Here is a 223,630-nt window from a genome sequence, read left to right on the forward strand (position 1 = left end):
TCGGCCGCCAGCAGGTCGGCGATCTGCGATCCGATGAAGCCGGCCGCGCCGGTGACCAGTACCCGCATACCCGCTGACGCTAGGGCACCCGGCACGGGTGGGAGGTCGGTTCCGGCCGGACGTCAGCGGTTCGTAAGGCACCGCGGTGGTAAGGCTTCGGTAATGCGGCAAACGCCGCCGAGGGCCGCCCGCGCGGTCTAGCGTCCCATCCCGTGACCACCGACGTTCCACCGCCGCCGCCCGAGCCGGGGTACGCCACGCCGGCCCGACTCTGGCGCGCCCTGGATCGCCACCGACCGCCGGGCGTCGACGTGATCGACCGGGCCTGGCGCAGCCCGGTACGCGGACCGTGGCTGACCTCGGTGCTCGGCGCGGTGCTGCTGGCCGCGCTGCCGCTGGTGATCGTCACCGGGCTGCTCGACTGGATCGCCTACGGCCCCCGCTTCGACCAGGCGTTCCCCCGCGACGTGGGCTGGCTGCACCCGCCGGTGTTCGACTGGCCGACGCGGCCGGCCTGGCTGTTCCGGCTCACCCAGGGGCTGCACGTGACGCTCGGCATCGTGCTGGTGCCGGTGGTGCTGGCGAAGCTCTGGTCGGTGGTGCCGAAGCTGTTCGCCTGGCCGCCGGCCCGCTCGGTCGCGCAGGTGCTGGAACGGCTGTCGTTGCTGCTGCTGGTCGGCGGCATCCTGTTCCAGAGCGTGACCGGCCTGCTCAACGTCCAGTACGCGTACCTGTTCGGCTTCGACTTCTACACCGCGCACTGGTACGGCGCCTGGATCTTCACGGTGGCGCTGGTGACACACGTGGCGATCAAACTGCCCCGGCTGGTGACCACGCTGCGCGGGCCGGGCTTCGCGCGTACCCCGGTGGAGCGGACCGGGCCGGAGCCGGCGGATCCGGACGGCCTGGTGGCCCGCCGACCCGGCCCGGCCACGATGAGCCGGCGCGGGGTGCTGGCGCTGGCGGGCGGCGGCGCGCTGCTGCTGGCCGCGCTGACCGTGGGGCAGAGCGTGGACGCGCTGCGGCGCACCGCGTTGCTGCTGCCCCGGGGCCGGCGCGTCGGCGACGGGCCCACCGGCTTCCCGGTGAACCGCACCGCCACGGCGGCCGGTGTCACGGCCGACCGCACCGGCCCTGGCTGGCGGCTGTCGCTGCGGGCCGGCGACCGCACCGTCACGCTGGACCGGGCCGGGCTGCTCGCGCTGCCGCAGCACACCGCCACGCTGCCGATCGCCTGCGTGGAGGGCTGGTCCACGTCGCAGACCTGGACCGGGGTGCGCCTGCGTGACCTCGCCGGGCTGGTCGGCGTCGGCGGTCCGGCCGCCGCGCGGGTCCGCTCGCTGGAGCGCGGCGGACTGTTCAGCCGGGCCACCCTGCACGGCGGGCAGGTGACCGACCCGGACGCGCTGCTCGCGCTGCGGGTCAACGGCGTCGACCTGAGCCCCGACCACGGCTTCCCGGCCCGGGTCGTGGTGCCCGCGCTGCCGGGCGTGCACTGCACCAAGTGGGTGGAGGAGATCGTGTTCGATGGCTGAGCTGCGGCGGGCGTACGGCGCGGCGCCCTGGCACCTGGCGCTGCTGGCCGGCTGCCTCACCGTGGCCGGCTGGGTCGCGCTGCGGCTGGCCGGGGAGCCGACCGCCGGCCGGATGCTGCTCTGGTTCGTCGGCGCGGCGGTCGCCCACGACCTGGTGCTGTTCCCGGCGTACGCGGCGGCGGACCGGGCGCTGGGCCGTGCCGACCGGTCGCTGCGCAACCACGTCCGGGTCCCGGCGCTCGGGTCGGCGCTGCTGTTCCTGATCTACCTGCCCGGCGTGCTGGGACTCGGGGACGGCACCTACGCGGCGGCCACCGGCCTCGCCCCGGAACCCCTGCTCGGCCGCTGGCTGGCGCTCAGCACCGGGTTCTTCGCCGTGAGCGCGCTGCTCTACGCGGCCCGTCGGCCGTGGCGCCGGCGGTGACCGGGCCGGGCGGTGACCTCAGGCGCCCGGCCCGACCAGCAGCGCGGCCACGGTGCCGGCGGTGGCGAGCGCGGCCAGCGCGGCGCTGGTGGCCACGAACCGGCCCAGCGGCACCGTCAGCCCGGCCGCCCGGCAGCGCTCGTACCAGATCAGCGTGGCCAGCGACGCCCACGGGGTGGCCAGCGGCCCGACGTTCGTGCCGGCCAGCAGCGCCAGCAGTTGGGTGTGCCGGTCGGCGGCGATGACCGCCTCGCCGGCCACGTAGGCGGGCAGGTTGTTGACCGCGTTGCTGAACAGCGCGCCGACCGCCCCCGCCCGCAGCGCGCCCTCCGCGCCCGGATCGGTGCCGATCAGCGCGCCCATGACCGTGTCCAGCCCGTGTCGGCCGATGGTCTGCACCACCAGGAACAGCCCGGTGACGAACACCAGCAGCCGCCACGGCACCAGCGCCGGGCGCAGCCGGTGCCGGGCCCGCACCGCGAAGCCGGCCACCAGGATCGCGGCGGCCACCCCGGAGGCGATCCCGATCTCCACGCCGGCCAGCACCCCGACGACGAAGAGCAGGCAGGCCAGCAGCGCGGTCCGGTAGAGCAGGCGGTCCGCCGGCAGGTACGGCGACGGCGGCACGAACTCCTCGGCGCCGGCGCGGGCCGGTCGCCAGTATCGGGCAGCCCGCGCGAGTTCTCCGACGCGCTGAGCTTCCTCACCGGGCTGCGGGTGCTGCTCGGCCTGGAGCCGCACCGGCTGGTCGTGGTGCCCGGCCCGCGCGACGTGACGATGGCCGCCTGCCGGGCCTACTTCGCCACCTGCGAGGCCGACGACGTGGACCCGCAGCCGCCCTACTGGCCCAAGTGGCGGCACTACGCGCGGCTCTTCGACGACCTGTTCCAGGGCCTCGAGGACCGGATCTTCGACAGCGAGCAGCCGTGGACCCTGTTCCCGGTGCCCGACCTGCGGGTGGTGGTGGCCGGGCTGAACTCCACCATCGCCATCACCCACCGCGAGGAGGACCGCTACGGCTTCCTCGGCGAGGCGCAGTCGACCTGGTTCGCCCAGCGGCTGCGCCACTACCAGCAGTCCGGCTGGCTGCGGCTGGGCGCGATGGCGCACGCGCCCGGCCCGCGCAGCCCGTACGCCGACGAGGCCCCGCCGGACCGGGTGTCGCTGCGCGACCGCGGCTCGGTCAACCGACTGGTCGGCCCGATGCTCAACCTGCTGCTCTCCGACGCCGCGCCGGCCGGCCGGGCCGACCCGGTGGTGCCGCTGGTCGCCGCCCCGCGCGACGGCCGGGCCCAGGTGCTGCGCCTCGGCGTGGACGGGTCGACCCGCTGGGTGCTCGGCCGCGACCGCCCGGACGCCGGTGAGTCGACCGTCTCGGCGTGGCCCCGCGCCGAGGCGACGTTCGGCGCGTCCGGCCCGGCGCAGGTGCCCGACCCGCGCCGTCCCACCGTGGTCGAGGGCGCCACCCGGGCCGAGGTCGCGGCGCCGGTGACGCCGGTGGAGCGGCTGCTCGACCGGCTCGCCGAGGTGTGCGAGGCCCGCTACGACCGGGTGGTGGTGCGGCGGGTCGAGGCCGATCCGCCGCACCTCTTCGTCAGCTACCGGTCCGACGGCGTGGTCCGGCAGCAGCGGGTCGGCGCGCACGTGGGCACCCCCGGGCCGGAGGACGTGGACCGGTTCGCCCGCCGGGTGCACGCCGCCGACCCGGACATCGCCTCCGAGCTGGTCTACGACGGCGACCGGGCGCCGCGCGGGCTGGCCGAGGAGGCGCAGCGGCGCGGCGTGCGGGTGCTGCACCTGACCGAGTTCCAGGGCCTGCTCGACCTGCGCGACTACGTGGCCGCGCAGACCGCCCGCCTCCAGGCCGACCGGCTCTACCCACCGGGGCAGTACGTGCCGCAGCGCTACCGGCACCTGGTCGGGGCCGACCAGCGGGTCCGCGAGGACGTGGTGGACGAGCTGCTGGAGACGGTCTCCGCGCCGGACGGCCGGTTCGTGCTGGTGCTCGGCGACTTCGGTCGGGGCAAGACGTTCGCGCTGCGCGAGGTGGCCCGCCGGCTGCCCACCGCCGCGCCCGACCTGATCCCGATCCTGGTCGAGCTGCGCGCGCTGGACAAGGCGCACTCCGTCGACGGTCTGGTCGCCGCGCACCTGGCCAACCACGGCGAGCAGGTGATCGACCTCAAGGCGTTCCGCTACATGCTGCGGCAGGGTCGCATCGTGCTGCTCTTCGACGGGTTCGACGAGCTGGTGGCCCGGGTGACCTACGACCGGGCGGCCGACCACCTGGAGACGCTGCTCCAGGCGGCCGAGGGCGCGGCGAAGATCGCGGTGAGCAGCCGGACCCAGCACTTCAAGACCAACTCGCAGGTGCTGACCGCGCTGGGTGAGCGGGTCGGCCTGCTGCCGCACCGCCGGGTGCTGGCGGTGGAGGACTTCACGCCCGGCCAGATCGAGGCGTTCCTGCGCAACCGTTACGGCGGCGACGAGGCGGCGGCCCGGGAGCGGATGAGCCTGCTCGCCGGCGTCAAGGACCTGCTCGGCCTCTCCCGCAACCCGCGCATGCTCGGTTTCATCGCCAACCTCGACGAGGGTCGGCTGGCCGCGGTGGCCGGGGCCGGCGGCACGTTCAGCGCCGCCGCGCTCTACCGCGAGATCCTGGAGTCCTGGCTGGACTTCGAGGAACGGCGCACCCAGGGCATCCCGGGCGCCCCGGTCAGCCTGCGCCGGCCCGAGCTGTGGCAGGCGGTGAGCCGGCTGGCGTTCCAGCTCTGGGAGAGCGGCGAGTCCTACCTGCGGCTGGCCGAGCTGGCCGAGTCCACCGGCCAGCTCGCCGGGCGGGCCGACTCGCGGTTGTCCGGGCCGCAGGCCACGCACGCGGTCGGCGCGGGCAGCCTGCTGGTCCGCACCGACGACGGGCTGTTCGGGTTCATCCACACCTCGGTGATGGAGTGGCTGGTCGCCGAGGGGGTCGCCGAGCAGCTCAACCGGGGTGAGGAGCCGGCCGCGCTGGCGGTACGGTCGCTGTCCGCGCTGGCCGTGGAGTTCCTGGGCGACCTCGCCGATCCGGCCCGCTGCACGGCGTGGACGGCCCGGGTGCTCGGCGACGAGTCGGCGGGCGAGACGCTGCGCGCCAACGCGTTGCGGCTGAGCGCCCGGCTGCGCCTGCCCGACCGGGCCGACCTGCGCGGCGCGGTGCTGCGCGGCGAGGACCTGTCGCACCGGGAGCTGGCGGGCGCGGACCTGACCGGCGCCGACCTGACCGACACCCGGCTGGTCGCCACGAACCTGACCGAGGCGCGGCTGGAACACGCCCGGCTGCGCGGGGCCCGGCTGGACGAGGCCCGCCTCGCCGGGGCGGACCTGCGTGGCGCGGAGCTGGCCGGCGCCCGGCTGTTCCGGGCCGACCTGCGCGGGGCGCGGATCGCCGGTAGCAGTTGGCACCGCACCGCGCTGATCGACGTCAGTGCCGACCCGGCGATGCTGCGCGCCCCGGAGCTGCGCGGCGCCGTGGTCGCGCCGGGCCGGCCGGTGGCGCCCGGCCTGGCCCCGCCGGCGGTGGGGGTGGGCTACGGCTTCGAGGTGGGCCGGCTGCCGGTGCCGGTCGCCTACAGCCCGGACGGCGCGGTGCTGGCGGTGGGCAGCGACGACGGCGGCGTGCTGCTCTGCGACACGGCGACCGGGCTGCCGGTGCGGACGCTCGCGGGTCACCGGTCCCGGGTCTACGCGGTCCGCTACGACGCGGCCTCGCACCAGCTCGTCACCGGCGCGGCCGACCTCACCGTGCGGTTGTGGGACGCCGACCACGGCGACGTGCGGCACGTCATCGAGGACGTCTTCGCCGGCTGGGTCTGGCCGCTGCTCACCGACGGCCGCCGGGGCCGGCTGGTGGTCGGCGACGCGGCCGGCGTGGTCCGGCTCTTCGACACCCGCACCGCCCGGCTGCGCCACGGGTGGCCGGGGCACGACGCGCCGATCTGGGGCACCTCGTTCAGCCCGGACGGGCGGCGGGTGGTGGTGGCCGACAGTGCCGGCACGGTGCGCGGCTGGGACCTGCACACCGGTCGGCTGGCCTTCGAGGTGCGCGAGCCGGAGGTGGTCTACCGGGTGGTGCACTCGTCGGACGGCCGGCTGCTGGCCGCCGTCGGGCAGCACGGCCGGGTGTGGATCCGCCGGGCCACCGACGGCGAGCTGCTGCGCCAGCCGCGCGGGCACGAGGCCGACGTGTACGCCCTCGACATCCACCCCGACGGCGCGCTGATGGCCACCGGCGACACGCACGGTGCCCTGCGACTGTGGGAGACCGAGACCGGCCGCCCGGTGCGGGTGCTCGGCCGGCAGCGCGGCGCGATCTACAGCGTCCGGTTCAACGGCGACGGCAGCCTGCTCGCCACCGCGGCCAGCGACGGCGCGATCCAGCTCTGGGACACCGAGGACGGCCAGGTGCGCCACGAGCTGACCCGGCACCGCGGCTCGGTCTGGCCGGTGGTCTGGCGGCCCGACCAGGCCCAGGTCGCCACCAGCAGCAACGACGGCACGACCCGGCTGTGGGACGTGCGCACCGGGCAGCTCCAGCAGACGCTGCGTGGGCACGGCCGGCGGGTCACCGCGCTCTCCTTCCGCGACGACGGGGAGGTGCTGGCGGCGTGCGGCAACGACGGCGTGATCCGGCTCTGGGAGCCGCGCACCGGCCGCCTGCTGGGGCAGCTCGCCAGCCCGGCCGACCGGCTGCTCTCGGTGGTCTTCTGCCCGGACGAGCCGCTGGTGGCCACGCCCAGCGGCGACGGCGGCGTGCACCTGTGGAACACCGACACCGGCGCCGACGAGCGGGAACTCAACGTGGACACCGACCACGTCTGGGCGGTCGCGTTCAGCCCGGACGGCGACGCGCTGGCCACCGCGAACGACGACGACACGGTCCGGTTGTGGTACCGCCGCACCGGCCGGCACTTCGCCACGCTCACCCCGCACCGGGGCCGGGTGCGCACGGTGGCGTTCAGCCCGGACGGTGAGACCATCGCCACCGGTTGCGACGACCAGATGGTGCGGCTCTGGGACGCCGCCACCGCCACCTGCAAGCTGACCCTGGAGCACCACACCGACCGGGTCTACTCGGTCGGCTTCAACAGCGACGGAACGCTGCTGGCCAGCGCCGGCAACGACGGCACGGCGGTGATCTGGGACGTCTCCACCGGCGAGCGGCGCATCGTGCGCACCGAGCACGTCGGGCGGCTCTGGTCGTGCGCGTTCAGCCCCGACGGCAACCTGCTCGCCACCGCCGGCGACGACCTGGTGATCCGGCTCTGGGATCCGGTCACCGGGCGCAAGCACGGCACCCTGGCCGCGCACACCCGGCGGGTCTGGTCGGTGCACTTCAGCCCGGACAGCAGCCTGCTGGCCAGCGCCGGAGACGACGGCACGGTGCGGCTGTGGGACGTGGCGGACCCGGAGCACGCGCAGTTGCGGGCCACCCTGATCGGCCTGCCGGACGGTTGGGCGGCGGTGAGCCCGGACGGCCGGTACAAGCTCGACGGCGACCCCGGCGGCCAGTTCTGGCACGTCATCGGCACCTGCCGCTTCGAGGTGGGCGAGCTGGACCCCTACCTCACCCAGGTCCGCCGGATGGCCGTCGACGCCCCCTTCTGACCCGCTTGATTCAACACCACCTCGGGGAGGTGGCGGGGTCCGAGCGCGTCGGATGCCGCAACCTCGCCGGAATGGTGCCGATCATGCTGGTGGACCCACCCAGCGGACCTCGCCGTCGTGCCACACGTCCGTGGGGGCCAGGCCGCAGGCCGTGGCCACCGCCGCCGACGTGCGGTGGTCGGGATGAATGTGGGCCACGAGGGTACGCACACCGCGTGGCCCGAGCCAGCCCACCATGCCCCGGGCGGCCTCGGTGGCGATCCCGCGCCCCTGCCAGGGCGTGCCGACCACCCAGGCGATCTCCGCGACCGTTCCGCCGGCGACCGGGGCCACCTCGTCGAGATGCCGGTGCCCGACCGCCCGCGCGCCCCCCGCGGCGGCGTGCCGGGGTGGACCCTCGGGTGCGGTCACGGTGGCCTGGACGGTGCCGGCCAGCCGACCGTCGTCGCGCACCTGGATCACCCAGTTGCACCACGACTCCGCCGGGTCGGGGGAGCCGGCGACCAGCCGCTGGTAGCGAGCGCGCAACGCCTCCGAGGCGGCGGGCTCGCCGCCGATGAAGGTGTGCAGCGCCGGCTCGGCGAGCACGGCGGCCATCTCCTCCGCGTGCGCGACGGCCAGCGGCAGCAGGGTCAGCCGCGCGGTGGTGATTACCTCGGCTGTGAACCCGCTCATCAGCGCCGGGGTGCCAGATGGGCGACGAACGCCCGCCATGCCGGCGGCGCGAAGACGAGCACCGGACCGCGTGGATCCTTGGAGTCGCGGACGCCGATCAGGTCGGTCAGATTGTCGGCCACCTCGACGCAGGCGCCACCGTTGGAGCTGCTCCGGGTGCTGGTGCGCCAGCGCCCACCGATCAGCTCATCCATGATCGCGCTCTCAGGAAGTCGATGGTCTGGTCCCGCGGCAGCGAAACGGATCTCACGGTATCCCAGACCGCCCAGAGGGCCGCAACATCATTCTGAATCCGTCCGGCAGCCTGGTCGTCGAGGTGGCCGACGTCCTCACCGTCGGAGGTGCTGGCGATGATGAACGGGCCGGCCTGGCCAGGGTGGAGCCCGGCCCCCAGGGGCAGGACGTGCACCATCACGTGCTGACGTCCGGCGAGGTCCATCAGGTGATCCAACTGGGGATGCATGGTCTCGGGATCCCCTCGGCGCAGCGCAGCCTCGTCGAGGACGAAGACCAGCAGCGGCGGACGCGGTCGATCGAGCACCGCCGCCTGGCGGAGGAGCCGTGCCTCCAGCAGGCTTTCCGCGTCGGCGAACAGCGGCCCACTTCGAAGGACCGCGAGGGCGTACTCGGGTGTCTGAAGTAGACCCGGCAGGACGGCGGACTCGTACCAGCGCAGGGCCGTCGCCTCGCGTTCGATGTCGGCCCAGGGGCGGAACCAGGCCGGTTCCCGGCGCTTCAGCGCGTCCGGCCACAGCTCGGCGGCGTCCCTGCCGAGCAGTTCGGCGACCTGGGCGCGGTGCCGGGTCTGCGGGATCCGGCCCTGGCTCGCCCATCGGGCCGCGGTCTTCGGGTCGACGCCGACCCGCTCGGCCAGGCTCTCGGCGGTGTGCCCCGCCTCGGACATCGCGGCCGCCACGGCACGGTTCATCCCTACGTCCTCCCCGAACATCCCGACCATCCCGTGGTCATCCTGCAACGCAGTGTGATTGCCGCGCAACGCTCGGCAGGGTTCTGGTGGAGGGGGTGTCGCGGCAGCGGAGGGGGACACGCGATGACGGAGGAGTGGGCGCGGGTCGTGCGGCCCGACGTACCGGCGGGCGAACCGGACGGATCGCGGACGTTGCCGGCGCTGACCGCCCTGCACTCGACGAGCCGCCCGGGCTGGGTCTGCGACGGCTGTGGTGCGGACTGGCCCTGTCCGGTGTGGACCTCGGTGCCGACCGACGCGGTGCGGCGGGCCGAACTGTTGCCGGAGTTCGTCCGACTGACCCGCCGGGCGATCCGCGACCTGCGTGGCCGCCCTGGCGGGCCGCAGCCGCCGGAGATCGTGCGGCGGTTCCTGTGGTTCCTGCCGCTGAGCGACGAAGAGGCCCGCGCCGTCGCACTGAGGTTGCGGTGACCCGGGGTCGCCCGGAGCACGTCGCGTCGCGGCCGACCTGGCGGTGCCGGGTCTGCGGGATCGCCTGGCCGTGCGCGCCCGCGAAGCTGCGGCTGCTCGCCGCGTACCGGGAAGCCCGACCCGCGCTGCTGATGCACCTGGCCACGCTCTACGCCCGGGCCGAGGCGGAGTTGCCCGCGCGGGACGGCACGCGGTCGGTGGATCGCTACCAGCGCTTCGTCGGCTGGGCGAGACACCGGGGCGGGGGGTGAGCGCCGCCCGCCCCGGTCCACCGGTCGGTCAGCGTCGCCACTTCTGGTTGGCGGTGCCGCCGCACTCCCAGATCTGCAGCCGGGTGCCGTCGGCCGAGCTGTTCCCGGTGGCGTCCAGGCACTTGTTGGCCTGCGGGTTCACGATGTCGCCGGCGGCGCTGAACACCCACTTCTGCGCGCCGGTGCCGTTGCAGTCGTAGAGCTGCACCTTGGCGCCGTTGGCGGTCGACCCGGACGCCACGTCGAGGCACTTGCCGAGCGCGCGTACCGAGCCGTCGGCGTTCCACGTCCAGCGCTGGGCGGCGGTGCCGTTGCAGGTCCAGAGCTGCACCGGGGTGCCGTTGGCGGTGTTCGCGCTGGCCACGTCGACGCACTTGTTGCCGTAGCCGACGATCTGCCCGCCGGTGCCCCCGCCGCCGGTGTCCCAGGCCTGCACCCGGACGTAGTCGACGGTCATGGTCTGCGGGAACGTGGTGCTGCCGTCGGGCGAGCCGGGCCAGTTGCCGCCGACCGCGACGTTCATGATCATGAAGAACGGGTGGTCGAAGACCCAACGGTTGCCGCCCGCGTCGGCCGGCGTCTTGCGGGAGTACGCCACGCCGTCGAGGTACCAGGTGATCGAGTCCGGCGCCCAGTCGACGGCGAACGTGTGGAACGCGTCGGCGAGGGCCTGGCCGCCCGGCAGCGAGGTGGACGCGCCGATGCCGTTGCCGCCGGAGTAGCCCGGGCCGTGCAGCGTGCCCCACACCGTGGACGGCGCGTAGCCCACGTTCTCCATGATGTCGATCTCGCCGCTGTTGGGCCACGGATTGCTGCCGATGTCGTTGCCGAGCATCCAGAAGGCCGGCCACAGCCCCTGCCCGCGCGGGATCTTGATGCGGGCCTCGAACCGGCCGTACGCCTGGCTGAACGTGCCGTTGGTGAGCAGCCGGGCGGAGGTGTACTGGCAGCTTCCGTACCAGCAGCCGTAACCGGCCGGGTTCTCCTTGCGGGCGGTGATGACGAGGTTGCCGTTGCCGTCGAGCGCGGCGTTGCGGGTGCTGTTGGTGTAGTACTGCAACTCGTTGTTGCCCCAACCGCCGCCGCCGATGTCGTAGCGCCACTTGCTCGCGTCGGGGGCGGCGCCGGCCGGGCCGTTGAAGTCGTCGGACCAGGTGACCGCGCCGGGGGCGGCCACCGCTGGGGTGCTCGGGACGGTGGTGAGGGCGGCCGTGAGGCCGACCGCCGCCATCGCCAGGGCGGCGACGGTACGGATACTGCGCACGGGATGCCTCCTGCGGTGGTGGGGTCCGTTCACCGCGCGATCGGCCGGCACCGCCGAACGGTAAACAAACTATAAAGATAGCCTTCGATGAAGGTATGAACGAAGCCGCCCCGCTGTCAAGAGAGCGCTTCCTCCGGCACGCCCCGGCGCGCCGCCGGAACCGGCCGGCCCATCGACCGCCACGGCCCGCCCAGCAGCGGCGTGAGCACCACCAGCAGGTAGCAGCCGCCCATCACGACGAGCGTGGACGCGGGGCCGAACCGGTCGGCGGTCAGCCCGGCGCCCAGCGCGCCGAGCGGCATCGCCGCCCAGGCGCCGGCGCCGATCACCCCGTAGACCCGGGCCCGCATCGATGCCGGTACCCGCTCCAACTCCACCGCGCCCATCAGTGGGTTGAGCGCGCCGGCCGCCAGCCCGGCCACCGCGACGACCGCGACCACCACCGGCAGCGGCGGCGCGGCGGCGAGCGCCCACAGCGGGGGCGCGCCGCAGATCGCGTACGCGGTGACGAACGTGGCCCGGCGGGGCAGCCGGTGCCCGATCGCGCTGAACACCAGCGAGCCGATCAGCGCGCCGCCCCCCATGACGCCGACCAGCAGGCCGAACGCGGCCGGGCCGCCGAGTTCGCGGTCGGCGACGACCGGCAGCAGCACGTTGCTCTTGGCCGCGTCGAACAGGTTGGTCACCAGCACCAGCAGCACCATGGCGCGCAGCAGCGGCTCCCGGGCGAGGAAGCGCAGCCCGGCGGCGAACTGCCGCCAGTAGCCGCCCACCTCCACCTCGTCGTCCTCGGTGGACGGGCGCAGGCCGCGCGGCACCAGCAGCGTCACGACCAGCGCCGAGACGGCGAACGTCGCCGCGTCGACGGCCAGCACCGGCAGCGGACCCAGCACACCGACCAGCAGGCCGGCGACCGGCGCGCCGATCATGCGGGCGCCTCGCGAGGTGGCCTCCGCCCAGCCGACCGCCCGCTCGATCGGCACCCCGGCCGCGGCGGCGGCCTCCGGCAGCAGCGCGGTGCGGGCGGTCTGGCCGGGTGTGTCCAGTAGGCCGCTGACGAAGACCAGCGCCAGCAGCGCCGGGAACGGCAGGCCGACCGTGGCGTGCAACAGGGGTACGGCGGCGACGGTCACGCCGGAGACGACGTCGGCCAGCACGCTGGACCGGCGGTAGCCGATCCGGTCGACGAGCACGCCGCCGAACGCGCCGCCGAGCACCACCGGCGCGGTGGCGAACGCGCCGGCCAGCCCGGTGGCCGCCGGCGAGCCGGTCTCGGCCAGCACGTAGAGCGGCAGCGCGATGAGCGTCAGCACGTTGCCGGTCAGCGAGACGGCGTGCCCGATCAGGAGCCCGGCCAGCGGCCGGCGGTCGCGGGTCACTGCGGCCCCCGGTATGCCTGCCAGACCAGCGTCACCATCTCCGCGCCCGGCCGGCCGGGCGCACCGCGCGCGTGCCACCGCCGCGCCAGCTCGGACAGCTCGTCGCCCATCTCCACCAGTTCGTCGGGGGTCAGGTGCAGCACCGTGTCGCTGCTGTTGGTGCCGCGCACCCAGGCCAGGTCGAGGCTCGCCTCGGAATCCAGGTAGGCCTGGTAGCGGGCCACGTAGCGCTCCATCGCGGCACGGCGCAGCAGATCGCCGGCGAGCCGCCGCTCCGGGTCGTCGAGCAGTTCGACCGGGTCCCAGTCGGTGGTGGCGTGCGCGGCCCGCCACCACCGCTCGCGGCGGTCGCGGGCCAGGTCGGGCGCCTCGGTCACGAAGCCGTGCTCGGCCAGCTTGCCGATGTGCCAACTGACCGAGCCGACCGCCTCGCCGGTGCGGTCGCTGAGCATCCCCACGGTCTGCGGGCCGCGGATGCGCAGCTCGCCGAGGAGCCGTAGTCGAGTGGGGTGGGCCAGCGCCCGCATGGCGCGCGGGTCGGTCAGGTGCACGTGGTTCGGCTCGTCCGCCATGGGGTGAGGCTAGACGGACAAGAAGTGAAGTACAAGATGTCTTGTAGGAGTCAGTCCAGGCAGAACTCGTTGCCCTCGGGATCGGTCATGATCAGGTGGCCGGCGCCGAGCGGGGGAGCGGGCTCGTGGCGGGCCACGCGGCTCGCGCCGTGCGCGACGAGCCTGTCGGCCGCCGCCTCCAACGCCGCCATCCGGGCCTCCCCGGTCAGGCCCGGCGCGGCCCGCACGTCCAGGTGCACCCGGTTCTTGACCCGCTTGGGCTCCGGCACCCGCTGGAAGAACAGCCGTGGCCCGGTGCCCTCGGGGTCGACCACGGCTGAGGCGTCGTTGTGCCGCTCCGGTGGCACGCCGAACGCGGTGAGCGCCTGCGCCCACGAGTCGAAGCCGTCCGGCGGCCCCTGCACCCGGTAGTCGAGCGCCTCGGCCCAGAACGCGGCGAGCGCGGCCGGGTCGGCGCAGTCGAAGGTGAATTGCACGTCGAGGCCCATCGCGGCTCTCCCTCTGTCGGATCCCGGCCAGCCTGCCCGAGGTAGCGGTCAGGAGCTGTCCGCGACCCGCCGGGACGTCAGGACCGGCGGGTCGCCGCTCGGCCCTTGAGCCGGCGGCCCATCTCCCGGGCGATCTCCCGCTTGGCGTCCCGCTCGGCGAGCGCCTGACGCTTGTCGTACGACCGGCGGCCCCGGGCCAGCCCCAGCTCGACCTTGGCCCAGCCGTCGGCGAAGTACATCGACAGCGGCACCAGCGTGACCCCGCCGTCGCGCAGCTTCTCCAGGATCCGGGCGATCTCCATCCGGTGCAGCAGCAGCTTGCGGGTGCGCCGGGGCGCGTGGTTTGTCCAGGTGCCGAAGCCGTACTCGGCGATGTGCAGCCCGTAGAGCCAGATCTCGCCGTCGCGCTCCTGCGCGAACGCGTCGACCAGCGACACCCGCCCCTCGCGCAGCGACTTCACCTCGGTGCCGGCCAGCACGATGCCGGCCTCGTAGGTCTTGAGGACGTCGTAGTCGTGCCGCGCCTTCTTGTTCGAGGCGATCGCCTTGCGCCCGTTCTCCCTGGCCACGCCGGCGGGCGTGGTGGGGAGGGTCAGAGGCGGCACTGCCAGGAGTACGGGTCGCCGAAGCGGGCGAAGCGCTCCACCGTCGCGTACCCGAAGGTGGTCTCGCGGCAGGCGGCGAGCACGTCGATGTCGGAGTAGGTGACCCCGGCCCGGCTGTAGCGCACGCAGCGCCAGCCGTAGACGGTGTCACCGCGCAGCTCGGCGGTCGAGCTGCCGGTGAGCTGGCACCAGAGCGTGAAGTCCGGCGTCACCACCTCGGGGCGGACCCGCCAGCAGCGCACCGAGGTCGGGTCGTAGAGGTCGCCGATGCGGTCCACCGCCGCGTCGGTGCGGTACGTCCACCGGCAGGCCGCGTCGAACGCGAGATCGCCGAGGTGCCCGTCGCCGCCCCGGCAGTGCCAGTCGTACGCGGTCGCGCCGGTCAGCGCCGCGTCGGCCGCCCCGAGCGACCGGCAGTAGGCGCCGAGATCGAGCCCGCCCAGCTCCTGCGGGGGCGGCGGTGCGGCGTGCACCGCGGCCGGCGCGGCGAGCGCGGCGGCGAGCAGGGCGAACGTGGTGAACAGGGCGCGCAGGGTGCGTCGCATGGTCGTCCTTCCGGTAGCGGATGCTCCAGCGGGCGGCGGTGGCGCGGACAACGCTAGAGAGGCATGGAAATCCTTTTAAGGCTTGCGAGTGGACAGTCTTGAGAAGAAAGAATTTCCGATTTCTTGCGAGAGTGAACGGGCGTACCCGCCGTTCCGGGTGCCGGCGCCCCCACCGGCACCTAGGCTGGCCCGAACGGTGGCGAGGGGAGCGGCGGATGACACGGGTGGCGGTGCTCGGACTCGGCGGCATGGGTACGCCGATGGCGGCGAGCCTGCTCAGGGCCGGGCTGGACACGGTGGTGTGGAACCGGCACCCCGAGCCGGCCCGCGCGCTCGCCGAGCGGGGCGCCGTGGTGGCCGCCGACCCGGCCGAGGCGGTCTGCCGCGCCGACGTGGCGGTGACCATGCTGACCGACGGGCCCGCGGTCCGTGCCGTCGCCGCCGACCAGGGCATGCTCGCCGCGCTGCCCGCCGGCGCGGTCTGGGCGCAGATGAGCACCATCGGCGTGGCCGAGACCGAGCGGCTGGTCGAGTTGGTCTCCGCCGAGCGGCCCGACGTCACCCTGGTGGACGCGCCGGTCGCCGGCAGCCGGGGCCCGGCCGAACAGGGCCGCCTCACCGTGCTCGCCTCCGGCCCGGAGCAGGCGCGCGAGCGGGTCGCCCCGGTGTTCGACGCGGTCGGGCAGCGGACGCTGTGGCTCGGCCCGGCCGGCGCCGGCTCGCGGCTCAAGCTCGTCAACAACCTGCTGCTCGCGTTCGTCAACGAGGGGGTCGCCGCGGCGGTGGCGCTCGGCGACACGCTCGGCCTCGACCGGGACACCGTCCGGCAGGCGCTCGACGGCAGCCCGCTCGTCGCGCCCTGGGCGGCGGAGAAGCTGGCCCGGGTGGTCCGCGACGAGCACGGCGCGCAGTACCCGCTCGCGCTGGCCCTCAAGGACGTCGAGCTGGCGTTGCGCGAGGCCCCGGCGGGCAGCTTCCCGGCCGCCGAGGCGCTGGCCGCCGAGTGGCGGCGCGCGGCGGACAGGGGGCTCGGCGACGACGACCTGACCGTGGTGACCCGGATGCTCGGCTCCGACGCGACCCGCCGGCCTTGACCTCGACCAGAGCTTCTCTCAGCCCCTTCCTGGGTATCCGGCTCCCACCGTGGCCCGGTCGCATCCACAAGGCATGACGGGGCCCCACCCCGGTTGGCGGTGGGTGGCTCCCGCGCACCGCCACCCGCGCCGCTCAGGCGGGCACCATGTCCGGCTCGCGGGCGGCGTCGGCACCGGCGGTCACCCAGCCGGTGGTGATCAGCAGCAGCGCGGCACAGTAGGTGCCCATCACCAGCAGGCCCGCGCCGGGCAACCCGATGCCGGCCGCGCCCACGCCGATGAGCAGGTCGGAGACGAGGAAGAACGCGCCGCCGGCCGCGACCCGGGCGGACACGCCGGCCGCGGCGGCGGCCATCAGGCACAGCGCCAGGCTGTAGCCGAGCACCGGCAGTCGCAGCGGCCCCAGCGCGCCCCACAGCAGCGCGTTCCCGACCGCCCAGGCGAGCAGGTAACCGGTCCAGGCCACCGCCGGCGCGCGACCGCGACGTGCGAAACCGGCCAGGAACGCGAGCTGCGCGAGCAGGAAGAACCCCATGCCGACCAGGAACGCGGTTCGGCCCGGCACGAGCAGGGCCACGTCGCCGGCGGTGGCCGCGACCAGGCCGGCGGCCACCGCGTCCACCCGGCGTCGGTGCGTCAGGAGGTACGCCAGCAGCACCGGCGCCAGCAGCGGCTTGGCCAGCCACTGGAGCGCTGTCGAGTCGACCGCCACCGCGACCAGCTCGACGGCCGCGACGAGCACGAACAGGGGGAGCCAGAGGCGCCTCACCGGACCGGCTGCCAGCCGGGGCGGCCGAGCAGGTAGCCGAGGCGGTGCCGCCAGCAGGTGGCCCGGCGGACGTCGGAGAGGATCGCGGCGAACTCGTGGGTGGCCACCCGCAGCGGGTTGTAGGTCTGGATGTTCCTCGTCAGGCCGTAGCGCACCGGTGCCCGCTCCGGCTCGAAGCTGCCGAACAGCCGGTCCCAGACGATCAGGATGCCACCGTAGTTGCGGTCCAGGTATTCGGTGTTGGAGCCGTGGTGCACCCGGTGGTGCGACGGGGTGTTGAAGACCCATTCGATCGGCCGGGGCAGCCGGCCCACCCGCTCGGTGTGCAGGAAGAACTGGTAGAGCAGGCTGATCGACTGCTGCAGGAAGATCATCCACGGCGGGATGCCGAGCAGCGCCAGCGGCAGCCAGAACGGCAGCGAGGTCATCGGCGTCCAGCTCTGCCGCAGCGCGGTGGAGAGGTTGTAGTGGACGCTGGAGTGGTGCACCACGTGGCTCGCCCACAGCACGCGTACCTCGTGGTGCGAGCGGTGGAACCAGTAGTAGGCCAGGTCGTCGGCGAAGAAGACGATCGCCCAGGTCCACCAGTCGCCGGGGGAGAGGTGCACCGGCGCGACCGTCCACAGCGCCGCGTAGAGCCCGACGGTCAGCAGTTTCCACGGGAAACCGATGACCTGGCTGCCCAGCCCCATCGACAGGCTGGTGGTGGTGTCGCGCAGCTCGTAGCCGCGCTCGTCGTCGTCGGGCAGGAAACGATAGGAGACCGCCTCGATGACGATCAGCAGCAGGAACGCCGGTACGGCGTACAGCACGGCGGGGATCATGCGCGCGCTTCCCTTCCGGGGGTGGGGGTGGCGGGGGTGGTGACCGGGGCGGTCAGCAGCGCCCGGGCGTGCCGGGCGGCCGCCGCGCCCTGGCCGGACGCGACGGCGGCGGCGAGCTGGCGGTGGCCGGCCACGTCGAGCAGCTCGGCGGCGCGGGCGTCCGGGGGGACGTCACCGACCGCGAACGTGCCGGCCACCAGGCTGTTGAAGGCGAGTTGGTACGCGGTGTTGCCGCTGCCCCGCACGACCAGCCGCCAGATGCGGATGTTCGCCTCGGCCATCCGGTCCAGGTCGGGCGCGAGCGTGCCGTACACCTCGGCGGCCCGGACCAGCGCGGCGACGACGTCGGTGTCGGCGCGCTCGGCGCAGAGCCGGGCCGCGTCGACCCCGACGCAGGCTCGCATCTCCAACATGTCGCGCACCAGCGTCTCGACCGGGAGCACGTCGCCGGAACGGGCCAGCGACAGCGCCAGGTCGAGGCCGGCGTGCACCCGCCAGTCGAGCACCCGGGTGGCGCCGCCCTGGTTCACCCGGACCAGGCCGAGCTGCTGCAGCCGACGTAGCGCCTCGCGGACCGCGTGCCGGTTCACCGCGAACGCGGCGGCCAGCTCCCGTTCGCCGGGCAGCGTCTCGTCCGGGCGGTGCCGGCCGGACACGATCGCGTCGCGGAGCTGGCCGAAGACGTGGTCGGAGACCGAGGCGCGGGGGACGGGGACGAAGTCCATGGGCAGCAGTGTGGCTCCGGACACATCAACCCGTCAACTGGTTGGACCAGTTTCGAGGGGCGGCCGGTGCGTGCCGCCGCGGTCACCCCTCGTATCCTTTCCGCCGTAGGCCCACGACCGGGAAGGGAGTCGGTGTGAGCGACCGGGTCGAGACGTTGGAGTTCCAGGCCGAGGCGCGTCAGCTCTTGCAGTTGATGGTGCACTCGATCTACTCGAACAAGGACGTCTTCCTGCGTGAACTCATCTCCAACGCGTCCGACGCGCTGGACAAGCTGCGGTTGGAGTCGCTTGTCGACAAGGAGTTGTCGGCCGACACCTCCGACCTGCACATCGAGCTGGAGGTCGACCGGGACGCCCGCACGCTCACCGTCCGGGACAACGGCGTCGGCATGTCCCGCGACGAGGTGGTCGCGCTGATCGGCACCATCGCCAAGTCCGGCACCGCCGAGCTGCTGCGCAAGCTGCGCGAGACGAAGGACGCCGCCGCCTCGCAGGAGCTGATCGGCCAGTTCGGCGTCGGCTTCTACGCCACCTTCATGGTCGCCGACAAGGTGACGCTGCTGACCCGCCGCGCCGGGCAGGCCGGCGGCACCCGCTGGGAGTCCACCGGCGAGGGCACCTACTCGGTGCAGGACGTCGACGACGCGCCGCAGGGCACGTCGGTCACCCTGCATCTCAAGCCCGCCGACGCCGACGACAACCTGCACGACTACACCGCCGAGTGGACCATCCGGGAGATCGTCAAGCGATACTCCGACTTCATCGCCTGGCCGATCCGGATGACCGTCGACAAGCCCGGCGAGGACGGTGCCACCACCCGCGAGGAGCAGACGCTCAACTCGATGAAGGCGCTCTGGGCGCGCTCACGCGACGAGGTCGACGAGGCCGAGTACAAGGAGTTCTACCGGCACGTCGCGCACGACTGGGCCGACCCGCTGGAAACCATCCACATGCGCGGCGAGGGCACCTTCGAGTACGAGGCGCTGCTCTTCCTGCCCTCGCACGCCCCGCTCGACCTGTTCTCTCCGCAGGGCCGCCGCGGCGTGCAGCTCTACGTCAAGCGCGTGTTCATCATGGACGACTGCGAGGCGCTGATCCCCAACTACCTGCGCTTCGTCAAGGGCGTGGTGGACGCGCACGACCTGTCGCTGAACATCTCCCGGGAGATCCTCCAGCAGGACCGGCAGATCCGTGCGGTGCGCCGACGGCTGGTCAAGAAGGTGCTCGGCACGCTCAAGGACATGTCGGCCGAGTCGTACCGCACGTTCTGGACCGAGTTCGGGCCGGTGGTCAAGGAGGGTCTGCTGGAGGACCCGGACAACACCGAGGCGCTGCTCGACCTGGTCCGCGCCGCCTCCACCCACGACCCGGCCGAGCCGACCACACTGCGCGACTATGTCGAGCGGATGAAGGACGGCCAGACCGAGATCTACTACGCCACCGGCGAGAACCGGGCGACCATCGAGAACTCCCCGCACCTGGAGGCGTTCCGGGCCAAGGGCTACGAGGTGCTGATCCTCACCGACCCGGTGGACGAGGTGTGGGTCGAGCGGGTCGGCGCGTACGAGGGGAAGACGCTGCGCTCGGTGGCCAAGGGCCAGGTCGACCTGGAGACCGAGGAGGAGAAGGAGAAGGCCGAGGCCGAGCGGCAGGAGTACGCCGACCTGCTCACCTTCCTCGGCGGCGCGCTCACCGACAGCGTCAAGGAGGTGCGCCTGTCCACCCGGCTGACCACGTCGCCGGCCTGCGTGGTGGGCGACGCGCACGACATGACGCCGACGCTGGAGAAGATGTACCGAGCGATGGGCCAGGAGGTGCCCCGGGTCAAGCGGATCCTGGAGCTGAATCCGACCCACCCGCTGGTCACCGGCCTGCGCAAGGCCCACGGCGAGGGCGGCGACACCACCGCGCTGACCGAGACCGCCGAGCTGCTGTACGGCATGGCGCTGCTGGCCGAGGGCGGCGAGCTGGCCGACCCGGCCCCGCTTCACCCGCATCCTCGCCGACCGCCTCGCCCGCAACCTCTAGCTGAAAGGAGGGGCCCCTTCTTAACGCCTCCGGTAGAGGAGGGGCCCCCGCTTAACGCCCGGAGGCTCAGGGGAGCGTGGGGTAGAGCGCGGCCACGCCGCCGGACAGGCCGGCCCGGACCCGGCGGGACGTGTCGTCGGCGAGGATCTCGTACCGGTCGGCCTCGACCCCGTCGACGGCGAGCCGCGCGACCTCGGCCGGATCGGCCTTCGGCCCGGTCACCCCGGCGGCCATCTCGGTGTCCATGTAGCCGACGTGCAGCCCGGCCACCCGCACGCCCCGGCCGGCGAGCTGGACGCGCAGGGCGTTGGTCATCGACCACTCCGCGGCCTTGGCCGCGCCGTACGCACCGACCTGTGGAAACGTGATCCAGGACAGCGCCGAGAGGACGTTCAGGATCGTGCCGCCACCGTTGGCGGCGATCCGCGGGGCGAACGCCCGCACCACGGACAGCGTGCCGAGGTAGTGGGTCTCCAGCTCCAGCCGGATCTGCGCGAGGTCGCCGTCGAGCAGGTCCGCGCCGGTGCCGACGCCCGCGTTGTTGACCAGTAGCGTCACGTCGCCGGCCAGGTCCGCGGCGGCTGCCACCGAGGCGGGATCGGTGATGTCGAGGCGTACCGGGGTGACGCCGGGCAGGTCGACGGTGTCCGGGTTGCGCGCGCCGGCCCAGACGGTCGCGCCCCGGGCCGCCAGCTCGGCGGCCAGGTGCCGGCCGAAGCCGCGGTTCGCGCCGGTGACCAGGGCGGTGCTTCCAGCGATCTTCATGTCTCGCTCCGAGGATGGTGAGGTGATCAGGAGGTACGCAGACCCGGGCCGGGCAGCACGGTCAGCTCACCGGGCGGCACGTCGTGCCCGGCGTCGCAGCGCAGCCGGGCGTGCACGTCGGCCCCGCAGTCGTGGTGAGTGACCCGGACGGACGGGCCGGCCTCGTCGGCGGCGTACGCGTCGCCCCACTGCCGCAGCGCGGCGAGCACCGGCAGCAGGTCGCGACCCTTGGCGGTGAGCACGTACTCGTCGCGGGTCCGCCGGCCGGGCTCGCGGTAGGGGCGCCGGTCGAGCAGCCCGTCGGCGACGAGCTGCTTGAGGCGGGTGGCGGCGACCGGCTCGCTGACGCCGACCCGACGGGCGAAGTCGTCGAAGCGCCGGGTGCCGAACAATGCCTCGCGCAGCAGGAGCAGCGTGGTGCGGTTGCCGACCACCTCGATCGCCCGGGCGATCGAGCAGTTCGCGGTGGACCAGGAGTCACGCCGCGCGAGGAGGTCCGTCATGCGACCGACGGTACCGAGCTGACTTAGGGAAACGAAAGTCAGCTACCTCACAGCCTTCCCCTCACAGCTGGCCGGGGAAGAAGCCGTGCCGGGCCAGCGGCTCGACGATCTGGTGCTCCTCGTACGACAGGTGCGACAGCAGCGTGTCGGTGAGCAGATCCACCGCCTCCTGCAACGCGGTGAAGTCGCCGGGGGAGGCGACCAGCGCCACGAGCGCCCGGTCGACGCTCTCCACCACGCCGTGGATCACCACGTGCTCCTGCTCCAGGCGGTCGAGCACCGGCCCCAAGCCGGCGTCGGCGCGGCGCAGGTGCGGGAAGATCGACGCGTCCTCCAGGCCGTGGTGCTGGGTCACCACGGTGCAGTACGCGGCGCAGTAGGCGCCCAGGGTCCAGTCGTTCTGTCGCATGGTCATCTCGTTCAGCGCGGCCCGCGCGCCGCCCGGCGACACCGCCCCGCGCCGGACCTGGTCCAGCAGGTCGCGCACCTGGGCCAGCTCCTGGCGCAGGTGGTCGTGCACGTCCACCAGGTGCTGCCCGGCGGCCTGCCCGCGGGCCGGGTAGACGTGCCCGGGCGGCGGTGGAGGCGCGGTCGGACGGGTCGTCTCGTCCCAGAGGCGGTGGGCGCTGCGCCGTACCCCCGGGTCGGGGGTGGGGGTGACCGCGAGCGTGCTCGGACCGCCGGCGACGGCCTGCTCCTCGACCACGGCGCGGGCCCCGCTGCCGGGCGCGGTGCGCTCGGCGGCGACCAGCTCCCGGACGGCCGGCGCCACCTCCTGGGCGAAGAGCTGGATGGCGCGCGGTTCGTCGCTGCCGAGGATGAACGTGGCGACGCCGTGTTCCAGGGTGAGGCCGGCGAGCTGCTCGATCCACTGCTCCGGCGGCCCGGCCAGGAAGCCGGTGGACGAGCGGGCGAACGTGCCGGTGACGTTGAGCATCCGGCGGATCGCCGCCGGATCGCGCCCGGCGGCCCGCGCGCCCTCGTCGACGAGCGCGTTGAGCGCCGGCAGGTCGTCCGGCCCCTTCGGCAGGTACGACAGGGACGGCAGCCAGCCGTCCGCGGCCCGGCCGACCAGCCGCAACATGCGCGGCTTGTACGCGCCCACCCAGATGCCCACCGGGTGCGCGGGCGCCGGTCCGCGCTTCGCGCCGACCACCCGGTAGTGCTCCCCGTCCACCCGGATCATCCCGCGCCGCCCGGTGTCCCAGACCTCGCGGACGACCTGGATCGCCTCGTCGAGAGCGTCGACCGCCGCGCCGGGGGAGAGCCGCCGCCCGCCGGTCGCCTCGATCGCGTCCCAGAACGCGCCCGCGCCCAACCCCAGCTCGACCCGGCCGCCGGTGAGCAGGTCCAGGCTGGCCACGCTGCGGGCCAGCACCACCGGTTGGCGCAGCGGCAGGTTGAGCACGTTGCCGGCCAACCCGATCCGGACGGTCGCGGCGGCCACGTACGACATCAGCGTCCAGGTGTCCAGGAAGCCCGGTTGGTAGGGGTGGTCCTGGAAGGTGACCAGGTCGAGCCCGGCCTGTTCGCAGAGCGTGGCCAGCGCGACCACCTGGTCGGGGTGACCGGCGGCGGGGGTGAGGAAGCCACCGAATGCCAGCTCGTGTCCGTGGTCGGTCATCCGTCCCACTCCTCGCGTGATCTTGCCTGGTCCCGCCCCACGGTAGCTCCACCAGCGCGCCGGCGACGGTGGACCCGCCACCGTGGACGCGGTAGTCCGGTCGGGTGAAGAACGTCACAAGAAGTAGGCGATAGTCGTCGATCATCCTTAGCGTCGGTTCCGTTCGCACCCGCGGACACCCCGGGCCGGTAACGCCTAATCCCGCCGCCGGCCCGGTGGTAACCGAACCTCGGGCGGGAGCGGGGGACCCACACGTTCCACGGTGCACGTCACCTCGGGGTGAAGCCGCGACCGGCGGCCGGGCTCCTCGGCCCGAACCCGACAGCTCACCTCGTCGGCGTGGAGGAATCCACATGTCAACTGCATACTCAACCCGGCGCCGCCGGACCCTGGTCGCCGCGCTCGTCGCCGGCGCCGCCACCGGTGCCGCGGCCCTGTTCGGGCCGGCCGCGCCGGCCAGCGCCGCGAGCGTGAACTGGGACGCCGTCGCCCGCTGCGAGTCGGGCGGCAACTGGCACATCAACACCGGCAACGGCTACTACGGCGGGCTCCAGTTCTCCCAGGGCACGTGGAACGGCCACGGCGGGCGGAAGTACGCCGCCCGGGCCGACCTGGCCAGCCGCTCCGAGCAGATCACCGTCGCCGAGAGGGTCCTCGACGGGCAGGGCATCGGCGCCTGGCCGGTCTGCGGCAAAAAGGCCGGGTCGAGCGGCCAGAAGGCTCGGTCCGGCGGCGACAGGGCCGGTTCGAGCGGCAGGACCGCCGGGCCGCGCGGTAAGAAGGCCGGCAAGAGCTCGGCCACCTCCACGAAGAAGGGCACCTCACCGCGTCCGTCGGCCGGTGCGCGGCGCGGTGCGCCGGCCACCGGCGCCTATCTGGTACGCCCCGGCGACACCCTGTCCGAGATCGCGGCGGCCAAGCACGTCGCCGGCGGTTGGCGCGCCCTGCACGCGCGCAACCGTGCCGTGGTCGGTGCGGACCCGAGCCTGATCTTCCCGGGTCAACGGCTCAGCCTGCACTGATCCCCGGCTCGCGGCGTTCCCGCGGTCCGTGCGGGTGCCGTGTCCGCGACACATCCTGCGGGTCGGTGGCACGAGTCCTCGGGACGCGTCGTGGCGACCGGGGACGGAACGCCCGGCCGGGTCATCCGGTCGGGCGTTCGCCGTCGCGACACGCCGGGGTCCTGGGCGTCCGTCCTGCTCCCGGCGTCGACGGTCGGCCGGGCGCGGCGGTTGACGAGGTTCCGTCGCCGGTGGTTGCTATGGTCACGAGGCTCGGCTAAGACGTGAAGAAAGCGCGGATATGACCAACGATGCGTTCTCGGCCGCCGCGAGCCTCGACGAGCTGCTGACCCGCACGCAACAGGCGCTGGCCGCGATGCGGTCCCGGGCCTGCGTGCTCGCCGACGGCGAGCCGGGTGAGCTGCTCCGGGCCGAGGGGGCGGCCGCCGGTGGCCGGGTCCGGGCGGTCGCCGTCCAGGGTGGCCGGTTGCACTCGGTCGTCGTCGACCCGGAATTGGCCGGCGTGTCGCTGGAGGTCCTCTGCGGACATCTGGTCGACGCCGTCAACGACGCGTTGAGCGAGTTGGACACGCGGGTCGGCGACTCCGCCCGGGCGGACACCGACGCGCTCGCCGCCCGGCTCGGCGGCCTGCCCGACCAGGCGGAGCTGTTCAGTCGGACGGTGCACGAGGTGGCCGCGCGCATCCGCCGCGACCGGGACGCGGCGACCCGCGCCGCCCACCCAGCCTGAGCGGTCATCCGTGCCTGAGCGGCCACCGCTGTCTGAGTGCCAGCCGCATGGCCGGTCGCCCGGCCTTGCGTGTCGGCCCGTCCGACGGCGAGCGGTCCCGCCGTGCCGCCCGCTGTCCCGGCACTGGCGGGACGCGCGACATGTGCGCCGTCCTCTTCCTGCTGTTCGGGATTGCGCTCCCGAACAGTGGGAGCGGCCGACCCGGGCCGGGCCGGGAGTTGGAGACACGGAACGGCCGGCCGTCTCCGAGGAGGACGGCCGGCCGCTCGCGTCGGGGTCAGCTCAGCGTGACCGCGGTGTCGTCGACGACGAAGGACGTCTGGAGGGAGGCGTCCTCCACGCCGCTGAAGGAGATGGACGCCGTGGTGCCGGCCAGCGACGAGATGTTGAAGGATCGCTGCGCGTAACCGGTGGCCTTGTTCAGGTTGGAGTAGGTGGCGAGCGTGGTGCCGCCGGCCTTGACGGTCAGCTTGTCGTAGGCGGTGGTCGTGGTGGACTCCGCGCTGTCGATGTGCAGCCAGAACGTCAGGGTCGCCTTGCACCCGGCCGGGATGGTGACCGACTGGCTGAGCGTGTCGGTGTGCGAGGAGCCGTAGCCGTCGAGCCACGCCTTGTACGAGCCGCCGTGCGCCGCCTGGCCGCTGTCGGTGGTGATGACGCCGGAGGAGGCGCTCCAGCTCACGTTGCCCGACTCGAAGCCGGGGTTGGCCAGCTTGTTGCCGGAGCAGCCGCCCGAGGGCGGGGTGGTGGTGGCGGTCGGCGTGGGAGTGGTGCCGCCAGAGCAGGTCGGGTCGCCGGACTGCGCCGGCACGCTGACCGCGTCCCAGGCCGCCTTGACCGTGTTGAACTCGGTGCAGCCGGTCGGGTAGAGGTTCTTGGCCGCCTGCAACGTCCAGGTGCGGTACTTGAGGTAGGACGAGGACGAGGTCTTCAGCAGCATCGCGTTGTACATGATCTTGATGGCCTTCTGGATGCCCAGACCGGTCACGCTGCCGCCGTTGCAGGTGGAGCTGGTCGGCTGCCCGTTGGTGGGGCTGTTGCCGTTGGCCAGCAGGTAGAACCAGTGGTTGCCGGGGCCGGCGGAGGCGTGCACCTCGCCACCGGGGACGCTGCTGGAGTAGCAGTTCGGGTCGCCGAGCGCGCCCGGGTTGTACATGTTGCGGATCGGGCCGGAGCCGACCAGGTTGATCTTCTCGCCGACCAGGAAGTCCGGCGCGTCGTAGCTGGACGGCTCGTTGGCGAACCACTCGGTGGCCGCGCCGAACGTGTCCGCCACGAACTCCTGGGTGCCGCCCCGGGAGATGCCGCCCGGGGTGTGGTCGTCGATGCCGTGGCCGATCTCGTGGGCCACCACGTCCAGCGAGCCGATCCACTGGCCGGCGGTGTTCTTGCCGATCTGCACCTGGCTGCCGTCGTAGTAGGCGTTCTGGTCGTTCAGGCCCACCCGGATCGGCCAGTAGCCGCCGTTGCCGTCGGCGCCGTTGCGGCCCAGCCACTGGCTGAGCATCTTGTGCTCGGTCTGCGCGGCGAACAGCGCGTCGACGCAGCCGGTCTCCCGGTTGGTGGCGGTGCCGTTGCCCCAGGCGTCGTCGGTGCCGCTGAACGTGGTGTTGTTCGCGGCGTCCTGGCAGCTCAGGTTCGTGACGGTCGGGTCCTTCATGGTGTAGGTGCTGCCCGACTTGGTGGTGTTCAAGGTGAGCGGGCTCGGCCCGTTCCAGGCGCCGGTGCCGGTGCCGGCGACGACGTGCTCCTGCGTGCCCAGGACCGCGCCGGTCCGGGCGTCGACGTCCACGGTGAGCCGGCTGGGGCCGTCGGCGTTGGTGCCGCGCACGGTCGTCTCCCAGGCCAGCGCCGGGCTGGCGCCGAGCGTGTAGACGACAAGCGTGGTGCCCTCGACCGAGCTGACGGTCTTGAGCTGGGCGCGTGCCTTCTTCGCGGCGGCGGCCGAGGTCAGCTTCGGGGTGGTGGCGAGCGCGCCGATCGGCCGCTGCTGGGCGACCGAGGCGTACTTCAGGTTGCCGGCGGCGTCGGTGGCGAGCACGAAGTCGCCGCCGACCACCGGCAGTCCCTTGTAGGTGCGCTCGTAGGGCACGTACTGGGTGCCCTCGGAGGAGATGACCGGCTTCTGCACGAACGCGTCGTCGGAACCGGCCTGGAGGTAGGCGGGGCGGTCCGCGACCAGTGCGCGGGCCGAGTCGGCCGCCGCCGCGCGGGCCTGGGCGGGGTTGGGGGCGGCGGGCCCGGGGGGCGCGGCCTGCACGGCCGCGGCGGTGCCGGCGGCGATCACGCCGGCCGCGGCCGCGCCGGTGAGCGCGGCGAGGCGAGGTGAGAGCTTCAAGGGGGTTTGCTCCTGTTCCTAGGCGCGCCGCACGGAGCCCGGTGGGGTCGGGCGGCGCGATGGTGCGAGGCGGGGGTGACGGCCGGTCACCGGAGCTGCCGGCGTGGCTCCGGGTCGACAGATCGACCGTCGTGAGCCGCCGGGGGTCGACGACTCGCTGGTGCACGATCACACGCCGTCGGAGCCGTGAGCAATGGGTGACCTGGGCAACCGACTCCTGCCGGACACCCGGCGGTCGCCCCGGATTCAGGAAGCAATGATCTTCAATAGCCCCTGATCAGGGCGAACATTGTTGGTAGTGGACGAGTCCATGGCCGATCTGGGATCAATGCCGCAGTTCCCGAATGGTGCACAGAGTTTCAGCGCGGTCCCCGGGTCCTCGTCGGCGGCCCGCCGGGCGGCGTCGTCAGTGAGGGCGACAGGGTCGGCCGCGGTCCGGGCCGCCGGCTCGGGCTGGGACTCGCACTCGACGGAGTCGCGCTCGCGGTCGGCGACCCGGACGGCGACGCGGACGGGCTCGGCGCGGAGCTGCTCGGGACCGGCGCCGACGGGCTCGGCTCCGGCGCGTCGCCGGGAAAGGCCGGCTCGCGGAAGCGGTACTTGTCCGGGTCGAGCTTCATCGCCGCGGTGGCCCGGGTCATGAACTGGCGCCAGATCGGCGCGGCCCCGGTCGAGCCGTACACCTCGTAGCTGCCGCCCGTCGTCCGCAGCGGCTTGCCGTCGGTGGTGCCCAGCCAGACCGCCGAGGCGAGGGCGCCGGTCCACCCCACCATCCAGGTGTGCACGTTCTTGGTGGTGCTCTGCCCGGCCTGCCACGTGCCGGTCTTGCCGGCGGAGTCCCAGCCGTTGTCGAGCCGGGCCGCCCGGACCCGGCGCAGCGTCCAGTCGAGCTGGTTCACCGCCTCGGCGTCGAGATCGAGGTCGGTCTGCCGTAGCTGCTCGGTCCACACCTTGTCGTCGTCCTTGGTCACCGAACGGACGAAGTGCGCGTCGGCGCGCCTGCCGCCGGCCGCGAACGTGGCCATCCCGTTCGCGTGGTCCTGCACGGTGATGCCGTACTGGCCGATGCCGACCTCGGTGGAGAAGTGCTCCGCCAACTCGTCGGCCGGGTCGTCACGCAGGTCGACCCGTTGCGGCCGCGGGTTGCCCCGCACCGTCTCCCACATCGACCCCACGCCGGCCTGCCGGGCCGTCTCGATGACCTTCGCGGTGCCCAGCTTCTCGGTCAGCTCGAAGTAGGTGACGTTCAACGAGGCGACCGTGGCCTCCCAGAGCGCGCAGTCCGGCTGGCACGACGCGTGCTCGGCGTTGCGGATCGGCCCGGCCGCGCTGCCCCGGGTCCGGCCGGAGGCGGGGAACTCCTTGGTGTCCGGCGAGTCGAACCGCTGCTTCACCGACATGCCGTCGCGCACGGCGGCGGCCAGGTCGTACACCTTGAACGACGACCCCGGCGGATGCTGGCCGAAGCCACGCGCCTGGCCCTGCTCGTCGGTGTACCAGCCGGCGTAGTCGGCGCCCGAGCCGCGGTCGCCGCCGTAGTAGCCGAGCACCCGCCCGGTGCCCGGCTCCACCGCGACCAGCGCCGCCTGCCAGTTCTTCGGCTGGCCGCGGACCGCCGCCGGCGCGGTGTCCCGGCGGATGTCCGCCGCCGCCTCGGCCGCGTCCTGCACCCGCTTGTCGACCGTGGTCACGATCCGGTAGCCGCCGTCGCGGATCACCTCGTCCGGCTTGCCGCGGAACGGCTCGCTCCGCCGCAGCTCCGCCAGCACGTGGTTGACCACCAGACCGGTCGGCCGGTCCAGGTCGGAGTCGCCCGCGTCGCGGTCGATCGGTCGCACCGTGTCCGGGTACGCCAGATCCACCGCCTGCTGCGGAGTCAGGTAACCGAGCTTCACCATGCCGTCGCGGATGTAGTTCCAGCGGTCGATCGAGTTCCGCTTCGCGAGGGCGTTGCGGCGCGGGTCGTAACCCGGTGCGCCCTGCGGGTCCGCCGGGTCCGCCTCCGGCTGCTTCACCATGGCGCAGAGCACCATCGCCTCGGCCGGGGTGAGCTGCTGCGCCGCCGGCGCGTCGCGGCGCACGGTCTTGCCGAAGAACGTCTGCGCGGCCGCCTCGATGCCGTAGGCGCCCCGGCCGAACGGGACCGTGTTCAGGTAGAAGCCGAGGATCTCCTCCTTGCTGTACTTGTCGTCGAGCTTCCAGGCGATGACCGCTTCGCGCAGCTTGCGGGAGTAGGTGACCCCACGCAGGTCGGCGGCGACCCGCGCGTACTGCTGGGTCAGCGTGGAGGCGCCCTGCCGCTGGCCGCCGCTGACGTTCGCCCAGGCGGCGCGCAGCACGCCCTTGACGTCGATGCCGCGGTTGGTCCAGAACGTCCGGTCCTCGGCCGCCACGATGGCCTGCTTCGCCGAGTCGTTCATCGCCTCGTACGGGACGATCGTGCGGTTCTGCGCGCCCAGCTTCGCCATCGGGGTGCGGCCGTCGGCGTAGAGGACCGTGGTCGACTCGGGCAGCTTCAGGTCGGTGGGCGTCGGCACCGAGTCGAAGTAGTAGCCGCCGGCGACCAGCCCGGCCCCGGCGAGCAGCGCGCATACCGCCAGCACGACCAGCAGTCGCCGCCCCCGCCGTCGCGGTCGCCTCGGGACCGCGCCGTTGTCTCCGCTGTGCCGCACGCGATGCCTCCGACTGCTCGGCCGAATCGTGTCCATGCCCGGCTCGCAGGCTAACCGACCTGCGCCGACGGCACCGGCCGGCGCGGCCGGTGCGGCCACCCGACCCGGCCGGCGTCGCCGGTGACCGGACGGGCAGGATGCGGGCATGCGCGACGACGTACGCGGATACCTCGCCGAACTCGTCCGGCGGGCCCGGGACGTGCTCGGCGACGAGCTGGTCGGCGCGTACGCGGCCGGCTCGCTCGGCCTGGGCGCCTACCAGCCCGGACGCAGCGACGTGGACGTGGCGTTGCTGGTCGCCGCGCCGCCGTCGGCCGCCGCGAAGCGGACGCTGGTGGACCGGCTGCGGCACGGGTCGCTGCCCTGCCCGGCGCGCGGCCTGGAACTTGTCGTCTACCGGCGCGACGTGGCCGCCTCCGGCACCGGTGAGCCGGACTTCGCGCTGGAGCTGAACACCGGCGCCACGATGCCGTTCCGGGCCACCTACGACCCGGCCGACCGGCCCGGAGCGGACGGGCGGTTCTGGTACGCGCTGGACCGCAGCATCCTGCGCCAGTCCGGGCTGACCCTGCTCGGCCCGTCCGCCGCCGCCGCGTTCGCCGACCCGGACCCGGCGACGCTGCGGGCGCTGCTGGTGGACGCGCTGCGGTGGTGGCTGGCGCGGCCCACGCCGCCCGGCGACGCGCCCGCCCCGGGCGCGGAGGACGCGGTGCTCGGGGCCTGCCGCGCGCTGGTGCGCTGCCGCGACGGCGTCTGGCTGGGCAAGGTCGACGCCGGACGCCGGGTGGCCGCCGACGACCCGGACGCCGCGCTGATCCACCAGGCGGTCGCCGCCCGCGCGGGCGGGCCGCCGCCGTCCGGGCCGGCCGCCCGGGCGTTCCAGCGCCGGGTGCTGGCGCGGATCGAGGCCGGCGGCCGACACTCCACCGGCCCCACCAGGGCGGGAACTAGGGTGGGCGGGGGAGGTGCGTGATCATGACGGAGTTGAGCGCGTCGGCGCGGGCCGGGCTGGAGGCGGCGGTTCCCGGTGGCGTGAGCACCCGGGCCGCGGACCGGCTGAAGCTGGCCCACGACGCGTCGCACTACCTGCTGCACCCCGGCGCGGTGGTCACCCCGGCCGACGCCGGGCAGGTCGCCGCGCTGCTGGCGCAGAGCCGCCGCGCCGGCGTACCGCTGACGTTCCGCTCCGGCGGCACCAGCCTCAGCGGCCAGGCGGTCACCGACCGGCTGCTCGTCGACGTCCGCCGGCACTTCCGCGACCTGGCGGTGCTCGACGACGGCCGCCGGGTCCGGGTCCAGCCGGGGGTGGTGCTGCGGCAGGTCAACGCGCGGCTCGCGGCGCACGGCCGCAAGCTCGGCCCGGACCCGGCCAGCGAGGCCGCCTGCACCGTGGGCGGGGTGGTCGCCAACAACTCCAGCGGGATGACCTGCGGCACCGAGTTCAACACCTACCGCACGTTGGAGTCGCTGGTGCTGGTGCTACCCAGCGGCACCGTGCTGGACACCGGCGCGCCGGACGCCGACGCCCGGCTGCGCGCCACCGAGCCGGCGCTGCACGCCGGCCTGCTGCGGCTGCGCGACCGGGTGCGCGGCAACCCCGACTCGGTGCGCCGGGTCCGCGCCCAGTTCGCCATGAAGAACACCATGGGGTACGGGGTGAACGCGTTCCTCGACCACGACGACCCGGTCGACCTGCTCACCCGGCTGGTGGTGGGCAGCGAGGGCACGCTCGCGTTCGTCGCGTCGGCGACGTTCCGCACCGTACCCGTGCTCCGGCACGCCGCGACCGGCCTGCTGGTCTTCGACAGCCTCGGCGCGGCGACGGCGGCGATGCCGGCGCTGGTGGCCGCCGGGCCGGCGGCGGTGGAGCTGCTCGACGCCGCCGCCCTGCGGGTGGCCCAGCGCGACCCGAGGGCGGACCCGGCGCTGCGCGGCCTGGCCGTGCGCGGGCACGCGGCGCTGCTGGTGGAGTGGCAGGAGTCCGACCCGGCCGCGCTGGCCGACCGGGTCGCCGCCGCGCAGCCGGTGCTGTCCGACCTGCCGCTGACCACTCCGGCCCGGCTCAGCGGCGAGCCGGCGGCAAGGGCCGCGCTCTGGCACATCCGCAAGGGCCTGTACGCGGCGGTGGCCGGCGCCCGACCGTCCGGCACCACCGCGCTGCTGGAGGACGTCGCGGTGCCGGTGGCGGCGCTGGCCGACACCTGCGCCGCGTTGACCGACCTGTTCGACCGCCACCGCTACGCCGACAGCGTCATCTTCGGTCACGCCAAGGACGGCAACCTGCACTTCATGCTCAACGAGCGGTTCGCCGGCGGCGCGGCCCCGACGCGCTACGCCGACTTCACCGAGGAGATGGTCGACCTGGTGCTCGGCCACGGCGGCACGCTCAAGGCCGAGCACGGCACCGGCCGGGTGATGGCCCCCTACGTGCGCCGCCAGTTCGGCGACGAGCTGTACGACGTGATGCGCGAGCTGCGCGCGCTCTGCGACCCGGACGGCGTGCTCAACCCGGGCGTGCTGCTCGGCGACGACCCGGAGGTGCACCTGCGGCACCTGAAGACCGTGCCGACCGTGGCGGAGGAGGTGGACCGCTGCGTCGAGTGCGGCTACTGCGAGCCGGTCTGCCCCAGCCGGGACCTCACCACCACGCCCCGCCAGCGGATCGTGCTGCGCCGCGAGATCGCCGCCGCCGAGGCCGCCGGCGACCGGGCGTTGGCGGCGGAGCTGACCGACGCCTACGACTACGACGCGGTGCAGACCTGCGCGGTCGACGGCATGTGCGCCACCGCCTGCCCCGTCCTGATCAACACCGGTGACCTGGTCAAGCGGCTGCGCGCCGAGGAGCACGGCCGGGCGGTGTCGACCGGCTGGCGGGCCGCCGCCCGGCGGTGGGGCGCCACCACCCGGGGCATGGCCCGCGGGCTGGACCTGGCCGGCGCGTTGCCACCGGCGCTGCCCGAGGCGGCCACCCGGGCGGCCCGGGCGGTGCTCGGCGCGGACCGGGTCCCGCAGTGGCGACGCGACCTGCCCGCCGGCGGGTCGCCGCGCCGACCGCACCCGGTCGACGATCCGGACGCCGTCTTCGTGCCGTCCTGCCTCGGCACGCTCTTCGCCCCCGCCGAGGGCGGCGCCGGGGTGGCCGCCGCGCTGCTCACCCTCGCCGACCGGGCCGGCGTCCGCCTGCTGGTGCCGGACGGCGTCGGCGACCTGTGCTGCGGCACGCCCTGGTCGTCCAAGGGGCTGACCGACGGCTACCGGGCGGTGCGCGAGAAGGTGCCGCCGGTGCTGCGCGCGGCCAGCCGCGACGGCGCGCTGCCCGTGGTCAGCGACGCCGCCTCCTGCACCGAGGGCTTCGACCGGCTGCTCGCCGACGCCGGCGACCTGCGGGTGGTCGACGCGGTGGAGTTCGCCGCCACCACGCTGCTGCCCCGGCTGACCGTGCGCCGCCGGCTGGGTTCGCTGGCGCTGCACCCGACCTGCTCGTCGACCCGGCTCGGCCTGGACGACGCGCTGCGCGCGGTGGCCCGGGCGGTCGCCGACGAGGTGGTGGTCCCCGACGGCTGGCAGTGCTGCGGCTTCGCCGGCGACCGAGGGCTGCTGCATCCGGAGCTGACCGCGTCGGCCACCCGGGCCGAGGCCGCCGCCGTCGCGGCGCGGCCCTTCGACGGGTACGCCTCGGTGAACCGCACCTGCGAGATCGGCCTGGCACGGGCCACCGGGCAGCCGTACCGGCACCTGCTGGAGCTGCTCGCGGAGGTGACGGCCTGATGGGGCGCAGTTGGCGGTTCGCCGGCCTGATGCTGGTCGCCGGGGTGGTCATGGCGTTCGGCCAGTGGCGTTCGGGGCAGCCGCCGTTGGGCTTCGTGCCGTTCGCCGTGCTGGCGGTGCTCTTCTCGCCGCTCGTCTTCCCCCGGTCGCTGACCTCGGCCGAGGCACGGCTGCGCAGCGCGCGCGACGGGCGGACGGTCGTCTACTGGCGGCCCGGCTGCACCTACTGCCTGCGGTTGCGTCTGCGGCTGGGCCGGCGCGCCGGGCGGGCGCACTGGGTGGACATCTGGCGTGACCCGGAGGGGGCGGCGGCGGTCCGGGCGGTGACCGGCGGCGACGAGACCGTGCCGACCGTGGTGCTGCCGGACGGGGCCGTGGTGAACCCCGATCCGGCCTGGTTGCGGGCGCGCCTCCGGGCCTGAGCCGGGGCTGCCGGGACCGGCGGCCGTGGCTAGGGTCTTCCCATGCACCGGTCCCGGCTCTACGCACTGATCATCGACGCGCCCCGGGAGTCGGCCGGGGAGGTCACCGCGTTCTGGTCCGCCGCGCTCGGCGCGCCGGTCCGCACCGACCCGTCCGAGCCCGAGTTCACCGGCCTGGCCGACGTGGTCCCGGGGCTGGTCACCGCCGTGCAGGCGGTCGACGACGCGCCCCGGCACCACCTCGACATCGAGACCGACGACGTGCCCGCCGAGGTGGCGCGGCTGCGCGGGCTGGGCGCCACGCCGGTCTCCCGCTGGCAGGACTGCCACGTGCTGCGCGCGCCCGGCGGCCACCTGGTCTGCGTGATCCCGGTGGCCAGCGACCCGGAGCTGTTCGCGTCCACCGCCACCCGCTGGCCGTGAGCCGCCGACCCGGTGTGGGGCGGACGAACCGGAGCCCCGGCCGTCCGACGGCCGGGGCTCCGGTCGGTGTCACGCCCCGAAGGGCAGCGTGACGGTCGAGCGGTCACCGGTGCCGAGCGTGCTGGGCCCGCCGCCGATGGCGTTGAACACCTCCACGGTCACCGTGCCGCCGGCCAGGTCACCGAGCGTCCCGACGCCGGAGAGCAGGCCCCGGGCCTGGGTGTAGTGCTCCCAGCCCGGCACCGGGCCGGTGGCGAAGTACTGGTAGGTCTCCACCCGGTCGGCGGTGCCGTCGCCGGTCAGGTCGTAGGAGACCCGGACCTGGGTGCCGTTGCCGACCGTCGTGCCCGCGTCGAGCTGCAGGTCGAACCCGGTCGCCCCGCCGGTGTAGCGGGCGGTCAGGCCGGAGGCGGTGAATCGCAGCGGTTCCCCGCCCGTCGCCGGTACCGTCATCGTGGCCGCCGCGCCGGCGGCGCCGGCCAGGCCGGCCGGCCCCACCAGGTGCCGCTCGGCGGTGAACCCGCCGGTCGCCGGGGGCGTGGTGGTGGCGGTGGTGGCGGTGGTGCCGGCGTACGGCAGGACCAGGCGGGACGCGTCACCGACGCCGAGCGAGGTGGGGCCGGCGCCGATCGCGTTCCACACCTCGATCCGGACCGTGCCGCTGGCCAGGTCGCCGAGCGTGCCGGTGGCCGAGGCCAGCCCCTGGGTGTGCCGGTAGTGCTCCACGCCGGTCACCGGGTCGGTGGCGTAGTACCGGTAGGTCTCCACCCGGTCGAAGGTGCCGTCGCCGGTCAGGTCGTAGGAGACCCGGGCCTGGACCCCGTTGCCGACCGAGGTGCCGGCGTCGACGGCCAGGTCGAAGGCGGTGTTCCCGCCGGTGTAGGTGCCGGTCAGCCCGGTGGCGGTGAACACCTGCGGGTTGGCCGGCGACCCGTCGTGGTTGCCGTTGGCCGGGGCCACCGTGACCGTGCCCGCCGGGCCGGCCGTGCCGGCCAGCTCCCCGCCGGAGCGCAGGTAGCGGGTCGGCTCCAGCGGCGTCGGGGTGCTCGGGCTGGGGCTCGGGCCGGTCGGCGTCGACGTCGGGCTGGCGCTGGTCGGCGTCGGGCTCGGCGTGGTCGGGGTGGGCGTGGGCGTCCCGGTCGGCGGGGGACCGGTCGGCACCGTCACGCCGCCGGTGGCGCTGCCACCGCTCCAGGCGTACGCCCCGGAGGTGACGGTCTTCCCGGCCGGCACGGCGAGCGTGGTGCCGTCGGAGAACGTGACGGTCAGCGGCGCGGCGGTGATGTTCGACGCCACGTAGGTGCGCTCGGTGCCCTTCTTGAACACCTTGGCCAGCGGGTGGTTCGCGGTGACCGAGGTGTCCACAGTGCCCAGCGCGGCCAGGTTGCGGATCCAGTGGAACGTGTGCGCCTTGCTCTCGCCCTCCTCGCTGGCGAAGGTGCTGTTCGCCCGGAAGTTGCGCAGCGCCTGGTCGCCGTCGCCGAGGGCGAGGAACTCCCAGATGATGTCCTGCCACACCGTCGGCGGGCCGCCCTTGTTGGCGAGCAGCTCCGCGTAGTTGGCCTTGACGTACTCCGGGTACTCGCCCAGGTAGAGGTGACCGCCGGTGATGGGCAGCATGTTGATGCCCTGGATCATCTCGGGCGCGGACGAGAACCAGGTGGCGTACGCGCCGCCGTCGCCCCACACCATGCCGACGGTCTTGTGCTGGAAACCGGTCGGGAAGTTCTCGTCGTGCACGTCGAACCAGTATTCCGAGATGGCCGCGGACTGGGTGGTCCACAGGTAGACGCCGGCGTCACGGACGGCGGTGTTCCCGGTGGCCTGGCCCCACTGGATCAGCGCGTTGGCGAAGTTCATCCCCTCGGAGGACGACTCCTGGTTGTTGCCGGCGAAGAACGGCGCCAGCCCGGAGGCCCAGTCGTGGCCCGCGTAGATGTCGAAGTCCCGCAGGTAGGGGAAGCGGTTGTCGGCCCGGTCGTAGTTGTTGGCGTCCCGGATCAGCAGGTCGACCATGCCGCCGTAGCGGGTGTCGTCGGCCCAGCCGGGGTCGAACTTGGCCAGGGTGGCCGCCGCGGCGATGAAGTAGCCGTAGTGGAAGTGGTGGTCGTTGAGGTCCTCGTCGGAGCCGTACGAGGCGGGGTAGCCGATCAGCGTGCCCCAGTTGCGGTCGTAGTAGAAGAGCTGGCTGGTCTCGCCGGAGGAGGCGGTGAGCCAGTTGGTGAGCCGGGCCTTCATGGCCGCCACCGCCTTGTCGCGGACCGGCGCCAGCCCGAGCTGGTCGGCGATCTCGGCGATCCGGGCGGCCCGGCCGAGACCCTTGCCCGCCCAGTACGTGTCCTGGCCGCTGATCCCCTCCGGGTTGGCCAGCTCGGCGTTGAGGTAGTTGGTGACCGTGCCCAGGTCCGCGCCGGTGGAGTCGCCGACGGCCGGCACCTCGGGGAGCACGCCGGTGAAGCGCATCGCGGTGGTGAACGACGGCACGCCGGCCAGCACCCGCATGGCGCCGCGGGGCGAGACGTACGTCGGGGTGATGGGCGTGGCGCCGGTGAGACTGCGCCACTGGTGCGGGTAGAGCGCCACCACGGTCTTCGTCTCGGTGCCCTCGCGGGGCGTGGTGGTGAACGCGTAGGTGGTGCGCACCGCACCGGTCGCCGGGTCGTAGGCGTAGCTCATCCGGGTGCCGGTGACGTGCGCGTGCGCGTACCGGCCGTAGGTGTCGGCCAGGGCCGCCTTGTCCGCGCCGCCGGGCAGCACCGCGACCGAGAAGTAGCCCTTGCCGGCCAGCGTGGAGCTGATGCCGGCGCCGTTGACGGTCCAGGTCGAGCCGGTCGGCCCGTACGCGACGTAGTCGTGGCCGTTGACCGTGAAGCCGATGGTGGCGCCGGAGTTGCGCCACACGGTGGGCGTCGCGGTGGCGGTGAGCTGCGCGGCGCCGCCACCGGTCACGGTGTAGTAGCTGAACGGCAGCCCGTGACCGATGGTGGCCCGCATGCTCCGGCTGCCGTCGCTCCAGTCGGCGGTGACCGTCCAGTCCGTCCAGTCGGCGGCCTTGACCACCGGCGCGGCCAGCCCGGCCACCCCGATCCGAACGTCCTCGCGGTACGGGTAGTGGTATTCGCCGACCCCGGTGGCGGTGCCGCTGATCGCCGGCGTGCTCGTGTAGGAGAGCCCGAGGCCGTTGTTCTCGGCCTTGAACGCCAGCGGGTGGGCCTGGAGGTTCTCGCTGCCCCCGCAGGTGTTGCGCTTCCAGATGAGCGAGGACCACCAGTCGTTGGTGGGGATCGCGCCGGCCGGGGCGTCCGCCGTGGCGAAGATCCGGGGGTTGGTGCTGACCGTGCCGCAGCCCTTGGGCAGCGCGGCGCCGGGCGGCAGCGTCTCGGTGTAGCTGCCCGCGCCGACGGTGCCGGCGGCGGCGGTGCCGCCACCGCCGACGACGACACCGAGCAGGCCGGCGGCGAGGACGGAGACGGCGGCGAGGGCGGTCACCCGGCGGCGACGCCGGCGGGTGGGGGAGGGTGACGAGGCAGGCGGGGGTACGGGGGAGACGTTCCGCAGGGGGAGTGTCATGGAGGTCCCCTTCAGAGGAGAAGGTGGTGTTCGGATGGCGGTCCGACAGTCGAGAGAGCGCTCTCTTGAGAAGCGAGATTAGGTTCCGGTTACGCGTCCGTCAATGTGTCGTTACCAAAGAGAGCGCTCTCTGCGCCGCGCGGCGACTGCCCTTCCCCTCCCCCCGCGCTCCCCGAACCGCCCACAGCCACCACTCGCGGTCGAAGCGTCAACGCTCCGCGAGACACCCATGGCGTTCCACCCACGACCGGTGCTGGCGGTGGGTGGAACGCGGTGGGTGTGCGATGCGGCCCGCTCGGATCGGGTGGGATCGCCCGCGGGTGAACGCGGCGACCGGAGGTGACGCGTCGCGGCGCGGCCGGACCGCGATCGGTGTGCGGTCGGGATCAGGCGGCGGTGGCGACGAGACGGTCCTCGCCGGTCACCGGCGCCGGGGTGGGGCCCGGACCATCGCCGTCGGCGGCGGGCCGTACCCCGGGGTGCGACGCCCCGGTGTGCCACGCCCCGGTGTGCCACGCTGCGGTGTGCGGCGGCGCGGTGACGGTGCTCGGTGTGCGGGCGGCGCTCAGCCCGACCTGGGCGGTGTCCCAGGCGGCCCACGGCCAGGCGGCGCCGGCGCAACTCGGGCTTGCGCACGCCCGCTCCGCGTCGGGCTGGTGCGCGTCCGCCACCGCGGCGGACAGGTCCCACAGCAGTGGGTCGGTCACCTCCGCGGGACGGTCGGTGGCACGGTCGGTGGTGGATGCGGACATGGTGGTCCCCCCTGTGGTGAAACGGCCCTGACCTGTTTCCGGAACCGACGCCTGCCCAACCTGCGGGTGATCGGGAACGGGCATAGGCTGACCGGCGTGGCGAGGTACTACGACCTGCATCCGGACAATCCCCAACCGCGGGTGATCCGGCAGGTGGTGGACCTGCTGCGCGCCGACGGGGTGATCGTCTACCCGACCGACTCGTGCTACGCCCTCGGCTGCCGGCTCGACAACCGGGCCGGCGTGGAGCGGATCCGGGACATCCGCCGGCTCGACGAGCGGCACCCGTTCACGCTGGTGTGCGCCGACTTCGCCCAGCTCGGCCAGTTCGTCAAGCTCAGCAACTCGGTTTTCCGGCAGGTCAAGGCCGTGATCCCGGGCAGCTACACGTTCCTGCTCCCGGCGACCTCCGAGGTGCCCCGTCGGCTGCAGGACCCGCGCCGGCGGGTGGTCGGCGCGCGCGTGCCGAAGCACACCGTCACCCAGGCGCTGCTCGCCGAGTTGGGTGAGCCGCTGCTGTCCAGCACGCTGCTGCTGCCCGACGAGCCGGAGCCGATGACCCAGGGCTGGGAGATCAAGGAACGTCTCGACCACCTGGTCGACGCCGTGGTCGACGCCGGGGACTGCGGGCTGGAACCCACCACCGTGGTCGACCTCTCCGGCGACGTGCCGGAGATCCTGCGCCGGGGCGTCGGCGACCCGTCCCGCTTCGAGTAGAGATCAGGCCGTTCCGCCCCACCCGGTCGCACCGTGCGGCACGGTGGACCCGGCGGACGGTGACGGGGGTACGGCGTGGGCGCACTCGTGCTGATCACGGTGCTCTGCGTCACCGTGCTCGTCGGCACCACCGTCGGGGGCCGGTACAGCGTCGCGCCGCCGGTGCTGCTCATCTCGATGGGCGCGTTGCTGGGCCTGCTGCCGCCGTTCGAGAACGTGGTGCTCGAACCCGAGGTGGTGCTGGTGCTGTTCCTGCCGGCGATCCTCTACCGGGAGAGTCTGGTGATCAGCCTCCGCGAGATCCGCGCCAATCTGGCGGTGATCGTGCTGCTGGCCGTCGCGCTGGTGATCATCACGATGGTCGCGGTCGCGTACGTCGCGCAGGCCCTCGGTGTGGAGCCGGCCGCCGCCTGGGTGCTCGGCGCGGTCCTGGCACCGACCGACGCCGCCGCGGTCGCCGGCCTGGCCAAGCGGATGCCGCGCGGCATCCTCACCACGCTGCGCGCGGAGAGCCTGGTCAACGACGGTACGGCGCTGGTGCTGTTCGCGGTCGCGGCCGGCGTGATCGCGGGCGGCCGGGTGCCCGGCGCGTTCTCGCTGACCGGCCAGTTCGTCGGCAAGTCGCTGGGCGGGGTGGTGGCCGGGCTGCTCGTCGGCGGTCTGGTGGTGTTGATCCGCAGGCACCTCGACGATCCGATGCGTGAGGGTGGGCTGAGCATCCTGACCCCGTTCGTCGCGTTCCTGCTCGCCGACGCGGCGCACGCCAGTGGGGTGCTCGCGGTGGTCGTCTCCGGCCTGCTGCTGTCGTACGCGGGTCCGCGGGTGATCCGGGCCCGCTCCCGGCTCACCGCCTACGCGTTCTGGGACCTGTCCACCTTTATGATCAACGGCAGTCTGTTCGTGTTGCTCGGCATGCAGGTCCCGGGCTCGCTGCGCAGCATCACCAGCCATTCGCCGGCCGCGTCGTTCGGCATCGCGGTGCTGGTCGCGCTGGTCGTGGTGGCCACCCGGCTGGGCTGGGTGCACCTGTCGGTGTCCGCGTTGCAGAGCGTCGACCGGCGGCAGTCGCGGCGCTCGGCGCACTTCGACGCGCGGATGCGCACCGCGGCGGGCTGGGCCGGGTTCCGGGGTGCGGTCTCGCTCGCCGCGGCGCTGGCCGTGCCGGTGACCACGCACGACGGCACGCGGGTGCACGAGCGCGATCTGATCATCTTCGTCACCGTGGTGGTGATCGTGCTGATCATGGTGGTGCAGGGCACCACCCTGCCCGCGGTGGTGAGCTGGGCCCGGCTGACCGGCGACCGGGAACGCGAGGACGAGGTGCGCCGGGCGCGGATCCGGGCCACCGAGGCGGCGTTGGAGGCGCTGCCGTCGGTCGCCGCCGACCTGGGCGTCGCGCCGGACACCGTGGACCGGCTCCGCGCCGGCTACCAGGACCACCTGGACGACGTCCGCAGCCCGCGCGGCGAGGAGGCGGAGCGGGAGCGGGAACTGGTTCGCCGGGTGCAGTTGGAGATCCTGGACCGCAAGCGTCAGGCGGTCACCCGGCTGCGCAACTCCAACCAGATCGACGACGCGGTGCTGCGCGAGTTCCAGGCGGCCACCGACATCGAGGAGGTCCGGTTGCTCGGCCCCGAGGTGGAGGACTGAGCCGTGGCCCGGCGCGGCACCTCACCGCGCCGGGCCACGGGTGGTCAGCCTGCCGTGCAGCTCACCGTGCCGGAGGGGGCGGTGCCCGTCCCCTGGAAGCCGAACTCGGTGCTGCCGCCGGCGCCGACCTGGCGGTTGTAGTCGACGTTGCGGAACGTCACCTGGCCGCTGGAACCGCTGGCCTGGGCGCTCCACGTGTTGGTCACCGACGAGCCGGCGGGCACGGTCAGCGTCACCGACCAACCGTTGAGCGCGCTGCCGCCGGCGGTGACCCGGACGTTGGTGACGAAGCCGCCCTGCCACTGGTTGGTGGTGAGCGACGCGGTGCAGGCGCCCGCCGGCGGCGGGGTGCTGGTGGGCGGGGTGCTGGTGGGCGGCGTACTGGTGGGCGGCGTGCTGGTCGGCGGCGTGGTGCCGCCGGCGTTCAGCGCGTTGAGCGTCGAGGTGTACGCCGCCTTCTTGTTGCCACTGCCGTCGAAGAGCAGCGGCGTACCGCTGGCCCGCCAGGAGTCGCTGTCCCGGATGCCCCAGACGGTGATGCCGTTGCACCGCGCCACGGCCAGGCAGTCCTTCACCACGTTGCCGTAGGTGGTGGCCTGGGCGCTGCCGGAGCCCTCGATGTCGAGCTCGGTGATCTGCACGTCGACGCCGAGGTCGGCGAAGTTCTGCAGCGTGGTGCGGTAGTTGCCCGGGTACGGCGAGCCGCTGTTGAAGTGCGACTGGAAGCCGACGCAGTCGATCGGCACACCCCGGGCCTTGAAGTCCTTGACCATGTTGTAGACGCCCTGCGTCTTGGCCCAGGTCCAGTTGTCGGTGTTGTAGTCGTTGTAGCAGAGCTTGGCGCCCGGGTCGGCGGCGCGGGCGGTGCGGAACGCGACCTCGATCCAGTCGTTGCCGGTGCGCTGGAGGTTCGAGTCGCGGCGACCGCCGTTGCCGTCGTCGAACGCCTCGTTCACCACGTCCCAGGAGTAGATCTTGCCCTTGAAGTGGGTGGCGACCTGGGTGATGTGGTTGACCATCGCGTTGCGCAGCGCGGTGCCGGACATGTTCTGCGCCCAGCCCGGCTGCTGCGAGTGCCAGGCCAGCGCGTGGCCACGGACCCGCATGCCGTTGGCCTGCGCGTGCGCGACGATCCGGTCGGAGCTGCTGTAGTTGAACTGGTTCTGGGACGGCTCGGTGGCGTCCCACTTCATCTCGTTCTCGGGCGTGACCATGTTGAACTCGCGGTTCAGGATGCCGACGTACGTGCCGTCGGACAGCTTGTTCGCGGCCACCGCGGTGCCGAAGTAGCGGCCCTGCTCCGCCGCCGACGCGCCGAGCGTGGTGCCGGCACTGGCGCTTGTCGCGACCGCGACCGTGGCCGCGACCGCCGCGGCTCCGGCGAGCATCGACACCACCGCGGCACGCGGCCGGGCTGCCGCGCTGTGGCTGGTGCGGGCGAACACCTTGTCCATCTGAAGCCTCTCCTAGCCTGACCAATGGGAAGGTCCACCTCGACCACCGCCCGCCACGGTGTCGGCTCGGACGCGGCCGCCCGGAGGCCGCGCGGGTGGGGAGTGGCTCCCCGTCACCGTGGAGTGATCGAAGCGAATCTGTCCGGAGAGCCTACCGGAAGAATTCCGAAAACTCAACGCTCTCGATGTCTCGATTCCCCCGCCGTCGACGAGGCCCCAGGGCGGGAATGCGCCGGCCGCAGGCGGTGGACGCGCCAGGGTGGCCCGGGTGCGCCGGCCCCGAAAGTTTCGGCACCCGGCCCCGCCGGGGCGGCGCGCTGTCCACCACCGGACCGCCGCCGGAGCTTGAACCGCGGGGCGGCGTCGGGCGATGCTGGCAACATATCGATTATTGACGATGGAGGGGTCCTGATGCGCCGACCGTCGCTCGTCTTCCTCGCGCTCGCCGCGCTGCTCGCCGTCACCCCGGCCGCGGCCCGGGCCGGCGCGGCCCGGCCCGCCACGCCCGCGTCGCTCGCCGAGGTGCGCACCGCCGGTACCGCCTGGGGCCACGACCCGGCCACCGGCCGCCTGACCGTCACCGTCGACGAGACCGTACGCGGAGCCGAACTGGCCGCGGTGCGCCGGGCCGCCGACCGGTCCGGGGCGGTGCTGCGGCACCAGCCCGGCCGGCTGCGCACACTGATCGCCGGCGGCCAGGCGGTCTACACCGGCGGTGGGCGCTGCTCGCTCGGCGCGAACGCGCGCAGCGGCAGCACCTGGTACTTCGTCACCGCCGGACACTGCACGAACCTCGGTGCCACCTGGTATTCCGACAGCGCGCGCACCAGCGTGCTGGGCTCCCGTACCGGCAGCAGCTTCCCCGGCAACGACTACGGGGTGGTCCGCTACACCGGCAGGGTCGCCCACCCCAGCGCCGTCTACACGTACCCCGGCCAGGTGACCATCTCCGGGGCGGGCAGCGCGTACGTCGGGCAGGCGGTCTGCCGCAGCGGCGCCACCACCGGCGTGCGGTGCGGCCTGGTCACCGGCCTGAACCAGACCGTCAACTACGCCGAGGGCAGCGTCACCGGGCTGATCCGCACCAACATCTGCGCCGAGCCGGGGGACAGCGGCGGCCCACTCTACGTGGCCGCGACCGGCACCGTCCTCGGCATCCTCTCCGGCGGCAGCGGCAACTGCGCCAGCGGTGGCACCAGCTACTACCAGCCGATCCTGGAGATCCTCGCCGCCTACGGCCTGAGTATCCCGTGACCGGCGTCAGGCGTCGCCGGGCACGGCCAGCTCACCCAGGAGCGACCAGTCGTCCTGCGGCACGGTGGCGTTGACGATCCGCGGCGTCTCCGCGAGGTGCGGCGGCAGCGTGCGCCGCGCCTCGCGGAAGTGCGCCGACTGCACGTGCGCCGCGCCCGCCTGGTCGTCGCGGAACGCCTCGACCAGCACGTACTCGGTCGGGTCGTCGAGGCTGCGGGACCAGTCGAACCACAGGCAGCCGGGCTCGGCGCGGGTGGCGGCGGTGAAGTCGGCGGCGATCTCGGGCCAGTGGTCGGCGTCGGCCGGCCGGACGCGGAACTTGGCGGTGATGAAGATCATGGGTAGAGGCTAGCCTGGCGCGGTGACCGTCTACGCCCTCGCGCAGCTCACCGTCCACGACCGGGCGCGCTACGACAGGTACGTCGCCGCCTTCCTGCCGGTGCTGGCCCGGCACGGCGGCCGGCTGCTCGCCGCCGACACCGCCCCCCGGGTGGTGTCCGGCGAGTGGCCGCACGACAAGGTGGTCCTGCTGTCCTTCGACAGCCGGGAGGACTTCGAGCGGTGGTCCACCTCGCCGGAGTACGTGCGGATCGCCCGCGACCGGGAGGCGGCCACCGACGGGGTGCTCCTGCTGCTCGACGGGATCGGCCACGCCTGGCCGGCCTGACGCCCAGAGCCGGTGGCGCACCCAGCCGTGCCGCACGCCGATGTGCCAGCGGTGAGCTAGGGTGGAAACGGACCCCGAACATCGGAGTGATCATGGCAGGTGACGACGACATCTCCGGGTGAGAGCCCCGGACGGCCGCCGACGCGCGCACCCCGCGACGTCGCCGCGGCCCCCTTCGTCGTCCCCCTGCCACCGCCGGGCGCCCCGTCGCGCTCCGGCGCTTCCTTCCCGAGGTCGATCATGTCCGACGCCTACGTCGTCAGCTCCGCGCTCACCTTCTCCTGGCCGGACGACTCTCCGGTCTTCACCGACCTGTCCTTCTCCGTGCCCGGCGGCCGGACCGGCCTGGTGGCCCTCAACGGCGCCGGCAAGACCACGCTGCTGCGGCTGATCGCCGGCGAGCTGCGCCCGACCGCCGGCACGGTCACCGTCCACGGTGTCCTCGGCTACCTGCCCCAGCACCTGCCGTTCGCCGTCGACCAGACCGTCGCGCAGGTGCTCGGCGTCGACCGGGCCGTCGCCGCGCTGCACGCCATCGAGGCCGGCGACGCCCGCGAGGAGCACTTCACCGCCGTCGGCGACGACTGGGACGTGGAGGAGCGCACCCGGGCCGAGTTGGACCGGCTGGGCCTGGGCGAGCTGGCACTCGACCGTCGCCTCGGCACGCTCAGCGGCGGCCAGGTGATCTCCCTCGGCCTGGCCGCGCAACTGTTGCGCCGCCCGGACGTGCTGCTGCTCGACGAGCCGACCAACAACCTCGACGAGGCGGCCCGGGAGCGGCTCACCGCGGTGCTGCGTGGGTGGACCGGCTGCCTGCTGGTGGTCAGCCACGACCGGGCGCTGCTCGACGAGATGGACCGCATCGCCTCCCTGGAGGACGACGAGATCCGCTGGTACGGCGGCGCCTTCACCGCCTACGAGGAGACGGTGCGCGCCGAGCGCGAGGTCGCCGAACGGCAGGTCCGCACCGCCGAGCAGGACCTCAAGCGACAGCGACGGGAGCTGCAGCAGGCCCGGGAACGCGCCGCCCGTCGCGCCTCCACCGCCGCGCGGAACCTGCCCGACGCCGGGCTGGCCCGGATCGTCGCCGGTGGCCTCAAGCGCGACGCCCAGGTCTCGGCCGGTCGGGCCGCCGAGACGCACGCCGCGCGCGTCGGCGACGCGCAGACCCGGCTGGACCAGGCCAGCCGGGCCGCCCGCCAGGACGACCGGATCGTGATCGACCTGCCCGACACCGCCGTGCCGGCCGGCCGGACCGTCTTCCACGGCGAGAGGCTGCGCGCCGGGTACGACGGCCGGTCGGTGTTCGCCGGCGACGGCGTCGACCTGACCGTCCGGGGGCCGGGACGGATCGCGCTCACCGGTGGCAACGGCGCCGGCAAGTCCACGCTGCTGCGCCTGGTCAGCGGCGACCAGGCGCCGGTCGCCGGCACCGCCACCCGGGTCGAGGGCCGGGTGGCGTACCTGTCACAACGGCTGGACCTGCTCGACCCGGCGCGTACGGTCGCCGAGAACCTCGCCGCGTTCGCGCCCGGGCTCGCCGACGCCGAGCGGATGAACCTGCTGGCCCGGTTCCTGTTCCGCGGCGACCGGGCGCACCTGCCGGTGCGGGTGCTCTCCGGCGGTGAACTGCTGCGGGCCACCCTGGCCTGCGTGCTGAACGCCTCGCCGGCGCCGCAGTTGCTGCTGCTCGACGAGCCCACCAACAACCTCGACCTGGACAGCGTCGCGCAGTTGGAGAGCGCGCTCGGCGGCTACCGGGGGGCGATGATCGTGGTCAGCCACGACCCGCGGTTCCTGGCCGCGATCGGCGTGGACCGGTGGCTGCGGCTGGCCGACGGCGCGCTGGCCGAGACCCGCGCGCCGGGGGAGGCTGGCTAGTCTGCGGGCATGGCAGATCCATTCCGGGTGCGGGTCACCGTGCGCGGCTACGAGCTGGACACCCAGGGACACCTCAACCAGGCGGTCTACCTTCAATACGCCGAGCACGCCCGCTGGGAGTGCCTGCGCGCCGCCGGGATCGCCCAGGACCGGTTGCTCGCCGCGGGCGTCGGACCCGTCGCCCTGGAGGTGACCGTGCGCTACCTGCGGGAGCTGCGCGGCGGCGACGAGGTCGACGTCACCTGCGAGTTCCGCTGGGGCGAGGGCAGGACGTTCGGCATCGTGCAGGACTTCACCCGCCCGGACGGGACCCCGGTCGCCGCGGTGACCGGGGTCGGCGGCCTGCTCGACCTGGCCGCCCGGCGGCTGGTGCCCGAGCCGGGCGAGCGGTTGCGGGCGCTGGCCGTCGACCCGGCGCCGATGAGCCTGTGAGCCGTCCCGGGCTCGTCGCGCCGTCCGGGCCCGGCGGGTCGGGGCGGCGGCGGGTCAGGCGGGGCGGCGGCCCCACGCCGAGACCAGCGGCGCGAGCGTGAGGTCGAGGTCGCCGGCGTCGACCGCGGCCAGGTGCGCGTCGATCTCGGCGTCACCGGTCAGGCCGGCGGCGAGCAGGTCGGCACGGACCATCCGCACCGTCGCGGCCTCCAGCCGGTCGCAGGCAAGCCCGCCGACCGGGAACCAGCCGGACGCCGCGACGTCGACCAGGCCGGCCGCCCGCAACGCCCCCGGCAGCGTCCGGCCGAAGCGCATGTCGGCGCCCCGGCGGGTCATCAGCTCCCGGACGGCGCGCCGCAGCGTGTTGGCCCGCTGCTGCGCCGGGCCGACCTCGTCCAGGCAGGCCAGCGGCTGCAGCTCGGTGTCGGCGTCCTCCACCAGCAGCCAACCGCCGGGCCGCAGCGCCGCCACCATGGTGGCCAGCGCGCGGGCCCGGTCGGGCACGTGCACGAGCACCAGCCGCGCGTGCACCAGGTCGAACGTGCCGGGCTGCGGCGGCGGGTCCCGGACGACGGCGTGCTCGCGCACCTCGTACCCGCCGCGCGGGTCCAACCAGGACGGGTCGATGTCGGTGGCGAGCACGTGACCGGCCGGGCCGACGGCCGCGGCGAGGGCCTCGGGCACGCCGGGGCCGCCGGCGCCGACCTCCCAGCAGCGCCAGCCCGCCCGTAACCCGAGCCGGTCGACGTGGCTCCGGGTGACACCGTCGAACAGCGCGGCCAGCCAGGTGAACCGCTCGCCCGCCTCCGTCCGCGCGTTGTCGAGCAGGTAGCGGTGATCCGGCTCGGGCGGGGGATCGACGGCGTCCCGCGATGGGTCCATGGGCCCATCCTCACGCCCCGACGGGGTGTTGTCAGCCGCCGCCACGCAGGTAGGCGAGCACGGCCAGCACCCGACGGTTGGTGTCGTCGTCCGGCGGCAGGTCCAGCTTGGCCAGGATGTTGCCGACGTGCTTGCCGACCGCCGCCTCGGTGACGTGCAACCGGGCCGCGATCGCCCCGTTGGAGTGGCCCTCGGCGACCAGGCCCAGCACCTCCCGCTCCCGCCGGGAGAGCGCGTCGAGCGGGTCGCGTGGGCGGCGCAGCAGGTGCCGCACCACGTCCGGGTCGACGGCCGTGCCGCCGGCCGCCACCCGGCGCAGCGTGTCGGCGAACTCGGCGACGTCGGCCACCCGGTCCTTGAGCAGGTAGCCGACCCGCCGGCCGTCGCCGCTGTCCAGCAGCGCCGCCGCGTACCCGCTCTGCACGTGCTGGCTCAGCACCACCACGGCCAGGTCCGGGCGCTCCGCGCGCAGCGTCACCGCCGCGCGCAGGCCGTCGTCGCGGTGCTCCGGCGGCATCCGGATGTCGGTCACCACCAGGTCCGGTCGGTGGGTACGGACCGCGTCCAGCAACTCCGGGGCGGAGCCGACGGCGGCGGCCACCGCGAAGCCGAAGCGGGTCAGCAGGCCCACCAGTCCCTCGCGGAGGAGGACCTCGTCCTCGGCGAGGACGACCCGGGTCACGGACGGCACGGCAGCTCCACCCGCACGACTGTAGGCCCGCCGGGCGGGCTGGCCAGCAGCAACCTGCCGTCCGCCGCGGCCACCCGGTCGGCGAGCCCGGTCAGGCCGGTGCCCCGGCCCGGGTCGGCGCCGCCCCCGCCGTCGTCCTCGACCTCCACCACCAGCCGGCGGTCGGCGCGGGTCAACCGCACCTCGGCCCGGGTCGCGTCGGCATGCCGGGCCACGTTGCCCAGCGCCTCAGAGACCACGTACCAGGCGGTGGTCTCGACCAGCTCCGGCGCGGGGTGGGACAGGTCGGCCCGCACGGTGACCGGGACCACCGACCGGGCGGCCAGGTCACCGACCGCGCCGGCCAGCCCCAACTCGGTGAGTTGCCGGGGGCGGATGCCCTGAACGATGCCGCGCAGCGTCACCATCAGCTCCTTGGCCTGCTCGTGCGCCGCGTCGAGCGGCCGGGCGGCGGGGGAGTCGTCCGGCACGTCGAGGCGGGCCAGCCCGAGCTGGAGGGTGAGGCTGGTCAGGCGCGGCTGCGCCCCGTCGTGCACGTCCCGCTCGATGCGGCGGCGTTCCGCCTCGTAGGCGCCCACCAGGCGGGCCCGGGACCGGGCCACCTCCCGTAGCGCGCCGGCGTCGGGCGCGCCGTCGAGCAGCCACCGGGCCACCGCCGCCTGACCGGCGACCAGCAGACCGGCCAGGTAGAGCAGCGCCGGGGCGGCGAGCACGCCGGCGACGGCGTACGGGACCGCTCCGGCCGGGGACTCGACGGTGTCCCAGACCAGCACGATCCGCTCCCCGCCGCCGGTCAGCCACGGACCGGCGACGAGCGCGACGTCGAGCAGCACCAGCAGGCCGAACGTCCCGTAGGCCAGCGGCACCACGGTGGACAGCCAGGCGGTGTACGCGACCTCCCGCCAGGCGGCCGCGCCGGTGAGGCGGGCGATCGGGCCGCGCCGGAGCGGGCCGGGCAGCGGCCGGGAGTCGACCAGGCCGAGCCGCCACCGCTCGACCGCCGCCACCGGTGCGCTCGCCAGCGGCGCGACGGCCAGCGCGATCAGCGCCAGCACGGCGAGCACGGCCAGCACCGGCACGTCGACCGGCCGGTCCCGGCGCAGCGCGCTCACCACCAGCAGCAGCGGCGCGACGACCACCGACCAGGCGACCGCCAGGACACCGGCGACCGGCAGGGTGGTCGCGGCGTACGCCAGGGCCCGCCAGGGCCAGGCGGAGAGCGGGTAGTGGCGGCGGCGCAACGCCCCGGCCAGGTGCGACGGCTGAGTCATGGCCTGACGCTAGCCAGCGGGCGGGTGGCCGGCCCAGCCGTCCAGACCCCGGTCGCGGGGTGGGTCTGGCCCTACCCCGGACCGGCCCGCCACGCCCCGTGCGCGCGGCCGGGGCGACGCGGTCGACTCGACGGATGACTCGTGACCGGCTCACCGCGAGCTGCTGGCTGCTCGCCACCGCGCTGTTCCTGACCGCCAATCTCGTGGTCGGGCTGGCCTGGCGGGAACCGCGTTTCGACTGGACTCACCACAACATCAGCGACCTGGGCAACGTCGGGTGCGGCGTGTGGGACACCACCCGGCCACGGCTCGTGTGCTCGCCGTGGCACCCGGCGATGAACGTCGCCCTCGTCGCCGTCGGGCTGCTGCTCGCGGCCGGCGTCCTGGTCGGCCGGACCGCGTTCGGCCGGGGCCGCGCCGCGACCGTGGCCCGGGCGTGCGCGCTCGCCGCGGCAGGCGGGTACGTGCTGGCCGGCGTCTATCCGGCGGACGTGGACGAGAATCGGCACGTGCTCGGCGCGGTGCTGATCTTCGTGCTGGGCAACTGTGGTCTGCTCCTCGGGGCGCGGGCCGCCCACCCGGCCGCGCTCGACGACCTGCCAGGCGCCGGCCTGCACCTCGGCGCGGTCGGGCTGGCGGGCGCCGCGCTGTTCCTGGCCCGGGTCGACGTGGGCATCGGGGTGGGCGGCATGGAGCGGGTCGCCGTCGCGCCGCTGTTCGGCTGGGTGTCGTGGGCGGCCTTGCGCCTGCTCCGGGAGTGTCGGCCGGCGTGCCTATCCTGACCGGATGGAGCTGGCGTTCAGCGGCGAGGTCTGGTTCTGGCGGGGGCCGGCGCCGCACCACTTCGTGACCGTGCCCGACGAGCAGTGCGCCGCGCTGGCGGCCGCCGCGGCGTCGGTCAGCTCCGGCTGGGGCATGATCCCGGTCGGCGTCCGGATCGGCGGCACCGGATGGCGCACGTCGCTGTGGCCGAAGGACGGGCGCTACCTGGTGCCGCTGCGGGTCGCGGCGCGCCGGGCGGAGGGCATCGAGCTGGGTGACCGGGTGGACGTCCGGCTGACGGTGGACGGGTGAGCGCCGACGACCTGGCGCGGGCGGCCCGGTTGCTCGCCGCCGCGAGCCGGCCGGTGGTGTTCACCGGCGCCGGCATGTCGGCCGAGAGCGGAGTGCCGACGTTCCGGGACGCGCAGACCGGCCTCTGGCGACGGTACGACCCGGGCCGACTCGCCACCCCGGCCGCGTTCCACGCCGACCCGGCCCTGGTCTGGGGCTGGTACGAGAGCCGGCGGCACGGGGTGCGCCGGGCCGAGCCGAACCCGGGGCACCGGGCGGTGGCCGCGGTCCGGGCCCGGCTGCCGGAGACCGTCGTCGTCACGCAGAACGTCGACGACCTGCACGAGCGGGGCGGCGTCCCCGACCCGGTGCGGCTGCACGGCAGCCTGTTCGCGCCCCGCTGCTCGGCCTGCGCCCACCCCGCTCCGATGCCCGGTGACGCGGGCGGGCCGCCGGCCGGGCCGCTCGACCCGCCGGCCTGCGCACGGTGCGCCGCCCCGGTCCGGCCGGGCGTGGTCTGGTTCGGCGAGGCGCTGCCGGCGGCGGCGCTGGACGCCGCGGTCGCGGCGGCGTCCCGCTGCGACCTGCTGCTCACCGTGGGCACCTCCGCGCTGGTCCACCCGGCCGCCGAGATCCCGCTGGTGGCGGCGCGCCTCGGCGCGCTTGTGGTGCAGGTGAACCCGGACCGGACGCCGCTGGACGCGGTCTGCGCGGTCAACCTGCGTGGTCGCGCGGGCGAGGTGTTGCCGGAGTTGGTCCGGGCGGCCTGGCCGGCGGACGGCGCCGACTGAGCGGCGTCCAGCCGACTGAGCGGCCGAATCGTCCGACCGGTTCCGGCCGCGCCGCCTACCGTCGGCCGGGGGCGGTGCGGCGGCGAGGGGCGGAGCGTGGGAGAGGACCGGGTGGGACGGCACCCGTGGTGGTCGCGCCCGCCCGTGCCGGCGCCGGCGGACCACCGGGTCACGCCGTTCGAGATCTTCTTCGACCTGGTCTTCGTCTTCGCGCTCACCCGGATCATGGCGTTGGTCGGGCCGGATCCCACCCCGGCCGGCATGGGCCGCGGGCTGCTGCTGCTCGTGCTGCTCTGGGTCGCCTGGTCGTCGTACACCTGGTTGGGCAACCACACGCGGGCCGACGCGGGGGTGGTGCGCGGCGGCTTCCTGGTCGCGATGGCGGCGTTGTTCGTGGCCGCGCTGGTCATGCCCCGGGCCTGGACGCCCGGTCCGGGGCTGGACGGGCCGTTGCTCGTCGCGCTCGCCTACGTGCTGCTGCGCGTGGTGCACCTGGCGCTGTTCCACCGGGCGGCCGGCGACGACGCGCCGCTGCGCGCCCGGATCCGTTTCTTCGCGCTGGTCAGCGCGGTCGGCTGGGTGGCGCTGCTGCTCGGTGCGGTGCTGACCGGGGCCGGGCACGCCGCGCTGTGGGTGCTGGCGTTCCTGGTGGAGGTGGTCGGGCAGCGCCTGTCCTACGTCCGCCGGGGGAGTTGGCCGCTGCGCAGCCCGTCGCACTTCGCCGAGCGGCACACCCTGGTGCTGATCATCGCGCTGGGCGAGTCGGTGGTCGCCGCCGGGGTGGGCGCCGGCTCGGCGGTGACGTCTCCGCCGGTCCTGGGCGCGGCGCTGGTCGGGTTCACGGCGACGGTCTGCCTGTGGTGGCTCTACTTCCGCCGCACCGCGCCCGCCGCGGCCCGCGCGCTCGGCGCGGCGGCGCCGGCCCGGCGGGACCGGATCGCCGCGGACGCCTACAGCCAGACCCACCTGATGTTGATCGCCGGCGTCATCTATCTGGCGATCGGCGTCGAGCAGGTGCTGGCGCACGTCTCCGGCCCGGATCCGGCGGCGCGGCTGAGCCGGTCGGCCACCGTGGCGCTGTTCGGCGGCGCGGCGGTCTACCTCGCCGGACGGTTGCTGTTCCGCCGGGTCACCGGGCAGCCGGTCGGCCCGGCCCGGCTGGCGGTCACCGGGGCGGTCGGTGCGCTCGCGCCACTCGGCGTGGCGCTGCCTCCGGCGGCGGCGCTCGGCGTGCTGGCCGGATTGCTGCTGGTCGCCGTCGCCGTGGACCGACACGAATGACCGGCGCGGGCTCACGGTGATCCTCGACCGGTTCGGCTACGCCGGCGAGCAGCATTGGGAGATCGTCCTCGCCGGCAGCGTGATCGCCACCCTACCCATGAGGGCATCGCGACCACCGGCCGCAAGGGGTGAGCCTCAGGCGCCGCGCGGCGCGCGTTTCGGGAAGACGGTGTAGGCCACCGGCCAGAACACCAGCCAGGCCGCCATGGCCAGGGTGAGCCGGCCGGCCCACGCCCACAACTCCTCGGTGCGTTCGGCGTCGCCGACCAGGGCGACGCCGCCGAGCAGCACCGCGCAGGCGACCGCCCAGCCGATCATGCCCTTGCCCCACTCGCGCCACTCGTGCCGGGCCCGGGCCCACCCGTAGCGGGGCGCGCGGCGCGGCGGCGGGCCGCCGGCGAAGCGGTGCGCGAACCGTTCGTCGGCCCAGCGCACCATGCTGTGCCCGAACGCGACCGAGAAGCCGAGGTACGCGGCGGCGAGCCCGTGCGCGAACGTGGCGGTGCCGCCGCCGCGCAGGTCGACGATCGTGGCGGCCAGCAGGACCAGGTCGACGGCGGGCACGGCGAGCAGCAGCGCGGCGCCGAGGCGGGGCCGGCGCAGCGGATACCGGGCGACCAGCCCGGCGGCCAGGAACAGCCAGAACGCCACCTCGCACGCGACGATGACTCCGATGAGCATGCGGCCTCCAGGTTTTAGTACGCTGTGCGACAACAACCCTAGCAACCGCCGTCCACCAGTCGCCGGAGGGGACCGTGCCCAAGATCGTCGACCATGACGCCCGTCGCGCGGAGCTGGCCGAGGCGATGTGGCGGGTGGTCTACCGCGACGGCGTCGGCGCTGCCACGGTGCGCAGCATCGCCGCCGAGGCCGGCTGGTCGCCGAGCGCGCTGCGGCACTACTTCGCCACCCAGACCGAACTGCTGGTCTTCGCCATGGACCACGTGATGGCCAAGGCGACCGAGCGGTTCACCGCCGAGCACCGCACCGGAACCGCCCGCGAGGTCGCCCAGGGCGTGCTGGAGGAACTGCTACCGCTGGACCGCCAGCGCGTCCGGGAGGCGGAGGTGTGGCTGCTGCTCGCCGCCCGGGCCCAGGCCGACCCCGCCGCCCGGGAGCGGATGACCCAGGCCGACGACGGCGTACGCCGCGCCGCCGAACTCGCCGTCACGCTGCTCACCGGGGATCGGCCGGCCGACGACGGCGCGACCGCCCGGCTGCACGCCCTGCTCGACGGCCTGACCCTGCACGCGCTGCTGCACCCCGATGGGATGACGCCGCAGCGGCTGCGCGACCTGCTCGGCGCGCACCTCGACCAGCTCGTCCGTGGCGGGTCGCGGGCGCTTCCCGGATAGTGGCCTACCCGCTGACCGCGCTCGGGCTGCTCGCTCGGCACCGCGCGCTTCGGGTCACCGTCCGCGCCGAGGGGCGGGACCACGTGTTCACCACGCACCAGGTGTACGTGGCCAACGGCGGCTTCCCCGCCGCCCGGCCGATCACCGCCGACGCCGACGCCGACGACCGGCTGCTGGTCGCGTACCCGGTGGGTGGGGCCAGCCGGCGCGGGCCGCCGCGCGAGACGGCGCGCAACGCCGCCGCCGGCCACCGCCGCACGCTCGGCGACGAGCCGTTCCTGGCCGTCCGCCAGCTCTGGCTGGAGACCGACCGGCCGGCCCGCGTCGAGGTCGACGGCGAGCCGTACGGAGAGACACCGGTGCGCATCGGCCCGGACCCCGACGCGCTGCGGCTGATGGCCCCGGCGGACAGCCCGGACCGCTGACCGGTCACCCCGGCGGGTCCTCGTCGGGCAGTGGGATCTCCTGGTTCTGCTCCACCGCGTCGGCCGGGTCCAGGTCGTCGCGCACCGACTCGCCCAGGCCGGCACGACCGCTCGGCGGGCGCAGCACGCCCTGCTCGGCGAGGTCGGCCTCGGCCACCTCGGGCACCGCGTCCGGCACCGGATCGGGCGGGCCGACGACTGTCACGTCCTGCCGCTGCTCCTGCGCGTCGGCCTCCGGTGGGCGGCGCAGCGCGTCCTCGCTCATCGCCACGCCCTCACGCCGGGCGCCGCACAAACGGCGCGCTCTGGTCGACCACGTCGCCGTACTCGGCCGGGAGCTGGGCCACGGCCTGCGCGTACGCGGCCGGGTCGACGGCGTCGCGCAGCACGTCGAAGACCGCGACCACCCCGTCGCGGGCCGCCTCGGCGTCGACGTCCGCGCGCCCGCCGACCCGCGACACGAACTCGTCGAGCCCGAACGTCTCGGCCGCCTCGGCCGGGCCGAACGCGTACGCCCGCAGCGCCTCCGGGAGCCGGTCGGCCAGGTCGCGGGCCTCGCCGCCGTCGATCCGCTCGGCCAGCGTGGTCAGCGTGGCCCGGGTGACCGCGGTGGCCTGCTCCGCCGACGCGCCGCAGCGCCTGGCCACCGCGCCGACGAACTGGTCCTGGTCCATCTCGCCGCCTCCCTCTGCCGGGAGAGCGGGATTCCCGCGCTCGGCCGCCGCAAACGGCTGCCGGGCGGTGTCGGGCCGAGGTGTCGGTCGGCGGCCCGGGACGGTGGCTCAGGCGACCCGGGGCACCGGCCACGTCACTCGGTGCGCGGTGGCGTCGATCTGCCCGGTCCGTTCCAGAGCGATCTGCCCGGTCCGTTCGACGGCCGGGTCCGTCGGCGCGTCCACCACGACCGCCGCGCCGGTGGAATCCCGGTCGGCGTCGTTCCGCACGACGGTGAGCAGGGCCAGGAACCGGTCGAGGTCCGTCGCGGCCAGGCGGAACGAGCCACGACACCGGGGGCCCGTCCAGAGCGAGAGGACCACGGCGCCGCGGTCGGGATGGTAGCTGACCCGCAGCGTGCGGTCCTCGCCGCGTAGGTCACCGAACAGGTCACCGAACTCGGGCAGCGGTCGCACCTCTCCCATCGATCCAGGATGCCCCACCCGGGTCCGGGAGGAAAGACCGTGGATCGGCAGGGCACGCGCTACGCCGTACGCCCGGTCTGCTGCGGACGCGCGGTCACCCGTCGAGGCGTCGGTTACCCGGGCTGCTGACGGACCCGGCCCGTCGGGTGCGCCGTGGGCCAGTCCCGGCGCACCCGACGTGCCGGGCGACACGGCCGCGGGTAGCGTGCGACGCGGAACCCGCAACGAGGAGGTCCGGCCAGTGCAGTCGACGAACGTGGACGTGCCCACCCCCGACGGAACGGCCGACGCCTACCTGGCCCGGCCCGAATCCGGCGGGCCGTTCCCGGGGGTCCTGCTCTTCATGGACGCGTTCGGGCTGCGGCCACGGATCGCCGAGATGGCCGAGACGATCGCCGGCCGCGGATACGTCGTGCTGGCGCCCAACCTCTTCCACCGCGCCGGCCGCACCCGGCCGGTCGACATGTCGGCCCTGGCCGACGACAGCCGGCGCGCCGAGCTGTTCGCGCAGGTCGGGCCCATGATCGCCGCGCTGACGCCGGACACGGTGGCCCGCGACGCCGCTGCCTACCTGGACTTCCTCGCCGCCCAGCCGGACGTCGCGCCCGGACCGGCCGCGATCACCGGCTACTGCATGGGCGGCACGAACGCGCTGCGGGCGATCGAGGCCCACCCGGACCGGATCGCCGCGGTGGCGGCCTTCCACGCCGGGCGGGTGGTCACCGACGCGCCCGACAGCCCGCACCTCGGTGTCGGCGCGGTGACCGGCGAGCTCTACTTCGGCCACGCCGACCAGGACGCGTCGATGACCGCCGAGCAGATCGCCGAGCTGGAGAAGGCGCTGGACGCGGCCGGCGTCACCTACCGCTCGGAGGTCTATCCGGGCGCCCACCACGGCTACACCCAGGCGGACACCCCGATGTACGACGAGCGGGCCACCGAGCGGCACTGGGTGGCGCTGTTCGATCTGCTGGAGCGCACGTTCCGGGGCTGACCCGGACGGCCCGGCCCGGCCACAATGGTGCGGTGGACGCCCACCTGCTGCCGATGATCGCCGCCGAGCGCCGCCGCACGGCCGACCTGATCGACTCGCTCACCCCGGCCCAACTGGACACGCCGAGCCTCTGCGGCGCGTGGACCGTGCGCGAGGTCGCCGGGCACCTGGTCTCGCCGCTTGTCGAACCGCCGTGGCGGCTGTTGCCGCTGCTGGTGGGCGCCGGTTTCCGGCCGCACGTGGCGAACGCGCGGCTGGCCCGGCGGGTCGCCCGGCGGCCACCGGGCGAGCTGGCCGCCGCGCTGCGCGAGCACGCCGAGCACCGCTTCCGCCCGCCCGTGGTCGGCTGGCCCGGCCAGCTCACCGACCTGCAGGTGCACGGGCAGGACATCCGTCGTCCGCTCGGCCTCCCCGCCGACCTGGACCCGGACCGGCTGCGCATCTCGCTGGACTTCCTCACCGGCGGCCGGGCGGTCGGGTTCGTCGACCGTCGACGCGTCGCCGGGCTGCGTTTCGAGGCCACCGACCTGGGCTGGTCGGCCGGGGACGGGCCGGTGGTGCGCGGCCCGGGCGCGGCGCTGCTGCTCGCGCTGACCGGCCGCCGCGCGGCGCTGGCCGACCTCACCGGCGAGGGGGTGGCGACGCTGGCCGCCCGCTGACCCGGCGCCGCCGGGGTCGGCCGGGATGATTCGCCGGGTCGGCGACGGGTAACCGCCGCCATGCCCGAGCGCCGCGCCGACACCGTGCGCTCACCGCTGGACCGGGCCGCCGTGCAGGGCCGGCAGGCGTTCTCGGCGGCCCGCAGCAGGAGCGGGGCGGCCGGTCGACTCCGGGCACGCCAGCTCGAGGTCACCCTGATGATCGCCGCGCAGGCCGGGCTGGCCGCCGCGCTCGCGGCGATGCTCGCCCAGTGGCTGCTCGGTCCGGGCGCGCACGTCTTCGCGCCGGCCGCCGCGGTCGGCACCATCGCCACCGCGATCGGTCAACGCGCCCGGCGCACGCTGGAACTGCTGGTCGGTGTCGGCCTCGGCATCGTCGTCGGTGACCTGCTGCGTGACCTGCTCGGCTCCGGCGCCTGGCAGACCGGCCTGGTGGTCGGCCTGGCCATCGCCACCGCATTGGTGGTGGCCGGGCGCGGCGGCGCGCTGGTCGGCCAGGCCGGCGGTACGGCGGTGCTGATCGCCACGCTCGCCCCGGTCCAGCCCGGACTGGAGCTGCCCCGGATCTTCGACGCGCTGGTCGGCGGCCTGGTCGGCCTGTTCGTGGTGGCGCTGCTGCTGCCGGTCAACCCGATGCGGGTGCTGGACCGTGCGGCCGCTCCGGTGGTCACCTGGCTCACCGCCCAACTCGACGCCACCGCGCGAGCCCTGGCCCGACGCGACGCCGACGCCGCGCAACGCGCCCTGGAGGACCTGCGCGGGCTGGAGCCCGACGTCGGGCGGCTCAACGAGGCACTGAGCGGGGCCGAGGAGGTCGTCACCATCGCGCCGGTCCGCTGGCACCGCCGGGCCGAGTACCACCGCTTCGCCGAGGCCGTCCAGCACCTGGAGCGTCTCATTCTCTACGCCCGGTCGGTGGCCCGCCGCTCCGCCACCGCGCTGCAGTACGACGAGCCGATCCCGCCCGCGCTGCCCGAGGCCACGGCGCGTCTCGGCGACGCGGTCCGGGAGCTGCACCGGGCATGCCGGATCGGCGCCGACCTGACCGGCGCCCGCAGGTTGGCCACGGAGGGCGCCGAGTTGGCCGGCCGGGCGTGGGGGCAGGGCGTGCGCGCCTTCGGCGAGGCGATGATCAGCGACCTGCGCACGGCGGACAGCGAGCTGCTCCGTGCCACCGGCTGCCCGCCGGACGAGGCGAACCGCGCCGTCCGCCGGTGCGCCGGCGCCGGTGAGGCGGCGGTCCGTCCGCCGGTCCGAGCCCGGATGCGACGGCCGGCGCGGCGGCGGGCAGGTGGCCGGCGGCCGGTCCGGTCTGTCGCGTCCGGCTGACGCGCGACCGCTCATCGAGCCACCGTGCGCGGACTGGCACCTGCCCCGGCCGGTGCGTCCGGTTAGCGTCGGTCCATGGACACCGATCACCGTGCCCCGGCCGCGCGGTTCGCCGCGCTGACCACCGCCCACGTGGCCGACGCCTGCCTGCGGGCCGGCGTGCCGGTCCGGTGCGCCCCGGCCGCCGTGCGCCCGGTGCTGGCCGGGCGGCGGCTCACCGGTCGGGTCCGGCCGGCCCGGCACGCCGGCAGCGTCGACGTCTTCCTGGAGGCGATCGACCGGGCGTCGCCGGGCGACGTGCTGGTGGTCGACGACGGCGGGCGCACCGACCGGGCCTGCGTCGGCGACCTCGTCGTGCGGGAGGCGCGGGCGGCCGGGCTGGCCGGTCTGGTGGTGTGGGGCGCGCACCGGGACACCCTCGACCTGGCGGCGGTCGGGCTGCCGGTGTTCAGCGCCGGCGTCACCCCGACCGGTCCGCTGGAGCTGGACCCGGTGCCGGCCGGGGCGTTGGACTCGGCGCGGGTCGGCGAGTGGACCGTCGACGCGGGCGACGTGGTGCTGGCCGACGACGACGGCGTGCTGTTCGTGCCCGCCGAGCGGGCCGGCGAGCTGGCCGACCTGGCCGGGTCCATCCGGGGCGCCGAGCGCCGGCAGGCCGACCGGATCGCCGCCGGCAAGTCGCTGCGCGCGCAACTCCGGTTCGGCGACTACCTGGCCGCCCGGGCGGCGGACCCGACGCTGACGTTCCGGGCGCACCTGCGCGCGGTGGGCGCCGCGATTGAGGAGTGAGGCTCAGCCGCCGCGCGCCCACAACGCCAGGCGCACCCGGTTGGGGCTCGCGGTCTTGGTCATCAGGCTGGTGATGTGGGTCTTCACCGTGGTCACGCCGATGTGCAGGCGTTCGGCGATCTCGGTGTTGGACAGCCCCTCCGCCACCAGCGCCAGCACGTCCCGCTCGCGGGCGGTCAGCTCGGCCGCGCGCCGCGGCGCGTCGGTCCGGGCGTGCACCGCCCGCTGGACCAGTCGGCGCAGCACCTCCGGGCTGAACGGGCTGTCCCCGGCGGCGGCCCGGCGCACGCCGTCGAGCAGGTCGGCCGGTGGCGCGTCCTTGAGCAGGAAGCCGCAGGCGCCCGCGGTCAGCGCCGGGTAGAGGTGGTCGTCGTCGCCGAAGGTGGTGAGCACCATGATCCGGGTGGCCGGCCGGTCGGCGAGGATCCGGCTGGTCGCGCTGATCCCGTCGACGCCGGGCATCCGCAGGTCCATCACCACCACGTCCGGGCGCAGTCGGGCGGCCAGGGTCACCGCGTCGCGGCCGTTGTCGGCCTCGCCGACGACCTCCAGGTCGGGCTGGGCGTCGCAGAGCATGCGCAACCCGGCGCGGATGAGGTGCTGGTCGTCGACCAGCAGCACCCGGATCACGCCGACTCCGGCGCGGCCGACCGGGGCAGCGGCGCCCCGGCGGTGGGCCGCTCCGGCCCGGCCGGCGGCAGCACGGTGCGCACCCGCCAGCCGGCCCCGGTCGGCCCGGCCTCCAGCCGCCCGCCGAGCACCTCCACCCGTTCCCGCATCCCGACCAGTCCGTGGCCGCCGCCGGACGGCACGCCGGCCGGCGCGGCGCCGTGCCCGTCGTCGGACACCGCCCAGTGCACGGCGCCGTCCACCATCGACACGGTCAACCGGGCCCGGGCCGCCGCCCCCGCGTGCTTCGCCACGTTCGTCAACGCCTCCTGGGTCAGCCGTAGCACCGCCTGGCCGCGGACCGCGTCCAGCGTGCCGACGACCGCGTCCACGTCGGCCTCCACCACGACGCCGGCCTGCCGGGCCCGGTCCACCGCCGCGTCGAGCGCCGCCGGCAGCGCCGCCGGTTCGATGACCGTCAGCGCCGCGTCGCCGCGGACGCCGTCCGGGTCGCGCAGCACCGCCACCAGCCGGCGCAGGTCGGTCAGCGCCGCCGTGCCGGTGGTGTGCACGTCGTCGAAGACCTCACCCACCCGGGGGTCGAGGTCCGGCAGCACGTGTCGGGCCACCCCCACCCGCAGCACCATCGACGCGACGTGGTGGGCGAGCACGTCGTGCAGTTCGCGGGCGATGGCGCCGCGCTCGTCGGCGCGGGCGGCCCGGCTCTCCGACTCGCGCCGGCGCTGCTCGGCCGCGGCCCGCTCCTCGGCCTGCCGGCCCAGCTCCCGGGTGGTCCGCACGACCAGCCCGAGCAGCAGCGGCAGACCGACGGTGACGGCCAGCCCGAACACGCCGGTGATCACCCGCCGGATCGGATCGCCGACCAGGTCGGTCAGGTCGACGGCGGCGAGCAGGGCGGCGGCCAGCCAGAACGTGCGGGGCCGAGGGGCCCGCATGGTCAGCTCCAGCAGCGCCCAGCTCGCGCCGACCTGGTTGATCGTCACATCGTCGACCAGCCGGAACGCCGCCACCAGCAGGGCCGACTGGAGCAGCAGGTTCAGCTTCGGGCGGCGGTGGCAGAGCAGCGCCACCGCGAACGCGGCGAGCGCGAGCAGCCACTGCGTCGGCGTCGGGTCGGGCCGGCCGTGCGCCCCGACGACCAGGTAGCCGACGCCGCTGAGGTCCAGCAGCAGCATCCGCGCGAGCGTGTCCCGCGCGTCGAACAGCCGACCCACCCAGCCCACGGCCGCCAGCCTAGGCAACCGGCGCGGCAGGGGCCACCGCGCCGGTCCCGCCGCCGGCGGCCGACGTCGCGACCGCCGGCCGCCATCGGGACCGCAGTGCCAGGTGGACGGCCAGGCCGAGCGGGCCGAGCAGGATGGTGAGTACCAGCACCGGGGCGGTGAGCAGGGCCGGAACGCCCCTTTCCCGGGCGTCGGAGAAGATCCAGCGCCCGACGAACAGGTCGAACCCGATCATGTGGGCCCAGGCCGCCGCCGCGCCGTCGGCGGTGCCGAGCAGGTCGCGCAGGCCGTCCAGCGTGGGCGCGGTGACCACCGGCAGCACGGTGCCGAGCGCCGGCAGCACCAGCAGCGCGTACACCAGCAGGACCGGCGCCACGTCGAGCGGGGAGCGGACGATCCGGGTGGTCCACGACCAGCGCGGAGCCAGGATCATCAGCGCCCAGAACGGGGCGGCGAGGGCGAACGTCAGGCCGAACAGCGCGCCGCTCATCCGGCCAGCGCCATCGCCGGGCGGCGGGTGCGGCGGGTCACCACGAGACCGGCGGCGGTCACGGTGGCGAGCGCCAACGCCGCCGCCGTCGCCAGGGTGAGCCCGTCCGGGCGGGACAGCGGCTGCCCGCGCAGCGCCTGCCAGGTGAGCAGCAGCGTCAACCCGGCGTACGCGGCGCCGCCGACCAGCACCAGCCGGGCCCGGGTCACCTCGTCCAGCCCGGTGCCGAGGAACCGGTCCAGCAGGATCGCCAGCAGCGGCAACGCCTGCAACGCGTGCAGCCCGACGAAGTGACCGACGCGCAGGTCACCGCCGGTGGTGCTCCAGCCGACCAGCGGCAGCCCCGGCCCGCCGTCCGGCACGCCGACGCTGTGCGCGCCGGTGATCCCGGCCGGGGCGCCGGCCGGCCGCTGCGCCACCATCGGGACCGCGACGAGCATGCCGAGCAGCGAGACACCGAGGCCGAGTCGCACCGCGTACCCGCCGGCCCGGTCCGGTGTGCGCCGGCGCAGCAGCACCACCGCGAGCACGACCTGGGCCAGGAAGAGCACCATGATCGCCGCGCCCATCACGTCGAACAGCGCCGCGTCCAGTTCCGTGGTGCCGTTGAAGTGGCTGGTGGTGCCGCGGACCACCTGGCCGACGATGACGACCATCTCCACCACCGACACCGCCACGATCACCGTGGCCGCCCGTTCCGCCGCCCGGCTGCGTGCCGGCAGCAGGGACAGCATCCAGGCGAGTGTCACCCCGTAGACGGTGAACGAGATCGCGAACTTCAGCGGCTTGAGCCAGGCGGGCGCGCCGGTGAGCACCCGGGGGTCGGCCACGACCCCGACCGCGGCGACGACGGTGAGCACCGCCATCGCGGCCACGAGGAGCATCAGGGGGCGGTGCCAGCCGGCCGCCCGGTTCCACACGGTAGTCATGCCTGTAGATGCTCGCGACCGGCCGGGCCGGTCGCGCCCGACCGGAAGCCGCGGTCACGGCCGGTGGTCCGAGCCGCGTCTCCTACCGGGGGAGGAGACGCTCAGTCGGGCAGCCGGGGCATCTCCACGCCGGGATCGCGGCCGAGCAGCACGCCCCGGGTCACCGCCCGCGAGCCGAAGCGGTCCCGCACGGCGTCGAGCGCGGCGTCCAGCGCCGGCCCCGGGTCGGCGGTGAACGGCAGCGTGAGCTGGGTGTGCCCGTCGTCCAGGTTGCCCACCGACACGCCCAACAGGGTGACGCCGCGCCGCTCGATCTGCGGCAGCGCCGCGCGCAGCAGCGCCTGGGCGGCGGCGCGCAAGGGCGCGGTCTGCGCGGTCGGCTTGTCCAGGGTGCGCGAGCGGGTGGCCCGGGTGTAGTCGGCGAAGCGCAGTCGCAGCGTCACCGTGCGGCCGGTGCGCCGGGCGTCGCGCATCCGCCCGGCCACCCGGTCGACCAGCCCGGCCAGCACCGCGTCCAGCCCGGCGGGGGAGTGCGGCTCGCGGCCCAGCGCGTGTTGCGCGCCCATCGAGGAACGGCGGCGGCCCACCTGCACGGCGCGGGGGTCACGGTTGTCGGCGAGGGCGTGCAGGTGCCGGCCGGCGCCGGCGCCGAGCAGCGACACCAGGGTGGGCTCGTCGAGCCGGGCCACCTGGCCGACCGTACGCAGGCCGTGCTCGCGCAGCCGGCCGGCGGTGACCGGGCCGACGCCCCACAGCCGCTCCACCGGCAGCGGGTGCAGGAAGGCCAGCTCCCGATCGGGCTCGACGACGAGCAGCCCGTCCGGCTTGGCCACCCCGCTCGCCACCTTGGCGAGGAACTTGGTGCGGGCCACGCCGACCGTGATCGGCAGGCCGACCTCCCGGCGGACCCGCTCGCGCAGCGTCGCCGCGATGCCGGCCGGCGGCCCGACGAGCCGCCGCAGCCCGCCCACGTCGAGGAACGCCTCGTCGATGCTGAGCCCCTCGACCAGCGGGGTGGTGTGCCGGAAGATCTCGAACACCGCGCGGCTCGCCGCCGTGTAGGCGGCCATCCGGGGCGGCACCACGATCGCCTCCGGGCAGAGCCGCCGGGCCTGCCGCCCGCCCATGGCGCTGCGCACACCCCGGGCCTTCGCCTCGTAGCTGCACGCCAGCACCACGCCGCCGCCGACGATCACCGGCCGCCCGCGCAGCCGGGGGTCGTCGCGTTGCTCGACGGAGGCGTAGAACGCGTCCAGGTCGGCGTGCAGGATGGTGGCCTCGTCCGACACCCGGCCATCTTCGCACACCTGTTCGAATGGCGCTGGGTGACCTGCCCGGACGAGGGCCGGACGGCGGGAGGACCCGCCGGCCGGCCGCCCGCGTCACCGTCCGTAGACCTCGAACTCGTAGAGCGAGAAGCCGTACGAGGTGGCCCGCTTGACCCCGTACACCCGCACGTAGCGGGCGCTGACCGGGGCGAAGGTGGCGTTGTCGACGCCGCCGTTGCCGGTGGTGGTGGCGAACACCGGCGTCCAGGAGCTGCCGTCGCCGGAGACCTCGATCCGGTACGACGTCGCGTACGCGGCCTCCCAGCGCAGCACCGCCCGACTGACCGTGCGGGCCGCCCCGAGGTCGACCCGCAGCCACTGGTTGTCGTGGTAGCTGCTGGCCCACCGGCTGCCCAGGCTGCCGTCGACCGCCTTGTCCGGGGTGTAGCTGGTGAGGAACTGGGTGCTCGACGCGGCGGCCGGGCGACCCTGGGCCAGGTTCGTGACGTCGTCGCCCCGGCGCGCCGGGAACGACACCACCTGCTGGTAGGTGGGCCGGTTCTGCCAGGCGATCAGCGGATGGGTGATGCCGCCGAGCCCGGACTGGGCGATCGAGTCGGCGCACCACTGGTCGCCGGCGCCGCAGGACTTGTCACCCGGGTAGACGGTGGTCGCCGGCACCGCGGCGGCCTGCCCGAGCGCGTCGAGCAGCGCCGTCCGGCAGGCGCCGAGGCTGCCGTTGCCGCAGTACGCGCGCCCCAGCCCGCCGGCCACCGGGTCGCCGAGCACGGTGCGCACGTCCTTGTCGACGTAGCCCCACCAGCCGTACTGGAACGACGAGCCCTTGTGCGCCTGGCCCGCCAGGGCCCAGCTCACCGCGCCGTCGCGACCGCCGTTCTGCCCGCCCGACGGCGCCTCGTTGACCTCGATCGCGTCGACGAGCGCGGCGTAGAGGTCCGGCCCGAGGCCGGGGCGGAACTCCGCCGAGGCGAGCAGCGGCCACCAGGCGTCGAAGATCCGGATCGCGTCGGCGTGCTGGTAGACCTTCGATCCCGGGGACGTCTCCACCCGCCGGGAACCGGCCTGCTGCCAGGCCCGCAGCTTGGTCACCGCGTCGGCGAGCGCCGGGTCGGTGACCGGGGCGCTGTCCAGCACCCGCAGCAGGTCGCCGAGGACCTGCTGGCCGCGCAGGTCGGTCACCGCCGCGTCCGCCATGATCTTCACGACGTCGGCGCGGCCGAGCTTGCGCTGGGCGATCGCGGCGCGCACCGGGCCGTCGAGCAACTGACCCCGGTGTACGGAGCCGAAGCTGAAGTTGCCGTCCGCCGCGGAGAAGTCGCGCGCCTGCTTGTTGTTCCAGCTCACGTAGTAGCCCTGGTTGACCGACTGCGGGTGCGCCGACGCCGGCGCGTAGCTGGCGTCGTTGGTGTCCGGGTTCCACCCGGCCCACTCGTACGCCGGCTCGGCCTTCGCCGGCAGGTTCGGGTCGGTGGCCGACGACCGCACCGGGTTCGCGCCGGAGTTGTAGTAGGCCGCCTCGGTCGAGTTGACGTAGAACCAGTTGAACGCGTAGCCGACGCTGCCCGCGGACGCCTGGAACGCGGCCGCGCTGCCCATCGCCGACGGGTCGTTGAACGCCTGGAAGCCGATCGCCGAGTCCGCCTCGTGCCGGTAGGTGGAGCGCAGCTTGGTGAACGCGGTCGGCTGACCGTTCACCAGCCCCCGGTAGGAGACCAGCCCGTACTTCGTGCGCAGCGCGCGGAGCGTGTAGGAGCCGGCCGGGGTGGAGTCGGCGAGCGTCGGCGACCAGGAGTTGCGCTGCTCCAGCGCCTCCATGGCGAGGCACTGCCCGTGGTAGAGGTAGCGGTTGGTGCGCAGCGTCGGCGCGCTGCCGTCGGTGGTGCACAGCGGCACCGCGTACGTGTCGGTCAGGTCCTGCGAGGCGGAGGTGGCGCTCCACGCGTAGTCCTGCCCGCGGCCGAGCAGCACGTAGAGGTTGAGCCCGGCGAACGCCGCGCCGCGCGCGCTGATCCCCGGCCCCTGCAACTCCTGGAGCATCAGCAGTTGCGGGGCGAAGTAGCCGGTCTGCGGCCCGAACACGGCCACCGGGTTGCCGGTGGTGGTGTGCCGGCCGGAGACGACCACGGCGTTGGACATGCCGTGCGCGCGCAGGTTGGACAGGCCGCCGAGCAACTCCTTGGTGGCCTTGCTGGCGCCGGTGCGGGAGGCGGCGCCGCGGGTGGCGTCGTAGGCGAGCGGCTCGGCGACCACCGAGCCGGCATCGGGCAGCACCGCGCTGGTCGCGCCGGGTGGCGTCGCGCCGTACGGGAAGCTCTGCCCGTCGTGCAGCGTGAGCACGGTCTCCGGGTCGTTCTGGGAGCGGAACGCCGCCCACACCCGGTCGCCCTCGGTGGCGCCGTACTTGGCCCGGGCGGCGACCCGGACCAGCGCGGACTGGATCTCGCTGCCACCGCCGCCGCCGAACAGGCCGCCGATCACGCCGGCGGTGGCGATCAGGTCGGTCATGGTGAAGTGCTTCGGCTTGCCGGCGCCGGCGAGCACGTACTCGCCCGGGTAGTTGTCGTCGGCGATCGACTTGTCGATGTAGGCGTTGATGCCGGCGATGTAGTCGACCACGTCGGCGTAGAGCTGCTGGCCCCGGGCGCCCTTGGTGCGCAGCGCATCCACCTGGGCCTGGAGGTCCGCCTCGGTGTAGGGCGAGTTGGCCCAGACGCTCTGCTCCAGCTCCCGGTTGCCGGGGGCGCCGCCGGCGAACGAGGTGACGTTGCCGCGGCCGACGTGGCGCAGCAGATCCATCACCCAGAGCCGGTCCTGGGCCCCGGCGTAGCCGGCGCCGAACATCGTGCCGCCGCGGGTGGTGCCGGTGACGTGCGGGACGCCGGTGGCCCTGTCCCGCACGATGGTGACGTCCGAGCGCGGCGAGACGGTGCTCTCGACCTGCGCGGCGGGCACGCCGAACGAGGAGTCGTTGTAGAACCGGGCGATCTGCTCGTCGGTCAGTCCGGCGTAGTTGTAGACCAGGTTCGCGTACTCGTCGAGCTGGTCGCTGGAGTGCGCCGGGCGGGTGCCGAGCGTCTGGTGGGCCAGGATCGCGACGAGCGTGGCGTTGCCGTTCTGCCCGGGCGGCAGGATGTCGGCGCACTGGCCGAGGCAGTAGTCGTTCGGGGCGAAGGTGCTGGCCGCGAGCGCCGGTGTCGGCGGGGTGACGGTCAGCACGCTCGCGGTCAGGGCGGCGGCGGTGAACGCCGCGAGCCGGGCGCGGAGTGGGCGACGGGGCATGGCGATTCCTCCGGGGACGCGGAGTCGGGCCTTCGGTACGCCCGGCGGGTCGGTGCCGACGTCTCGCCCTCCGCGCCCGGGCGTTCCACCCGGAGGTGAGAATGACTCATATCTATCTCGGGGCAATGATCGGCGTCGAACCGTCGCTCGGGATAGCCGTCGTTCATCAGTCGTGAATGCCGACGTTTCGCCCAGTCCGTCGACCGTGGACATGACGACGGGGGGTGGCGCCGTTGCCACCCCCCGTCGTCGGTCCGGAGCCGGTGCGCCGTCAGCGCTTGTGGAACGACTGGCGCACCACGCCCCCCACCAGGGCGCACCAGGTGGTGGTGCTGAGCTTGCCGGTGGGCGGCAGGCCGTGCAGGCGTTGCAGGTCCTTCACCGCGGTCCGGGTCGGGTGGTCGTACTCCCCGGTCGGGGTGACCTCCGCCCAGCCCTTGGCGGCGAGCATGAACTGCGCCGCTACCACCGGCACGCCGGTGTCGCGCTGGTCCAGCTCCGGGGCGAGCGTCTCCCAGGTGGGCGCCGTCAGGGTGGCGTCCACGTCGACCGGGATGCCGTTGCGGGCCTGCCAGTCCTGCACCGCCGCGACGGTGGCCGCGTCGAACACGCCGGTGACCGGCACGGCGTAGCCGCGGAACGTGAGCAGGTACTGCGCGACCCGGACCACCGGGCCGCCGACGAAGCGCCAGATGTCCGGCCAGCGGCGCGCCGGCACGTCGCCCAGGCGGGTGCCCAGCTTCCGGAACACCCGGCGCCGCACCGCCGGGAACTCCCGGTAGAACGTCGCGCCCGGGCACTGGGTCTCCCGGAAGTCCCAGTGGCCGAAGATGTCGTGCGCGTGCAGCCCGTACTGCCGGCAGACCGCGGTGCAGAGCCGCACCAGCCCGTCGAGCAGCTCCTCCGGCGGCGCCTCGGTGACGTAGGTGCCCTCGTTCTCGATGCCGATCGCCCGGCCGTTCTCGCCCGGGCAGTGCGCGGCGATCATCTGTCGGTCGCCGGCCTCCAGCCGCTCCAGGCTGCCGTGCCGTCCCTCCAGGACGTGGCCGCCCCGGCTGACCGTGAAGTGCTGCCCGGTGTCCGACCAGCCGTTGCCGTCCATGTGCAGGTCCTGGCAGTCGCGGGCCAACTGCTTGGCGTGTTCCTCGGAGTGGTCGGTGACGTTCGGGAACGCCATGTGGTGCAGGATGATCTTGTTGGTCGGGATCGCGCTGACCGACAGCGCGCCGGACGGCGGCCGGGCGGCCCACTCGTCGCAGCTGATGATCCAGTCGAGGTCCGCGCCCGGCGCGGCGTGCGCGGTGGCCGGGAGCGCGAGCTCGGTCCCGACGACCGCGACGGTGGCGGCGCCGAGGCCGGCCCGCAGCAGTGTGCGGCGGTCCAGCTCGGAGTGGTCGAAGTGCATGGCATCTCCTCGATGACCCGACCGACGTCGGGCTATGTAAAGGAACTCCAAATGCAGCGCGCGACCCGAAGAATATTGCCACTCCGGCGCCGCGCGCCAGAGGACAAATGCCACCGTCCCGCTCGCCCCACTCGGTGATCTTGCGCTTGCCGCCCCGACGTAAGGGGCGTATCGCCCGTGCGGGGCGGTAGCCGCAAGATCACCGAGTGGGGTCGGCTTACGCTGGGGCAGGCGGGACGGCGGGAGAGGCGACGTGCGGGGACTGGATCGGCGGGGGGTGCTCGCCGCGGCGGGTGGACTGGCGGTCGCCGGGATCGGCGTACCGGTCGGGCTGGCCCTCGGCCGGGACCGGCCGCGACCGGTCCCGAGTGGACGCCGGCCGGTCAGCATGGCGATGCACCTGCACGCGTCGTTCAGCGAGGGCGTCGCGAGCTACGCCGCCCACCTCGACCAGGCCCGCCGCAACGCCGTCGACGTGCTCTGGTGGACCGACCACGACTTCCGGGTGGCCGCGCACGACCACCGACGCGAGGTGCGCTTCGACGGCCCGCGGGAGTCCGAGGGCCCGCTGGCCTGGACCTGGACGGCGGCCACCGAGGGACGGCTCACCGAGGCCACCGCCGACTTCGTCGCGGCGCCCGACGCCGCCGGCGGACCCGGCCGCGCGTTGCGCCTGGCCGCCACCGGGGCCGGCACCCACTGGTACGCGGGCCAGGCGTGGAACTGGACGCACACCGGGAACATCTCCGACACCACGCTGCACCTGGACGTGCGGCCCGAATCGGCCGGTCCGGACGCGACGCTGACCGTCGAGGTCGCGCTGTCGCACCACCCGGCCGGGCCCGGCCGGCCCGCCGGTCAACTGGTGCTGCGCTACCGCCTCGGCGCGGCGACCACGGTGCGGCACCGCGTCGACGGCAGGCACGGCACCGTCGACCTGCCCGCCCCGACCGGCGCCCGCCGGCGGCACGCGTTCGACCTGCTCGCCGACGTCCGGCGACTCTGGCCGGAACTGGTGGCCGGCGACAACTCGCTGCGCGGGCTGCGCCTGGGCGTGACCGTCGCCGGCGGCGCGCGCGGCGCGTACCTGGTGGACCGGCTGGTCTTCGACCGGGCCCGCCGCGCCGGGCAGGGCGGCGAGGAGCTGCGCGCCGAGGTGCTGCGCGGCTACGACGGGTCCTACCCGGGAGTCACCCACCACCGGGCGTACGAGGTGTCGATGGTGCGGCACCTCAACTGGTTCGGCGGCGACGGCACGCTGCCCCACTTCCCGTCCCCGCCCTACCGGGACAACGACCCCGGCGCGACCGAGCGGATGGTGGAGTTCCTGCACGCCCACGGCGGAGTCGTCTGCTGGAACCACCCGCTGGACGTGGAACGCCGCGACTCGCTGGCCCGGCTGCTGGTGGACCGGGACGCGCTCGGCGTCGACCTGATCGAGATCGGACGCGCGCCGGTCGAGGACCACCTCTGGGCGTACGACGTGGCGGCCCGCAACGCGATCCCGCTGACCGCCGTCGGGGTGACCGACGACCACGACGGCACCGACTGGCGGGCCGGGCGGGACCGGTGGATCACGTCCGTCTGGGCCGCCTCCACCCGCCGCGACGACCTGGTCGCGGCGCTGCGCGCCGGGCAGGCGTGGTTCGCCGACCTGGTCGGCTACCGGGGCGTGATGGACCTGGAACTCGGCGGCCGCGGCGCCATGGGCGCGGTGGCGACCGTCGCCGACGACACCGTCCCGGTGCGGCTGCGCGCCACCGACCTGCCCGCCGGGGCCACCCTGGAGGTGGTCACCGGCGACGTCGACCTGGCCGGTGCGGCGGACCCGACCCCGGCGGTCCGCACCGATCGGATGCCGTGGCGGCAGATGCGACCGGGCTGGCACGACCTGCCGGTGCGGGTGGGCGGCGGCGCGTACGTGCGCACCCAGGTCCGCGACCGCGAGGGCGCGGTCGTGGCCGCGAGCAACCCGCTCTGGCTGCTGCGCCGCCCGCCACCCCGGGGCGTCGCCCCGGCCCGCCGCCTGTCCTGACCGCGCCGCGCCCTGCCGGCCGAGGTTGCGCCGGTCTGCTGTAGTGGCGGTGTGTCCGTTACCGACCGTCCGCCACCCGGCCCCGGCCCGGCGGGACACCGCCGGTCCCGGGCCGCCGTCCGGCGCGGGGAAGCGTCCGTTGCGCCGATGGACGCACGTGCCGGCGCGACCAGAATGACCAGCGAGGCGGCAACCGGCAGCCGTCCCTGGAACGCGGTGGGGTTCGTCGCATGAGCGGCTGGCAGCTGTCCGGCTACACGCCGGTTCGTACGCTCGGCTCCGGAGCGTCGGGCAGTGTCGTGCTCGCCACCCACGACGCCACCGGCACCTCGGTCGCGATCAAGTACCTGGTCCGCGACCTCGGCGCCGACTCCTCGTTCCGCCTCGCCTTCCGCGACGAGGCCCGGCTGCTCGGCGAGGTCGACGACCCGCACGTCAGCCGGCTCTACGAATATGTGGAGTCGCCGCACGGCGCGGCCATCGTGATGGAGCTGGTCGACGGCGTGTCGCTGCGGCAGATGCTGCGCGCGCACGGCCCGACCACGCCCGAGGCGGCGCTCTGCGTGCTGAAGGGCTCGCTCGCCGGGCTCGCCGCCGCGCACGCCCACGGGGTGGTGCACCGTGACTACAAGCCGGAGAACGTCCTCGTCACCGGGGCCGGGGCGAGCAAGCTCGCCGACTTCGGCATCGCCATGCCGATCGGCCAGGGCTCGGACACCACGGTCTCCGGCACGCCCCGCTACATGGCGCCGGAGCAGTGGACCGGCGCCCCGGCCGGCCCGGCCTGCGACATCTACGCCGCCACCGCCACGTTCTTCGAGTGCCTCACCGGGCGGCCGCCGTACCCGGGGCCGGACCTGCTCGCCCTGCGCGTGCAGCACGCCACCGCGCCGGTCCCCACCGACCCGGCGCCCGCCGAGGTGCACGAGCTGCTGCGGCTCGGCATGGCCAAGCGCCCCGAGGAACGGCCGCAACCGGCCCAGGTCTTCCTGGAGCTGCTGGACCGGGTAGCCGGGGCCGGGTACGGCCCCGGATGGGAGGAGCGCGGGCTCGGTGAGCTGGCCCGACGGGCCGCCCTGCTGGCCGCGCTGTGGCCGTTCCCCGACCGGGCGGAGGGCGCCACCGCGGTGGCCCGCACCGCGCTCGGCGCCCCGACCGGCCGGGGCCGCCTGCTCCGGCGCGGACGCAAGCGCACCCTGCTGGCGGTCGGCGCGCTGGTCACCGCCGTGCTGGTCGGCGGCGCCGGGTACAGCTACGCGGCCCGGGAGACCCCGGCCGCCGGCGCGTCCGGCGGCCCGTCGCCGGCCGGCGTCGGACCCGTCGCCCCGACCGCCCCGGACCCGATGGGCGCCGTGACCCCGGACGCCACCCCCACCGCCTCCCCCACGCCGTCCGCGCTGCCCAGCCCGTCGGCGGCCATCCCGTCCGCCACCCCGAACGCGACCCGGCCGCCGATCCGGCCGCCGGTACGCACCGGCACGCCGGCCCCCACCCCGTCGCGCAGCACGTCGCCGCCGCCCCCGCCCGACGTCACCGCGCCGGTCGTCGGCGGCGTTGGCGTCGACCCGGGTCAGCTCGAACCGAAGGGCTGCCCGTTCGGGGTCCAGAGCAGCGCCGTCACCGTCACCGCCACCGACGACCGCAGCGGTCCGGCCGCCCTGAAGGTCACGTTCCGCTACACGCTGGAGGGCGTCACCGGGACGGTCCGGATGACCGCCGCCGGGCGCGGCGTGTTCACCGGCATGCTCGGGCCGCTGGCCGCGCCGAAGCAGAGCAGCCGCATCCCGATCGAGGTCACCGCCGTCGACGCCGCCGGCAACGCGACCACCTCGGCCCGGCCGGCGTACGTGACGCTCTACACCTACTGCACCCCCGGCTAGGAGGACGACGTGCCCGCTGCCCCGCACCGCGGCCCCGACCGGGGACGGCCGGCGTGACCCGGCCGGAGGAGCCCACCGAGGCGCTGCCCACCCGCGCCCTGCCCACCGCCCCGGCCGGTGACGAGTCCACCGTCCACCTCGTCCCGCCCCGGCCCCCGGCCGACGCCGACGCCGACGCGACGGTGCACCTCGCCGGGCCGGCCACGCCCGGGTGGCGCGGCGAGCCGACGGTGCACCTCGGACCGACGTCGGGGCAGCCGACCGTCCCGTTCGGCGCGTCGACCGGGTCCTCCGGCGGCGCCCCCGCGGGCGTGGAGCCGACCGTGCACGTGGCCGCGCCGTGGCCGGCCGGCGAGCAGCCGACCGCGCCGTACCGCCCGAGCGCGACCGGACCGGCCGCCCCGACAGCGGGGATGACCGCCGGGGCGTACCGGCAACCGACGGTGGCCGGCGGGCCGACGCCCGCGCCCGGCGGTGAACTGCGCTTCGGTCCGGGCGTGCCGGCCACGCCGCCGCCGGCCCCGGCGTGGCCGGTCGCGGCACCGGTGCGCCCGCCGCGCCCGGTCTGGCGTCGGGTCGTCTCGCTGCTGTCCACCTTGCTCACCGCCGCGTTGCTGGTGACGGTCGGGCTCTACCTGTGGCAGCGGCTACGTCCGCTGGAGGTCGAGCAGGTCGCGGTGGCGGTGCCCCGGCCGGCCGGGGTGGCCTGCGACGTGACCGTCGACGTGGTCGCCACGGTCCGCACCAACGGGCGCGCCGGCACGATCCGCTACCAGTGGTTCCGCTCGGACGCGCCGCCCGGCGCGCTGCTCACCGAGCGGGTCGGCACCGGGCAGCGGACCGCCACGCTCACCCTCAGCTGGACGTTCAGCGGAGTCGGCGCGACCACCGGGACGGCCACCGTCAACATCGTCGAGCCGTCGCCGGTGCAGGCCGGCACGCGTGTCGACTACCGCTGCCCCGGCGGCTGAGCGTTTCCCCGCGCGCCGGCCAGGGTAGGCCCACCCGCAACGATCCTGACTTCGTGCGTGGAGGCCCTTCGATGAAAGACAACTTCGGTGACGCGGTGGGCGACGCGTTCCGTTCGGTGATGCTCTTCCTGCCCAAGGCGGTCGCGTTCGTCGCGATCCTGGTCGTCGGCTGGCTGATCGCCAAGGCCGTGCTGAAGTTGGTGGACAAGGTCCTGGAACGGGTGCACTTCGACCGGGCGGTCGAGCGCGGCGGGATCAAGACCGCGCTGGCCCGCTCGAAGTACGACGCCAGCGACCTCGTCGCCAAGCTCGCCTACTACGCGGTGCTGCTGGTCACGCTCCAGCTCGCGTTCGGCATCTGGGGCCCCAACCCGATCTCCGACCTGATCGCCGGCGTGGTCGCCTGGCTGCCCCGGGCGTTCGTCGCGATCGTCATCGTGGTGGTGGCCGCGGCCATCGCCCGGGCGGTGAAGGACATCATCTCCAGCGCGCTCGGCGGCCTCTCCTACGGGCGGGTGCTGGCCAACCTCGCCTCGGTGTTCATCCTCGGCCTCGGGGTGATCGCCGCGCTCAACCAGATCGGCGTCGCCACCGCGGTGACCACGCCGGTGCTGATCGCGGTGCTCGCCACCGTCGGCGGCATCCTGGTGGTGGGTGTCGGCGGTGGTCTGGTGCGGCCGATGCAGAGCCGCTGGGAGAACTGGCTGACCCGGGCCGAGGAGGAGTCCCGGACCATCGCCACCCACGCCCGCGCCTACCAGGCCGGCCGGCGTGACGTGGCGGCCCGGCTCGCCGCGGATCGCGAGGCCGAGCTGGCCCGGCCGGTGGCCGCGGACGGCGAGGCGGACCGCACCCAGCCGGTGCCGGCGTACGCGGGCTCGGCCGAGCCGACCCAGGTGGTGCCGACCCAGGCCGGCGGCGACCCGGCGGCCGTCGGCGAGACCACCCAGGTGATCCCGGCGCTCGGCGACTCCGGGCGCACCCCGCCGGCCACGCCGCGCCAGCCGACGGCCGAGCAGGCCGCGGACGGCGAGGCGACCATGGTCATCCCGCCGGCGGACGCGGACAAGTTCCGCCGCTGAACCGAGCGGTCGACCGGGGCGGGATCCGATCGGATCCCGCCCCGGTCGCGTCTCACCCGAGGTAGGGGCGCTCGGTCCGGCCGCGCCGCAGGGTTTCCGCCCACCAGTCCAACTGGCCCAGCATGTCGGCCAGGCCCGCCTCCGCCGGCCCGGGCCGGCGCAACTCGCCGTGCGCGTCGAACGCGGCGTGCACGCCCGGAATCATGACGCCGGTACGCATGGTGGGGACGTGCAGCTCGGCCAGGACACCGCGCAACTGCTCCACCGCGCGCAGGCCGCCGGACGCGCCGCCGTACGAGACGAAGCCCAGGGGCTTGGCCCGCCACTCGACGTACGCGGTGTCGATCGCGGTCTTCAACGGGCCGGGATAGCCGTGGTTGTACTCGGGTGTGACGACGACGAACGCGTCCGCCCGGGCGATCCGCTTGGTGAACTCGTCGGCGTCGCCGCCGCCGGCCAGGTCGCCCGGCAGGTCGAGGTCGGCCAGGTCGACGTGGTCCACCTCGGCGGCCGGGTGGTGGTCGAGGCGTCGCAGCAGCCAGCGGGTCACCGTCGGGCCGATCCGGTCGGGCCGGACGCTGGCGGTGATGACGACCAGCGCGTAGGGGGCGAGCCGTTCAGGCACGGTGGCCTCCGCTCGGGGACCGGAGTTCGAGGTCCGGTGCGACGGCGGCGTCCGCGTCGGGCGGGGGCAGCGACTCCACCAGCGCCCGGACCTCGGCCGGGCTCAGGGTGAGGACGAACTCGTCGACCAGCGCGTCGGCGTACTCGTCGTCGGTGAGCGTGCGGGAGCGGGTGGGACGGCCGGGGCTCTCCCACGTGTACTCGCGGTCGATGAGCCGGCGCACCGACTCGTCGTCCTTGCGGACCACGACGCGCTGCCGGGCGAAGGGCGAGCGCGGATCGGTGGCGGTGTGGTGGTTGGCGACCCCGACGTCCACCGGGTACTGCGGTTCCTCGGTGAAGGTCTGCAGCGTGACCCAGTCGGCGGTGGCGCGTTCCCGCAACCGCCACGCGCCGTCCGGGCCGCGCCGGAGCCGGTACTCCCAGCGGCCCTGCCGGCGCGGGACGTCCTCGACCAGCGGCAGCGGTTCGAGCAGGCCGGAGCCGAAGCCGACGTCGGCGAGCCACACCCGGTCGCCGTCGTCGACCCGCAGCACCAGGTGTGAGCGCGGGCGCGGGCTCTCGGCCGGGTCGCCGGTGCGGGCGAGCAGCCGGTCCACCCGGAAGCCGACGCGCTGGAGCACCGCGCCGAACAGCACGCCGTGCTCGTAGCAGTAGCCACCGCGCCCGGCCCGGACGAGCTTGTCCTGCACCCGGGGCAGGTCGACGTCGACGCCCCGGCCGAGAATCACGTCCAGGTTCTCGAACGTGATCGCGGCGACGTGCGCCCGGTGCAGGGCGCGCAGCGTCCCGCCGTCTCGCCTGACGGGTCCGCGGTGGCCGACGCGACGCAGGTACGCGTCGAGGTCCAGCGCGTCGACCGGCCAGTGCGCGGCCAGGTCGACGGGCCCGGGCGGGGAGCCGGTGGAGGGGTCACGTCACGGTCCTCTCTGCTCAGCGCGCCGGCGCCGGTCCGGTGCTGGCGCGCACGACGAGGTGGGTGGGGAGGGTGATCCGGTTGGGCGTGCCGGCCGGGTCGAGCAGCATCCGGGCCATCAGCCGCCCCTTCTCGGCGATCGGTTGGCGGATGGTGGTCAGCCCGGCCGCCGCGGCCAGCGGCACGTCGTCGAAGCCGGTCACCGAGAGGTCGCGTCCGACCCGGAGTCCGCGGTCCTCGGCGGTGCGGGCCACGGCGGCGGCGAGCACGTCGCTGTCCGCGACGATCGCCGTCGGCCGGTCGCCGCCGGTGAGCAGCGCCGCGGCGGCCGCGTGGCCGGAGGCCGTGGCGTTGCTGCCCCCGCTGACGACCCGCAGGCGGGCGCCGGCGGGCAGGGCGTCGCGGACCCCGGCCAGCCGGTCGCGGGAGTACGGGTAGAGGGCCGCCTCGTCCACCGTGGGGACGTACCGCCCGGGTGGTTGCGGCGCGGCGACGACCATCGCCAGGTCGAGGTGACCGAGGTCGACCAGGTGCCCGCCGATCGTCCGGCCGGCCTGCCGGTCGTCGATCAGCACGGCGCGGGCGGCGGTGGACTCGGCGGAGAGCACCAGCGGGAGCGAGCGGTCGGCGAGCGCCCGGACGGCCGGGTGCGCGTCGGTGAGCCCGTCGGCGACCGCGCCGTCGATCACGGCGCGGTGCACGGCGTCGAGCGACTCGGCCACCTGGGCGTCGGTGAGGCCCGCGACGACCGGCGCGAACGGGATGAGCAACAAGCTGGTCCGGCCCGCCGCGAGCGTCTCGGCGAGGCCGCCGAGCAGGTCGAGCACGTAGGGGTCGCGGAACGCGTACCCGAGTTCGGTGGTGAGGACGACGCCGACGGCGTTGGCCCGCCCGGTGCGCAGCGACCGCGCGGCGGCGTTCGGGCCGGCGTAGCCGAGGTCCCGGGCCACCGCGAGGATCCGGGTCCGCATCTCGGCGGAGAGCCGTTGCGGCCGGTTGAAGGCGTAGGAGACCGCGGCCGTGGAGACGCCCGCCGCCTCGGCGACGGACCGCAACGTCACTCGGGATCCCATGACGCGCCCTCCGTTGTTAATCGATTAACAGACTGCCTCGTCCGCGGGGCGCCCGTCAAGCCGTGGGTCCGGTTAGGATCGTCGGCATGACCTGGCGATGTTGATCCCCGCCTGAGCGACGAGGCCGCGGGCCACCACGGACACCACGCACTGCGACAGGTGTCCGTCACGTCCCGTGGGAAGGTCTCATGCTCGTCGCATCTGCCCGCGTGCCCGCGATCCGCCGCCTGGCGGCGACGCTCTACGGCTACGCGTTCCTCACCGACCTCGTCCTGCTCTACCCGCTCTACGTCCTGCTGTTCGCCGACACCGGGCTGTCGGTCGGGCAGATCTCCTCGCTCTTCGTCCTCTGGTCGGTCGCCGGCATCCTGCTGGAGGTCCCCTCCGGGGCGTGGGCCGACGCGCTGTCGCGCCGGCTGCTGCTCTGCCTGGCGCCGCTGCTCGCGGCCGCCGGCTTCGCGCTCTGGGTGCTGCTGCCGTCCTACCCGGCGTTCGCCGCCGGCTTCCTGCTCTGGGGCGCCGGCGGCGCGCTGCGTTCCGGGGCGCTGGAGGCGCTGGTCTTCACCGAACTCGACCGCCTCGGCGCCGCCGACCGCTACGCCCGGCTGATCGGCCGCACCCGCACCGCCGAGGTGCTCGGCGCGGTCGGGTCGGGAGTGCTCGCCGGCCCGGTGTACGCGCTCGGCGGCTACCTCGCCGTCGGCGCCGCCAGCGTGCTGACCTGCCTGCTCGCCGCCGCCGTCGCGGCCCGCCTCCCCGAGCACCGGTCCCCGGCGGGCGCCGACCCGACACCGGGGAAGCGGTCGGACCAGGACGAGCCCGGCTGGTGGGGCAGCCTGCGCGCCGGTCTCGCCGAGGTACGCGCCGACCGTGCCGTCCGCGCCGCGGTGCTGCTGGTCGCCGCCGTCACCGCGATCTGGGGCGGACTCGACGAGTACACCGGACTGCTGGCCCGGGACACCGGCGTGGGCGAGGTGGCCGTCCCGCTGCTGCTCCTGCTGGTGTGGGCCGGGATGACAGTGGGCGGGCTGCTCGCCGCGTGGGGCGAACGGCTGTCCCACCGGGGGTACGCCGGCCTGCTGGTGCTCGCGGCGGCGGCGACGGCTACCGGGGCGCTGCTGCGCCATCCGGCCGGCTTCCTGCTGCTGGCGGTCTCGTTCGCCGCGTTCCAGCTCGCCACCGTGCTCGCCGACGTGCGATTGCAGGCGCGGATCACCGGCGACGCCCGGGCCACCGTCACCTCGCTGGCCGGGATGGCCACCGACCTCACCACCGTCGCCTTCTACGGCGGGTACGGGCTGCTGGCCGGTGTGCTGGGCAACCCGACCGCGTTCGCGGTGGCCGTGCTGCCGTACCTGCCGGTGGCGCTCCGGGTGCTCACCGGGTCGAGAGTGAGTCGCCAGAAAGCGACACAAAAAGGGCGCTCGTCACTACGGTGGGTCCGGTGACCCTGCAAGCACAGCGCACCCTGCGCGACGAGGACCTGACCGGGCTGGCGGAGCTGGCCGCCCAGTTGCGGGTGGACGCCATCCGGTGCAGCACGATGGCCGGCTCCGGCCACCCCACCTCCAGCCTCTCCGCCGCCGACCTGCTCGCCGTGCTCGTCGCCCGGCACCTGCGCTACGACTGGTCCTTTCCCGGCAACCCCGGCAACGACCACCTGATCTTCTCGAAGGGGCACGCCTCCCCGCTGCTGTACGCGGTGTTCCGGGCCGTCGGCGCGATCAGCGAGCAGGAGCTGCTGGAGACGTACCGCCGGGCCGACTCGCGCCTGCAGGGCCACCCCACCCCGGTCCTGCCCTGGGTCGACGTCGCCACCGGCTCGCTCGGACAGGGCCTGCCGGTCGGCGTCGGCGTGGCGCTGGCCGCGCAGTACCTCGACCGGTCCCCGGCCCACGTCTGGGTGCTCTGCGGCGACAGCGAGACCGCCGAGGGCTCGGTCTGGGAGGCCCTGGACAAGGCCGGCCACTACGGGCTGCGCAATCTGACCGCGATCGTCGACGTCAACCGACTCGGCCAGCGCGGTCCCACCGAGCTGGGGTGGGACCTGGACACCTACCGGCGACGGGTGGAGGCGTTCGGCTGCCGGGCGATCGTGGTCGACGGCCACGACCTCGGCGCGGTCGACGAGGCGTACGAGCAGGCCCGGCACGCCACCGGACCGACAGTGGTGCTGGCCCGGACGGTCAAGGGCCGGGGCGTGCCCGAGATCGAGGACGACCCGTCCTGGCACGGCAAGGCGCTCGACCCCGACCTGGCCGACCGGGCCGTGCGGGCGCTCGGCGGGCCGCGGCGGATCCGGGTCGCCGGACCGAGGCCGTTCGCCGTGCCCCGGACCGAACCGGTCGAGCACCGGCGGCCGGAGCTGCCCCGCTACGAACGCGGCGCGAAGGTCGCCACCCGGGACGCGTACGGCGACGCGCTGCGCGCCCTCGGCGCCGCCCGGCCGGACGTGGTCGCCCTGGACGGCGAGGTCGGCGACTCCACCCGGGCCGACCGCTTCGGCGAGGCGTACCCCGATCGGTACTTCCAGATGTCCATCGCCGAGCAGCAGCTCGTCGCCGCCGCCGTGGGTCTGGCGGTGCGGGGCCGGCGGCCGTTCGCGGCCACGTTCGCCGCGTTCTGGTCGCGCGCCTACGACTTCATCCGGATGGCCGGCGTCTCCCGCGCCGACATCGCCCTGGTCGGTTCGCACGCCGGGGTGGAGATCGGCCCGGACGGCCCGTCCCAGATGGGCCTGGAGGACGTCGCCGCGCTGCGCGCGGTGCCCGGCTCCACGGTGCTCTGCCCGGCCGACGCGGTCTCCTGCGCGGCCCTGGTCGCCCAACTGCCCGACCGGCCGGGCGTGGCCTACCTGCGCACCACCCGCGGGGCCTACCCGGTGCTCTACGACGACGGCGAGGCGTTCCCGATCGGCGGCAGCCGGGTGGTCCGCGAGGGCGGCGACATCGCGCTGCTCGGCGCCGGCGTCACCGTGCACGTCTGCCTCGCCGCCGCCGACGAGCTGACCCGCGAGGGGATCGCCGCCCGGGTGGTCGACCTCTACTCGATCAAGCCGGTGGACCGGGAACGGCTGCGGGAGGCGGTCCGGGACACCGGCGGCCGGCTCGTCGTGGTCGAGGACCACTATCCGGAGGGCGGCCTCGGCTCGGCCGTGCTGGAGGCGCTGGCCGACCTGGCCGAACCGGTCCGGGTCCAGCACCTCGCGGTGCGCGGGCTGCCCGGCTCCGGCACCCCGGCCCAGCAGCTCGACCGCGCCGGGATCGGCAGGCACGCGGTCGTCGCGGCGGCACGCGCGTTGGCGTAAGGCGGGGCCCCCGGTTAACGCCTCCGGTAGAGGCGGGGCCCCTGCTTAACGCCCCGGCCGAGGTGTCACTCCGGCAGCGCGTCGAGGTAGACCCAGCGGCCGTCCTCGCGGGCGAAGCGGCTCAGCTCGGCCAGCACACCGGACCGGCCGCCCTCGCGGTAGTGCGCCCGGAAGCGGACCGTGCCGGTGCTGTCGAACAGGCCACCCTGCCCGGTCCCCAGCACCTCCAGCCGGGTCCACCGGGTGCCCGGGTCCAGCGCCAGGCGCGCGGGCCGGGTACGCGAGTGCCAGCTGTGCCGCAGGTAGTCGGCGTCGCCGAGGACGAACGCGCTGAACCGGGACCGCATCAGCGCCTCGGCGGTCGGCGCCGTCGCGGCGCCCCGGTGCACCGGGGCGCAGCAGTCCTCGTATAGCCGGCCAGATCCGCACGGGCAGGCCGCGTTCCGTGTCGCCATCCCACGATTCTCACCCGCCGCCGGCAAGCGTGAGGGAGGGCCGCTCTACGCGCGGTTGTTAGGAGGGGCCCCTCCTCTACCGGAGGCGTTAACAGGGGGCCCCTCCTTGCACACAGGCGGGGCGGCGGGCGGCGGGTCGGCGCACTAGGGTCCGGGGACCATGAGCGTGAGCCCGACACGGCGCGACCTCGACCCGGAGCAGGTGCGCCGCTACCTGACCGCCTCGCTCGGCCCGGCCGCCGAGGTGGCCGACTGCGGGCCGTTGACCGGCGGGGGGTTCGCCGCGGTGTGGTGGGTGCGCCTCGGCGACGGCCGTGAGGTGGTGCTCAAGGTCGGGCCACCGCCGCACGTGCCGCTGCTGCGCTACGAGCACGACATGATCGGCGCGGAGGCGCGTTACCTGCGGCTGGTGGCCGCCCGCGCGCCCGCGGTGCCGGTGCCGTCGCTGCTGCACCACGGCTGCCATCCCGACCTGGGCGACTGGCTGCTTACCGCGCGCCTGCCCGGCCGTACCCTCGCCGAGCTGACCCGGGCCGGCGCGGACGTCGGCCCGCTGCGGGCGGAGTTCGGCCGGGCGCTGGCGGCGCTGCACGCCGTCACCGGCCACCGGTACGGCTACGACAGCGGCCGGGCCGCCGCTCCCACCTGGCGGGCCGCCTACACCGCGATGGTGGACGACCTGCTCGCCGACGCGGCGGACTGGGCGGTGCCGCTGCCCGCGACCCGGCTCCGGGAGCTGGTCGCCCGGCACGCGACCGCCCTCGACGTGGTGCGCCGGCCGGCGCTGCTGCACTTCGACGGCTGGGCCGGCAACGTGCTGGCCGTCGACGGGCCGGACGGCACGCCCCGGCTCAGCGGCCTGGTCGACGGCGAGCGGCACCTGTGGGGCGATCCGCTGCTGGACCTGGTGTCGCCGCTGCTGTTCCGTCGCGCCGAGGACGAGCCGGACGATCCGCTGGTGCGGGCCTACCGGGCGGCCGCGCCGTTCCCGCTGGACGCCGGTGCGCGGCGGCGGCTCGGCCTCTACCGGCTGCACCTCTATCTGCTGATGACCGTGGAGATGCCCAGCCGGGCCATCACCGCGGAGTCGGACCCGGGCCGGGTCGCGCGGTTGGCCGAGCTGCTCGACGCCGAGTTGTCCGACCTGGCCCGGCCGGTGGGGTGAGGACCGCCCGTGGCGGGGGTCAGGGGACCGTGTCGGGTGGACCGGGACGTCGTAGAGCAGCCGGACGTGCCGGCGGCCGTTGGTGACGCCGACGAAGACTCGTGGTGGATGTGGCCGCGCCGATGCAGGAGCAGGACGCGTCGAGCGGTGGTGGGGTCGCTGTCGAGCTGGATGCGCAGGAGGGGCATCGCGGACCACGCCGACGCCTACCCGACCCTGACCGCCTCCGGCCACCTCGACGACACCCGGTGGAGCGACGACCTGCTGTTCGAGGAGGGCCTCACGGCCCTGCTCCGGGTCGGGACCTCCGACTGACCCGCCGCCGAGCGTCGTTCACAACCAACCCGAGCGGCGGAACAACCGGTGCAGCGTCACCGCCAGCGTCGCCATGAGCAGCAGCGCGCCGCCGTAGCCGTAGCGCCAGTGCAGCTCCGGCATGTGCGCGAAGTTCATCCCGTAGACCCCGGCCACCGCGGTCTGCGACGCGGCGATCGCCGCCCACGCCGCGATCCGCCGCATGTCGTCGTTCTGCTCCACGGCGAGCTGCGTCAGCCGGGACTGCACCAGCGAGGTGAGCAGCTCGTCGTAGGCTCCGATCCGCTCCACGGCCCGGGCCAACCCGTCGACCACGGCGGCGAAGCGGTGCCGCAGCGCGGCCGGCGGGCCGCCGTCGGGGGAGTCCAGCAGGGCGCGCAGCGGCGCGAGCAGCGGCAGCACCGCCCGCTTGAACTCCACCACCTCCCGCTTGAGCTGGTAGAGATGCTGGATGTCGGCGCCGTGCTCGCGGGCGAAGACGCTCTCCTCGACCCGGTCCAGGTCCCGCTCCAGGTGCTCGGCGACCTCCAGGTACAGCTCGACCATCCGGGCGCAGACCGCATATCCCACCGCCCAGGGGCCCTGGGCCAGCACGTCCGGCCGGCGTTGCACCTCCGCGCGCACCGGGGCGAGGGCGCCGGTCGCGCCGTGCCGGACGGTCAGCGCGAACCGCTCGCCGAGGAACACCAGCACGTCGCCGGTGTCGACCACCTCGGAGGTGGCGGTCAGCTCGGCGTGCTCGACGTAGCCGGCGCTGCGCAGCACCAGCAGTGTCACGTCGCCGTAGCGCCGCACGGTGGGCCGGTGCCCGTCGGCGAGCGCCTGCTGCACCGCCGCCTCGTCCAACCCGAACGTCCGCCCGACCGCGGCCAGCACGGCCGCGCCGGGCTCGTGCAGACCGAGCCAGACGAAGGTACGCCGGCCGCGGCGCGCCCGGTCGTACGCGTCGGCGTAGTGCGGCCGGCCGGGCTCCCGCCGCCCCGCGACGTAAACCGCGCAGTCGACCACCGCGTCGGGGTTCACCCGGCGTTGTCGCGGCACGATCGCCTCGTCGCGCCGCAACAGTCGCCCGACGAGGCCGGGCAGCCGCTCCCGCCACCGGGTCCGGTCCACCGCAACCTCCGTCCGCCCGGGAAACCGACGGCCTACCGTACGGTGCTCCCGGGCCTGGCGGTGTCCGGCCCGCGTCAGCGGGCGGCGGTGGCGAAGACCACGATGTTGTCGGGATAGCTGCCGGTGCGCGGGTCGAACCGCCCGCCGCAGGTGATCAGGCGCAGCCGGGCCGCCGCGTCGCCGCCGTACACCCGCTCGGTGGGGAAGCGGTCCTTCGGGTACGCCCCGACACCGTCCACGGTGAACGCCACGGTCCGGCCGTCGGCCCGGACCACCCGGACCGTGTCGCCCGGGCGGAGTCTGCCCAGGTCGAAGAAGACCGCCGGCCCGCGTTGCGAGTCGACGTGCCCGACCAGCACCGCGTTGCCGGCCTGACCGGGCGCGGGGCCGGGGCGGTACCAGCCGGCCACCTCCGGGCGCTCCAGCGGCGGCACCTCCAGCGCACCGTCGTCGTCGGTGGCGACCGGCACGACCTCGGCGTCGACGCCGATGCGGGGGATGGCGATCCGGACCGGCGTCGAGCGGGGGAGCGTCGGGCCGGCGGAACCGGGACGCTCGGTGGCCGGCGCGGCGGAGGCGCCGGGCTGCGGCGGGACCGCCGAGGTGCGGCCGAGACCGGCCGAGACCAGCCCGACGCCCAGGGCGCCGGCGAGGGTGACGGCGGTGACGACGACCCCGGTGCGCAGGCGCGACGACCCGCGTACCGGGCGACTGGACGAGGACACCGGTTGCACCTCCGTCCGACGTGGACGCGGCGCCCGCGCCGGTGGACCGGCGCGGGCGACCCGCTCGGTGAGCCTTTCAGGCGGTGACGCCGGCCCGCCGCCGGCGACGGACGAGGACGTACGTCCCGCCGGCGAGCGCGCCGACGGCGAGCGCGCCGCCCGCGACCAGCACGCCGGGGTCGCCGCCGCGGCCGCCGGCGCCGGCCTGGGCGCCGCCGATCGGCGTGACGGTGAACGTGGCGCTGCCGCCGTCGCTGCCGTCGCCGCAGGTGGTGGCGACGGTGTACGTGCCGAGCGTGAACCCGGCGGTGAACAGCTCGGCGCTCAGCCCGCCGCCGGCGGCGGCCGTGGTGGACCGGACGTTCTGGTCGCGGTCCGGTCCGGTGACCCGGAAGATCGCGTCACCGGCGTTCGGGTTGCACGTCGTGGTGAGGACGACCGTGCCGCCGACCGGGGTGGTGGCGGGTGAGACTCTGGTGTCCGCCAGCGCGGCGGCCGGGAGCAGCAGTGCGCCGAGGCCCACGCCGACCGCCGCCGTTCCGAGAATTGACTGTGCCTTCATCCGCGTCTTCCCTCACTTTTCGTCCGCTGTCTGCGTGGGACGTCGTTCGGGTGGCCAACTCCGTGACTAGCACCGGTGTGGCCAACACTAGGAGGGTTGCGGCGGTCACTGGGGGTAATTGAGAAATCTTCGTTGCCGTCCGATGTTCCCCGTCTCGCCACCGGTCGGCGGACATGCCGGCACGATCGGCGCGGCAGCGGACATACCCGGCCTCACCTGGCCGGCGGCTCCGGCTGGACCAGCCCGGTGTCGTACGCCAGCACCACCGCCTGGATCCGGTCGCGCAGGCCCAGCTTGGTGAGGATCGCGGAGACGTGCGTCTTCACGGTGGCGGTGCTGAGGTGCAGCCGGGCGGCGATCTCCGCGTTGGACAGGGCCCGCGCGGTCAACGTCAGCACCTCCACCTCGCGGGCGGTCAACGCGGCCAGGGCCCGCTCGGCGGTGGGCGCCGGGCCGGGCAGCCGACCGGCGAACCGGTCCAGCAGCCGCCGCGTCACGGTCGGGGCCAGCAGCGCCTCGCCCCGGGCCACCACCCGCACCGCCTCCGCCAGGTCGGCCGGGCGGGTGTCCTTGAGCAGGAATGCGCTCGCCCCGGCCCGCAACGCGGCGTAGACGTGCTCGTCCACGTCGAACGTGGTGAGCATGACGATCCGGGCGGAGCTGCCGGCGGCCACCAACTCCCGGGTCGCGGCGATGCCGTCCCGCCGGGGCATCCGCACGTCCATCAGCACCACGTCCGGCCGGGTACGCGTCGCCACCGCGACCGCCTCGACGCCGTCCGCCGCCTCGCCGACCACGGTCAGGTCGGGCCGCGCGTCGAGGACCATCCGCAGACCGGCGCGGATCAGCTCCTGGTCGTCGGCGACCACCACCCGGACGCTCACCGGTGCGCCCCCACCGGGAGGTCGGCGCGGACCCGGAAACCGCCGGACGGCAGCGGGCCGGCGTCGAGCGTGCCGCCGAGCAGCCGGGCCCGTTCCCGCATGCCGACGATGCCGCGCCCGCCGGTCGTGCCGGTCCGGCGGGCGGGCGTCGAGCCGTCGTTGACCACCTCCAGCCGCAGCATCCCGTCGTCGTACCGCACGTCGACGTCGGCGCGCGTGGCGTGCCCGTGCCGCAGCGCGTTGGTCAGCGACTCCTGCACGATCCGGTACGCCGAGAGCTGCACCCCGCCGGGCAGCGTCTCGCAGTCGCCCTCCCGGCGCAGCGTCACCGGCAGCCCCACCGCGCGGACGGCGTCGGCCAGCGCGTCGAGCTGCGCCAGGCGCGGCTGCGGCCCGTCGGGGTCGGAACCGTCGTCGGCGGTGAGCGCGTGCAACATGGCGCGCAGCTCGGTCAGCGCCGACCGGGCCGCCGCGTTGATCGACCCGAGCGCGGCGCGGGCCTGCTCCGGGTGCTGGTCGAAGACGTCCTCGGCGGCGACGGCCTGCACCGCGATGACCGCCACGTGGTGGGCGACCACGTCGTGCAGCTCCCGGGAGATCCGCTCCCGCTCGGTGGCGCGTACCTGCCGCTCCCACTCGCAGCGCCGCTGCTCCCGGGCCCGCATCACCTCACCGACGGACCAGCTGAAGCCGAGCGCGAACAGCGCGAGCAGCAGGTCGCGCCAGTCGCCGGTGGCCAGCTTCCACGGCGTGGGGGCGGCCAGCAGGCCGAGCGCGACGAGCGAGAACCGGGGTGGGCGCAGCCGGGCCACGTAGGACAGCGGCGCGGCCACCAGGCCGAGCCAGCCGAGCGCCGGGCAGAGCGCCTCCAGCCCGACGCCGGCCAGCGCGGCCAGCGCGAGGGCGTACCCCGGTCGGTGGCGGATCCACAGCAGGCAGCTGGCCTGCAGCGCGGCGAGGCCGACCGCGACGGCGGTCCCGCCCGCGGTGGCCGGGCCGGTGCCGGAGGTCAGCAGCACGAGCAGCGACACGGCGAGGACGACGACGGCGATGCCGCCGTCGATGGCCAGCAGCGCGGTCCGGGAGCGGGACGGGCACCTCATGTCCGGATGCTAGGCCGCCGGCCCGCCCGTGTTCATCGGCCGCGAGACGGAGATCGGGCCGGGTCCTGGTCCCCGCGGCGGAGCGGGGAACCGGTCCGCCGCGTGATCCGCGCGACGCCCGTCCGGCCCTAGCGTTGCGGCAGTCGATTCCGCCGCACCGGAGGTACGCACCGATGGAGACCGCGATGCCCGCCACCACCGTCCGTCCGGCCCGCCGCCGTGACCGGCTGCTCACGGTGCTCGCCGCCACGGCCGCGACGCTGGTGGGCTGGGCCGTCGCGGTGCCGCTCGCCGGGGTCGAGCTGACCGTCCGCGGCGGCGGCGGCGAGCAGCGGGTCGGCCCGCTGGCGGTGGCGGTGAGCACGCTGCTGGCCGGGCTGGCCGGCTGGGCGCTGCTGGCCCTTCTGGATCGCTTCACCGGGCGGGCGCGGACGGTCTGGACCGCGGTGGCGGCGGTGGTGCTGCTGCTGTCCCTGCTCGGTCCGCTGACCGGGGGAGTGGGTCGCCCGGCCATGGTGACGCTTGTGGCCCTGCACCTGCTCGCCGGCGCCGTGCTGGTGCCCGGCCTGCGGCGGACCGCCGTCCGCTGACCGTCGAGGTCGGGACCGCCGTCACGGGGGCGCGCGGTCCCGACCCGACCGCCGGTCAGCTCGCCGGGACCGGCTCCGGCAACGGCTCGCCGGTCTCCAGCAGACTCTTGAGGCTGGCCAGCAGTTCCGGCCAGCCTCCGCTGCCGTCGAGCTGGCCGCTGATCGCCCGGTGCATCTCGCTGTCCGGCGAGAAGTCGTCGTGGACCACGGTCAGCCGGACCGTTTCGCCCTGTGGGACGAGGTCGAACGTCACAGTCGAACGGCGCTCGCCGAGCCGGGCGGCCAGCTCCTCGTCGGACCACCCGAAGTGCGCCGCGTGCTCGGCCTGGAAGCCGTGCCAGGTGTACGCGAGCCGCCGGTAGGGCTCGGCGACCAGCACCCGCTGACCGAGGTCCTTCGGCTCGCCGTCCGGCGTGTCCTGCCACCGCACGGGTGAGCCGGGCCGCCAGTCGGAGACCAGCGTGACGCCGCCCCAGTAGCGGCGGGTGAACGCGGGTTCGGTCAGGGCCCGCCAGAGCCGCTCGGGCGTGGTCCGGACGTAGGTGGTGTAGACGAACGTGGGGCTCTCCATGGGCTCCCTCTCCAGTGCGGTCCGCAGGTCGGCGAGGGCGCGGGCGCGCTCCCGGTGGTAGCGGCCGATCCATCGGTCGGCCACCGCGTTGATCGGAGCGGCGTCGAGGTGGTGCAGTTTCTCCCGCCCGCGCCGGGTGGTGGTCACCAGGCCGGCGGCCTCCAGCACGGCGAGGTGTTTGCTCACCGACTGCCGGGTCATCTCCAGCCCGGCGCACAGCTCGCGCAGACTCTGGCCGTTGCGGGCGTTCAGGCGGTCGAGCAGGCGTCGCCGGTTGGCGTCGGCCAGCGCCCGGAACACGTCGTCCACCCGTCGCTCCACTCTTTTGGAAGGGCAGCCATCCGGTTGCCCTTCCGAAGGATAGGCACCCCGGAGGGTGCCCGTCCAGGAAAGTCAGCCTCCTAGGATGCTCTAGGCGGCGTGAGCCGGCGAACATTTCTCCACCGCACCGCGGAGCCGACCTCGCGGCCGCCGAGGACGCCGTGCAGGACGCGCTGGTCGAGGCGCTGCGCGTCTGGCCGGACGAACTGCCGCGCGAGCCGAGGGCATGGCTTGTCACCGCGGCCCGGCGCTACGCCGAGGCGGCCCGTCGTCCTCGATGGGGGGCTCCGGTGGCCGCTCGCCCGCACGCTAGCCTGCGGGCGTGGATCTGGGGCAGGACGGCGAGCGGGTGGCCGCCTCCCTCGCGCACCGACTCGACCGGCTGACCTTCGAGGATCTCTCCGCCGACCAGGTCACCTCCCGGCTCGTCGACGCCGTGGTCGAGTGGGCGACCGGTGAGGGCTGGCGGGTCTACCGTCGGGCGGCGAGCGTGCTGCCGTTGCCGCCGCCGCTGGACGGGCGGCAGTCGGTGCTCGACATCGCCTGCGCCCGGCCGGGCCGTCCGCCGGTCGTCGTCGAGGTGGACCACACCGATCGTCGACGGACCGTGGAGAAGCTGCTGGCCGAGGCCGAGGCCGGGCGGATCCCGATCTGGCTTCGCTGGGGCGTACCCGGGTTCGCCGCGCCGCCCGCGCCGATCCGGATGGTGACGGTCGAGGTGTCCCGCCGCAACGGTCCGGCCGGCCAGGGCCGGCGGTACTCCCGGCGAGCGGCGGCGGACCTGCCGGCACCCGCGCACTCGGTGACGGCGGTCGGCCCGACGGTCCCGTTCGCGTTGCCGCTTGGCATCCCCGGCGAGCCCGACTGAGCGTCCGGGACCGGCTGCCCCCCCCGGCGGTGCCGGCCCGGAGCCGGTGCGGGGTGCTGCCGCCGACACCCGAGGCGTCGTGCGGGGCCCTGGGTAAACCGCTCGGCAGGCGGCGCGGTCGCTGGTAGCTTGTCTCGTCGTGACGGGGGAACGGCTCGGCGGGCGGTTCGCCCGGCTGTGGACCGCGAGCACGCTGTCCGCGCTCGGCAGCGGCACGGCCACCGTGGCCGCCCCGCTGTTCGTGGCGTCGCGAACCGACGACCCGCTGGTGGTCTCCGCCGGGGCGGCGGTGTCGTGGCTGCCGTGGCTGTTGTTCGCGCTGCCCGGCGGTGTGCTTGCCGACCGGGCGGACCGGCGTCGGCTGATGGTGCTCATCGACTGGGTGCGGGTCGTCGCGTTGGTCGTGCTGGCCGCGGCGATGCTCACCGGCCGGGCCGGGGTGGCGCTGCTCTACGTGGTGCTGTTCGTGGTCAACACCGGCGAGGTGGTGTTCCGCACCGCCGCCCAGGCGGTCCTGCCGGCGGTGGTGCCCCGGTCCCGGCTGGAACGGGCCAACGGCTGGCTCAACGGCGGCACCCAGGTCACGCAGAACATGGTCGCCGGCCCGCTCGGCGGGTTCCTGTTCGTGCTCGCGGCGGCGGCGCCGTTCGCGCTCAACGCCGGCACGTACGCGCTCAGCGCCGTGCTCGTCGGCCTGCTCGCCGGCACGTACCGGGCGGAGGGGCCGAGGCTCGGGCCGCGCTCGGCGCGGGCGGAGATCGCCGAAGGCTTCCGGTGGCTGCTGTCGCAGCGGCTGCTGCGCACCATGGCGGCGCTGATCGGGCTGCTCAATGTCACGCTGACCGCGGCGATCGCAGTGCTGGTGCTGCTCGCGACCGAGCGCCTGGGCCTCGGTTCGGTCGGCTACGGCGCGTTGTTCACCTGCATGGCGGTGGGCGGGCTGCTCGGGTCGGTTCTCGGTGACCGGCTGATCGCCGCCATCACCGCCACCTGGACGGTCCGGGTGGGGCTGTTGGTCGAGGCCGGCCTGCACCTGGCGCTGGCCGCGTCGCGCAGCGCGGTGGTGGTCGGCGTCGCGCTGTTCGCGTTCGGGGTGCACAGCGCACTGTGGAACATCGTGGCCAACTCGCTGCGCCAGCGGCTCACCCCGCCGGCGATGATGGGCCGGGTGGGCAGCACCACGCTGTTCGTCGCGGCCGGCGGCAACTGCGTCGGCGCGCTGCTCGGCGGGGTGGTCGCCGCCCGGTACGGCATCACCGCCCCGTACTGGGTGGGCTTCGCGGTGGCGGTCGGGGTGATCGCCGCGACCTGGCGGGTCTTCGACCGGGCCACGGTGGCCGCCGCGTACGCCGAGCCGGTCGCCGCGGCCGCCCGCGAGCCGGTGAGCGGATAGCTCGTGCGGGCCGAACTGCTCGACCGCCTCGCCGACGACCTCGCCGGGCGCCGGCCGCCGCACCCGCTGCGCGTGGCGATCGACGGTCCCGACGCGGCCGGCAAGACCCGGCTCGCCGACGACCTGGCCCGGGTGCTGGCCCGGCGGCGACCCGTGTGCCGGGTGAGCGTGGACGGGTTCCACCGGCCCGCCGCGGTCCGGTCGGCGCGGGGCCGGCTCTCGCCGGAGGGCTACTACCTCGACTCGTTCGACCACGAGACGATCGTGGCGCGGGTGCTGCGTCCGCTGGGCCCCGGCGGCGACCGGCGCTACCTGCCGGCCGCGTACGACGTGCGCGCCGACGCGCCGGTGACCGCCGAGCCGGTGACCGCGCCGGCGGACGCGGTGCTCCTGGTCGACGGGGTGTTCCTGCTCCGCCCGGAGTTGCGCGAGCACTGGGACGTGACGGTTCACCTGCACGTCGCGCCGGAGGAGACGCTGCGCCGGGCGCTGGCCCGGGACCTCGAGGTGTTCGGCTCGGCCGACGAGGTGCGCCGCCGCTACCGGGCGCGCTACCTGCCGGGGCAGGAGCTGTACCGGGCGCGGGCACGCCCGGCGGAGCGGGCCGACGTGCTGCTCGACCTGACCGAGCCGCTCGCCCCGGCCGTGCTCGCCTGGCGGGTGTGAGAGGGGGCCGCTTCTCTACCGCAGGCGTTAACAGGGGGCCCCTCCTTACACCGGCGGCACGGGGAGGGTGACGCCCTGCGCGGCCGAGGAGTGGGTCACCACGGCGTCCAGCAGCGGGGCGTGGAAGAACCGCCCGGCCGTGCCGTACCCCAGCATGCCGCCGCATCTACGCGGCGCGCCGGCGCGGTCGGTGGGGTCCGGAGGCGGCGCGCCCCGCCGGTGTGACAGCGTGGTCGGGTGCCCGACTCCTCCCCGGTCGATGTCGACCTCGCGCTGGTCGGTGGCGGTGGCGCCGCCTCGCTCGTCCTGGCCGCCCTGGAGCGGCACCGGGTGGCCGGCGTGCGGGTGGCCGTGGTGGACCCGGTGCACAAGCGCGGCCAGGACCGCACCTGGGCGTTCTGGGGCACCCCCGGCGGCGACCTGGAGCCGCTGCTGAGCGCGAGCTGGTCGCGGGTCGAGGTGGTCACCGCGGCGGGCCGCCGCGTCCTGCCGCTGGACCCGTTGCGGTACGCCATGGTGCGCTCCGCCCCGGTCTACGACCGGGCTGCCGAGGCCGAGCGGCGGCTGGGCGCGGTGCGGATCGGCGCGCCGGCGGGGGAGTTGCGCGACGACGGCGACCGGGTGACCGTGTGCGATCCTGCGGGCCGGGCGCTGGTGCGGGCCGGCTGGGTGCTCGACTCGCGTCCCCGCAAGCCGGCGCGGCCCGGTCGGACGAGCTGGTTGCAGCACTTCCGGGGCTGGTGGCTGGCGGCGGAGAGGCCGACGTTCGACCGGGGCCGGGCGGTGCTGATGGACTTCCGCACCCCGCAGCCGGCGCGCGGGGTGTCGTTCGGCTACGTGCTGCCCGTCGATGACCGGTTCGCGCTCGTGGAGTACACCGAGTTCGGGCCGGCGCTGCTCGACGACGCCGGCTACGACGCGGCGTTGCGGGGCTACGCGGACCTGCTGGGGCTGGACCTGGCCGCGCTGCGGGTGCGGGAGGTGGAGAACGGGGTGATCCCGATGACCGACGGCCCGTTCGTGGCTCGCCCGAGCCCCCGGGTGGTGCGGCTGGGCACCGCCGGCGGGGCGACCCGGCCGTCCACCGGGTTCACCTTCTCCGCCATGCTCCGCCAGGCCGACCAGGTGGCCCGGGCGGTCGCGGCGGGCCGGCCGCCGGTGCCCGCGCCCGCCTATCCGGGCCGGCACCGGTGGATGGACGCGGTGGCGCTGCGCGCCCTGGACCGGGGGCACGTGGACGGGGTGGGGTTCTTCGAGCGGCTGTTCGACCGCAACCCGCCGGAGCGGGTGCTGCGCTTCCTCGACGGCGTCACCACGCCGGCCGAGGACCTGGCGGTGATGCGGTCCAGCCCGCTGCTGCCGATGACCGGCGCGGTGCTCGGCGACGCCGCCGGCCGGCTACGCGCCCGGCTGCGCCCGGCCTAGCGCCTCGGCGACCCGGTCGCGCACCAGCACGCGCAGCCGCTCCATCGGGTCGCCGTCGCCCGCGCCGAGCCGGTTGCGCACCGCCGCGACGGTCAACCCCAGTTCCGGGTACGCGAAAGCGAGGCTGCCGCCGCTGCCGGCGGTGCCGAACGACCCGTCGTCGTCGACCGCGTAGCCGAGCCCGAACGTGCTCTCCTGCCCGAACACCCACTCGTGCGCGCGGACCGCCGGCGCGGAGATCGCGCGCAGCCGGTCGGGGGAGACGAGCCGGACCCCGTCGACCGGGCCGAGCAGCGCCGCGTACATCCGGGCCACCGCGCGGGCGCTCATCGTGCCGACCGACGGCACCTCGGCGCGCAGCACGTCGGGGTCGGCGCCGGTCGTCGCGTCCGGGCGGACCCCGGGCGGGGCGACCGCGTCGAAGTGCGGCAGGTTGGCCCCGGCCCAGGTCATCAGCGCGGACAGGCCGGCGTCCTCCAGCCGGGCCAGCCGGGGCAGTTCCGCCTCCGGCACGGCGAGGAACAGCTCCCGCTCGACGCCGAGCGGCCCGGCGACGTCCTCGGCGAGCACCCGGGACACGGACCGGCCGGTGACCCGTCGGACCACCTCGCCGACCAGCCACCCCCACGTCCACGCGTGGTAGGCCAACCGCTCCCCGGGCGCCCACAACGGTGTCGCGTCGGCGAGCAGCCGGCACATCCGCGCCCAGTCCGTGAGGTCGGCGCGGGTCACGTCGGCGGGCAGGGCGGGCAGGCCGGCGGTGTGGGTGAGCACGTGCCGCAGCGTGATGCGGTCCTTGCCGTGCCGGGCGAACTCCGGCCACACGTCGGCCAGCGGCCGGTCGACGTCGAGGCGACCCTGCTCGGCGAGCACGTGCACCACTGTCGCGGTGAGGCCCTTGCCGGTGGAGACCGCGTGCACCGGGGTGTCGGCGGTCATCGGCCGCCCGGCGCCGGTGTCGGCGAGGCCGGCCTGCTCCTGCACGATCGGCGCGCCGTCGAGGTAGGCGGCCACCTGCACGCCTGCTTCCCGGCCGGCGGTGACCAGCTCGTCGATCACGGCGCGCACCTCGGCCCGCAGGCCGTCCCACCGGCTGTCCACGATCAGGGAGCCTGCCAGAGGGCGGCGTCGCCGTCGTGCGGTTTTCGTCGTCGGTGAGCAATACGCGCGAAGTCCGCCGGATCCGCGCGCCGTCGGATCGGGGGCCCGTGCGCCGGCCCGCTGCGGGTCGGCGGGCGGCGTACCGGGTAGGTTGCCGGCATGGTGGAGGCGGAGACCGGCCAGGTCGTGGAGATCTGGACCGACGGCGCGTGCAGCGGCAATCCGGGGCCCGGCGGCTGGGGCGCGGTGCTGCGCTGGGGCGATCGGGAGCGGGAGCTGTGCGGCGGCGAGGCGGGCGCCACCACCAACAACCGGATGGAGCTGACGGCCGCGATCCGGGCTCTGGAGAGCCTGACCCGCCCGGTCACCGTGCGGCTGCACACCGACAGCACCTACGTGCGCAACGGCATCACCGGCTGGTTGACCGGGTGGAAGCGCAACGGCTGGCGGACCGCTGCGAAGCAGCCGGTGAAGAACGCGGACCTGTGGCAGCGGCTGGAGGCGGCGTGCGCCCGGCACGACGTCACCTGGCTGTGGGTCAAGGGCCACAACGGGCACCCGGAGAACGAACGCGCCGACGCGCTGGCCAACCGGGGGATGACCGAGGCGCGGGGCGCCGGCGCACCGGCCGCCCCGCGCGCCGCGTCGGGTCAGCGCAGCGGGCGGCCCTCCTCGATCTCCTCCGGCCCGTCGGCCGGGTCGGCGGTGCCGGAGACGGCGTCCGGGTCGTAACCGGCCCGGCTCGTCTCCCGGGCCGAGCGGCGGTCCTCGGCCGGCTGGTCGGCGAAGTCGTCGCCGGTGTCGTCGGTGGTGTGCAGGGATTCGCCCGGCGGGCGCAGCGACGCCTCGTACGCGGTGGCGCCGTCGGGCTCGTCGCCGGGGGCGCGGCCGAAGGACTTTTCACTGGTCATGTCGCACTCCTGCCCGCATCCGCCGGCGGCAAACGTTCACCGGGTGGCGTCCGGATGGGTCGGCATCGACGAGCCGCCCGAACTGCTGCCGGAGGCGCCGCCGGCCATCCCGGACCCGTCGTCCTCGGTCACCTCGTCCGGTCGCGGCGTGTCCGGCGCGGGGGCGGGCACGTCGGTGTCCGCCGGCACCTGCACCAGCCTCGCCTGGCCGGCGGCGTCCTCGGCGTGCGCCGGGTCCACCGGTTCCTCGCCGTCGCGTGCCCGATACCCCATCGGTCCGCCCCCGTTCCGCCTCGACCGGCCGTGCCCACGCCTACCCACCGCACCCCCACCGAAACCACACCCCGACGCCCCGTGGGGCTGCCCCACCGCCATCGATCAAGGATTGCCGGCGACCTGGTTCGAGGTCACATGGCCTGCTGGCGTGCCTCTCGGCCCGATTCGGCCGGCACGGTTGCTGTACTTCACTGCTGTATTTCTCTTCCGCGCGTAGCCTGCTCAGCCAACCCCGAGCGTGGCAGCAAGCTTCGCGATCGTGCTCGGTGCGCGAGGGTCGCGGGCAATCTCGGCGAGGATGTCCCGGGCGACAGGCCGGTGCGTGATCTCTGCCGGTGCAGTGCGCTCGGCGTCGACCGATACCCGTGCGGCGTTGCCCGCGTCCCCGGCGAGCAGCGAGGCACGGGTGACGTCGAGCAGATGTGCCGCACGATGTTCGGTGGGCAGCCACCGGCGACGAGGATCATGCTACGCATGCAGAACGAGGACCTCATGGGACTGTGGGACAGCGGCCCGTATGACTACGGTTCGATGGAGTCGAGTTGGCTGACCGGGGAGCTCGACCGCCGGCCGGGACGCGCCGGCCCGGCTTGGCAGCCGTCGGAACTCGTCTTCACCACCCGCTACGGCCGGTCGGTCGAGCCAAGGAACTTCAACCGCTTCTGGGACCGGCGCTGCGATGCGGTAGGCGTCCGGCGAATCACCGTCAGGGATCCCAGCGGACCTGTGCCCCCTCCTGGCGGATCTGGACGTGCACCCCCGGGTGGCGATGCAGATCCTCCGGCACGCGTAGTTCGCCATCGCTATGGAGAGATCTACACGGTGGTCTCCTCGGCGGCCACCCGCGACGCCCTGAAGCGGCTGCTCGGCAGCGCACCGGACCGGTGAGGTGCCACTGCCGTACTTCGCTGCTGTACCGGCCCGGAGCACTACAAAAGCGCCCCGTGAAGGGCCGCTGAGCTGGAACGGAGTGGGGCCGCCAGAGACTCGAACCCCGAACCTATGGAGTGCGTGTCACGGCCGGACGCCACCCCGACCCCAACCCCTTGCTCACCGGGAGCGGCGGGTGCGGGTGCGGGGGGAGGGGTGGACGGGGCGGGGAATGGGAGTGAGCGGGAGGGACCAGTGGGTGGGGTGGTGCAGGGTCGGTGGCAGGGCGGTGCGGTGGTCGCCGCGGGCGGCGTCGAGCTGGGCCTGGTGCAGGAACAGGCACTCGCCGAGGTCGGCGCCGCGCAGGTCCGCCCCGCGCAGGTCGGCGCCGGTCAGGTCGGCGGCGCCGAGGCGTACGCCCCGCAGGTCCGCCCCGACGAGGACCGCGCCGCGCAGGTTCGCCCCGGTCAGCGTCGCGCGGCGCAGGTCGACCCCGATCAGCGTGGCGCCCCGGCGGTCCGGGCCGGCCCGGCCGGCGCGGGCCTGCTCGGCGGCGCGCGACAGCAGCCGGTTGACCCGGCCCCGGTGGGTGTCGACGTCCACCGCGAGCAGGTCCTCCGGGGTGCCGTCGGTGAGCCGACCGGTCTCGTCGAGGATCGCGGTCAGGGCGTCGCGCAGCGCGCCGGGCGGGGTGATCCGTACCGCCTCGGTCAGATACCAGAGCAGTTCGTGCAGCGGCCGTAGCACGGCGAACGTGTCGAACATCCGCCGCGCGGTGTCCGGGTCGGCACGCCAGTCACGGCCGGCGAAGGTGCCCTGGGTGAGGTGCTGGCCGGCGCCGAAGCAGTCGAACACGGTGCATCCGGGGAAGCCGCGCTGCCGCAGCTCCGAGTGGATGCCGCAGCGGGCGTCGGCGCGCAGGTTCGGGCAGGGTCGCCCGGCCGGTTTGTCGATGGCGAAGTCCGCCGACGCGGCGAACGCCGGCGCGACGCAGCAGACCCCGGCGCAGCGCCCGCAGTCCGCCCGCAGCTCCCGCCCGCCGTCCACCATCCCCCCATTCTCCGCCCATCCCCACCCCGCACCCCACCCACCCCGGCGATCATGAAGTTGGCACCATCTACATCCACCCGCAACACCCCTACACCCGAGCCCTGCTCTCGGCCATCCCCGACGTCACCACCTCGGCCCCGCCGGCCGCATCCGCCTCACCGGCGACGTCCCCACCCCGCTCAACCCACCGTCCGGCTGCCGCTTCCGCACCCGCTGCTGGAAAGCCACCGACCACTGCGCCGCCGAAGAACCCACCCTCACCACCCGCGACGGCGGCACCCAACACACCGCCTGCCACCACCCCGAGAACGGCCCGGTGGGCGCGGGTGCGGGCCGCCGTTCCGCACCGTCGGCCGCGATCAGACGGCCGGCGGCCGGTGGTAGAGCGCGGCGAGCGCGGCGCCGGTCTCGGCCAGCCGGTCGCGGAGCGCGGCAGGGGAGAGGACCTCCACGTCGGCGCCGAGCCGCAGCAGGTCGCCGTGCGCGTGGGTGAGCGACTCGATCGGCAGCACCGCCCACACCCAGCCGGCCGCGTCGGACGGACCGGCGGTCGCGTCGACGGCGGCGACCACCACGTCGCTGGCGATCTCGCGGAGCCGTGCCCGTCCGCGCGGGGAGAGCCGCACGGTGGCCTCGTCGCGGTGCAGCCCGGCCCGGAACGCCACCACGTGCGCGCGCCACCACGCCGGCAGGTCGAACTCCGGCCGGTCGAACGGCTCGTGCAGCCCGGTGAGGTCGAGGATCTGGCTGACCCGGTAGGTGGCCGGCTCGGCCCGGTCCGGCCGGGCCGCGACCACGTACCAGCGGCCACCCTTGAGGACCAGCCCGTACGGCTTCAGCACCCGGGTCACCTCGCCGCGCCAACTGCGGTAGCGGACCCGCACCCGGCGTTCCCGCCACACCGCCTCGGCCGCCGCCGCCAGGTGCGGTGACGGGTCGCCGTCGGAGTACCAGCCCGGCGTGTCCAGGTGGAACCGCTGCTCCAGCCGGGCGGCCCGGTCGGCGAGCGGGGCCGGGAGCGCGGCGCGCAGCTTGAGCTGCACGGCCGCCACCACCGACTGGTAGCCCAGTTCGGCGGCGGGCCCGGGCAGCCCGGCGAAGAGCAGCCGGTCGGCCTCCTCGCCGGTCAGGCCGGTCAACCGGGTACGCCACCCCTCGACCAGCCGGTACCCGCCGGCGTGTCCGGCCTCGCCGTAGAGCGGGATGCCGGCGGCGTGCAGCGCCTCGACGTCCCGGTAGACGGTGCGGGCCGACACCTCGAGGCGGGTGGCCAGGTCGGCGGCGGTGAGCCGGCCGTGTGCCTGGAGGAGCAGCAGGATGGACAGGAGTCGACTGGCCCGCATTCCGCTGACACTAGCTGTCAGGGAAGCGGTCCTACCGTCCCGGCATGGCCTTTCACGACAAGGAGCTGACCGTGCCGGGGACCGTCGAGGTCGCCGGCCGGCACGTCAAGCGCTACCACATCGACCAGCCGGAGCGCCGCCTCGAACCGGAGGTGGTCGACGCCGCGTACGCGTACCTGCCGGCGCTGCTGCCCGGCCCGGACGGCGGCACCCCGCCGGCGAGTTGGGTGGTGCTGCACCGGGGCGCGGACACCGGGGCGTACCTGCTGGCGTACAGCTGGTTCTTCGACAACGTGGTCGAGTGCCGGATCGCGATCGCCGGGCAACCGGCGCTCGACTGCCCGGACGACGACCCGGCGCACTTCGTCGACCTCGACCGGCCCGGGGTGGGCTGCGTGTGGGAGCTGGGCGTGCTGGAGCACGAGCGGGCCGCCTGGGTCCGGCACCTGCTCGCTCCGGACCGGCCCGACCTGGCCGGCTACCTGGCCGACACGCGCGCCGAGGGGCCGGTGGGACGCTGATGGGCGACGGCGAGCGCACCTGGGAGACCAACTGGGTCATGGAGTTCGCCCGGGTGGCGTGACCGGGGGCGTGGTGGTGCGGTAGATCGCGGTCAGCCAGACGTCGAGCAGCACGTCGACCACGTCCCGCTCGGCCACCGCCGGTCCGTCGCCGGCGAACGTCGCGTACCAGACCCGCTCGTTCATCGAGTTCAGCGCGATGGCGAGGTCCCGGGCGGGCAGCCCGTCCGGGGCCACGCCGCGGGCGCGCTCCAGCTCGATCGCGGCCTGGACCGCGCGGACCCAGCGTTCCAGCACCTCGGCCCAGAGCCGACGGACCTCGGCGTTGGTGCCGCGCACCTGGGCGCAGGCCAGCACCACGTCCCGGTGGCCGCCGAAGGTGGCGTGGAACCGGGCGATCAGCTCCCGCCAGCGGGCGCGCGGGTCCTCGGCGAGCCGGTCCAGCACGCCGCCCGCGGCGGCGTCGGCCTCCTCGGTGACCCGGTCGAGCAGGGTGAGCAGCACGGCGTCCTTGGACGGGAAGTAGAAGTAGAACGTGGGTCGGGAGATGCCCGCGCCCCGGGCCAGGTCGTCGATGGATATCTCGCCGAAGGCGCGCTCGCGCAGCAGCCGCTCGGCGGTGGCCAGGATCGCCCCCTCCCGGTCGTCGCCGGTGGAGCGACCGGCCCGCCGTCCGCGCGTCGGCGCGGCGCCGGTCGGGGTACGGGCGGGGCTCATGTCGGCCGATGCTACACCCGCTCAACACCCTGTCGATCCGACTCGACAGGGTGTTGACTGGGGTCGAGCGCGGTGGATAGGGTCCGGTCCACCGCCGGGCGAGAACGGGAGAAGCCATGGCCTCCGAGCACGTCGACGTCCTCATCGTCGGCGCCGGCCTGTCCGGCATCGGCGCCGCCGTCCACCTGGGACGCGAGTGCCCCGGCAAGACCTACGCGGTGCTGGAGGCGCGGGGCGCGATCGGCGGCACCTGGGACCTGTTCCGCTACCCGGGAGTCCGCTCCGACTCGGACATGTACACGCTCGGCTACTCGTTCAAGCCGTGGACCGACCCGAAGGCCATCGCCGACGGCGAGTCGATCCGCCGCTACGTGCGCGAGACCGCCCGCGAGTACGGCGTGCGGGAGCACATCCGCTTCCACCACCGGGTCACGCGCGCCGAGTGGGACAGCGCGACCGCCCGCTGGACGGTGCACGCGCACCGCGACGACACCGGCGAGGACACGGTTCTGACCTGCGGTTTCCTGTTCACCAACTCCGGCTACTACCGCTACGACGAGGGCTACACCCCCCGGCTGCCCGGCGTCGAGCGCTTCGCCGGCACGCTGGTGCACCCGCAGCACTGGCCCGAGCGGCTCGACTACGCCGGTCGGCGGGTGGTGGTGATCGGCAGCGGCGCGACCGCGGTCACCCTGGTCCCGGCCATGGCCGAGCAGGCCGCCCACGTCACCATGCTGCAACGCTCACCGACGTACGTGATCTCGCTGCCGTCGCGCGACGCGTTCGCCGACGCCGCGCGGCGCTGGCTGCCCCCGAAGGCCGCCTACGCGGTGGCCCGGTGGAAGAACGTCGCGCTCGGGGTGGCCAACTTCCAGCTCAGCCGGCGCGCGCCGGGGCTGGTCAAGCGGTTCCTGCGCCGGGCCGCGAAGGGCCGGCTCCCGGTCGGGTACGACGTCGACCGGCACTTCTCGCCCCGCTACGACCCCTGGGACCAGCGGCTGTGCGTGGTCCCCGACGGCGACCTGTTCACCGCGCTGGGCGAGGGACGCGCGTCGGTGGTGACCGACACCATCGATACGTTCACCGCGCACGGCATCCGGCTCACCTCCGGCGCGGAGCTGCCGGCCGACGTCGTGGTCACCGCCACCGGCCTCAACCTGCTCGCGCTCGGCGGCATGACGCTGAGCGTGGACGGGACCGACGTCGACCTCGCCACCACCATCGCCTACAAGGGCATGATGCTCTCCGGCGCGCCGAACTTCGCCATGACGATCGGCTACACCAACGCCTCCTGGACGCTGAAGGCCGACCTGGTCGCCACGTACGTCTGCCGGTTGCTGCGCCACCTCGACGACACCGGGCAGCAGATCGTCACCCCGGTCGCCCCCGAGACCGACGACCTCGTGCCGATCATCGACCTCCAGTCCGGGTACGTGCTGCGCGCCGTCGACCAGCTCCCCAAGCAGGGGCCGCACGCGCCCTGGCGGCTGCACCAGAACTATCCCCGGGACGTACGCCTGATGCGGCACGGGCCGCTCACCGACGGCGTACGGTTCGCCCGGGCCGGCGCGCCCGCCACCGCGGCGGCCGCCACCGCGGGAGGCGGCGATGCGTGACCTGGAGTTCCCCGGCGGCGTCGCGGTGCTCACCGGCGCCGCGAGCGGCATCGGCGCGGCGCTGGCCCACGGCCTGGCCCGGCGCGGCGCCGACCTGGTCCTGCTCGACCGGGACGCCGACGGACTGGCCGCGGTGGTCGCGGCGATCCGGGCCGCCCACCCGGACCGGCGCGTCGAGACCCACCTGGTCGACCTCGCCGACGCCGGCGCCACCGACCGCGTCGCCGCCGAGATCCGGCGCGCCAACCCCCGGATCCGGCTGCTGGTCAACAACGCCGGCGTCGCGCTGGGCGGCCGGTTCGACCAGGTCACGCTGGACGAGTTCCTCTGGGTCGTCGAGATCAACTTCCGGGCCGTGGTGCGGTTGACCCACACGCTGCTGCCCGCGCTCAAGGCCGAGCCGGGCGCCCACCTGGTCAACGTGTCCAGCCTGTTCGGCCTCATCGCCCCCGCCGGGCAGGCCGCGTACTCGGCCAGCAAGTTCGCCGTGCGCGGGTTCACCGAGGCGGTGCGGCACGAGCTGGTCGACGACGGGATCGGCGTCACCTCGGTGCACCCCGGCGGCATCCGGACCCGGATCGCCGCCCGCGCCCGGGTCGGCAGCGGCGTCCCGGTCGAGGAGTACGAGGCCGGCCGCCGGCAGTTCGAGAAGCTGCTCACCATCGACCCGGCCACCGCCGCCGAGGTGATCCTGAACGGCGCGCGGCGGCGTCGCGGCCGGGTGCTGATCGGCTGGTCGGCGAAGCTGCCCGACCTGCTCGCCCGGATCGCCCCCGCCGGCTACGGCCGGGTGCTGGCGCTGGGCATGCGCTCCCGCCCGGCCCGGGTGCCGGGTCCCCGAGCCGGGGCGGACGAGCCGGCCGCGCCGGTCCCGCCGCCGGCCGGCGAGGCGGTCGCCCCGGAGCCCGGACGCCCGGCGTGACGGTCGGGCTGCCGCCCGCCGACGAGCGCGCCGTCGGCGGGCGGCCCACGCGCTGCCGGATCACCGGCGACGGGCCGCCCGTGGTGCTGCTGCACGGCATCGGCCGTACCCTCGATGACTTCACCGCGCTGCACACGGCGCTGGCCCGCGACCACCGGGTCCTCGCGGTGGACCTGCCCGGCCACGGCGGCTCCGCACCGCTGGACCGACCGCACACGCTGCCCGCGCTGGCCGGCGCCGTCACCGCGTTCCTCGACGCCGCGGGCGTCACCGGCCCGGTCCACCTGGTGGGCAACTCCCTCGGCGGCGCGGTCGCCATGCGCCTGGCCGCCGACGCGCCGCACCGGGTGGCCGACCTGGCGCTGCTCAACAGCGCCGGCTTCGGCCGGGAGGTGACCGTGGCGCTGCGGCTGCTCGCGGTGCCCCCGCTGGCCCGGCTGCTGCTGCGCCCGCACCCGGCGATCGCCCGCCGCACCGAGCGGGCGATCTTCGTCGACCCCGCGTACGTCACGGACGAGCGGATCGCCACCGCGCTCGCCGTGGCCCGGCAGCCGCACGCCGCCCGGGTGATGCGGGAGCTGGTCCGCGACCTGGGCACCTGGCGCGGGGTACGCGAGCGGTGGCGCGCCGAGCTGCTCGACGCGGTGGCCGCGCTCGACCTGCCCACGCTGCTGGTCTGGGGCGACCGCGACCTGATCCTGCCCGCCGCGCACCTGACGTACGCGCGCAGCCGACTGCCCGGGGCGCGGACCCACCTGTTCCGCGACACCGGCCACATGCCGCAGATCGAGCGCACCGCAGCGGTCGAGGCCCTGCTGCGTGACCTCTGGGTGGCGTCCACCTAGATCCCCGGAGGGCGCACGCACGCCACCGCGCCCACCGGCGGCCCGCCCGCCGTCCGGCGGCAGCTCGCCGACGCTTCCACCGGTCGGTGGTGGTCTTCGCCGTCACCGCCGTGGTCTGGGCGGTGGTGCCGGCCTGGCCCGGTCGCGCCCCGCACCCGTTGCCGGTGGTGGTGGGCGCGGTCAACGGTCCCGGCTCGGCGACGGCCGGGGCACTCCGGATCGCGACGCCGGGCCGACCGTGATGATCGGCGGTAGGTTCGGCGGTGGGGACCGAACGAAGGAGAATCTCTTGAGCCAGGAAGTCCGGGGAGTCGTGTCGCGGCGCAAGGGCGCGCCGGTGGAGGTCACCACGATCGTGGTGCCCGACCCGGGGCCGGGCGAGGCGGTGGTTCGTGTCCAGTCCTGCGGCGTCTGCCACACCGACCTGCACTACCGTGAGGGCGGCATCAACGACGACTACCCGTTCCTGCTCGGTCACGAGGCCGCCGGCGTCGTGGAGCAGGTGGGCGACGGCGTCACCGACGTGGCCCCGGGCGACTTCGTGGTGCTCAACTGGCGGGCCGTCTGCGGCCAGTGCCGCGCCTGCCGGCGCGGCCGACCCTGGTACTGCTTCGCCACCCACAACGCCGCGCGGAAGATGACCCTGACCGACGGCACCGAGCTGACGCCCGCGCTGGGCATCGGCGCGTTCGCGGAGAAGACGCTCGTGCACGCCGGCCAGTGCACCAAGGTCGACCCGTCCGCCCGCCCGGCCGCCGTCGGCCTCCTCGGCTGCGGCGTCATGGCCGGCCTCGGCGCGGCCATGAACACCGGCAACGTGGCCCGGGGCGACTCCGTCGCGGTGATCGGCTGCGGTGGCGTCGGCGACGCGGCGGTGGCAGGCGCGGCCCTGGCCGGCGCGACCACGATCGTCGCGGTGGACACCGACTCCCGCAAGCTCGACCGGGCGCGGACGTTCGGCGCCACGCACACCGTCGACGCCTCCTCCGACGACCCGGTCGAGGCGATCCGCGCCGCCACCGGCGGGTTCGGCGCAGACGTGGTGATCGACGCGGTGGGCCGCCCGGAGACCTGGAAGCAGGCCTTCTACGCGCGCGACCTCGCCGGCACCGTCGTGCTGGTCGGCGTGCCCACCCCGGAGATGACCGTCGACCTGCCGCTGCTCGACGTGTTCGGGCGTGGCGGGGCGCTCAAGTCCAGCTGGTACGGCGACTGCCTGCCCAGCCGGGACTTCCCGATGCTCACCGAGCTGTACCGGCAGGGCCGGCTCGACCTGGACGCCTTCGTCACCGAGGAGATCGCCCTCGACCAGGTCGAGGAGGCGTTCGCCCGGATGCACCACGGCGACGTGCTGCGCTCGGTGGTGGTCTTCCCGTGACCGCCCGGGTGGACCACGCCGTCACCTCCGGCACGTTCTCGTTGGACGGGCAGACGTTCGACGTCGACAACAACGTCTGGGTGATCGGCGACGACGCCGAGTGCGTGGTGGTCGACGCGCCGCACGACGTGGCCGCCGTCCTCGCCGTCGTCGGTGACCGTCGCGTGCTCGCCATCCTGGCCACCCATGCCCACGACGACCACGTCCGGGTCGCCCCCGCGCTGGCCCGCGCCACCGGCGCGCCGGTGCTGCTGCATCCCGCCGACCGGGTGCTGTGGGACCAGGTCCATCCGGACACGCCGCCCGACGGCGACCTCACCGACGGGCAGACGGTGACCGTGGGCGGCACCACGGTGCGGGTCCTGCACACGCCGGGGCACAGCCCGGGGGCGTGCAGCCTGTACGCCCCGGAACTGGACGCCGTCTTCACCGGCGACACCCTCTTCGCCGGCGGCCCGGGCGCGACCGGTCGCTCGTTCAGCGACTTCGGCACCATCGTCGAGTCCATCCGCACCCGGCTGCTGACCCTGCCGCCGGAGACGGTGGCGCATCCCGGGCACGGCGCGGACACCAGCATCGGCGCGGAGGCGCCGCACCTGGACGAGTGGATCGCCCGCGGCCACTGAGCCGTGCCGGCCACGCCCCGGCCGGGTCGCCGGACCGGCCCGCGTCGCGGGCCCGGCTCGCCAGCGTCGACGGCCGCGCGCCCGACGAGGCGTGGCGCCGGCCGGCGGGTCTTCCGGCCGGGGACGTACGGTTGTCCGGCACCTGGCGGGAGGAGGCGCTGCCGTCCGACGCCGAACGACACCACGTGCGGCCGCCGTGGTCGGCGCTGTCCACGCTGGACCGACCGACCGCCCTGGACCACCTGCTGCGCCAGTTCGGTGCCACCGGCGGCGACGGGCACGTGCTCGTGCGCCTCGGCGCGGTCGGTCACCGGTAACCGCCTGGACCCGGTACCCGGGGCCCGCGATACTCGCCTGATGCCCGGACCGACCCTGACCGCCGCGCAGTCCGCCGCCCTGCGACACGTGCGCGACGTCGCCCTGCGGAGCCGGCCGGCGGCGCTCGCCGCGATCACGGCCCACCTCGCCGGTTCCGGTGCCGGGGTCAGGTACGAGGAACTCGTCGCGGCCGTGGCCGGCCACGGCCGGTTGACCGTCAACTTCCACCCCGACCGGCTGCTGCGCGACGGTCGTTCCGTGGTCGAGGCGCTCGACGCGGAGGGCGTCTACCGCAGTCAGTTCTCCACCGGCATCGGTAACGGCGGCCTGACCGCCTTCCCCGGTGGTGACCGGGACATCTGGGAGCAGAGGCTCTTCGGCGGGGCGTACCAGCGACCGGGCGTGCGACCCGCGGAACGCCCGACGTACGGCGGTCTCAACCTGCTCGACCACCCCGACGGCGCCTGCCCCCGCTTCGGCTCCTGCCACCTGCGGCTGCGCCCGGAGGTGCTGAGGCGGGCCACGTTCACCTTCGGCGACCACCTTCGGCGACAGTCACCTCGGCCCGACCGACGTCGGCACCGTCACCGTCTTCGAGCCGGTCCTCGCCGCGCTGCTCGACGCCACCGTGGCAACCGGCGTCAGCCTCGGCGTGTCCGGGATGGACACCGGCGCCCTGCTGCGGACGCTGCTGTCCCGGCGGGAACGGGCGTCCGCGCGGGCCGGCCGGGCGCTCGACGACTACATCGAGGCGCAGATGCACGGCGAGGTGCGCCTCGACCGCGACGTGGAGGCGGTGGTGGTCGACCCGTCGTTCCGCGGCACGGACGCGGGACGGCGTCTCGCCGCCACGGCCGACCGGCACGGCTTCGCGCTGGCCTGGCACTCCGGCTTCGAGTTGCCCGTCGACGGCGTCGACGCCGACTTCCGCGGCCCGGACATCCCGCCGCTGGCCGCCCGCGTGCACGCCGAGTTCGGCCGGCCGGGTGAGCCGCTGCACGCGGAGCTGATCGGCCGGGCCGCCGCCTCCCTGGTGCGCGAGCCGCGGCGCTGGGCGGACCGGGGCCCGGCCGAGGTCACCTGGCAGCACCTCAAGCCGCTCTGGCACGTCCTGGTGTGGTTCGGCGGTCCATCCGGATCGTCCCGTTTCTCCGGGTGAGGCACCCGCCGCCCGATGCCGGACGTGACCTGGACCGCAGCTCGCGCCGAGCCTGACATTTCCGGAATGACCGACAGGTCCGGCTGGTTGTGTCCCCCGTACCGGCGGCGCCCAAACCCGGGTCGCCGGCCGACCCCCGAGGGGCGCTCACCCCGGAGCGCGTCGTAACGATCGAAAGGGCAACCATCGTGAAGCAGCACGTCACCCGATGGCTCCCCGCCGTCGCGAAGACCGCCTACGCGAGGACCACCGCCGTCGCCCAGAACCGCCGCGCCGCGCTGACCGTCGCGGGCGTGGCCGCCCTGGGCGGGCTGGCCTTCGCCCCCACCGCCGTCGCCGCCCCGGTGACCAGCGGACCGCACGCCGGCGCCGTGGCCGCCATCGACCTGGCCACCGGCAAGAGGACCGCCACCGAGGCGGCGAAGTCCGGCCTGACCACCGGCAGCGACAAGGTGCCGACCAAGGCCGACCGGCCGTCCCGCGAGAAGCTCATGCCGCACGGCGTCGAGGGCGCGCAGTCGCGCATCCCGCTCGACGACGCGCAGCTCGACAACGCCAAGGCCATCGTGAAGGCGGCCAAGGAGACCGGCGTGGGGGAGCGGGGCGCGGTGATCGGCGTCGCCACGTCCCTGCAGGAGTCCAAGCTCTACAACCTGGGTCACCTCGGCTCGTACAACGACCACGACTCGGAGGGACTGTTCCAGCAGCGCCCGTCGTCCGGCTGGGGCTCGTCCGAGCAGATCACCGACCCGGACTACGCCAGCAAGGCGTTCTTCGGCGCGCTGAAGAACGTCGGCGGTTGGCAGGAACTGCCGCTGACCAGCGCGGCGCAGACCGTCCAGGTGTCCGCCTTCCCGTACGCGTACGCGCAGTGGGAGGAGCAGGCGGCGGACATCGTCCAGCAGCTCTGGTGACCCGTCACCCGTGACACGGCCGGCCGGCTCCGACCCTCGGGGCCGGCCGTTCCCGTCCGCCTACTCCCGTCCGCTCCCTCTCTCGCCGATCTTGCGGTTACGGCCCGGGGGCGGTTGTGGTGTGGCACCGGACGTCCCGCCTGGGGTGGATGTCCGGTTCGAGGGTGGTGGGTGGCACGCTGGCGGTGGAATCGTCGGCGGGGGCGGGGCGTTGTAACCCGGTGAACGACCGAGGAAGGCGAGCGCACCCCCCGCGTGGGCCGACCAGGTCGTTGCACACACTCCCGGCGCCGCCCCGCGAGCAGCCGGAATCTTTTGAGCGCCTGACGGTGCCCACACGCCCCCCGGTGTGTTGACCCCCGAATGGAGCCCCCATCATGAACACGATCCTGCGTAAGAGCGTTCTGGGTGTTGCTGGTCTGGCTTTCACCGGTGGTGTGTTCGCCGGTCCGATCGCCGCGCACGCCGACACTCCCGCCCACGCCGCCGCCAAGCCGGTCACGGCGACCGCGAGCGTGCAGGGTGCGCAGTCCACGATCAGCCTGAACGGCGAGCAGACGGCGAACGTGAAGGCGATCGTCGCGGCGACGAAGAAGGCCGGCCTGCCCGAGCGGGCGGCGGTGATCTCGGTCGCGACGAGCTTGCAGGAGTCGAAGCTGGAGAACCTGGGCCACCTCGGCGACAAGAATGATCACGACTCGCTGGGTCTGTTCCAGCAGCGCCCGTCCAGTGGGTGGGGCACGCCGGAGCAGATCACCGATCCTGAGTACTCCACGCTGGCGTTCCTGAAGGGGTTGAAGCAGGTCGACGGCTGGCAGGACATGCCGTTGACCGAGGCCGCCCAGACCGTGCAGGTGTCGGCCTACCCGGACGCCTACGCCCAGTGGGAGAAGCAGGCCACCGACCTGGTCGCCCAGCACTGGACCACGTGAGCGGCATCGCCTGAAGGCCGGCACCCCGCGGGGTGCCGGCCTTCAGGTGCGTCAGGACTGGGGCACGCCCTCGGACCGCAGCTTCGACGAACCTGCGGCCACCGACCACCCGGCCACCCAGCGGCTGCCGCTGGTGCTACTGGTCCGGTCGGCGAGGTGGTACCAGTCCATCCGGCAGCGCTGCGGCGTCACCTCGAACACCCCGTACCCGTGTCCGTCCAGCTCGGTCCAGCGCACGTGCGGGTTGGTCGCGCGGATCAGGCCGGCGCCGAGCTGGCTCAGCGCGTTGCCGGCCGGCAACTTCAGGAAGTCGTTGACGTTGTCGCTGGTCACCGACGGCACCACGAACTCGACGGCGGCCGGGTTGGCCGCGCCGGTCGCCCGGGTGGTCACCTCGTTGGCCCACGAGGTGTGGATGTCGCCGGTCAGGAACACCACGTCGCGGGTGCCGGTGGCCCGGACGTGGTCGACCAGCTCGTTGCGGTCGGCGTTGTAACCGTCCCACTGGTCGGCGTTGAGCACCGCCCCGTTCTCCGGGATGCCGAGCAGTTTCCCGAGCGGGCCGAGCAGCCACGCGGGCAACGCGCCGACGTCCACCCGGGCGATCATCACCGGGTTGCCGACCAGCTTCCAGCGGGCTGTCGAGCCGGACAGGCCGGTCTTCAGCCAGCCCATCTGCGCGTCGCCGGTGATCGTGCGGGTCGGGTCGTCCACCGCAGTGCCGGACGCCTGCGCCGACCGGTACGACCGCAGGTCCAGCATGGACAGCTCGGCCAGCCGGCCGAAGCGGAACCGTCGGTAGATCGCCCCGTCCGCGCCGATGCGCACCGGCATCCACTCCAGGTACGCCTGCCGGGCGGCGGCCAGCCGGTCGGCGAATGACCCCTCGGCGCCGGGCGTGTGGTTCTCCGCGCCGCCGGACCAGGCGTCGTTGGCCACCTCGTGGTCGTCCCACGTGATGATCCACGGCACCGCGGCGTGCAGCGCCTGCAGGTGCGGGTCGGTCTTGTAGAGCGCGTGCCGGATCCGGTAGTCGGCGAGCGTGAGCACCTCGTGCGCCGGCTGGGTGGGCCGCACCACCCGGCCGGCGGCGGTGAACTCGCCGGTCCCGTACTCGTAGAGGTAGTCGCCGAGGTGGACGACCAGGTTCAGGTCGTCGCGATCGGCCAGCCGCCGGTAAGCCGCGAAGTAGCCGGCCTCCCAGTTCGCGCAGGACACCACGCCGAGCCGCAGCCGGTCCACCGCCGCGTCGGCGGGCGGGGCGGTGGCGGTGCGTCCGGTCGGCGACCAGGCGTCGGCGTGTCCGAATCGGTACCAGTAGGTGGTGCCCGGGGCGAGGCCGGTCACCGGGATCTTGACGGTGTGGTCGCGGGCCGCGCCGGTGGTGACCGTGCCGGCGGCGACCGGCGCGGTGAAGTCCGGGTCGGCGGCGACCTGCCAGCGCACCTCCACGTCCGGGCCGACGCCGGAGCCGGGCAGCGCGTCGGGCGTGGGGGTGACCCGGGTCCAGAGCAGGATCCCGTCGGGCAGCGGGTCGCCGGAGGCGACACCGTGCCGGAACGCGGCGGTGGCCGCGCCGGCGGAGGAGGCGCCGGCAAGGGTGGCGCCGGCGAGGACGGCGGTGCCGGCGGAGGCGCCGGCGAGGCGCAGCAGAGCACGACGGTCGAGGGTGTTCGTCATGCCCTCGTATCTATCAATGTCGACGTGCGGCGCGCTGCCCCGGTCGCGCAGAGTTCGCCGGGACTTCCGCCCGGGTTGGCCGGGCCGGGTCGGTCAGGACCGGCGGCGGCCGGCGACGATGTCCACGACGGCGGCGATCAGCGCCAGCACGATGATCCCGGCGGCCAGGAGCAGCGAGTGCCGGAACGCCACCGACCAGTCGCCCCGGTGGTCGGCGAGCGTGGAGAAGAACAGCGCGCCCACCGCCGCGATGCCGGCGGCCGAGCCGATCCGCTGCCCGGTCTGGAGCATGCCGGCGCCGCTGCCGGCCATCGGCACCGGCACCTCGGCGAGGGTGAGCGTCTGGTTGGGCGCGATCACCAGGCCGCTGCCCAGCCCGGCGACGAGCAGCGGCAACGCGGTCCGCAGCGGCACGTCCCGGTGCGCCCCGCCGGTCAGCACCAGGTCGGTAGCGACCAGGCCGACCACGACGGCGAGCAGCCCGACCGCGACCAGCGGCCGGCCGTAGCGGGTGACGACCCGGCCGCCCAGCGCGGAGGCCAGCGCCGAGCCGAGGGCGAACGGGGTGATCGCCAGGCCGGCGACCAGCGCGCTGTAGCCCAGGCCGATCTGGAGGTAGAGCGTGAAGATGAAGAAGATCGCGGTGAAGCCGGCGAAGTAGATCAGCCCGATCAGCGAACCGAGGACGTACGAGCGCAGCCCGAACAGCCGCAGGTCGAACAGGGGGGTGGCGTGCCGGGCGAACCGCCGTTCCCAGAGCGCGAAGCCGGCCAGCAGCAGCAGGCCGAGCGGGATCAGCAGCCACTTGGCCGAGCCCTGCCACTGTTCCCGCTGCACCAGCGGCAGCAGGATCACGGTGACCCCGGCGCCGAGCAGCAGCACGCCCACCGGGTCGAGCCGGTGCCGGCGAGGCTGGCCCTCGGGCCGCCCCGGCATCAGCCGCCAGCCGAGGACCATCGCCACGATGCCGACCGGGATGTTCACGAAGAACACCCACCGCCAGCCGTGCTCGGCGCCGCCGAGCTGGATGAGCAGGCCGCCCAGCAGCGGCCCGACCGCGGTGGAGATGCCGATGGTGGCACCGAGCAGCCCAAACGCGCGACCCCGGTCGGCACCCCGGAACAGCTGCTGGATCATGCCGCTGACCTGCGGGTTGACCACGCCGGCGGCGGCGCCCTGGACGAGTCGGGCGATGATCAGCCAGCTCGACGAGGTGGCCAGCCCGGCCAGCGCGCTGGTCAACGTGAACAGTCCCACCCCAACCACGAACGCGGTACGCCGGCCGCGCGCGTCGCCGAACCGCCCGGCCGGCACCAGCACCAGGCCGAACGTCAGCGCGTACCCGGACAGCACCCACTGCAGGTCGCTCGGGGTGGCGTCCAGCGCCCGGTCGATCGACGGGACGGCCACGTTGACGATGCTGACGTCCAGCAGCGTCATGAACGCCGCGACCAAACCGACGCCGAGCGCGCGCCAGCGACGCCCGTCGTCGGGTCCGGCGTCCGCCGCCGGCGACGCCGACCGGTCCCCGCTCATCGTGCCCCCCACAGACCGTCGATCACGCATCCCCGATCGCTACCCGGACCCCGGTGGGGCAAACGACGCGATCAGGCCGTCTGGCGCGCGCACCACCGTGGGCCGAAGTCCAGGCCCGACATCGGCGAGTCCTCCCGGTGCAGCAGCCCTCGCTGGGTGAGCGAGTGCAGCGGCTCGTGCACCTCCTCCTCGGTCAACCCGGTCTCCTCGGCGATCAGGTCCGGGTAGGGGACGTGGCCGCGCACCTCCAGCGTGGTCACCGCCTGGTAGACCCGTTCCTCGATCGCGGACAGCTGGACCTGAGGCATCGCTCCTCCTCGGCGTGGGCCGCCCGACCCGCGGGCAGCCGGCGACCGGCGGTTACCCGGGCGGCAGGCGATGATGCCCACCCGTTCGAGGGTCGTCGCGGGCGGTCCGGCCCGCCGGTGCCCTAGGCTGCACCCGTGATCATCTGGGACCTCGTCGTGGTCGGCGGCGGACCCGCCGGACTCTCCGCCGCGCACGCCGCGGCCCGGGCCGGCGCCCGCACGCTCGTGGTCGAGCGGGCCACCCACCCCCGGTACAAGACCTGCGGCGGTGGCCTGATCGGCACCTCCCTGGTCGAGGTCGACGGCCGGGTCGAGGTGCCCGCGCACGACCGCGTCGACCGGGTCACGTTCACCCGCGACGGGCGGCGCGCGTTCACCCGTCGCCACCGCACGCCGCTGGTCACCATGATCCGCCGGGAGGAGTTCGACGACCGGCTGTGCGCCGCCGCGGTCGCCGCCGGCGCCGAGGTCCGCGAAGGCGTCGCGGTGCGCGCCGTCGAGCAGGACCCCGACGAGGTACGCCTACGGCTGGCCGACGGCGAGGTGCTGCGTGCCCGGGCGGTGGTGGGTGCGGACGGCTCGTCCGGCGTGACCGCCCGCCATGTCGGGGTGCGCTTCCGCCAGGTCGACCTGGGGCTGGAGCTGGAACTGCCGGTGCCCGCCGCCGAGCGGGAGCGGTGGCGCGGGCGGGTGCTGCTCGACTGGGGGCCGCTGCCCGGCTCGTACGCCTGGGTCTTCCCGAAGGGTGACCGGCTCACCGTCGGCGTCATCTCCGCCCGGGGCGACGGCGAGCGGACCCGGACCTACCTGCGGGACTTCGTGGCCCGGTTGGGGCTGGCGGGGATCGACCCGGAGCACGACTCCGGGCACCTGACCCGGTGCCGCGCCGAGGACGCCCCGCTGCGCCACGGTCGGGTGCTCGTCGCCGGCGACGCGGCCGGCCTGTTGGAGCCGTGGAGCCGGGAGGGAATCAGTTACGCGCTGCGCTCCGGTCGCCTGGCCGGCGAGGCGGTCGCCGGCGGCGACCTCGACGCGTACGGCCGGGAGGTCGCGCGGAGGTTGCTGCCGGAGATGCGCGCCGGGCACCGGCTGCTGGACGTGTTCGAGCGGCGGCCCGACGTGTTCCACGCGATGCTGGCCAGCCCGCCCGGCTGGCGGATGTTCGTCCGGTTCTGCCAGGGCCGGGTCAGCTTCGCCGAGGCGCTGGAGCGGCGGCCGGTGCGGGCCGGGCTCCGGCTGCTCGACCGGCTGCCCCCGGTCAGAGGACGATGACCGCCCGACCGTGGATGTCGCCCCGGCGCAACGCCTCGTACGCCTCGGGCGCCTCGGCCAGCGGGAACGTCCGCACGTCGGCGTGCAGCCGGCCGGCCCGGCCCAACGCGATCACCTCCTGGAGTTCGGCCCGGGTGCCCCAGAACGGCACCACCACGCTCGTCTCCAGCGGCACCGTCGGCGGCTCGTCGGCGACCGGCCGGACCGGCAGCGTGCCACCGGCCAGGCCGACCAGCAGCAACTGACCGCCGGTGGCGACGACCTGCCGGGCGGTGTCGAGGGTGGGCTGCGCGCCGACGAAGTCGAGCACCACGTCCGCGCCGTCCGGCGGCGGGCCGACCAGTTCGCGGATCTTGTCGACGGAGTCCGGGCCGGCCTGCACCACGTGGTGCGCGCCGAGGCGGCCGGCCAGTTCCAGCGCCGCGACGCTGGTGTCCACCGCGACGATCCGCGCCGCGGTGGTGGCCACCAGGATCTGCAGCGCCATGTGCCCCAGCCCGCCGATGCCGATCACCACGCAGGTGGTGCCGGGGCGCAGCCGGGGCCGGGCCAGCTCCACCGCGTGGTACGGGGTGAGCCCGGCGTCGGTCAGCGGGGCGGCCTGGGTCAGGTCCAGGTCGCCCACGTGCAGCAGCCGGGACGCCGGCACCACCACGTACTCGGCCAGCCCGCCGTCGCGGCTGAGCCCGATCCCGCCGACCGGGGTCACCCGGCAGCGGTTGTCCTCGCCGCGCAGGCAGGCCCGGCACCGGCCGCAGCCGATGATCCCGTAGACCGCGGCCCGGTCGCCGGGCGACCAGCCGTCCACGCCGGGCCCGGCGGTCTCCACCGTGCCGGCGATCTCGTGCCCGAGCGTCATCGGGGTGGGGAACATCCCCGCCTCCGCGTCGAGGATGTGCAGGTCCGAGTGGCACGCGCCGACCGCGCCGACGCGCAGCAGCACCTCGCCGGGGCCGGGCTGCGGTGTCGGCACCTCGGTCAGCTCCAGCACTCCGGGAGCGGTCATCCGTACCGCGCGCATCGCGTCGCCTCCACCTCGTCGCCGGCAGCCGTCGCGGCGGCATACCCCCGCCCCCGTTGATGCCGCGACCGCCCACCCGGGTCGGTTGTCGCCGACCCGTTGTGACGTCCACATCGCTCCACTCGTGCTCCATCCAGCCCACGAGTGGAACGCCATGGACGTCACCGGCACCTTTTGACATCCATACCGTTCCACCCGGTCCGCGAGTGGAACGGTATGGCTGTCTGCGCGCGCGTGGCGCACAATGCGGGCATGAGCGAGGCGGTCGAGTCGTTCGCCGACGAGGAGTACGCGTTCCTGCGGCATGTCCGCTTCGGCGAGATGCCACCCCGGGTACGCCCCGAGGAGCGCGCGGAGTCCACCGAGACGGACACTCGCCCGGACCGACCAGACCAGGCCGGCGGCGAGTCGGAGTGGCACCTGCGCGCGGGCGGCTGACACTCAGGCGACGAAGATGCCCCTGCCAACCCGGCCGATCAGCTCGTCCGACTGGATCATCGAGTCGACCGCCCGGCGAACCGTCATGTGGGCGGTGGCTCGTAGGGCATGGATGAGGCCGACCAGCAGGGTTGCAAATCAGTACGGCTACCCCTGATTGTCCTTCGGACGGTTCGGCCTGGATTGTCCGGCCGGGCGCGAGGACCGTGATTCACTCCGGCTCGATGCGGACTCTCGTCAACTTCTGGGCGCAGGTCTTCGACTGTGAGGTGGGGATCCCCAAGGAGGCTGTCCAGGCAGCAGCGGCCGCGTAGGTGAGCGTGCGGACAGCTTCCAGATCTTGGAAACTCCCGGCCCCTCCAGGGGCCCTCTCCTTCCAAGATCTCCACTCGGCCGCGTCGATCATGAAGTTGGCGGTGACAAAACGGACCGGGATCACCGCCAACTTCGGCCGGGGGCGGCATGGCGAGGGGCCCCGGCGCGACGCCGGGGCCCCTCGTCGGTGGATCAGAAGACCGGCACGCCCTCGCGGACCAGCTTCCAGTTCGGCACGAAGAAGTCGGCCGGGTCGATGACGCCCTTGGCCTGCGCCCAGTCGATGAGCAGCTGGCGGATCTCCTGCTGCGCGTTGTAGACCTGGGTCTTCACGATGCCGGGGAAGTTGCCGCCGCCGCTGCGCCGGTAGTTGTTCACCGCCACCACGAACTGCGCGTCCGCCGCCACCGGGGTGTCGGTGCCGGCCAGCACCAGGCGGGTGATCCGCTGCCCGACCGGCTTGGAGACGTCGATGTCGTAGTCGACGCCGGAGAACACGTCGTAGTTGTAGTCCGGCACGGCCGGGTCGCTGATCGTCTCCGGGTCGACCGGAGCGCCCACCGGCACGGTGACGAAGTACTTCGCCGAGTACTCCAGGTACGCCTTCACCTCGGCGCCGGCCAGCACGACCGCCTCCAGGGTGTTGTCGTACACGTAGAGGCCGGCCACGTCGCGGATCCGCACGTCGCCCTGCGGGAAGACCGCGGTGCGACTGAACGGCGCGGCGATGGACAGCACCGGCAGGCCCGCGTACGCGCCGCCGGCCAGCGCCGCGGTGACCACCTCGGTCTGGACGTGGTTGATGAAGTCCAGGATCGGGGTGTCCTTGTAGCGCGACTCTGCGGCGGACAGCTCCACGCTCGACTGCGCGACCACCCGGTTGACGTAGTCGACGGTCTTGGCGTGCTGGCCGCGTACGGCCGCGAGCACCGCCGGGTCCTCGACCACGGTGTTGGTGTTCAGCGTGGTGGCCGACGAGTCGACCACCTTCCAGCAGCCCTTCTCCCGGGCCAGCGTGAAGTCCATCCGGGTCAGCCGCTGGCCCCACTTCGACGGCTCGGAGGTCAGCACCGCCCTGCCGGTCTTCAGGTTGGTGACGAACTTCTCCGGCACCTCGTTGTGGGCGTGCCCGAAGAGGATCGCGTCGATGCCGGGCACCTGCTCGGCGATCAGCGCGGTCGGGTTCTCGTTCGGCAGCTCCGGGCCGTAGCTGGAGGTGCCGCTGTCGCCGCCGTGCGCGGAGATGATCACCACGTCGGCGCCGCGCCGGCGCATCACCGGCACCCACTTGGCGGCGGTGGCGACCATGTCGGCGAAGACCAGGCGGCCCTCGACGTTGGCCTTGTCCCAGATGGCCACGCCCGGGTTGGTCAGGCCGAGGATGCCCACGCGCAGCTTCGGCGCGCCGTGCCCGCCGAGCCGGACCTCCTTGATCACGTACGGGAGGAAGGCCGGCTTGCCGGTCTTCTCGTTGATCGCGTTCGCGGCGAGCGCCGGGAAGCCGAGCTGCTTGATCCAGGTGGCGAGCAGCGGCAGGCCGTAGTTGAACTCGTGGTTGCCGAGCGTGACGGCGTCGTACTTGAGCACGTTCATCGCGTTGGCCATCGGGTGCGTCTCACCGGTGCTGGTGATCGGCTCCTGCTTGGCGTAGTAGGTGGCCAGCGGCGTGCCCTGGATGGTGTCGCCGGCGTCCAGGACCAGCGTCGCCCTGCCCGTGCGCTCGGCCCGGATCTGGTTGACCAGGGTGGCCAGCTTCGCGACGCCGACGTCGTTGTGCTTGCTGTCGTCGAACTCGGCGTCCTTGTAGTAGTCCCAGTTGTAGACGTTGCCGTGGGTGTCCGAGGTGCCCAGGACGGTCAGGTCCCAGGTCTTCGGCTGCTTCGGCTTCGCCTCGGCGGGGGCGCCGGCGAGCAGGGGAGCCGTCGCCGCGGCGGCGGCAACGGCCAGCACCTGACGCCGCGAGGCGCCGGAGGAGGAGGTCAATGCGGTGCCTTTCGGAGGGGGTACGCGCCTCGTGGGCGCCGTTGCGCACCATAACCACCAGCTGTCACGAGCGCCACATCGCCCCGAGATGTTCGCCCCGTTGTCACCGGCTGCTGTTTTCCGCCGAGCGGCCGGGGTAGGGGCGCAGTCATGACGGAGGACCAGTACACCCGGCAGGACCCCACCGAGCAGTACGGCCAGCAGCAGGGTCAGGCGGCGCAGCAGCAGTCCACCCCCGGATCGACGCAGGAGATGGGCCCGAAGCCGGACCACGGCGAGGAGTCGTACCGGGGCGCCGACCGGCTCAGCGGCAAGCGGGCGGTGATCACCGGGGGTGACTCCGGCATCGGGCGGGCGGTGGCGATCGCGTTCGCCCGGGAGGGCGCCGACGTGCTCGTCTCCTACCTGGGTGCGGAGGAGGAGGCCGACGCGCGCGAGACGGTCGGCCTGATCGAGCGGGCCGGCCGCAGGGGCGTCGCGGTCCGCACCGACCTGCGCGAGGAGGCGAACTGCCGCGAGCTGATCGACCGCGCGGTCGCCGACCTCGGCGGGATCGACATCCTGGTCAACAACGCGGCTTACCAGATGGCCCAGGACAACGGCATCGACGACATCACCACCGAGCAGTTCGACCGGGTCTTCAAGACCAACGTGTACGCCATGTTCTGGCTGAGCAAGTTCGCGGTGCCGCACCTGGCGGAGGGCTCGGCGATCATCAACACCTCGTCGATCCAGGCGTTCGACCCGTCGCCGCAACTGCTCGACTACGCCACCACCAAGGCGGCCATCGCCAACTTCACCAAGGCGCTGGCACTGAACCTGGCCGACCGGGGCATCCGGGTGAACGCGGTCGCGCCCGGCCCGATCTGGACGCCGCTGATCCCGGCCACCATGCCGGCGGAGGCGGTGCGGCAGTTCGGCACCGACGTGCCGATGGGCCGCCCCGGGCAGCCGGCCGAGTTGGCCCCGGCCTACGTCTTCTTCGCGTCCCAGGAGTCGAGCTACGTCACCGGCGAGATCCTCGGCGTCACCGGCGGCAAGCCGACGAAGTGACCGGGCCCGCCGGATGGGCCGGGCCGGCTCAGCGGGGCCAGACGGCCATCCGGCGGCGCACCTCGGCGATCCGCGTCGCGTCCAGGCCGTAGCGGGTGAACCGGCGGTCCGCCAGACCGTCGAGGTAGCGGCCGGCCGCGCGCACGTCGGCGTCGTCGAGCGCGGGGTCCACCTGGCGGGCCAGCTCCAGCAGTTCGGCCACCGCGTACCGGTCCAGGGCGGCGGCGACGTCGATGTAGTCGCGTACCTCCCGCCGGTTGACCAGCGCGGCGGTCTTGTTGGCGAGCAGGTCCCGCACGTCCATCACCGGGCCGAGGTCCATCACCACCGGGCTGCGGTGCCGGTCCAGGCGGGCCAGGCTGAGCCGGATCTCGCGCCCGTTCCGGCTCACCACGAAGTCGCGCAGGTCGCGGTCGAAGCCGTCGAACACCTCGCCGAGCCCACCCGGGTCGACCTCCGCCACCCGGTAGCCGGTCCGGCGCAACGCGTCGCACACGTCGGCGGCCGCCGCGGCGGCGGCGCCCTCGACGTCGGCGAACAGGTCGACGTCCTCGGTGGGGCGGGTGACCAGGCCGTGCGCCGCCCAGGCCACGCCGCCGCCGAGCACGAAACGGTGCGGGCCGGCGGCGGCGAGCGCCACCCGGGCCACCTCGCGGTAGAAGTCGTGCGGGTGCGTCACGCGGCGCGCAGGCTCCGGTGCCGGCCCTCCCAGGCCAGGCGCACGCCCCGGGGGAGGTTGAGCAGCGGCCACACCCGGCGCAACGTGCCGGCGTGGATCAGCTCCCGCAGGTCCTCCACCCGGCTGGTCTCGCGCAGCACGTTCTCGTACATCCAGAGCAGTTCGTCCGGGTCGGCCAGGTCGAAGGCGCGCTCACTGCTCCACATCAGCCGCACCGGCAGCTCGACGATGCCGGCGGTGGGGCCGGCCAGCTCGTCCAGGGTGCGCGCCACCACCGCGGGACGCCCGGGCCGGGCGAGGTACGCGCTGACGGTGGCCGACATGGCATCAGGGTAACCCCTGCCCGGCGTTGCGGGCGTCGAGGTCGGTGACCGGGGTCACGACGCCCGGCGGAAGAACCGACCCCCCGGGTACCGTTGTGCAGAGCGTCGGTGTGTCCTGTGTCCCCGGGCCTCACCTAAATTGCCTTCGCGGAATACCGTTCGGCTGGAGCCGCGTCGCGCCACTCGCCGAGAGGCGACCAGCACACCGACGCCCAGCGCCGCCCCGGCCGTTCCGGTCGGGGCGGCGCTGTTCTCGGCTCGACTCGCGGGCGCCGGACGGCTGGCCTAGTGTGCTCAGTGTCAGCCGTTCTCAGCGTGGAGGGGGTGCCCTGGTGGGTCTGAAGACGTTCCTCCAGGGTTGGCCGGTCTACCGGCAACTCACCGGCACCGACCCGCTGGGCCGCGGCGCCGCCGCCCAGTCGGCGCGCTCCGCCGAGCTGACCGCCCGCACCGAGACCGCCGACGGCGTGGCCCGCTCGGTCTGCCCCTACTGCGCGGTCGGCTGCGGGCAGCGCGTCTTCCACAAGGACGGCAAGGTCACCCAGATCGAGGGCGACCCGGACAGCCCGATCTCCCGGGGCCGGCTCTGCCCGAAGGGCTCGGCCAGCAAGAGCCTGGTGACCAGCCCGCTGCGCCAGACGAAGGTCCGCTACCGCCGGCCGTACGCGACCGAGTGGGAGGACCTGGACCTCGACGTCGCGCTCGACATGATCGCCGACCGGGTCCTCGCCGCCCGCGACGAGACCTGGGAGGACGTCGACGACGAGGGTCGCCCGCTGAACCGGACCCTCGGCATCTCCAGCCTCGGTGGCGCGACGCTGGACAACGAGGAGAACTACCTCATCAAGAAGCTGTTCACGGCGATGGGGGCACTCCAGATCGAGAACCAGGCCCGGATTTGACACTCCGCCACCGTCCCCGGTCTGGGGACCAGCTTCGGTCGCGGCGGCGCGACGGACTTCCAGCAGGACCTCGCCAACGCTGACGTCATCGTCATCCAGGGCTCCAACATGGCCGAGGCCCACCCGGTGGGCTTCCAGTGGGTGATGGAGGCGAAGAGGCGCGGCGCGAAGGTCTTCCACGTGGACCCACGGTTCACCCGCACCAGCGCGCTCGCCGACACCTACCTGCCGATCCGGGCGGGCACGGACATCGCGCTGCTCGGCGGCGTGGTGCGCTACATCCTGGACAACGAGCTGGACTTCCGGGAGTACGTGCTGGCATACACCAACGCGGCCACCATCGTCAGCGAGAAGTTCGCCGACACCGAGGACCTGGACGGCCTGTTCTCCGGCTACCACCCGGAGACCGGCTCCTACGACCACGCCAGCTGGCAGTACGAGGGGCAGGAGGGCAACACGACGGTCCGGGGCACCGGCAAGGAGCGCGACTCGGCGTCCGGGCTGGAGCACGAGTCGCACGGCGAGCCGGTGCCGGCGCAGAGCCGGCGGGACGAGACGTTGCAGCACCCGCGCTGCGTCTACCAGATCCTCAAGCGGCACTTCTCCCGCTACACGCCGGAGATGGTGGCCCGGGTCTGCGGCATTCCGGAGGAGAAGTTCCTGGAGCTGGCCCGCGCCTGGACCGAGAACTCCGGCCGGGAGCGCACCGGCGCGCTCGTCTACTCGGTCGGTTGGACGCAGCACAGCGTCGGCGTGCAGTACATCCGCACCGGCTCGATCATCCAGACGCTGCTCGGCAACATGGGCCGCCCGGGCGGCGGCATCCTGGCGCTGCGCGGGCACGCCAGCATCCAGGGGTCCACCGACATCCCGACGTTGTTCAACCTGCTGCCCGGCTACCTGCCGATGCCGCACCACGCCGACCACCCGACGTTCGACAAGTGGGTCGACAGCATCCGGCACCCCGGCCAGAAGGGCTTCTGGGGCAACTCGCGGGCGTTCGCGACGAGCCTGCTCAAGGCCTACTGGGGTGACGCGGCGACGCCGGAGAACGACTTCGGTTACGGCTGGCTGCCCCGGATGACCGGCGACCACGGGACGTACCAGCAGGTCCTCAACATGATCGACGGCCACGTGAAGGGCTACTTCCTGCTCGGGCAGAACCCGGCGGTCGGCTCGGCGCACGGCCGGGCCCAACGCCTGGGCATGGCCAACCTCGACTGGCTGGTCGTCCGCGACCTGTTCCTGATCGAGAGCGCCACGTTCTGGAAGAACAGCCCGGAGATCGCCACCGGCGAGATCGTGCCGGAGGAGTGCCGCACCGAGGTGTTCTTCCTGCCGGCTGCCTCGCACGTGGAGAAGGAGGGCACCTTCACCCAGACCCAGCGGATGTTGCAGTGGCGGGAGAAGGCCGTGAACCCGCCCGGCGACGCCCGCTCCGAGCTGTGGTTCTTCTACCACCTGGGCCGGGTGCTGCGGGAGAAGCTGGCCGCCTCCACCAAGCCCCGGGACCGGGCGCTGCTGGATCTGACCTGGGACTACCCGACGCACGGCGCGCACGCCGAGCCGAGCGCCGAGGCGGTGCTCAAGGAGATCAACGGCTTCGACGTGGCGACCGGCCGACCGCTGAACGCGTTCGCCGAGGCGAACGACGACGGCTCCACCGCGATCGGCTGCTGGATCTACACCGGCGTCTACGCCGACGGGGTCAACCAGGCGGCCCGCCGCAGGTCGCGGCACGAGCAGAACTGGGTGGCCGCCGAGTGGGGCTGGGCGTGGCCGGCGAACCGCCGCACGCTCTACAACCGGGCCTCCGCCGACCCGGAGGGCCGGCCGTGGAGCGAGCGCAAGAAGTACGTCTGGTGGGATCCGGACGCCGGCGAGTGGACCGGCTACGACGTGCCGGACTTCGAGAAGACGAAGCCGCCGACGTACCGGCCGCCCGAGAACGCCTCCGGCCCCGAGGCGCTCGCCGGTGACGACCCGTTCGTCATGCAGGGCGACGGCAAGGCCTGGCTGTACGCGCCCAGCGGGGTGCTCGACGGCCCGATGCCGACGCACTACGAACCGGCCGAGTCGCCGATGCGCAACCCGCTCTACGGGCAGCAGGCCAACCCGACCCGCAAGATCTACGAGCATCCGGTGAACCGGATCAACCCGAGCCCGCCGGAGTCGCACGGCGAGGTCTTCCCCTACGTGTTCACGGTCAGCCGGCTCACCGAGCACCACACGGCCGGCGGGATGAGCCGCACCGTGTCGCGCCTGGCCGAACTCCAACCGGAGATGTTCGTCGAGGTGTCCCCGGAGTTGGCCGCCGAGGTCGGGCTGGCGCATCTCGGCTGGGCGCACCTGATCAGCGGGCGGGCGGTGATCGAGGCGCGGGTGCTGGTCACCGACCGGCTCACCCCGCTGCGGGTGGACGGCCGGATCATCCACCAGGTCTGGCTGCCCTACCACTTCGGCAGCGAGGGCCTGGTCACCGGCGACTCGGCGAACGACCTGTTCGGCATCACCCTGGACCCGAACGTGCTCATCCAGGAGAGCAAGGTCGGCACCTGTGACATCCGGTCCGGGCGCCGGCCGACCGGGCCGGCGCTGCTCGACCTGGTCGGCGACTACCAGCGGCGCGCCGGGATGACTCCGGATCGCAAGGTGCCGATCGTGACCACCGACGTGCTGGGCGGCGGGGACGCGGCCGGCAGCACCGACGAGCAGACGCCCGAGGCCGCGGCGCGCGACGGAGAAGACCATGCCTGACGCCAACAGCCTGTACGGACCGCTCGACCCGGCCCCCGACGCCGGCTGGGTGGCCGCGCCGCCCCGGATGGGTTTCTTCACCGACACCAGCGTGTGCATCGGCTGCAAGGCGTGCGAGGTGGCCTGCAAGGAGTGGAACGGCGTCCCGGACTCGGGCTTCGACCTGCTCGGCATGTCCTACGACAACACCGGGGCGTTGACCGCGAACTCCTGGCGGCACGTGGCGTTCATCGAGCAGCCCCGGCCGGCGGGGCACCGCACGCCGGCGTTCGCCGGTGACCCGACCGGGCCGGCGACCAGCACCCCGACGTCGGCGTCGGTCGGCGCCGGCCCGGCCACCGACACCGGCACGAACCCGGGGCTGCCGCCGGGGCGCGGCGAGCCCTCGGCGCGGATGGCGGCCGGGCCGGAGTTCCTCGGCATGCCCGGCGCGCAGCCGCCCGGGCGGGGCACCGGCGCGGAGAGCCGCACCGACTTCCGCTGGCTGATGATGTCCGACGTCTGCAAGCACTGCACCCACGCGGCCTGCCTGGACGTCTGCCCGACCGGTTCGCTGTTCCGCACCGAGTTCGGCACCGTCGTGGTGCAGGAGGACATCTGCAACGGCTGCGGCTACTGCATCCCCGCCTGCCCGTACGGCGTGATCGACCAGCGCAAGGACGACGGGCGGGCGTGGAAGTGCACGCTCTGCTACGACCGGCTCGGCGCCGGTATGACCCCGGCCTGCGCGCAGGCCTGCCCCACCGAGTCGATCCAGTACGGCCCGCTCGACGAGCTGCGGGAGCGGGCCGCCGAGCGGGTCACCACGCTGCACGAACGCGGCGTGCCGGAGGCCCGGCTCTACGGCCACGACCCGACCGACGGCGTGGGCGGGGACGGCGCGTTCTTCCTGCTGCTCGACGAGCCCGAGGTGTACGGGCTGCCGCCGGACCCGGTGGTCACCACCCGGGATCTGCCGAAGATGTGGAAGCGGGCCGGTCTGGCCGCGCTGGCCATGGCGGCGGCCACCGTCGCCGCGTTCGTCGGAGGACCGTCGTGAACCCGGACCGTCCGGTGGGTGCCCTGTTCCGTCGCTTCCGGGAGCGGCTGGCCGCCGCGGACCACACCCGAGAGGGTGTGCCCGCCGGGGAGCCCGACACCGCGCCGTCGACCGGTTCGCCCACCGCCCGTGGGGTGGGCCGCGCGGACAGCGGCAGCCGGGCCACCGGCACCGGTCCGGGCGTCGGCCGCACCGACGCCGGCGCCCGCGACGCCGGGCTGACCCCGCACCCGCCCCGTGACGTCGCGCCGACCACCGGCCGCCGACGCGGCGGCCGGGGCGGCGAGCAGCTCACCGTGCCGCCGGCGCGGTTCACCTCCTACTACGGCCGCCCGGTGCTCAAGCCTCCGGTGTGGCGGTGGGACATCGCCGCCTACCTGTTCACCGGCGGGCTCGCCGCCGGCTCCTCGCTGCTGGCCGCCGGCGGGCAGCTCACCGGTCGGCCGGCGTTGCGCCGCGGCGGCCGGGTCGCCTCGCTGGCGGCGGTCAGCGCGAGCGCCTACTTCCTGATCAACGACCTGGGCCGGCCGAGCCGCTTCCACCACATGCTGCGGGTGGCGAAGGTGACCTCGCCGATGTCCGTGGGCACCTGGATCCTCAGCGCGTTCGGCCCGGCCGCCGGGCTGGCCGCGGTCGCGGAGATCGCACCCCGGCTGCCCCGGCGCGGCGTGCTCGGGCTGGGCCGGCGGCTGCTGCCCCCGACCGGGCACGTGGCCGGGCTGGCCGCGGCCGTCACCGCGCCGGCGCTGGCCACGTACACCGGGGTGCTGCTGGCCGACACGGCGGTCCCGTCGTGGCACGAGGCGTACCCGGAGCTGCCGGTCATCTTCGCCGGCAGCGCGCTGGCCAGCGGCGCCGGCGTCGGGCTGCTGGCCGCGCCGCCGGGGCAGTCCGGGCCGGCGCGGCGCCTCGCGGTCGCCGGCGCGGCGCTGGAGCTGTGGGGCGCGCACCGGGTGGAGAACCGGCTCGGCCTGCTCAGCGAGCCCTATGCGGAGGGCACCCCGGGGCGACTGCTGCGCGCCGGCCGGGCGCTCACCGCCGCCGGGGTGGCCGGTGCGTGGCTCGGCCGCCGCAGCCGGCTGCTCTCCGCGGCCTCCGGCGGCGCGTTGCTCGCCGCGTCCGTCTGCACCCGGTTCGGGATCTTCCACGGCGGGGTGGCGTCGGCGCGCGATCCGAAGTACACGGTGGTTCCGCAGCGCGAACGCGCCGCCCGGCGAGCCTGACACCTCGCCGGGCGGCCGGTGGGCCGCTGTGGTTGACTGCTGCGTGGAGGCGTTCAGGCGGCTGGTGCCCCTCCCGGTCTTCAAAATCGGTGTGGTCCGGGATCCGGGCCAGGCGGGTTCGATTCCCGTCCGTCTCCGCCAAACCGTTCGGGGGAGCGTCGATGGGTGAGGTGGACCCGCGGCGGCGGATGCCGCGCACCGACGCGCTGCTCGCCGACCCGGCGCTGGCGGCCGCCGCCGGCACGCTCGGCCGGGACCGGGTCAAGGCCGAGATCGTCGCCGCGCAGCACCGCGCCCGCCGCGGTGAGATCACCCCCGATCGGGTACGCGACGCCGCGCTGGCCGCACTGCCCGGGCGCACGCCCCGGCCGGTGCTGAACGCCACCGGCGTGGTGCTGCACACCAACCTCGGCCGGGCCCCGCTCGCCCCGGCCGCCGTGGACGCGCTGGTCGCCGCCGCCGGGCACACCGACGTGGAACTCGACCTGGCCACCGGCCGGCGGGCCCGGCGTGGCCGGGAGGCGCTGGACGCGCTCGCCGCCGCGGTGCCCGACGCGGCCGCCGTGCACGTGGTCAACAACGGCGCCGCCGCGCTGGTGCTGGCCGCCACCGCGCTCGCCGCCGGCCGGGAGATCGTGGTCAGTCGCGGCGAGCTGGTCGAGATCGGCGACGGTTTCCGCCTGCCCGACCTGCTGGCCAGCACCGGCGCCCGGCTGCGCGAGGTGGGCACCACCAACCGCACCACGCGCGCCGACTACGCCGCCGCGATCGGCCCGGACACCGGCTTCGTGCTCAAGGTGCACCCGTCGAACTTCGTGGTCACCGGCTTCACCTCGGCCGTGCCGGTCGGCGCGCTGGCCACGCTCGGCGTGCCGGTGGTCGTCGACATCGGCTCCGGGCTGCTCGCGCCGGATCCGCTGCTGCCCGACGAGCCGGACGCGGCGAGCACGCTGCGGGCCGGCGCGCACCTGGTCACCGCCAGCGGCGACAAGCTGCTCGGCGGGCCGCAGGCCGGCCTGCTGCTCGGCGACGCCGCCCTGGTCGAGCGGCTGCGCCGGCACCCCCTGGCCCGGGCGCTTCGGGTCGACAAACTCACCCTCGCCGCGCTCGCCGCCACGCTGCACGTGCCGGCCACGCCCACCGGGGACGCGCTGCGCGCCGATGCCGGGCGGCTGCGCGAGCGCACCGAACGGCTGCGCGACCTGCTCGGCGACGACGGCTGCAAGGCCGAGGTGGTGCCGGCGGCGGCGGTCGTCGGCGGCGGTGGCGCGCCCGGGGTGGAGCTGGACTCCTGGGCGCTGAGCCTGCCCGAGCGGTACGCCGTGCCGCTGCGCACCGGCGAGCCGGCGATCCTCGGCCGGGTGCTGCACGGCCGGCTCCTGCTCGACCTGCGCGCGGTGCCGGAGAGCGCCGACGGGCACGTGCGCGCCGCGATCCTGCGCGTGGCGAGCTGAGCGCCATGTGGGTCGTCGCCACCGCCGGGCACGTCGACCACGGAAAGTCCACGCTGGTCCGGGCGCTGACCGGGATGGAACCGGACCGGTGGGCCGAGGAGCGCCGCCGAGGCATGACCATCGACCTGGGCTTCGCCTGGACCACGCTGCCCTCCGGCGGCACCCTGGCGTTCGTCGACGTGCCCGGCCACGAGCGGTTCGTGCCGAACATGCTGGCCGGGGTCGGCCCGGTCCCGGCCGCGCTCGTCGTCGTCGGCGCCGACGAGGGCTGGATGCCGCAGTCCGCCGAGCACCTGGCCGCGCTGGACGCGCTGGGGGTGTCGTACGGGCTGCTGGCGGTGACCCGCGCGGACCTGGCCGACCCGGCGTCGGCCACGGCCCGGGCCCGCGCGGAGATCGCCGCGACGTCGCTCGGCGCGGTGGAGGCGGTGGCGGTCTCCGCGGTCACCGGCGCCGGCCTGCCCGAGCTGCGGGCCGCCCTGGACCGCCTGGTCGCCCGGCTGCCCGACCCGGCCCGGGACGCCCCGGTCCGGCTCTGGGTGGACCGGGGCTTCACCGTGCGCGGCAGCGGGACGGTGGTCACCGGCACCCTCGGCGGCGGCCGGCTTCGGGTCGGCGACGAACTCGAGTTGGCCGCCACCGGCGAGCCGGTGCGGGTGCGCGGGCTGCACTCGCTGGGCGTCGCCCGCGCCGAGGTCGACGCGGTGGCCCGGGTGGCGGTGAACCTGCGCGGCCTGCCCCGGGACCGGATCGGCCGCGGTGACGCGCTGCTGCGCCCCGGCCGGTTCGGCCGCACCGACCTGCTCGACGTGCGCCTGACCGGCGACCCGGCCGCCGACCTGCCGGCGACGCTCATGCTGCACGTCGGCTCCGCGGCGGTGCCGGCCCGGGTCCGGCCACTCGGCCCGGACACGGTCCGGCTGCGACTGGCCCGGCCGCTGCCGCTGGTGATCGGCGACCGGGCGCTGCTGCGCGACCCCGGCCGGCGCCACGTGGCCGGCGGGGTGACCGTGCTGGACGTGGACCCGCCGCCGCTGCGCCGCCGGGGCGCGGCCGCCGCCCGGGCCGGCGTGCTGGCCGGGCTGGACGGGCGACCCGACCTGGCGGGTGAGCTGCGCCGCCGGCGACTGGTGCGGGCCGGTCTCCTCGCCCGGATGGGCGTGCCGCCGGCCGCGACCCCGGTGGCGGGGGACTGGCTGGCCGACCCGGAGCACTGGCGGGACCTGGGCCGCCGGCTCACCGAGGAGGTCGCCCGCTACGCCGGCGAGCACCCGCTCGCCGCCGGGGTGCCGGTCGACGTGCTGCGCCACCGCCTCGGCCTGCCCGACCGGGCGCTGGTGACCGCACTGCTGCGCCCGCCGCTGCGGCTGCGCGACGGCCTGGTCACCGCCGGGTCCGCCGGTGCGCTGCCCGAACCGGTGGCCCGGGCGGTGGCGCGGGTCCGCGCCGAGTACGGCGACCGGCCGTTCCAGGCCCCCGAGACGCACCACCTCGCCGGTCTCGGCCTGGGGCCCAAGGAGATCGGCGCGGCGGTGCGGGCCGGTGCGCTGCTGAAGCTGGCGGAGAACGTGGTGTTGCTGCCGGGCGCGCCGGACGACGCGGTGCGGGTCCTCGCCGGCCTGCCGCAGCCGTTCACGCTCAGCGCCGCCCGGCAGGCGCTGGGCACCACCCGCCGGGTGGCGGTGCCGCTGCTGGAGCTGCTGGACCGGCGCGGCGTCACCCGGCGGCTGCCCGACGACGCCCGCGAGGTGGTCCGCCCGCCCGGCTGACCGGTTGTCGGTGGGTGGCAGAGTGTCGACATGATCGATATCCGTCGGGTGGACCGGGCGTGGCTGCGCCGGCGGGCGCTGCCGGCGGGCGCTGCCGGCGGCGCTGCTGGCCGGCTGGCTGGTCTGGGCGGCGCTCGCCTGGTGGACCGCGCCGCGCGCCGACGACGAGGCCGGCCTCCAGCGAGACCTGGCCGCCGGTCGGGTGCTGACGATCACCCGCGCCGACGGGTGGGACGACAGGGGCCCGTGGGGCGCCCGGCCCGAACCCCGGTTCGCGCCGGGCGGTTCCACGGTGGTCTGGGCGCGCCCCGACGGCCGGTTCCACTACGCGTACGTGTCCCCGCCGGTGTCGGACGGGGTCGACGCCGAGGACGTCGTCGACCCGCAGGAGGACACGGACGCCGGCACCCCGTCCCCGGCGGCGACCGGCGGGACGCCGGACCCGGACGGTGGGCCGTTCCGGGACCCGTGGGCCGACCCGCTGGCCGACCGCGCCGCCACCACCCACTACGGTGACACCCGGGCCGACTCCCTCGCGACCGCCGCCGCCACGATCGCCCTGGCCATCGGCGCGGCCTGGCTGCTCACCCTGCTCGCCGGGCCGCCGCCGGTGCGCGGCACGCGCTGGTACTGGTTCTGGATGGGGCTGCTGCCGCTCGGCGTCGGCGTGCTCGCCTGGGCCTACCGGGAGTGCTGGCGCGCGGACGTGCCCACGGACGGTTCGCGCCGCTCGGGCTGGAGCGGGTTGGGCTGGTGGATCGTCGGCGGGATCGGGTTGTCGCTCGTGGTGGCGGGGCTCGGCGACAACGTGGCGCCGACCCGGTGAGCCAACCGGCGACGCGGCGCGGGTCCGGTCACCTACCGTGACGCCATGGACCCCTCCGCGGTCTGGCGGGACAAGAACCACAGGTGGCGTATCGAGGCGTACCGGGCCCCGGACCTGCGGTTCGCCATCTTCGCCACCAACGGCACCACCGAGTCGGCGCCACTGTGGCTGTTCGGGATGGCGGCGCTGGCCCGCTGGCTGATGACGCACGCGGTTTCCCTCGACGACCTGGAGACCGACTGACCCGAACGGGCGACATCCGGGGCGAACCGCCGGCCCGGGTCAGCCGCCGGCCGTACCGTGCGGGGCGTGAAGGACCGAGGACTGCGGACGTTCGTCACCGTGCTCGCCGGGTTGGCGGTGATCTACTTCGGGGCCACCGGGCACCGTGCCAGTGGCGGCGAGGGCGGCGGCATCTCCGGCGGCGTGGTGCTGCTCGCCCTGCTCGCCTCGCTGCTGGCCTGGCACCTGACCCGGCCCGGCCCGGCCAAGTAGCGGAACCGGCTCAACCGGCCGCCGCGGCGGTGCGACTCACCTCGCCGGCCGACTCCTCGCCGAGCGCCACCCGCACCAGCGCCGACGCCAGCCGGCCGAAGTCCGCCTCACCGACCAGCCCGACCAGGCCACCCGGGTTCGCCGGCAGGCCCAGGCGCCGGGCCCCGGCCAGGGTCCGCCGGTCGGCGAACGGGCGGACGTCGGGCCAGACCGCCTGCGCCTCGCGTAGGAAGATGTCCGCGCCGGTCGGGCCGATGCCGGGGAACTCGGTGAGGAACCGGCGCAGCACCGCCCGGTCCGCGCCGGCCTCCCGGTGCAGCCGGCGCAGGTCGCCGTGCCACCGGTCCAGGCAGAGCCGGGCGCCGGTGCCGAGCATGGTGGCGGTCCGCTCGTCGTAACGCCGGTAGTGGCCTCGGCCCAACGCGTCCACCCGCTCCTGCCAGCTCGCCGCCTCCATCGCCTGCGGGGTGCGCCAGCCGGCGGTGAACAGCTCCCGCGCCGCGGCAACCGCCACGCTCGCCCGGATCCGGGTGCTCAGCAGCGTGGTGAGCACCAGCAGTTGGTAGAGCGGTCCGGGCCGGTCCGCAAGCGTGATCCCGGCCTCCTCCGCGTACGTGCGGGACTGCCGGTCCAGCAGGACCCGCGCCACGCTCCGATCGTCAGGCATTCGTCCCGGATACCCACCGGGAGCCGGGACAGACCCCGGCGCCGCGGCGGAATGCGCCGGGCGGCGGCGGGTACCCCGACCAGGTGCGCGGTCGACGGCCGTGCGCGCCACCGGGAAGGAGAGACCTGTGGTCAAGCCGCAGCAGGAGGAACTTCGCCGCAACGACCTCGGCGCGACCAGCCAGGACAGCCGGAAGTCCGCCGTCGGCGGCGGTGACCGCGCACGCGGCGGTGGCACGTCGAACGCCGATGCCGGGCGGCGGGTGCCGAAGGGACAGACGTCGCCGTACGGCCCGGCCGGTGAGCCGGTGGCCGACGACGACAGCGACCGCTGACCGGGTCACGACGACGGCCGCAGCCTCCGCCAGGTGGCTGCGGCCGTCAGCCCGTACGCCAGGTGCGGCACCAGGTCGGAGAGCCAGTCGATGCGGCGCCAGGTGCGCGGGTCGGTCACGCCGAGCAGCGTCATCAAACTGTCCGAGACGGCCATCACCCCGCCACCGAGCAGCGTCGTCGCCACCGGCAGCGGCACCCGCCGGTGGGCGGCGAGCAGGCCGAACGCGGCGCCGGCCGCGATGCCGGTGACGTAGCCGAGCACCGGCCCCAGGCCGGCCCGGCGGTTCGCGGCCTCGTCCACCGGCCCCAGGTCGACGTGCGCCACGTCGGCGAGCCGCCCGGCGGTCGTCTCCGGGGTGGTGCTGGCCGGGCGGGCCCGCACCGTCATGTCGAGATAGCTGACCACGTTGAGCACGGCACTGCCGACGGCGCCCGCGATGGCGCCGTCGACCAGGGGTGCCGCCCTCACTTCGGGTCGCCCGGTTCGCGCTCGCCCTTGGGGCCGTAGGTCCGGTCGCCCCGCACGACGCCCCGTTGACCCCGATCGTCCTGCAGGATCCGGTTGGCCACCCGGTTCGCCTCCTGGTCGGCGGCCCGCCCGGACTGCTCGACCCGGTCGCGCAGGCGAGCCCGCTGCTTGTCGTACGCGTTGCTGCCCGGCCGTGGTCCTGGCATCGCTGCCTCCTCCGGTCGCTTCGGCTGTCGGCACCGTCTACCCGCCCGGGGCTGGGACAACCGTTCAGTCGGGGGCGCGCACCACCGCGACCGGGCAGTCGGCGCGGTGCAGCAGCGCCTGGCTCACCGAGCCGAGCAGCAGCCCGGTCAGCTCGCCCCGGCCCTGCCGGCCGAGCACGAGCAGCTGGGCGTCGCGGGAGGCCGCGGTGAGCGCCGCCACCGGCCGGGCGTGCACCACCTCGCGGGTCACCGGCACGTCCGGCCAGCGTTCCCCGACGCCGGCCAGCGTCTCGGCCAGCACCCGGTCCTCCTCGCCGCGCAACCGGCCCTCCTCGTAGACCAGGGGTTGCATGTCGCCGGCCCCCTGCGAGGTGGGATGGGTGTAGGCGTGCACGGCGTGCAGGCGGGCGCCGCGCGACGACGCGGTGGCGGCGGCGAACTCGACGGCGTGGCGGGACAGTGGCGAGCCGTCCACCCCGACCACCACCGGGCCGGCGTCCCGGGTGCGGCCGCGGGCGACCAGCACCGGACAGTCGGCGTGCGAGGCGACCTGCACCGCGACGGAGCCGACCACGAGCGCCGCGAAGCCACCGAGACCGCGGTCGCCGAGCACCACGAGCGCGGCGGTGGGGGATTCGCCGAGCAGCACGGCCGCCGCCTCCCCGTCGATGATCTCGCCGGTGGTCCGCAGCCCGGGGCACTCCGCCTCGGCCGTCGCGACCGCGTCGGTGACCACCTGTTCGGCCTGGTTGCGCAGGCCGGCCCCCGGTGGGGACTGCGCGGGCGCCGTCACCGGGACGCGTAGCAGCGGCCAGATGAAGGCGTGCACCACCCGCAGCGGGCGGTTGCGGCGGCGGGCCTCGCGAGCCGCCAGGCGCACCGCCCGGGTCGCCGGCTCCGAGCCGTCCACGCCCACCACCACGGCCGCGCCGTTCGCCGAGTTCACCGGTGCCTCCCGTCGCCGCCCTGGCGCCAGTATCGCGGCCGGCGTGGCCCCGCCGGGCCGATACCGGTCGAGTCGGCCGCTCGGTACGCTGGCAAGTCGGCGTCCAGGGGAGGGGCCTCGTCGATGGCCACGCCGGACGCACCGAGCACCGCCCGCGTGATCGACCACTGCTCCACACCGACCTCGGTACCCTTGACCCGACCCTGCTGCCCCGCTCCGGGCCGGGCCGGGGCGACCGGTCGGGGTGGTCTTCCTCGGGCTGACCGATGGGGCCGACGTTCCGGATGCGCGCCCGGGCGGTTCGGGCCGGAGGCGCTCGGTGGGCGAGCCGGAGCCGGTGCCGGACGCGTTCCCCGGCGCGTTGGCGCAGCGCCCGGCAAGCTGGCGGCCACCCCCGGTCCGGTGTCGGTGGTCCTCCGTATGATGTTTGCTCTGTAGCAATAGTCGTCATCGGAGGATGAGCACATGCCGGAGGCGTCCGGACCGGTGTCGCGTGCCCTGCGCACGGCGCCACCCGACCAGCTGGCGGAGACCGCGGAAGCGGTGCTCCGCCAGACGTTCGGCGCCGCACGGGCGGAGGTGTTCGTCGCCGACTACCGGTCCAGCGGCCTCTGGCCGCTGCTGGACCCGGAGCGTCCGGATGGCGGCCCGCTCCGCTCCCACGGCGTGGCCCAGCGCTGTTTCAGCAGCCAGCAGCCGGTGCTGGACACGGCGGACGACGGACGCTGTCGGGCCTACCTGCCGCTGTCGGTGTGGGGGGAGCGGCTCGGCGTGCTGCTGGTGGAGCTGCCGGAGACGCCGGACGCGGAGACCGTGACCGCCGCGCGGGACGCCGCCGGCGACCTGGCGATGGCGATCCGGGCGGCGGACCGGGAGACCGACCGCTACCGGCGGGCGCGCCGCCGGGAACGGCTCAGCATGGCCGCGGAGATGCAGTGGGACCTGCTGCCCGGGCGCAGCGTCCGGCACGGTGACGTGCTGTTGGCCGGGCAGCTCGAACCGGCCTACACGGTGGGCGGCGACCACTTCGACTGGTCGGTCGACGGCGACCGGCTCACCGTCACGGTGCTCAACGGCGCCGGCAACGGGCTGTCCGCGTCGTTGCTCACCGCGGTGACCGTGAACGCCATGCGCAACGCGCGCCGCTCCGGCGGGAGCCTCGTCGAGCAGGCGGAGCTGGCCTCCGACACGATCTTCTACCAGCACCGGGGCGAGCGGCACGTCGCCACGCTGCTGCTGGAGCTGGACGGCCGCCGGGGCGTGGTGCGGGCGGTGGACGCGGGCTCGCCGCACGTGCTGCGGCTGCGTGGCGGTCGGGTCACCCCGGTCACGCTCGAGCAGCAGTTGCCGCTGGGCATGTTCGCCGAGACGCGTTACGCGGTGCAGGAGTTCGGCCTGGAACCGGGGGACCGGCTGTTCGTGGTCAGCGACGGGGTGTACGCGGCGGACCCCGACGAGCAGGAGCCCTACGGGAATCGGGCGATGGCACGGGCGATGCGGTCCACTCGGCTGCAGCCGGCGACCGAGGCAGTTGGTACGGTGATGCGCGAACTGCACGCGTACCATGCCGACGCGGATCTCCGCGACGACGCGGTCGTCGTCTGCCTGGACTGGCGCGGTTCCAGCCGGACGGACGACGTCACCGGGCAGTGACCGGAGCGGCGGAGCGAACACGAGCGAGACGATCGCAGGGGACAGCGGGTGGAGCGACCTCCGAATCTTGCCGCGGCCGTCGAGGCGGCTGCCGAGGCGCTCATCGGTGTGCTCGACTCCGCCGTCTCGCGCGACACCGTCAGTGTCTCGCCCACCCAGTTGCGGGTGCTGTCGCTGATCATGTCGCACCCGGACACCAACGTGAACCGGCTGGCCGAGCTGCTGGACGTGGTGCCGTCGTCGGCGAGCCGACTCTGCGACCGGCTGGAGGCGGTGGGGCTGCTGCGCCGGGTGGCCGATCCGCGCGACCGCCGCGAGGTGCGCCTGCTGCCCACGAGCGCGGCGGAGTCGCTGCTGCGTGAGCTGCAGGAGCGACGGCATCGGGCGGTGCAGGCCGTGCTCGACCGGATGCCCAACCGGGTCCAGCACGAGCTGCTGCTGGCGCTGCTCGCGTTCGGCCAGGCGGCGACCATGACGGCGCCGCAGACCGGGTCCGACTCGACTGCCCGCACCGCCTGACCGACCCCCGGTACGCCGTGACCGGTCGAGCCCATTCAGCTAGTGTCCTAGGACGCCTTGGCGATTGTGACCGTCCCCACCGTGACGACACTGAGCAGCGACGCAGCGCAGCGGACGGAACGGGCGGGGGAGCCCGATATAGTGGCAGCGCAACTGGCCGGCCCATGATCGAGGCAGATCATGGGCCGCATCGGGGAGGTCCCAGCCCGGGATCGCAGAGGGCGCCGGCATCTGACCGGCCGGCAACGCGCACGTTCCTCCGGCGGCCGCTCGTACGGCTGCCGGACCGTGCTGCGGAGGGGGGGTTAGGGTGTCGCGTGGGCCGGCTCCGGCGGGGGATGGTTCGACGGTGGCCGCCGATCGCGTCCTCACCCTGCCCAACCTGATCAGCTTCGTGCGGTTGCTGGGCGTGCCGCTCTTCCTCTGGCTCTTCCTGGTGGTCCACGCCGACGTGATCGCCGTCGTGGTGCTCGCCGTCGGCGGCACCAGCGACTGGGTGGACGGCTGGATCGCCCGCCGGATGCGCCAGGTGAGCCGGCTGGGTGAGCTGCTGGACCCGCTGGCCGACCGGCTCTACATCCTGGCCACCCTGCTCGCGTTCACCGCCCGCGACGTGGTGCCCTGGCAGTTCACCGCCGCGTTGCTGGCCCGTGAGCTGCTGCTGCTCGGCTCGCTGGGGGTGCTGCGCCGCTACGGCTACGGCCCGCCGCCGGTGCACTACGTGGGCAAGACCGCGACGTTCCTGCTGCTGGCGGCGTTCCCGATCCTGCTGCTGGCCGCCGCCGCGCCGAGCGTGGCCACCGCCGCCGGGGCGATCGGATGGGGGCTGGCGTGGTGGGGCCTGGTGCTCTACTGGGTCGCCGGCGCGATGTACGTGGTGCAGGCCCGCCGGCTGGTCCGGGTGATGCGGGCGCGGCGCGCGGGAGCGGCGGCGTGACGGCGACGCCGCCCCAGGACGGGGAGCGCGACCCGTCGGCGCGGGTGTACGCGCCGGACTTTCTGACCGAGCTGTTCCGCAATCCGCTCGATCCCGGTTACGGGGACGCGGCGGCGCGGCGGGCGGTGGGGCCGGTGTCGCGGATGCGCGAGGTGTTGGGTCGTCCGGTGAGCCTGCTGGTCCTGGCGGTGATCGGGTTCCTGTTCGCGGTGGCGTACCGGGAGACGATGGCCGGGGAGCCGAGCCGCGCGACGGCGCGGGCGGGGCTGATCGCCGAGATCAAGAAGCGCGAGGCGGAGACCGACCGGTTGACCGGACGGGCGGAACGGTTGCGGGAGGAGGTCGGCCGGCAGCGGGACGCGGCGTTGAGCGGTTCGCAGGCGTCCCGGTTGCGCAACCTGGAGGCCGGCACGGGCCTGGGCCGGGTGCGCGGGGACGGTGTGGTCGTGCGGTTGACCGACGCGCCGCAGGACAAGGACGCGGTGACGGGCGAGGAGAAGAACGGTCCGCCGCGGGTGTTGTACTCGGATCTGCAGAGGGTGGCGAACGCGCTGTGGGCGGCGGGCGCGGAGGCCGTGGCGGTCAACGGGCAGCGGTTGACGGCGACGTCGACGATCCGGCAGGCGGGCGAGGCGATCCTGGTGGACTACCGGCCGGTGACGAGTCCGTACGAGGTGCAGGCGATCGGGCCGGGGTCGTCGATGCGGGACCGGTTCGACGACAGCCGGGCGGCGGAGTTGATGCGGTACCTGGCGCGGACGGCGGGGTTGTCGTTCGCGGTGAAGGAGGTCGACGACCTCACCCTGCCGGCGGCTCCTGAGCCACAGCTACGCTACGCCGGGCCTCCGGCGAGCCCGAGCCCTGCGCCGTCGGGTTCCGGTGTCGCCGGTTCGTCCAGTCCCGGGCCGTCCGGCTCGGGTTCTCCCAGCCCTTCCGGAGGTGGCCGATGATCGCGGTGCTGGCGTTGCTCGCCGGTGTGGTGCTCGGGGTGTATCTGGACCCCACGGTGCCGGCGGCGTTGCAGCCGTATCTGCCGATCGCGGTGGTGGCCGCGTTGGACGCGGTGTTCGGCGGGGTGCGGGCGAAGCTGGACCGGATCTTCGACGACAAGCAGTTCGTGGTGTCGTTCATCTCGAACGTGCTGGTGGCTGGTCTGATCGTGTACCTGGGTGACCAGTTGGGCGTGGGTGGTCAGTTGTCCACGGGTGTGGTGGTCGTGCTGGGCGTGCGGATCTTCGGAAACGTCGCGGCGATCCGCCGGCACCTGTTCCGGGCGTAGGTTGGTGGCGATGAGCGAGGTGCACAGGGAGACGGGCACCGGGTGGCCGCAGCCGGCGGAGCCGGGACGGCCGTCGGGTCCGGCGGGTGAGCCGGATCCGCGTCCGGACGCGCCGGATCCGGACGAGTTGAGCCCGCTGGCGCCGGAGGGTGAGCCGCCGGTGGAGCGGGAGGACGTGCCGGCGCCGGCGGAGGAGCCCGGCGCGGTCGGGTCGCCGCCGGGGTCGGAGACGCGGGCGCCGGGGTCGCGGCGGTTGACGTCGGCCGGCGCGATGATCGCGGTGTTGCTGGCTTTGCTGGGCTTCACGTTGGTGGTGCAGCTGAAGACGACGTCCACGGATCCGACGCTCGCGGCGACGCGGGAGGAGGACCTGGTCCGGATCTCGTCGGATCTGGATGCGCGGGAGCGGCGTCTGCGGCAGGACATCGAGGCGCTGGAGGACAGCCAGCGGCAGTTGCGCTCGGGTGAGCAGGGTCGGCAGGCGGCGTTGGAGGAGGCGACGCGGCGGGCGGACGAGCTGGGCATCCTGGCGGGGACGCTGCCGGCGGTGGGCCCGGGTCTGGAGGTGGAGTTCCGGGGGCCGGAGAAGGCGACGTCGTCGATCCGGATCCTGGACGCGGTGCAGGAGTTGCGGGGTGCGGGCGCGGAGGCGATGCAGATCCGGGGTGCGGACGGCACCGCGGTGCGGATCATCGCGTCGACGTATTTCGTGGACGGCTCGGACGGGGACCTGGTGGTGGACGGGCGGCGGTTGAGTGGTCCGTACACGGTCCTGGTGATCGGTGATCCGGCGACGATGCGTACGGCCTTGAACATTCCGGGCGGGGTGGTCTCCACGGTGCGGGGGGCCGGCGGTAACGTGACGACCGAGGATCGTGAGGTTGTGGAGGTTTCGCAGCTGCACGCGCCGATCAAGCTGGACCACGCCCGGCCGGTTTCCTGACCGGTCGCGGCCGCGCCGGTTTCTCCGGTGCACCGATGACGAAGGACGCAGTTGGTGATTCCTGAGGATCTGCGGTACACCGCCGAGCACGAGTGGGTGGTCGGTGGTGACGGTGGTGTCGTCCGCGTCGGTATCACGCACTTCGCGCAGGACGCCCTGGGTGACATCGTGTTCGTGCAGCTGCCGGACTCCGGTGCGGTGGTGGCGGCGGGAGAGTCGCTGGGCGAGATCGAGTCGACGAAGAGCGTGTCGGAGATCTACGCGCCGTTGAGCGGTACGGTGGCGGCGCGCAACGAGGCGTTGGCCGACACCCCTGAGGTGATCAACACGGATCCGTACGGTGCGGGGTGGTTGGTGGAGATCACTCCGGATGATCCGGCGGCGGTCGAGGGTCTGTTGACCGCTGACGCGTACCGCGAGCTCACCGAGAGCTGAGTTCGTGTCGTTCCGAGCGGCGGGCTTGGTTCCGCGCGTCCGGTTGCCCTGCATTTCGGCGCTGGCTAGGCTCGCCCAGTCGACCGAGAACCAATAGTTTGAGCGTTGCGGAATGCGCCTTCCCGGGCACGGGGAGCCAGCCGCCGGGTGTCGGTTTGCCCGGCGGCCAGACCCGCCATTCCCCGACGCCGACCGAACAGATCCGTGAGGTGGTCCCATGACGCGCCCAGACGACGAGTTCCCCCCGCTCGACGTCACTTCGACGCTCAATCTCGGTTCGCTCGACGAAGTGCTGGAGGGGCCGGACACCGATGTGGTGCCGAGCCGCATGTCCGGTTCGTTGCCGCCGGGAATGGCGTTGCTGGTGGTTCGCCGGGGCCCGAACGCGGGTGCCCGGTTCCTGTTGGACCACGACGTGACGACGAGTGGACGGCACCCGGACAGTGACATCTTCCTCGACGACGTGACGGTGTCGCGGCGGCACGCGGAGTTCCACCGGGACGGTGGCACGTTCACGGTGCGGGACGTGGGCAGCCTGAACGGCACGTACGTGAACCGGGAGCGGGTCGAGGCGGCGACGCTGAGCAATGGTGACGAGGTGCAGATCGGCAAGTTCCGCGTGGTGTTCATCGCCGGTCCGCGCCCGGAGGAGGAGGCCGGCCGGGGGTGAACGAGCCTGCGGCTTCGACGCCGTCCGGTGCGGCGCGCTCGCCTGCGTTGATGAGTATCGGCGAGGTGTTGGCGCAGTTGCGGGCGGAGTTTCCGGACGTGACGATCTCGAAGTTGCGGTTCCTGGAGGCCGAGGGCCTGGTGGAGCCGCAGCGGACGCCTGCGGGCTACCGGAAGTACGGTTTCCACGACGTGGCGCGGTTGCGGTTCGTGTTGACCGCGCAGCGGGATCGATATCTGCCGTTGCGGGTGATCCGGGAGCAGTTGGCGGAGTGGGATTCGTCGGGCGCGCCGGCGGGGCGGTCGCGGCCGAATCTGGTCGCGGTCGGTCCGGGTGGCGAGGTGCCGGGCCGGGAGTCGGTGGAGCCGGTCGAGTCGTCCGAGGTGCGGTTGGGCCGGTCGGAGTTGCTGTCGCGCAGTGGGCTCGACGAGTCGACGCTCGTCGAGTTGGAGCGGCTCGGTGTGCTGGTGCCGGATCCGCCGGGGTGGTACGACGCGGATGCGTTGATCATCGCGAGTGCGGTGGCGGGGTTGGCGGCGTACGGGTTCCAGCCGCGGCACCTGCGGGCGTACCGGTCGGCGGCGGATCGGGAGGTCGGTCTGTTCGCGCAGTTGGTGGCCCCGTTGGCGCGGCAGAGTGATCCGGCGGCGCGGGCGCGGGCGGCGGAGACGGCGCGGGAGTTGATGGCGTTGTCGCAGCAGTTGCACGCGGCGTTGGTGCGGGTGGGGCTGCGGTCGACGTTGGGTCGGTGAGGTGTGGGTGAGGGGTCGGGCGCCGGGTGGTGTCCGGCCCTTCGTCGTGCGAGGGCGCGCGCCGTTCGGTCGACGTGGGCGTGTCGTAGGCTTGCCGGGGTAAGCCCGTCTGTCGAGGCGTGGTGCACGTAGCGCGTGGGACTTGCGTGTCCTGGTCCGTGTACCGTGCAGGGAAGGCGCGGTGCGAAGGTGACGACGACACGGAGGCGGCGGTGCGCGAGCTGAGCGTGGTCGGAGTTCGGGTGGAGTTGCCCAGCAACCAGCCGATCGTCCTGCTGCGGGAGGTCGAGGGGGACCGCTATCTGCCGATCTGGATCGGCGCGGTCGAGGCGACGGCGATCGCTTACGAGCAGCAGGGGGTCAAGCCGGCTCGGCCGTTGACGCATGATCTTCTGCGGGATGTGTTGGCGGCGGTGCAGGCGCCGTTGCGGGCGGTGGAGATCACCGAGTTGAAGGAGAACGTCTTCTACGCGGATCTGCTGCTGGGTGACGGGGTGCGGGTGTCGGCTCGGCCGAGTGACTCGATCGCGTTGGCGTTGCGGGTGGGTGCGCCGATTCGTTGTGCGGAGCAGGTCCTCAGCGAGGCGGGGATCGTGATCCCGGACGAGCAGGAGGACGAGGTGGAGAAGTTCCGGGAGTTCCTGGACCAGGTGCGTCCGGAGGACTTCGCGGGCTGAGTGGTGGCCGGCCGGTGGGCCGGGGTGCGCGGCGGTGGTTGTCACGGTGGTGACGGCTGGCCGCCGTGTGTGCTGTCGGTGGCGCGGCGTGTCGGGTGTCTCCTGCCGGTGTTGTCGGCGCTGCGGCGTTAGGGTTGCCGTGTCGAGGGGTGCGCGTACGGGGAAGTCGACGTGGCGCCGCACGGGCGGGGAGGTTGGTCCGGATGCACGAGCCGCAGGATCCTGGTCCGAGTGGGGAACAGCTGGCCGCTGACGGTGAGGTGGGCTACCGGGGGGTGACCGCGTGTTCGGCGGTGGGCATCAGTTACCGGCAGTTGGACTACTGGGCGCGGACGGCGCTGGTGGTGCCGAGTGTGCGCGACGCGTCGGGGTCGGGGACGTCCCGGTTGTATTCGTTCCGCGACCTGGTGGTGTTGAAGGTCGTGAAGCGGTTGTTGGACGCCGGGGTGTCGTTGCAGAACATCCGTAAGGCGATCGAGGCGTTGCGGTCGCGTGGGGTGGATGATCTGGCGGGCATCACGTTGATCTCCGATGGGACGACGGTGTACGAGTGCCGGTCGCCGGAGGAGGTGGTCGACCTGTTGCAGGGCGGCCAGGGGGTGTTCGGCATCGCGATCGGTGGCGCGTTCAAGGAGATCCAGGGTTCGTTGTCGCATCTGCCGGCGGAGCCGGTGGGGGGCCCGGAGCAGGGCGTGCCGGCGGCGGAGGAGCCGGAGACGGACGCGGTGGGGGACGAGTTGGCGGCGCGTCGGGCGCGGCGGCGGGCCGGCTGATCGCTCGGTGTCTCGTGCACGGGATCGCGTCGTGGCCGTCCGGCCCGACGCGATTCGTCGTTTCGGTGACCGACGGTGACCGGTGTGGGGGGTCCGGGGCCGGTTCGGGGTGCGGGCGGGAGCGGTGTGCGCGGCGGGGCGGGTGTGCGCAGGTAGCGGTGGGTTTCCACGCAGTGTCCGAAAGAGACGGTTCGCGGGTCGGGTTGACCGGGTGTGGTCGGGTGTGTGCGCCGCGTCCCACGAGCGGGGTCGTGTCGTTGACGGTCCGTGATTGAGGGTTGTCGAGACGCCGTCAGGGCACGCGTGAACTGTGGCGGCGGGCGCGCTATGGTCCGTCTCGGTCGTCGGCGCGTCGACGTCACCGTGTGTGACGCCGTGTCGGCTGCGATGCCCTTGCCGCGGCGCTGCCGCGGACCCCCTTGGCGGAAGGACCGAGCATGACGGTGACGAGCGAGACCACCCCGATCTCCCACTACGAGCGCATCGGCGGCGCGGCGGCGGTGAAGGGCGCGGTGGAGTTGTTCTACGACAAGGTGTTGGCGGACGCCGACCTGGCCGGCTACTTCGCCGGGGTGGACATGGCCGAGCAGCGGCGACACCTGGCGTTGATGCTGGCGGTGGTGTTGGGCGGCCCGAACGAGTACGCGGGTCGGGGGCTGGCCGAGGCGCACCAGCCGTTGCACATTCCGGGGGCGCACTACGCGAAGGTCGGCGAGCACCTGACGGCGACGCTCGTCGAGTTGGGTGTGCCGGCGGACGTGATCGCCGACGTGCAGGTCGTGCTCGGTCAGGTGCGGGAGCAGGTCGTGTCGGCGGGGAACGCCTGAGCGTGGACGCGGCTCGGCTCAAGCAGAGTTGGTCGCTGGTGGCCGGGCACGGCGACCAGGTGCCGCTCTACTTCTATTCGACGTTGTTCCTGGCGCATCCGGACACCCGGCAGATGTTCCCGACGGACATGGCGGGGCAGCGGGACCGGTTGGTGTCCGCGTTGGGGCACGTCGTGTCGCACGTGGACCAGGTGGACCGGCTGGTCGGGTTCCTGCAGCAGCTCGGGGCCGACCACCGTAAGTTCGCGGTGCGCGCGGAGCACTACCCGGCGGTGGGTGAGGCGCTGTTGGAGACGTTGCGGCACTTCAGCGGCGGGGCGTGGACCGAGGAGCTGGCCGCGGACTGGGCGGCCGCGTACGGGTTGGTCGCGCGGGTGATGTCGGAGGCCGCGCAGGCGGCGGAGGCGCATTCGCCGCCGTGGTGGGTGGCGGAGGTCCTGGCGCACGAGCGGCGCACGTTCGACGTGGCGGTGGTGACGGTGCGGCCGCAGTACCTGTTGCCGTTCACGCCGGGGCAGTCGATCGGGGTGTCGCATCCGGCGGTGCGGTCGTGGCGGTACTACTCGCCGGCGAACGCGCCGCGTCCGGACGGCACGGTGGAGCTGCACGTGCGGGCGGCGCCGGGTGGTGCGGTGTCGTCGCGGCTGGTGTACGGGTGCGCGGCGGGTGACCAGATCCACCTGGCGGCGCCGGTGGGGGACCGGTTGACGTTGTGGCCGGCCGGGTCGTCGGATCTGTTGCTGGTGGCGGCCGGGACCGGCTGGGCGCCGGTGAAGGCGCTTGTGGAGCAGGTCGCGGCGGAGGGTTCGGGGCGTCGGGTGGACCTGTACGTGGGGGCCCGGTCGCGGACGGAGTTCTACGACAGCGAGGCGATCGACAAGCTGGCGGCGTCGCATCCGTGGCTGCGGGTGTCGTACGTGGCGGGTTCGGATCCGCGGCGCCCGGATGAGGTGACGCGGGTGGTCGACCGGGTGCTGGCCGACGGGGACTGGCGGTCGCGGCACGTGTACGTGTGTGGGTCCGACGAGATGGTGGGCCAGTCGGTGGCGGCGTTGACGGGTGCCGGCTACCAGCCGGCGCAGGTGCATCACGAGGGTTTCGGCAAGCATTGGTACGGGCCGGCGTGGCGTACCGCGACCACCGGTGACGGAGGTATCTCATGACGGCTCCGATCAGCGGTTACGACGCGCAGCAGGTGTCCGGGTCGGTGCAGGTGCGCCTGACCTCGGACCGGGTGCGGCGGTGGGAGTTCGGGTCGGCGGCGTTCACCCGCCGCGGCTACGAGCAGGCCGATGTGGACCGGTTCCGGTTGCAGGTGGCCGACGAGCTGGATCTGCTGGCCGCGCAGGTGGCGAACCTGCGGGCGGAGAACGAGCGGCTCAACGACCATCTGGAGTTGCACCGGCACGGGGTGATCCCGAGCGCGGACAAGCCGGCGATGCCGGCGGCGAAGGAGGTCAACCTGTTGTCGGCGGCGCAGCGGGAGGCCGAGCAGATCATCGCGCAGGCCCACGACTACGCCCGGCGGGTCGCCGAGTACGCCCGCACGCAGTACGAGAGTTATCTGCGGGCGGCGGCGGAGGAGGCGAAGCAGGAGGCCGAGCGGGCGGTGATGGAGTATCGCAGCGCCGCCGGTCAGGGTGCCGACGACGCGGTGGCCACCCGGGAGGCGCTGCGGATCTTCGGGGAGATGATGATGTCGCACATGCGGGCCGCGGCGCGGCATCTCGACGACGGCAGTGAGCAGTTGGCCCGCACCATGGAGCGCATCGCCCGGGAGGCCCCGCCGGTGGGCGCCGGCGAGGCGCAGCCGGCGTTGCCGCGTCACCAGCGCTGAGGGTGAGAGGGGGCCCCTTCTCGACGCCAAGCGTTAAGAAGGGGCCCTTCCTTACAGGCGGGCGACGGCGTCGGCGATGGGGGTGTCGCCGCGTCCGGCGAGTTCCCGCTCCAGCAGTTTGGCGATCTTTCCGTGGCCTCCGGCGATGACGACGCGCCTGCGGTCAACGTAGCGCGGCGCCGTTCGGCCCGCCGGGCGAACCGGTCGGGTCGATCATGGGGTTGGGTGGTGCGACGCCCCCGCGTGGGCCACCGTCGACCTCCTGGTCGGCGGGTGGGGGTGGGAGGTGCGGGGGTGGGCGAGGCAGCATGGTGGGGTGAGTGAAGCGGTGGAGGCGTTGACGGCGCTGGTGGCCGGCGGTGGCGTGGTGGTGCTCAGTGGTGCCGGCCTGTCCACCGAGTCGGGCATTCCGGACTATCGGGGTCCCAGTGGCGCGGCGCGGCGGCACACCCCGATGACCTACCAGGCGTTCACCCGGGAGCCGGCGGCGCGGCGGCGCTACTGGGCGCGCAGCCACCTGGGGTGGCGCACGATCGCCCGGGCGGCGCCCAACGACGGGCACCGGGCGGTGGCCCGGTTGCAGCACGCCGGTCTGCTCGGCGGGATCATCACCCAGAACGTCGACGGGTTGCACACCGCCGCGGGCGCCACCGGGGTGATCGAGTTGCACGGGCGCCTCGATGAGGTGACGTGCCTGGACTGCGGCAACGCCACCGGCCGAAAGGAGTTGCACCGTCGGTTGAGTGAGGCCAATCCGGAGTTCGACGCGGCGGTGGCGCACGTCAACCCCGACGGTGACGTGGACCTGCCCGACGAGGCGGTGGCCGGGTTCCGCACCGTCGACTGCGCGGTGTGCGGCGTGGGCATGCTGAAACCGGACGTGGTGTTCTTCGGCGAGACGGTGCCCGCCGCCCGGGTGGCGGACTGTTTCGCCCTGGTCGAAGGGGCGCGGGCGCTGCTGGTGCTCGGCTCGTCGTTGACGGTCATGTCGGGCCGGCGGTTCGTGCTGCGCGCGGCGAAGCACGGCATCCCGGTGGGCATCGTCAACCAGGGTGCGACGCGCGGCGACGGCTACGCGGCGCTGCGGGTGGACGCGCCGCTGGGCGCCACGCTGGGCGCGGTGGCGGCCCGGCTGGCCGAGGCGGCGTCCGCGCCGGCGTGATCGACGCCTGGGACATGAGCCGGAAACACGGCCGCTGGTAGCGTGGGGGTTGCCGGTACCACCCACGTGGGAGAGACCGTCGACCAGGCGGCGCCGAAGGGGCAGATTCTCCCCGGAACCTCTCAGGCAAAAGGACCACGTGGGCAGGCGCTGTGGAGCGCGTCAGCGCGACTCAGGGGGAGGCCGACCCGTCGACCTCGCCCCCACAAGGAGCGCCGCGCATGACCGCTGAGCAGTTCGCCGACCGGCACATCGGCCCCGGGCCGGACGACGAGCGCCGGATGCTGGAGGCCGTCGGCCACAGCTCCGTCGACGAGTTGATGGACGCGGCGATCCCCGAGGTGATCCGCTGGCACGGCGCCCTGGACCTGCCGGCGCCGGCTTCGGAGCGGGAGGCGATCGCCGAGCTGCGCGCGTTGGCCGCCGACAACACCGTCGCGGTGTCGATGATCGGGCTGGGCTACCACGGCACGCACACCCCGGCGGTGATCCGGCGCAACGTGCTGGAGAACCCGGCCTGGTACACCGCGTACACGCCGTACCAGCCGGAGATCAGCCAGGGCCGGTTGGAGGCGCTGCTGAACTTCCAGACCATGGTCACCGACCTGACCGGGCTGGCGACGGCGAACGCGTCGATGCTCGACGAGGGCACCGCCGCGGCCGAGGCGATGACCCTCGCGCGCCGCGCCAGCAAGGTCACCAGCCCGGTGTACGTGGTGGACGCCGACACGCTGCCGCAGACGATCGCGGTGATCGCCGGGCGCGCCGAGCCGCTGGGCATCGAGGTGCGGGTGCTCGACCTGGACGTCGAGGAGTTGCCGGCGGAGTTCTTCGGCCTGCACCTGCAGTACCCGGGCGCGTCCGGCGCGGTGCGCGACCACGCCGGACTGGTCGACGCCGCGCACGCCGTGGGGGCTCTGGTGACGGTCGCGGCGGACCTGCTGGCGTTGACGCTGCTGCGCCCGCCGGGGGAGATCGGCGTGGACATCGCCGCCGGCACCACCCAGCGTTTCGGCGTGCCGATGGGCTTCGGCGGCCCGCACGCCGGCTACCTGGCGGTGCGCGCCGGCCTGGAGCGGATGCTGCCGGGCCGGCTGGTCGGGGTGTCGCGTGACGCCGACGGCAACCCGGCCTACCGGCTGGCGTTGCAGACCCGCGAGCAGCACATCCGGCGGGAGAAGGCGACCAGCAACATCTGCACCGCGCAGGTGCTGCTGGCGGTGATGGCCGGCATGTACGCGGTCTACCACGGCCCGGACGGGCTGCGCGCGATCGCCGGGCGTACCCATGAGGCGGCGGCGCGGCTGGCGGCCGGGCTGCGCGCCGGCGGCGTCGAGGTGGCGGACGTGGCGTTCTTCGACACCGTCACCGCGACGGTGCCGGGGCGGGCCGAGCGGGTGGTGGCCGCCGCGGCGCAGCGCGGCGTGAACCTGCGGCTGGTCGACGCCGACCGGGTGGGGGTGTCCTGCGACGAGACGACCACGGCCGCGCACGTCGCGGCGGTGTGGGCGGCGTTCGGCGCCGACGGCGTCGACGGCGAGGTCGACGCGGCGTTGCCGGGCGCGCTCGCCCGCACGTCGGACTTCCTCACCCACCCGGTGTTCCGCTCCCACCACTCGGAGACGGCGATGCTGCGCTACCTGCGCCGGCTGGCCGACTTCGACTACGCGTTGGACCGGGGGATGATCCCGCTGGGGTCGTGCACGATGAAGCTCAACGCCACCACCGAGATGGAACCGGTGACCTGGCCGGAGTTCGCGCACCTGCACCCGTTCGCACCCGAGTCGCAGACCGCCGGCTACCGCCGGTTGATCGCCCAGCTGGAGGGCTGGCTGGCGGAGGTGACCGGCTACGACGCGGTCAGCGTGCAGCCCAACGCCGGGTCGCAGGGCGAGTTGGCCGGCCTGCTGGCGATCCGCGCCTACCACCGGGACCGGGGCGAGGGGCACCGCGACGTGTGCCTGATCCCGTCGTCGGCGCACGGCACCAACGCCGCGTCGGCGGTGATGGCCGGCATGCGGGTGGTGGTGGTCGGCTGCGACGCCGACGGCAACGTCGACCTGGTCGACCTGGACGCGAGGATCGACAAGCACCGCGACGCCCTGGCCGCGATCATGGTGACCTACCCGTCGACGCACGGGGTGTACGAGACGGGCATCGCGCAGTTGTGCGCGAAGGTCCACGACGCCGGCGGTCAGGTGTACGTCGACGGGGCGAACCTGAACGCGCTGGTCGGGTTCGCCAAGCCGGGCCGTTTCGGCGCGGACGTGTCGCACCTGAACCTGCACAAGACGTTCTGCATCCCGCACGGTGGCGGCGGCCCGGGTGTCGGCCCGGTGGCGGTGCGCGCGCACCTGGCGCCGTTCCTGCCCGGCGATCCGGTCGGCGGGCACGTGGACGGTCGGCCGGCGATCTCGGCGGCCCGCTACGGGTCGGCGGGGATCCTGCCGATCCCGTGGGCGTACCTGCGGATGATGGGTGCGGCCGGGCTGGCCCGGGCCACCGGCGTGGCGGTGCTGGCCGCGAACTACGTGGCGGTGCGGCTGCGGCAGCACTTCCCGGTGTTGTACGCCGGCAACAAGGGCCTGGTGGCGCACGAGTGCATCCTGGACCTGCGGCCGTTGACGAAGGCCAGCGGGGTCAGCGTCGACGACGTGGCGAAGCGGCTGATCGACTACGGCTTCCACGCTCCGACGATGTCGTTCCCGGTGGCCGGCACGCTGATGGTGGAGCCGACCGAGAGCGAGGACCTGGCCGAGCTGGACCGGTTCTGCGACGCGATGATCGCGATCCGTGCCGAGATCGACGAGGTGGCGTCGGGGCGGTGGCCGGCGGGGGACAATCCCCTGGTGAACGCGCCGCACACGGCCGCGATGGTGTCCGGTGACGAGTGGCCGCACCCGTACCCTCGGTCGGTGGGCGCCTACCCGGGTGGGGTGGACCGGGCGGGGAAGTACTGGCCGCCGGTGCGGCGGGTCGACGGCGCCTACGGCGACCGGAACCTGGTGTGTTCGTGCCCCGCGCCGGAGGCGTTCGAGGACTGAGGACGACGCTCACGCCGGGGCGGTGGGTGGTCGCCGCCCCGGCCGGCGCGCCGACGGTCACCGCCGGCGCGTACGCTCACTGACGCTGCGTGATCGCTCAGGCGACGAGGGCGTGGCGGGCCGGTCCCCGGTGCGGGGCGATGGTCCGCCCGTCGGGGAGCAGCTCACCGGTGTCCTCGAAGACGATGACGCCGTTGCAGAGCAGGCTCCAGCCCTGCTCAGGGAAGCAGGCGAGGACGCGGGCGGCTTCGCGGTCGGTCGCGTCGGCGGAGGGGCAGGTGGGTTGGTGCTGACACATCGGGTTCTCCGGACTGTGGGGGCACTGTGTCATGGTTCACATGACCAGTGACGCACAGTACCAAGCGAAACTGCGCGCCATCGAGCAAGGTTGCGGCTTGTTCACCCAGAATCGGCTGAACGGATGAGCCGGCACCGCCCGGACGTCGTGGAAGCGCTCCCACAGGTGCCGGTCGATGTGCCCGGTGCGCCCCCGTCCTGCCGTTCCCGGCTGGTCGAGACCGCCCGGCTGCAGTGGCGCCTGTGCGACGGCGGGGACCCCGCCGACCTGGCGCAGGGCTTCCTCGCCGCGCACGGGGTGCCCGTCGACGACCTGACCCGGCCCGGGCGGCACACCCGAGACGGGGTGTGCGGGGCGGCGCTGTTCCTGTCCGCCGCCGCCGGCGCGTACGCCGTCGGCGCGCCGACCGGCGCGCGCACCCCAATCCCGGCGCTGCCCGACCTGGTCGTGGTCGTCTACCGGCACGCCGGGACGCCACCGCCGCGCTCGGTGACCACGGGCGGCTGGTGGCTGGGGGGCTGGCGCGACAGTTGGACCCCGGCCGCGCACGCCGCCGCCGTCGAGGCGGTCCGCGCCGCCATCGCCCGCGGCGACGTCTACCAGGTCAACCTCGTCGGGCACGCCGCCGCCGGGTACGCCGGCGACCCGCGCCCGGCGCTGCGCCGCCTCGCCTCGCTCCCCGGCGCCCGCTACGGCGGCACCCTGGCCGGGCCCGGCTGGGCGCTGGGCTGCGCCTCCCCGGAGACGCTGGTCGCCGTCGAGGGCGGGCGGCTGGTCACCCGACCGATCAAGGGCACCCGCCCGGCCACCGCCGCCGGGCGCCGCGAACTGCTCGCCTCGGCCAAGGAACGCGCCGAACACGTGATGATCGTCGACCTGGAACGCAACGACCTGGCCCGGGTGGCCCGCACCGGCTCCGTGCGCGTCGACGAACTGTTCGCCGTGCGCCGCTGGTGCGACCTGTGGCAGGCCGAGTCGACGGTGTCCGCGGCGCCCGCCGACGGTCTCGGCCTGGCCGACCTGCTGCGCGCGGTGTGCCCGGGCGGGTCGGTGACCGGCGCGCCCAAGCACGCCGCGCTGGCCCAGGTGGCCGCGTTCGAGCCGGTCGGGCGCGGCGCCGGCATGGGCGCCCTCGGCTGGGTCGGGCCGGACCGGCTCGACCTGGGGCTGACCATCCGCACCGCGGCGGCCGACGCCGACCGGCTGCACCTGTGGGCCGGCGGCGGCATCACCTGGGGCAGCGACCCGGCCGCCGAGGTCGCCGAGGCCGCCGCCAAGGCCGCGCCGGTGCGGGCGCTGCTCGCCGCCGGCTGAGCGCGCCGGCTCAGGCGGCGGCGAACGCGTCGAGGGCGGCGACCACCCGTTCGCCGATGCCGTGCCCGCCGCCGTGGCCACCGGTCTCGACGATCTCCAGGCGGGCGTCCGGCCAGTCCTGGGTCAGCCGCCAGGCGATGTCCGGCGGTCCGCTGACGTCGAGGCGGCCCTGGATCAGCACCCCGGGAATGCCGGCGAGGCGCCCGGCGTCGCGCAGCAGCTGGCCGTCGGGCAGGAAGCCCAGGTTCGCGAAGTGGTGGGTGACCAGCCGGGTGAACCCGTAACGGAACACCGGGTCGGCGTAGCGGGGGCTGGGCGCGTGGCCGCCGGCGAGCGAGACGTGCACGTCCTCCCAGGCGCACCAGTCGCGCGCCGCGCGGTCGCGCACCGCCGGGTCCGGGTCGTCGACCAGCCGGGCGTACGCGGCGGCCAGGTCGCCGTCGCGCTCGCCCTCGGGCACCCCGTCGCGGAACCGCGCCCACTCCTGCGGGAAGACCCGGCCCATGTCCCGGGTCACCCACTCGATCTCGCGGCGGGTGTTGGCCACCACGCTGAACAGCACCAGCGCGGTGACCCGTCCCGGGTGGGCCTGGGCGTACGCCAGCGACAACGCCGAACCCCACGACGCGCCGCACAGCAGCCACCGCTCGACGCCCAGGCGCGCGCGCAGCGCCTCCATGTCGGCCACCAGGTGTCCGGTGGTGTTCACCGACAGGTCGGTGGCCGGGTCGGCGGCCGACGGGGTGCTGCGCCCGCAGCCCCGCTGGTCGAACAGCACGATCCGGTAGGCGCGCGGGTCGAACAGCTGCCGCCAGGACGCGCCCGCGCCGGAGCCCGGGCCGCCGTGCACCACCAGCGCCGGCCGCCCGTCGGGGTTGCCGCAGGTCTCCCAGTACACGCGCTGGCCGTCACCGACGTCCAGGTGGCCCGAGTCGTACGGCTCGATCGGTGGATACATGTCCGCGGTCCTCCCCGTCACCGAATACAACAGTGCTGTTACATTAGCGGACGTGACCGCTCCCGACCCCGACGCCCTCGGCACCCTGCTGCGCCACGTCCTGGAGACCCTCGACGGCGACGTCGCCGCCGTGCACGCGCGCCTCGGCCTCACCGAGTACCGGCCCCGCTACTCACCCGTGCTGCGCGTGCTCGTCGCCGACGGGCCGCTGCCCATCCGCGACCTGGCCAGCCGGGTCGGCGTCACCCACTCCGCCGCCAGCCAGACCGTCGCCGGCATGCGCCGCGCCGGCCTGGTCACCGTCACCCCCGGCGCCGACGCCCGGCACCGCGTCGTCGCCCTCACCGACCGCGCCCGCGCGCTGCTGCCCGCCGTCGAGGCCGAGTGGGCCGCCACCACCACCGCCATGCGCCGACTCGACACCGAACTGCCCGTGCCCCTGGCCGACGAGCTGTACGCGGTGCTCGACGCGCTGCGCCGCCACCCGCTGCGCGACCGCATCACCGACACCGGTCTGCTCCCACCCGCGGGTGGGCACCGGACGCCGGTAAGCAACGGATAACCTTCCGGGCATGACTATGCGCCCGATCCGGATCATCGGCGACCCCGTCCTGCGCACCCCCAGCGAACCGGTCACCACCTTCGACGCCGAACTGCGCGCCCTCGTGCAGGACCTGATGGACACCCTGCTCGGCGCGCCCGGACGCGCCGGCGTCGCCGCACCCCAGATCGGGGTCAACACCCAGGTGTTCGTCTACGCCGCCGACGGCCACCGCGGCCACCTCGTCAACCCCACCCTGGAGCTGTCCGAGGAGCTCCAGGACGACGAGGAGGGCTGCCTGTCCATCCCCGGGCTCTACTTCCCGACGTCCCGCGCCCTGCACGCCACCGCCCACGGCTACGACCAGCACGGCGAACCGCTCACCGTCACCGGCAGCGGCTTCCTGGCCCGCGCGCTGCAACACGAGACCGACCACCTGCGCGGGCGCCTCTACGTCGACACCCTGCGCGGCGACACCCGCCGCCGCGCGCTGCGCGAGATCCGCGCCGGGCGCTTCGACTCACCCAGCCGCGGCCGCTGACCCCAACCGGGCCACCAGGGAGAACTCGTCGTAGTCGGCGACCCGGGTGAACCCCACCCGCTCGTACAGGCGCACCGCCGCCGTGTTGTCCGCCCGCACGTTCAACACCACGTGCCCGACGCGCTCGCGCAGCCGCCCGCACAGCGCCGCCACCACCGCCGCACCCAGACCCCGACCGCGGCACCGCGGCACCGTCGCCACGTTGCCCAGCGCCGCCACCCCGTACGCCGGTGACCACACGTGCACCCCCGCCACCGCGACCAGCTCACCGCCGTCGCGCACCCCCACGTACTGCCCGGTCTCCACCATCCGCGCGTCGAACCAGTTGCCCGGATACGCCCGCTCGTAGAACCGCAGCAACCCCGGCAGATCCGCCGGGCCCAACACCTCGCCCGCCGGCGGCACCCCCGCCAGGCGCCCCGGATCCGTCAACGCCATCCGATGGTGCCGCCCACCCGGGACATGGTCGAACGAACCGGCCAGCGCCTTGAGCAGACCGGGGGACAGGTGCGCGTACAGCCGCGCCGGCAACACCGGCGCCGCCCGCGTCAACAACCCCGCCAGCGCCGCCGTCCGCTGCGGCGCCGCGAACGCCAGCAGCGTGGGCGGCTCCACCCCGTGATACAGCAGCACCACCTCGTCGCCCGAGCGGAACCACGACGTGTACGGCCAGAAGAAGTCGTCCAGATCACCCAACTGGTAGGCGTGCAACACCGGATCCCGGCCCAACAGCCCGGCCAGCACCGCCCGGTCGTGCTCCGCCCGCACCGCCACCTCAGCCCACCACCCACTGGTCGTAGCCCAACCGCGCCACCAACGCCAGCACCACCACCAGCAGCACCACCCGCACGAACCCGGCGCCCCGACGCAACGCCATCCGCGCGCCCACCGCCGCCCCCGCCACGTTGCACACCGCCATCGCCGCGCCCAACCACCACCACACGTGCCCGCTCACCCCGAACACCACCAACGCGCCCAGGTTCGTCCCCGCGTTCACCACCTTCGCCATCGCCGAGGCGTGCACGAAGTCCGCGCCCACCAACGCGGTGAACGCCAGCACCAGGAACGTCCCGGTGCCCGGGCCGATCAACCCGTCGTACAGGGCGATGCCCAGCCCGGCCACCAGCACCGCCGCCACCATCCGCGACCGCGTCCGCCGCGACGGCGCCGACACCGTGCCCAACCGCGGCCGGGTCACCACGAACACCGCCACCGACACCAACACCACCAGCACCACCGGCCGGTACGCCCCGGCCGGCACCGCGCCCGCCAACGCCGCGCCCACGCCCGCCGTCACCACCGCCACCGCCGCCGCCGGACCCGCCACCGCCCAGTCCAGCTTGGTCCGCCGGGCATAGGTCACCGCCGCCGTCGACGTGCCGAAGATCGCCGCCAACTTGTTCGTGCCCAGCGCCGTGGCCACCGGCACCCCGGGCGCCGCCACCAGCAACGCCGGCAACAACAGCAGCCCGCCACCGCCCACCACCGCGTCCACCCAGCCCGCCAGGGCGGCCACGCACAGCAACGTCGTCAACGCCCACGCATCCACGCCGCGCATTCTGCCCACCACGCCGCCACCGGGGAGAACGGCTGTGGTCAGCCTCACCGGCCCCGACGCCGCCGCAACCACATCCCCGCGCACGCCACCGCCACGAACACCAGCATCGAACAGCACAGCAGCTTCAGCACCCGGCCAGCCTGCCAGAGCGACGTAGGGTGTGCAGGTGCGCCTGGCCACCTTCAACCTGCTGCACGGCCGCTCCCTCATCGACGGGCTCGTCGACCCCGACCGGCTCACCGCCGCCGTCACCGCCCTCGACGCCGACGTCCTCGCCCTGCAGGAGGTCGACCGCGACCAGAGCCGCAGCGGCAAGCTCGACCTCACCGCCCTCGCCGCCCGCGCCCTCGACGCCGAGCACCACCGCTTCGCCGCCGCCGTCGTCGGCACCCCCGGCGAGCAGTTCCGCCCCCTCACCCACGACGACGACGGCCACGGCGAACCTCTCTACGGCGTCGGCCTGATCAGTCGTCACCCCGTGCGCACCTGGCACGTCACCCGCCTGCGCGCCGCACCGGTCCGCTCACCCATCTACGTGCCCGGTCCCGGTGGCGGGCTCGTCCTGCTCCGCGACGAACCCCGCGTCGTGCTCGCCGCCGTCCTCGACACCCCGCACGGCCCCCTCACGGTCGCCGCCACCCACCTGTCGTTCGTGCCCGGCTGGAACATCTGGCAGCTGCGCCGCGTCGTGCGCGCCCTGCGCGCGCTGCCCGCCCCCCGGATCCTGCTCGGCGACCTCAATCTCCCCGCCGGCCCCGCCGCCGCCCTCACCCGCTGGCGGCCCCTGGCCCGCCGCGCCACCTACCCGGCCGGGCAACCGCGCGTCCAACTCGACCACGTCCTCGCCGACCCCCACGACCTCGACCGGCTCCCACCCGTCACCGCCGTCGACACGCCGCTGTCCACCATCTCCGACCACCGGCCGCTCGTCGTCGACCTCGGCTGAGACCTCACTCCGCCCCGGTCTGCCGCTGCGCCGCGCGCACCGCGTTGCGGAACAACATCGCCACCGTCGTCGGACCCACCCCACCGACCCGCGGCGTGATCGCCCCCGCCACCTGGGCGCACGACTCGTCCACGTCCGGCAGCAACCGCCGCCCCTCGTACCGCACCCCGCCACCGACCACCACCGCGCCCGGACGCACATGCTCCGGCCGCACGATCCCCGGGACCCCCGCGGCCGCCACCAGGATCTCCGCCCGCCGCGTGTACCGGGGCCAGTCCGCCACCCCGGTGTGCACCACCGTCACCGCCGCGTTCGCCGTCGGCCGCTTCTGCGCCAACAACATCGCCAGCGGCCGACCCAACGTCGCGCCCCGACCGAGGACCACCACCTCACGGCCCGACACCGGCACCCGGTGGAACGCCAACAACGCCTCGATCCCGGCCGGTGTGCACGGCAACGGCCCCGGCAACCCCAACGCCAACCGGCCCATGTTCACCGGGTGCATGCCGTCGACGTCCTTGTCCGGATCCACCTCGGCCAACGCCCGGTCGTAGTCCAGGCCCCCGGGGATCGGGTGCTGCACCAGCACGCCGTGCACCGCGGAGTCGGCGTTGAAGTCCGCGAGCACCGCGTGCAGATCCGCCTGCGACGCCGACGCCGGCAGGTGCACGTGCGGCGACGCGAAGCCCAACTCCGCGGCCTGTCGCTGCTTGATCCGGATGTACCCCGCGCTCGCGTCGTCGTCACCGACCAGCACCGTGGCCAACGCCGGCGTCACCCCCGCCGCCCGCAGCCGCCCCACCGACGCGGCCACCTCGGCCAACACCTGATCCGCCACCGGCCCGCCCGGCAACAGCCGCGCGGTCGCCCCGGACACCGTCGGGGCCGACGTGGAAGAAGACATGCGACACCTCGCCCGCGGAGGCCCAGGCGGTCGACCCCCACGACGAGCTCCCCGATGGTTCACCCATCCCCGTGCCGCCAGTCGCGTCCCCCTCAGCCTGCCACAACCCGCCGCGACACCGCATCCACCACGGCCTGCCACGCCGGCAACGACGCCAGCACCGCGTCGGCGCGCCGCCGCCGGTCCGCCGCCGACGCCACCTGAAGATCCGCCAACACCGCCTCGAACCCCGGCCGCAGCACCCGCTCCCGCCGCGGCGCCACCGCCGCCAGCACCGCCAGACACCGCGCGTAGGTCACCAGCACCCAGAACATCGCCTCCCGGTGCCGCCCCGCCGCCACCAGCTCCGCCCCACCCTCGAAGACCACCGGCCGCCCCGCCGCGCCCAGGTCGGCCCCGAACGCGAACCCGTCGCGCGGCAGCCGCGCGACCTCCTCGAACACCACCGCCAACCCGGTCAGATGCTCCCGCACCCGCCCCGCGTCCACGCCGCCGCCGTCCAACGTCGCCAACAACTCCGGATAGCGCTCACCGAACCCGTGACCCGTCAACACCTCCGACGCCCGCACGTAGCGCCGCCGCACCGTCGGATCCGCCAGCCCCGCCACCGCCGGCCACACCGCCAGCAACGAGGTGGGGAACGCCCACGCCAACACCTGCTCCGCCATCGGCGCCCGCGCGTCCAGCGCCCGCAGCCCGTCCTCCACCCGTCGCCGTACGCCCGCGCAGCGGCGCCGCACCCACTCCGGGTCCGCGAACCCCGCCGCCACCCGCCGCCGGACCGCCGCCAACCGTCCGGACGGATCCGCGATCATCCCGTCGGTGCGGAACATCGGCGCGAACACCCACGACCCCAGCACGTCCTGCGGGTCACCCACCTCCGCCCAGGTCACCGTGCTGACCTCCAGCAGCACCCCACGATGGACGAACTTGCCCACCTTCGCGCCGGGGGAGCCGCGCACCAGCAGCACGTCCACGTCCGACCAGGCGGGCAAGACCGCGTCGTCCGGCAACCCCACCGTCGACCCGCTGAACAACGCCCCCTGCACCGACGGGTCGGAGCGCATCCGCTCCCGCACCCAGTCGACCGCCACCGCCCGCGCCGCACCCACCCGCATCCGGCCGATCCTGCCAGTCCCGTGGCTGGCCCGCGGTCCCCTCGCGTCCGGCCTACGTGGCCGACCCGGCCCGGCCGGGTCACCGGCGGGTCGGCACGCCCGGCGGGGTGAGCGGCGACGTGTGGATGCGCCCGTGACCGTGGCCGAGCGGCCCGCCGGCCCGACCGGTGCGCACCGCGATCACCTCGGCGGCGATGCTGACCGCGGTCTCGGCCGGCGTGCTCGCGCCCAGGTCCAGGCCGGCCGGGCCGGCGAGCCGGGCCAGCGCGTCGGCGGTCACGCCGGCCGCCCGCAGCCGGTCCAGGCGTTCGGCGTGCGCGCGGCGGGAGCCCACCGCGCCGACGTAGGCGGCCGGGCCGGCGAGGGCCACCTCCAGCAGCGGCAGCTCGAACTTCGGGTCGTGGGTCATGGCGATCAGCACCGTCCGCCCGTCCACCCGGGCGCCGGCGACCTCGGCGGCGAGGTAGCGGTGCGGCCAGTCGACGACCACCTCGTCGGCCGAGGGGAACCGGCGGCGGGTGGCGAAGGCCGGCCGGGCGTCGCAGACGGTCACCCGGTAGCCGAGCTGGGAGCCGACCGTGGCCAGCGCCGCGACGTGGTCGGTCGCGCCGAACAGGATCATCCGGGGCGGCGGCGGATGGGCGCGGACCAGTACCGCGTGCTCCGCGCCGTCGACGGTGTGCCGGTGCACCTCGGTGCGGGCGGCGGCCAGCGCCGCCCGTGCCTCCGGCAGGGTCGCCGCGTCGAGCCGCGCGTCGCCGAGCGATCCGTGCTCGCCCCACGGGCCGAGCAGCATCCGCCGGCCCATCCGCCGCCGGGGCCCGTCGACGCAGGTCAGCACCGCGACCTGCTGGCCGGCGCGCACGGCGGCGACCATCTCGTCGAGCCGGGGGAACGTGGCCCGGTCGAGGCGTTCGACGAAGACGTCGATGGTGCCGCCGCAGGTGAGCCCCACACCGGTGGCGGCCTCCTGACCGGCGCCGTAGCGCAGCGCCCGGGCCAGTCCGGTCGCGCGTACCCGCTCGGCCTCGGCGTGCACGGCCGCCTCCACGCAGCCGCCCGAGACGCTGCCCAGAACCGTGCCGTCCGGCCCGATGAGCATCGTGGCGCCGACCGGGCGCGGCGCGCTGCCCGCGGTGCCGGTGACGGTCGCGGCGGCCACCGGGTGGCCCGCCAGCCACCAGCGCAGCAGGTCGGGCAGGTGCTCACGCATCGAGCAGCCCCGCCTGCCCGGGTCGGTCCACGTCGGCGCCGTCGGCGACGTCGGCGCAGGGCACCACCCGTAACCGGTCGCGGTGCGCGCGCAGGTAGTCACGCGCGCCCCGGTCGCCGACCGCCGCCCGGGCGGCTCCCGCCCAGTGGTCGCGGCCGAGCAGCACCGGGTGCCCCTGGGTGCCGTCGCGGTGGGCGGCCACGGCGAGCGAGCCGGCGGTGGCGTCCCGGGCCACCCGGCGTACCGCGGCGGGGGTCAGGCCGGGCATGTCGACCAGGGTGACCACGGCCGCGACGGCGGGCGTGGTCAGCAGCGCGGCCAGCCCGGCGCGCAGCGAGGAGCCCATGCCGGTGGGCCACGCGTCGTTGCGGACCACCCGGGGCAGCCGGGCCCGCGCCCGCACCTCGTCGGCGGCCGCGCCGAGCACCACCACGACCGGATCGCAGCCGGCGGACGTGAGGATTCCGGCGGCGTGCTCGACCAGCAGGCCACCCCGGTGGGTCAGGAGCGCCTTCGGCATGCCGTACCGGCGGCCGGCGCCGGCGGCGAGGAGCAGTCCAGCCGTGGCCATGGGTCGAGCGTAGGCGTACGCCACGAGATCCGGTATCCCTCGCTTGTTGGTTTCTCGCCTAGCATGTATCTCGTATTTGCTGTCGGGATGGCGGTGAGGTGCCGGGTGACACCAGACGAAGCGCCCGCGTGGCGGCGGCTCTGCCCGCTGCCCCTGGACCGGTTGGCGCCGTTACCGGCCCTGACCGACCATCTCGACCGAGCCGGGACCGGCCGGCGGCTGGCCGAGGCCGACGCGACCCGCACACCTCCCGACGACGTGCTGGCGGAGTTGCGCTCCCTCGGTGTCGCGGCGGTGTACGACCCGGCCACGGCCACCGCCGTGCACGTCAACGCGCTCAACGCCGCACTGGCGCGACACAGCGGCAGTCTGGCGATCACCCTCGGCGTCAACGCGCTGGCGTTGCTGCCGCTCTACATCGCCGGCACCCCGCCCCAGCGCGACCGGGCCGGCGCCGTGCTGCGGGCCGGTGGCTCGGCCGCCATGCTGCTCACCGAGTTGGAGCACGGCAGCAACCTCGCCCGCGTCGCGACCCGCGCGGTGCCCGACGCGGGCCGCTGGCGGCTGACCGGCGAGAAGCACCTCATCAACGGCGGCACCCGGCACGACCTGCTGGTCACCCTGGCCCGGGTCGAGGGTGAGGACGGCCTCGGGTTGTTCCTCGCCGAACGGGACGACTCGGTCACCGCCCTGCCGGCCTGGCGCACGCTGCCCACGGCCGCCGCCGACATCTCCGGGGTACGCCTCGACGGCACGGTGGCGCAGCCGGTCGGCGTGCCCGGGGACGGCGCGGGCGTCCTGCGCCTGACCCTCGCCCTGTCCCGGGGCGGCATCGGGTCGCTGGCCTCGGGTGTCACCAGCGGGGCGCTCGCCCAGGCGGTCGCGTACGCCCGCGAGCGGGACGTCTACGGCGAGCCGATCGTCCACCTGGGCGCGATCGCGGAGCACCTGTTCCGGGTCGCCGCGCTCGACGTGCTGGTCGCGGCCGCCGCCGTCAAGGCCACCTTCCTGATCAACACGCTCGGACCGGCCGCCGCGCACGCCACCGCGGTGGCCAAGTACGCCTGCTGCCTGCTCGCCGAGGAGGCCGTCACCGAGGGTCGTGCCGTGCTGGGCTCCCGCGCGCTGGTCGAGGAGTTCGGCTATGCCGCCCGGGTACGGGACGTGCTGCTCTACGGGGTCTTCGACGGCACCAGCCACATCCTGCTCGACCAGTTGCAGTGGCGGCTGGAACGCTTCGCCGCCGGCCCGCCCCCGGGCGGGGACGGCTACCGCACGCTCGCCGAGGCGTACGCGGGCGTGCCGCAACCGCTGGTCCACGTCGCCCGGTTGCGGGTGCGGCCGTTCGCGCCGAACCCGGCGGCACGCGCCGCGACGCTGGCGGCGGCCACCGGCCGGCCTGCGGTGGCCGCGCTGGCGACGCTGCTGCGGCGCCTGTTCGACCTGGTGGGCCACGCCCGGCGCGGCGGACGCTGGGCCGCCGACCAGGCCTGGCGGTTCGCCGGGGCCGCGGTCCTCGCGGAGGCGGAGACGCTGCTGGCCGCCGTCGAGCTGGTCGATCCGTACGGCCGGGGCACGGCCGGCCTGCCCGGCCGCGCCGGGGAGGTCGACGAGGCCGCGCTCGGCTACGCGCTCGGCTGGCGGGGCGCGGTCCTCGCCGCCCGGGTCGACGAGCTCGCCGCCGACCTGGCGGCCGACGATCCACCCGGGCCCGGTGCGGTGGAGCGGACCGACGACCTGCTCGCGGCGTTCGCGGGTGAACGAGCCCCGGCGCGCGCGGCGCTGCGGCGCTGGCTGACCTCGACGCCGGCCGACCCGTCGGCTGCGGGGGCGTCCCGGTGAGCGGCCGCCGGCCGCGGGTGGCCGTCGACGTGGCCGGCGCGGATCTCGGGCCGCAACCGGTGGTCGCCGGCGCGCTCGCCGCCGCGGCGAACGCGGACGTGGTCCTGGTCGGCCCGCGCGAACGCATCCGGCCGCTGTTGCCCGACGGTGCGCCCCCACCGGGGGTACGGCTGCTCGACGCCCCGGACGTGGTGGGCATGGCCGACGACCCGGTGGCCGCCACGTACGCCAAGCGGCGCTCGTCGCTGCTGCTCGCCGCCGCGGAGGTGGCGGCCGGGCGGGTCGACGCGATGGTGACTCCGGGCAACACCGGCGCCGCGGTGCTGGCGGCGGCGGCCCGGCTGGGTCGGGTGCCGGGGGTGACCAACCCGGCGCTGGCGACGGTCCTGCCGGTGCCGGACGCCGGCCCGACCGTGCTGCTCGACATCGGCGCGACCGCCACCGCGCAGCCGGAGTGGCTCGTCGAGTTCGCCGTGCTCGGCGCCGAGTACGCCCGCTGCCGCCTCGGCGTCGACCGGCCCCGGATCGGGCTGCTGTCCAACGGCCACGAGTCGGTCAAGGGCGGCCCGGTGCGCCGCGACGCGCATCTGCTGCTGGCCGCGATGCCCGGCTACGTGGGCCAGATCGAGGCGTACGACGTGCTGGGTGGCCGGGTGGACGTGGCGGTGACCGACGGGTTCACCGGCGACGTGGCGTTGAAGATGTACGAGCGCACGCTGGACGCCACGGTGGGGCTGGCGCTGGCGGCGGTGCGGGCGTTCTCGCCGATCGGCGCGTTGGCGCGCGACCGGGAACGGCTGGTGACCGCGACGGTGCGCCGCGGGCTGGCGGCCGAGGCCGGCGGCGCGTTGCTCGGGGTACGCGGCGTGTGTGTGGTCTGCCACGGCGCGGCCGGCGCGGCCGACGTGGCGGCCGGCGTGGGCATCGCGGTCGAGTGCGTGCGGTCCGGGGTGGTGGCGCGCACCGGCGCGGCGTTCGCCGCCTCGTCGCGCCGCCGGCGTGGGGCGCGACGGGTCGCCGTCGACGGATGACCGAACCCTTTCTTGTATCTAGTTTCCACATACGAGCGTTGATATGGTGCCGGGGACTCCTGGGGTGAGGGTGGTGCGATGTCAGAGCAGATGATCCAGGTCCACGAGCTGCGCCGGTCGTTCGGCGCGACGACGGCTGTCGACGGGGTCGGATTCGAGGTGGGCGCCGGGGAGGTGGTCGGCCTGCTCGGCCCGAACGGCGCCGGCAAGACCACCACTATCCACTGTCTCACCACACTGCTCAGGCCGGATTCGGGCAGTGCCCGGGTCGCCGGGTTCGACGTGGTCGAGCAGGCCGCGCAGGTGCGCCGCAGCGTCGCCGTCACCGGGCAGTTCGCGGCGCTCGACGAGATGCTCACCGGCCGGGAGAACCTGGTGCTGTTCGGCCGCCTGCTCGGGCTCGACCGGCGGGCCGCCGCCGCCCGCGCCGACGAGCTGGTCGAGCGCTTCGACCTGGGGGAGGTGGCCGGCAAGCCGATCCGCACCTACTCCGGCGGCCTGCGCCGCCGCGCCGACCTGGCCGCGAGCCTGGTGGTCGACCGGCCGGTGCTGTTCCTCGACGAGCCGACCACCGGGCTGGACCCGCGCAGCCGGCGGGCGTTGTGGGAGATGGTCCGGCACCTGCGCGCCGACGGCACCACGGTGCTGTTGACCACGCAGTACCTGGAGGAGGCGGACCAACTGGCCGACCGGGTGCTGCTGATCGACCACGGGCGGGTCGTCGCCGAGGGCACCCCGGACGAGCTGAAGGGCCGCCTCGGCGGCACGGTCTGCGAGGTGCGGGTCGAGGATCCGCGGGCCCGGGAGACCGCCGCCGCGCGGCTGCGGGAGGCGTTCCCGGAGCTGACCGAGGCCGACGACGTGCTGCGCGTCGCCGCGGGCGCGGGCACGCTGACCGAGGTGGTGCGCCGGCTGGAGTCCGCCGGCGTCGAGGCCGACGACGTCACGGTCCGCCGGCCCACCCTGGACGAGGTGTTCCTGTCGCTCACCGGCTCGGCCGCCGGGGTGCCCGACGTGGCGGGAGCCGGGCGGTGACCGTCGCGAGCCCGCCGGCCGCCGGCCCGGCGCGGCAGTTCGCCGTGCTGGCCGGGCGCAACCTGCGGCAGGCGCGGGCCGGCCGGTCGATCGGGTTGACGGTGGTCTTCCCGCTGACGTTCTTCGCCGGCTTCATGGTGGTGTTCCACCGGCTGATGTCCGACTACGGGATCGCCTACGAGCAGTTCCTGCCACCGGCGATCGTCGTGCAGACCACCGCCCTGGTCGCCATGTCGGCGTGCTACATGGTCGCCGGTGACGCCCGCAGCGGGTTGATCGCCCGCTACCGCACGCTGCCGATGGGCGCGGCCGTGGTGCCCGCCGCCCGGCTGGTGGTCGACGCGGCGCGGGCCGCCGTCGCGGTGGCGGTGATCCTGGTCGCCGCCGTCGCGGTCGGTTTCCGGTTCACCGCGGGCGCGGCCGGCGCGGTGGGCTTCGTGCTGCTGGCGGTCGGTTTCGCGGTCGTGCTGGCGGCCGGGTGCGCCGCGCTGGGCCTGGGAGCTCGTGACCCGGAGCAGGTCTACTCGGCGCTCACCCTGCCGTATCTGGTGCTGACCACCGTCTCCACCGCCTTCGTGCCGGTCGACGCGTTCCCGGGCTGGTTGCAGCCGCTGGTCCGGGTGTCGCCGTTCTCCGCCCAGGTCGACGCGTTGCGGGCGCTGTCCACCGAGGGCGCCGACCAGCGGGTGTGGCCGGCGCTGGCCTGGTTGCTGGCGCTGGGCCTGCTGTTCGGCCTCGCCGCCGCCCGTTCGTTCCGGAGGACCCGATGAGCACTGTCACCCAGGCGTCGTTGTTCGCCGGGCGCAACCTGCGCCGGTTCTTCCGCGCCCCGCCGGCGCTGATCTATTCGTTCGCGTTCCCGGTGCTGCTCCTGCTCACCCAGTACGCGGTCTTCGGGCGCATCGTCGGCGACGGCGACCGCCAGCACTACCTGGAGCGGCTCGCGCCGCTTGTGGTGCTCTCGACCGCCGCGTTCGGCTCGCCGTCGAGCGCGGTGGGCTTCCTGCGCGACCTCAAGGGCGGGCTGGTCGACCGGCTGCGGGCGATGCCGGTGCGGCCGGGGGCGCTGCTGGTCGGCCGGCTCACCGGTGACGTGCTGCGCATCGTGCTCATCGGCGTGCTCACCACCGCGGTGGCGATGCTTCTCGGGTTCCGGTTCCGGCAGGGCGCCGCGGCCGTGGTGGGCTTCTTCGCGGTGGTCGCGCTGTTCGGGGCGATGTGGGCGGCGATCGCGCTGTGGCGTGGCTCGGGGCCGGGCGACGAGGAGTCGTTGCCGCCGTCGCTGACCGGCCCGGCGACGCTGCTGTTCATCTTCTCCTCGGGGTTCGTGCCGGTGTCGGCGTTCCCGTCGGTGGTGCAGCCGCTGGTGCGGGCCAACCCGTTCTCGGTGGCCACCGAGGCGCTGGTCGGGCTCTCCTCCGGCGGGCCGGTCCTGGCGCCGGTGCTGCAGACGCTCGCCTGGGTGCTCGGGTTGGGCGGGGTCTGCCTGCTGGTGGCGGTACGCCGGTTCGCCCGCCGCACCGCCCCCTGACCGCGCCCCGGGTCAGGCCGGGCTGGCCATCCGGTAGAGCATCTGCTGGCCGCCGGTGGCCAGCAGATGCCCACGGTCGGACCACACCCGGGCCCGCGCGCCCAGCGTGCCGCCGTTGGCCGAGGCGGCCTCGCCCTCGACCAGCAGCCACTCGCCGGTGTCGCCGCCGGCTTGGAAACCCACGTAGAGATCCATGCTCGGGGCCATGAAGGTGGTCCGCTCGAACGCCTGCACGATCGCCGGGAACTGCACCACGTCGACGGCGAACACCAGCCGGGCGGCCGCCAGCCAGGCGTCGGCCTCGGCCGGCAGCGGCTCGTGCAGCCGCAGCCAGCCCCGCACCGTCGGCACGCCGTCGCGCTGCGGCGACCAGCCGCCGGCCGGCCAGCCGGACAGCCGTACCTCGTAGCAGCGTTCCCAGATCGGCAGCACCGGCAGTCCGTCGCGGCGCATCAGGTCGACGAGCGCCGGCAGCTCGTCGGGCCCGGGCAGCTCGGGCGCCGGCATCCAGCGGCGCTCCGGGCCGACCAGGCCGCCCGCGACGGTCCACACGTGCGCGGCGAGCACCGTCCGGTTGCGCTGGCGCAGCGTGACGTGGAACGCGGCGGCGCGGCGGGTGCCGTGCGCCCGCTCCACCGTCAGCTCGGCCTCCCCGTAGCGGGCCGGGGCGAGGAACTGGCAGCTCAGGCTCACCGGGAGCAGCCCGCCCGCGGCGTCGCCCGCGGCCCGCAGGGCGACCGCCGCCAGGTAGCCGCCGTTGGGTCCCCACACCGACCAGTCCTCGGCGAGGTGGGCCCGGTAGCGACCCGGCCCGGTCCGCTCGACCGCGGCGTCGTCCGCGAGACTGGCCATCCGGACCTCCCCCTCCACGCACCATCCGTCGACCCAAGATACTGCACAGAAAAGCCAGATACGAGTACGATGCGGCGCATGGATCTGCGTGACAGCGCCGAGGAGGCCACGTTCCGGGCCGGGCTGCGCGACTGGCTGGCCCGGTCGGTGCCGGTGACCGCCGGGGCGGACGGCGCGCCGGCGCGGGGGCGGTGGGACGACGTGGCCGCCGTCCGGTCCTTCAGCGCCGCGCTGCACGAGGCCGGCTACGCCGGGCTGACCTGGCCGGTGGAGTACGGCGGACGCGGGTTGTCCCCGGCGCACCAGGCGATCTACCTGGAGGAGAGCGCCCGCGCCGAGGCCGGTGAGCACATCGGCGTGATCGGCCTGGGCATGGTCGGCCCCACCGTCATCGCCTGCGGGTCACCCGCGCAACGGGCCTGGTACCTGCCCCGGATCCTCACCGGCGAGGTCATCTTCTGCCAGGGCTTCTCCGAACCCGAGGCGGGCAGCGACCTGTCCGCCGTGCGGACGCTGGCCCGACGCGACGGCGACGACCTGGTGGTGACCGGGCAGAAGGTGTGGTCCTCCTACGCCCACCTGGCCGACCACTGCCTGCTGCTCGCCCGCACCGATCCGGACGCCACCCGCCACCGCGGCCTGTCGTGCCTGCTGGTCGACCTGCGCACGCCTGGGGTGACGGTGCGTCCGATCCGCCAGATGACGGGCGAGGCCGAGTTCGCCGAGATCGAGCTCGACGAGGCGCGGGTGCCGCTCGACGCGGTGGTCGGCGACGTCGGTGACGGCTGGCGGGTGGCGATGACCACGCTGGCCCACGAACGCGGCACCTTCGGCTTCACGCTCACCGCCCGGCTGGAGGTGGCGTTCCGCCGGCTGGTCGCGACCGCCCGGGCCCGGGGTCGCGACACCGACCCGCTGGTCCGCGACCAGATCGCCGCCCGCTACGTCGAGCTGGAGGGGCTGCGCTGGACCAACCGGCGCGCCCTGGCCGAGCTGCGGCGCACCGGCACGCCGGGCCCGGAGACGTCGGTGGTCAAGCTGCGCTGGTCGCGGGCCCACCAGCGGCTGACGGCGCTGGCGGTGCAGCTCACCGCCGGTGGTCGACCGGACGGGTGGGACCGCTACTGGCGGCGCGAGCTGCTGCGCAGCCGCGCCAACACCATCGAGGGCGGCACCTCCGAGGTGCTGCGCAACGTGATCGCCGAGCGGGTGCTCGGCCTGCCCAGGTCGTACTGACCCGCCGTCCCGAGGAGACAGCACCATGGACTTCGCACTGACCGGCGAGCAGGAGGCGTTGCGCGACACCGCGGCGAAGTACCTCGCCGACGAGCGCGCGGGTGCCGACGCCGACCGGGTGTGGACCGACGTCACCGGGCTCGGCTGGCTGGATGCCGAGCTGGGCGCGGTCGAGCAGGCGCTGCTCGCCGAGCAGCTCGGCCACGCGCGCAGCGCGCTGCCCTGGTGGGCGACCGTGGGCCTGGCCGGGCCGGCGCTGCGGGCCGCCGGACAACCGCCGGGTCGGCCCGCCACGCTGGCCTGGGCCGAGGAGTCCGGCCCCGGCACGCTCGCCGGCCTGCTCGCCCCGTCCCGCTCCGCCCCGCCCGGCGGCTGCGTGGTAGCCGCCGACGGCGCCCTCACCGGGCGCAAGGTCGCGGTGCCGCACGTGGCGCAGGCGGTGGACCTGGTGGTGGCCGTGACCGGCCCGGAGGGCGTGGAGCTGCGCCTGGTCGACGCGTCCGCGCTGCGCCCGGCGCCGGACGACGCCGGGCCGGCGGCCCTGGACCCCACCCGGCCGTCCGCCACGGTGGACCTGTCGGGTCTGGTGTCGACGTTGCTGGTCGCGGCGTCCGCGAGCGCGGACGTGCTCGCCGAGACCCGGCGGCGCACGCTGGCGCTGCTCGCCGCGGAGGCGGTCGGCGTGGCGACGCGCGCGCTGGCCTGGGCCACCGGACACGCCGGCGCCCGCACCCAGTTCGGCCGGCCGATCGGCGCGAACCAGGCGGTGGCGCACCCGCTCGCGGAACTCTACGGCCAGGTCGAGACCGCCCGGTCACTCGCCTACCGGGCCGCCTGGTCGGTCGACGCGGAGCCGGGTCCGGTCGCGGACCGGGCGGTCGCCGCCGCCGCGGTGGCCGGGCGCGAGGCCGCGACCACCGCCTGCGAGACCGCCATCCAGACGTACGGAGGCAGCGGCTTCACCTGGGACCAGCCGCTGCACCACTGGTATCGGCGGGCGTGGTGGCTGGCCACCTTCGACGGTACGGTGAGCGACCTGCGCGCCGAGTTGGCCGCGTCGCTGCTGGACGAGGCGCCCGGTCAGGACGCCCTGGGCCGGTAGGAGCCGAAGCTCCAGATGTTGCCCTCGGAGTCGCGCACCGAGTAGCCCTGACCGCCGTAGTCCTCGTCTCGCAGCTTCTGCACGATCTCGGCTCCGGCCGCGACGAGCCGGTCGTGGTGCGCGGCCACGTCGTCGAGCACCACGTAGGTCGCCCCGGGGCCGGTCTCCAGCACCAGGCGCCCGTCGCCGCCGTCTGTTTCGGAGGCGAGCATGACCATGCCGTTGCCCCAGGTCAGCTGGGCGTGGCTGATGGTGCCGTCCGGACCGGGGACGACCAGGGCCTCGCGGAAGCCGACGACGTCCACCAGCCAGCGGACGGCGGCCGGCGCGTCGCGGTAGCGAAGCGTGGGGATGATTTCCGGGCCTGCGCTCATGCCGAAGAGTCTAATGAAGAATCGCGGATAGCACATGCGCTGCGCATGGCATGTCGGATCTTCGGCTACGCTGTGCCCATGCTTCGCTACGACTACGTCATCGTCGGCGCGGGAGCGGCCGGCGCGGTGCTGGCCGCGCGGTTGAGCGAGGAGCCCGGGCGTTCGGTGCTGCTGCTGGAGGCCGGGCCCGACCTGGTCGGCGACGCCGGACCGGAGGTGCTGTGCACCGGTTCGGTGGAGGCGGAGGACGGCTTCGACTGGGACCTGCGCGCCACCGTGGTCGCCGGGCGCGAGGCGCCGCTGCGACGCGGTCGGGTGGTCGGCGGCTCGACCCGGATCAACGACCGGGGCGCGATGCGCGCGCCGGCGGCCGACTTCGCCGCCTGGGGTCGAGTCGTGCCGGAGTGGGACTGGCCGGCCGTGCTGCCCGCGTTCCGCCGGCTGGAGAGCGACGCGCAGTTCGGCGACCGTGACTACCACGGCGCCGACGGCCCGGTGCCGATCACCCGCTGGTCGCGTGGCCAGCTGACCCCGGCGATGGACGGCTTCCTGGAGGCGGTGCTCGCGCTCGGGCACGACTACCAGGAGGACATGAACGCCCCCGACGCGGTGGGCATCGGGATGTATCCGCAGAACCGGCGGGACCGGCTGCGCATGTCCACCGCGCAGACCCACCTCGACCCCGCCCGGTCCCGGCCCAACCTGACGGTGCGCGGCGACGCCGAGGTCGAGCGGGTGCTGCTGGCCGACGGCCGGGCGGTGGGGGTGCGCGTCGGTGGCGAGACGATCGGCGCCGGTGAGGTCGTCCTCTGCGCGGGCAGCCCCTACAGCCCGGCGCTGCTGCTGCGCTCGGGCATCGGCCCGGCCGACGAGCTGCGGGCCGCCGGCGTCACCCCGCTGGTCGACCTGCCCGGCGTGGGCGCCGACGTGATCGACCAGCCGGGCGCGATCATCCTGGTGGTGCCCGAGCCGGAGGCGGTCGGCGGCGACTGGCCCCGCACCCAGCTCATCGGCCGGCTCGCCGGCATCCCCGGGCACGCCGCCGACCAGGCCTTCTACCTGAGCCTGTTCACCGGGATGAGCACCACCCGCGGCGCCGGCGCGGGCCTGGACCGCCTCGTCGGCACCGATCTCATCAACACGGTCATGATCGGCGACATGGCGATGGCCTCGCGGGGCCGGGTCGGCATCAGCTCCGCCGACGCCACCGCGTCGCCCCTGGTCGACCTCGACTTCTACTCGGCCGACGGCGACCTCGCCCGGATGCGTGCCGCCTACCGGCACGCGTGGGAGATCGCCAACCAGGCGGCGTTCACCAAGACCGTGGCCCGCTTCGCGCTCGTGGACGACGCGGTGGTGGCCGACGACGAGCAACTCGACCAGATGCTGCGCACCACCACCTACAGCCGGCTCAACCTGGTCGGCGGCGCCCGGATGGGTCCCACCGACGACCCGGGTGCGGTGGTCGACGGGCACTGCCGGGTGCACGGCGTGCCCGGCCTGCGGGTGGTCGACGCCTCCGTGGTGCCGGTGCCGTTGCGGGCGCCGGCGGCGCTGACCAGCATCATGATCGGTGAGCGTGGTGCCGAGCTGATCCGGGGCTGAGCGGGCCGGTCAGGTTCGCAGCAGGCTCGACAGGGGCGTGCGTGGATCGGCCACCACCGTGCGCGCGACGCTGACGTAGCCGTCGATCAGCCGCTCGGCGTCCGCGGGCGCCAGCCGGGGCGTGTGGAACAGCACCACCCGCAGGCCCGTGCCGCGCGGCGCCACCGCCAGCTCGGTGCCGAACCGGCTGCCGATCGCCTCGGGCAGGAGCAGCTCGAAGTCGGCGTCGGCGACCGAAACCCGGTGGTCGAGCGCGGCCATCATCTGGAACACCACGTCGTCGACCCGGCCACCCAGGTTGGCGCTGCCGGTGGCGACCGCCTGGTAGGGCTGCTCCTGGTTGGCGAACGCGGCGGCGGCGGTCGCGTGGGTGGCCGTCAGCAGCGCCGGGAACGTGGCGAACGGGGGCAGCCGGGTGCGCAGCACCACCATGTTGGCGCAGAAGCCCACGGTGCGCTGGCTCTCCGGACGGCTGCGGTTGGCGAACAGCGAGGCGACCGCGAGGTCACCCTGACCGGTGATCCGGTGCAGCACCGCGTAGTAGACCGCGAGCGTGACGGCGAACAGGGTGGTGCGGTGCTGCCGGGCCAGTTCCCGCAGCCCGCCGGCCACGTCGGCGTCGAGGTCGCGCCCCAGCACGCCCGGCGTCGCGCCCGGCGGTGGCTCGCGGTAGGGCAGTCGGGGCAGCCGCAGTCCGGTGAGCTGGGCCCGCCAGAAATCCCGCTGCCGGTCCAGCTCGGCGCCGGCCAGCCGGGCCTCCTGCCAGGCGACGAACTGGCCGTACTGCCACGGCACCGGGGGCAGCTCGACGGGGCGGTTCGGGCGCCGGGCGTAGAGCGCGCGCAGTTCCTCGAAGAGCAGCCCGCACGACCAGGCGTCGGTGACCAGATGGTGCATGGTGAAGCAGAGGACGATCTCGTCGTCGGCCACCTGCCAGGCGGTGGCCCGGGTGGGCCATGTGCCGACGTCCACCCGGGTGGACAGCTCGGTGGCGACGGCTGTCTCCGCCGCGGCACGTGGGTCGGGGGCGGCGCGCAGGTCGACCACCGGCAGTGGCACCGGTCGCGGGTCCCGCACGTGCTGGGTCAGGCGGGGGCCACGGCCGGTGAAGGTGGTCCGCAGGGCCTCGTGCCGGGCGGTCAGCGCGGTCAGCGCCGCAGCGAGCGCGTCGACGTCGACAGTGCCGGTCACCCGGCACAGCAGCGGGCAGTTCAGCGCCCCGTGGTCGGCGCGGTAGTGGTCGATGATGCCGAGCAGTCGCTGACCGACGGAGGCCGGTAGTTCTCGGGGCGCCACGCTGCGACGGTACCCGGCCGCTCACGTATCTGTCATCAAGGGTCTGGCATCTCGTGTTATCTGTCGGTACCTTGGGCGCATGTCTGGTCTGTCGGTCACCACGCCCGTGCCGGCTCGGCTGACGTGGCGGTACGAGTCCGAGATGCCTCGGGTGCTCTCCCTCTACGAGCGGGCCAAGAGCGCGCAGTGGAACGCCACCACGGACGTGGACTGGTCGATCCCGGTGCCGTTCGGCGAGCCGTTGCCCGACGACTCGGCGTTCGCCATGGCCTCCTTCGAGGCGTCCCCGCTGGCCGCGCGCGGTCGTCCGATGTGGGACACGTTCCGCTGGGAGCTCCAGTCCTGGATGGTCAGCCAGTTCCTGCACGGCGAGCAGGGCGCGCTGGTGGTCGCCGCCCGCCTGGTCGAGGTGGTCCCCGACCTGGACAGCAAGTACTACGCGGCCAGTCAGGCCGCCGACGAGGCGCGGCACGTCGAGGCGTTCTCCCGCTACCTGCGGGAGAAGGTGCCCGAGCCGTACCCGATCAACCCGGCGCTGGCCGAACTGCTGGAGGACCTGCTCTCCGACGCCCGCTGGGACATCACCGCGCTGGGCATGCAGATCATCGTCGAGGCGTTGGCGATGGCCGCGTTCCGGCTCGCCAACAGCACCTTCCACGACCGGCTCATCTGCGACATCACCCGGCTGGTGGCCCGCGACGAGGCCCGGCACGTGTCCTTCGGCGTGCTGTCGCTGGAGGGCATCTACGCGGAGATGACGAGCGCCGAGCGGGCCGACCGGGAGGAGATGGTGCTCGAGTCGGCCAGCCTGATGCGCCGCCGGTTCCTGCTCGAGGACGTGTGGGAGCGCATCGAGGTCGACCGCGACGAGGGCGTCGACTTCGCCGCGCACAACGAGCTGATGATCAAGTATCGGCAGGCCATCTTCGCCCGGGTGGTCACCGCCCTGGCCAACATCGGGCTGCTGACACCCCGGGTCCGCTCGGGCCTGGAACGCCTCGACCTCATCGGCTTCGCCGACCGCTCGATCCGCCTACCTCGCGCCTGACCGGAGTGGACATGCCAGTGCTGACCACGCTGACCCTGGACGGCATGTGCGGCGACGTCGCCGCGCTGCTCGAGGAGCCGGTGTCGCCCGACGACGACCTGCTGGAGCGCGGTCTCGATTCGATCGGCCTGATGCGGCTGGCGGCGCGGTGGTCCGCGGCCGGCGGGAACCTCACGTTCGGCCAGCTCATCGAGCACCGCACGGTACGCCAGTGGCACGCCCTGGCGCGGCCGGGCGACGATCCCGCGCCCACCTCGGAGCCGGCCGACGACGAGATGGTCGACCCCGGCGCGCCGTTCCCGCTGGCCACCATGCAGCACGCCTACTGGGTCGGACGCGCCGGGGACCAGGCGCTGGGCGGTGTGGGCGCGCACTTCTACAACGAGTTCGACGGCCGGCACGTGGACGCGTCGCGGCTGGAGCGGGCGGTGCGGGCGTTGGTGCGCCGGCACGACATGCTGCGGGCCCGGTTCCTCGACGACGGCCGCCAGCAGATCACCCCGGACGGCGCGTGGCCCGGCCTGACGGTGCACGACCTGCGCGAGCTGACACCGGCCGACCGAGACCGGCGACTCGGCGAGCTGCGCGACACGCTGTCGCACCGCAGCCTGCGGGTGGACCGGGGTGAGGTGTTCGACATCCAGCTCTCGCTGCTGCCCGCGGGCGGCACCCGGATCCACGTCGAGATCGAGATGCTGGTCGCCGACGCACACAGCTTCCGGGTTCTCCTGGCCGACCTGGCCGCCCTCTACGACCGCCCCGACGAGCCGCTGCCGCCCATCGGCTACAGCTACCCGCGCTACCTGGCCGTGCACGCCCGCCGTCGGGCGGCCGCGCGGGCGGCCGCGTCCGCCTACTGGCGGGAGCGGCTGCCAGGCTTGCCCGGTGGGCCCGAGCTGCCGGTCGCGGTCGCGCCGGAGCGGGTCACCGGGCACCGGGTGACCCGTCACCACCACTGGTTGTCCGGCGCCGACCGGGACCGCCTCGCCGCCCGTGCGCGGGAGCACGGCATCACCCTGCCGATGGTGTTCCTGACCGCGTTCGCCGAGGTGCTGGCCGCCTGGAGCAGCCGGCAGCGTTTCCTGCTCAACCTGCCGCTGTACGACCGCACGCCGTACCACCCGGACGTGCCGCTGCTCAGCGGCGACTTCACCAACCTGCTGCTGCTGGAGGTGGACGCCACCGCCGAGGTGCCCTTCGTCGAGCGGGCCCGCCGGCTGCACGAGCAGTTCACCCGCGACGTCGCGCACAGCGCGTACTCCGGGGTGGACGTGCTGCGTGACCTGGCCCGCCACCGTGCGGACCGGGCGGTGCTCGCGCCGGTGGTGTTCACCAGCGCGCTCAGCCTCGGTGAGCTGTTCGGCGCGGACGTGCGGACGTGCTTCGGGGATCCGGTGTGGACCAGCTCGCAGACCCCGCAGGTGTGGCTGGACAACCAGGTCACCGAGCGCGAGGGCGGCCTGTACCTGAACTGGGACGTGGTGGCGGAGCTGTTCCCGGCCGGGGTGTCGGAGGCGATGTTCGACGCCTACGTGGGGCTGCTGCGCGCGCTGGTGGCGGGGGACTGGTCGGCGTCGGTGGGGTTGCCGGCGGCGCAGCGGGTGGTGCGGGAGCGGGTGAACGACACCGTGGCCGTGTTGCCGACCGGGTTGCTGCACGAGGGGTTCTTCGGGTGGGCGGCGCGGGAGCCGGGCCGCCCGGCGGCGTTGGGTGACGGTGTGTCGGTGTCCTACGGGGAGTTGGCCGAGCGGTCGTTGCGGCTGGCCGGTGCGCTGCTCCGGGCCGGGGTCGGCGCTGGCGACGCCATCGGGGTGTGTCTGCCCAAGGGCGTCGAGCAGTTCGTCGCGGTGCTGGCGGTGTTGGCGGCCGGCGGTGTGTACGTGCCGGTGGGGGTGGACCAGCCGGCGGTCCGGCGGGAGCGCATTCTCGCCCGGGCGGGAGCGAAGGTGCTGATCCGGGCCGACGACGACGGTCCCGGAGCGGCAACCGGCGACGCGGCGCCGGGTGGCAGCGTCCCGGTGGTTGGTCCGGGCGGTGACGGTGGGTCCGCGTTGGAGTGGCCGGTGCAGGTCGATCCGGCCGGGCTGGCGTATGTGATCTTCACGTCGGGGTCGACGGGGGAGCCCAAGGGTGTGGAGGTGTCGCACGCGGCGGCGATGAACACGATCGAGGCGATCCGGCGGCGTTTCGACGTCGGTGTGGGCGATCGGGTGCTGGCGGTGTCGGCGTTGGACTTCGACCTGTCGGTGTTCGACGTGTTCGGGTTGCTCGGCGCCGGCGGCGCGGTGGTCGTGGTGGGCGAGGAGCAGCGCCGTGACGCCCGGGCGTGGCTGCGCCTGGCCACCGACCACCACGTCACGATCTGGCAGTCGGTGCCGGCGTTGCTGGACATGCTGCTCACCGCCGCCGAGGCCGACGGCGCGACCACCCACCTGCGACTCGCGCTGCTCGGCGGCGACTGGGTGGGGCTGGACCTGCCGGGCCGGCTGACCGCGTTGCGCCCGCACGCCCGGCTGGTCGCCCTCGGCGGCACGACCGAGACGGCGATCCACTCCACCGTCCTCGAGGTCGGCGAGGTGCCGGCGCACTGGCGTTCCGTCCCCTACGGTCGGCCGCTGCCCAACCAGCGCTGCCGGGTTGTCGACGGGCGGGGCCGGGACTGCCCGGACTGGGTGCCGGGTGAGCTGTGGATCGGCGGGGCCGGCGTGGCCGCCGGCTACCGGGGCGACCCGCAACGCACCGGCGAACGGTTCGTCACCCACGAGGGGACCCGCTGGTACCGGACCGGCGACCTCGGCCGCTACTGGCCCGACGGCACCCTGGAGTTCCTCGGCCGCACCGACCACCAGGTCAAGATCCGCGGACACCGCATCGAACTCGGCGAGATCGAGGCCGCGTTGCTGCACCACCGCGCCGTGCGTGACGCGGTCGCCGTGGCGGTCGGCGCGACCACCCGCCGGCTCGCCGCCGCGGTCACCGTCCACCCCGGTTACGACGTCGACGACCTGCATGCCTTCCTCGGCGACCGGCTGCCCGCCCACATGGTCCCCGAGCACGTCGCGGTCCTGGACGACCTGCCGCTGAGCGGCAACGGCAAGATCGACCGGCGGGCGCTGGCCGAGCGGCTGGCCGACCGGGCCGACCGGGCCACCGAGGTCCGGCCGCCGATCGGGCCGGTGGAGGCGGCACTGGCCGAGGTCTGGGCCGAGCTGCTCGACGTGCCGGCCGTCGGCCGCGCGGACAGCTTCTTCGCCCTGGGCGGGGACAGCCTGCTCGCCACCCGCCTGCTCGGTCGGATGCGGGCCGCCGGGCTGGCCGGCGGGCAACTGCGGCACCTGTTCGCCCAGCCGACGCTCAGCGGGTTCGCCGCCGGCCTGCGGCTGGAGCGCGGCCCCGGCGCGACCGCCGCGCTCACCCCGGACCTCGCCCACCGGCACGACCCGTTCCCGCTCACCGACGTGCAGCGGGCGTACTGGATCGGGCGCACCGGCGACTTCGCGCTCGGCGAGGTGGGCTCGCACTGGTACTGGGAGTTCGACGGCGCGGACGTGGACCTCGACCGGCTCACCACGGCGTGGAACCGGCTGGTGCGCCGGCACGAGATGCTGCGCGCGGTCATCGACCCCGACGGGCGGCAACGCATCCTGCCCGAGGTGCCCGAGGTCGCCATCGGCGTCACCGAGGGTGGAGCGGCGCTCGCCGCACTGCGCGACCGGCTGTCGCACCGGGTCGCCGACCCGACCCGCTGGCCGCTGGTGGCGATCGAGGCCGTCCGGTACGGCGAGAACCGGGTCCGGCTGGCGTTCAGCTTCGACTACATCGTGCTCGACGCGCTGAGCATCGTCACCGTCTTCGCCGAACTGTCCGCCCTCTACACCGACCTCGACACTCCGCTGCGCCCGATCGGGGTGTCCTTCCGCGACTACGTGCTGCACGCCCAGCCCGACGCGGCGAGCGTCGACGAGGACCGGCGCTATTGGTCGGCGCAGGTCGCCGAGCTGCCGCCCGCGCCGCAGCTCCCGCTGGCCGTCGACCCGGACCGGGTCCGCGCGCCCCGGTTCGTCCGGCACGAGGGACGCCTCGACGCCGCGCGGTGGTCGAGCCTGGTGGCCATCGCCCGTACCCACGGCGTGAGCCCGGCCGCGGTCCTCGCCACCGCGTACGCCGAGGTGCTCTCGGCGTGGAGCGGCCGGGGCGACCTCACGCTCAACCTGACCCTGTTCGACCGCCGTGAGGTGCACCCCGACATCGACTACGTGTTGGGCGACTTCACCTCGCTGCTGCTCGTGCCGCACCGGCCGGTCGCCGGCGACGACTTCCTGAGCCTGGTCCGCCGCTTCCAGGAGCGGATGTGGGACGGCATGGAGCACCACGGTGTGTCCGCCATCTGGGTGCTGCGGGAGATCGCCCGCCGCAGCGGCGCGGCCGCGGCGACCATGCCCGTGGTCTTCACCAGCGCACTCGGCATCAGCGACGAGCTGGTCAGCATGGACCTGCCGTTCGGCGAGCAGATCTGGGGCGCCTCGCAGACCCCGCAGGTGTGGCTGGACAACCAGGTCATGGAGCGTGACGGCGGCCTGCTCGTCAACTGGGACCTGGTGGCGGAGCTGTTCCCGCCCGGGGTGTCGGAGGCGATGTTCGACGCCTACCTGGAGTTGCTGCGCGGCCTGGCGCGGGGGGACTGGTCGCGGGCGTTGCCTGTCGGGTTGCCGGCGGCGCAGCGGGTGGTGCGGGAGCGGGTGAACGACACCGTGGCCGTGTTGCCGACCGGGTTGCTGCACGAGGGGTTCTTCGGGTGGGCGGCGCGGGAGCCGGGCCGCCCGGCGGCGTTGGGTGACGGTGTGTCGGTGTCCTACGGGGAGTTGGCCGAGCGGTCGTTGCGGCTGGCCGGTGCGCTGCTCCGGGCCGGGGTCGGCGCTGGCGACGCCATCGGGGTGTGTCTGCCCAAGGGCGTCGAGCAGTTCGTCGCGGTGCTGGCGGTGTTGGCGGCCGGCGGTGTGTACGTGCCGGTGGGGGTGGACCAGCCGGCGGTCCGGCGGGAGCGCATTCTCGCCCGGGCGGGAGCGAAGGTGCTGATCCGGGCCGACGACGACGGTCCCGGAGCGGCAACCGGCGACGCGGCGCCGGGTGGCAGCGTCCCGGTGGTTGGTCCGGGCGGTGACGGTGGGTCCGCGTTGGAGTGGCCGGTGCAGGTCGATCCGGCCGGGCTGGCGTATGTGATCTTCACGTCGGGGTCGACGGGGGAGCCCAAGGGTGTGGAGGTGTCGCACGCGGCGGCGGTGAACACGATCGAGGCGATCCGGCGGCGTTTCGACGTCGGTGTGGGCGATCGGGTGCTGGCGGTGTCGGCGTTGGACTTCGACCTGTCGGTGTTCGACGTGTTCGGGTTGCTCGGCGCCGGCGGCGCGGTGGTCGTGGTGGGCGAGGAGCAGCGCCGTGACGCCCGGGCGTGGCTGCGCCTGGCCACCGACCACCACGTCACGATCTGGAACACCGTGCCCGCGCTGCTCGACATGCTGCTCACCGCCGCCGGTGACGAGCCCCTGACGGCGCTGCGGCTCGCGCTGGTCTCCGGCGACTGGGTGGGGCTCGACCTGCGGGACCGGTTGACCGCCTGCCGGCCCGACGCGCGGCTCGTCGCGCTCGGCGGGGCCACCGAGGCGGCGATCTGGTCGAACGCGTACGAGGTGCACGAGGTGCCGGCGCACTGGCGGTCCGTGCCCTACGGGCACCCGCTGCCCAACCAGCGCTACCGGGTTGTCGACGGGCGGGGCCGGGACTGCCCGGACTGGGTGCCGGGTGAGCTGTGGATCGGCGGGGCCGGCGTGGCCGCCGGCTACCGGGGCGACCCGCAACGCACCGCCGGACGGTTCGTCACCCACGAGGGGACCCGCTGGTACCGGACCGGCGACCTCGGCCGCTACTGGCCCGACGGCACCCTGGAGTTCCTCGGCCGCACCGACCACCAGGTCAAGATCCGCGGACACCGCATCGAACTCGGCGAGATCGAGGCCGCGTTGCTGCACCACCGCGCCGTGCGTGACGCGGTCGCCGTGGCGGTCGGCGCGACCACCCGCCGGCTCGCCGCCGCGGTCACCGTCCACCCCGGCCACGACGTCGACGACCTGCGCGAACACCTAGGCGACCGGCTGCCCGCCTACATGATCCCCGAGCACGTCACGGTCCTCGATCAGCTCCCACTGACCGCAAACGGCAAGGTCGACCGCAACGCGGTGGCCCGGCTGCTCGCCACCGGCGACGGCGCGCCGCCCGACGAACCGCCCCGGCCCGGGCTGGAGACCGAGCTCGGCGCGCTCTGGGCCGAACTGCTGGGCTGCCCGACGCCCGGGCGCACCCGCAACTTCTTCGGCCTGGGCGGGGACAGCCTGCTCGCCACCCGCCTGCTGGCCGTGCTGCGCGAGCGCTACGGCGTCGACCTGCCGATGCGGGGACTGTTCGACCGACCCACCATCGCGGACCTGGCCGCCGCCGTGCAGGACGCCGCCGGCGCGTACGAGGAAGGGGCGATATGAACGGGCAGGACCTGGTCGCCGAACTGGCGGAACTCGGTGTTCGACTCTGGGAGGAGGACGGCCAGCTCCGCTTCCGCGCCCCGGCCGGCGTCCTGACCGACCAGCGGCGGGCCGCGCTGCGCCAGCACCGGGAGGAGGTGCTGGCCGCGGTCCGGGACGCCGCCGTCCCCACCGCCGTGCCGCACCCCGAGCAACGGTACGAGCCGTTCCCGCTCACCGACGTGCAGAGCGCCTATCTGCTCGGGCGCGGCGACACGTTCGCCTACGGCGGGATCGGCTGCCACGGCTACGGCGAGCTGGGCTTCGACGATCTCGACGTCGACCGACTCGAAGACGCCTGGCGGGAGTTGGTGGCCCGGCACGACATGCTCCGGGCCGTGGTCGACCGCGACGGCTCCCAGCAGGTACGCCCCGACGTCCCGCCGTACCGGATCGAGGTGCGCGACGCGGACGCGGACGGCTTCGCCGACGCGGTCGCCGCCACCCGCGCGGAGCTGGACCACCGGCGCTACGACCCACGGCAGTGGCCGCTGTTCACGCTGCGGGTGACCCGGGGCCCGGAACGTCACGTGCTGCACTTCTCGATCGACTTCCTGGTCTGCGACTTCGTCAGCATCAACCTGCTCCTCGACGAGTTGGGCCGCCGCTACGCCGGTGACCCGCCCGCCGAGGACCTGGAGCTGACGTTCCGGGACCATCTGCTGGCCACCGCGCCGCTGCGCGACGGGCCACGCCGCGACGCCGACCGGGACTGGTGGCTGGCCCGCCTCGACGACCTGCCGCCCGCGCCGGAGCTGCCGCTGCGCCCCGACGCGCTCGCCGCGCCACCCCGGTTCCGCCGCCTCGACCTGCGGCTCGACGCCACCGAGTGGGCCGGGCTGCGGCAGCGCGCCGGCCGGCACGGCATCACCCCGTCCGGTGCCGTGCTCGCCGCGTACGCCGAGGTGATCGCCGCCTGGAGCGCCCACCCGCGCTTCTGCGTCGACGTCACGCTGCTCGACCGCACGCCGACGCACCCGCAGGTCGACCGGATCGTCGGCGACTTCACCTCGGTCAGCCTGCTCGCCGTCGAGCAGGACCCGGACGCGCCCGTGCAGGAGCGGGCCAAGCGGCTACAGGCCCAGCTCTGGTCCGACCTGGACCACCGCCGATTCTCCGGCGTCGACGTGCTGCGCGAGGTGGCCCGGCGGCGGGGCGCCGACGCTGCGCTGCTGCCTGTGGTGTTCACCAGCGCGATCGGGCTCGGCGGCGACACCGGGGTGGAGGGCTTCGGCGAGCTGGGCTACGGCATCAGCCAGACACCGCAGGTCTGGATCGACTGCCAGAACATCGAACGCTCCGGCGGGCTCGCCACCAACTGGGACGTGCGCGAGGGCGTCTTCCCGGACGGTGTGGTCGACGAGATGTTCGCCGCGTACACGGCGCTGCTGCGCCGGCTGGCCGGCACCGACGAGGCGTGGGAGGAGATCGCCCCGGTCGCGCTGCCGGCGGCGAGCGCCCGCCGGCGGGCCGAGGTCAACGACACCGCCGCGCCGTTGCCCGACGGGCTGCTGCACGAGGGCGTGCTCGCGCAGGCGCTGCGGACCCCGGACCGGGTCGCGGTGGTGGCGCCCGACGCGAGTCTGACCTACCGGCAGCTCACCGGGCGGGCGAGCGCGGTCGCCGTCCGGCTCGTCGAGGCCGGCTGCCGCCCCGGCGACCTGGTCGCGGTGGTGGCCGACAAGGGCTGGCGGCAGGTCGTCGCGGTGTTCGGCGCGCTGCTGGCCGGCGCCGCGTACGTGCCGGTCGACACCAACCAGCCACCGGCGCGCCGCGACCTGATCCTCGCCGGCGCGAGCGTGCGGCACGTGCTCACCGAAAGCGGTCGCGCGGACGGCGACTGGCCGGCACAGGTCGAGGTGATCGCCGTGGACGGCTGCGACGGCCCCGCGCCGGCCGCGCTGTCACCGCGCCTGGCCGGCCCCGACGATCTGGCGTACGTCATCCACACATCGGGTTCCACCGGCACGCCGAAGGGCGTGATGATCACGCACCGGGCGGCGCTGAACACGGTGGTCGACATCAACACCCGGTTCGACGTGACCGCCGACGACCGGATCCTCGGCCTGGCCAGTCTCGGTTTCGACCTGTCCGTCTACGACCTGTTCGGCCCGCCGGCGGTCGGTGCCGCCCTGGTGCTGCCCGCGCCGGGGCGGCGCGGCGACCCCACCCACTGGGCGGACCTGGTGACCGGTCACGAGGTGACGCTCTGGAACTCGGTGCCGGCGCAGATGCAGATGCTCGCCGACTATCTCGCCGCCGCGCCGATGGTGCGGACGCCGTCGCTGCGGCTGGCGCTGCTCAGCGGCGACTGGATCCCGGTCACCCTGCCCGATGCGATCCGCGCCCTGGTGCCCGGCCTGGCCGTGGTCGGCCTGGGTGGCGCTACCGAGGCGGCGATCTGGTCGATCATCCACCCGGTCGGCGCGGTCGACCCGGCGTGGCGCAGCATCCCCTACGGCGTGCCGCTGGCCAACCAGAGCTGGCACGTGCGCGACGCCGGCCTGCGCGACCGCCCGGACTGGGTCACCGGCGAGCTCTACATCGGCGGCGCCGGCCTGGCCTCGGGTTATCTCGGCGATCCCGAGCGCACCGCCGAACGGTTCGTCACCGACCCGACCACCGGACAGCGGCTCTACCGCACCGGCGACCTGGGCCGCTACCGGCCCGACGGGGTGATCGAGTTTCTCGGGCGGGAGGACCACCAGGTCAAGGTGCGCGGGCACCGGATCGAGCTGGCCGAGGTGGAGGCCGCGCTGCTCGCCCATCCGGCGATCGGTGCCGCCGTCGCCGTGGTCGACGGGGACCGCCCGTTGGAGCGCAGGTTGGCCGCCGTGGTCCAGCCGGCCGCCGTGGAACCCGGCCCGGCCACGACCGTCGAACCGGCCGGACCCGCCGCCGCCGGCACCGCCGTGGTCGCCGGCACCGACCTGGACGGGTACGCGGCGTACCTGCACGACCTGGACCGCCTCGGCCTGGCGGCCATGCTGGACACGCTGCGCGCGGCCGGCCTGTTCCTCGACGACCGGCCGCACCCGCTCGCCGGGATCTACGCGGGCACCGGCGTCGCGCCACGCCACCGCCGGCTGCTGCGGCGCTGGCTGCGGGCGCTCACCGACTCGGGCGTGCTGCGGCGCGACGACGACGCGTACCGGCTGGGGCAGGCGCTGTCGCCGGCGGCGCGCGCGTGGGACGCGGCGGCCCGGCGGGCGGCGGAGGTGGGGGAGGCGCCGGAGTTGGTGCGCTACTTCCAGGGCAGCGCCGCGGCGCTGCCGGCGCTGCTGCGCGACGACGAGGACCCGCTGGCGCTGCTCTTCCCCGCCGGCGAACTGGCGGTGTCGGACAACCTCTACGCGGGCGCCCTGTTCAACAGGTGGGCCAACGCGGTCGCCGCCGCGGCGGTGCGGGCGCTCGTCGAACGGCTGCCCGCCCCGGTGCGGATCGTGGAGGTCGGCGCCGGTTCGGGCGGCACCACCGCGGCCGTGCTCGACGCGCTCGACGGTCTGGACGTCGACTACCTCTACACCGACCTGTCCGGGTTCTTCGTCGAGGCCGGCCGGCAGCGCTTCGGCGACCGGCCGGGCCTGCGCTTCGCCACGTTGGACCTCGACGCCGACCCGGCCGGGCAGGGCCTCGCCCCGAACAGCGCCGACCTGGTGATCGCCGGGGACGTGCTGCACGCCACCCGGGACGTGCCGGCCACCCTGGACCGGCTGCGCGGCATCCTCGCCCCGGGCGGGCATCTGGTGCTGCTGGAGATGACCCGGGAGCACTACCAGATCATGACGTCGCTGGAGCTGCTGGTGCGCCTCGACGACGAGCTGGGGGACTTCGCCGACCTGCGGCGCGGCACCGACCGGACGTTCCTCGACGCGGACGAGTGGCGGAGCCTGCTCACCGGGGCCGGCGCCGCGCCGGTGCTCGACCTGCCCGCGCCCGACGACCCGATGGCCGGGCTCGGGATGCGGATCATCGCGGCCCGGGTCAAGGCGGACCGGCGTCGGGTGGTGCCGGACGAGCTGCGGGCGCACCTGGCCGACCGGCTGCCCGACTACATGGTGCCGAGCGTGGTGCAGGTGGCCGACGAGCTGCCCCGCACCGCGAACGGGAAGCTCGACCGCGCGGCCGTCCGCCGGCTGGTGGCGGCCGCCACGGCGGGCCCGGAGACCGGCGGCGCCGCGCCGAACGCCGGGCTGGAGGAGGAGATCGCGGCCGTCTGGGCGGACGTGCTGCGGGTGGAGCGGGTGAGCCGCGACGCCGACTTCTTCGCCCTCGGCGGGGACTCGCTGCTCGCCGCGAAGCTCGCCGGACAGCTCGCCGAGCGGGTGCCGGCGGCGTCCGGGGTCTTCTTCGACGAACTGCTGCGGACCATCCTGGAGCACCCCACCGTCGGCGCCCTCGCCGAACGACTCGCGGCCACGGCCGGACCCGCCGCACCCGACGACGAGCCGGCCGTCGGTGCGGTCGAGGTGACCCGGCTCGCCGGTGACGGCCCGCCCCGGTACCTGCTGGTGCACGACGGCAGCGGCCGGCTCGACGCGTACGCCGGCCTCCCGGCCGGGCTGGCGACCGCCGGTGCGGTGTGGGGCGTGGCCGACGGGGCGCTGCACCGTTACGCCGGCCTGGACCCGGCGCCGCTGGTGCAGCGGCTCGCCGCCGACTACGCCGCCGACCTGGCCGGGCACCTGACGAGGGGACCGTTGACGGTGGTGGGCCGGGGCGATGCCGGCGCGCTGGCGTTGGAACTGGCCCGCCAGCTCACCGAGTCCGGGCTGGACGTGGCCGGGCTGGCGGTCGCCGACCCGGTCCCCGGCGACGCCTACGCCAGCTCGCCGTACGCCGGGGACGTGACGCTGCTCTGCCCGGGTGAGCCGGACCCGGCCGGGGTGGCCTGGTGGCGTGAGGTGTGCCTCGGCGAGCTGACCGTGGCCCGGGTGCCGGACGAGCCGGCCGGCTGGTCCGACGCGATCGTCGGGGAGGGCTGACGTGCCGGGCGCGATCGCGCTGGTCGGCGCGAGCGGCGGGGTGGGCCGGCACGCGCTGGCGCACCTGCTGGCGTGGACCGTGGACACCGTCCGCGCGGGCGGCCGCCACCCGGGACGGCTGCCGGCAGGTGACGCGCGGGTCCAGGCGTACCCGGTGGACCTGACCGACCCCGACGGCCTGGACGCGTTCTGCGCGGGCTGCCACACGGTCGTCAACTGCGCCGGTCCCGCCGGCACGGTCGGTGACAGGGTGGCCCGAGCCGCGGCCCGCGCCGGCGCGGCCTACGTCGACGCCGCCGGTGACGACGGGCTGTACCGAGCCGTCGCCGCGCTGCCCGACGCCGCCGAGCGGGTCGCGGTGATCTCCGCCGGGATGATGCCAGGTCTGTCCGGGCTGCTCCCGGCGTACCTCGCCGGGCACCTGCCGGGCGCCCGGCGGCTGACCGGCTGGGTCGGCGGGCGCGACGGGTTCAGCCCGGGCGCGGCCTGGGACTTCCTCGCGGTCGGCGACAGCGGCTACGGCGAACCGCTCGCCGCCTGGCGCGACGGCGCCCGGCGCGGCCGGGCGCTGGCCGCGCACGCCGACGTGACGGTGCCGTTCTTCGACGAACCGGTGCTGCTCCAGCCGTATCTGAGCACCGAGACCGAGCGGCTGGCCGGGCGGCTCGGCCTGACCGACGTGGACTGGTGGTCGGCGTTCGCCGGCGATCGGGTTCCGGCCGCGCTCGCCGCCGGCGCGCGCCGCGCCGGCGGCGGTCCGGCGGAGCTGGCCGCCGCGGCGGACGCGCTGTGCCGGGCGGCCGAGCTGGACGCCTTCGGCCGACCCCGCTACCAGGTGTTGCTCGTGGAGCTGACCTCGCCGGCCGGCAGTCGGGTGCTGGTCTGCCGGGGCGTCGGCGCGAACGCGCTCACCGGGGCCGCGGTGGCGCTCGGCGCGGTGGCGGCCGCCGCCGGTGACCTGCCGCCGGGCGTGCACCATCTGGCCGAGGTGGTCGACCCGACGTGGGCGGTGGACCGGCTGCGGACCAGCCCGGCGGTCACCGCGCTGCACGTCGAGGACGGCCCCCTGACCCGCTACGAGACGATCGAGGAGGGGGTGGCGTGAGACCGAGGGTGCTCGTCGCCGGTACCAAGTTCGGCCAGGTCTACCTGCAGGCGTTCCGGCAGCGTGACTTCCCGTTCGAGCTGGCCGGGATCCTGGCCGGCGGAAGCGCCCGCTCGGTGGCCTGCGCCCGGCACTACGGCGTGCCGCTGTTCACCGACGTGTCGCAGGTGCCCGAGGACGTGACGCTGGCCTGCGTGGTGATCCGCGGCGGCCTGCTCGGCGGGCCCGGCGGCGAGGTGGCGCGCGCGTTGATGGAGCGCGGGCTGCACGTGGTGCAGGAGCATCCGCTGCACCACGACGAGCTGGTCGAGTGCCTGCGCACCGCCGGCCGGGCCGGCGTGGTCTACCACCTCAACTCGTTCTACGTGCACACCGCGCCGGTGCGCCGGTTCGTCGCGGCGGCCCGTGCCCTGCTGGCCCGCCGTCCGGCCCGCTACGTCGACGCGGCGTGCGGCTTCCAGGTCGCGTACGCGCTGCTGGACATCCTCGGCCAGGCGCTCGGCGGGGTCCGCCCGTGGGGCCTGGCGGCCCCGGCGGAGCTGCCCGAGCAGGTACGCCGGCTGTCCCCGGTGGACGTGCCGTTCCGCAGCGTCGACGGGGTGCTCGCCGGGGTGCCGCTGACCCTGCGGGTGCAGAACCAGATGGACCCGGCCGACCCGGACAACTACGCGCACCTGCTGCACCGGGTCACCATCGGCACCGAGGCCGGCAACCTGACCCTGCTCGGCACCCACGGCCCGACCGTCTGGAGCCCCCGGCCGGACTTCCCGCAGCAGGTGCAGGACCGGGGGATAGGCCGCCCACACTTCGCCGGCTCCGGTGGGGACGAGCCGGACCACCTGGACGTGCCGAGCGCGCAACCGCTGGACGAGCCGACCGCGCCCAGCTACCGCGACGTGTTCGAGCGGGTCTGGCCGGCCGGCGTGGGACACGCGCTGGGCGAGCTGCACCGCGCGGCCCAGGCCGGCGAGAAGCCGGTCCGCCACGGCCAGTACCACCTGACCCTGTGCCGGCTGTGGCAGGACGTCACCGCCCGGCTCGGCCCGCCCGAGCTGCTGCACTCCACGCCACCGCGGATGCTGCTGCCCGCCGACGTGGCGGAGCTGGCCGACGCCGCCGCCCGCGCGGTCGAGCCGGAGCCGATCGGGGCGTCGCGGTGACCGCCGCCCGGACCTGGCTGCGCTGCCCCCGGCCGCTGCGCTGGCCGGCGCTGCGCCTGGTCTGCTTCCCGCACGCCGGCGGCAACGCGGCGTTCTACCGGCCCTGGGCGGCGCACCTGCCCGACGACGTGGAGCTGCACGCCGTGCAGTACCCGGGCCGGATGGACCGCACCGGGGAGCCGTTCGCCGCCGACCTGCCGAGCCTGGCCGCCGGGGTCGCGTCCGCGCTGCGCGCGCTGCCCGGCGACATCCCGCTGGTCCTGTTCGGGCACAGCCTCGGTGCGTCGGTGGCGTACGAGACGGCCCGCCGGTTGGACGGGCCGGGCGGCGGGCTGCGGGCGCTCGTGGTGTCCGGCCGCCCGGCGCCCGACCGGCTGCGCGACACGCGCGTGCACCTGGCCGACGACGACACGCTCTGGGCCGAGACCGGCCGCCTCGGCGGGACCGGCCGGGAGACGCTGGAGCACGACGGGGTGAAGGCGGTCGCCCTGCCGGTGCTGCGCGCCGACTACCGGATCGCCGAGACGTGGCGGCCGGAGCCGCCGGTGCCGTTGCGCGCGCCGGTGCTGGCCTGCGTCGGCGCGGACGACAGCGAGGTCACCGTGGACGAGGCGAACGCGTGGGCCGCCCGGACCCGGGGCCGGTTCACCCTGCACACGTTCCCGGGCGGGCACTTCTATCTGCTCGCCCACCGGCACCACCTGGTCGAGACGATCCTGCGCGCCACGCACCGCAGCCCGGTGCCCACCTGGTCGGCGGCCGGTCCGTGATCCCGGCACACCTGCGCTACCACCGCGCCGCCGACCTGACCGAGGCGCTGCGGCTGCGGCGCGAGCACGGCGACCTGCTGCGACCGCTGGCCGGCGGGCAGTCCCTGCTGCCGGCGCTGAAGCTACGCCGCGACGCCGTCGACACGCTGCTGGACCTGGGCCGGCTCACCGACCTGTCGTACGTGGCGGCGCGGGGCGACCACCTCGCGGTCGGCGCGCTGACCCGCTACCACCTGCTGCTCGCCGACCCGCTCGTGGCGCGGCACGCGCCGATCCTGGCGGCGGCTGCCGCGTCGGTCGGCGACCCGCAGGTGCGCCACGCCGGCACGGTCGGCGGGGCGCTGGCCCAGGCCGACCCGGCCGCGGACCTGCCGACCGCGCTTGTCGCGCTGACCGCCACCGCGGTCCTGACCAGCGTGGACGGTTCCCGGCTGGTGCCCGTCGACGAGCTGGCCGTGGCGCCGGGCGTCACCGTGTGCCGGCCCGACGAACTGCTCACCGAGGTGCGGGTGCCGCTGCCCGGCCCGCGCCGGTGGAGCTACCGCACGTTCGCCCGGCCGGCGCTGGAGTGGTCACTTGTCGCCGTCGCGGTGGCCGACGACCGGGTCGCGCTGGCCGGCATGGACCGGACCATCCGGCGGGCGAGCACCGTCGAGGCGGCGCTCGCCGCAGGCGCGTCGACGGCGGACGCCGCGGCGTACGCGGACCGCGACTGCGAACCGGCCGACGACGTGCGCGGCTCCGCCGACTACCGCCGGCACCTGAGCCGGGTGCTGGTGGCCCGGGCGCTTGCCGACCGCGACCAGGAGCGACGATGACCATTGACACCCGACCCGGAGCCGCGACCGTCACCGTCGCGGTCACCGTCAACGGCGAGGCCCACCGCCGGGAGGTGCCGGCCCGCACCCTGCTGGTGCACCTGATCCGGGAGGAGCTGGCGCTGACCGCCGCCACCGTCGGCTGCGACACCTCGTCCTGCGGCGCCTGCACGGTCCTGCTGGACGGTCGCTCGGTCAAGTCGTGCACGCTGCTCGCCGCGCAGGCCGACGGCGCCGAGATCGGCACCGTGGAGGGGCTCGCCGACGGCGACCGGCTGCACCCGGTGCAGGAGTCGTTCCGCGAACACCACGCCTTGCAGTGCGGCTTCTGCACCCCCGGGATGGTGCTCGCGGCGGTGAGCCTGCTCGCCGAGCAACCGGGCCCGCTCTCCGAGCGGGAGGTGCGCCACGGGCTGAAGGGCAACCTGTGCCGCTGCACCGGCTACCACAACATCGTCCGTGCCGTGCTCGCCGTCGACGCGGCCCGCCACGCCGGGTGAACCGCAGAAACCGGAAGGGAGACCGACGATGTCGGCACGCTACGTACTCGGGGTGAACATCGGCTTCCACGACTCCAGCGCGGTGCTGCTGCGCGACGGCGCGCTCTGCTCGCTCGTCGAGCAGGAGCGGGTCAGCCGGCGCAAGCACGCGGTGGGCCAGCCGCCGGCGGAGGCGGTCGCCGCGTGCCTGGCGATGGCCGGCATCGGACCGGCCGAGGTGGACACCGTGGCGATCGGCTGGGACTTCCGGCAGATCCCGCTGGGCCGCAACCGCCGGTTCACCACCGAGGGGCTGCGGACGATGCTCTTTCCCGACCAGGAAGACCTGGTCATGCCGGCGGTGCGCTGGGTGCCGCACCACGTGGCGCACGCGGCCAGCGCCGCGTTCAGTTGCGACGCCGACGAGGCCGCGGTGCTGGTGGTCGACGGCGCGGGCGAGACCCAGTCGACGTCGATCGGCCGCTTCGCCGACGGCGAGGTGGAGATCCTGCGGGAGTGGCCGGTCGAGGAGTCGCTGGGCTTCTACTACAACGCGGCCGCCGAATGGGCCGGGTTGGGTTACTGGGGCACCGGGAAGCTGATGGGCCTCGCCGCCTACGGGCGGCCCGCGCCGGGCGCGCCGGTGCGGGCGGTGCCGGGCGGATACGAGCTGGTCCGGGCGCCCGCCGCGGAGGTGCCCGCGCGGCGGATCGCGTCGCTCGGCCCGTTGATGGCCTACTACCCGGCGGTGGCCGAGTCGCTGCGGCCGGGCTTCGGCGCGTTCTTCCCCTACGCGCCGCGCGAGGCCGAGGAGCCGATCGCGTACGCCGACTTCGCCGCCACCGTCCAGCAGGGGCTGGAGGAGGCGGTGCTGTCGCTCGCCACCGAGCTGCGCCGGCGGGTGGACACGCCGGTGCTGGCGCTGGCCGGGGGCGTGGCGATGAACTGCACCATGGTCGGGGTGCTGGTGCGCAGCGGCCTGTTCGACCGGGTCTACGTGCCGCCGGTGCCCACCGACGCCGGGGTGTCGCTGGGCGCCGCGCTGGTCTCCGCGCGCGAGTGCGGGCCGGTCACGCCGACCCGCATCGACCACGCGTACTGGGGTCGGCCGGTGACCACGGAGGCGGGGGAGGCGGCCGCCGCCCGGGCCGGCCTGGCGCGGCGTCGCCTCGGTGACGACGCGCTGGCCCGGTTCGTGGCCGGGGAGATCGCCCGGGGCCGGATCGTCGGCTGGGCCCGGGGTCGAGGGGAGATCGGGCAGCGCGCGCTGGGCGCCCGCAGCCTGCTCGCCGACCCGCGCGACCGGCGCAGCCTGGAGCGGCTCAACGTGCTCAAGGGACGGGAGATGTGGCGGCCGGTGGCGCCGAGCATGCTCGCCGAGCGCGCGCACGAGCTGATCGAGGGCCGCCTCGACGATCCGTCGAGGTTCATGCTGGCCGCCGCCTCGGTGCGCCCGGACGCCCGGCGGCGGATCCCGGCGGTCACGCACGTGGACGGCTCGGCGCGCCCGCAGACGGTGCACCGCGACACCAACCCCGGCTACTGGGCGCTGATCGAGCAGTTCCGGCAGCTCACCGGCGTGCCGGCGGTGGTCAACACGTCGTTCAACCTGGCCGGCGACCCGATCGTCGACTCGGCCGGCGACGCGGTGGACACGTTCACCCGCGCCAAGGAGATCGACCTGCTGGTGCTCGGCGACACGGTGGTGACCCGCGGCGAGGACGAGCTGCCGGCGTGACGCCGGGCGAGGGGCGGGCCGGGCTGCCGGTCCGCCCCTCGCCGGACGCCGGTCAGGCGGGTGCGCGGCGGCGTTCGCGCCGCCACACCTGCCGCAGCCGGTCGACGAAGAAGTCGCGGTTGACCCAGTAGAACTCCAGCCAGATGTGGTCCGGGTCGCGCAGCCAGATCTGCGAGCCCGCCTCGTGCTTGGAGGTGGTGATTCCGGAGTGGGTCACGCCGAGGCCGTCCAGGTGGGTGACCCAGTCGTCGAGGTCGGCCCGCTCCGGCACGTGGTAGGCGAGGTGGTGCAGGCCGGGCCGGCGCTCGTCGAAGCGGTCCGGCACGCTCGGGTCGCCGGGCGGCTCGGCCCGGCCGAGCACCACCGAGGCGAACGAGCCGGGGTGCACCAGGGTGCGGAACCGGAACCCGGACTCGGGCGGGGTGACGTCGTTGACCACCACCATCTCGAAGACCGCCTGGTAGAACTCGGTGCTGCGGTCGAGGTCGACGACGGTGAGGTTGATGTGGTTGCGGCCGTCCAGGCGGGGCATCGGATCCTCCTCAGCCGGCCCGGCCGGCGGCCACGGTGGCGGTCGGCGCGTCGTCGGCGGGCGGGCCGTCCGGCACCGCCTCCAGGACGGACATCGACGACGTCGGGGTGATCCGGGCGAGGCGGAAGCCGGCGTCGGTGAGCAGCGCGCGGAACTCGTCGGCGGTGCGGGTGTGCCCGCCGAACAGCGCCAGCGCCTTGACGTCCATCACCTTGCCGGTGTCGTCGTGGTTGCCGTGGCGGCTGACCGACTCGACGATCATCACCCGGCTGTCCGGGCGGACGGCGGCGCGTACCGCGCGCAGGATCGCCGCGGCCTGCGCGTCGGGCCAGTCGTGGATGATCGTCTTGAGCAGGTAGACGTCCGCGCCGGCGGGCAGCGGGTCGAAGAAGGACCCGCCGCGGATCTCGCACCGGTCGGCGACGCCGGCGCGGGCCAGCACGGCCGGTGCCTCGGCCACCACGTGCGGCAGGTCGACCAGGACCGCGCGCAGTTCCCGGTGCCGGGCGAGCAGCCCGGCGGCGAAGGTGCCGTGCCCGCTGCCCACGTCCACCATCGTCGCGCCGTCGGCGAGGTCGAGCACGGGCAGCACGGTACGCAGCACGAACGGGTTGACGCTCTCCGCGGAGCGCTCGAACCGGACGCACTCGTAGGGGTGGTCGGCCATGTGGTCGTAGTAGCGGGTACCGTCGTGGACGTGGCCGAACGCGGTCTCGCCGGTGCGGATGCTGTGGGTCAGCCGCGCCCACGAGTAGATGTCCGGTGGCATGAGCGGGAAACACTCGCGTACCGAGAACGGGTGGTCGCTACGCAGTGGCTCGGCGAGCGGGGTGAGCCCGAAGACCTCCGGCGCGGTCTCGGTGAAGATGTCGCGCCCGGCCAGGGCGCGCAGGCCCCGGGTCAGCGCGCCGGGATCCGCGCCGACGCGCCGGGCCAGCTCGGCGACCGGCAGTGGGCCGTCGCTGAGCTGGTCGGCGACGGCGAGGTCGCAGACGACCCGGATGGTGAACGGGACGATGTAGTCGGCCAGCTCGGTGAGCCGGGTGACCGAGGCGAGGTCGATGCGGGGCGTCACGGGCATGACGACACGGTATCCGCTCGGCCGTTGCCATACCAGATACGATGCGAGATGCTTGATAGGTGCATCTGAATCTGTTCACCCAGTGCTCGCCGTCACCGCAGTTCAAGGGCTTCTGGCGGCATCCCGCCGATCGCAGCGCCACCGGCTACCGGGACCTCGGCTACTGGGTGGACCTGGGCCGCAAGCTGGAGGCGGCCTGCCTGGACGCGCTCTTCTTCGCCGACGTGCACGGCGTCTACGACGTCTACCAGGGCAGTTGGCGGGCGGCGGTGCGGCACGCGGTGCAGATCCCCTCGATCGACCCGCTGCTCGTGCTGCCGGCCATCGCCGCCACCACCTCCCGCCTCGGCCTGGCGGTCACCTACTCGACCACCTACCACGCCCCGTACGAGTGCGCCCGGGTGTTCAGCTCGCTGGACCACCTCACCGGCGGCCGGGTCGCCTGGAACATCGTCACCTCGTATCTCCGGTCGGCCTCGGCGAACGGGCTGGGCGAGCACCTGGACCACGACGAGCGCTACGACCGGGCCGACGAGTACGTCGAGGTCGCCCGCCGGCTCTGGGAGGAGAGCTGGGACGACGGCGCGGTGGTGCGCGACGCCGAGACGAACGTGTTCACCGACCCGGACCGGGTGCGCCAGATCGACCACCGGGGACGGTGGTTCGACGTGCGCGGGCCGCACCAGTGCGAGCCGTCGCCGCAGCGCACACCGGTGCTCTACCAGGCCGGCGCGTCCGGGCGCGGGCTCGCCTTCGCGGCCCGGCACGCCGAGGTGGTGTTCCTGACCATGGCCGAGCCGGCCGACGGCGCGCCGCAGGTGGCGAAGCTGCGGTCGCTGGTCGCCGCGCACGGCCGCGACCCGCGCTCGGTCAAAGCGTTGCAGGGCAGCATGGTGATGGTGGCGCCGACCCGCGAGGAGGCCCGCCGCCGCGCCGAGGAGTACGTGGCGCTGTGGAGCGGGGAGGGCCAGCTGGCCAAGTGGTGCGGCTGGATGGACGTCGACCTGGGCGCGTACCCGGACGAGACGCCGGTGGGCGAGATCGCCGGGCAGGGCAGCCACAGCTTCCTGGGTTTCCTGCGCCGGCTCGGCCCGGAGCGCGACTGGACCGTCGGGGACGTGCGCTATCTGGTGGCGACCGCCCGCCGGCCACGCACCAACGCGCCGGTCACCCTCTTCGGCACCGTCGAGCAGGTGGCCGACCGGATGGAGCAGTGGCTGGAGGTCGCCGACGTGGACGGCTTCAACCTGATCCCCTGCCCGACCACCCAGGGCATCGCCGACATCTGTGACCTGCTGGTGCCGGAGCTGCAACGGCGCGGGCTGTTCCGCACCGCGTACGACCCGGCGGAGCGGACCCTGCGGGAGCGCTACTTCGGCGCCGGCGCGCCGGTGCCGCCCCGGGTGCCGGCGCGGGCGCCCGCGCCGGCCTGAGGCGCTCAGAACATCGTGGTGTCGACCGGCGCGCCGGCCAGCAGCGCGCCGACCGTGCCGTAGCTGTCGCGGCCGTTGACGAAGTGCTGGGTGGCGGTGTTGATGTCGCGCAGCCGTCGTTGCAGCGGCGAGCCGTCGAACACCGTGGACGCGCCGGCCAGCCCGTACGCCGCCTGCACGGCCTGGTGCGCGACGGCGGTGACCTGCGCGGCGGTGGCGCGCAGGCAGGCCCGCTCCAGCGGGCTGAGCACCTCGCCCCGGCGGGCGGTCTCCCAGGCGCCCTCGGCCTCGGAGTGCAGCAGCGCGCGGGCGGCGCGCAGCGCCACGTGGGCCTCGCCGAGCCGGTCGTGGAAGACCGGCGAGTCGGCCAGCGAGCGGGTGCTGAACGTGCGACGACGACCGGCGGCGGCCTGGGCGGCGGCGTCGCCCACCGCGCCCTGGGCGATGCCGAGGTCGACAGCGGCGATGAGCAGCCCGGCCTGGGCGATCCGGAACACCGTGCGGTGCACCTCGTCGCCGCCGCCGACCAGGCTGAAACCGCGGTGCTCGGGGCAGGTCCGGGCGGCTGCCCGGACGTCCAGGCTGGCGGTGCCGCGCAGGCCGAGCACCTGCCAGGTGTCGACCAGCTCCAGCTCGGCGGCGGGGAAGAGCACCATCCGGGTCAGCGGGGCGCCGTTGGGCAGCGTCTGCGGGGTGCGCCCGTCGAGCACGAGGCAGTTCAGGTAGATCCAGCTCGCCTGTGGCGCGCCGGTGACGAACGGCCACCGACCGTTGACCTGCCAGCCGCCGGCGCCGTCCGGCGCGGCCCGGCCCTTGGGCGCGACCGCGCCGGCGCCGAGCACGTCCGGGCCGGCGGCGTAGATCTCCTCCCGGGCGGCCTCGGGGAAGCAGGCGAACAGCAGGTGCGCCAGCCCGACCTGGCCGACCAGCCAGCCGGTGGACGAGTCGGCGACGGAGAGCCGCTCCACCACCCGCAACGCCTCGACCAGCGGCAGGTCGGCGCCGCCGTGTGCGGCGGGCACCAGCATGCGCAGGCAGCCGGCCGCGGCGAGACCGCTGATGACGTCGTCCGGGATCCGGCCGGTGCGGTCGATCTCCGGCGCCCGTTCCGTCAGGTCGGGGAGCAGGCTGTCGACCCGGGGCAGCGTACTGGTCACGAACGCACTCTATCGGCTCACTCGTATCTTGTTTAGCCTTGTATCTGCTATCAATCTTAGATACATGTACTCAGGAGGAGGTGACGGGTCGATGACCGCAGGCACCACGTCGGGCTCGCCGTTGCTGAGCTGGCTGGAGCGACCCCGTTCGGACCGGGGTGTGCACTTCGCCGCCGCCGGCGACGACTGGGACTTCCGGTCCTACGCGGAGCTCGCCGACCGCACCCGGGCGATCCTCGCCGGCCTGCGCGCCTCCGGAGTGGGCCCGGGCGACGTCGTCTCCGTGGTCGAGCCGGCCGGGCCGGACTTCGTGGCCACGCTGTTCGCCGCGATGGCCGCCGGGGCGGCCCCCTCGCCGATCGCCCCGCCGCTGACCTTCGGCGACCGTGACGTCTACCGCGAGCACGTGCTCGGGTTGCTGCGCGCCGCCGCGCCCCGGGTGCTGGTCTGCGCCGACCGGCTCACCGCGACGATCGGGCCGCTGGCCGCGACCGCCGGCGTGTCCCGGGTGCTCACCGCCGAGGAGTTGGTCGCCGCCGGCGGCGACGCCCGGGGTGCGGTGGTCGAGCCCGGACCGCTGGCCCTGCTCCAGTTCACCTCCGGCTCCAGCGGCCGCGCCCGCGGCGTCCGCGTGCCGCACGCCGCGCTCGCCGCCAACGTCGCGGCGATCCGGCGGTGGCTGGCCATGACCCCCGACGACCCGACCGCCTCGTGGCTGCCGGTGCACCACGACATGGGCCTGATCGGCTGCCTGGTGACTCCGGTGGTCAACACCAGCGACCTGTGGCTGATGCCGTCCGAGGAGTTCGTCCGCGACCCCGCCCGCTACCTGCGCTGCTTCGGCCGGCACGGGGCGCGGCTGACCTCGATGCCGAACTTCGGGCTGGAGTACGTCGCCCGGCGGGTGCGCCCGGCCGCGCTGGACGGCATGGACTTCTCCGCCTGGCGGGCGGTGATCGTCGGCGCCGAGCGCATCGACGTCGACGCGCTGCGCCGGTTCTGCGACCTGCTCGAACCGCACGGCTTCGACCCACGGGCGCTGCTACCCGCGTACGGGCTGGCCGAGGCGACCCTCGCGGTGACCGGGCTCCCGCTGGACGAGCTGTACACCGCCGTCGACCTGCGCCCGGACCGGTTGCGCCCGGGCGCGCGGGTGGTGGCCGGCCCGGACGAGCCCGGCGGCGACGGGCCGACGCAGCCGGTGGTGGGCTGCGGCCGGCCGCTGGCCGGGGTCCAGGTGCGGATCCTGGACGGCGACGGGGCGCCGGTGCCCGACGGCGTGGTCGGCGAGATCGAGGTGCGCGGCCCGGCGGTCGCCCAGGGGTACCTCACCGACGGCGAGTCGGCGTCGCAGACCGCGCTGGCCGACGGCGTGCTGCGCACCGCCGACGCGGGTTTCCTGCACGAGGGCCAACTGCACGTGCTCGGCCGCCTCGGCGACAGCATGAAGGTGCGCGGCCGGACGGTCTTCGCCGAGGACCTCGAGTGGGCGGTCTGCCGCCCCGGGGTGCCGGCGCAGCGGATGGCCGCCCTGCTGGGGCACCGGGCCGGCGCGGCGACCGTGGTCGCCGTCTTCGAGCAGGCGCGCCCCGAGTGGCTGGCGCAGGCGTCGCAGGAGCTGCGCCGGCGCGCCGAGGGCGCGCAGGTGGTCATCGTGGACGCCCCGCGCGGCACGATCGCCCGCACCTCCAGCGGCAAGCCCCGGCGACGCCAGATGTGGCAGGCGTTCGTCGACGACCGGTTGCCCGGCACCGTGGTCACCCCGACCGCCGGGCAGCGGCAGCAGACCACCGAACACACGACGGCGTCCTGAGGGATGTCCGGACAGGAGGCGGCAATGACCGAGGCGACCAGGTCGACCCCGACCGAGGTGCGTACCGAGCAGGACGTCCGCGAGTCGGTGACGGCGATCGTCACCGAACTGGCACCGAACCCGGAGCAGATTGAGGGCGCCGGCGACTCGCGGCTGGTCGAGGATCTCGGCTTCCACTCGCTGGCCCTGTTGGAGTTGGCGTTCACGCTGGAGGACGAGTTCGAGCTGCCGCCGATCGACGAGACGACGGCCCGCAAGATCGTCACGATCGACGCGGTCGTCGAGCACGTCACCGGGATCCTGCGCGAGCGCGGCGAGATGGCCAGTTGACCACCCGCACCGGGCCCGCCCCGGGGCCGGCGGCGCCCGGTGCGCCGGCCGACGGTCCGCAGCGCCGCGCCCGGGCGTTGTCGCTGCGGTTGTTCCTCGCCATGCTGCACACCCAGGAGTTGCTCGCCGGCTATCTGGGCACCCGGCTGGGACTCTACGAGGCACTGCATCGGAGCCCGGCCTCCCCGGCCGAGCTGAGCGCGCGTGCCGGCGTCGCCCCCCGGTACGCGCGAGAGTGGCTGGAGCAGCAGGCGGTGGCCGGCTTCCTCGACGTGGACGACGTCACCGCGCCCCCCGAGCGGCGGGTCTACCGGCTGCCGGAGGGGCACGCCGAGGTGCTGCTCGCCTCGGACAGCCCGCTGTCGCTGGTGTCGCTGACCATGCTGCCGCTGGGCGGGGTGGCCGGGGCGCTGCCGGCGCTGCTGGAGGCGTACCGCACCGGGGCGGGAGTGCCGGACGAGGTGTTCGGCGACGACTGGCGCCACGGGCACTCCGGGGCGAACCGGGCGCTGTTCACCCACGCGCTGCCGGGATGGCTGGCCGCGTTCCTGCCGGAGGTCCACGAACGGCTCACCGCCGGGCCGAGCCGGATCGCCGACGTCGGCTGCGGTGCCGGCTGGGCGGGCGTCGCGCTGGCCCGGGCGTACCCGCTCGCCGAGGTCGACGGCTTCGACCTGGACGCGGCGACGCTGGCCGCGGCGGCGGAGAACGCCACCGCGGCCGGCGTGGCCGACCGGGTCCGGTTCCACCGCCGCGACGCGGCGGAGGCGGAGCCGGCCGGCGGCTACGACCTGGTCTGTGTCTTCGACGCGCTGCACGAGATGAGCCGGCCGGTGCCGGTGCTGCGGGCCTGCCGGCGGCTGCGCGGCCCGGACGGCGCGGTGCTGGTGCTCGACGCCAAGGTGGCACACCGGTTCGTCGCGCCGGGCGACGAGGTGGAGCGGTTCCAGTACGCCACGAGCGTGCTGCACTGCCTGCCGGCGGGCCTGGCCGGGCCGGACTCGTCGGCCACCGGGACCGCGCTGCGCCCGGCCCAGGTGCGGCGGTTCGCCACCGACGCCGGGTTCACCGACATGCAGATCGTGCCGGTGGACGACCGGTTCCACCGGCTCTACCACCTGACCGGCTGACCGGGCGGGGCCGCCGGACGCGTCCGGCGGCCCCGCCCGTCTCACGGCGTCAGCTCGGCGCCCAGCGCCCGCTTGTCCACCTTGCCCACCCCGGTGTACGGCAGCGCCGCGCGCACCTGGAGCCGGTCGGGCAGCTTGAAGCCGGCCAGCCCGCGTCCGGTGAGGAACTCGCGCAGCTCGGTGAGCGTGGGCGCCTGCCCGTGCGGCACCACCACCGCGCAGGTCTTCTCGCCGAGCACCCGGTCGGGCACCGCGAGCACCGCCACCTCGCGCACGCCCGGGTGGGCGAGCAGGTGCTCCTCCACCTCGCCGGCCGGGACCTTCTCGCCGCCCCGGTTCACCACCTCCTTGATCCGGCCGACCACGACCAGCTCGCCGGCCGGGGTCCACCGGACCAGGTCGCCGGTGCGCAGCAACCCGTCCGGGGTGAACGCGTGGGCGTTGTAGTCGGCGGCCCGGTAGTAGCCGCGCAGCGTGGTGGGTCCGCCGACGACCAGCTCGCCCACCTCGCCGGCGGCCACCGGCGCGCCGCTGTCGTCGACCACCCGGAACTCGTCGGCGGCCGACAGCGGCCGGCCCTGGGTGTGCGCGGCCCGCTCCGGCGGGTCGTCGGGTCGGGTGCAGGCGATCGGCCCTTCGGCCATCCCGAAGAAGTGGGTCAGCCGGATGCCCAGCTCGGCCACCGCGCGGGCGGCCACCTCCGGGCTGAGGTTGGCGCCGCCGACCTCGACCACCATTCCGGACAGGTCCGCGCCCAGCAGCGGCGCGAGGTCGGTCCACAGCGGCAGGAACGCCGGCATCAGCGTGGTCAGCGTGACCTTCTCGCGGGTGATCAGCCGGAACGCCTCGTCGGGGCTGGGGCTGCCGGCGAGCACCGCGGTGCCGCCGGCACGCAACGCGCCGAGCACGCCCGGGCAGCCGAGCGCCGCGTTGTGCGCGGCCGGCAGCGCCGCCAGGTAGACGCCGTCGGCGCCGAAGCCCATCGCCGCCGCGGTCGCCCGCAACTGGTACGCGTAGTCGTCGTGGGTGCGCGGGATCAGCTTCGGTACGCCGGTCGAACCGCCGGAGAGCAGGAAGAACGCCACGTCGGCCGGATCCGGACGGGGTAGCGGCACCGGGTCGGCGTCGACCTGCGCCAGGGCGGTGAACTCGCCGGGGTCGCCGACGACGAACACCTCCCGCAGCGACGGCGTCTCGGCGCGCACCTCGGCGGCGAGCTTGCGCAGGTCGAAGCCCTGGCTCTGGTCGACGGTCAGGTAGGCGACCGCCTCGGTGTGCGCGCACAGGTGGCCGATCTCGGCGCGCCGGTGCGCGGGCAGCGCCAGCACCGGCAGCGCGCCGAGGCGGAACAGCGCCAGGCACACCACCACGAACTCCACCGAGTTCGGCAGTTGGACGACGACCCGGTCGTACCGGCCGATGCCGCGCTCGCGCAGGCCGGCGGCGAGCCGGTCGGCGCGGCGGTCCAGCTCGCCGTAGCCGATCCGCTGCTCGCCGGCGACCAGCGCGGTCCGCCGCGGATCGGTGCGGGCCAACTCCCGGCCCAGGTCGCCGAGCACCTCGCCGCGCCAGTAGCCCTCGGCGCGGTAGCGCGTGGCGAGGTGCTCGGGCCAGCCCACACAACCGTCGAGCATCGAAGCCTCCCGGGACGACGGTGACAGCGATCCCCACACAAGCTAGTGTGCACATACACGAGATACAAGACACGCGATAGGGGAGGCGGTTGATGGTGCTGGCCCGGCCCCGCGCCGATCTCGGGGCCCTCACCCGGCTCACCGAACTGGCCGACTACATCGTGCCGTTCACCGTGCGCGTCGTGGCCGACCTCGGCGTCGCCGACCAGCTCGCCGACGGCCCCCGCCCGGTGACCGAGCTGGCCGAGGCCACCGGCGCGCACGCGCCGTCGCTGCTGCGGGCCCTGCGCGCGCTGGCCGGTCGGGGCATCTTCACCGAGGTCGAGCCGGAGGTGTTCGCGCTCACCCCGCTCGCCGAACCGCTGCGCGCCGACCACCCGCTGTCGCTGCGCGACGCCTACCCGCTGCTCGCCGCCGACGTGCGCGCCTGGGCCGGGTTGGCACGCTGCCTGCGCACCGGCGAGGCCGCGTTCCCGCGCGTGCACGACGCCGACTACTGGTCGCACCTGGAGCGACACCCCGCCGACAGCCTGGCCGTGGACCGGTGGATGTCCAGCCTGACCCGGCTGCACCTGCGCACCGTGCTGCCGGCCTGGCCGTGGGGCCGGGCGCGCGAGGTGGTCGACGTCGGCGGCGGTGACGGCGCGTTCCTCGCCGGGCTGCTGACCCGCTACCGGCACCTACGCGGCGTCCTGCTCGACCTGCCGCACGTGGTGGCCGCCGCACCCGCGCTGCTCGGGCGCGCGGCGGTGGCCGACCGCTGCCGGATCGTGCCCGGAAGCTTCTTCGACAGGGTCCCGACCGGCGCCGACCTCTACGTGCTCAAGACGATCCTGCCCGGCTGGGACGACGCCCAGGCCACCGCGATCCTGCGCCGTGTCGCCGAGGCGATGCGGCCGGAGAGCCGGCTGCTGCTGCTGGAGGCGATCATCCCGACCGGCGACGCGTTCGACGTGGCGAAGCTCGTCGACGTGCACACCCTGGTCCTCACCGCCGGCCGGCACCGCACCCAGGCGGAGCTGGTCGGCCTGCTCTCCGACGCCGGCCTGTGCCGCGACCGCGTCGTCGGCACCCCCACGCTCACCGTGATCGCCGCCGGTCCCGCCGGGGCGCGGCCGACCACCCCCTAGGAGGTTCTCGATGGCCCCGAGCCGACCCCGGATCGACATCCAGTCGGTGTTCCGACTGACCGAACTGGCCGACTACATCGTGCCGTTCACCGTGCGCGCCGTCGCCGACCTCGGCGTCGCCGACCACCTCGTCGACGGTCCCCGGCCGGTCGACCAGCTCGCCGAGGCCACCGGCGCGCACGCGCCGTCGCTGCTGCGGGCCCTGCGCGCGCTGGCCGGCAAGGGCATCTTCACCGAGGTCGAACCCGAGGTGTTCGGCCTCACCCCACTCGCCGAGCCGCTGCGCACCGACCACCCGCTGTCCCTGCGCGACGCCTATCCGCTGCTGGAACCGGACATCGAGGCGTGGGCGCACTTCGACCACAGCATCCGCACCGGCCAGGCCGCCTTCGACCAGGTGCACCCGGAGGGCTACTGGTCCTACATGGCCGCGCACCCGCGCGACAGCGCCCGCTTCGACGCCTCCCAGCAGGCCGCCACCCGGCTGGAGCTGCGCGCCGCGCTGCCGGCGTACCCGTGGGGTGAGTTGTCCACGATGGTCGACGTGGGCGGCGGCAACGGCGCCTTCCTCGGCGGCATCATGGCCCGGTTCCCGAACCTGCGCGGCACCCTGTTCGACCTGCCGCACGTGGTCGCCGAGGCCGAGCCGGTGCTGCAGAAGCTCGACGTGGCCCAGCGCTGCACGGTGACCGGCGGTAGCTTCTTCGAGACGGTCCCGGCCGGCGCGGACGCCTACATGCTCAAGCGCATCCTCTACGGCTGGGACGACGACGACGCGGTCCGGCTGCTGCGCGCGGTGCGGGCGGCGATGCGGCCGGACAGCCGGCTGCTGGTGCTGGAGCCGGTGGTCGAGGCCGGCGACCGGTTCGATGTCGGTCGCCTCTACGACCTGCTGCTGCTGGCCATGGTCGGCGGCGGCGCCCGGTCCCGCGAGCACATCGAACGGCTGCTGGACGTCGCGGACCTGAAGCTGGCCCGCAGCCTGCCCACCATGATGTTCCCCATCCTCGAAATCGTGCCGAAGACGGAGGCGTGAGCGATGCGACTGGTCGTGGACTACTCCCGCTGCGAGAGCAACGCCGTGTGCGTGGGGCAGGCTCCCGAGGTGTTCGACGTCGGTGAGGACGACCTGCTGCACGTCACCGAGCAGCCGCTGGAGGGCGCCCTGGGCAGGCGGGTGCGCGAGGCGGCGCGCCGGTGCCCGAAGCAGGCCCTCTCCGTCGTCGACGACTGAGCCCGACCGCGTCGCCACGGCCGGGCTCCCCGGTCGTGGCGACGCGGTGCGCGTGTCGGGACGCCCGTGGCTCAGGACTCGGCGGCGGCCCGGATCGCCGACCAGACCCGCTCCGCGGTCAGCGGCATGTCGACGTGCCGCACGCCCAGGTGGCGGACGGCGTCGACCACCGCGTTCTGCACCGCCGGCGGCAGCCCCACCGCGCCCGACTCACCCAGGCCCTTGACGCCGAGCGGGTTCACCGGGGTGGGGGTCTGCATCGCCACCGTGTCGAACGAGGGCAGCTCCGCCGCGCCGACCACCGCGTAGCGGTGCAGGTCGCCGTGCAGCGGCGTGCCGTCCGGGGCGAACCGGACCTCCTCCACCAGCGCCTGCCCGGCGCCCTGCGCCAGCCCGCCGTGCACCTGGCCCTCGGCCAGCAGCGGGTTGAGCAGGACACCCGCGTCGTCGACCGCCACCACCCGCAGCAGGGTCACCCGGCCGGTCTCCACGTCCACCTCGACCACCGCCAGGTGCGCCCCGTACGGGCAGGTGGCCGCCGACGGCTGGAACGTCGCCTCGGCGGACAGGGCGTCGCCGGCGGCCAGGTCGGCCCAGCCGACGTCACCCCCGGACGCGCACCGGAACCGGCCCTCGACGAACTCGATCGCCTCGCCGGGCGCGCCGAAGTGGGCGGCGGCCGCGTCCCGGCCCCGCTCCACCAGTGCCAGCGCCGCCTCGCGGACCGCCATCCCGCCGGTCTGCAACGACCGGGAGCCGCCGGTGCCGCCGCCGGCCGGGACCGCACCGGTGTCGGAGAACACCACGTCGACCCGCTCCACCGGCACGCCGAGCACGTCCGCGGCGAGCATCGCCCAGGCGGTGCCGTGGCCCTGGCCGTGCGGGCAGGTGCCGGAGCGGACCGTCACCCGGCCGTCCTTCCCGACCCGGGCCGAGGCGTACTCGCTGCGGGTGTCCGCGCCGGTGAGTTCCACGAACGTGGACAGTCCGACGCCGAGCTGGCACACGTCGCCGCGGGCCCGGCGGGCCGACTGCTCGGCGCGCAGCGCCGGGTAGTCGGCCTCGGCGAGCACCCGGTTCAGCGCGGCCAGGTAGTCGCCGTTGTCGTAGCGGGCGCGGGTGACGGTGGTGACCGGGAAGCTCTCCGGCGGCAGCAGGTTGCGCCGGCGCACCTCGGCCGGGTCCAGCCCGATCTCGGCGGCGTACCTGTCGATCATGCGCTCCAGCGCGGCCACCGCCTCCGGCTGCCCGGCGCCCCGGTAGGAGACCACCGGCGTGGTGGTCGTGGTGACGCTGGCCGAGGAGAACCGGGCCCGGCCGATCCGGTACGGGCCGGTCAGCATGGTCCGGGTCCAGAACGGCAGGATCGACCCGATGCGCGGGTACGCGCCGGCGTCCTGCACCACGTCCAGCGCGTACGACACGATCCGCCCGTCGCGGGTGCCGCCCAGCTCGGCGCTCTGCCGCTGCGCCCGGCCGTGCCCGGCGGCGACCATGCTCTCGCTGCGGGTCTCCGCCCAGCGCACCGGCCGGTCCAGCCGCCGGGCCGCCCAGGCGAGCAGCACGTCTTCGCGGCTGGCGAACGCCTTGGAGCCGAACGCGCCGCCGACGTCGCCGTTGACCACCCGCACCCGGTCCTCCGGCTCGCCCAGCGCCGCCGCCAGCTGCGCCCGCCACAGGTGCACCGCCTGGCTGCCGGCCCGGTAGCGCAGCCCGTCCGGGCCCCACTCGGCCTGCCCGGCCCGCGCCTCCAGCGGACACGGCGCGACCCGCTGGTTGGTCATCCGTTGCCGGATCACCACCTCGGCGCCCTCGTGCAGTTCGGCCCGGCCGGCCGGGCGGCGGAAACCGAGCTTGAGCACCAGGTTGGTACCGGCCTCCGGGTGCAGCACCAGCGCGTCGGTGAGCGCCTCGTCCGGGTCGACCAGCGGCGGCAACGCCTCGACGGCGACCTCGACCAGCGCGGCGGCGTCGACCGCCTCGGCCCGGCCGGTGGCCACCACCGCGGCGACCGGCTCGCCGACGAACCGGACCACGCCCTCGGCGAGCAGCGGCGTGGTCATCTTCTGGTTGAGCACGCCGGCCTCGGGCGGCAGCGGCGGCAGGTCGACGTCGGCGGCGGTGAACACGGCGACCACGCCCGGCGCCCGGAGGGCGGCCTCGGTGTCGACGCCGCGCAGCCGGCCGTGCGCCGCCGCGGACCGGACGAAGACCAGTTCCAGGGCACCGGGCGCGACGGCGTCGTCGACGTACGTCCCGCCGGTGGTGAGCAGGACACGGTCCTCGGTGCGCCGGACCGGACGGCCGATCAGGGACATGCGGCGACTCCTCGCGCTGCCGGCTCAGGCCGGGATGACGGCGAGCGGGATCGACGCGTACGACCGGAACAGGGCGCTGGGCTCCCGCTCCGGCGTCGCGGCCAGCTCCAGGCCGGCGAGCCGCCGGGCGAGCCGGTCGAAGATCACCGCTCCTTCGATGCGGGCCAGCGCCGCGCCGAGACAGCCCCGGACGCCGCCGCCGAACCCGACGTGCGGGTTGGGCCGCCGACCGATGTCGACCCGGCCCGGGTCGGCGAACACCTCCTCGTCGTGGTTGGCGCAGCCGAGCAGCAGGAACACCGAGCGGCCGGGGCGGATCACCCGGTCGCCGACCGGGATCGGCTCCAGGGCCAGCCGGGCGGTGTACTGGATCGGCGCGTCGAACCGGACGAACTCCTCGGCGGCGGTGCCGGCAAGTGACGGGTCGGCGCGCAGCCGCCGCCACTCGTCCGGCTGCCGGGCCAGCGCCACGGTGCCGGTGCACACCATGTTCATGGTGGTCTCGTAGCCGGTGAAGCAGAGGAAGACGATGTTGTCGACGACCTCCTCGACGCCCTCGGCCGGGTCGGCCACGGCGAGCATCCGGTCGAGCAGGTCGCCCTCGGAGTCGGCGCGCCGCTCGGCGAGCAGGTCGCGGACGTAGCCGCGCAGCCAGCTCAGCGCGGCGTCGGCGGCCGGCCGGTCGGCGGCGGGCAGGAACGGGGTGAACGCCCGGCCGAGCGCGGCGGCGCGCGGCCACACCTCCGCCCGGGTACGCGCGACCGGCAGCCCGATCAGCTCGCAGACCACGCTCGCGGCCACCGGGAACGCCAGGTCGGCCACCGCGTCGAGGCGTCCGGTGTCGCATCCGGGCGCCAGCAGCTCGTCCACCATCGCGCCGATGCGCGGCGCGCTGCGCCGGGCGACGCCGGGGCTGAACGCGCGCACCATCTGCTGGTGCAGCCGGCTGTGGTCGTCCGGGTCGCGGGTCGGGATGATCCGCCGGAACACGTCGCGGGACAGGTCCGGGGCCATCCGGAACTGCGGGTCCTCCTCCGGGAAGGTGTTGCTCAACCGGCGGTCGCGCAGCAGGGCGGCCACGTCGCGGTGGCGGGTCACGCCCCAGCTCGCCGGCCCGAAGCGGCACAGCGGTCCGGCGGCGCGCACCCGCGCGTACGTGGGGTAGGGGTCGGCGACGACCTCCGGGGAGAGCGGGTCCATCCGCGCCGGCAGGAGCCGGCCGGCGGGCGTCACGGTCCGACCGCCACGGGCACGCTCGCGTACGAGCGCAGCGTCCCGTCGGTCTGCCGGCGCGCCGGGCCGGCGGCGGTGAGCGTGGGGAACCGGCGCAGCAGCGTCTCGAACGTCACCTGCGCCTCGACGCGGGCCAGGTAGCCGCCGAGGCAGTGGTGGATGCCGCCGCCGAAGGACAGGTGCGGGTTGTCCTCGCGGGTGACGTCCAGCCGGTCCGGGTCGGCGAACTGCTCGGGGTCGCGGTTGGCGCTGCCCAGCAGCAGGATGAGCACCCGTCCGGCCCGGATGGTCCGGTCACCGATCACGACGTCCTCGCGGGCCAGGCGGGCGACGCCCTGGATGGGTCCGTCGTAGCGGAGGAACTCCTCCACGGCCCGGGGGACCAGCGTCGGGTCGGCCCGCAGCAGGCGCTGCTGGTCGGGGTGCTCCAGCAGCGCGGCGACCCCGGTGGCGATGAGGTTGGTGGTGGTCTCGAAGCCGGCGAAGAACGCGAACACCGCGTTGTCCACGATCTCGTCGGCGGCGAGCACCGCGCCGTCGTCGTCGGTGGCCGCGAGCATCCGGGACAGCAGGTCGTCGCCGGGTTCGGCGCGGCGCCGGTCGAGGATCTCGCCGAGGTAGCCACGCAGCCATTCCACGGCCCGGTCGGCGGCCGGCCGGTCGGACTCGGGCACGATCGCGGCGAACGCCTTGCTGAGATCGAGCGCGTGCGGCCGGATCCTCTCGTGGTCGGCGGGCGGGATGCCCATCAGCGCGCAGACCACCATCACCGGCAGCGGAAAGGCGAGATCCGAGACCGCGTCGAACCGGCCGGCGCGCTCCGCCGGGTCGAGCAGCTCGGTCACCATCGCGGCGATCCGGGGGCGCAGCCGGCGCACCAGGGCGGGGCTGAACGCCCGGGCCATGAGCCGGCGCAGCCGGCCGTGCTCGGGCGGGTCGCGGTAGAGGATGATGCTGCCGAAGAACGACCCGGCGGGGCCGTCGCCGGCCGACATCCGGTGGTAGTCGGCCGGGAACTCGCTGCCCAGGCGGGGGTCGCGGACCAACCGGGCGACATCGGCGTAGCGGGTGACGCCCCAGCTTCCCGGCCCCATCCGGCACAGTGGCCCGGCCGCGCGCAGGGCGGCGTAGGTGGGGTAGGGGTCGGCGACCACGGCTGGGTCGCGCGCGTCGAATCTCGGCGGCATGCGGGTACGGGCCGTCGTCATGCCCGCCAGTATGCGCAACCAAAGATACGAGAAACAAGTGCTTCCGAGATACGGGAAACGCGATTAGGCTTCGGTGTCATGACCGAGACCGTGGCGAGCGCTGATCCCCGGATCATCGCGATGGAGTTGCTGATGAAGGCCCCGGCCACCGTCAGCAGCCCCTACCCGCACTACCACGCGCTGCGTGCCGCGGCGTCGAAGTACCGGATGGAGCAGCCCGGCCAGGGAGTCGGCTGGGTGCTCACCGGCTACGACGAATGCCGCGCCCAACTGCGCAACCCGGCGCTGGACAAGTCGGCGCAACGCCCCCGGATGGGCGACTCCCGTGGCCGGCAGGGCGCCCGCACGCTGCTCTTCCTCGACGGGCCGGAACACACCCGGCTGCGCGGGCTGGTCAGCCGGGTGTTCACCCCCCGGCGGGTGGAGACGCTGCGCCCCCGCCTCGCCGGCTTCGTCGACGGGCTGCTCGACGACGTCGCCCGGCAGGTCGGCCCGGCCGGCGGCGAGGTCGACATCGTCGGCTCGTTCGGCTTCCCGCTGCCGGTGATGGTGATCGGCGAGCTGGTCGGCGTGCCGCCGGAGGACTGGCCGCTGCTGCGCCGGCTCACCCGCGCCGCCTCCGCCGGGCTGGAGATCTTCGCTCCCGAGGAGGTGCTCAAGGCCTCCGACCAGGCGCTCGGTGAGATGGAGGAATACTTCACCGACCTGGTCCGCAAGCGCCGCGAGAACCCCCGCGACGACCTCGCCTCCGCGCTGGGACAGGTCGAGATCGACGGCGACCGGCTCGGCCTGGACGAGCTGATCCAGGTCATCGTGCTGCTCTTCGGCGCCGGGTTCCAGACCATGACCGACCTGATCGGCCTCGGCACCCACGCCCTGTGCCGCAACCCCGACCAGCTCGACCGCCTGCGCGCCGAGCCGGACCTGACCCGCTCGGCGATCGAGGAGCTGCTCCGCTACGACTCCCCGGTGCACGTGCTGGGCCGGGCCGCGGTCGAGGACACCACGTTCCTCGACGGCACTGCGCTGCACGCCGGCGAACACGTGATCACGCTGATCGGCGCGGCGAACCGGGACCCGGCCCGCTACGCCGACCCGGACACCCTCGACATCGCCCGTTTCGCCGGCGCCGAACCGCCGGAGACGCCGCTGTCGTTCGCCTGGGGCCCGCACCACTGCCTCGGCGCCCAGCTCGCCCGCGCCGAGGGCCAGATCGCGTTCCGCCGCCTGGTCGACCGGTTCGCGGTGGTCGAACTGGCCGACCCGGACATCGACGAGATCGACCTGGAGTGGCGGCACAGCAGCACGTTCCGCGGGCTGGAGGAGCTGCGGGTGCGGCTCGTGCCCGCCTGAGCAGCCACACCACCACACGCCGACAGCCGAGAAGGGGGGACCGATGCCGGAGGCGGTGATCGTCGAGGCGGTCCGCACCCCGATCGGCAGACGCGACGGGGCGTTGTCCGGCCTGAAGGCCGTGGAGCTGCTGCGGCACGTGCAGGTCGAGGTGCTGCGCCGGGCCGGGGTGGAGCCGGGCGACGTCGACCAGATCATCGGCGGCTGCGTCACCCAGGTCGGTGAGCAGAGCCTGAACGTCACCCGCAACGCGTGGCTCAACAGCGGCCTCGACCACGAGGTGGCGGCGAGCACCGTGGACACCTCGTGCGGCTCGGCCCAGCAGGCCAACCACCTCATCGCCGCGCTGGTCACGGCCGGCGCGATCGACGTCGGCATCGCCTGCGGCGTGGAGTCGATGAGCCGGGTCCCGGTCGGCACCAACCTCTACCAGGGGCCCGGCCACTACAAGACGCCCGACTACCCGTACGACGATCCGCCGCGCGCGCAGTTCGGCGGCGCCGAACGCATCGCCGCCCGGCAGGGGCTGACCCGCGCCGACCTGGACGCCTACGGCCTGCGCTCGCAGCGCCTCGCCGCCCGGGCCCGCGACGAGGGCCGCTTCGACCGGGAGACCAGCCCGGTGCCGCTGCCCGACGGCACGCTCGTCAGCACCGACGAGGGCATCCGCGACAGCACCGCCGAGGGCCTGGCCGCGCTGCGACCGGTGGTCCCCGACGGCCGGCACACCGCCGCGACCATCTCGCAGATCTCCGACGGCGCGGCGGCGATCCTGTGGATGTCGCGGGAGCGGGCCACCGTGCTCGGGCTGCGGCCCCGGGCCCGGCTGGCGCACCAGGTGGTCACCGGCGCGGACCCCTACTACCTGCTCGACGGACCCGTCGTCGCCACCCGCAAGCTGCTCAAACGAGCCGGGATGAGCCTGGCCGACATCGACCTGGTCGAGGTGAACGAGGCGTTCGCGTCGGTGGTGCTGTCCTGGGCCGCGCACCACGACGCCGACCTGGACCGGGTCAACGTCAACGGCGGCGCGATCTCGCTCGGGCACCCGCTGGGCAGCAGCGGCACCCGGCTGCTGGTCACCGCGCTGCACGAGCTGGAACGCCGCGACCGGCACAGCGCCCTGGTCACCATGTGCTGCGGCGGCTCGCTCGGCACCGCCTCGCTGCTGGTACGGGAGTAGGCGGCCATGGACACCGACCTGACCGCCACCAGCGACGCGGCCGCGTTCTACGCCGACGCCCGCACCGACCTGCCCGGGCCGCTGCACGGCGTGCGCGTGCTCGACGTGACGAAGGTCTGGTCCGGCCCGGTCGCCAGCTGCGTCCTGGCCGACCTCGGCGCCGACGTGCTGCGGGTCGAGATGCCCGGCAACCGGGAAGGGCTGATGCCGCCGCACATCCCCGGCACCGGCCTGTCCTGGTTCCGGCAGAGCGCGCACCGCAACAAGCGCAGCATCGGGCTGGACCTGCGGCGCCCCGGCGCGGCCGAGGTGTTCCTGCGGCTCGTCGCCACCGCCGACATCGTGGTGGAGAACTACAAGCCCGGCACCCTGGACGCCTGGGGGGTCGGCTACCGGGCCTGCCGCGAGGTGCGGCCGGACGTCGTGCTGGTCTCCATCTCCGGCTACGGGCAGTACGGTCCGGACGCCGGACGCCCCGGCTACGACCCGACCACCCAGGCGGCCGCCGGCTGGATGTCGCTCAACGGCGAACCCGACGGCGCCCCGCTCAAGGCGCCCACGTTCCTCGCCGACGACATCGCCGGCCTGCACGCGGTGATCGGCGCGCTGGCCGCCCTGCGCCACCGCGACCGCACCGGCGAGGGCCAGCACGTCGACGTGAGCATGCTGGACGCGCTGCTGTTCTCCAGCAACGGCTACCTGACCCTCGGCGCGACCGGGGTGCCGCTGCGCCGCTGGGGCGACCAGGCCGACTTCGTGGTGCCGGCCGGCTGCTTCCGCTGCGCCGACGGGCACGTCTACGTCGCCGTCGCGCTGGACCGCTCCTGGCGGCGCCTCGCCGAGGTGATCGGCCGGCCGGAGCTGGCCCGGGCGCCCGGCTACGCCACCAACGAGGAACGCCGGGACAACCGCGCCGAGGTCAACGCCCTGCTCGCCGGCTGGTGCGCCGGGCGGAGCTGCGCCGACGTGGTCGCCGCGCTCGACGACGCCGGGATCACCGCCGAACGGGTCCGCACCTTCGCCGACGCGGCGGCCGACCCGCACGTGCGGGCCCGCGCCATGGTGCAGCAGACCGTGCTCGCCAACGGCAGCACCGCGCCGCTGACCGGGCCCGCGGTCAAGTTCTCCCGCACGCCGACGGCGGTACGCGCCGGCGCCCCCGAACCGGGCGCCGACACCGAGCAGGTCCTCGACGAGCTGACGGTGGACGCGGCCACCCGGGCGCGGCTGCGGGCGGAACGGGCGATCGGATGACCGGAGGTGGCATGGACACGGCGGGTGACACGTCGCGCTGCGCGCTGGTGACCGGCGCGTCGCGCGGCATCGGGCGGGCGGTCGCGCTGCGGCTGGCGGCCGAGGGCTACGCGGTCGCCGGGTGCTTCGGCACGGGCGGCGAGGCCGCGGAGAAGACCCGGGCGGAGGTCGAGGCGTACGGGGTGCCGAGCTGGTTCGCCCCCTGCGACGTCACCGACCGCGCGGCGGTCGACGAGTTCGTCGCCACCGCCGAGAAGCGCCTCGGCCCGCTCACCGCGCTGGTCAACAACGCCGGCATCACCCGGGACCGGCCGCTGGTGCTGATGGGCCCGGACGACTGGCACGACGTCATCGACACGAACCTGACCGGCACCTGGAACGTCTGCCGCACGGTGGCGTTCCGCTTCCTCAAACGCCGGCGGGGCGCGGTGGTCAACCTCTCCTCGGTCGCCGGGGTCACCGGCAACACCGGGCAGACCAACTACGCCGCCAGCAAGGCCGGCATCATCGGGCTCAGCCGTTCGCTGGCCAAGGAGGTCGCCGGGTACGGCGTCCGGGTCAACGTGGTGGCGCCCGGCTTCATCGAGACCGACATGACCGCGGCGCTGGCCGGCAAGCTGCGCGAACAGGCGCTCACGCAGATCCCGATGGGCCGCTTCGGCACCCCGGAGGACGTCGCCGAGCTGGTCGAGTTCCTGCTCTCCGACCGGGCCGCGTACCTCACCGGTCAGGTCGTGCGGGTCGACGGGGGGATCGTGCTGTGACCACCGCCGCGCCCGCCTTCGCCCCGGACCGCACCCCCGCCCAGACGTACGCCGAGGCGGCCGCGCCGCTGCCGGCCGTCGCGTGGGTCGAGGTCGCCGCCGGCCCGCGCGGCGGGATCACCCTGCGCGCCGGCACCACCGTCGACCCGGACGACGTCTACCTGACCGGGCACTTCCCCGAGCTGACCGTCTACCCGGGGGTGTTCACCCTGGAGACGCTGCGGCAGGCGGTCAGCGCGGCGGTCGGCCACTGCGCCGGCCGGCCGCCGGAGATGCACCGGCTGCGCTCGGCGCGGTTCCTCGCCCCGCTGCTGGCCGGCGACACGCTCACCGTCGAGGCGTCCGTCGGCCCGGTCGCCCAGGACCAGTCCTTCGAGGTCACCGCCCGTTGCGTACGCGGCGACGGGGTGCGGGCCGCGACCGTGCGGGCGGCGTTCCGCTGGCCGCTCGACGACGGGGACGACGACCGATGAGGCTGGAGCACGCCGCGCTGCGCGCCCTGCTGCCGCACCGTCACCCGATGCTGCTGCTCGACCGGGTCGAGGACGTGACGCCGGGCGAGAGCCTGACCGGCGTCAAGGCGGTGAGCGGCTGCGAGCCCTGCTACCGGGGGATCAGCGAGGGACAGCCCGCCGACCGGTACGCCTATCCGGCGTCGCTGCTGATCGAGTCGTTCGGCCAGGGCGCGGCGGTGCTCTGGCTGCTGTCCCGACGGCCCGGCACGGCGGGGCTGCCGATGTTCACCGCGGCCCGCGACGTCGCCCTGCTGCGGCCGGTGCACCCGGGCGACGTGATCCGCCACCGGGTCCGGCTGGAGCAGGTCGTCGACGGCGCCGCGTTCGCCTCCGGGTCCAGTTGGGTCGGGGAGCGACGGGTGGCCGAGTTCGACTCGATGATGGCCGTCGTCCGGACGGCCGACGCCATCGTCGAGCCGCGAGATGAGAGGGAGGAACCGCGATGAGTGAACGCGACCAGCACCTGGAGCAACTGCGGGAGATCGTCGCCGAGGTGCTCGAGATGGAGCCGGAGGAGGTCGCCGACACGGCCGACTTCGTCGAGGAGTACGAGGCGGACTCGCTGCGGGCGATCGAGATCCTGGCCCGGATCGAGAAGACGTACAAGGTGGAGATCCCGCAGGCCGAGCTGAACGAGATGCGCAGCCTCAAGGCCGTGCACGAGGTGGTGGCGCGGTACGCCGGTTGGCAGGACTGAGGCGTGCACCGGGTAGTCGTCACCGGCCTCGGCCCGGTGTCGGGCATCGGCATCGGCGTCGAGGAGTTCACCGACGGGCTGCGCCGGGGCCGCTCCGCCGCCGCGCCCATCACCAGCTTCGACGCGTCCGGCTTCCCGCACCGGTACGCGGGCGAGGTGCCCGCCTTCCGGCCGGCGGAGGTGCTGGGCCGGGTGCGGGTCGAGGAGTGGGGCCGTTCGGCGCTGCTGGCCGCGGCGGCCGCCCGGCTGGCCGCTACCGACGCGGGACTGCCGCTGCCGCTGGCCGACCCGGGGCGCGCGGGTGCGGTCATCGGCACCACCAGCGGCGAGTCGACCGTGGTGGAGCAGCTCGTCGCGGACCTCGTCGCCGGCGGCTACCCGAGCATGTCGGCGGGCGCGCTGCGCCAGGCGCCCGCGGAGCGACTGGCCTACGCGGTCAGCGCCGAGCTGGGCCTGGCCGGCGAGTCGGTCACGCTCACCACCGCCTGCTCGGCCAGCAACTACGCCATCGGCTACGCCTACGACCTGCTGCACACCGGCGAGGCGGACGTGATGGTCGCCGGCGGGGCGGACTCGGTGTGCCGGTGGGCGCACGCCGGCTTCTTCCGGCTGGGCGCGCTGACCGAGCGGCAGTGCCGCCCGTTCGACCGGGACCGCTCCGGCATCCTCACCGGTGAGGGCGGCGCGGCGCTGGTGCTGGAGACGCTGGAGCACGCCCGCGCCCGGGGCGCCCGGATCTACGCCGAGGTGCTCGGCCACGGCCTGAACTGCGACGCCCACCACATGGTCGCGCCGAACGAGGACAGCGTCGCGGCCTGCATGCGGCTGGCCCTGGACAACGCCGGGATCAAACCGGTGGACGTCGACTACGTGAGCACCCACGGCACCGGGACGCCGGCGAACGACCTGTGCGAGGCGCGGGCGATCCGGGCCGTCTTCGGCGACCGGGTGCCGCCGGTCAGCTCGATCAAGTCGATGCTCGGGCACACCATGGGCGCGGCCAGCGGCTTCGGTGCGATCGCCACCACCCTGGCCATCCGGCACGGGTTCCTGCCGCCGACGATCAACTGGGCGAATCCGGACCCAGAGTTGCCGTGGATCGACCCGGTGCCGAACGTCGCCCGGCCGGCGACGGTCCGGGTGGCGCAGAACAACGGGTTCGCCTTCGGCGGCAACAACGCCATCACGATCTTCGGAGCGATCCGGTGAGCGCCGTGGTGACCGGCAGCGGCGTCGTGTCCGCCGCCGGCGGCTCCGTCACCGACGTGCTCGCCGCGATCCGCGCCGGCGCGGCCATCCGCACCGACGTGCGCGACCGGTTCCCCGAGCCGCTGCCGGAGGCCGAGGCGCCGGCGGTCGCCGGGTTCGACGTACGCGGCCTGCTCGGCCGCAAGGGCACCAGCTTCCTGGACCGGGCCACCGCGCTGGCGATGGTGGCCTGCGGGCGCGCGCTCACCGACGGGGAGCTGACCCTCGACGACGACAACCGGCACCGCGTCGGGGTGGTGCTGGGCACCACGACCGGCAGCCTGAAGTCCACCATGGACTTTTCCCGTGAGACGCTCGTGCAGGACAAGCCCTACCTGGTCAACCCGGTGCTGTTTCCCAACACGGTGATGAACTGCGCCGCCGGCCAGGCGGCCATCCGGTACGGCCTGCGCGGCGTCAACGCCACCGTGGCCGGCGGCCCGCTGGCCTTCCTCTACGCGCTGCGCTACGCGCTCAACGCCATCCGGCGTGGCTACGCGGACGCGCTGCTGGTGGGCGGCGTGGAGGAGTACACGCCGAACACGGCGTGGGCGGCGCGACTGACCGACGCCGGACCGGCCGGCGAGGCGTCCGCCGTCTACCTGCTGCGCCGGCGCCGCGCCGAGGCGGCAGGCGCCCGCGCCGAGGTGCTCTCGGTGGCCACCGGCTTCGCGCCCGACGACACCGCCGCCGGGCTGGCGGGCTGCGCCCGCCGGGCGCTGGCCGCGGCCGACGTCCGCGCCTCGGACGTCTGGGCGCTGGCCGGCGACGACCCCGACGGCCTGGCGGGCGGGGTGCCGGCCGCGGTGGAGCGGCTGTCGGTGCGCCCGACGCTCGGCGACTGCCAGGCCGCCGCCGGCGCCCTGGCCTTCGGCGCGCTGCTGGCCCGCTACGCCGAGGAGCCCGGGCCGAGCGGACGCCCGGCGCTGCTGACCGGCCGTTCCCGCGACGGCGGGGTGGCCGCGGCCGTGGTGAGGGGGTGGGCCGGTGCCGGCGACGATCACCGCTAGCGCGGTCCGCACCTGCTTCGGCGACGGGTCGGCCACCTGGGACGCGCTGCTGCGCGGCGACTGCGGCGTCGCCCCGCTGCGGCGGGTGGACCCGCGACGCGTCGCTGTGGGGCACGGCTATCCGATCGCCGACGACCGGCCGTTCGGCCCCGGCCGGTGGCTCGCGGACTGCGTCACCGAGGCGCTGGCCGCCGCCGGCGTGGATCCGCGGCGCCGCCGGGTGGTCAGCCTGGTCGGCACCGGCCTGCGCGAGTCCGCCGAGGTGGAACGCGCCGCGCTGGCCGGCGCGGTCGACTTTCCCGCCGAGCGGCTGCACTTCGGCCCGGCAGTCGCCGGCGCGGCGCCCGGCGTGGGCCGGGTGGTCACGCTCGCCAACGCGTGCAGCGCCGGCGGGCACGCCCTCGCGCTGGCTCAGGACCTGGTGGAGACCGGCGAGGCGGACGCGGTGCTGGTCGGCGGCACCGACGGCAGCAGCGCGTCGATGCTGGCCATGATCGGTCGGGTGGCCGCCCGACCGACCGGCCGGGTGCGGCCGTTCGACGCCGATCGCACCGGGGTGCTGCTCGGCGACGGCGCGGTCGTGCTGGTCGTCGAGGCGGACCGGCCGGGCACGGGCCTGGCCCGCCTGCTGGGCACCGGGCTGTCCTGCGACGCCGGGCACGAGACGGCCCCCGACCGCGACGGCATCCTGCGCGCCGTGCGCGACGCCCACCGCCGGGCCGGCCGCCGACCCGGGCAGGTCGACCTGGTGGTGGCGCACGGCACCGGCACCGCGCTCAACGACGAGACCGAGGCCGGGGTGATCGCCGAGGTCTTCGCCGGCTGCCAGCCCGGACCGCTGGTGACCGCGCTCAAGGGCGCGGTGGGGCACACCTCGGGCGGGTCGGCGCTGCTCGGCGTCGCCGTCGCGATCGAGGCGCTGCGCACCGGGCGGGTCCCGCCGATGGTGGGGCTGAGTCGGCCCACGCCGGAGGCGGCGGGGCTGCGACTCGTCCGTGACCGCGCGGTCACGGCGGCGCCGCGCGTCGCCCAGGTCGACGCCTTCGGCTTCGGCGGCCTCAACGCGGTCACCCTCCTGGAGGCGTCGTGACGACCGTCCACACGGGTGCGGCGCGTCCACCGGCCCCGCCGACGAACGACGTCCCGCCGATGGCCGCGGTGCTGGGCGCGGCGCTGAACCTGCCGGGGACCGACGTGCCCGGCTTACTCGCCGCTACCGGCCCGCACGCGCCCGGACCGGGCCTCGGCGCGCGTGCCGGCGCGGAACCCGGCATCGCCGCCGAGGCGCCGGGCTGGCCGGCGGAGCGGGCCGCCGAGCTGCTCGGCCGCAAGGGCCTGCTGGCCAAGGAGCCCGCGACCCGGCTCGCGCTGTGCGCCGTGCACCTGGCGCTGGGACTGCCGCCGAAGGCGCCCCGGCGCACCGGGCCGGCCGACCCGGGTACCGCCGTGGTGGTCAGCTCCAACCTGGGCAACGTCGCCACGGTGGGCGACATCGCCGGACGGCTGCGCGACGGCGGGCCGCGGGAGGTCGGGCCGCTGGAGGCCCCGAACGCGTCCAGCAACGTCGTGGCCGGGGCGATCGCGATCTGGTTCCGGTTCGGCGGACCCAACCTCACCGTCTGCTCCGGGGCCACCTCGGGCCTGGACGCGATCTGGCTCGCCGGCCTGCTGCTGCGCACCGGCCGCGCCGAACGGGTGGTGGTGGTCGGCACCGAACCGGACGACCCGCAGGCCCGGGCCCTGCACGCCGCCCGGCGCGGCGCCACGCCCGGCCGGCCGTTGCGCGCCGGCGCCGCCTGCCTCCTGCTCGGCCCGGCCGCGATCCCGCAGCGGCCGGTGGCGCCACGCCACCCGGGCGGCGCGCCGGGGGAGCCACCGGCGTCGCTCGACCCCGCCGGGACGCCGGAGCGGCCGCTGGCGCTGCTCGGGCCGGTGCGCGACGGCGCATCCGACACCGGCCCCCTGGTCGACGAGGCGCGGCTGGACGGCGACCACTACGGCGCCGCCGGGATCGTGCACACCGCGCTCGCCGTCCGGCTGGCCGCCGGCGTGCCCGCCGTCACCGTGCGCTGCGGCGACCCGGTCGACGGTGTCCGCGAGCTGACGGTGCGGGCGGTGCCGCGATGACCCGGACCGTGCCCGCCGCGCCCGTGCACCCGGTCGCGGGACCCGACTCCGGGGCGCCGACGGTGCTGCTGGTGCACGGCATGTCCGACTCCTGGCAGAGTTGGCGGCACCTCGCGGCGCGGCTGCCGGACACCTGGCGGTTGCTCGCCGCCGAGCTGCCGTGGAAGGCCGGCACCGACCACCACTGGCGGCGGCAGGGCACCCCCGGAACCTGGCTCGCCGCGACGGTCGAGGCCATGGCCGCGCCGCCCGACATCGTGGTCGGCCACTCGCTCGGCGCCAACGCGGTGCTGGAGATGCTGGCCACCGAGACGGCGGTGACGCCGCGCGGCGCGATGCTCATCGCACCCTTCTACTGCCCGCCGGACCTGCCGATCACCTGGGCGGTGCACGAGCGGGCCCAGGCCAACTTCGTCCGGATCATCGACGAGGGACTGCGCAACCGGCTCGGCCCCCGGCTGGCCACGCTGGACGCGGCCACGCTGGCGTCGATGCGCGACATCATGGTGGACCGGATCGGCCCGGTCGGGTTCACCGCGCTGTTCGACCACTTCACCGCGACGGCGCTCCTGCCGCTGCACACGGTGACCGTGCCGACCAAGGTGCTCACCGGCGGGCGGGACCCCAGCCTCGACGGCCCCCGCGCGAGCGCCCTGCGGGCCCGGCTGCCCGACGCCGAGGTCGTCGTCGAGCCGGAGTTCCACCACTTCTGCCACCTCGACCGCACGGCCGAGGTGGCCCGGCACCTCGCGGTCTTCGCCGAGCAGGTGTGCCCCGACCCCGCGATCCGAGGAGGTACGCCGTGACCACGGCGGTCCAGCACGAGCCCGTGACCCTGCCCGCCCGGCCCGGGTTCGAGGGCGCCAACATCCGCACCTGGATCGGGTTCAAGCACTTCGCGTACCTGGTGGAGCAGGGTGTCCTGCAGTGGTTCCGCGAGCGCGACCACGGCCCGGGCCGGCTCTACCTGGAGCACGGCGTGGGGCTGTCGGTGCGGGAGTGCTCGCTGCTGCTGCCGGCCGTCCTGGAGGTCGACGACGAGGTGAGCGTGACCGCCACCCCGGGCGCGGCCGGCCGGTTCGCGGTGCGCGTCACCCGCGTGGGCGGCGCGGCCGGGGCCGAGCCGGTCACCGCCTGCCGGGCCCGGGTCCGGGTCGCGCTGGTCCGCGAGCCGGACGCGCCGGCCTCGGCGCCGCTGCCGGCGGACCTGGCCGGCCTGCTCGAGGAGCCGGGCGCCGGGGAGCCCGGCCCGGCCGCCGGCGCCGACCCGGCCGCCACCCTGCGCGCCGCCGGCGCGGGCTTCGTGTGGGCCTGGCGGGTGCCCTACTTCTACTGCCAGTACTCACAGCGCATGCAGCACGCCGGCTACGTCCGGCTGCTGGAGGAGGTGGTGGACCGCTACCTCGCCGACCGGGGCCTGTCGGTCGGGCGGATGCTGCGCGAGCGGGGCTGGATCCCGGTGGTCTCCCGGGCTCGTGTCGAGGTGGTCGGCGACGCGCGTGTCGAGGAGCCGATGTGGGTCACCTTCACCGTCACCGACGTGCTCAAGGACGTCACCTACGACGCCCGGATGACCTGTCACGTGCTGCGCGACGGCCGGTTGACGCAGGTGGCCTCCGCCACCATCCTGCACGGCTACGCGGCCAGCCGGGGGCCGGACGCGGGTAGCCTGGCCACCCTCGACCCGGAGACCGTGGCCGCGCTGACCGCGGGTTGCCGGTGATGGCGCCCCGGCCGCCCCGGTTGTACTTCTCCTTCCGCAGCCCGTACAGCTGGCTGGCGGTGGAGCGGCTGACCCGGGCGCTGCACCGCCCGCAGGAGGCGCTGGAGTTCATCCCCTACTGGGACCCGGACTCGCGGACCGAGGCGGCGCTGACCGCGGCCGGCGGCGCGTTCCACTACGTGCAGATGAGCAAGCCGAAGCACCTCTACCTGCTGCAGGACGCCAAGCGCCTGGCCCGGCGGCTGGATCTGCCGATGCGCTGGCCGATCGACGTCGACCCGTGGTGGGAGCTGCCGCACCTGGGCTTCCTCGCGGCCCGGGAACGGGGAGCGGGGGAGGCGTTCTACCGGGAGGTGATCGCGGCGCGCTGGCACCGCGGCGAGGACGTCTGCACGCCCGAGGTCCTCGCCGGGGTCGCCGAGCGGGCCGGCGTCGACCCGGCGGTGGTGCTCGGCGCCGTCGACGACGACGGGGTGCGGGCCGCCGGCGTGGACTGCCTGATGCGCGCCTACGACGACGACATCTTCGGCATCCCCTATCTGCGCATCGGCCCGCACCGGTTCTGGGGTTACGACCGGGTCGACGACTTCCTCGCCGCCTACGCCGACCGTTCCGGCGTCCCGGCCCGCCCGGCGGAGCCCGTGCCGGCCGGCGCCGGCGGCTACGACACCGACACCGGAGGCGGCTGTGGCTGAGCGACGCACCCCCGAGCAGGAACGGGCCCACCGGCGTCGGCAGCTGGTGCTGACCGTGCGCGCGTTCGCGCTGGCCGGCTTCGACGAGGGCGCCGGCGGGCACGTGACCGCCCGGGACCCGATCGAGCCGGACACCTTCTGGATCAACCCGTTCGGCCGGCACTTCGGCCACGTCCGCGACGACGACCTGCTGCGGGTCGACCACGCCGGCGAGGTGGTCGACGGCACGGGCCGGGTCAACCCCGCCGGGTACGCCATCCACTCCGCGATCCACAAGGCCCGGCCGGACGTGGCGGCCGCCGCGCACACCCACTCGATCCACGGCCGGGCGTTCTCCGCGCTGGGCCGGTCGCTCGCGCCGATCACCCAGGACGCCTGCGCGTTCTTCGAGGACCACGAGGTCCACGACGAGTACGGCGGGGTGGTGCTCGACGGCGCGGAGGGCGACCGGATCGCCGCGACGCTGGGCGCCGGCAAGGCGGTCGTGCTGCGCAACCACGGCCTGCTCACGGTCGGTGGCTCGGTCGCCGAAGCGGCCTGGTGGTTCCTCGCCATGGACCGCTGCTGCCAGGTGCAGCTGCTCGCCCAGGCCGCGGGCGAGCTGGTCCTGATCCCCGACGAGGCGGCCCGGGCGGCGCGCGCGGACATCGGCACCCCCGGGATCGCCCGGCTCAACTTCCGGCCGGTGGCCGAGCACGTCCTGGCGGTCAGCCCGGACCTGACGGCCTGAACCACACGCACAGACAGGAGGTCCGGATGGCCGAGCTGCTGGAGAACATGGTGCGCGACGCCGGTGGCGACACCGCGCTGGTCGACGAGGACGGCACCCGCACGTGGGCGGAGCTGGACCGCGCGGTCGACAGGTGGATCGGGGTGCTGCGCGGCGCCGGCCTCACCGTCGGCGACCGGGTGGCGTTCGTGCTCGGCAACCGGCACGAGACCTTCGAGGCGCTGCTCGCCTGCGTGCACACCGGGCTGGTCGCGGTGCCGGTCAACTGGCACCTGACCGCGCCGGAGATCGCACACATCCTGGCCGACTCCGGTGCCCGCGCGGTGCTCACCGAGGCGGCGTACGCCCCGACCGTGCGGTCCGCCGTGGACCGGGTGCCGGACGCGCCCGGCGTCCTGGTCACCGTGGACGGCGGGGACGGCTTCACCCCGGTCGCCGAGCTGCCCGTCGGGGACGCGGCCCCGACGGTCTCCGGCGGCGTCCTGCTCTACACCTCGGGCACCAGCGGCCGCCCCAAGGGCGTGGTCAACCCGCTGCTCACGGTCGGCGCGCCGATCGGGCGGGTGGCCGCCACCACGGCCGCGCTCGGCGCCGGGCTCGGCATCCCGACCAGCGGACGGGCCCTGCTGGTGGGCCCCTGGTACCACTCGGCCCAGCTGTTCTTCGCCCAGTTCCCGCTGCTGCGGGGTTGCGCCCTGGTGATGCGTCGGCGGTTCGACCCGGTCGACGTGCTGCGCGTGATCGACGACGAGAAGATCACCATCAGTCACCTGGTGCCGACGCAGTTCATCCGCCTGCTGCGGGTCGACGACGCCACCCGGGCCGGGTTCTCCGGCGCCGGCCTCGCTCGCATCTGGCACGGCGGCGGCCCGTGCCCACCGGAGACCAAGCGCGCGATGATCGACTGGTGGGGCCCGGTGTTCGTCGAGTACTACGCCGCCACCGAGGCCGGCATCGTCACCCTCGCCGACTCGCACACCTGGCTGGCCCGGCCCGGCACGGTGGGTCGGCCGGCGCCGCCGACCGAGGTCCTGGTGGTCGACGACGCGGGCCGCCCGGTCCCCGCCGGGCGCGAGGGCCGGGTCGCCGTCCGCCGTCCCCCGGGCCGTGGTTTCCACTACCACAACGCCCCGGCGCAGACCGAGCAGGCGCACGTCGCCCCGCACACGTTCACCCTCGGCGACCTCGGCCACCTCGACGACGACGGCTACCTCTACCTGACCGGGCGCTCGGCGGAACTGATCGTCACCGGCGGGGTCAACGTGTATCCGGCGGAGGTGGAGGCGGTCCTGCTGACCCATCCGGCGGTGGCCGACGGGGTGGTCGTCGGCGTGCCGGACGCCGAGTTCGGCGAACAGGTCCGGGCGCTGGTGCAGCTCGACCCCGGGTGGCCGGCCGAGGGTGTCGAAGCGGTCCTGGACGCGCACTGCCGGGCCGGGTTGGCCGGCTTCAAGGTGCCGCGTTCCTACGAGCTGGTCGACCGGATCCCCCGGGAGCCCACCGGCAAGGTGCCCCGCGCGGCGCTGCGCGACCGGCACCGGCACGCGCCGGCCCCGCCGGACCTGCTCGCCGACCCGCGCACCTACCTCGCCGGGGTGCCGCACGCCGAGTTCGCCCGACGACGTCGGGATGCGCCCGTCGCCTGGGTCGACGAGGTCGCGCTGACCCGCACCGACCAGGACGGCGAGACGACCTCCCGGGGACGGGGCTTCTGGGCGGTCACCCGGTACGCCGCCGTGTCGGCGGTCTCGCGGGACCCGGCGCTGTTCTCCTCGGCCGCCGGCGGCGCCTTCCTCACCGACCCGCGCACCCCTGCCGACCTGGAGCGCAACCGGCAACTTCTGATCAACATGGACGCTCCCGAGCACACCTGGGTACGCCGGCTGGTGGCCGGCGCCTTCACCCCGCGCGCCGTGGGGCGCCTGCGCGAGCTGGTCACCCGGCACGCCGAGGAGGTGGTGTCCCGGGCGGTGGCCGCCGGGGACGTCGACGTGGTGGCCGACCTGGCGGCCGAGCTGCCGCTGCTGGTCCTCACCGACCTGCTGGGCATGCCGGCCGCCGACCGTAAGCTGCTGTTCGAGTGGAGCAACAACCTGGTCGGCTTCGACGACCCGGAGCACGGCGGCGGCAGCGTCCCGCGCTACCGGGACACCTTCGCCGCCGCCTTCGCCTACGTCCGGCAGCTCGCCGAGCAGCGGCGGGCCCACCCGACCGATGACCTGATGAGCCTGCTGGTGCACGCCGAGTCCGACGGTCGGGGGCTGACCGACGCACAGCTGTGCCAGCTCTGGCTGCTGCTGGTCATCGCCGGTAACGAGACCACCCGGCACCTGATCTCCGGCGGCGTGCAGGCCCTGGCGGAGCACCCGGAGCAGCGCGACCGCCTGATCGCCGAGCCGGACCTGACCGGGGCGGCGGTGGAGGAGCTGCTGCGCTGGGTCACCCCGATCATGCAGTTTCGGCGGACCGCCACCCGCGACACCGTGCTCGACGGCGCCCGGATCGTCGCCGGCGACAAGGTCGTCGTCTACTACAGCTCGGCCAACCGCGACCCGGGGGCGTTCACCGACCCGGACCGGCTGGACCTCGGCCGTGACCCGAACCCGCATCTGGCGTTCGGCATCGGACCGCACTTCTGCCTCGGCGCGCACCTGGCCCGGCTGGAGATGGCGGCCTTCCTCACCGCGGTCCGCCCGCACCTGGCCGGCCTGCGGCTGACCGGACCGGTCCGCCGGATGCGGACCAACTTCATGAACGCCATCACCGCGATGCCCGCGCGCTTCGACACCGCGCCGAGAGGGGAGTGACCCGATGCCACTGGACCTGCACTGGTTCCTGCCCTCGCACGGCGACGGCCGGGACCTGGCCGAGCCGACGCGGGGCGGCGACCGACCGGCCCGGATCACCCGCCGCGCGCCGGACATCGGCTACCTCGCCCAGGTCGCGCAGGCCGCCGACCGGCTCGGCTTCGCCAGCGTGCTCACCCCGGCCGGGCTGTTCTGCGAGGACCCGTGGATCGTGGCGTCCGCGCTGGCGGCGCAGACCGAACGGCTCAAGTTCATGATCGCGTTGCGCCCGGGGCTGGTCTCGCCCACCCTGGTCGCCCAGATGGCCGCGACCCTGCACCGGATCACCGGCGGTCGGGTGCTGCTCAACATCGTCGCCGGCAGCGACCCGGACGAACAGCACCGCTACGGCGACTGGCTCGACCACGACGACCGCTACGCCCGGGCCGAGGAGTTCCTGGCCATCCTCAACCGGCTCTGGTCCGGCCGGCCGGTCGACCACACCGGCGAGCACTACCGGGTGCGTGGGGCGCTGCTGGCCCGGCCGCCGGAGACCGCGCCGACGGTGTTCCTCGGCGGCTCGTCACCCGCGGCGCAACAGGCGGCGGCCCGGCACGCGGACGTCTACCTCGCCTGGGGTGAGACTCCCGCCCTCCTCGGCGAGCTGCTGCACCGGGCCCGTGACCGGGCGGCGGAGGAGGGGCGGACGCTGCGCACCGGCAGCCGGCTGCACGTGATCAGCCGGGACACCGCCCGGGATGCCTGGGCCGAGGCGGAGCGGCTGCTCGCCGGCGTGGACCAGGCGCGCATCGACGCGGCGCGCAAGCGGTTCTCGCGTACCGAGTCGGAGGGGCAGCGGCGGGCCGCGGCGCTGCACGCCGGCGGCAACGCGCGGATGGAGGTGTACCCGAACGTCTGGGCCGGCTACTCACTGGTCCGACCCGGCGCCGGCGCGGCGCTGGTGGGCAGCCACGAGGAGGTCGCCGAGCGGATCGCCGAGTACCACGCCGCCGGCGTGGACCATCTGATCCTCTCCGGACAGCCGCACCTGGAGGAGGCGTACTGGGTCGGCGAGGGGGTGCTGCCGTTGCTGCGGCACGACGGTCTGCTCGCCGCCGCCGACCGGGCGCCCGAGCTGGTGGCGCGGTGATGGCGGCCCCGGCGCGACGCCTGCCGATGACCGTGGTGATCGGCAACCCGAAGCCGCACTCCCGGACCCGGACGGTCGCGCTGAGCACCGCGGCCGCGCTGCACGAGCGGCTGGCCGCCGGTGCCACCCCGGTCGGGCCGCCCCGCGTGATCGACCTGTCCGAGCTGACCGCGGAGCTGGTCGGTCAGGGCAGCCGCCCGGACGCGCTGGACGAGGTGCTGGAGTCCGTCCGCCGTCCCGGCCTGCTGCTGGTCGCCAGCCCCACCTTCAAGGCTGCGTACAGCGGCCTGCTGAAGCTCTTCGTCGACGTGCTTCCCCGCGGCGCGCTGGGCGGCGTGGTGGCGGTGCCGTTGATGACCGCGGCTCGCGCCGGGCACCGCCACGTCGTCGACACCCACCTGGGCGCGCTGCTGGCCGAGGTGGGCGCCCAGGTGCCGACGCCCGGGCTGTGCGTGCTCGAACGGGAACTCGACACCGCCGAGGTGGGCATCGGTCGGTGGCTCGACGGCGCGACTCCGGCGGTCGCCGAGGCATTGGCCGGGGCGACGCAGCCGGTCTAGGCCGGCCCGGTCGGGCCGCGCTCGGAGCGGGCCGGTCAGCCCGCGCCGACCTCGGTGCCGTGCTTGCGTCGCAACCGGCTGATCCAGCCCTGCGCGGTGTGCACCGGCACGTCGAAGTGTTCGGCCACCCGGCTGATGGTGCCGACCTGCTCGTAGACCGCCTCGAGGTCGGCCGGGTCGGGGGCACGCCGGTAGGCCCGCCCGCTCTTGAGCCGGCTGAGGCGTTCCGGCTCGACCGGCCGGCGCGCGGGGCGCGGCGGCGCCGGCGGCGGGACCGCGGCCGGGGTGACGGCGGTGGCCGCGGGGACCGGGCCGACGCCCTGCTCCGGGCGGTCACCGGGCCCGGTGTTCCGGCCGCGCTCGCGGTCCTGCGGCGGGACGAAGGCGCGCAGCAGGGCGTCGAAGTCGACGTACGGCAGCTCGCCGGTCAGGCCGGCGCTCTGCGGAGCGCGGACGGTGAGCTCCCGGACGACCGGGTGGCCGTCACCGGTGTCCAGACGCACGACGGTCTGGGCCACCGGACCGGTGATCTCCTCGCCGTCGTCCTCCACCGGGACGATGGTGATGATGTATTGGCTCACGGCGATGCCTTCCTGCGCATGTCCGGTGGGGCAGCGAGGCCGTCCGATCTGCTTGAACGGGGGGTGCTGGAGGGTGGGAGACAAGATATCGGATCTCAGTATGACAGGAGCCTAGATGTCCGACACCATCCTGCGGTCGCCTATCCTTCATCTCTCTTCGGTTCACCCGCGTGAACAGGGGTGCTAGGCGGGGCCCCGATAGTTGACAGCGCCGGTGGCCAGCAGCGCCGCCAATGCCGCCCGGGAGGACACCCCGGTCTTGCGGAAGATCCGGGTCAGGTGGGCCTCCACCGTCTTCACCGTGACGTACACCTGCTCCGCGGCCTCGGCGTTGCTCGCTCCCGCCGCGACCAGGCGGGCGATGTCCCACTCCCGCCGCGTCAGCGTCAGCTCGCCCCGGGCCGCGCTGTCGGGGCGTCGCCCCGCCGCGCCGGCCGCCCGGCTCTGTACGCCGGCCACCGCCCGCCGCAGCGGCGGCGAGCCGACCAGGTCCGCGATCCGACGCGCCTCGGCCAACTCCACCTCGGCCGCCGTCCACTCCCGTAGGTCGCACAGTGCCCGCGCCCGGACCAGCCGGGCCGATGCCTCGTCCATCCGCCAGCCGATGTCGGCGAAGCTGTCGGCGGCGGCGCCGGCCAGCTCCGCCGCGCCCCGCGGATCGGCGTCGAGGGTCAGCCGGGCCCGGCTGATCCGCACCATGGCGCTCTGCCCGCGCAGCCGCAGCCGCTGCGCGTGCCGCCCGGCCACCGCCAGCCAGTGCAGCGCCTCGTCGCGCCGGCCGGAACGGTGGGTCATCTCGGCCAGCGACGAGGCCCAGCAGGCCCGGCCGGACGCCTCCACCTGGTCGAGTTCGGCGCCGCCGCAGGCGCGCAGCAACGCCGGCGCCGCGCCGACCCGGTCACCGGCCAGGAACCGCAGCCGCACGGCCACCCGCTGGCTCACCCCGTCGTACCAGTTGGGCC

Annotated in this window: 211 protein-coding genes, 1 tRNA gene, 5 pseudogenes and 2 riboswitches (2 of these 219 only partly in view); of the genes and pseudogenes, 133 read left to right on the forward strand and 84 right to left on the reverse strand. The window is 74.8% G+C overall.

Annotated elements, in window-relative coordinates; all coding sequences use genetic code 11:
* Positions 1-68: the 5' end (the start) of an NAD-dependent epimerase/dehydratase family protein gene (locus O7618_RS08825; RefSeq protein ID WP_278105510.1), read on the reverse strand. The gene continues 1,006 nt to the left of window position 1, outside the view; the window shows 68 of its 1,074 coding nt (coding positions 1-68); its start codon is at positions 66-68; its stop codon lies off the left edge, out of view.
* Between the two features lie 144 nt (positions 69-212).
* Here O7618_RS08825 and O7618_RS08830 point away from each other — a divergent pair, with 144 nt between their 5' ends.
* Together O7618_RS08830 and O7618_RS08835 are read left to right on the forward strand one after the other, a co-directional pair.
* Positions 213-1,535 carry a molybdopterin-dependent oxidoreductase gene (locus tag O7618_RS08830; protein WP_278105511.1) on the forward strand — a complete coding sequence of 441 codons (1,323 nt, stop codon included), beginning with the start codon at positions 213-215 and terminating at the stop codon, positions 1,533-1,535.
* Positions 1,528-1,959: a hypothetical protein gene (locus O7618_RS08835; RefSeq protein WP_278105512.1), complete on the forward strand. Its 432-nt coding sequence runs from the start codon at positions 1,528-1,530 to the stop codon at positions 1,957-1,959. Before O7618_RS08830 ends, O7618_RS08835 begins: the two co-directional genes overlap by 8 nt.
* 18 nt (positions 1,960-1,977) lie before the next feature.
* On the opposite strand, the gene O7618_RS08840 is transcribed toward O7618_RS08835, so the two are convergent.
* Positions 1,978-2,700 (reverse strand): ArsB/NhaD family transporter, encoded by a 723-nt coding sequence (locus O7618_RS08840; RefSeq protein ID WP_278105513.1) that lies wholly within the window; start codon positions 2,698-2,700, stop codon positions 1,978-1,980.
* On the opposite strand from O7618_RS08840, the gene O7618_RS08845 reads away from it, so the two are divergent.
* Positions 2,677-7,605, forward strand: a complete 4,929-nt coding sequence (locus tag O7618_RS08845) for a pentapeptide repeat-containing protein (RefSeq protein WP_278105514.1) — start codon at positions 2,677-2,679, stop codon at positions 7,603-7,605. The genes O7618_RS08840 and O7618_RS08845 overlap by 24 nt on opposite strands.
* An 81-nt stretch (positions 7,606-7,686) precedes the next feature.
* Here the strand turns inward: O7618_RS08845 and O7618_RS08850 are convergent, their stop codons facing one another.
* Genes O7618_RS08850 through O7618_RS08860 form a run of 3 tightly spaced genes read right to left on the reverse strand, consistent with a single transcriptional unit; the run spans position 7,687 to position 9,208 of the window.
* The gene (locus tag O7618_RS08850) at positions 7,687-8,280 is read right to left on the reverse strand and encodes a GNAT family N-acetyltransferase (protein ID WP_278105515.1); all 594 of its coding nucleotides are present in this window, start codon (positions 8,278-8,280) and stop codon (positions 7,687-7,689) included.
* Positions 8,280-8,474 carry a DUF397 domain-containing protein gene (locus tag O7618_RS08855; protein WP_278105516.1) on the reverse strand — a complete coding sequence of 65 codons (195 nt, stop codon included), beginning with the start codon at positions 8,472-8,474 and terminating at the stop codon, positions 8,280-8,282. Before O7618_RS08855 ends, O7618_RS08850 begins: the two co-directional genes overlap by 1 nt.
* Entirely contained in the window at positions 8,462-9,208 is a 747-nt protein-coding gene (locus O7618_RS08860; protein WP_278105517.1) for a helix-turn-helix transcriptional regulator, read from the reverse strand. The genes O7618_RS08855 and O7618_RS08860 overlap by 13 nt, the downstream gene beginning before the upstream one ends.
* A 123-nt stretch (positions 9,209-9,331) precedes the next feature.
* On the opposite strand from O7618_RS08860, the gene O7618_RS08865 reads away from it, so the two are divergent.
* Together O7618_RS08865 and O7618_RS08870 are read left to right on the forward strand one after the other, a co-directional pair.
* Positions 9,332-9,679, forward strand: a complete 348-nt coding sequence (locus tag O7618_RS08865; RefSeq protein ID WP_278105518.1) for a hypothetical protein — start codon at positions 9,332-9,334, stop codon at positions 9,677-9,679.
* Entirely contained in the window at positions 9,676-9,930 is a 255-nt protein-coding gene (locus O7618_RS08870; RefSeq protein ID WP_278105519.1) for a flavin reductase, read from the forward strand. The genes O7618_RS08865 and O7618_RS08870 overlap by 4 nt, the downstream gene beginning before the upstream one ends.
* 28 nt (positions 9,931-9,958) lie before the next feature.
* Here O7618_RS08870 and O7618_RS08875 read toward each other — a convergent pair whose 3' ends face one another.
* The 6 genes from O7618_RS08875 to O7618_RS08900 all read right to left on the reverse strand — a co-directional run bounded on the left by O7618_RS08875 (position 9,959) and on the right by O7618_RS08900 (position 14,783).
* Positions 9,959-11,194, reverse strand: a complete 1,236-nt coding sequence (locus O7618_RS08875; protein ID WP_278105520.1) for a family 16 glycosylhydrolase — start codon at positions 11,192-11,194, stop codon at positions 9,959-9,961.
* A gap of 116 nt (positions 11,195-11,310) precedes the next feature.
* On the reverse strand, positions 11,311-12,573 hold the full coding sequence (locus O7618_RS08880; RefSeq protein WP_278105521.1) for an MFS transporter: 1,263 nt from the start codon (positions 12,571-12,573) through the stop codon (positions 11,311-11,313).
* On the reverse strand, positions 12,570-13,145 hold the full coding sequence (locus O7618_RS08885; RefSeq protein WP_278105522.1) for a helix-turn-helix domain-containing protein: 576 nt from the start codon (positions 13,143-13,145) through the stop codon (positions 12,570-12,572). Before O7618_RS08885 ends, O7618_RS08880 begins: the two co-directional genes overlap by 4 nt.
* A gap of 50 nt (positions 13,146-13,195) precedes the next feature.
* Positions 13,196-13,633, reverse strand: a complete 438-nt coding sequence (locus O7618_RS08890) for a VOC family protein (protein ID WP_278105523.1) — start codon at positions 13,631-13,633, stop codon at positions 13,196-13,198.
* A gap of 77 nt (positions 13,634-13,710) precedes the next feature.
* The gene (gene smpB / locus O7618_RS08895) at positions 13,711-14,202 is read right to left on the reverse strand and encodes an SsrA-binding protein SmpB (RefSeq protein WP_278109955.1); all 492 of its coding nucleotides are present in this window, start codon (positions 14,200-14,202) and stop codon (positions 13,711-13,713) included.
* Positions 14,203-14,225: 23 nt separating this feature from the next.
* Positions 14,226-14,783 (reverse strand): hypothetical protein, encoded by a 558-nt coding sequence (locus tag O7618_RS08900; protein ID WP_278105524.1) that lies wholly within the window; start codon positions 14,781-14,783, stop codon positions 14,226-14,228.
* 215 nt (positions 14,784-14,998) lie between these two features.
* Between O7618_RS08900 and O7618_RS08905 the strand changes: the two genes are divergently transcribed.
* On the forward strand, positions 14,999-15,877 hold the full coding sequence (locus O7618_RS08905) for an NAD(P)-dependent oxidoreductase (RefSeq protein WP_278105525.1): 879 nt from the start codon (positions 14,999-15,001) through the stop codon (positions 15,875-15,877).
* A 133-nt stretch (positions 15,878-16,010) separates the two neighbouring features.
* Here O7618_RS08905 and O7618_RS08910 read toward each other — a convergent pair whose 3' ends face one another.
* From O7618_RS08910 to O7618_RS08920, 3 genes are read right to left on the reverse strand one after another with little or no spacing between them, the layout of a single operon-like run.
* A complete protein-coding gene (locus O7618_RS08910) occupies positions 16,011-16,646 on the reverse strand; it encodes a lysoplasmalogenase family protein (protein WP_278105526.1) in 636 nt (211 codons plus the stop codon).
* The gene (locus O7618_RS08915) at positions 16,643-17,470 is read right to left on the reverse strand and encodes a sterol desaturase family protein (RefSeq protein ID WP_278105528.1); all 828 of its coding nucleotides are present in this window, start codon (positions 17,468-17,470) and stop codon (positions 16,643-16,645) included. Before O7618_RS08915 ends, O7618_RS08910 begins: the two co-directional genes overlap by 4 nt.
* Positions 17,467-18,195 carry a GntR family transcriptional regulator gene (locus O7618_RS08920; RefSeq protein WP_278105530.1) on the reverse strand — a complete coding sequence of 243 codons (729 nt, stop codon included), beginning with the start codon at positions 18,193-18,195 and terminating at the stop codon, positions 17,467-17,469. Before O7618_RS08920 ends, O7618_RS08915 begins: the two co-directional genes overlap by 4 nt.
* A 194-nt stretch (positions 18,196-18,389) precedes the next feature.
* Between O7618_RS08920 and htpG the strand changes: the two are divergent.
* Positions 18,390-20,223, forward strand: a pseudogene (gene htpG / locus O7618_RS08925) (molecular chaperone HtpG).
* Positions 20,224-20,289: 66 nt separating this feature from the next.
* On the opposite strand, the gene O7618_RS08930 reads toward htpG, so the two are convergent.
* The 3 genes from O7618_RS08930 to O7618_RS08940 form a co-directional block, all read right to left on the reverse strand.
* Positions 20,290-20,988, reverse strand: a complete 699-nt coding sequence (locus O7618_RS08930; RefSeq protein WP_278105532.1) for an SDR family oxidoreductase — start codon at positions 20,986-20,988, stop codon at positions 20,290-20,292.
* Positions 20,989-21,014: 26 nt separating this feature from the next.
* Positions 21,015-21,491 carry a helix-turn-helix domain-containing protein gene (locus O7618_RS08935; RefSeq protein WP_278105534.1) on the reverse strand — a complete coding sequence of 159 codons (477 nt, stop codon included), beginning with the start codon at positions 21,489-21,491 and terminating at the stop codon, positions 21,015-21,017.
* 61 nt (positions 21,492-21,552) lie between these two features.
* On the reverse strand, positions 21,553-23,115 hold the full coding sequence (locus O7618_RS08940) for an LLM class flavin-dependent oxidoreductase (protein ID WP_278105536.1): 1,563 nt from the start codon (positions 23,113-23,115) through the stop codon (positions 21,553-21,555).
* Between the two features lie 210 nt (positions 23,116-23,325).
* A riboswitch (cyclic di-AMP (ydaO/yuaA leader) is annotated at positions 23,326-23,470 on the forward strand.
* Between O7618_RS08940 and O7618_RS08945 the strand changes: the two genes are divergently transcribed.
* Positions 23,469-24,137 (forward strand): transglycosylase family protein, encoded by a 669-nt coding sequence (locus tag O7618_RS08945; RefSeq protein WP_278105537.1) that lies wholly within the window; start codon positions 23,469-23,471, stop codon positions 24,135-24,137. Its footprint overlaps the riboswitch before it by 2 nt.
* Before the next feature lie 280 nt (positions 24,138-24,417).
* Positions 24,418-24,867 carry a YbaB/EbfC family DNA-binding protein gene (locus O7618_RS08950; RefSeq protein ID WP_278105539.1) on the forward strand — a complete coding sequence of 150 codons (450 nt, stop codon included), beginning with the start codon at positions 24,418-24,420 and terminating at the stop codon, positions 24,865-24,867.
* Between the two features lie 277 nt (positions 24,868-25,144).
* Here O7618_RS08950 and O7618_RS08955 read toward each other — a convergent pair whose 3' ends face one another.
* A complete protein-coding gene (locus O7618_RS08955) occupies positions 25,145-27,205 on the reverse strand; it encodes a M4 family metallopeptidase (protein WP_278105541.1) in 2,061 nt (686 codons plus the stop codon).
* Between the two features lie 359 nt (positions 27,206-27,564).
* The gene (locus tag O7618_RS08960) at positions 27,565-29,877 is read right to left on the reverse strand and encodes a transglycosylase domain-containing protein (RefSeq protein WP_278105542.1); all 2,313 of its coding nucleotides are present in this window, start codon (positions 29,875-29,877) and stop codon (positions 27,565-27,567) included.
* Positions 29,878-30,022: 145 nt separating this feature from the next.
* Here O7618_RS08960 and O7618_RS08965 point away from each other — a divergent pair, with 145 nt between their 5' ends.
* Genes O7618_RS08965 through O7618_RS08980 form a run of 4 tightly spaced genes read left to right on the forward strand, consistent with a single transcriptional unit; the run spans position 30,023 to position 34,490 of the window.
* Positions 30,023-30,850: a nucleotidyltransferase domain-containing protein gene (locus O7618_RS08965; RefSeq protein WP_278105543.1), complete on the forward strand. Its 828-nt coding sequence runs from the start codon at positions 30,023-30,025 to the stop codon at positions 30,848-30,850.
* Positions 30,851-30,852: 2 nt separating this feature from the next.
* Positions 30,853-33,645, forward strand: a complete 2,793-nt coding sequence (locus tag O7618_RS08970) for an FAD-binding and (Fe-S)-binding domain-containing protein (RefSeq protein WP_278105545.1) — start codon at positions 30,853-30,855, stop codon at positions 33,643-33,645.
* Positions 33,645-34,067 carry a glutaredoxin domain-containing protein gene (locus O7618_RS08975; RefSeq protein ID WP_278105546.1) on the forward strand — a complete coding sequence of 141 codons (423 nt, stop codon included), beginning with the start codon at positions 33,645-33,647 and terminating at the stop codon, positions 34,065-34,067. The genes O7618_RS08970 and O7618_RS08975 overlap by 1 nt, the downstream gene beginning before the upstream one ends.
* Positions 34,068-34,109: 42 nt before the next feature.
* On the forward strand, positions 34,110-34,490 hold the full coding sequence (locus O7618_RS08980) for a VOC family protein (protein WP_278105547.1): 381 nt from the start codon (positions 34,110-34,112) through the stop codon (positions 34,488-34,490).
* A 69-nt stretch (positions 34,491-34,559) separates the two neighbouring features.
* On the opposite strand, the gene O7618_RS08985 is transcribed toward O7618_RS08980, so the two are convergent.
* The gene (locus O7618_RS08985) at positions 34,560-38,060 is read right to left on the reverse strand and encodes a glycosyl hydrolase (protein WP_278105548.1); all 3,501 of its coding nucleotides are present in this window, start codon (positions 38,058-38,060) and stop codon (positions 34,560-34,562) included.
* 386 nt (positions 38,061-38,446) lie between these two features.
* Positions 38,447-38,812, reverse strand: coding sequence for a hypothetical protein (locus tag O7618_RS08990; protein ID WP_278105549.1), 366 nt, complete (start codon positions 38,810-38,812; stop codon positions 38,447-38,449).
* A 96-nt stretch (positions 38,813-38,908) separates the two neighbouring features.
* Here O7618_RS08990 and O7618_RS08995 point away from each other — a divergent pair, with 96 nt between their 5' ends.
* Positions 38,909-39,529 (forward strand): L-threonylcarbamoyladenylate synthase, encoded by a 621-nt coding sequence (locus tag O7618_RS08995; RefSeq protein ID WP_278105551.1) that lies wholly within the window; start codon positions 38,909-38,911, stop codon positions 39,527-39,529.
* 75 nt (positions 39,530-39,604) lie between these two features.
* Complete coding sequence (locus tag O7618_RS09000) at positions 39,605-41,179, forward strand: Na+/H+ antiporter (RefSeq protein ID WP_278105552.1); 1,575 nt, start codon at positions 39,605-39,607, stop codon at positions 41,177-41,179.
* 44 nt (positions 41,180-41,223) lie between these two features.
* On the opposite strand, the gene O7618_RS09005 is transcribed toward O7618_RS09000, so the two are convergent.
* Positions 41,224-42,633, reverse strand: a complete 1,410-nt coding sequence (locus tag O7618_RS09005; protein WP_278105553.1) for an endo-1,4-beta-xylanase — start codon at positions 42,631-42,633, stop codon at positions 41,224-41,226.
* 411 nt (positions 42,634-43,044) lie between these two features.
* On the opposite strand from O7618_RS09005, the gene O7618_RS09010 reads away from it, so the two are divergent.
* Positions 43,045-43,887, forward strand: coding sequence for a S1 family peptidase (locus tag O7618_RS09010; protein WP_278105554.1), 843 nt, complete (start codon positions 43,045-43,047; stop codon positions 43,885-43,887).
* A 6-nt stretch (positions 43,888-43,893) separates the two neighbouring features.
* Here O7618_RS09010 and O7618_RS09015 read toward each other — a convergent pair whose 3' ends face one another.
* Positions 43,894-44,226 carry a putative quinol monooxygenase gene (locus tag O7618_RS09015; protein ID WP_278105555.1) on the reverse strand — a complete coding sequence of 111 codons (333 nt, stop codon included), beginning with the start codon at positions 44,224-44,226 and terminating at the stop codon, positions 43,894-43,896.
* 22 nt (positions 44,227-44,248) lie between these two features.
* On the opposite strand from O7618_RS09015, the gene O7618_RS09020 reads away from it, so the two are divergent.
* From O7618_RS09020 to O7618_RS09030, 3 genes are all read left to right on the forward strand, one after another.
* Complete coding sequence (locus O7618_RS09020; protein WP_278105556.1) at positions 44,249-44,554, forward strand: DUF1330 domain-containing protein; 306 nt, start codon at positions 44,249-44,251, stop codon at positions 44,552-44,554.
* A 240-nt stretch (positions 44,555-44,794) separates the two neighbouring features.
* A complete protein-coding gene (locus O7618_RS09025; RefSeq protein WP_278105557.1) occupies positions 44,795-46,435 on the forward strand; it encodes an ABC-F family ATP-binding cassette domain-containing protein in 1,641 nt (546 codons plus the stop codon).
* A gap of 9 nt (positions 46,436-46,444) precedes the next feature.
* Positions 46,445-46,867 (forward strand): acyl-CoA thioesterase, encoded by a 423-nt coding sequence (locus O7618_RS09030; RefSeq protein ID WP_278105558.1) that lies wholly within the window; start codon positions 46,445-46,447, stop codon positions 46,865-46,867.
* A gap of 54 nt (positions 46,868-46,921) precedes the next feature.
* Here the strand turns inward: O7618_RS09030 and O7618_RS09035 are convergent, their stop codons facing one another.
* Genes O7618_RS09035 through O7618_RS09045 form a run of 3 tightly spaced genes read right to left on the reverse strand, consistent with a single transcriptional unit; the run spans position 46,922 to position 49,711 of the window.
* Positions 46,922-47,749 (reverse strand): methyltransferase domain-containing protein, encoded by an 828-nt coding sequence (locus tag O7618_RS09035; RefSeq protein WP_278105559.1) that lies wholly within the window; start codon positions 47,747-47,749, stop codon positions 46,922-46,924.
* Positions 47,750-47,780: 31 nt separating this feature from the next.
* The gene (locus tag O7618_RS09040; RefSeq protein WP_278105560.1) at positions 47,781-48,440 is read right to left on the reverse strand and encodes a response regulator transcription factor; all 660 of its coding nucleotides are present in this window, start codon (positions 48,438-48,440) and stop codon (positions 47,781-47,783) included.
* The gene (locus O7618_RS09045; protein ID WP_278105561.1) at positions 48,428-49,711 is read right to left on the reverse strand and encodes a histidine kinase; all 1,284 of its coding nucleotides are present in this window, start codon (positions 49,709-49,711) and stop codon (positions 48,428-48,430) included. Before O7618_RS09045 ends, O7618_RS09040 begins: the two co-directional genes overlap by 13 nt.
* Before the next feature lie 134 nt (positions 49,712-49,845).
* Here O7618_RS09045 and O7618_RS09050 point away from each other — a divergent pair, with 134 nt between their 5' ends.
* The 4 genes from O7618_RS09050 (at position 49,846) to O7618_RS09065 (ending at position 52,836) form a co-directional block, all read left to right on the forward strand.
* A complete protein-coding gene (locus tag O7618_RS09050; RefSeq protein ID WP_278105562.1) occupies positions 49,846-50,493 on the forward strand; it encodes a DUF998 domain-containing protein in 648 nt (215 codons plus the stop codon).
* 4 nt (positions 50,494-50,497) lie between these two features.
* On the forward strand, positions 50,498-50,785 hold the full coding sequence (locus O7618_RS09055; RefSeq protein ID WP_278105563.1) for a DUF1905 domain-containing protein: 288 nt from the start codon (positions 50,498-50,500) through the stop codon (positions 50,783-50,785).
* Positions 50,782-51,555, forward strand: coding sequence for an NAD-dependent protein deacylase (locus tag O7618_RS09060; RefSeq protein WP_278105564.1), 774 nt, complete (start codon positions 50,782-50,784; stop codon positions 51,553-51,555). The genes O7618_RS09055 and O7618_RS09060 overlap by 4 nt, the downstream gene beginning before the upstream one ends.
* Positions 51,556-51,651: 96 nt before the next feature.
* Positions 51,652-52,836, forward strand: a complete 1,185-nt coding sequence (locus O7618_RS09065) for a low temperature requirement protein A (RefSeq protein WP_278105565.1) — start codon at positions 51,652-51,654, stop codon at positions 52,834-52,836.
* 135 nt (positions 52,837-52,971) lie between these two features.
* Here the strand turns inward: O7618_RS09065 and O7618_RS09070 are convergent, their stop codons facing one another.
* The gene (locus O7618_RS09070) at positions 52,972-53,517 is read right to left on the reverse strand and encodes a hypothetical protein (protein ID WP_278105566.1); all 546 of its coding nucleotides are present in this window, start codon (positions 53,515-53,517) and stop codon (positions 52,972-52,974) included.
* A gap of 74 nt (positions 53,518-53,591) precedes the next feature.
* Here O7618_RS09070 and O7618_RS09075 point away from each other — a divergent pair, with 74 nt between their 5' ends.
* Together O7618_RS09075 and O7618_RS09080 are read left to right on the forward strand one after the other, a co-directional pair.
* The gene (locus tag O7618_RS09075; protein WP_278105567.1) at positions 53,592-54,191 is read left to right on the forward strand and encodes a TetR/AcrR family transcriptional regulator; all 600 of its coding nucleotides are present in this window, start codon (positions 53,592-53,594) and stop codon (positions 54,189-54,191) included.
* On the forward strand, positions 54,191-54,616 hold the full coding sequence (locus O7618_RS09080) for a hypothetical protein (RefSeq protein ID WP_278105568.1): 426 nt from the start codon (positions 54,191-54,193) through the stop codon (positions 54,614-54,616). The genes O7618_RS09075 and O7618_RS09080 overlap by 1 nt, the downstream gene beginning before the upstream one ends.
* 4 nt (positions 54,617-54,620) lie before the next feature.
* Here the strand turns inward: O7618_RS09080 and O7618_RS09085 are convergent, their stop codons facing one another.
* The 3 genes from O7618_RS09085 to O7618_RS09095 form a co-directional block, all read right to left on the reverse strand.
* A complete protein-coding gene (locus O7618_RS09085; RefSeq protein ID WP_278105569.1) occupies positions 54,621-54,881 on the reverse strand; it encodes a hypothetical protein in 261 nt (86 codons plus the stop codon).
* 10 nt (positions 54,882-54,891) lie between these two features.
* Entirely contained in the window at positions 54,892-55,290 is a 399-nt protein-coding gene (locus O7618_RS09090) for a DUF2267 domain-containing protein (protein ID WP_278105570.1), read from the reverse strand.
* A 108-nt stretch (positions 55,291-55,398) separates the two neighbouring features.
* A complete protein-coding gene (locus O7618_RS09095) occupies positions 55,399-55,755 on the reverse strand; it encodes a hypothetical protein (RefSeq protein WP_278105571.1) in 357 nt (118 codons plus the stop codon).
* Between the two features lie 241 nt (positions 55,756-55,996).
* On the opposite strand from O7618_RS09095, the gene O7618_RS09100 reads away from it, so the two are divergent.
* The 4 genes from O7618_RS09100 (at position 55,997) to O7618_RS09115 (ending at position 59,526) form a co-directional block, all read left to right on the forward strand.
* Positions 55,997-56,749, forward strand: coding sequence for a dienelactone hydrolase family protein (locus tag O7618_RS09100; protein ID WP_278105572.1), 753 nt, complete (start codon positions 55,997-55,999; stop codon positions 56,747-56,749).
* Positions 56,750-56,781: 32 nt separating this feature from the next.
* A complete protein-coding gene (locus O7618_RS09105; protein WP_278105573.1) occupies positions 56,782-57,408 on the forward strand; it encodes a maleylpyruvate isomerase family mycothiol-dependent enzyme in 627 nt (208 codons plus the stop codon).
* Between the two features lie 60 nt (positions 57,409-57,468).
* Positions 57,469-58,737, forward strand: a complete 1,269-nt coding sequence (locus O7618_RS09110) for an FUSC family protein (RefSeq protein WP_278105574.1) — start codon at positions 57,469-57,471, stop codon at positions 58,735-58,737.
* 75 nt (positions 58,738-58,812) lie between these two features.
* Positions 58,813-59,526: an RraA family protein gene (locus O7618_RS09115; protein WP_278105575.1), complete on the forward strand. Its 714-nt coding sequence runs from the start codon at positions 58,813-58,815 to the stop codon at positions 59,524-59,526.
* Positions 59,527-59,529: 3 nt separating this feature from the next.
* Here the strand turns inward: O7618_RS09115 and O7618_RS09120 are convergent, their stop codons facing one another.
* From O7618_RS09120 to O7618_RS09150, 7 genes are all read right to left on the reverse strand, one after another.
* Complete coding sequence (locus O7618_RS09120; RefSeq protein ID WP_278105576.1) at positions 59,530-60,156, reverse strand: response regulator transcription factor; 627 nt, start codon at positions 60,154-60,156, stop codon at positions 59,530-59,532.
* Positions 60,153-61,379, reverse strand: a complete 1,227-nt coding sequence (locus O7618_RS09125; protein ID WP_278105577.1) for a histidine kinase — start codon at positions 61,377-61,379, stop codon at positions 60,153-60,155. Before O7618_RS09125 ends, O7618_RS09120 begins: the two co-directional genes overlap by 4 nt.
* Before the next feature lie 10 nt (positions 61,380-61,389).
* On the reverse strand, positions 61,390-61,869 hold the full coding sequence (locus tag O7618_RS09130; protein WP_278105578.1) for an ABA4-like family protein: 480 nt from the start codon (positions 61,867-61,869) through the stop codon (positions 61,390-61,392).
* A complete protein-coding gene (locus O7618_RS09135; RefSeq protein WP_278105579.1) occupies positions 61,866-62,798 on the reverse strand; it encodes a hypothetical protein in 933 nt (310 codons plus the stop codon). The genes O7618_RS09130 and O7618_RS09135 overlap by 4 nt, the downstream gene beginning before the upstream one ends.
* Positions 62,799-62,899: 101 nt before the next feature.
* Positions 62,900-64,087 carry a DNA polymerase IV gene (gene dinB / locus O7618_RS09140; protein WP_278105580.1) on the reverse strand — a complete coding sequence of 396 codons (1,188 nt, stop codon included), beginning with the start codon at positions 64,085-64,087 and terminating at the stop codon, positions 62,900-62,902.
* A gap of 93 nt (positions 64,088-64,180) precedes the next feature.
* A complete protein-coding gene (locus O7618_RS09145) occupies positions 64,181-67,366 on the reverse strand; it encodes a penicillin acylase family protein (protein ID WP_278105581.1) in 3,186 nt (1,061 codons plus the stop codon).
* A gap of 271 nt (positions 67,367-67,637) precedes the next feature.
* Positions 67,638-68,771 carry an N-acetylmuramoyl-L-alanine amidase gene (locus tag O7618_RS09150; protein ID WP_278105582.1) on the reverse strand — a complete coding sequence of 378 codons (1,134 nt, stop codon included), beginning with the start codon at positions 68,769-68,771 and terminating at the stop codon, positions 67,638-67,640.
* A gap of 253 nt (positions 68,772-69,024) precedes the next feature.
* On the opposite strand from O7618_RS09150, the gene O7618_RS09155 reads away from it, so the two are divergent.
* The 4 genes from O7618_RS09155 (at position 69,025) to O7618_RS09170 (ending at position 74,739) form a co-directional block, all read left to right on the forward strand.
* Positions 69,025-70,806, forward strand: a complete 1,782-nt coding sequence (locus O7618_RS09155; RefSeq protein ID WP_278105583.1) for a hypothetical protein — start codon at positions 69,025-69,027, stop codon at positions 70,804-70,806.
* A gap of 230 nt (positions 70,807-71,036) precedes the next feature.
* The gene (locus O7618_RS09160) at positions 71,037-72,686 is read left to right on the forward strand and encodes a protein kinase (protein ID WP_278105584.1); all 1,650 of its coding nucleotides are present in this window, start codon (positions 71,037-71,039) and stop codon (positions 72,684-72,686) included.
* 53 nt (positions 72,687-72,739) lie between these two features.
* Complete coding sequence (locus tag O7618_RS09165; protein ID WP_278105585.1) at positions 72,740-73,657, forward strand: hypothetical protein; 918 nt, start codon at positions 72,740-72,742, stop codon at positions 73,655-73,657.
* 71 nt (positions 73,658-73,728) lie between these two features.
* Positions 73,729-74,739, forward strand: a complete 1,011-nt coding sequence (locus O7618_RS09170; protein ID WP_347405364.1) for a hypothetical protein — start codon at positions 73,729-73,731, stop codon at positions 74,737-74,739.
* A gap of 52 nt (positions 74,740-74,791) precedes the next feature.
* Here O7618_RS09170 and O7618_RS09175 read toward each other — a convergent pair whose 3' ends face one another.
* From O7618_RS09175 to O7618_RS09185, 3 genes are read right to left on the reverse strand one after another with little or no spacing between them, the layout of a single operon-like run.
* Positions 74,792-75,364, reverse strand: a complete 573-nt coding sequence (locus O7618_RS09175; protein WP_278105586.1) for an NAD(P)H-dependent oxidoreductase — start codon at positions 75,362-75,364, stop codon at positions 74,792-74,794.
* Positions 75,357-76,241, reverse strand: a complete 885-nt coding sequence (locus tag O7618_RS09180; protein WP_347405412.1) for an arylamine N-acetyltransferase — start codon at positions 76,239-76,241, stop codon at positions 75,357-75,359. The genes O7618_RS09175 and O7618_RS09180 overlap by 8 nt, the downstream gene beginning before the upstream one ends.
* Before the next feature lie 55 nt (positions 76,242-76,296).
* Positions 76,297-77,352, reverse strand: coding sequence for a LacI family DNA-binding transcriptional regulator (locus O7618_RS09185; protein ID WP_278105587.1), 1,056 nt, complete (start codon positions 77,350-77,352; stop codon positions 76,297-76,299).
* 188 nt (positions 77,353-77,540) lie between these two features.
* Here O7618_RS09185 and O7618_RS09190 point away from each other — a divergent pair, with 188 nt between their 5' ends.
* Positions 77,541-78,800, forward strand: coding sequence for an MFS transporter (locus O7618_RS09190; protein WP_278105588.1), 1,260 nt, complete (start codon positions 77,541-77,543; stop codon positions 78,798-78,800).
* Positions 78,797-80,659 carry a transketolase gene (locus O7618_RS09195; RefSeq protein ID WP_278105589.1) on the forward strand — a complete coding sequence of 621 codons (1,863 nt, stop codon included), beginning with the start codon at positions 78,797-78,799 and terminating at the stop codon, positions 80,657-80,659. Before O7618_RS09190 ends, O7618_RS09195 begins: the two co-directional genes overlap by 4 nt.
* A 65-nt stretch (positions 80,660-80,724) precedes the next feature.
* Here the strand turns inward: O7618_RS09195 and O7618_RS09200 are convergent, their stop codons facing one another.
* The gene (locus O7618_RS09200) at positions 80,725-81,114 is read right to left on the reverse strand and encodes a YchJ family protein (RefSeq protein WP_278105590.1); all 390 of its coding nucleotides are present in this window, start codon (positions 81,112-81,114) and stop codon (positions 80,725-80,727) included.
* Positions 81,115-81,274: 160 nt separating this feature from the next.
* Here O7618_RS09200 and O7618_RS09205 point away from each other — a divergent pair, with 160 nt between their 5' ends.
* The gene (locus O7618_RS09205; RefSeq protein WP_278105591.1) at positions 81,275-82,279 is read left to right on the forward strand and encodes a phosphotransferase; all 1,005 of its coding nucleotides are present in this window, start codon (positions 81,275-81,277) and stop codon (positions 82,277-82,279) included.
* A 36-nt stretch (positions 82,280-82,315) separates the two neighbouring features.
* A complete protein-coding gene (locus O7618_RS09210; protein WP_278105592.1) occupies positions 82,316-82,594 on the forward strand; it encodes a hypothetical protein in 279 nt (92 codons plus the stop codon).
* An 18-nt stretch (positions 82,595-82,612) separates the two neighbouring features.
* Here the strand turns inward: O7618_RS09210 and O7618_RS09215 are convergent, their stop codons facing one another.
* From O7618_RS09215 to O7618_RS09235, 5 genes are all read right to left on the reverse strand, one after another.
* The gene (locus tag O7618_RS09215; RefSeq protein ID WP_278105593.1) at positions 82,613-83,707 is read right to left on the reverse strand and encodes a magnesium and cobalt transport protein CorA; all 1,095 of its coding nucleotides are present in this window, start codon (positions 83,705-83,707) and stop codon (positions 82,613-82,615) included.
* Positions 83,708-83,781: 74 nt separating this feature from the next.
* Positions 83,782-84,432, reverse strand: a complete 651-nt coding sequence (locus O7618_RS09220) for a class F sortase (RefSeq protein ID WP_278105594.1) — start codon at positions 84,430-84,432, stop codon at positions 83,782-83,784.
* Between the two features lie 76 nt (positions 84,433-84,508).
* Positions 84,509-84,994 carry a hypothetical protein gene (locus tag O7618_RS09225; protein ID WP_278105595.1) on the reverse strand — a complete coding sequence of 162 codons (486 nt, stop codon included), beginning with the start codon at positions 84,992-84,994 and terminating at the stop codon, positions 84,509-84,511.
* Between the two features lie 212 nt (positions 84,995-85,206).
* Positions 85,207-85,878, reverse strand: a complete 672-nt coding sequence (locus O7618_RS09230) for a response regulator transcription factor (RefSeq protein ID WP_278105596.1) — start codon at positions 85,876-85,878, stop codon at positions 85,207-85,209.
* A complete protein-coding gene (locus tag O7618_RS09235) occupies positions 85,875-86,981 on the reverse strand; it encodes a histidine kinase (RefSeq protein ID WP_278105597.1) in 1,107 nt (368 codons plus the stop codon). The genes O7618_RS09230 and O7618_RS09235 overlap by 4 nt, the downstream gene beginning before the upstream one ends.
* A 185-nt stretch (positions 86,982-87,166) precedes the next feature.
* Between O7618_RS09235 and O7618_RS09240 the strand changes: the two genes are divergently transcribed.
* Positions 87,167-87,571: a DUF6069 family protein gene (locus tag O7618_RS09240; protein ID WP_278105598.1), complete on the forward strand. Its 405-nt coding sequence runs from the start codon at positions 87,167-87,169 to the stop codon at positions 87,569-87,571.
* Positions 87,572-87,626: 55 nt separating this feature from the next.
* Here the strand turns inward: O7618_RS09240 and O7618_RS09245 are convergent, their stop codons facing one another.
* On the reverse strand, positions 87,627-88,451 hold the full coding sequence (locus O7618_RS09245) for a metalloregulator ArsR/SmtB family transcription factor (protein WP_278105599.1): 825 nt from the start codon (positions 88,449-88,451) through the stop codon (positions 87,627-87,629).
* 125 nt (positions 88,452-88,576) lie between these two features.
* On the opposite strand from O7618_RS09245, the pseudogene O7618_RS09250 reads away from it, so the two are divergent.
* The 5 genes and pseudogenes from O7618_RS09250 to O7618_RS09270 form a co-directional block, all read left to right on the forward strand.
* Positions 88,577-88,732, forward strand: a pseudogene (locus tag O7618_RS09250) (sigma factor); the annotation flags it as partial.
* Between the two features lie 53 nt (positions 88,733-88,785).
* Entirely contained in the window at positions 88,786-89,331 is a 546-nt protein-coding gene (locus O7618_RS09255; protein ID WP_278105600.1) for a hypothetical protein, read from the forward strand.
* A gap of 139 nt (positions 89,332-89,470) precedes the next feature.
* Positions 89,471-90,724 carry an MFS transporter gene (locus O7618_RS09260; protein WP_278105601.1) on the forward strand — a complete coding sequence of 418 codons (1,254 nt, stop codon included), beginning with the start codon at positions 89,471-89,473 and terminating at the stop codon, positions 90,722-90,724.
* A gap of 3 nt (positions 90,725-90,727) precedes the next feature.
* Positions 90,728-91,390, forward strand: a complete 663-nt coding sequence (locus tag O7618_RS09265) for a uridylate kinase (RefSeq protein WP_278105602.1) — start codon at positions 90,728-90,730, stop codon at positions 91,388-91,390.
* A 237-nt stretch (positions 91,391-91,627) separates the two neighbouring features.
* Entirely contained in the window at positions 91,628-92,815 is a 1,188-nt protein-coding gene (locus tag O7618_RS09270) for a lycopene cyclase family protein (RefSeq protein WP_278105603.1), read from the forward strand.
* Here the strand turns inward: O7618_RS09270 and O7618_RS09275 are convergent.
* Complete coding sequence (locus O7618_RS09275; RefSeq protein ID WP_278105604.1) at positions 92,789-93,916, reverse strand: serine hydrolase domain-containing protein; 1,128 nt, start codon at positions 93,914-93,916, stop codon at positions 92,789-92,791. The two genes, O7618_RS09270 and O7618_RS09275, sit on opposite strands and share 27 nt — an antisense overlap.
* Positions 93,917-94,075: 159 nt before the next feature.
* Here O7618_RS09275 and rnhA point away from each other — a divergent pair, with 159 nt between their 5' ends.
* Positions 94,076-94,648, forward strand: coding sequence for a ribonuclease HI (gene rnhA, locus O7618_RS09280; RefSeq protein WP_278105605.1), 573 nt, complete (start codon positions 94,076-94,078; stop codon positions 94,646-94,648).
* On the opposite strand, the gene O7618_RS09285 is transcribed toward rnhA, so the two are convergent.
* Both O7618_RS09285 and O7618_RS09290 read right to left on the reverse strand, forming a co-directional pair.
* Positions 94,567-94,827: a hypothetical protein gene (locus tag O7618_RS09285; protein WP_278105606.1), complete on the reverse strand. Its 261-nt coding sequence runs from the start codon at positions 94,825-94,827 to the stop codon at positions 94,567-94,569. The genes rnhA and O7618_RS09285 overlap by 82 nt on opposite strands.
* A 36-nt stretch (positions 94,828-94,863) precedes the next feature.
* Positions 94,864-95,100 carry a preprotein translocase YidC gene (locus O7618_RS09290; RefSeq protein ID WP_278105607.1) on the reverse strand — a complete coding sequence of 79 codons (237 nt, stop codon included), beginning with the start codon at positions 95,098-95,100 and terminating at the stop codon, positions 94,864-94,866.
* 477 nt (positions 95,101-95,577) lie between these two features.
* Here O7618_RS09290 and O7618_RS09295 point away from each other — a divergent pair, with 477 nt between their 5' ends.
* Positions 95,578-95,991 carry a hypothetical protein gene (locus O7618_RS09295; RefSeq protein ID WP_278105608.1) on the forward strand — a complete coding sequence of 138 codons (414 nt, stop codon included), beginning with the start codon at positions 95,578-95,580 and terminating at the stop codon, positions 95,989-95,991.
* Positions 95,992-96,153: 162 nt separating this feature from the next.
* On the opposite strand, the gene O7618_RS09300 is transcribed toward O7618_RS09295, so the two are convergent.
* Complete coding sequence (locus O7618_RS09300; protein WP_278105609.1) at positions 96,154-97,023, reverse strand: pentapeptide repeat-containing protein; 870 nt, start codon at positions 97,021-97,023, stop codon at positions 96,154-96,156.
* A 65-nt stretch (positions 97,024-97,088) separates the two neighbouring features.
* Between O7618_RS09300 and O7618_RS09305 the strand changes: the two are divergent.
* Positions 97,089-97,333: pseudogene (locus O7618_RS09305) on the forward strand (oligopeptide/dipeptide ABC transporter ATP-binding protein); the annotation flags it as partial.
* Positions 97,334-97,382: 49 nt separating this feature from the next.
* On the opposite strand, the gene O7618_RS09310 reads toward O7618_RS09305, so the two are convergent.
* Positions 97,383-98,366 (reverse strand): WYL domain-containing protein, encoded by a 984-nt coding sequence (locus O7618_RS09310; RefSeq protein WP_278105610.1) that lies wholly within the window; start codon positions 98,364-98,366, stop codon positions 97,383-97,385.
* A gap of 44 nt (positions 98,367-98,410) precedes the next feature.
* On the opposite strand from O7618_RS09310, the gene O7618_RS09315 reads away from it, so the two are divergent.
* Complete coding sequence (locus O7618_RS09315; protein ID WP_278105611.1) at positions 98,411-98,887, forward strand: hypothetical protein; 477 nt, start codon at positions 98,411-98,413, stop codon at positions 98,885-98,887.
* 36 nt (positions 98,888-98,923) lie between these two features.
* On the opposite strand, the gene O7618_RS09320 is transcribed toward O7618_RS09315, so the two are convergent.
* A complete protein-coding gene (locus O7618_RS09320) occupies positions 98,924-99,604 on the reverse strand; it encodes a TetR/AcrR family transcriptional regulator (protein ID WP_278105612.1) in 681 nt (226 codons plus the stop codon).
* Positions 99,605-99,720: 116 nt separating this feature from the next.
* Between O7618_RS09320 and O7618_RS09325 the strand changes: the two genes are divergently transcribed.
* From O7618_RS09325 to O7618_RS09375, 11 genes and pseudogenes are all read left to right on the forward strand, one after another.
* Complete coding sequence (locus O7618_RS09325; protein WP_278105613.1) at positions 99,721-101,220, forward strand: NAD(P)/FAD-dependent oxidoreductase; 1,500 nt, start codon at positions 99,721-99,723, stop codon at positions 101,218-101,220.
* Complete coding sequence (locus tag O7618_RS09330) at positions 101,213-102,142, forward strand: SDR family NAD(P)-dependent oxidoreductase (protein WP_278105614.1); 930 nt, start codon at positions 101,213-101,215, stop codon at positions 102,140-102,142. The genes O7618_RS09325 and O7618_RS09330 overlap by 8 nt, the downstream gene beginning before the upstream one ends.
* Positions 102,139-102,987, forward strand: a complete 849-nt coding sequence (locus O7618_RS09335) for an alpha/beta fold hydrolase (protein ID WP_278105615.1) — start codon at positions 102,139-102,141, stop codon at positions 102,985-102,987. The genes O7618_RS09330 and O7618_RS09335 overlap by 4 nt, the downstream gene beginning before the upstream one ends.
* 86 nt (positions 102,988-103,073) lie before the next feature.
* Entirely contained in the window at positions 103,074-103,229 is a 156-nt protein-coding gene (locus O7618_RS09340) for a hypothetical protein (RefSeq protein ID WP_278105616.1), read from the forward strand.
* A 47-nt stretch (positions 103,230-103,276) separates the two neighbouring features.
* Positions 103,277-104,365, forward strand: coding sequence for an S-(hydroxymethyl)mycothiol dehydrogenase (locus tag O7618_RS09345; RefSeq protein WP_278105617.1), 1,089 nt, complete (start codon positions 103,277-103,279; stop codon positions 104,363-104,365).
* The gene (locus O7618_RS09350) at positions 104,362-104,991 is read left to right on the forward strand and encodes an MBL fold metallo-hydrolase (RefSeq protein ID WP_278105618.1); all 630 of its coding nucleotides are present in this window, start codon (positions 104,362-104,364) and stop codon (positions 104,989-104,991) included. Before O7618_RS09345 ends, O7618_RS09350 begins: the two co-directional genes overlap by 4 nt.
* Positions 104,970-105,308 carry a hypothetical protein gene (locus O7618_RS09355; protein WP_278105619.1) on the forward strand — a complete coding sequence of 113 codons (339 nt, stop codon included), beginning with the start codon at positions 104,970-104,972 and terminating at the stop codon, positions 105,306-105,308. The genes O7618_RS09350 and O7618_RS09355 overlap by 22 nt, the downstream gene beginning before the upstream one ends.
* 40 nt (positions 105,309-105,348) lie before the next feature.
* Positions 105,349-105,768: pseudogene (locus O7618_RS09360) on the forward strand (DUF3626 domain-containing protein); the annotation flags it as partial.
* Positions 105,769-105,901: 133 nt separating this feature from the next.
* Positions 105,902-106,468, forward strand: a pseudogene (locus tag O7618_RS09365) (DUF3626 domain-containing protein); the annotation flags it as partial.
* Positions 106,469-106,656: 188 nt separating this feature from the next.
* Entirely contained in the window at positions 106,657-107,382 is a 726-nt protein-coding gene (locus tag O7618_RS09370; RefSeq protein WP_278105620.1) for a hypothetical protein, read from the forward strand.
* Positions 107,383-107,759: 377 nt separating this feature from the next.
* The gene (locus O7618_RS09375; protein WP_278105621.1) at positions 107,760-108,314 is read left to right on the forward strand and encodes a hypothetical protein; all 555 of its coding nucleotides are present in this window, start codon (positions 107,760-107,762) and stop codon (positions 108,312-108,314) included.
* 51 nt (positions 108,315-108,365) lie between these two features.
* Here O7618_RS09375 and O7618_RS09380 read toward each other — a convergent pair whose 3' ends face one another.
* The 3 genes from O7618_RS09380 to O7618_RS09390 form a co-directional block, all read right to left on the reverse strand.
* Entirely contained in the window at positions 108,366-109,994 is a 1,629-nt protein-coding gene (locus O7618_RS09380; RefSeq protein ID WP_278105622.1) for an alkaline phosphatase D family protein, read from the reverse strand.
* A gap of 93 nt (positions 109,995-110,087) precedes the next feature.
* Entirely contained in the window at positions 110,088-111,530 is a 1,443-nt protein-coding gene (locus tag O7618_RS09385) for an MFS transporter (protein WP_278105623.1), read from the reverse strand.
* Between the two features lie 71 nt (positions 111,531-111,601).
* Positions 111,602-111,838 (reverse strand): hypothetical protein, encoded by a 237-nt coding sequence (locus tag O7618_RS09390; protein ID WP_278105624.1) that lies wholly within the window; start codon positions 111,836-111,838, stop codon positions 111,602-111,604.
* Between the two features lie 135 nt (positions 111,839-111,973).
* On the opposite strand from O7618_RS09390, the gene O7618_RS09395 reads away from it, so the two are divergent.
* Positions 111,974-113,110 (forward strand): geranylgeranyl reductase family protein, encoded by a 1,137-nt coding sequence (locus O7618_RS09395; RefSeq protein WP_278105625.1) that lies wholly within the window; start codon positions 111,974-111,976, stop codon positions 113,108-113,110.
* Here O7618_RS09395 and O7618_RS09400 read toward each other — a convergent pair.
* Complete coding sequence (locus O7618_RS09400; protein WP_278105626.1) at positions 113,097-114,131, reverse strand: NAD(P)-dependent alcohol dehydrogenase; 1,035 nt, start codon at positions 114,129-114,131, stop codon at positions 113,097-113,099. The genes O7618_RS09395 and O7618_RS09400 overlap by 14 nt on opposite strands.
* Positions 114,132-114,383: 252 nt before the next feature.
* Here O7618_RS09400 and O7618_RS09405 point away from each other — a divergent pair, with 252 nt between their 5' ends.
* Positions 114,384-114,569, forward strand: coding sequence for a hypothetical protein (locus O7618_RS09405; protein ID WP_278105628.1), 186 nt, complete (start codon positions 114,384-114,386; stop codon positions 114,567-114,569).
* Between the two features lie 507 nt (positions 114,570-115,076).
* Here O7618_RS09405 and O7618_RS09410 read toward each other — a convergent pair.
* Positions 115,077-116,867, reverse strand: coding sequence for a 5'-nucleotidase C-terminal domain-containing protein (locus O7618_RS09410; RefSeq protein ID WP_278105630.1), 1,791 nt, complete (start codon positions 116,865-116,867; stop codon positions 115,077-115,079).
* Positions 116,868-117,017: 150 nt separating this feature from the next.
* On the opposite strand from O7618_RS09410, the gene O7618_RS09415 reads away from it, so the two are divergent.
* On the forward strand, positions 117,018-117,920 hold the full coding sequence (locus O7618_RS09415; RefSeq protein WP_278105631.1) for an SDR family oxidoreductase: 903 nt from the start codon (positions 117,018-117,020) through the stop codon (positions 117,918-117,920).
* 28 nt (positions 117,921-117,948) lie between these two features.
* Here O7618_RS09415 and O7618_RS09420 read toward each other — a convergent pair whose 3' ends face one another.
* Both O7618_RS09420 and O7618_RS09425 read right to left on the reverse strand, forming a co-directional pair.
* Complete coding sequence (locus O7618_RS09420) at positions 117,949-118,599, reverse strand: nucleotidyl transferase AbiEii/AbiGii toxin family protein (RefSeq protein ID WP_278105632.1); 651 nt, start codon at positions 118,597-118,599, stop codon at positions 117,949-117,951.
* A complete protein-coding gene (locus tag O7618_RS09425) occupies positions 118,596-118,922 on the reverse strand; it encodes a hypothetical protein (RefSeq protein ID WP_278105633.1) in 327 nt (108 codons plus the stop codon). The genes O7618_RS09420 and O7618_RS09425 overlap by 4 nt, the downstream gene beginning before the upstream one ends.
* A 332-nt stretch (positions 118,923-119,254) precedes the next feature.
* Between O7618_RS09425 and fdh the strand changes: the two genes are divergently transcribed.
* The 9 genes from fdh to O7618_RS09470 all read left to right on the forward strand — a co-directional run bounded on the left by fdh (position 119,255) and on the right by O7618_RS09470 (position 129,387).
* A complete protein-coding gene (gene fdh, locus O7618_RS09430; protein ID WP_278105634.1) occupies positions 119,255-122,581 on the forward strand; it encodes a formate dehydrogenase in 3,327 nt (1,108 codons plus the stop codon).
* Positions 122,574-123,620 carry a 4Fe-4S dicluster domain-containing protein gene (locus O7618_RS09435; protein ID WP_278105635.1) on the forward strand — a complete coding sequence of 349 codons (1,047 nt, stop codon included), beginning with the start codon at positions 122,574-122,576 and terminating at the stop codon, positions 123,618-123,620. The genes fdh and O7618_RS09435 overlap by 8 nt, the downstream gene beginning before the upstream one ends.
* Positions 123,617-124,843: an NrfD/PsrC family molybdoenzyme membrane anchor subunit gene (gene nrfD, locus O7618_RS09440; protein ID WP_278105636.1), complete on the forward strand. Its 1,227-nt coding sequence runs from the start codon at positions 123,617-123,619 to the stop codon at positions 124,841-124,843. Before O7618_RS09435 ends, nrfD begins: the two co-directional genes overlap by 4 nt.
* Positions 124,844-124,888: 45 nt before the next feature.
* Positions 124,889-124,984 (forward strand) — tRNA-Sec (locus tag O7618_RS09445).
* Between the two features lie 20 nt (positions 124,985-125,004).
* Entirely contained in the window at positions 125,005-126,297 is a 1,293-nt protein-coding gene (selA, locus tag O7618_RS09450) for an L-seryl-tRNA(Sec) selenium transferase (RefSeq protein ID WP_278105637.1), read from the forward strand.
* A gap of 5 nt (positions 126,298-126,302) precedes the next feature.
* Positions 126,303-128,066, forward strand: a complete 1,764-nt coding sequence (selB, locus tag O7618_RS09455) for a selenocysteine-specific translation elongation factor (protein WP_278105638.1) — start codon at positions 126,303-126,305, stop codon at positions 128,064-128,066.
* 202 nt (positions 128,067-128,268) lie between these two features.
* Positions 128,269-128,892: a hypothetical protein gene (locus O7618_RS09460; RefSeq protein WP_278105639.1), complete on the forward strand. Its 624-nt coding sequence runs from the start codon at positions 128,269-128,271 to the stop codon at positions 128,890-128,892.
* Positions 128,893-128,937: 45 nt separating this feature from the next.
* Entirely contained in the window at positions 128,938-129,135 is a 198-nt protein-coding gene (locus O7618_RS09465; protein ID WP_107157830.1) for a hypothetical protein, read from the forward strand.
* 66 nt (positions 129,136-129,201) lie between these two features.
* Positions 129,202-129,387: a hypothetical protein gene (locus O7618_RS09470; protein ID WP_091056811.1), complete on the forward strand. Its 186-nt coding sequence runs from the start codon at positions 129,202-129,204 to the stop codon at positions 129,385-129,387.
* A 10-nt stretch (positions 129,388-129,397) separates the two neighbouring features.
* Here the strand turns inward: O7618_RS09470 and O7618_RS09475 are convergent, their stop codons facing one another.
* Complete coding sequence (locus O7618_RS09475) at positions 129,398-130,054, reverse strand: hypothetical protein (RefSeq protein ID WP_278105640.1); 657 nt, start codon at positions 130,052-130,054, stop codon at positions 129,398-129,400.
* A 127-nt stretch (positions 130,055-130,181) separates the two neighbouring features.
* On the opposite strand from O7618_RS09475, the gene O7618_RS09480 reads away from it, so the two are divergent.
* Complete coding sequence (locus O7618_RS09480; protein ID WP_278105641.1) at positions 130,182-130,388, forward strand: hypothetical protein; 207 nt, start codon at positions 130,182-130,184, stop codon at positions 130,386-130,388.
* A 5-nt stretch (positions 130,389-130,393) separates the two neighbouring features.
* On the opposite strand, the gene O7618_RS09485 is transcribed toward O7618_RS09480, so the two are convergent.
* The 3 genes from O7618_RS09485 to O7618_RS09495 all read right to left on the reverse strand — a co-directional run bounded on the left by O7618_RS09485 (position 130,394) and on the right by O7618_RS09495 (position 132,010).
* Positions 130,394-130,858: a hypothetical protein gene (locus O7618_RS09485; protein WP_278105642.1), complete on the reverse strand. Its 465-nt coding sequence runs from the start codon at positions 130,856-130,858 to the stop codon at positions 130,394-130,396.
* Positions 130,855-131,064, reverse strand: a complete 210-nt coding sequence (locus tag O7618_RS09490; RefSeq protein WP_278105643.1) for a phosphatidylethanolamine-binding protein — start codon at positions 131,062-131,064, stop codon at positions 130,855-130,857. The genes O7618_RS09485 and O7618_RS09490 overlap by 4 nt, the downstream gene beginning before the upstream one ends.
* Positions 131,065-131,128: 64 nt before the next feature.
* Positions 131,129-132,010 carry a universal stress protein gene (locus O7618_RS09495; RefSeq protein ID WP_278105644.1) on the reverse strand — a complete coding sequence of 294 codons (882 nt, stop codon included), beginning with the start codon at positions 132,008-132,010 and terminating at the stop codon, positions 131,129-131,131.
* Between the two features lie 465 nt (positions 132,011-132,475).
* Here O7618_RS09495 and O7618_RS09500 point away from each other — a divergent pair, with 465 nt between their 5' ends.
* The 16 genes from O7618_RS09500 to gcvP all read left to right on the forward strand — a co-directional run bounded on the left by O7618_RS09500 (position 132,476) and on the right by gcvP (position 147,518).
* Positions 132,476-133,663, forward strand: coding sequence for a PP2C family protein-serine/threonine phosphatase (locus tag O7618_RS09500; RefSeq protein WP_278105645.1), 1,188 nt, complete (start codon positions 132,476-132,478; stop codon positions 133,661-133,663).
* 48 nt (positions 133,664-133,711) lie between these two features.
* Complete coding sequence (locus O7618_RS09505; RefSeq protein ID WP_278105646.1) at positions 133,712-134,182, forward strand: MarR family transcriptional regulator; 471 nt, start codon at positions 133,712-133,714, stop codon at positions 134,180-134,182.
* Between the two features lie 310 nt (positions 134,183-134,492).
* Positions 134,493-135,119, forward strand: a complete 627-nt coding sequence (locus O7618_RS09510) for a CDP-alcohol phosphatidyltransferase family protein (protein ID WP_278105647.1) — start codon at positions 134,493-134,495, stop codon at positions 135,117-135,119.
* The gene (locus O7618_RS09515; RefSeq protein ID WP_278105648.1) at positions 135,116-136,069 is read left to right on the forward strand and encodes a DUF881 domain-containing protein; all 954 of its coding nucleotides are present in this window, start codon (positions 135,116-135,118) and stop codon (positions 136,067-136,069) included. Before O7618_RS09510 ends, O7618_RS09515 begins: the two co-directional genes overlap by 4 nt.
* Positions 136,066-136,398 carry a small basic family protein gene (locus O7618_RS09520; protein WP_007071104.1) on the forward strand — a complete coding sequence of 111 codons (333 nt, stop codon included), beginning with the start codon at positions 136,066-136,068 and terminating at the stop codon, positions 136,396-136,398. The genes O7618_RS09515 and O7618_RS09520 overlap by 4 nt, the downstream gene beginning before the upstream one ends.
* Before the next feature lie 10 nt (positions 136,399-136,408).
* Positions 136,409-137,341, forward strand: a complete 933-nt coding sequence (locus tag O7618_RS09525) for a DUF881 domain-containing protein (RefSeq protein WP_278105649.1) — start codon at positions 136,409-136,411, stop codon at positions 137,339-137,341.
* A 54-nt stretch (positions 137,342-137,395) separates the two neighbouring features.
* Complete coding sequence (gene gcvH / locus O7618_RS09530; protein WP_278105651.1) at positions 137,396-137,776, forward strand: glycine cleavage system protein GcvH; 381 nt, start codon at positions 137,396-137,398, stop codon at positions 137,774-137,776.
* 217 nt (positions 137,777-137,993) lie between these two features.
* Positions 137,994-138,446, forward strand: coding sequence for an FHA domain-containing protein (locus O7618_RS09535; protein WP_007071101.1), 453 nt, complete (start codon positions 137,994-137,996; stop codon positions 138,444-138,446).
* Positions 138,447-138,496: 50 nt separating this feature from the next.
* Positions 138,497-139,198: a MerR family transcriptional regulator gene (locus O7618_RS09540; RefSeq protein WP_278105653.1), complete on the forward strand. Its 702-nt coding sequence runs from the start codon at positions 138,497-138,499 to the stop codon at positions 139,196-139,198.
* 212 nt (positions 139,199-139,410) lie between these two features.
* Positions 139,411-139,875, forward strand: coding sequence for a bifunctional nuclease family protein (locus tag O7618_RS09545; protein WP_091056860.1), 465 nt, complete (start codon positions 139,411-139,413; stop codon positions 139,873-139,875).
* Between the two features lie 203 nt (positions 139,876-140,078).
* Positions 140,079-140,648: a MerR family transcriptional regulator gene (locus tag O7618_RS09550; protein ID WP_278105654.1), complete on the forward strand. Its 570-nt coding sequence runs from the start codon at positions 140,079-140,081 to the stop codon at positions 140,646-140,648.
* A gap of 437 nt (positions 140,649-141,085) precedes the next feature.
* Complete coding sequence (locus O7618_RS09555; protein WP_278105655.1) at positions 141,086-141,475, forward strand: group 1 truncated hemoglobin; 390 nt, start codon at positions 141,086-141,088, stop codon at positions 141,473-141,475.
* Between the two features lie 2 nt (positions 141,476-141,477).
* Positions 141,478-142,638, forward strand: coding sequence for a globin domain-containing protein (locus tag O7618_RS09560; protein WP_278105656.1), 1,161 nt, complete (start codon positions 141,478-141,480; stop codon positions 142,636-142,638).
* A complete protein-coding gene (locus tag O7618_RS09565; protein ID WP_278105657.1) occupies positions 142,635-143,312 on the forward strand; it encodes a cell division protein DivIVA in 678 nt (225 codons plus the stop codon). The genes O7618_RS09560 and O7618_RS09565 overlap by 4 nt, the downstream gene beginning before the upstream one ends.
* Positions 143,313-143,628: 316 nt before the next feature.
* On the forward strand, positions 143,629-144,474 hold the full coding sequence (locus tag O7618_RS09570; RefSeq protein ID WP_278105658.1) for an NAD-dependent protein deacetylase: 846 nt from the start codon (positions 143,629-143,631) through the stop codon (positions 144,472-144,474).
* Between the two features lie 57 nt (positions 144,475-144,531).
* A riboswitch (glycine riboswitch) is annotated at positions 144,532-144,622 on the forward strand.
* Between the two features lie 73 nt (positions 144,623-144,695).
* A complete protein-coding gene (gcvP, locus tag O7618_RS09575; RefSeq protein WP_278105659.1) occupies positions 144,696-147,518 on the forward strand; it encodes an aminomethyl-transferring glycine dehydrogenase in 2,823 nt (940 codons plus the stop codon).
* Positions 147,519-147,615: 97 nt separating this feature from the next.
* Here gcvP and O7618_RS09580 read toward each other — a convergent pair whose 3' ends face one another.
* Positions 147,616-147,816: a DUF5999 family protein gene (locus O7618_RS09580; RefSeq protein ID WP_013286363.1), complete on the reverse strand. Its 201-nt coding sequence runs from the start codon at positions 147,814-147,816 to the stop codon at positions 147,616-147,618.
* 123 nt (positions 147,817-147,939) lie between these two features.
* On the opposite strand from O7618_RS09580, the gene O7618_RS09585 reads away from it, so the two are divergent.
* Positions 147,940-149,130 carry a chorismate-binding protein gene (locus O7618_RS09585; protein WP_278105660.1) on the forward strand — a complete coding sequence of 397 codons (1,191 nt, stop codon included), beginning with the start codon at positions 147,940-147,942 and terminating at the stop codon, positions 149,128-149,130.
* Between the two features lie 10 nt (positions 149,131-149,140).
* On the opposite strand, the gene pip is transcribed toward O7618_RS09585, so the two are convergent.
* Positions 149,141-150,088, reverse strand: a complete 948-nt coding sequence (gene pip / locus O7618_RS09590; RefSeq protein ID WP_278105661.1) for a prolyl aminopeptidase — start codon at positions 150,086-150,088, stop codon at positions 149,141-149,143.
* 52 nt (positions 150,089-150,140) lie between these two features.
* On the opposite strand from pip, the gene O7618_RS09595 reads away from it, so the two are divergent.
* Both O7618_RS09595 and def read left to right on the forward strand, forming a co-directional pair.
* Positions 150,141-150,650, forward strand: a complete 510-nt coding sequence (locus O7618_RS09595) for a MarR family transcriptional regulator (RefSeq protein WP_278105662.1) — start codon at positions 150,141-150,143, stop codon at positions 150,648-150,650.
* Positions 150,651-150,660: 10 nt separating this feature from the next.
* Positions 150,661-151,170 (forward strand): peptide deformylase, encoded by a 510-nt coding sequence (def, locus tag O7618_RS09600; RefSeq protein WP_278105663.1) that lies wholly within the window; start codon positions 150,661-150,663, stop codon positions 151,168-151,170.
* Here def and O7618_RS09605 read toward each other — a convergent pair.
* Positions 151,150-151,944 carry a GNAT family N-acetyltransferase gene (locus O7618_RS09605; RefSeq protein WP_278105664.1) on the reverse strand — a complete coding sequence of 265 codons (795 nt, stop codon included), beginning with the start codon at positions 151,942-151,944 and terminating at the stop codon, positions 151,150-151,152. The two genes, def and O7618_RS09605, sit on opposite strands and share 21 nt — an antisense overlap.
* Position 151,945: 1 nt before the next feature.
* On the reverse strand, positions 151,946-152,728 hold the full coding sequence (locus O7618_RS09610) for a TSUP family transporter (RefSeq protein ID WP_278105665.1): 783 nt from the start codon (positions 152,726-152,728) through the stop codon (positions 151,946-151,948).
* Positions 152,729-152,894: 166 nt separating this feature from the next.
* Between O7618_RS09610 and O7618_RS09615 the strand changes: the two genes are divergently transcribed.
* Positions 152,895-153,674 carry an endonuclease/exonuclease/phosphatase family protein gene (locus tag O7618_RS09615; protein ID WP_278105666.1) on the forward strand — a complete coding sequence of 260 codons (780 nt, stop codon included), beginning with the start codon at positions 152,895-152,897 and terminating at the stop codon, positions 153,672-153,674.
* A gap of 4 nt (positions 153,675-153,678) precedes the next feature.
* On the opposite strand, the gene O7618_RS09620 is transcribed toward O7618_RS09615, so the two are convergent.
* The 4 genes from O7618_RS09620 to O7618_RS09635 all read right to left on the reverse strand — a co-directional run bounded on the left by O7618_RS09620 (position 153,679) and on the right by O7618_RS09635 (position 157,480).
* Entirely contained in the window at positions 153,679-154,578 is a 900-nt protein-coding gene (locus tag O7618_RS09620; RefSeq protein ID WP_278105667.1) for a tetrahydrofolate dehydrogenase/cyclohydrolase catalytic domain-containing protein, read from the reverse strand.
* A 92-nt stretch (positions 154,579-154,670) separates the two neighbouring features.
* Entirely contained in the window at positions 154,671-155,696 is a 1,026-nt protein-coding gene (locus O7618_RS09625; protein ID WP_278105668.1) for a hypothetical protein, read from the reverse strand.
* Positions 155,697-155,775: 79 nt separating this feature from the next.
* Complete coding sequence (locus O7618_RS09630; RefSeq protein ID WP_278105669.1) at positions 155,776-156,909, reverse strand: XdhC/CoxI family protein; 1,134 nt, start codon at positions 156,907-156,909, stop codon at positions 155,776-155,778.
* Positions 156,902-157,480 carry a nucleotidyltransferase family protein gene (locus tag O7618_RS09635; RefSeq protein WP_278105670.1) on the reverse strand — a complete coding sequence of 193 codons (579 nt, stop codon included), beginning with the start codon at positions 157,478-157,480 and terminating at the stop codon, positions 156,902-156,904. The genes O7618_RS09630 and O7618_RS09635 overlap by 8 nt, the downstream gene beginning before the upstream one ends.
* 105 nt (positions 157,481-157,585) lie before the next feature.
* Between O7618_RS09635 and O7618_RS09640 the strand changes: the two genes are divergently transcribed.
* The 5 genes from O7618_RS09640 to O7618_RS09660 all read left to right on the forward strand — a co-directional run bounded on the left by O7618_RS09640 (position 157,586) and on the right by O7618_RS09660 (position 162,919).
* Positions 157,586-159,322, forward strand: coding sequence for an acyl-CoA dehydrogenase family protein (locus O7618_RS09640; protein ID WP_278105671.1), 1,737 nt, complete (start codon positions 157,586-157,588; stop codon positions 159,320-159,322).
* Entirely contained in the window at positions 159,319-160,353 is a 1,035-nt protein-coding gene (locus O7618_RS09645; protein ID WP_278105672.1) for a phosphate acyltransferase PlsX, read from the forward strand. Before O7618_RS09640 ends, O7618_RS09645 begins: the two co-directional genes overlap by 4 nt.
* A 78-nt stretch (positions 160,354-160,431) precedes the next feature.
* On the forward strand, positions 160,432-161,388 hold the full coding sequence (locus O7618_RS09650) for an ATP-binding cassette domain-containing protein (RefSeq protein ID WP_278105673.1): 957 nt from the start codon (positions 160,432-160,434) through the stop codon (positions 161,386-161,388).
* Positions 161,385-162,158: an ABC transporter permease gene (locus tag O7618_RS09655; protein ID WP_278105674.1), complete on the forward strand. Its 774-nt coding sequence runs from the start codon at positions 161,385-161,387 to the stop codon at positions 162,156-162,158. Before O7618_RS09650 ends, O7618_RS09655 begins: the two co-directional genes overlap by 4 nt.
* Complete coding sequence (locus O7618_RS09660; RefSeq protein WP_278105675.1) at positions 162,155-162,919, forward strand: ABC transporter permease; 765 nt, start codon at positions 162,155-162,157, stop codon at positions 162,917-162,919. The genes O7618_RS09655 and O7618_RS09660 overlap by 4 nt, the downstream gene beginning before the upstream one ends.
* 12 nt (positions 162,920-162,931) lie before the next feature.
* Here the strand turns inward: O7618_RS09660 and O7618_RS09665 are convergent, their stop codons facing one another.
* On the reverse strand, positions 162,932-163,771 hold the full coding sequence (locus O7618_RS09665; RefSeq protein WP_278105676.1) for a thioesterase family protein: 840 nt from the start codon (positions 163,769-163,771) through the stop codon (positions 162,932-162,934).
* Between the two features lie 78 nt (positions 163,772-163,849).
* Between O7618_RS09665 and O7618_RS09670 the strand changes: the two genes are divergently transcribed.
* Both O7618_RS09670 and O7618_RS09675 read left to right on the forward strand, forming a co-directional pair.
* Positions 163,850-165,007 (forward strand): acyl-CoA dehydrogenase family protein, encoded by a 1,158-nt coding sequence (locus tag O7618_RS09670; protein ID WP_278105677.1) that lies wholly within the window; start codon positions 163,850-163,852, stop codon positions 165,005-165,007.
* 25 nt (positions 165,008-165,032) lie between these two features.
* Positions 165,033-166,109: an acyl-CoA dehydrogenase family protein gene (locus tag O7618_RS09675; protein WP_278105678.1), complete on the forward strand. Its 1,077-nt coding sequence runs from the start codon at positions 165,033-165,035 to the stop codon at positions 166,107-166,109.
* On the opposite strand, the gene O7618_RS09680 is transcribed toward O7618_RS09675, so the two are convergent.
* Positions 166,088-166,483 carry a VOC family protein gene (locus tag O7618_RS09680; protein ID WP_278105680.1) on the reverse strand — a complete coding sequence of 132 codons (396 nt, stop codon included), beginning with the start codon at positions 166,481-166,483 and terminating at the stop codon, positions 166,088-166,090. The genes O7618_RS09675 and O7618_RS09680 overlap by 22 nt on opposite strands.
* A 78-nt stretch (positions 166,484-166,561) precedes the next feature.
* Between O7618_RS09680 and O7618_RS09685 the strand changes: the two genes are divergently transcribed.
* Complete coding sequence (locus O7618_RS09685) at positions 166,562-168,088, forward strand: GMC oxidoreductase (protein WP_278105682.1); 1,527 nt, start codon at positions 166,562-166,564, stop codon at positions 168,086-168,088.
* Positions 168,089-168,097: 9 nt separating this feature from the next.
* On the opposite strand, the gene O7618_RS09690 is transcribed toward O7618_RS09685, so the two are convergent.
* Entirely contained in the window at positions 168,098-169,384 is a 1,287-nt protein-coding gene (locus O7618_RS09690) for a condensation domain-containing protein (RefSeq protein ID WP_278105683.1), read from the reverse strand.
* Positions 169,385-169,463: 79 nt separating this feature from the next.
* Here O7618_RS09690 and O7618_RS09695 point away from each other — a divergent pair, with 79 nt between their 5' ends.
* Genes O7618_RS09695 through O7618_RS09735 form a run of 9 tightly spaced genes read left to right on the forward strand, consistent with a single transcriptional unit; the run spans position 169,464 to position 188,059 of the window.
* Positions 169,464-170,432, forward strand: a complete 969-nt coding sequence (locus O7618_RS09695; RefSeq protein ID WP_278105684.1) for a ferritin-like domain-containing protein — start codon at positions 169,464-169,466, stop codon at positions 170,430-170,432.
* An 11-nt stretch (positions 170,433-170,443) separates the two neighbouring features.
* The gene (locus O7618_RS09700; protein WP_278105685.1) at positions 170,444-176,965 is read left to right on the forward strand and encodes a non-ribosomal peptide synthetase; all 6,522 of its coding nucleotides are present in this window, start codon (positions 170,444-170,446) and stop codon (positions 176,963-176,965) included.
* Positions 176,962-181,989, forward strand: a complete 5,028-nt coding sequence (locus O7618_RS09705) for a non-ribosomal peptide synthetase (protein WP_278105687.1) — start codon at positions 176,962-176,964, stop codon at positions 181,987-181,989. Before O7618_RS09700 ends, O7618_RS09705 begins: the two co-directional genes overlap by 4 nt.
* Before the next feature lies 1 nt (position 181,990).
* Positions 181,991-183,094, forward strand: coding sequence for an NAD(P)H-binding protein (locus O7618_RS09710; RefSeq protein ID WP_278105688.1), 1,104 nt, complete (start codon positions 181,991-181,993; stop codon positions 183,092-183,094).
* A complete protein-coding gene (locus O7618_RS09715; RefSeq protein ID WP_278105689.1) occupies positions 183,091-184,254 on the forward strand; it encodes a Gfo/Idh/MocA family oxidoreductase in 1,164 nt (387 codons plus the stop codon). The genes O7618_RS09710 and O7618_RS09715 overlap by 4 nt, the downstream gene beginning before the upstream one ends.
* Positions 184,251-185,024: an alpha/beta fold hydrolase gene (locus O7618_RS09720; protein ID WP_278105690.1), complete on the forward strand. Its 774-nt coding sequence runs from the start codon at positions 184,251-184,253 to the stop codon at positions 185,022-185,024. The genes O7618_RS09715 and O7618_RS09720 overlap by 4 nt, the downstream gene beginning before the upstream one ends.
* Positions 185,021-185,842, forward strand: a complete 822-nt coding sequence (locus O7618_RS09725; RefSeq protein WP_278105691.1) for an FAD binding domain-containing protein — start codon at positions 185,021-185,023, stop codon at positions 185,840-185,842. The genes O7618_RS09720 and O7618_RS09725 overlap by 4 nt, the downstream gene beginning before the upstream one ends.
* Positions 185,839-186,342, forward strand: coding sequence for a (2Fe-2S)-binding protein (locus O7618_RS09730; protein WP_278105693.1), 504 nt, complete (start codon positions 185,839-185,841; stop codon positions 186,340-186,342). The genes O7618_RS09725 and O7618_RS09730 overlap by 4 nt, the downstream gene beginning before the upstream one ends.
* A 28-nt stretch (positions 186,343-186,370) precedes the next feature.
* The gene (locus tag O7618_RS09735; RefSeq protein ID WP_278105695.1) at positions 186,371-188,059 is read left to right on the forward strand and encodes a carbamoyltransferase C-terminal domain-containing protein; all 1,689 of its coding nucleotides are present in this window, start codon (positions 186,371-186,373) and stop codon (positions 188,057-188,059) included.
* 52 nt (positions 188,060-188,111) lie between these two features.
* On the opposite strand, the gene O7618_RS09740 is transcribed toward O7618_RS09735, so the two are convergent.
* Positions 188,112-188,591: a VOC family protein gene (locus O7618_RS09740; protein ID WP_278105696.1), complete on the reverse strand. Its 480-nt coding sequence runs from the start codon at positions 188,589-188,591 to the stop codon at positions 188,112-188,114.
* 10 nt (positions 188,592-188,601) lie between these two features.
* The gene (locus O7618_RS09745; RefSeq protein WP_278105698.1) at positions 188,602-189,672 is read right to left on the reverse strand and encodes a methyltransferase; all 1,071 of its coding nucleotides are present in this window, start codon (positions 189,670-189,672) and stop codon (positions 188,602-188,604) included.
* 59 nt (positions 189,673-189,731) lie between these two features.
* Between O7618_RS09745 and O7618_RS09750 the strand changes: the two genes are divergently transcribed.
* Positions 189,732-191,105 (forward strand): LLM class flavin-dependent oxidoreductase, encoded by a 1,374-nt coding sequence (locus O7618_RS09750; protein WP_278105699.1) that lies wholly within the window; start codon positions 189,732-189,734, stop codon positions 191,103-191,105.
* Between the two features lie 5 nt (positions 191,106-191,110).
* Here O7618_RS09750 and O7618_RS09755 read toward each other — a convergent pair whose 3' ends face one another.
* Positions 191,111-192,262, reverse strand: coding sequence for an acyl-CoA dehydrogenase family protein (locus O7618_RS09755; protein WP_278105700.1), 1,152 nt, complete (start codon positions 192,260-192,262; stop codon positions 191,111-191,113).
* Positions 192,263-192,353: 91 nt separating this feature from the next.
* On the opposite strand from O7618_RS09755, the gene O7618_RS09760 reads away from it, so the two are divergent.
* Genes O7618_RS09760 through O7618_RS09770 form a run of 3 tightly spaced genes read left to right on the forward strand, consistent with a single transcriptional unit; the run spans position 192,354 to position 195,535 of the window.
* The gene (locus tag O7618_RS09760) at positions 192,354-194,075 is read left to right on the forward strand and encodes an AMP-binding protein (RefSeq protein WP_278105701.1); all 1,722 of its coding nucleotides are present in this window, start codon (positions 192,354-192,356) and stop codon (positions 194,073-194,075) included.
* Between the two features lie 24 nt (positions 194,076-194,099).
* Positions 194,100-194,405 carry a phosphopantetheine-binding protein gene (locus O7618_RS09765; protein WP_278105702.1) on the forward strand — a complete coding sequence of 102 codons (306 nt, stop codon included), beginning with the start codon at positions 194,100-194,102 and terminating at the stop codon, positions 194,403-194,405.
* Positions 194,402-195,535 (forward strand): methyltransferase domain-containing protein, encoded by a 1,134-nt coding sequence (locus tag O7618_RS09770; protein WP_278105703.1) that lies wholly within the window; start codon positions 194,402-194,404, stop codon positions 195,533-195,535. The genes O7618_RS09765 and O7618_RS09770 overlap by 4 nt, the downstream gene beginning before the upstream one ends.
* A 41-nt stretch (positions 195,536-195,576) precedes the next feature.
* Here O7618_RS09770 and O7618_RS09775 read toward each other — a convergent pair whose 3' ends face one another.
* Complete coding sequence (locus tag O7618_RS09775) at positions 195,577-197,169, reverse strand: AMP-binding protein (protein ID WP_278105704.1); 1,593 nt, start codon at positions 197,167-197,169, stop codon at positions 195,577-195,579.
* A 92-nt stretch (positions 197,170-197,261) separates the two neighbouring features.
* On the opposite strand from O7618_RS09775, the gene O7618_RS09780 reads away from it, so the two are divergent.
* From O7618_RS09780 to O7618_RS09790, 3 genes are read left to right on the forward strand one after another with little or no spacing between them, the layout of a single operon-like run.
* The gene (locus O7618_RS09780) at positions 197,262-198,299 is read left to right on the forward strand and encodes a methyltransferase (RefSeq protein WP_278105705.1); all 1,038 of its coding nucleotides are present in this window, start codon (positions 197,262-197,264) and stop codon (positions 198,297-198,299) included.
* A 10-nt stretch (positions 198,300-198,309) separates the two neighbouring features.
* On the forward strand, positions 198,310-199,335 hold the full coding sequence (locus O7618_RS09785) for a methyltransferase (protein WP_278105706.1): 1,026 nt from the start codon (positions 198,310-198,312) through the stop codon (positions 199,333-199,335).
* Positions 199,336-199,338: 3 nt separating this feature from the next.
* Positions 199,339-199,533 carry a ferredoxin gene (locus tag O7618_RS09790; protein ID WP_278105707.1) on the forward strand — a complete coding sequence of 65 codons (195 nt, stop codon included), beginning with the start codon at positions 199,339-199,341 and terminating at the stop codon, positions 199,531-199,533.
* 71 nt (positions 199,534-199,604) lie between these two features.
* Here the strand turns inward: O7618_RS09790 and O7618_RS09795 are convergent, their stop codons facing one another.
* Genes O7618_RS09795 through O7618_RS09805 form a run of 3 tightly spaced genes read right to left on the reverse strand, consistent with a single transcriptional unit; the run spans position 199,605 to position 204,292 of the window.
* The gene (locus O7618_RS09795) at positions 199,605-201,851 is read right to left on the reverse strand and encodes a xanthine dehydrogenase family protein molybdopterin-binding subunit (protein ID WP_278105708.1); all 2,247 of its coding nucleotides are present in this window, start codon (positions 201,849-201,851) and stop codon (positions 199,605-199,607) included.
* A 24-nt stretch (positions 201,852-201,875) separates the two neighbouring features.
* The gene (locus O7618_RS09800) at positions 201,876-203,084 is read right to left on the reverse strand and encodes a cytochrome P450 (RefSeq protein WP_278105709.1); all 1,209 of its coding nucleotides are present in this window, start codon (positions 203,082-203,084) and stop codon (positions 201,876-201,878) included.
* Positions 203,081-204,292, reverse strand: a complete 1,212-nt coding sequence (locus O7618_RS09805) for a cytochrome P450 (protein WP_278105710.1) — start codon at positions 204,290-204,292, stop codon at positions 203,081-203,083. The genes O7618_RS09800 and O7618_RS09805 overlap by 4 nt, the downstream gene beginning before the upstream one ends.
* Positions 204,293-204,370: 78 nt before the next feature.
* Between O7618_RS09805 and O7618_RS09810 the strand changes: the two genes are divergently transcribed.
* Genes O7618_RS09810 through O7618_RS09895 form a run of 18 tightly spaced genes read left to right on the forward strand, consistent with a single transcriptional unit; the run spans position 204,371 to position 222,087 of the window.
* A complete protein-coding gene (locus O7618_RS09810; RefSeq protein ID WP_278105711.1) occupies positions 204,371-205,645 on the forward strand; it encodes a cytochrome P450 in 1,275 nt (424 codons plus the stop codon).
* A 43-nt stretch (positions 205,646-205,688) separates the two neighbouring features.
* Positions 205,689-206,828, forward strand: a complete 1,140-nt coding sequence (locus tag O7618_RS09815; RefSeq protein ID WP_278105712.1) for a steroid 3-ketoacyl-CoA thiolase — start codon at positions 205,689-205,691, stop codon at positions 206,826-206,828.
* Positions 206,829-206,834: 6 nt separating this feature from the next.
* Positions 206,835-208,082 carry a CoA transferase gene (locus O7618_RS09820; protein WP_278105713.1) on the forward strand — a complete coding sequence of 416 codons (1,248 nt, stop codon included), beginning with the start codon at positions 206,835-206,837 and terminating at the stop codon, positions 208,080-208,082.
* An 11-nt stretch (positions 208,083-208,093) separates the two neighbouring features.
* The gene (fabG, locus tag O7618_RS09825) at positions 208,094-208,846 is read left to right on the forward strand and encodes a 3-oxoacyl-[acyl-carrier-protein] reductase (protein ID WP_278105714.1); all 753 of its coding nucleotides are present in this window, start codon (positions 208,094-208,096) and stop codon (positions 208,844-208,846) included.
* The gene (locus tag O7618_RS09830) at positions 208,843-209,319 is read left to right on the forward strand and encodes a hypothetical protein (RefSeq protein WP_278105715.1); all 477 of its coding nucleotides are present in this window, start codon (positions 208,843-208,845) and stop codon (positions 209,317-209,319) included. Before fabG ends, O7618_RS09830 begins: the two co-directional genes overlap by 4 nt.
* Positions 209,316-209,807, forward strand: coding sequence for a beta-hydroxyacyl-ACP dehydratase (locus O7618_RS09835; protein WP_278105716.1), 492 nt, complete (start codon positions 209,316-209,318; stop codon positions 209,805-209,807). Before O7618_RS09830 ends, O7618_RS09835 begins: the two co-directional genes overlap by 4 nt.
* On the forward strand, positions 209,804-210,058 hold the full coding sequence (locus tag O7618_RS09840; RefSeq protein WP_278105718.1) for an acyl carrier protein: 255 nt from the start codon (positions 209,804-209,806) through the stop codon (positions 210,056-210,058). Before O7618_RS09835 ends, O7618_RS09840 begins: the two co-directional genes overlap by 4 nt.
* 3 nt (positions 210,059-210,061) lie before the next feature.
* Entirely contained in the window at positions 210,062-211,267 is a 1,206-nt protein-coding gene (locus tag O7618_RS09845) for a beta-ketoacyl-[acyl-carrier-protein] synthase family protein (RefSeq protein WP_278105719.1), read from the forward strand.
* Positions 211,264-212,316 carry a beta-ketoacyl synthase N-terminal-like domain-containing protein gene (locus O7618_RS09850; RefSeq protein WP_278105720.1) on the forward strand — a complete coding sequence of 351 codons (1,053 nt, stop codon included), beginning with the start codon at positions 211,264-211,266 and terminating at the stop codon, positions 212,314-212,316. Before O7618_RS09845 ends, O7618_RS09850 begins: the two co-directional genes overlap by 4 nt.
* Positions 212,294-213,406, forward strand: a complete 1,113-nt coding sequence (locus O7618_RS09855; RefSeq protein WP_278105721.1) for a beta-ketoacyl synthase N-terminal-like domain-containing protein — start codon at positions 212,294-212,296, stop codon at positions 213,404-213,406. The genes O7618_RS09850 and O7618_RS09855 overlap by 23 nt, the downstream gene beginning before the upstream one ends.
* Positions 213,403-214,443, forward strand: a complete 1,041-nt coding sequence (locus O7618_RS09860; RefSeq protein WP_278105722.1) for a beta-ketoacyl synthase N-terminal-like domain-containing protein — start codon at positions 213,403-213,405, stop codon at positions 214,441-214,443. Before O7618_RS09855 ends, O7618_RS09860 begins: the two co-directional genes overlap by 4 nt.
* Positions 214,440-215,249 (forward strand): alpha/beta hydrolase, encoded by an 810-nt coding sequence (locus tag O7618_RS09865; RefSeq protein WP_278105723.1) that lies wholly within the window; start codon positions 214,440-214,442, stop codon positions 215,247-215,249. The genes O7618_RS09860 and O7618_RS09865 overlap by 4 nt, the downstream gene beginning before the upstream one ends.
* Positions 215,246-216,166, forward strand: a complete 921-nt coding sequence (locus O7618_RS09870; RefSeq protein ID WP_278105724.1) for a thioesterase family protein — start codon at positions 215,246-215,248, stop codon at positions 216,164-216,166. The genes O7618_RS09865 and O7618_RS09870 overlap by 4 nt, the downstream gene beginning before the upstream one ends.
* Positions 216,166-216,861 carry a DsbA family protein gene (locus O7618_RS09875; protein WP_278105725.1) on the forward strand — a complete coding sequence of 232 codons (696 nt, stop codon included), beginning with the start codon at positions 216,166-216,168 and terminating at the stop codon, positions 216,859-216,861. The genes O7618_RS09870 and O7618_RS09875 overlap by 1 nt, the downstream gene beginning before the upstream one ends.
* Positions 216,854-217,591: a class II aldolase/adducin family protein gene (locus tag O7618_RS09880; RefSeq protein ID WP_278105726.1), complete on the forward strand. Its 738-nt coding sequence runs from the start codon at positions 216,854-216,856 to the stop codon at positions 217,589-217,591. The genes O7618_RS09875 and O7618_RS09880 overlap by 8 nt, the downstream gene beginning before the upstream one ends.
* A gap of 26 nt (positions 217,592-217,617) precedes the next feature.
* On the forward strand, positions 217,618-220,398 hold the full coding sequence (locus O7618_RS09885; protein WP_278105727.1) for a cytochrome P450: 2,781 nt from the start codon (positions 217,618-217,620) through the stop codon (positions 220,396-220,398).
* A gap of 4 nt (positions 220,399-220,402) precedes the next feature.
* Positions 220,403-221,527 (forward strand): LLM class flavin-dependent oxidoreductase, encoded by a 1,125-nt coding sequence (locus O7618_RS09890; protein WP_278105728.1) that lies wholly within the window; start codon positions 220,403-220,405, stop codon positions 221,525-221,527.
* A complete protein-coding gene (locus tag O7618_RS09895; RefSeq protein WP_278105729.1) occupies positions 221,527-222,087 on the forward strand; it encodes an NAD(P)H-dependent oxidoreductase in 561 nt (186 codons plus the stop codon). Before O7618_RS09890 ends, O7618_RS09895 begins: the two co-directional genes overlap by 1 nt.
* Before the next feature lie 35 nt (positions 222,088-222,122).
* Here O7618_RS09895 and O7618_RS09900 read toward each other — a convergent pair whose 3' ends face one another.
* Positions 222,123-222,668, reverse strand: coding sequence for a hypothetical protein (locus O7618_RS09900; protein WP_278105730.1), 546 nt, complete (start codon positions 222,666-222,668; stop codon positions 222,123-222,125).
* A gap of 183 nt (positions 222,669-222,851) precedes the next feature.
* Positions 222,852-223,630, reverse strand: the 3' portion of a protein-coding gene (locus tag O7618_RS09905; protein ID WP_278105731.1) for a LuxR C-terminal-related transcriptional regulator. The gene runs 1,981 nt beyond the window's last position; only the last 779 of its 2,760 coding nucleotides appear in the window; its start codon lies beyond the right edge, outside the window; it ends in the stop codon at positions 222,852-222,854.

This window comes from Micromonospora sp. WMMD980 (assembly GCF_029626035.1).
Lineage (GTDB): Bacteria > Actinomycetota > Actinomycetes > Mycobacteriales > Micromonosporaceae > Micromonospora.

What these genes read in the sequence shown, in the direction of transcription:
- O7618_RS08835 (WP_278105512.1), top strand. Translation starts at nt 1,528, where the DNA reads ATGGCTGAGCTGCGGCGGGCGTACGGCGCGGCGCCCTGGCACCTGGCG.
- O7618_RS08850 (WP_278105515.1), bottom strand. Translation starts at nt 8,280, where the DNA reads ATGAGCGGGTTCACAGCCGAGGTAATCACCACCGCGCGGCTGACCCTG.
- O7618_RS08855 (WP_278105516.1), bottom strand. Translation starts at nt 8,474, where the DNA reads ATGGATGAGCTGATCGGTGGGCGCTGGCGCACCAGCACCCGGAGCAGC.
- O7618_RS08860 (WP_278105517.1), bottom strand. Translation starts at nt 9,208, where the DNA reads ATGAACCGTGCCGTGGCGGCCGCGATGTCCGAGGCGGGGCACACCGCC.
- O7618_RS08865 (WP_278105518.1), top strand. Translation starts at nt 9,332, where the DNA reads ATGACGGAGGAGTGGGCGCGGGTCGTGCGGCCCGACGTACCGGCGGGC.
- O7618_RS08885 (WP_278105522.1), bottom strand. Translation starts at nt 13,145, where the DNA reads ATGGCGGACGAGCCGAACCACGTGCACCTGACCGACCCGCGCGCCATG.
- O7618_RS08890 (WP_278105523.1), bottom strand. Translation starts at nt 13,633, where the DNA reads ATGGGCCTCGACGTGCAATTCACCTTCGACTGCGCCGACCCGGCCGCG.
- O7618_RS08900 (WP_278105524.1), bottom strand. Translation starts at nt 14,783, where the DNA reads ATGCGACGCACCCTGCGCGCCCTGTTCACCACGTTCGCCCTGCTCGCC.
- O7618_RS08905 (WP_278105525.1), top strand. Translation starts at nt 14,999, where the DNA reads ATGACACGGGTGGCGGTGCTCGGACTCGGCGGCATGGGTACGCCGATG.
- O7618_RS08915 (WP_278105528.1), bottom strand. Translation starts at nt 17,470, where the DNA reads ATGATCCCCGCCGTGCTGTACGCCGTACCGGCGTTCCTGCTGCTGATC.
- O7618_RS08920 (WP_278105530.1), bottom strand. Translation starts at nt 18,195, where the DNA reads ATGGACTTCGTCCCCGTCCCCCGCGCCTCGGTCTCCGACCACGTCTTC.
- O7618_RS08930 (WP_278105532.1), bottom strand. Translation starts at nt 20,988, where the DNA reads ATGAAGATCGCTGGAAGCACCGCCCTGGTCACCGGCGCGAACCGCGGC.
- O7618_RS08935 (WP_278105534.1), bottom strand. Translation starts at nt 21,491, where the DNA reads ATGACGGACCTCCTCGCGCGGCGTGACTCCTGGTCCACCGCGAACTGC.
- O7618_RS08940 (WP_278105536.1), bottom strand. Translation starts at nt 23,115, where the DNA reads ATGACCGACCACGGACACGAGCTGGCATTCGGTGGCTTCCTCACCCCC.
- O7618_RS08945 (WP_278105537.1), top strand. Translation starts at nt 23,469, where the DNA reads ATGTCAACTGCATACTCAACCCGGCGCCGCCGGACCCTGGTCGCCGCG.
- O7618_RS08950 (WP_278105539.1), top strand. Translation starts at nt 24,418, where the DNA reads ATGACCAACGATGCGTTCTCGGCCGCCGCGAGCCTCGACGAGCTGCTG.
- O7618_RS08965 (WP_278105543.1), top strand. Translation starts at nt 30,023, where the DNA reads ATGCGCGACGACGTACGCGGATACCTCGCCGAACTCGTCCGGCGGGCC.
- O7618_RS08970 (WP_278105545.1), top strand. Translation starts at nt 30,853, where the DNA reads ATGACGGAGTTGAGCGCGTCGGCGCGGGCCGGGCTGGAGGCGGCGGTT.
- O7618_RS08975 (WP_278105546.1), top strand. Translation starts at nt 33,645, where the DNA reads ATGGGGCGCAGTTGGCGGTTCGCCGGCCTGATGCTGGTCGCCGGGGTG.
- O7618_RS08980 (WP_278105547.1), top strand. Translation starts at nt 34,110, where the DNA reads ATGCACCGGTCCCGGCTCTACGCACTGATCATCGACGCGCCCCGGGAG.
- O7618_RS08985 (WP_278105548.1), bottom strand. Translation starts at nt 38,060, where the DNA reads ATGACACTCCCCCTGCGGAACGTCTCCCCCGTACCCCCGCCTGCCTCG.
- O7618_RS08990 (WP_278105549.1), bottom strand. Translation starts at nt 38,812, where the DNA reads ATGTCCGCATCCACCACCGACCGTGCCACCGACCGTCCCGCGGAGGTG.
- O7618_RS09005 (WP_278105553.1), bottom strand. Translation starts at nt 42,633, where the DNA reads ATGGACAAGGTGTTCGCCCGCACCAGCCACAGCGCGGCAGCCCGGCCG.
- O7618_RS09010 (WP_278105554.1), top strand. Translation starts at nt 43,045, where the DNA reads ATGCGCCGACCGTCGCTCGTCTTCCTCGCGCTCGCCGCGCTGCTCGCC.
- O7618_RS09015 (WP_278105555.1), bottom strand. Translation starts at nt 44,226, where the DNA reads ATGATCTTCATCACCGCCAAGTTCCGCGTCCGGCCGGCCGACGCCGAC.
- O7618_RS09025 (WP_278105557.1), top strand. Translation starts at nt 44,795, where the DNA reads ATGTCCGACGCCTACGTCGTCAGCTCCGCGCTCACCTTCTCCTGGCCG.
- O7618_RS09030 (WP_278105558.1), top strand. Translation starts at nt 46,445, where the DNA reads ATGGCAGATCCATTCCGGGTGCGGGTCACCGTGCGCGGCTACGAGCTG.
- O7618_RS09035 (WP_278105559.1), bottom strand. Translation starts at nt 47,749, where the DNA reads ATGGACCCATCGCGGGACGCCGTCGATCCCCCGCCCGAGCCGGATCAC.
- O7618_RS09045 (WP_278105561.1), bottom strand. Translation starts at nt 49,711, where the DNA reads ATGACTCAGCCGTCGCACCTGGCCGGGGCGTTGCGCCGCCGCCACTAC.
- O7618_RS09050 (WP_278105562.1), top strand. Translation starts at nt 49,846, where the DNA reads ATGACTCGTGACCGGCTCACCGCGAGCTGCTGGCTGCTCGCCACCGCG.
- O7618_RS09055 (WP_278105563.1), top strand. Translation starts at nt 50,498, where the DNA reads ATGGAGCTGGCGTTCAGCGGCGAGGTCTGGTTCTGGCGGGGGCCGGCG.
- O7618_RS09070 (WP_278105566.1), bottom strand. Translation starts at nt 53,517, where the DNA reads ATGCTCATCGGAGTCATCGTCGCGTGCGAGGTGGCGTTCTGGCTGTTC.
- O7618_RS09085 (WP_278105569.1), bottom strand. Translation starts at nt 54,881, where the DNA reads ATGAGCGAGGACGCGCTGCGCCGCCCACCGGAGGCCGACGCGCAGGAG.
- O7618_RS09090 (WP_278105570.1), bottom strand. Translation starts at nt 55,290, where the DNA reads ATGGACCAGGACCAGTTCGTCGGCGCGGTGGCCAGGCGCTGCGGCGCG.
- O7618_RS09095 (WP_278105571.1), bottom strand. Translation starts at nt 55,755, where the DNA reads ATGGGAGAGGTGCGACCGCTGCCCGAGTTCGGTGACCTGTTCGGTGAC.
- O7618_RS09110 (WP_278105574.1), top strand. Translation starts at nt 57,469, where the DNA reads ATGCCCGAGCGCCGCGCCGACACCGTGCGCTCACCGCTGGACCGGGCC.
- O7618_RS09115 (WP_278105575.1), top strand. Translation starts at nt 58,813, where the DNA reads ATGGACACCGATCACCGTGCCCCGGCCGCGCGGTTCGCCGCGCTGACC.
- O7618_RS09130 (WP_278105578.1), bottom strand. Translation starts at nt 61,869, where the DNA reads ATGAGCGGCGCGCTGTTCGGCCTGACGTTCGCCCTCGCCGCCCCGTTC.
- O7618_RS09135 (WP_278105579.1), bottom strand. Translation starts at nt 62,798, where the DNA reads ATGACTACCGTGTGGAACCGGGCGGCCGGCTGGCACCGCCCCCTGATG.
- O7618_RS09145 (WP_278105581.1), bottom strand. Translation starts at nt 67,366, where the DNA reads ATGCCCCGTCGCCCACTCCGCGCCCGGCTCGCGGCGTTCACCGCCGCC.
- O7618_RS09150 (WP_278105582.1), bottom strand. Translation starts at nt 68,771, where the DNA reads ATGCACTTCGACCACTCCGAGCTGGACCGCCGCACACTGCTGCGGGCC.
- O7618_RS09160 (WP_278105584.1), top strand. Translation starts at nt 71,037, where the DNA reads ATGAGCGGCTGGCAGCTGTCCGGCTACACGCCGGTTCGTACGCTCGGC.
- O7618_RS09170 (WP_347405364.1), top strand. Translation starts at nt 73,729, where the DNA reads ATGAAAGACAACTTCGGTGACGCGGTGGGCGACGCGTTCCGTTCGGTG.
- O7618_RS09185 (WP_278105587.1), bottom strand. Translation starts at nt 77,352, where the DNA reads ATGGGATCCCGAGTGACGTTGCGGTCCGTCGCCGAGGCGGCGGGCGTC.
- O7618_RS09190 (WP_278105588.1), top strand. Translation starts at nt 77,541, where the DNA reads ATGCTCGTCGCATCTGCCCGCGTGCCCGCGATCCGCCGCCTGGCGGCG.
- O7618_RS09200 (WP_278105590.1), bottom strand. Translation starts at nt 81,114, where the DNA reads ATGGCGACACGGAACGCGGCCTGCCCGTGCGGATCTGGCCGGCTATAC.
- O7618_RS09205 (WP_278105591.1), top strand. Translation starts at nt 81,275, where the DNA reads ATGAGCGTGAGCCCGACACGGCGCGACCTCGACCCGGAGCAGGTGCGC.
- O7618_RS09225 (WP_278105595.1), bottom strand. Translation starts at nt 84,994, where the DNA reads ATGAAGGCACAGTCAATTCTCGGAACGGCGGCGGTCGGCGTGGGCCTC.
- O7618_RS09235 (WP_278105597.1), bottom strand. Translation starts at nt 86,981, where the DNA reads ATGAGGTGCCCGTCCCGCTCCCGGACCGCGCTGCTGGCCATCGACGGC.
- O7618_RS09240 (WP_278105598.1), top strand. Translation starts at nt 87,167, where the DNA reads ATGCCCGCCACCACCGTCCGTCCGGCCCGCCGCCGTGACCGGCTGCTC.
- rnhA (WP_278105605.1), top strand. Translation starts at nt 94,076, where the DNA reads ATGGTGGAGGCGGAGACCGGCCAGGTCGTGGAGATCTGGACCGACGGC.
- O7618_RS09285 (WP_278105606.1), bottom strand. Translation starts at nt 94,827, where the DNA reads ATGACCAGTGAAAAGTCCTTCGGCCGCGCCCCCGGCGACGAGCCCGAC.
- O7618_RS09290 (WP_278105607.1), bottom strand. Translation starts at nt 95,100, where the DNA reads ATGGGGTATCGGGCACGCGACGGCGAGGAACCGGTGGACCCGGCGCAC.
- O7618_RS09295 (WP_278105608.1), top strand. Translation starts at nt 95,578, where the DNA reads ATGCAGAACGAGGACCTCATGGGACTGTGGGACAGCGGCCCGTATGAC.
- O7618_RS09300 (WP_278105609.1), bottom strand. Translation starts at nt 97,023, where the DNA reads ATGGTGGACGGCGGGCGGGAGCTGCGGGCGGACTGCGGGCGCTGCGCC.
- O7618_RS09310 (WP_278105610.1), bottom strand. Translation starts at nt 98,366, where the DNA reads ATGCGGGCCAGTCGACTCCTGTCCATCCTGCTGCTCCTCCAGGCACAC.
- O7618_RS09315 (WP_278105611.1), top strand. Translation starts at nt 98,411, where the DNA reads ATGGCCTTTCACGACAAGGAGCTGACCGTGCCGGGGACCGTCGAGGTC.
- O7618_RS09320 (WP_278105612.1), bottom strand. Translation starts at nt 99,604, where the DNA reads ATGAGCCCCGCCCGTACCCCGACCGGCGCCGCGCCGACGCGCGGACGG.
- O7618_RS09325 (WP_278105613.1), top strand. Translation starts at nt 99,721, where the DNA reads ATGGCCTCCGAGCACGTCGACGTCCTCATCGTCGGCGCCGGCCTGTCC.
- O7618_RS09330 (WP_278105614.1), top strand. Translation starts at nt 101,213, where the DNA reads ATGCGTGACCTGGAGTTCCCCGGCGGCGTCGCGGTGCTCACCGGCGCC.
- O7618_RS09375 (WP_278105621.1), top strand. Translation starts at nt 107,760, where the DNA reads ATGAACACGATCCTGCGTAAGAGCGTTCTGGGTGTTGCTGGTCTGGCT.
- O7618_RS09380 (WP_278105622.1), bottom strand. Translation starts at nt 109,994, where the DNA reads ATGACGAACACCCTCGACCGTCGTGCTCTGCTGCGCCTCGCCGGCGCC.
- O7618_RS09385 (WP_278105623.1), bottom strand. Translation starts at nt 111,530, where the DNA reads ATGAGCGGGGACCGGTCGGCGTCGCCGGCGGCGGACGCCGGACCCGAC.
- O7618_RS09390 (WP_278105624.1), bottom strand. Translation starts at nt 111,838, where the DNA reads ATGCCTCAGGTCCAGCTGTCCGCGATCGAGGAACGGGTCTACCAGGCG.
- O7618_RS09400 (WP_278105626.1), bottom strand. Translation starts at nt 114,131, where the DNA reads ATGCGCGCGGTACGGATGACCGCTCCCGGAGTGCTGGAGCTGACCGAG.
- O7618_RS09405 (WP_278105628.1), top strand. Translation starts at nt 114,384, where the DNA reads ATGAGCGAGGCGGTCGAGTCGTTCGCCGACGAGGAGTACGCGTTCCTG.
- O7618_RS09415 (WP_278105631.1), top strand. Translation starts at nt 117,018, where the DNA reads ATGACGGAGGACCAGTACACCCGGCAGGACCCCACCGAGCAGTACGGC.
- O7618_RS09425 (WP_278105633.1), bottom strand. Translation starts at nt 118,922, where the DNA reads ATGTCGGCCACCGTCAGCGCGTACCTCGCCCGGCCCGGGCGTCCCGCG.
- O7618_RS09435 (WP_278105635.1), top strand. Translation starts at nt 122,574, where the DNA reads ATGCCTGACGCCAACAGCCTGTACGGACCGCTCGACCCGGCCCCCGAC.
- selA (WP_278105637.1), top strand. Translation starts at nt 125,005, where the DNA reads ATGGGTGAGGTGGACCCGCGGCGGCGGATGCCGCGCACCGACGCGCTG.
- selB (WP_278105638.1), top strand. Translation starts at nt 126,303, where the DNA reads ATGTGGGTCGTCGCCACCGCCGGGCACGTCGACCACGGAAAGTCCACG.
- O7618_RS09465 (WP_107157830.1), top strand. Translation starts at nt 128,938, where the DNA reads ATGGACCCCTCCGCGGTCTGGCGGGACAAGAACCACAGGTGGCGTATC.
- O7618_RS09475 (WP_278105640.1), bottom strand. Translation starts at nt 130,054, where the DNA reads ATGCCTGACGATCGGAGCGTGGCGCGGGTCCTGCTGGACCGGCAGTCC.
- O7618_RS09490 (WP_278105643.1), bottom strand. Translation starts at nt 131,064, where the DNA reads ATGCCAGGACCACGGCCGGGCAGCAACGCGTACGACAAGCAGCGGGCT.
- O7618_RS09500 (WP_278105645.1), top strand. Translation starts at nt 132,476, where the DNA reads ATGCCGGAGGCGTCCGGACCGGTGTCGCGTGCCCTGCGCACGGCGCCA.
- O7618_RS09520 (WP_007071104.1), top strand. Translation starts at nt 136,066, where the DNA reads ATGATCGCGGTGCTGGCGTTGCTCGCCGGTGTGGTGCTCGGGGTGTAT.
- O7618_RS09525 (WP_278105649.1), top strand. Translation starts at nt 136,409, where the DNA reads ATGAGCGAGGTGCACAGGGAGACGGGCACCGGGTGGCCGCAGCCGGCG.
- O7618_RS09535 (WP_007071101.1), top strand. Translation starts at nt 137,994, where the DNA reads ATGACGCGCCCAGACGACGAGTTCCCCCCGCTCGACGTCACTTCGACG.
- O7618_RS09540 (WP_278105653.1), top strand. Translation starts at nt 138,497, where the DNA reads ATGAGTATCGGCGAGGTGTTGGCGCAGTTGCGGGCGGAGTTTCCGGAC.
- O7618_RS09550 (WP_278105654.1), top strand. Translation starts at nt 140,079, where the DNA reads ATGCACGAGCCGCAGGATCCTGGTCCGAGTGGGGAACAGCTGGCCGCT.
- O7618_RS09555 (WP_278105655.1), top strand. Translation starts at nt 141,086, where the DNA reads ATGACGGTGACGAGCGAGACCACCCCGATCTCCCACTACGAGCGCATC.
- O7618_RS09565 (WP_278105657.1), top strand. Translation starts at nt 142,635, where the DNA reads ATGACGGCTCCGATCAGCGGTTACGACGCGCAGCAGGTGTCCGGGTCG.
- gcvP (WP_278105659.1), top strand. Translation starts at nt 144,696, where the DNA reads ATGACCGCTGAGCAGTTCGCCGACCGGCACATCGGCCCCGGGCCGGAC.
- O7618_RS09580 (WP_013286363.1), bottom strand. Translation starts at nt 147,816, where the DNA reads ATGTGTCAGCACCAACCCACCTGCCCCTCCGCCGACGCGACCGACCGC.
- O7618_RS09585 (WP_278105660.1), top strand. Translation starts at nt 147,940, where the DNA reads ATGAGCCGGCACCGCCCGGACGTCGTGGAAGCGCTCCCACAGGTGCCG.
- pip (WP_278105661.1), bottom strand. Translation starts at nt 150,088, where the DNA reads ATGTATCCACCGATCGAGCCGTACGACTCGGGCCACCTGGACGTCGGT.
- def (WP_278105663.1), top strand. Translation starts at nt 150,661, where the DNA reads ATGACTATGCGCCCGATCCGGATCATCGGCGACCCCGTCCTGCGCACC.
- O7618_RS09610 (WP_278105665.1), bottom strand. Translation starts at nt 152,728, where the DNA reads ATGCGCGGCGTGGATGCGTGGGCGTTGACGACGTTGCTGTGCGTGGCC.
- O7618_RS09620 (WP_278105667.1), bottom strand. Translation starts at nt 154,578, where the DNA reads ATGTCTTCTTCCACGTCGGCCCCGACGGTGTCCGGGGCGACCGCGCGG.
- O7618_RS09625 (WP_278105668.1), bottom strand. Translation starts at nt 155,696, where the DNA reads ATGCGGGTGGGTGCGGCGCGGGCGGTGGCGGTCGACTGGGTGCGGGAG.
- O7618_RS09630 (WP_278105669.1), bottom strand. Translation starts at nt 156,909, where the DNA reads ATGCGTGAGCACCTGCCCGACCTGCTGCGCTGGTGGCTGGCGGGCCAC.
- O7618_RS09635 (WP_278105670.1), bottom strand. Translation starts at nt 157,480, where the DNA reads ATGGCCACGGCTGGACTGCTCCTCGCCGCCGGCGCCGGCCGCCGGTAC.
- O7618_RS09650 (WP_278105673.1), top strand. Translation starts at nt 160,432, where the DNA reads ATGTCAGAGCAGATGATCCAGGTCCACGAGCTGCGCCGGTCGTTCGGC.
- O7618_RS09660 (WP_278105675.1), top strand. Translation starts at nt 162,155, where the DNA reads ATGAGCACTGTCACCCAGGCGTCGTTGTTCGCCGGGCGCAACCTGCGC.
- O7618_RS09665 (WP_278105676.1), bottom strand. Translation starts at nt 163,771, where the DNA reads ATGGCCAGTCTCGCGGACGACGCCGCGGTCGAGCGGACCGGGCCGGGT.
- O7618_RS09670 (WP_278105677.1), top strand. Translation starts at nt 163,850, where the DNA reads ATGGATCTGCGTGACAGCGCCGAGGAGGCCACGTTCCGGGCCGGGCTG.
- O7618_RS09675 (WP_278105678.1), top strand. Translation starts at nt 165,033, where the DNA reads ATGGACTTCGCACTGACCGGCGAGCAGGAGGCGTTGCGCGACACCGCG.
- O7618_RS09680 (WP_278105680.1), bottom strand. Translation starts at nt 166,483, where the DNA reads ATGAGCGCAGGCCCGGAAATCATCCCCACGCTTCGCTACCGCGACGCG.
- O7618_RS09685 (WP_278105682.1), top strand. Translation starts at nt 166,562, where the DNA reads ATGCTTCGCTACGACTACGTCATCGTCGGCGCGGGAGCGGCCGGCGCG.
- O7618_RS09695 (WP_278105684.1), top strand. Translation starts at nt 169,464, where the DNA reads ATGTCTGGTCTGTCGGTCACCACGCCCGTGCCGGCTCGGCTGACGTGG.
- O7618_RS09700 (WP_278105685.1), top strand. Translation starts at nt 170,444, where the DNA reads ATGCCAGTGCTGACCACGCTGACCCTGGACGGCATGTGCGGCGACGTC.
- O7618_RS09705 (WP_278105687.1), top strand. Translation starts at nt 176,962, where the DNA reads ATGAACGGGCAGGACCTGGTCGCCGAACTGGCGGAACTCGGTGTTCGA.
- O7618_RS09730 (WP_278105693.1), top strand. Translation starts at nt 185,839, where the DNA reads ATGACCATTGACACCCGACCCGGAGCCGCGACCGTCACCGTCGCGGTC.
- O7618_RS09735 (WP_278105695.1), top strand. Translation starts at nt 186,371, where the DNA reads ATGTCGGCACGCTACGTACTCGGGGTGAACATCGGCTTCCACGACTCC.
- O7618_RS09740 (WP_278105696.1), bottom strand. Translation starts at nt 188,591, where the DNA reads ATGCCCCGCCTGGACGGCCGCAACCACATCAACCTCACCGTCGTCGAC.
- O7618_RS09745 (WP_278105698.1), bottom strand. Translation starts at nt 189,672, where the DNA reads ATGCCCGTGACGCCCCGCATCGACCTCGCCTCGGTCACCCGGCTCACC.
- O7618_RS09760 (WP_278105701.1), top strand. Translation starts at nt 192,354, where the DNA reads ATGACCGCAGGCACCACGTCGGGCTCGCCGTTGCTGAGCTGGCTGGAG.
- O7618_RS09765 (WP_278105702.1), top strand. Translation starts at nt 194,100, where the DNA reads ATGACCGAGGCGACCAGGTCGACCCCGACCGAGGTGCGTACCGAGCAG.
- O7618_RS09775 (WP_278105704.1), bottom strand. Translation starts at nt 197,169, where the DNA reads ATGCTCGACGGTTGTGTGGGCTGGCCCGAGCACCTCGCCACGCGCTAC.
- O7618_RS09780 (WP_278105705.1), top strand. Translation starts at nt 197,262, where the DNA reads ATGGTGCTGGCCCGGCCCCGCGCCGATCTCGGGGCCCTCACCCGGCTC.
- O7618_RS09785 (WP_278105706.1), top strand. Translation starts at nt 198,310, where the DNA reads ATGGCCCCGAGCCGACCCCGGATCGACATCCAGTCGGTGTTCCGACTG.
- O7618_RS09790 (WP_278105707.1), top strand. Translation starts at nt 199,339, where the DNA reads ATGCGACTGGTCGTGGACTACTCCCGCTGCGAGAGCAACGCCGTGTGC.
- O7618_RS09795 (WP_278105708.1), bottom strand. Translation starts at nt 201,851, where the DNA reads ATGTCCCTGATCGGCCGTCCGGTCCGGCGCACCGAGGACCGTGTCCTG.
- O7618_RS09805 (WP_278105710.1), bottom strand. Translation starts at nt 204,292, where the DNA reads ATGACGACGGCCCGTACCCGCATGCCGCCGAGATTCGACGCGCGCGAC.
- O7618_RS09810 (WP_278105711.1), top strand. Translation starts at nt 204,371, where the DNA reads ATGACCGAGACCGTGGCGAGCGCTGATCCCCGGATCATCGCGATGGAG.
- O7618_RS09815 (WP_278105712.1), top strand. Translation starts at nt 205,689, where the DNA reads ATGCCGGAGGCGGTGATCGTCGAGGCGGTCCGCACCCCGATCGGCAGA.
- O7618_RS09820 (WP_278105713.1), top strand. Translation starts at nt 206,835, where the DNA reads ATGGACACCGACCTGACCGCCACCAGCGACGCGGCCGCGTTCTACGCC.
- fabG (WP_278105714.1), top strand. Translation starts at nt 208,094, where the DNA reads ATGGACACGGCGGGTGACACGTCGCGCTGCGCGCTGGTGACCGGCGCG.
- O7618_RS09835 (WP_278105716.1), top strand. Translation starts at nt 209,316, where the DNA reads ATGAGGCTGGAGCACGCCGCGCTGCGCGCCCTGCTGCCGCACCGTCAC.
- O7618_RS09840 (WP_278105718.1), top strand. Translation starts at nt 209,804, where the DNA reads ATGAGTGAACGCGACCAGCACCTGGAGCAACTGCGGGAGATCGTCGCC.
- O7618_RS09865 (WP_278105723.1), top strand. Translation starts at nt 214,440, where the DNA reads ATGACCCGGACCGTGCCCGCCGCGCCCGTGCACCCGGTCGCGGGACCC.
- O7618_RS09875 (WP_278105725.1), top strand. Translation starts at nt 216,166, where the DNA reads ATGGCGCCCCGGCCGCCCCGGTTGTACTTCTCCTTCCGCAGCCCGTAC.
- O7618_RS09885 (WP_278105727.1), top strand. Translation starts at nt 217,618, where the DNA reads ATGGCCGAGCTGCTGGAGAACATGGTGCGCGACGCCGGTGGCGACACC.
- O7618_RS09890 (WP_278105728.1), top strand. Translation starts at nt 220,403, where the DNA reads ATGCCACTGGACCTGCACTGGTTCCTGCCCTCGCACGGCGACGGCCGG.
- O7618_RS09895 (WP_278105729.1), top strand. Translation starts at nt 221,527, where the DNA reads ATGGCGGCCCCGGCGCGACGCCTGCCGATGACCGTGGTGATCGGCAAC.